The 230,686-nt window shown below is 60.5% G+C and carries 206 protein-coding genes and 1 pseudogene (1 of these 207 cut by a window edge); 112 read left to right on the plus strand and 95 right to left on the minus strand.

Going from position 1 to position 230,686, the window contains the following annotated elements; translation table 11 throughout:
• Positions 1–126 precede the first annotated feature (126 nt).
• The 5 genes from ACD590_RS24630 to ACD590_RS24650 form a co-directional block, all read right to left on the minus strand.
• On the minus strand, positions 127–1,500 hold the full coding sequence (locus ACD590_RS24630; RefSeq protein WP_439002501.1) for an ISNCY family transposase: 1,374 nt from the start codon (positions 1,498–1,500) through the stop codon (positions 127–129).
• A 269-nt stretch (positions 1,501–1,769) separates the two neighbouring features.
• Positions 1,770–2,687: an oxidoreductase gene (locus tag ACD590_RS24635; RefSeq protein ID WP_439003584.1), complete on the minus strand. Its 918-nt coding sequence runs from the start codon at positions 2,685–2,687 to the stop codon at positions 1,770–1,772.
• A gap of 50 nt (positions 2,688–2,737) precedes the next feature.
• Positions 2,738–3,307 (minus strand): TetR/AcrR family transcriptional regulator, encoded by a 570-nt coding sequence (locus ACD590_RS24640; RefSeq protein WP_047619845.1) that lies wholly within the window; start codon positions 3,305–3,307, stop codon positions 2,738–2,740.
• 421 nt (positions 3,308–3,728) lie between these two features.
• A complete protein-coding gene (locus ACD590_RS24645; RefSeq protein ID WP_018516617.1) occupies positions 3,729–4,073 on the minus strand; it encodes a YkgJ family cysteine cluster protein in 345 nt (114 codons plus the stop codon).
• A 162-nt stretch (positions 4,074–4,235) separates the two neighbouring features.
• A complete protein-coding gene (locus tag ACD590_RS24650) occupies positions 4,236–5,243 on the minus strand; it encodes a nitroreductase family protein (RefSeq protein WP_439003585.1) in 1,008 nt (335 codons plus the stop codon).
• A 337-nt stretch (positions 5,244–5,580) separates the two neighbouring features.
• Between ACD590_RS24650 and ACD590_RS24655 the strand changes: the two genes are divergently transcribed.
• The 9 genes from ACD590_RS24655 (at position 5,581) to ACD590_RS24695 (ending at position 17,022) form a co-directional block, all read left to right on the plus strand.
• Positions 5,581–6,351: an aspartate/glutamate racemase family protein gene (locus ACD590_RS24655; protein ID WP_439003586.1), complete on the plus strand. Its 771-nt coding sequence runs from the start codon at positions 5,581–5,583 to the stop codon at positions 6,349–6,351.
• A 33-nt stretch (positions 6,352–6,384) separates the two neighbouring features.
• On the plus strand, positions 6,385–7,302 hold the full coding sequence (locus ACD590_RS24660; protein WP_439003587.1) for an ABC transporter permease: 918 nt from the start codon (positions 6,385–6,387) through the stop codon (positions 7,300–7,302).
• On the plus strand, positions 7,302–8,105 hold the full coding sequence (locus ACD590_RS24665) for an ABC transporter permease (RefSeq protein ID WP_439003588.1): 804 nt from the start codon (positions 7,302–7,304) through the stop codon (positions 8,103–8,105). Before ACD590_RS24660 ends, ACD590_RS24665 begins: the two co-directional genes overlap by 1 nt.
• Before the next feature lie 47 nt (positions 8,106–8,152).
• On the plus strand, positions 8,153–9,256 hold the full coding sequence (locus ACD590_RS24670) for an ABC transporter substrate-binding protein (RefSeq protein WP_439003589.1): 1,104 nt from the start codon (positions 8,153–8,155) through the stop codon (positions 9,254–9,256).
• Between the two features lie 66 nt (positions 9,257–9,322).
• Positions 9,323–10,387, plus strand: a complete 1,065-nt coding sequence (locus tag ACD590_RS24675; protein WP_439003590.1) for an ABC transporter ATP-binding protein — start codon at positions 9,323–9,325, stop codon at positions 10,385–10,387.
• 84 nt (positions 10,388–10,471) lie between these two features.
• Positions 10,472–12,013 carry a hydantoinase/oxoprolinase N-terminal domain-containing protein gene (locus ACD590_RS24680; protein WP_439003591.1) on the plus strand — a complete coding sequence of 514 codons (1,542 nt, stop codon included), beginning with the start codon at positions 10,472–10,474 and terminating at the stop codon, positions 12,011–12,013.
• A 7-nt stretch (positions 12,014–12,020) separates the two neighbouring features.
• On the plus strand, positions 12,021–13,109 hold the full coding sequence (locus ACD590_RS24685) for a DUF917 domain-containing protein (protein WP_439003592.1): 1,089 nt from the start codon (positions 12,021–12,023) through the stop codon (positions 13,107–13,109).
• A gap of 4 nt (positions 13,110–13,113) precedes the next feature.
• Positions 13,114–14,202 carry a DUF917 domain-containing protein gene (locus ACD590_RS24690; protein WP_439003593.1) on the plus strand — a complete coding sequence of 363 codons (1,089 nt, stop codon included), beginning with the start codon at positions 13,114–13,116 and terminating at the stop codon, positions 14,200–14,202.
• 72 nt (positions 14,203–14,274) lie between these two features.
• Complete coding sequence (locus tag ACD590_RS24695) at positions 14,275–17,022, plus strand: LuxR C-terminal-related transcriptional regulator (RefSeq protein ID WP_439003594.1); 2,748 nt, start codon at positions 14,275–14,277, stop codon at positions 17,020–17,022.
• A 146-nt stretch (positions 17,023–17,168) separates the two neighbouring features.
• On the opposite strand, the gene ACD590_RS24700 is transcribed toward ACD590_RS24695, so the two are convergent.
• Entirely contained in the window at positions 17,169–18,398 is a 1,230-nt protein-coding gene (locus tag ACD590_RS24700; RefSeq protein ID WP_439003595.1) for a flavin monoamine oxidase family protein, read from the minus strand.
• 100 nt (positions 18,399–18,498) lie between these two features.
• Between ACD590_RS24700 and ACD590_RS24705 the strand changes: the two genes are divergently transcribed.
• Entirely contained in the window at positions 18,499–20,040 is a 1,542-nt protein-coding gene (locus ACD590_RS24705; protein ID WP_334545685.1) for a cation:proton antiporter, read from the plus strand.
• 65 nt (positions 20,041–20,105) lie between these two features.
• On the opposite strand, the gene ACD590_RS24710 is transcribed toward ACD590_RS24705, so the two are convergent.
• Complete coding sequence (locus ACD590_RS24710) at positions 20,106–21,164, minus strand: LacI family DNA-binding transcriptional regulator (RefSeq protein WP_439003596.1); 1,059 nt, start codon at positions 21,162–21,164, stop codon at positions 20,106–20,108.
• A gap of 245 nt (positions 21,165–21,409) precedes the next feature.
• Between ACD590_RS24710 and ACD590_RS24715 the strand changes: the two genes are divergently transcribed.
• The 6 genes from ACD590_RS24715 (at position 21,410) to fba (ending at position 28,313) form a co-directional block, all read left to right on the plus strand.
• Positions 21,410–22,393, plus strand: a complete 984-nt coding sequence (locus ACD590_RS24715; RefSeq protein ID WP_018516620.1) for an autoinducer 2 ABC transporter substrate-binding protein — start codon at positions 21,410–21,412, stop codon at positions 22,391–22,393.
• 125 nt (positions 22,394–22,518) lie between these two features.
• A complete protein-coding gene (locus ACD590_RS24720; RefSeq protein WP_439003597.1) occupies positions 22,519–24,033 on the plus strand; it encodes a sugar ABC transporter ATP-binding protein in 1,515 nt (504 codons plus the stop codon).
• On the plus strand, positions 24,026–25,054 hold the full coding sequence (locus tag ACD590_RS24725) for an ABC transporter permease (protein ID WP_222335344.1): 1,029 nt from the start codon (positions 24,026–24,028) through the stop codon (positions 25,052–25,054). Before ACD590_RS24720 ends, ACD590_RS24725 begins: the two co-directional genes overlap by 8 nt.
• Complete coding sequence (locus tag ACD590_RS24730; RefSeq protein WP_193444446.1) at positions 25,054–26,040, plus strand: ABC transporter permease; 987 nt, start codon at positions 25,054–25,056, stop codon at positions 26,038–26,040. The genes ACD590_RS24725 and ACD590_RS24730 overlap by 1 nt, the downstream gene beginning before the upstream one ends.
• 11 nt (positions 26,041–26,051) lie before the next feature.
• The gene (locus ACD590_RS24735; RefSeq protein WP_439003598.1) at positions 26,052–26,900 is read left to right on the plus strand and encodes a sugar phosphate isomerase/epimerase family protein; all 849 of its coding nucleotides are present in this window, start codon (positions 26,052–26,054) and stop codon (positions 26,898–26,900) included.
• Between the two features lie 348 nt (positions 26,901–27,248).
• On the plus strand, positions 27,249–28,313 hold the full coding sequence (gene fba / locus ACD590_RS24740) for a class II fructose-bisphosphate aldolase (protein WP_018245682.1): 1,065 nt from the start codon (positions 27,249–27,251) through the stop codon (positions 28,311–28,313).
• Positions 28,314–28,320: 7 nt separating this feature from the next.
• On the opposite strand, the gene ACD590_RS24745 is transcribed toward fba, so the two are convergent.
• The 7 genes from ACD590_RS24745 to ACD590_RS24775 all read right to left on the minus strand — a co-directional run bounded on the left by ACD590_RS24745 (position 28,321) and on the right by ACD590_RS24775 (position 36,996).
• Positions 28,321–30,063 carry a glycerol-3-phosphate dehydrogenase/oxidase gene (locus tag ACD590_RS24745; RefSeq protein ID WP_193444449.1) on the minus strand — a complete coding sequence of 581 codons (1,743 nt, stop codon included), beginning with the start codon at positions 30,061–30,063 and terminating at the stop codon, positions 28,321–28,323.
• A 43-nt stretch (positions 30,064–30,106) separates the two neighbouring features.
• Positions 30,107–31,636: an FGGY-family carbohydrate kinase gene (locus ACD590_RS24750; RefSeq protein ID WP_427145932.1), complete on the minus strand. Its 1,530-nt coding sequence runs from the start codon at positions 31,634–31,636 to the stop codon at positions 30,107–30,109.
• A gap of 37 nt (positions 31,637–31,673) precedes the next feature.
• On the minus strand, positions 31,674–32,516 hold the full coding sequence (locus ACD590_RS24755) for a DeoR/GlpR family DNA-binding transcription regulator (RefSeq protein WP_018444795.1): 843 nt from the start codon (positions 32,514–32,516) through the stop codon (positions 31,674–31,676).
• Between the two features lie 148 nt (positions 32,517–32,664).
• Positions 32,665–33,612, minus strand: coding sequence for a D-ribose ABC transporter substrate-binding protein (locus tag ACD590_RS24760; RefSeq protein ID WP_003550839.1), 948 nt, complete (start codon positions 33,610–33,612; stop codon positions 32,665–32,667).
• A gap of 111 nt (positions 33,613–33,723) precedes the next feature.
• On the minus strand, positions 33,724–34,776 hold the full coding sequence (locus ACD590_RS24765; protein WP_018245678.1) for an ABC transporter permease: 1,053 nt from the start codon (positions 34,774–34,776) through the stop codon (positions 33,724–33,726).
• A gap of 22 nt (positions 34,777–34,798) precedes the next feature.
• Positions 34,799–36,343 (minus strand): sugar ABC transporter ATP-binding protein, encoded by a 1,545-nt coding sequence (locus ACD590_RS24770; protein WP_130718956.1) that lies wholly within the window; start codon positions 36,341–36,343, stop codon positions 34,799–34,801.
• On the minus strand, positions 36,340–36,996 hold the full coding sequence (locus ACD590_RS24775; RefSeq protein WP_018444792.1) for a DUF2291 domain-containing protein: 657 nt from the start codon (positions 36,994–36,996) through the stop codon (positions 36,340–36,342). Before ACD590_RS24775 ends, ACD590_RS24770 begins: the two co-directional genes overlap by 4 nt.
• Positions 36,997–37,043: 47 nt before the next feature.
• Between ACD590_RS24775 and ACD590_RS24780 the strand changes: the two genes are divergently transcribed.
• From ACD590_RS24780 to ACD590_RS24835, 12 genes are all read left to right on the plus strand, one after another.
• Positions 37,044–37,250 (plus strand): hypothetical protein, encoded by a 207-nt coding sequence (locus tag ACD590_RS24780; RefSeq protein ID WP_080764035.1) that lies wholly within the window; start codon positions 37,044–37,046, stop codon positions 37,248–37,250.
• 184 nt (positions 37,251–37,434) lie between these two features.
• The gene (locus ACD590_RS24785) at positions 37,435–37,782 is read left to right on the plus strand and encodes a hypothetical protein (protein WP_196251408.1); all 348 of its coding nucleotides are present in this window, start codon (positions 37,435–37,437) and stop codon (positions 37,780–37,782) included.
• Positions 37,779–39,353 (plus strand): FGGY-family carbohydrate kinase, encoded by a 1,575-nt coding sequence (locus ACD590_RS24790; RefSeq protein ID WP_018444791.1) that lies wholly within the window; start codon positions 37,779–37,781, stop codon positions 39,351–39,353. Before ACD590_RS24785 ends, ACD590_RS24790 begins: the two co-directional genes overlap by 4 nt.
• A 32-nt stretch (positions 39,354–39,385) precedes the next feature.
• On the plus strand, positions 39,386–40,897 hold the full coding sequence (locus ACD590_RS24795) for a glycerol-3-phosphate dehydrogenase (RefSeq protein WP_026188698.1): 1,512 nt from the start codon (positions 39,386–39,388) through the stop codon (positions 40,895–40,897).
• 11 nt (positions 40,898–40,908) lie between these two features.
• Entirely contained in the window at positions 40,909–41,841 is a 933-nt protein-coding gene (locus tag ACD590_RS24800) for a sugar phosphate isomerase/epimerase family protein (RefSeq protein ID WP_193444453.1), read from the plus strand.
• A gap of 70 nt (positions 41,842–41,911) precedes the next feature.
• Positions 41,912–42,847 (plus strand): sugar-binding transcriptional regulator, encoded by a 936-nt coding sequence (locus ACD590_RS24805; RefSeq protein ID WP_027686361.1) that lies wholly within the window; start codon positions 41,912–41,914, stop codon positions 42,845–42,847.
• A gap of 99 nt (positions 42,848–42,946) precedes the next feature.
• Positions 42,947–43,723, plus strand: coding sequence for a DeoR/GlpR family DNA-binding transcription regulator (locus tag ACD590_RS24810; RefSeq protein ID WP_193444454.1), 777 nt, complete (start codon positions 42,947–42,949; stop codon positions 43,721–43,723).
• Positions 43,720–44,490: a triose-phosphate isomerase gene (locus ACD590_RS24815; RefSeq protein ID WP_193444455.1), complete on the plus strand. Its 771-nt coding sequence runs from the start codon at positions 43,720–43,722 to the stop codon at positions 44,488–44,490. Before ACD590_RS24810 ends, ACD590_RS24815 begins: the two co-directional genes overlap by 4 nt.
• Positions 44,491–44,501: 11 nt before the next feature.
• The gene (gene derI / locus ACD590_RS24820; protein ID WP_003562478.1) at positions 44,502–44,957 is read left to right on the plus strand and encodes a D-erythrulose-4-phosphate isomerase; all 456 of its coding nucleotides are present in this window, start codon (positions 44,502–44,504) and stop codon (positions 44,955–44,957) included.
• 279 nt (positions 44,958–45,236) lie between these two features.
• The gene (ligD, locus tag ACD590_RS24825; protein WP_439021028.1) at positions 45,237–46,295 is read left to right on the plus strand and encodes a non-homologous end-joining DNA ligase; all 1,059 of its coding nucleotides are present in this window, start codon (positions 45,237–45,239) and stop codon (positions 46,293–46,295) included.
• A 241-nt stretch (positions 46,296–46,536) separates the two neighbouring features.
• Positions 46,537–46,770 carry a BrnA antitoxin family protein gene (locus ACD590_RS24830; RefSeq protein WP_018245667.1) on the plus strand — a complete coding sequence of 78 codons (234 nt, stop codon included), beginning with the start codon at positions 46,537–46,539 and terminating at the stop codon, positions 46,768–46,770.
• A gap of 225 nt (positions 46,771–46,995) precedes the next feature.
• Positions 46,996–47,391 (plus strand): hypothetical protein, encoded by a 396-nt coding sequence (locus tag ACD590_RS24835; protein ID WP_439003599.1) that lies wholly within the window; start codon positions 46,996–46,998, stop codon positions 47,389–47,391.
• Between the two features lie 73 nt (positions 47,392–47,464).
• Here ACD590_RS24835 and ACD590_RS24840 read toward each other — a convergent pair whose 3' ends face one another.
• From ACD590_RS24840 to araD, 13 genes are all read right to left on the minus strand, one after another.
• The gene (locus ACD590_RS24840) at positions 47,465–48,364 is read right to left on the minus strand and encodes a carbohydrate ABC transporter permease (protein ID WP_018444785.1); all 900 of its coding nucleotides are present in this window, start codon (positions 48,362–48,364) and stop codon (positions 47,465–47,467) included.
• A 40-nt stretch (positions 48,365–48,404) separates the two neighbouring features.
• Entirely contained in the window at positions 48,405–49,337 is a 933-nt protein-coding gene (locus tag ACD590_RS24845; RefSeq protein WP_018516760.1) for a carbohydrate ABC transporter permease, read from the minus strand.
• Positions 49,338–49,421: 84 nt separating this feature from the next.
• Complete coding sequence (locus tag ACD590_RS24850) at positions 49,422–50,726, minus strand: ABC transporter substrate-binding protein (protein WP_018444783.1); 1,305 nt, start codon at positions 50,724–50,726, stop codon at positions 49,422–49,424.
• A gap of 148 nt (positions 50,727–50,874) precedes the next feature.
• Positions 50,875–51,942, minus strand: coding sequence for an ABC transporter ATP-binding protein (locus ACD590_RS24855; protein ID WP_439003600.1), 1,068 nt, complete (start codon positions 51,940–51,942; stop codon positions 50,875–50,877).
• Positions 51,943–52,109: 167 nt separating this feature from the next.
• Positions 52,110–53,096 carry a D-erythronate dehydrogenase gene (gene denD / locus ACD590_RS24860; RefSeq protein WP_334545660.1) on the minus strand — a complete coding sequence of 329 codons (987 nt, stop codon included), beginning with the start codon at positions 53,094–53,096 and terminating at the stop codon, positions 52,110–52,112.
• A 21-nt stretch (positions 53,097–53,117) separates the two neighbouring features.
• Positions 53,118–53,846, minus strand: coding sequence for a FadR/GntR family transcriptional regulator (locus tag ACD590_RS24865; protein ID WP_018516763.1), 729 nt, complete (start codon positions 53,844–53,846; stop codon positions 53,118–53,120).
• A gap of 81 nt (positions 53,847–53,927) precedes the next feature.
• Positions 53,928–54,989: an Ldh family oxidoreductase gene (locus tag ACD590_RS24870; RefSeq protein ID WP_439003601.1), complete on the minus strand. Its 1,062-nt coding sequence runs from the start codon at positions 54,987–54,989 to the stop codon at positions 53,928–53,930.
• Between the two features lie 77 nt (positions 54,990–55,066).
• Positions 55,067–56,587: an ABC transporter substrate-binding protein gene (locus ACD590_RS24875; protein ID WP_018444778.1), complete on the minus strand. Its 1,521-nt coding sequence runs from the start codon at positions 56,585–56,587 to the stop codon at positions 55,067–55,069.
• Positions 56,588–56,771: 184 nt separating this feature from the next.
• On the minus strand, positions 56,772–57,677 hold the full coding sequence (locus ACD590_RS24880) for a 5-dehydro-4-deoxyglucarate dehydratase (protein WP_439003602.1): 906 nt from the start codon (positions 57,675–57,677) through the stop codon (positions 56,772–56,774).
• 17 nt (positions 57,678–57,694) lie between these two features.
• Positions 57,695–59,212 carry an aldehyde dehydrogenase (NADP(+)) gene (locus ACD590_RS24885; protein ID WP_018245657.1) on the minus strand — a complete coding sequence of 506 codons (1,518 nt, stop codon included), beginning with the start codon at positions 59,210–59,212 and terminating at the stop codon, positions 57,695–57,697.
• Positions 59,213–59,391: 179 nt separating this feature from the next.
• Entirely contained in the window at positions 59,392–60,102 is a 711-nt protein-coding gene (locus ACD590_RS24890) for a ribonuclease activity regulator RraA (RefSeq protein WP_247263566.1), read from the minus strand.
• Between the two features lie 22 nt (positions 60,103–60,124).
• Complete coding sequence (locus ACD590_RS24895; protein WP_047619902.1) at positions 60,125–61,315, minus strand: L-talarate/galactarate dehydratase; 1,191 nt, start codon at positions 61,313–61,315, stop codon at positions 60,125–60,127.
• Positions 61,316–61,324: 9 nt separating this feature from the next.
• Complete coding sequence (gene araD, locus ACD590_RS24900; RefSeq protein WP_439003603.1) at positions 61,325–63,061, minus strand: L-arabinonate dehydratase; 1,737 nt, start codon at positions 63,059–63,061, stop codon at positions 61,325–61,327.
• 143 nt (positions 63,062–63,204) lie between these two features.
• Between araD and ACD590_RS24905 the strand changes: the two genes are divergently transcribed.
• Positions 63,205–63,924 (plus strand): GntR family transcriptional regulator, encoded by a 720-nt coding sequence (locus tag ACD590_RS24905; RefSeq protein WP_439003604.1) that lies wholly within the window; start codon positions 63,205–63,207, stop codon positions 63,922–63,924.
• Between the two features lie 27 nt (positions 63,925–63,951).
• Here the strand turns inward: ACD590_RS24905 and ACD590_RS24910 are convergent, their stop codons facing one another.
• The 8 genes from ACD590_RS24910 to ACD590_RS24945 all read right to left on the minus strand — a co-directional run bounded on the left by ACD590_RS24910 (position 63,952) and on the right by ACD590_RS24945 (position 70,781).
• Positions 63,952–64,899: a 2-hydroxyacid dehydrogenase gene (locus ACD590_RS24910; protein ID WP_439003605.1), complete on the minus strand. Its 948-nt coding sequence runs from the start codon at positions 64,897–64,899 to the stop codon at positions 63,952–63,954.
• Positions 64,896–66,530, minus strand: a complete 1,635-nt coding sequence (locus tag ACD590_RS24915; protein ID WP_047619908.1) for an ABC transporter ATP-binding protein — start codon at positions 66,528–66,530, stop codon at positions 64,896–64,898. Before ACD590_RS24915 ends, ACD590_RS24910 begins: the two co-directional genes overlap by 4 nt.
• Positions 66,523–67,449: an ABC transporter permease gene (locus ACD590_RS24920; protein WP_018245650.1), complete on the minus strand. Its 927-nt coding sequence runs from the start codon at positions 67,447–67,449 to the stop codon at positions 66,523–66,525. The genes ACD590_RS24915 and ACD590_RS24920 overlap by 8 nt, the downstream gene beginning before the upstream one ends.
• 3 nt (positions 67,450–67,452) lie before the next feature.
• Positions 67,453–68,367 carry an ABC transporter permease gene (locus ACD590_RS24925; RefSeq protein WP_193444466.1) on the minus strand — a complete coding sequence of 305 codons (915 nt, stop codon included), beginning with the start codon at positions 68,365–68,367 and terminating at the stop codon, positions 67,453–67,455.
• A gap of 164 nt (positions 68,368–68,531) precedes the next feature.
• Positions 68,532–69,401 carry a DMT family transporter gene (locus ACD590_RS24930; protein WP_018245648.1) on the minus strand — a complete coding sequence of 290 codons (870 nt, stop codon included), beginning with the start codon at positions 69,399–69,401 and terminating at the stop codon, positions 68,532–68,534.
• A 271-nt stretch (positions 69,402–69,672) separates the two neighbouring features.
• Positions 69,673–69,954: a hypothetical protein gene (locus ACD590_RS24935; RefSeq protein ID WP_018245646.1), complete on the minus strand. Its 282-nt coding sequence runs from the start codon at positions 69,952–69,954 to the stop codon at positions 69,673–69,675.
• 152 nt (positions 69,955–70,106) lie between these two features.
• The gene (locus tag ACD590_RS24940; RefSeq protein ID WP_168331480.1) at positions 70,107–70,589 is read right to left on the minus strand and encodes an NUDIX domain-containing protein; all 483 of its coding nucleotides are present in this window, start codon (positions 70,587–70,589) and stop codon (positions 70,107–70,109) included.
• Between the two features lie 24 nt (positions 70,590–70,613).
• Complete coding sequence (locus ACD590_RS24945; protein ID WP_018245644.1) at positions 70,614–70,781, minus strand: hypothetical protein; 168 nt, start codon at positions 70,779–70,781, stop codon at positions 70,614–70,616.
• Between the two features lie 237 nt (positions 70,782–71,018).
• Here ACD590_RS24945 and ACD590_RS24950 point away from each other — a divergent pair, with 237 nt between their 5' ends.
• Positions 71,019–71,699, plus strand: coding sequence for a redoxin domain-containing protein (locus tag ACD590_RS24950; RefSeq protein WP_018245642.1), 681 nt, complete (start codon positions 71,019–71,021; stop codon positions 71,697–71,699).
• 109 nt (positions 71,700–71,808) lie between these two features.
• Here ACD590_RS24950 and ACD590_RS24955 read toward each other — a convergent pair whose 3' ends face one another.
• The 9 genes from ACD590_RS24955 to ACD590_RS24995 all read right to left on the minus strand — a co-directional run bounded on the left by ACD590_RS24955 (position 71,809) and on the right by ACD590_RS24995 (position 81,522).
• Entirely contained in the window at positions 71,809–72,879 is a 1,071-nt protein-coding gene (locus tag ACD590_RS24955; protein ID WP_334546168.1) for an ABC transporter ATP-binding protein, read from the minus strand.
• A 67-nt stretch (positions 72,880–72,946) separates the two neighbouring features.
• Positions 72,947–74,245 (minus strand): D-tagatose-bisphosphate aldolase, class II, non-catalytic subunit, encoded by a 1,299-nt coding sequence (locus ACD590_RS24960; RefSeq protein ID WP_439003606.1) that lies wholly within the window; start codon positions 74,243–74,245, stop codon positions 72,947–72,949.
• Entirely contained in the window at positions 74,242–75,195 is a 954-nt protein-coding gene (locus ACD590_RS24965) for an SIS domain-containing protein (RefSeq protein WP_439003607.1), read from the minus strand. Before ACD590_RS24965 ends, ACD590_RS24960 begins: the two co-directional genes overlap by 4 nt.
• Before the next feature lie 11 nt (positions 75,196–75,206).
• Positions 75,207–76,040 carry a carbohydrate ABC transporter permease gene (locus ACD590_RS24970; RefSeq protein ID WP_020493433.1) on the minus strand — a complete coding sequence of 278 codons (834 nt, stop codon included), beginning with the start codon at positions 76,038–76,040 and terminating at the stop codon, positions 75,207–75,209.
• A 23-nt stretch (positions 76,041–76,063) separates the two neighbouring features.
• Entirely contained in the window at positions 76,064–76,981 is a 918-nt protein-coding gene (locus tag ACD590_RS24975; protein ID WP_439003608.1) for a carbohydrate ABC transporter permease, read from the minus strand.
• Positions 76,978–78,234, minus strand: a complete 1,257-nt coding sequence (locus ACD590_RS24980; RefSeq protein ID WP_439003609.1) for an ABC transporter substrate-binding protein — start codon at positions 78,232–78,234, stop codon at positions 76,978–76,980. The genes ACD590_RS24975 and ACD590_RS24980 overlap by 4 nt, the downstream gene beginning before the upstream one ends.
• A 31-nt stretch (positions 78,235–78,265) precedes the next feature.
• Complete coding sequence (locus ACD590_RS24985) at positions 78,266–79,225, minus strand: N-acetylglucosamine kinase (protein WP_439003610.1); 960 nt, start codon at positions 79,223–79,225, stop codon at positions 78,266–78,268.
• A complete protein-coding gene (locus ACD590_RS24990; protein WP_011649031.1) occupies positions 79,222–80,016 on the minus strand; it encodes a DeoR/GlpR family DNA-binding transcription regulator in 795 nt (264 codons plus the stop codon). Before ACD590_RS24990 ends, ACD590_RS24985 begins: the two co-directional genes overlap by 4 nt.
• A gap of 189 nt (positions 80,017–80,205) precedes the next feature.
• On the minus strand, positions 80,206–81,522 hold the full coding sequence (locus tag ACD590_RS24995; RefSeq protein WP_439003611.1) for an alpha-glucosidase/alpha-galactosidase: 1,317 nt from the start codon (positions 81,520–81,522) through the stop codon (positions 80,206–80,208).
• A gap of 99 nt (positions 81,523–81,621) precedes the next feature.
• Here ACD590_RS24995 and ACD590_RS25000 point away from each other — a divergent pair, with 99 nt between their 5' ends.
• The gene (locus ACD590_RS25000; protein ID WP_334545644.1) at positions 81,622–82,488 is read left to right on the plus strand and encodes a helix-turn-helix domain-containing protein; all 867 of its coding nucleotides are present in this window, start codon (positions 81,622–81,624) and stop codon (positions 82,486–82,488) included.
• A 121-nt stretch (positions 82,489–82,609) separates the two neighbouring features.
• Here ACD590_RS25000 and ACD590_RS25005 read toward each other — a convergent pair whose 3' ends face one another.
• Genes ACD590_RS25005 through ACD590_RS25030 form a run of 6 tightly spaced genes read right to left on the minus strand, consistent with a single transcriptional unit; the run spans position 82,610 to position 88,685 of the window.
• The gene (locus tag ACD590_RS25005; RefSeq protein ID WP_439003612.1) at positions 82,610–83,281 is read right to left on the minus strand and encodes a flavin reductase family protein; all 672 of its coding nucleotides are present in this window, start codon (positions 83,279–83,281) and stop codon (positions 82,610–82,612) included.
• 1 nt (position 83,282) lies between these two features.
• Entirely contained in the window at positions 83,283–84,707 is a 1,425-nt protein-coding gene (locus ACD590_RS25010) for a M24 family metallopeptidase (RefSeq protein WP_439003613.1), read from the minus strand.
• Between the two features lie 45 nt (positions 84,708–84,752).
• Positions 84,753–85,574, minus strand: coding sequence for an ABC transporter permease (locus tag ACD590_RS25015; protein WP_439003614.1), 822 nt, complete (start codon positions 85,572–85,574; stop codon positions 84,753–84,755).
• Positions 85,567–86,394 (minus strand): ABC transporter permease, encoded by an 828-nt coding sequence (locus tag ACD590_RS25020; RefSeq protein ID WP_018444758.1) that lies wholly within the window; start codon positions 86,392–86,394, stop codon positions 85,567–85,569. Before ACD590_RS25020 ends, ACD590_RS25015 begins: the two co-directional genes overlap by 8 nt.
• 9 nt (positions 86,395–86,403) lie before the next feature.
• Positions 86,404–87,453 carry an ABC transporter substrate-binding protein gene (locus ACD590_RS25025; RefSeq protein ID WP_439003615.1) on the minus strand — a complete coding sequence of 350 codons (1,050 nt, stop codon included), beginning with the start codon at positions 87,451–87,453 and terminating at the stop codon, positions 86,404–86,406.
• Positions 87,450–88,685, minus strand: coding sequence for an ABC transporter ATP-binding protein (locus ACD590_RS25030; RefSeq protein ID WP_439003616.1), 1,236 nt, complete (start codon positions 88,683–88,685; stop codon positions 87,450–87,452). The genes ACD590_RS25025 and ACD590_RS25030 overlap by 4 nt, the downstream gene beginning before the upstream one ends.
• Positions 88,686–89,188: 503 nt before the next feature.
• On the opposite strand from ACD590_RS25030, the gene ACD590_RS25035 reads away from it, so the two are divergent.
• The 4 genes from ACD590_RS25035 (at position 89,189) to ACD590_RS25050 (ending at position 93,132) form a co-directional block, all read left to right on the plus strand.
• On the plus strand, positions 89,189–90,121 hold the full coding sequence (locus tag ACD590_RS25035; protein WP_439003617.1) for an ABC transporter substrate-binding protein: 933 nt from the start codon (positions 89,189–89,191) through the stop codon (positions 90,119–90,121).
• 5 nt (positions 90,122–90,126) lie between these two features.
• Positions 90,127–91,005, plus strand: coding sequence for an amino acid ABC transporter permease (locus ACD590_RS25040; protein WP_047619938.1), 879 nt, complete (start codon positions 90,127–90,129; stop codon positions 91,003–91,005).
• A gap of 87 nt (positions 91,006–91,092) precedes the next feature.
• Complete coding sequence (locus ACD590_RS25045) at positions 91,093–92,223, plus strand: sugar phosphate isomerase/epimerase family protein (RefSeq protein ID WP_439003618.1); 1,131 nt, start codon at positions 91,093–91,095, stop codon at positions 92,221–92,223.
• Positions 92,224–92,385: 162 nt separating this feature from the next.
• Positions 92,386–93,132 (plus strand): GntR family transcriptional regulator, encoded by a 747-nt coding sequence (locus ACD590_RS25050; protein WP_112907786.1) that lies wholly within the window; start codon positions 92,386–92,388, stop codon positions 93,130–93,132.
• A 181-nt stretch (positions 93,133–93,313) separates the two neighbouring features.
• Here the strand turns inward: ACD590_RS25050 and ACD590_RS25055 are convergent, their stop codons facing one another.
• The gene (locus tag ACD590_RS25055) at positions 93,314–94,273 is read right to left on the minus strand and encodes an HD-GYP domain-containing protein (protein WP_439003619.1); all 960 of its coding nucleotides are present in this window, start codon (positions 94,271–94,273) and stop codon (positions 93,314–93,316) included.
• Between the two features lie 87 nt (positions 94,274–94,360).
• Entirely contained in the window at positions 94,361–96,175 is a 1,815-nt protein-coding gene (locus tag ACD590_RS25060) for a putative bifunctional diguanylate cyclase/phosphodiesterase (RefSeq protein ID WP_439003620.1), read from the minus strand.
• A 369-nt stretch (positions 96,176–96,544) separates the two neighbouring features.
• Here ACD590_RS25060 and ACD590_RS25065 point away from each other — a divergent pair, with 369 nt between their 5' ends.
• The 7 genes from ACD590_RS25065 to ACD590_RS25095 all read left to right on the plus strand — a co-directional run bounded on the left by ACD590_RS25065 (position 96,545) and on the right by ACD590_RS25095 (position 104,834).
• The gene (locus tag ACD590_RS25065; RefSeq protein ID WP_439003621.1) at positions 96,545–98,080 is read left to right on the plus strand and encodes a sensor histidine kinase; all 1,536 of its coding nucleotides are present in this window, start codon (positions 96,545–96,547) and stop codon (positions 98,078–98,080) included.
• Positions 98,081–98,368: 288 nt separating this feature from the next.
• A complete protein-coding gene (locus ACD590_RS25070; protein WP_439003622.1) occupies positions 98,369–99,379 on the plus strand; it encodes a LacI family DNA-binding transcriptional regulator in 1,011 nt (336 codons plus the stop codon).
• 42 nt (positions 99,380–99,421) lie between these two features.
• Entirely contained in the window at positions 99,422–100,696 is a 1,275-nt protein-coding gene (locus tag ACD590_RS25075; protein ID WP_032983656.1) for an ABC transporter substrate-binding protein, read from the plus strand.
• A gap of 72 nt (positions 100,697–100,768) precedes the next feature.
• Positions 100,769–101,620, plus strand: coding sequence for a carbohydrate ABC transporter permease (locus tag ACD590_RS25080; protein ID WP_018245616.1), 852 nt, complete (start codon positions 100,769–100,771; stop codon positions 101,618–101,620).
• The gene (locus ACD590_RS25085) at positions 101,617–102,474 is read left to right on the plus strand and encodes a carbohydrate ABC transporter permease (RefSeq protein WP_018245615.1); all 858 of its coding nucleotides are present in this window, start codon (positions 101,617–101,619) and stop codon (positions 102,472–102,474) included. Before ACD590_RS25080 ends, ACD590_RS25085 begins: the two co-directional genes overlap by 4 nt.
• A 13-nt stretch (positions 102,475–102,487) precedes the next feature.
• A complete protein-coding gene (locus ACD590_RS25090; protein WP_018444745.1) occupies positions 102,488–103,546 on the plus strand; it encodes an ABC transporter ATP-binding protein in 1,059 nt (352 codons plus the stop codon).
• 19 nt (positions 103,547–103,565) lie between these two features.
• On the plus strand, positions 103,566–104,834 hold the full coding sequence (locus ACD590_RS25095) for an MGH1-like glycoside hydrolase domain-containing protein (protein ID WP_439003623.1): 1,269 nt from the start codon (positions 103,566–103,568) through the stop codon (positions 104,832–104,834).
• A 13-nt stretch (positions 104,835–104,847) separates the two neighbouring features.
• Here the strand turns inward: ACD590_RS25095 and ACD590_RS25100 are convergent, their stop codons facing one another.
• The 14 genes from ACD590_RS25100 to ACD590_RS25165 all read right to left on the minus strand — a co-directional run bounded on the left by ACD590_RS25100 (position 104,848) and on the right by ACD590_RS25165 (position 122,073).
• Complete coding sequence (locus ACD590_RS25100) at positions 104,848–107,475, minus strand: AAA family ATPase (protein WP_439003624.1); 2,628 nt, start codon at positions 107,473–107,475, stop codon at positions 104,848–104,850.
• Positions 107,472–108,596, minus strand: coding sequence for a metallophosphoesterase family protein (locus tag ACD590_RS25105; protein WP_131590891.1), 1,125 nt, complete (start codon positions 108,594–108,596; stop codon positions 107,472–107,474). Before ACD590_RS25105 ends, ACD590_RS25100 begins: the two co-directional genes overlap by 4 nt.
• Positions 108,597–108,885: 289 nt before the next feature.
• Positions 108,886–110,277 (minus strand): aldehyde dehydrogenase family protein, encoded by a 1,392-nt coding sequence (locus tag ACD590_RS25110; protein ID WP_439003625.1) that lies wholly within the window; start codon positions 110,275–110,277, stop codon positions 108,886–108,888.
• A 1-nt stretch (position 110,278) separates the two neighbouring features.
• Positions 110,279–111,925, minus strand: coding sequence for an acetolactate synthase large subunit (locus tag ACD590_RS25115; RefSeq protein ID WP_018245609.1), 1,647 nt, complete (start codon positions 111,923–111,925; stop codon positions 110,279–110,281).
• A 248-nt stretch (positions 111,926–112,173) separates the two neighbouring features.
• Positions 112,174–112,701 (minus strand): GNAT family N-acetyltransferase, encoded by a 528-nt coding sequence (locus ACD590_RS25120; protein WP_018516793.1) that lies wholly within the window; start codon positions 112,699–112,701, stop codon positions 112,174–112,176.
• The gene (locus tag ACD590_RS25125; protein WP_018245607.1) at positions 112,698–112,976 is read right to left on the minus strand and encodes a DUF1778 domain-containing protein; all 279 of its coding nucleotides are present in this window, start codon (positions 112,974–112,976) and stop codon (positions 112,698–112,700) included. The genes ACD590_RS25120 and ACD590_RS25125 overlap by 4 nt, the downstream gene beginning before the upstream one ends.
• A 153-nt stretch (positions 112,977–113,129) precedes the next feature.
• Positions 113,130–114,008: a DUF6030 family protein gene (locus ACD590_RS25130; protein ID WP_026188693.1), complete on the minus strand. Its 879-nt coding sequence runs from the start codon at positions 114,006–114,008 to the stop codon at positions 113,130–113,132.
• Positions 114,009–114,331: 323 nt separating this feature from the next.
• Entirely contained in the window at positions 114,332–116,446 is a 2,115-nt protein-coding gene (locus ACD590_RS25135) for a carboxy terminal-processing peptidase (RefSeq protein ID WP_018245605.1), read from the minus strand.
• Positions 116,447–116,593: 147 nt separating this feature from the next.
• Complete coding sequence (locus ACD590_RS25140) at positions 116,594–117,073, minus strand: MEKHLA domain-containing protein (RefSeq protein ID WP_439003626.1); 480 nt, start codon at positions 117,071–117,073, stop codon at positions 116,594–116,596.
• 127 nt (positions 117,074–117,200) lie between these two features.
• On the minus strand, positions 117,201–118,391 hold the full coding sequence (locus ACD590_RS25145) for a M20 aminoacylase family protein (protein WP_018516795.1): 1,191 nt from the start codon (positions 118,389–118,391) through the stop codon (positions 117,201–117,203).
• A gap of 71 nt (positions 118,392–118,462) precedes the next feature.
• Positions 118,463–119,242, minus strand: coding sequence for an amino acid ABC transporter ATP-binding protein (locus ACD590_RS25150; protein ID WP_018245602.1), 780 nt, complete (start codon positions 119,240–119,242; stop codon positions 118,463–118,465).
• Positions 119,239–120,168: an amino acid ABC transporter permease gene (locus ACD590_RS25155; protein ID WP_018245601.1), complete on the minus strand. Its 930-nt coding sequence runs from the start codon at positions 120,166–120,168 to the stop codon at positions 119,239–119,241. Before ACD590_RS25155 ends, ACD590_RS25150 begins: the two co-directional genes overlap by 4 nt.
• Positions 120,165–121,055, minus strand: a complete 891-nt coding sequence (locus tag ACD590_RS25160; RefSeq protein WP_026188692.1) for an ABC transporter substrate-binding protein — start codon at positions 121,053–121,055, stop codon at positions 120,165–120,167. Before ACD590_RS25160 ends, ACD590_RS25155 begins: the two co-directional genes overlap by 4 nt.
• A 55-nt stretch (positions 121,056–121,110) precedes the next feature.
• The gene (locus ACD590_RS25165; RefSeq protein WP_439003627.1) at positions 121,111–122,073 is read right to left on the minus strand and encodes a nitrate ABC transporter substrate-binding protein; all 963 of its coding nucleotides are present in this window, start codon (positions 122,071–122,073) and stop codon (positions 121,111–121,113) included.
• A 101-nt stretch (positions 122,074–122,174) separates the two neighbouring features.
• Here ACD590_RS25165 and ACD590_RS25170 point away from each other — a divergent pair, with 101 nt between their 5' ends.
• Positions 122,175–123,500, plus strand: coding sequence for a PLP-dependent aminotransferase family protein (locus ACD590_RS25170; RefSeq protein WP_026188691.1), 1,326 nt, complete (start codon positions 122,175–122,177; stop codon positions 123,498–123,500).
• 58 nt (positions 123,501–123,558) lie between these two features.
• Here the strand turns inward: ACD590_RS25170 and ACD590_RS25175 are convergent, their stop codons facing one another.
• Together ACD590_RS25175 and ACD590_RS25180 are read right to left on the minus strand one after the other, a co-directional pair.
• Positions 123,559–124,281: a response regulator transcription factor gene (locus ACD590_RS25175; RefSeq protein ID WP_003562390.1), complete on the minus strand. Its 723-nt coding sequence runs from the start codon at positions 124,279–124,281 to the stop codon at positions 123,559–123,561.
• A gap of 13 nt (positions 124,282–124,294) precedes the next feature.
• A complete protein-coding gene (locus tag ACD590_RS25180) occupies positions 124,295–125,533 on the minus strand; it encodes a GAF domain-containing sensor histidine kinase (protein ID WP_018245597.1) in 1,239 nt (412 codons plus the stop codon).
• Between the two features lie 281 nt (positions 125,534–125,814).
• Between ACD590_RS25180 and ACD590_RS25185 the strand changes: the two genes are divergently transcribed.
• The 5 genes from ACD590_RS25185 to ACD590_RS25205 all read left to right on the plus strand — a co-directional run bounded on the left by ACD590_RS25185 (position 125,815) and on the right by ACD590_RS25205 (position 131,174).
• Positions 125,815–126,831, plus strand: a complete 1,017-nt coding sequence (locus ACD590_RS25185; RefSeq protein ID WP_018245596.1) for an ABC transporter substrate-binding protein — start codon at positions 125,815–125,817, stop codon at positions 126,829–126,831.
• Between the two features lie 71 nt (positions 126,832–126,902).
• Positions 126,903–128,354, plus strand: coding sequence for a sugar ABC transporter ATP-binding protein (locus tag ACD590_RS25190; RefSeq protein ID WP_032981518.1), 1,452 nt, complete (start codon positions 126,903–126,905; stop codon positions 128,352–128,354).
• Complete coding sequence (locus tag ACD590_RS25195; RefSeq protein WP_018245594.1) at positions 128,351–129,298, plus strand: ABC transporter permease; 948 nt, start codon at positions 128,351–128,353, stop codon at positions 129,296–129,298. Before ACD590_RS25190 ends, ACD590_RS25195 begins: the two co-directional genes overlap by 4 nt.
• Positions 129,295–130,245, plus strand: coding sequence for an ABC transporter permease (locus ACD590_RS25200; protein ID WP_439003628.1), 951 nt, complete (start codon positions 129,295–129,297; stop codon positions 130,243–130,245). Before ACD590_RS25195 ends, ACD590_RS25200 begins: the two co-directional genes overlap by 4 nt.
• Before the next feature lie 14 nt (positions 130,246–130,259).
• Complete coding sequence (locus ACD590_RS25205; RefSeq protein ID WP_131590899.1) at positions 130,260–131,174, plus strand: SMP-30/gluconolactonase/LRE family protein; 915 nt, start codon at positions 130,260–130,262, stop codon at positions 131,172–131,174.
• 92 nt (positions 131,175–131,266) lie between these two features.
• Here the strand turns inward: ACD590_RS25205 and ACD590_RS25210 are convergent, their stop codons facing one another.
• Entirely contained in the window at positions 131,267–132,898 is a 1,632-nt protein-coding gene (locus ACD590_RS25210) for a GMC family oxidoreductase (protein ID WP_439003629.1), read from the minus strand.
• A 195-nt stretch (positions 132,899–133,093) separates the two neighbouring features.
• Positions 133,094–133,888, minus strand: a complete 795-nt coding sequence (locus ACD590_RS25215) for an alpha/beta fold hydrolase (protein ID WP_439004044.1) — start codon at positions 133,886–133,888, stop codon at positions 133,094–133,096.
• 142 nt (positions 133,889–134,030) lie between these two features.
• Between ACD590_RS25215 and ACD590_RS25220 the strand changes: the two genes are divergently transcribed.
• Positions 134,031–134,498, plus strand: coding sequence for a MarR family winged helix-turn-helix transcriptional regulator (locus ACD590_RS25220; RefSeq protein ID WP_168277620.1), 468 nt, complete (start codon positions 134,031–134,033; stop codon positions 134,496–134,498).
• Positions 134,499–134,518: 20 nt separating this feature from the next.
• Here ACD590_RS25220 and ACD590_RS25225 read toward each other — a convergent pair whose 3' ends face one another.
• The gene (locus tag ACD590_RS25225; protein ID WP_168277619.1) at positions 134,519–135,298 is read right to left on the minus strand and encodes an SDR family oxidoreductase; all 780 of its coding nucleotides are present in this window, start codon (positions 135,296–135,298) and stop codon (positions 134,519–134,521) included.
• On the minus strand, positions 135,298–135,618 hold the full coding sequence (locus ACD590_RS25230; RefSeq protein WP_439003630.1) for a nuclear transport factor 2 family protein: 321 nt from the start codon (positions 135,616–135,618) through the stop codon (positions 135,298–135,300). The genes ACD590_RS25225 and ACD590_RS25230 overlap by 1 nt, the downstream gene beginning before the upstream one ends.
• A 94-nt stretch (positions 135,619–135,712) precedes the next feature.
• Between ACD590_RS25230 and ACD590_RS25235 the strand changes: the two genes are divergently transcribed.
• Entirely contained in the window at positions 135,713–136,615 is a 903-nt protein-coding gene (locus ACD590_RS25235; protein ID WP_018245586.1) for a LysR family transcriptional regulator, read from the plus strand.
• A gap of 81 nt (positions 136,616–136,696) precedes the next feature.
• On the opposite strand, the gene ACD590_RS25240 is transcribed toward ACD590_RS25235, so the two are convergent.
• Positions 136,697–137,923, minus strand: coding sequence for an MFS transporter (locus ACD590_RS25240; protein ID WP_439003631.1), 1,227 nt, complete (start codon positions 137,921–137,923; stop codon positions 136,697–136,699).
• 118 nt (positions 137,924–138,041) lie between these two features.
• Here ACD590_RS25240 and ACD590_RS25245 point away from each other — a divergent pair, with 118 nt between their 5' ends.
• The gene (locus ACD590_RS25245) at positions 138,042–138,632 is read left to right on the plus strand and encodes a TetR/AcrR family transcriptional regulator (protein ID WP_439003632.1); all 591 of its coding nucleotides are present in this window, start codon (positions 138,042–138,044) and stop codon (positions 138,630–138,632) included.
• A gap of 10 nt (positions 138,633–138,642) precedes the next feature.
• Here the strand turns inward: ACD590_RS25245 and ACD590_RS25250 are convergent, their stop codons facing one another.
• Positions 138,643–138,771 (minus strand): hypothetical protein, encoded by a 129-nt coding sequence (locus ACD590_RS25250; protein ID WP_281024506.1) that lies wholly within the window; start codon positions 138,769–138,771, stop codon positions 138,643–138,645.
• 149 nt (positions 138,772–138,920) lie between these two features.
• On the opposite strand from ACD590_RS25250, the gene ACD590_RS25255 reads away from it, so the two are divergent.
• On the plus strand, positions 138,921–139,490 hold the full coding sequence (locus tag ACD590_RS25255; RefSeq protein WP_047619995.1) for a nucleoside 2-deoxyribosyltransferase: 570 nt from the start codon (positions 138,921–138,923) through the stop codon (positions 139,488–139,490).
• A gap of 177 nt (positions 139,491–139,667) precedes the next feature.
• On the opposite strand, the gene ACD590_RS25260 is transcribed toward ACD590_RS25255, so the two are convergent.
• From ACD590_RS25260 to ACD590_RS25270, 3 genes are all read right to left on the minus strand, one after another.
• The gene (locus ACD590_RS25260; RefSeq protein WP_439003633.1) at positions 139,668–141,014 is read right to left on the minus strand and encodes an SLC13 family permease; all 1,347 of its coding nucleotides are present in this window, start codon (positions 141,012–141,014) and stop codon (positions 139,668–139,670) included.
• Positions 141,015–141,112: 98 nt separating this feature from the next.
• Positions 141,113–142,627 carry a malonate--CoA ligase gene (locus tag ACD590_RS25265; protein ID WP_439003634.1) on the minus strand — a complete coding sequence of 505 codons (1,515 nt, stop codon included), beginning with the start codon at positions 142,625–142,627 and terminating at the stop codon, positions 141,113–141,115.
• The gene (locus ACD590_RS25270; RefSeq protein WP_439003635.1) at positions 142,624–144,012 is read right to left on the minus strand and encodes a malonyl-CoA decarboxylase; all 1,389 of its coding nucleotides are present in this window, start codon (positions 144,010–144,012) and stop codon (positions 142,624–142,626) included. Before ACD590_RS25270 ends, ACD590_RS25265 begins: the two co-directional genes overlap by 4 nt.
• Before the next feature lie 163 nt (positions 144,013–144,175).
• On the opposite strand from ACD590_RS25270, the gene ACD590_RS25275 reads away from it, so the two are divergent.
• Complete coding sequence (locus ACD590_RS25275) at positions 144,176–144,826, plus strand: GntR family transcriptional regulator (protein ID WP_026188687.1); 651 nt, start codon at positions 144,176–144,178, stop codon at positions 144,824–144,826.
• A 179-nt stretch (positions 144,827–145,005) separates the two neighbouring features.
• On the opposite strand, the gene ACD590_RS25280 is transcribed toward ACD590_RS25275, so the two are convergent.
• Entirely contained in the window at positions 145,006–145,197 is a 192-nt protein-coding gene (locus ACD590_RS25280; RefSeq protein WP_439004045.1) for a hypothetical protein, read from the minus strand.
• A gap of 9 nt (positions 145,198–145,206) precedes the next feature.
• On the opposite strand from ACD590_RS25280, the gene ACD590_RS25285 reads away from it, so the two are divergent.
• The gene (locus ACD590_RS25285; protein WP_439003636.1) at positions 145,207–146,073 is read left to right on the plus strand and encodes a creatininase family protein; all 867 of its coding nucleotides are present in this window, start codon (positions 145,207–145,209) and stop codon (positions 146,071–146,073) included.
• Here ACD590_RS25285 and ACD590_RS25290 read toward each other — a convergent pair.
• Positions 146,036–147,025 (minus strand): LysR family transcriptional regulator, encoded by a 990-nt coding sequence (locus ACD590_RS25290; protein WP_003562367.1) that lies wholly within the window; start codon positions 147,023–147,025, stop codon positions 146,036–146,038. The genes ACD590_RS25285 and ACD590_RS25290 overlap by 38 nt on opposite strands.
• 184 nt (positions 147,026–147,209) lie before the next feature.
• Between ACD590_RS25290 and ACD590_RS25295 the strand changes: the two genes are divergently transcribed.
• From ACD590_RS25295 to ACD590_RS25320, 6 genes are all read left to right on the plus strand, one after another.
• Positions 147,210–148,226, plus strand: a complete 1,017-nt coding sequence (locus ACD590_RS25295; RefSeq protein ID WP_131590911.1) for an ABC transporter substrate-binding protein — start codon at positions 147,210–147,212, stop codon at positions 148,224–148,226.
• Between the two features lie 75 nt (positions 148,227–148,301).
• Positions 148,302–149,126, plus strand: a complete 825-nt coding sequence (locus tag ACD590_RS25300; protein WP_128403272.1) for an ABC transporter ATP-binding protein — start codon at positions 148,302–148,304, stop codon at positions 149,124–149,126.
• A complete protein-coding gene (locus ACD590_RS25305) occupies positions 149,126–149,968 on the plus strand; it encodes an ABC transporter permease (protein ID WP_032981327.1) in 843 nt (280 codons plus the stop codon). The genes ACD590_RS25300 and ACD590_RS25305 overlap by 1 nt, the downstream gene beginning before the upstream one ends.
• Positions 149,968–151,281, plus strand: a complete 1,314-nt coding sequence (locus tag ACD590_RS25310; RefSeq protein ID WP_131714450.1) for a cytosine deaminase — start codon at positions 149,968–149,970, stop codon at positions 151,279–151,281. Before ACD590_RS25305 ends, ACD590_RS25310 begins: the two co-directional genes overlap by 1 nt.
• A 1-nt stretch (position 151,282) precedes the next feature.
• Entirely contained in the window at positions 151,283–152,692 is a 1,410-nt protein-coding gene (locus ACD590_RS25315; protein WP_018245572.1) for an FAD-binding oxidoreductase, read from the plus strand.
• Positions 152,689–153,270, plus strand: a complete 582-nt coding sequence (locus ACD590_RS25320; protein WP_018245571.1) for an NAD(P)H-dependent oxidoreductase — start codon at positions 152,689–152,691, stop codon at positions 153,268–153,270. Before ACD590_RS25315 ends, ACD590_RS25320 begins: the two co-directional genes overlap by 4 nt.
• 122 nt (positions 153,271–153,392) lie before the next feature.
• On the opposite strand, the gene ACD590_RS25325 is transcribed toward ACD590_RS25320, so the two are convergent.
• Positions 153,393–153,782, minus strand: a complete 390-nt coding sequence (locus tag ACD590_RS25325) for a RidA family protein (RefSeq protein ID WP_018245570.1) — start codon at positions 153,780–153,782, stop codon at positions 153,393–153,395.
• A gap of 254 nt (positions 153,783–154,036) precedes the next feature.
• The gene (locus ACD590_RS25330; protein ID WP_245503993.1) at positions 154,037–154,879 is read right to left on the minus strand and encodes a 3-keto-5-aminohexanoate cleavage protein; all 843 of its coding nucleotides are present in this window, start codon (positions 154,877–154,879) and stop codon (positions 154,037–154,039) included.
• Between the two features lie 91 nt (positions 154,880–154,970).
• Here ACD590_RS25330 and ACD590_RS25335 point away from each other — a divergent pair, with 91 nt between their 5' ends.
• The 7 genes from ACD590_RS25335 to ACD590_RS25365 all read left to right on the plus strand — a co-directional run bounded on the left by ACD590_RS25335 (position 154,971) and on the right by ACD590_RS25365 (position 161,884).
• A complete protein-coding gene (locus ACD590_RS25335) occupies positions 154,971–155,861 on the plus strand; it encodes a MurR/RpiR family transcriptional regulator (RefSeq protein WP_131590914.1) in 891 nt (296 codons plus the stop codon).
• A complete protein-coding gene (locus ACD590_RS25340) occupies positions 155,858–157,189 on the plus strand; it encodes an aspartate aminotransferase family protein (protein WP_131714452.1) in 1,332 nt (443 codons plus the stop codon). Before ACD590_RS25335 ends, ACD590_RS25340 begins: the two co-directional genes overlap by 4 nt.
• Before the next feature lie 524 nt (positions 157,190–157,713).
• Entirely contained in the window at positions 157,714–158,463 is a 750-nt protein-coding gene (gene glnH, locus ACD590_RS25345; protein ID WP_439003637.1) for a glutamine ABC transporter substrate-binding protein GlnH, read from the plus strand.
• A gap of 64 nt (positions 158,464–158,527) precedes the next feature.
• Positions 158,528–159,184: a glutamine ABC transporter permease GlnP gene (gene glnP / locus ACD590_RS25350; protein ID WP_131590917.1), complete on the plus strand. Its 657-nt coding sequence runs from the start codon at positions 158,528–158,530 to the stop codon at positions 159,182–159,184.
• On the plus strand, positions 159,181–159,909 hold the full coding sequence (gene glnQ / locus ACD590_RS25355) for a glutamine ABC transporter ATP-binding protein GlnQ (RefSeq protein WP_131590918.1): 729 nt from the start codon (positions 159,181–159,183) through the stop codon (positions 159,907–159,909). Before glnP ends, glnQ begins: the two co-directional genes overlap by 4 nt.
• Positions 159,899–160,945: a C45 family autoproteolytic acyltransferase/hydolase gene (locus ACD590_RS25360; protein ID WP_131714453.1), complete on the plus strand. Its 1,047-nt coding sequence runs from the start codon at positions 159,899–159,901 to the stop codon at positions 160,943–160,945. The genes glnQ and ACD590_RS25360 overlap by 11 nt, the downstream gene beginning before the upstream one ends.
• Before the next feature lie 15 nt (positions 160,946–160,960).
• Complete coding sequence (locus tag ACD590_RS25365; RefSeq protein ID WP_018245564.1) at positions 160,961–161,884, plus strand: MurR/RpiR family transcriptional regulator; 924 nt, start codon at positions 160,961–160,963, stop codon at positions 161,882–161,884.
• A 64-nt stretch (positions 161,885–161,948) separates the two neighbouring features.
• Here ACD590_RS25365 and ACD590_RS25370 read toward each other — a convergent pair whose 3' ends face one another.
• Positions 161,949–163,826 (minus strand): HAMP domain-containing methyl-accepting chemotaxis protein, encoded by a 1,878-nt coding sequence (locus tag ACD590_RS25370; RefSeq protein WP_131591022.1) that lies wholly within the window; start codon positions 163,824–163,826, stop codon positions 161,949–161,951.
• Between the two features lie 428 nt (positions 163,827–164,254).
• Between ACD590_RS25370 and ACD590_RS25375 the strand changes: the two genes are divergently transcribed.
• On the plus strand, positions 164,255–164,974 hold the full coding sequence (locus tag ACD590_RS25375) for a 4'-phosphopantetheinyl transferase family protein (protein WP_131590920.1): 720 nt from the start codon (positions 164,255–164,257) through the stop codon (positions 164,972–164,974).
• Here the strand turns inward: ACD590_RS25375 and ACD590_RS25380 are convergent.
• The 3 genes from ACD590_RS25380 to ACD590_RS25390 are packed head-to-tail and all read right to left on the minus strand — an operon-like array spanning position 164,947 to position 170,526.
• Positions 164,947–166,299, minus strand: coding sequence for a lysine N(6)-hydroxylase/L-ornithine N(5)-oxygenase family protein (locus ACD590_RS25380; RefSeq protein ID WP_018245560.1), 1,353 nt, complete (start codon positions 166,297–166,299; stop codon positions 164,947–164,949). The two genes, ACD590_RS25375 and ACD590_RS25380, sit on opposite strands and share 28 nt — an antisense overlap.
• The gene (locus ACD590_RS25385) at positions 166,296–170,288 is read right to left on the minus strand and encodes a non-ribosomal peptide synthetase (protein WP_439003638.1); all 3,993 of its coding nucleotides are present in this window, start codon (positions 170,286–170,288) and stop codon (positions 166,296–166,298) included. The genes ACD590_RS25380 and ACD590_RS25385 overlap by 4 nt, the downstream gene beginning before the upstream one ends.
• A 19-nt stretch (positions 170,289–170,307) precedes the next feature.
• Complete coding sequence (locus ACD590_RS25390) at positions 170,308–170,526, minus strand: MbtH family protein (RefSeq protein WP_222317858.1); 219 nt, start codon at positions 170,524–170,526, stop codon at positions 170,308–170,310.
• Between the two features lie 193 nt (positions 170,527–170,719).
• Here ACD590_RS25390 and ACD590_RS25395 point away from each other — a divergent pair, with 193 nt between their 5' ends.
• The 3 genes from ACD590_RS25395 to ACD590_RS25405 are packed head-to-tail and all read left to right on the plus strand — an operon-like array spanning position 170,720 to position 174,325.
• A complete protein-coding gene (locus ACD590_RS25395; RefSeq protein WP_131590922.1) occupies positions 170,720–171,709 on the plus strand; it encodes a GNAT family N-acetyltransferase in 990 nt (329 codons plus the stop codon).
• Entirely contained in the window at positions 171,706–173,127 is a 1,422-nt protein-coding gene (locus ACD590_RS25400; protein ID WP_439003639.1) for an MATE family efflux transporter, read from the plus strand. The genes ACD590_RS25395 and ACD590_RS25400 overlap by 4 nt, the downstream gene beginning before the upstream one ends.
• Before the next feature lie 10 nt (positions 173,128–173,137).
• The gene (locus ACD590_RS25405; protein WP_222317844.1) at positions 173,138–174,325 is read left to right on the plus strand and encodes a PLP-dependent transferase; all 1,188 of its coding nucleotides are present in this window, start codon (positions 173,138–173,140) and stop codon (positions 174,323–174,325) included.
• Here the strand turns inward: ACD590_RS25405 and ACD590_RS25410 are convergent.
• Complete coding sequence (locus ACD590_RS25410; RefSeq protein ID WP_112906818.1) at positions 174,216–174,875, minus strand: sigma-70 family RNA polymerase sigma factor; 660 nt, start codon at positions 174,873–174,875, stop codon at positions 174,216–174,218. The genes ACD590_RS25405 and ACD590_RS25410 overlap by 110 nt on opposite strands.
• Before the next feature lie 163 nt (positions 174,876–175,038).
• Between ACD590_RS25410 and ACD590_RS25415 the strand changes: the two genes are divergently transcribed.
• The gene (locus tag ACD590_RS25415) at positions 175,039–175,530 is read left to right on the plus strand and encodes a GNAT family N-acetyltransferase (RefSeq protein WP_439003640.1); all 492 of its coding nucleotides are present in this window, start codon (positions 175,039–175,041) and stop codon (positions 175,528–175,530) included.
• Between the two features lie 121 nt (positions 175,531–175,651).
• Here ACD590_RS25415 and fhuF read toward each other — a convergent pair whose 3' ends face one another.
• From fhuF to ACD590_RS25430, 3 genes are all read right to left on the minus strand, one after another.
• Positions 175,652–176,440 carry a siderophore-iron reductase FhuF gene (gene fhuF / locus ACD590_RS25420; protein WP_018516827.1) on the minus strand — a complete coding sequence of 263 codons (789 nt, stop codon included), beginning with the start codon at positions 176,438–176,440 and terminating at the stop codon, positions 175,652–175,654.
• 3 nt (positions 176,441–176,443) lie between these two features.
• Positions 176,444–178,624, minus strand: coding sequence for a TonB-dependent siderophore receptor (locus ACD590_RS25425; RefSeq protein ID WP_439003641.1), 2,181 nt, complete (start codon positions 178,622–178,624; stop codon positions 176,444–176,446).
• A gap of 444 nt (positions 178,625–179,068) precedes the next feature.
• Complete coding sequence (locus ACD590_RS25430; RefSeq protein WP_018516829.1) at positions 179,069–179,644, minus strand: TetR/AcrR family transcriptional regulator; 576 nt, start codon at positions 179,642–179,644, stop codon at positions 179,069–179,071.
• 104 nt (positions 179,645–179,748) lie between these two features.
• On the opposite strand from ACD590_RS25430, the gene ACD590_RS25435 reads away from it, so the two are divergent.
• Both ACD590_RS25435 and ACD590_RS25440 read left to right on the plus strand, forming a co-directional pair.
• Positions 179,749–180,435, plus strand: coding sequence for a glutathione S-transferase family protein (locus tag ACD590_RS25435; RefSeq protein WP_439003642.1), 687 nt, complete (start codon positions 179,749–179,751; stop codon positions 180,433–180,435).
• 91 nt (positions 180,436–180,526) lie between these two features.
• Complete coding sequence (locus ACD590_RS25440; RefSeq protein ID WP_018245549.1) at positions 180,527–181,498, plus strand: alpha/beta fold hydrolase; 972 nt, start codon at positions 180,527–180,529, stop codon at positions 181,496–181,498.
• A 77-nt stretch (positions 181,499–181,575) separates the two neighbouring features.
• Here the strand turns inward: ACD590_RS25440 and ACD590_RS25445 are convergent, their stop codons facing one another.
• Positions 181,576–181,980: a hypothetical protein gene (locus ACD590_RS25445; protein WP_222317833.1), complete on the minus strand. Its 405-nt coding sequence runs from the start codon at positions 181,978–181,980 to the stop codon at positions 181,576–181,578.
• A 200-nt stretch (positions 181,981–182,180) separates the two neighbouring features.
• Here ACD590_RS25445 and ACD590_RS25450 point away from each other — a divergent pair, with 200 nt between their 5' ends.
• The 27 genes from ACD590_RS25450 to ACD590_RS25580 all read left to right on the plus strand — a co-directional run bounded on the left by ACD590_RS25450 (position 182,181) and on the right by ACD590_RS25580 (position 213,234).
• Entirely contained in the window at positions 182,181–182,606 is a 426-nt protein-coding gene (locus ACD590_RS25450; RefSeq protein ID WP_018245547.1) for a MarR family winged helix-turn-helix transcriptional regulator, read from the plus strand.
• Between the two features lie 67 nt (positions 182,607–182,673).
• Positions 182,674–183,567, plus strand: a complete 894-nt coding sequence (locus ACD590_RS25455) for an NmrA family NAD(P)-binding protein (RefSeq protein WP_018516833.1) — start codon at positions 182,674–182,676, stop codon at positions 183,565–183,567.
• A gap of 396 nt (positions 183,568–183,963) precedes the next feature.
• Positions 183,964–184,992, plus strand: coding sequence for a ketopantoate reductase family protein (locus ACD590_RS25460; RefSeq protein WP_439003643.1), 1,029 nt, complete (start codon positions 183,964–183,966; stop codon positions 184,990–184,992).
• Positions 184,993–185,043: 51 nt separating this feature from the next.
• Entirely contained in the window at positions 185,044–185,613 is a 570-nt protein-coding gene (locus tag ACD590_RS25465; RefSeq protein ID WP_018516835.1) for a TetR/AcrR family transcriptional regulator, read from the plus strand.
• Between the two features lie 12 nt (positions 185,614–185,625).
• The gene (locus ACD590_RS25470; protein ID WP_018245543.1) at positions 185,626–186,228 is read left to right on the plus strand and encodes a 2-hydroxychromene-2-carboxylate isomerase; all 603 of its coding nucleotides are present in this window, start codon (positions 185,626–185,628) and stop codon (positions 186,226–186,228) included.
• A 79-nt stretch (positions 186,229–186,307) separates the two neighbouring features.
• Positions 186,308–186,433 (plus strand): hypothetical protein, encoded by a 126-nt coding sequence (locus tag ACD590_RS25475; RefSeq protein WP_281365504.1) that lies wholly within the window; start codon positions 186,308–186,310, stop codon positions 186,431–186,433.
• Positions 186,430–187,827, plus strand: a complete 1,398-nt coding sequence (locus tag ACD590_RS25480) for an FAD-binding oxidoreductase (protein WP_439003644.1) — start codon at positions 186,430–186,432, stop codon at positions 187,825–187,827. The genes ACD590_RS25475 and ACD590_RS25480 overlap by 4 nt, the downstream gene beginning before the upstream one ends.
• 127 nt (positions 187,828–187,954) lie before the next feature.
• A complete protein-coding gene (locus ACD590_RS25485) occupies positions 187,955–190,288 on the plus strand; it encodes a molybdopterin guanine dinucleotide-containing S/N-oxide reductase (RefSeq protein ID WP_439003645.1) in 2,334 nt (777 codons plus the stop codon).
• Positions 190,289–190,472: 184 nt separating this feature from the next.
• A complete protein-coding gene (locus tag ACD590_RS25490) occupies positions 190,473–192,122 on the plus strand; it encodes an ABC transporter substrate-binding protein (RefSeq protein ID WP_439020986.1) in 1,650 nt (549 codons plus the stop codon).
• A 37-nt stretch (positions 192,123–192,159) separates the two neighbouring features.
• A complete protein-coding gene (locus ACD590_RS25495; RefSeq protein WP_018245538.1) occupies positions 192,160–193,170 on the plus strand; it encodes an ABC transporter permease in 1,011 nt (336 codons plus the stop codon).
• The gene (locus ACD590_RS25500) at positions 193,167–194,015 is read left to right on the plus strand and encodes an ABC transporter permease (protein WP_130729662.1); all 849 of its coding nucleotides are present in this window, start codon (positions 193,167–193,169) and stop codon (positions 194,013–194,015) included. The genes ACD590_RS25495 and ACD590_RS25500 overlap by 4 nt, the downstream gene beginning before the upstream one ends.
• Positions 193,994–195,724, plus strand: coding sequence for a dipeptide ABC transporter ATP-binding protein (locus ACD590_RS25505; RefSeq protein ID WP_439003647.1), 1,731 nt, complete (start codon positions 193,994–193,996; stop codon positions 195,722–195,724). Before ACD590_RS25500 ends, ACD590_RS25505 begins: the two co-directional genes overlap by 22 nt.
• Positions 195,721–196,803 carry an LLM class flavin-dependent oxidoreductase gene (locus ACD590_RS25510; protein ID WP_130729664.1) on the plus strand — a complete coding sequence of 361 codons (1,083 nt, stop codon included), beginning with the start codon at positions 195,721–195,723 and terminating at the stop codon, positions 196,801–196,803. The genes ACD590_RS25505 and ACD590_RS25510 overlap by 4 nt, the downstream gene beginning before the upstream one ends.
• A 201-nt stretch (positions 196,804–197,004) precedes the next feature.
• A complete protein-coding gene (locus ACD590_RS25515; protein ID WP_018245534.1) occupies positions 197,005–198,111 on the plus strand; it encodes an LLM class flavin-dependent oxidoreductase in 1,107 nt (368 codons plus the stop codon).
• Positions 198,112–198,229: 118 nt separating this feature from the next.
• A complete protein-coding gene (locus tag ACD590_RS25520) occupies positions 198,230–199,411 on the plus strand; it encodes an acyl-CoA dehydrogenase family protein (RefSeq protein WP_439003648.1) in 1,182 nt (393 codons plus the stop codon).
• A gap of 72 nt (positions 199,412–199,483) precedes the next feature.
• Positions 199,484–200,044 carry an FMN reductase gene (msuE, locus tag ACD590_RS25525; RefSeq protein ID WP_018245532.1) on the plus strand — a complete coding sequence of 187 codons (561 nt, stop codon included), beginning with the start codon at positions 199,484–199,486 and terminating at the stop codon, positions 200,042–200,044.
• A 16-nt stretch (positions 200,045–200,060) separates the two neighbouring features.
• Entirely contained in the window at positions 200,061–200,873 is an 813-nt protein-coding gene (locus ACD590_RS25530; RefSeq protein WP_439003649.1) for a C-terminal binding protein, read from the plus strand.
• 892 nt (positions 200,874–201,765) lie between these two features.
• Positions 201,766–203,004, plus strand: coding sequence for a phosphoglycerate dehydrogenase (gene serA / locus ACD590_RS25535; protein ID WP_112906786.1), 1,239 nt, complete (start codon positions 201,766–201,768; stop codon positions 203,002–203,004).
• A gap of 627 nt (positions 203,005–203,631) precedes the next feature.
• Complete coding sequence (locus ACD590_RS25540) at positions 203,632–204,918, plus strand: GGDEF domain-containing protein (RefSeq protein ID WP_439003650.1); 1,287 nt, start codon at positions 203,632–203,634, stop codon at positions 204,916–204,918.
• A 177-nt stretch (positions 204,919–205,095) separates the two neighbouring features.
• Positions 205,096–205,839, plus strand: a complete 744-nt coding sequence (locus ACD590_RS25545) for a FadR/GntR family transcriptional regulator (RefSeq protein ID WP_026230402.1) — start codon at positions 205,096–205,098, stop codon at positions 205,837–205,839.
• Positions 205,823–207,421: an ABC transporter substrate-binding protein gene (locus tag ACD590_RS25550; protein ID WP_439003651.1), complete on the plus strand. Its 1,599-nt coding sequence runs from the start codon at positions 205,823–205,825 to the stop codon at positions 207,419–207,421. The genes ACD590_RS25545 and ACD590_RS25550 overlap by 17 nt, the downstream gene beginning before the upstream one ends.
• Before the next feature lie 96 nt (positions 207,422–207,517).
• On the plus strand, positions 207,518–208,477 hold the full coding sequence (locus ACD590_RS25555) for an ABC transporter permease (RefSeq protein WP_439003652.1): 960 nt from the start codon (positions 207,518–207,520) through the stop codon (positions 208,475–208,477).
• A gap of 1 nt (position 208,478) precedes the next feature.
• Complete coding sequence (locus ACD590_RS25560; RefSeq protein WP_439003653.1) at positions 208,479–209,357, plus strand: ABC transporter permease; 879 nt, start codon at positions 208,479–208,481, stop codon at positions 209,355–209,357.
• A gap of 18 nt (positions 209,358–209,375) precedes the next feature.
• A complete protein-coding gene (locus ACD590_RS25565) occupies positions 209,376–210,293 on the plus strand; it encodes a dihydrodipicolinate synthase family protein (protein WP_439003654.1) in 918 nt (305 codons plus the stop codon).
• Between the two features lie 8 nt (positions 210,294–210,301).
• Entirely contained in the window at positions 210,302–211,318 is a 1,017-nt protein-coding gene (locus ACD590_RS25570; protein WP_439003655.1) for an ABC transporter ATP-binding protein, read from the plus strand.
• Positions 211,319–212,272: an ABC transporter ATP-binding protein gene (locus ACD590_RS25575; RefSeq protein WP_439003656.1), complete on the plus strand. Its 954-nt coding sequence runs from the start codon at positions 211,319–211,321 to the stop codon at positions 212,270–212,272.
• A gap of 26 nt (positions 212,273–212,298) precedes the next feature.
• Positions 212,299–213,234 (plus strand): dihydrodipicolinate synthase family protein, encoded by a 936-nt coding sequence (locus ACD590_RS25580; RefSeq protein ID WP_168319015.1) that lies wholly within the window; start codon positions 212,299–212,301, stop codon positions 213,232–213,234.
• Between the two features lie 104 nt (positions 213,235–213,338).
• On the opposite strand, the gene ACD590_RS25585 is transcribed toward ACD590_RS25580, so the two are convergent.
• A complete protein-coding gene (locus ACD590_RS25585) occupies positions 213,339–214,103 on the minus strand; it encodes an IclR family transcriptional regulator (RefSeq protein ID WP_018516885.1) in 765 nt (254 codons plus the stop codon).
• Between the two features lie 192 nt (positions 214,104–214,295).
• On the opposite strand from ACD590_RS25585, the gene ACD590_RS25590 reads away from it, so the two are divergent.
• From ACD590_RS25590 to ACD590_RS25620, 7 genes are all read left to right on the plus strand, one after another.
• The gene (locus ACD590_RS25590) at positions 214,296–215,870 is read left to right on the plus strand and encodes an ABC transporter substrate-binding protein (protein ID WP_439003657.1); all 1,575 of its coding nucleotides are present in this window, start codon (positions 214,296–214,298) and stop codon (positions 215,868–215,870) included.
• A gap of 147 nt (positions 215,871–216,017) precedes the next feature.
• The gene (locus tag ACD590_RS25595; RefSeq protein WP_439003658.1) at positions 216,018–216,872 is read left to right on the plus strand and encodes an alpha/beta hydrolase; all 855 of its coding nucleotides are present in this window, start codon (positions 216,018–216,020) and stop codon (positions 216,870–216,872) included.
• Entirely contained in the window at positions 216,869–218,479 is a 1,611-nt protein-coding gene (ggt, locus tag ACD590_RS25600; protein WP_439003659.1) for a gamma-glutamyltransferase, read from the plus strand. The genes ACD590_RS25595 and ggt overlap by 4 nt, the downstream gene beginning before the upstream one ends.
• Positions 218,480–218,545: 66 nt before the next feature.
• Complete coding sequence (locus tag ACD590_RS25605) at positions 218,546–219,520, plus strand: ABC transporter permease (protein WP_439003660.1); 975 nt, start codon at positions 218,546–218,548, stop codon at positions 219,518–219,520.
• Between the two features lie 4 nt (positions 219,521–219,524).
• Positions 219,525–220,439, plus strand: coding sequence for an ABC transporter permease (locus tag ACD590_RS25610; protein ID WP_018245510.1), 915 nt, complete (start codon positions 219,525–219,527; stop codon positions 220,437–220,439).
• Positions 220,436–221,413 carry an ABC transporter ATP-binding protein gene (locus ACD590_RS25615; protein WP_439003661.1) on the plus strand — a complete coding sequence of 326 codons (978 nt, stop codon included), beginning with the start codon at positions 220,436–220,438 and terminating at the stop codon, positions 221,411–221,413. Before ACD590_RS25610 ends, ACD590_RS25615 begins: the two co-directional genes overlap by 4 nt.
• Positions 221,413–222,417: an ABC transporter ATP-binding protein gene (locus tag ACD590_RS25620; protein ID WP_282681727.1), complete on the plus strand. Its 1,005-nt coding sequence runs from the start codon at positions 221,413–221,415 to the stop codon at positions 222,415–222,417. The genes ACD590_RS25615 and ACD590_RS25620 overlap by 1 nt, the downstream gene beginning before the upstream one ends.
• A 48-nt stretch (positions 222,418–222,465) precedes the next feature.
• Here ACD590_RS25620 and ACD590_RS25625 read toward each other — a convergent pair whose 3' ends face one another.
• Both ACD590_RS25625 and ACD590_RS25630 read right to left on the minus strand, forming a co-directional pair.
• The gene (locus tag ACD590_RS25625; protein ID WP_017957358.1) at positions 222,466–222,891 is read right to left on the minus strand and encodes a CBS domain-containing protein; all 426 of its coding nucleotides are present in this window, start codon (positions 222,889–222,891) and stop codon (positions 222,466–222,468) included.
• 407 nt (positions 222,892–223,298) lie between these two features.
• Complete coding sequence (locus ACD590_RS25630; RefSeq protein WP_113543042.1) at positions 223,299–224,348, minus strand: AI-2E family transporter; 1,050 nt, start codon at positions 224,346–224,348, stop codon at positions 223,299–223,301.
• Positions 224,349–224,483: 135 nt separating this feature from the next.
• Here ACD590_RS25630 and ACD590_RS25635 point away from each other — a divergent pair.
• The 3 genes and pseudogenes from ACD590_RS25635 to ACD590_RS25645 all read left to right on the plus strand — a co-directional run.
• Positions 224,484–224,852 (plus strand): annotated as a pseudogene (locus ACD590_RS25635) (alpha/beta fold hydrolase); the annotation flags it as partial.
• Positions 224,853–225,189: 337 nt separating this feature from the next.
• A complete protein-coding gene (locus ACD590_RS25640; RefSeq protein ID WP_439021029.1) occupies positions 225,190–225,864 on the plus strand; it encodes a L,D-transpeptidase in 675 nt (224 codons plus the stop codon).
• 13 nt (positions 225,865–225,877) lie between these two features.
• A complete protein-coding gene (locus ACD590_RS25645; RefSeq protein ID WP_018516895.1) occupies positions 225,878–226,414 on the plus strand; it encodes an OmpA family protein in 537 nt (178 codons plus the stop codon).
• Between the two features lie 89 nt (positions 226,415–226,503).
• Here the strand turns inward: ACD590_RS25645 and ACD590_RS25650 are convergent, their stop codons facing one another.
• Positions 226,504–228,966, minus strand: coding sequence for a glycoside hydrolase family 3 C-terminal domain-containing protein (locus tag ACD590_RS25650; protein WP_439003662.1), 2,463 nt, complete (start codon positions 228,964–228,966; stop codon positions 226,504–226,506).
• A gap of 201 nt (positions 228,967–229,167) precedes the next feature.
• On the opposite strand from ACD590_RS25650, the gene ACD590_RS25655 reads away from it, so the two are divergent.
• Positions 229,168–229,806, plus strand: a complete 639-nt coding sequence (locus ACD590_RS25655; RefSeq protein ID WP_018516897.1) for a TetR/AcrR family transcriptional regulator — start codon at positions 229,168–229,170, stop codon at positions 229,804–229,806.
• Positions 229,807–229,822: 16 nt separating this feature from the next.
• Here the strand turns inward: ACD590_RS25655 and ACD590_RS25660 are convergent, their stop codons facing one another.
• Positions 229,823–230,686: the 3' portion of an alpha/beta hydrolase gene (locus tag ACD590_RS25660; protein ID WP_032990309.1), read on the minus strand. 15 nt of this gene lie beyond the right edge of the window; 864 of the gene's 879 nt are visible here — the last part of the coding sequence; the start codon falls outside the window, past its right edge; it ends in the stop codon at positions 229,823–229,825.

Here is a 230,686-nt window from a genome sequence, read left to right on the forward strand (position 1 = left end):
AACACTCGACATGTCCTTGCGCTGCGGCAAGCCCCCGACCGGACCGGCTGGGCCGGGTTGCAAGGGAAGGGAGGGGGCGGGTGAGACGCACCAACCGGCTTTAGCTTTGACAGTTGGAGCAGCCGGTCATTCCGCCGCCTGCTGCCGGGACAGCGCTCGAAGCCGGTTGGCGATGACGACTGGATCATTCATGAAATCCGTCTGCTTGCCCGGCTTGCGGCCCCGCGGTGTGTAACCGTTCTTCTCGCTGTTGGTCTTCACCTTCGGCGGCAATCGCTGATCCTGCTGTTCCTTGATGTAGGTCAGCACGTCGGAAAGCCGCTTGTTGTCGGTGATCGCTGCATGCGTCACCCGCTGGTCCTTGTCGAACACCCGATAGGACAGCGAATGGCCCTTCCAGCGCACGTCGAGCCGGCCATCGGCATAGGCATAGGTCTCGACATAGCGGCCGACCAGCCCACGCGTGATATCGGTCTCTTCCAGCATGATCCGCTGGCGCTCGAACGAGAATGTCAGCTGCGCCCCGACATACCGCTGCTCACGCTTGCACAGAATGTCCTTGAGCCGGTCCAACGCCAGGTTCACCGGCCGGTGCAGATTGTCAGATCGGGCAGGGGCAACCGCAAACCGCGCGTTGTAGCCTTCCATGAACGTCGGCAGAAACGCATTGCCCGCCTGCATGTCGCAGATCCCTGCCAATCGCATATCCTTGATCAATCGGTCCTGCAATGTCTGGTTCATGCGCTCGACGCGGCCCTTGGCCTGGCTTGAATTTGCGCAAAGAATCTCGATGTTTAGCTCGCAAAGCGCCCGGCCGAACTGGGTCATGCCCTGGCCGCCCTTGGCGTCCTTCTTCGCCACCCGGAACACCGAATGCTTGTCGGAATAAAACGCCACCGGCGCCCCGTGATCCTGCAGATAGAGTTCCAGCGCCGCAAAATAACTGAAGGCGCTTTCCGAGCGCACAAAGCGCAACTGCATCAGCTTGCCCGTCGCATCGTCGATGAACACCAAAAGCGTACATGGTGGCCCACGATCTTCGAACCAGCGATGCTCGGAGCCGTCGATCTGCACCAGCTCACCATAAGCCTCACGCCGCAATCGTGGCTGATGGAAGCTGCGACGCTGCTGGCGCGATTGCCAGATACCGGCCGCCGTCATCCATTGCCGAAGCGTCTCGCGCGACACCGTCAGCCCATCGAGCTCTGCAAGCTTCTCGGCCGCCAGCGTCGGCCCGAAATCCCAATAGCGCTCGCGAATGAGCGTCAAAGCATAATCGCGAAGCCCATCGTTGATCCGGTTGTTCGACAGCCGGCCGATCGCCTTGTGCCGGATCGACGCCGCGCCACCCGTTCTGATCCGCTCCAACAGCCGGCGCACCTGGCGCTCGCTCAGCGCCAGAACATGCGCCGCCGACACCAACGTCATTCGACCGTCGATGACTTTCGACAAAACCTCGATCCGCTGCAGGTCACGCTCGCTCATCGCAATCAGTCCCATCGGCAATCTCCCACGTCATCAAACGCGGGGAGTGTGACATTCCAACTTTGCAGAAACAGGACACTTCAACTTTGCGGCTACATCAATCGATCGCATAACGTAGTTTATGGAACTACTTCGAGAGAGGAAGAACATGGCTGTTTGCAAGCGTGCCCCAAAGGTGCAGCGGGACGAAAACTTCGGCGATCATAGATGTGGCTCCGCGAGTGCGGCCCTGATTTTTCCCTTGCTTTCTGTTTGAAGCATCTGCTTCGGGCTTAGTGTTTCTATCAGGCGGGGGCCAAGCCCGGATCGATCCCGGTCATCGCAATAGAGACGTCCCAGAGACGCTTTGACAGAGTTGGATCCTGGGCATCGGGGGCACGTTTCGCCTCACCGGACCGACCCCGAATTCCGCCAAACCCGGTTGGCCCGTAGTAACCACCCGGCATCACCTTGCCTGTCGCCGCCTGCAGCGCAGGCCAGGCCCCCTTAGCCGCGCTGTTGAGGAGCAGACCGACGATCGGACCCACGAGTTGGATGATCCCCATGTGCCGCCCAAGACTGGTACTCGCAACGCCCGGATGGCACCCGACAGCCGTAACTGGAGAATCTGCAGACCGTAGGCGCCGATCCAACTCGAAAAAAAACAGTGCGTTCGCCAACTTGCTGCCGCCGTAGCGGCCGTTCTTGTTATAGCTTTTCTCGGCGTTGAGGTCGTCCCAGTCGATCCTCCCCTTCAGGTGCGCAATGCTGGATGTCACGACGACACGCGATCCCGGCGTTTCTGCCAGCTTTGGCAAGAGCAACGTTGTCAGCCCAAAAACGCCAAGATGATTGACGCCGAACTGGGACTCGAAGCCTTGCTCGGTGCGTGTCAAGGGTGGGTTCATGATGCCTGCATTGTTGATCAACACGTCAATGCGCGGCTCTCTCGCGGCAATTTCAGCCGCAGCTCGAACGTTGTCGAGATCGCCCAGATCAAGCGGCAACCAGGCTAGATCAGCCTTTGGCGTGATATGCCTGATCCGCGCTATTGCCTGCTCTGCCCTAGTGCGTTCCCGGCATGCCAGTAGGACACGAGCGCCTCTTGCAGCAAGCACTTGTGAGATTTCAAAGCCAATACCTGCGTTGGCACCTGTGACGATGAAGGTCTTTCCCGTTTGGTCGGGAACACTCGCTTCCGTGAAACCAATAGATTGAGCCATGTCGCTTTCCTTTTGAATGAGTATTTAGGCACTCAATAATGAGTCAAATTTTATGCGGCAGTACCTTTCCAAAACAGGTCGAAACCAGCCTGTCGGATGTTCTTGTCCTGTTTCGGGTTGGCGGTTATCGCATTGATCGTGATTTCGGCAAGGCCGAACAGGACCGTATCGATATAGAAGTCAATCCTTTCAGGATCGGCACGTCCGGCAAGACATGCTGCGACGATTGCCCGTGCATCGCGGACCATGGCTTTGCTTTTTTGTCTGCTCTGCGCGGTTACCCGATCCGAAACCTTGAGCTGTCTGACAGCCTTTCGAGCCGTCGAATTGGTCAATCCCCAATCCACCAGACGGTCCCACACGCGTCTTAGCCTTTGGCGAGGAGCGTCCCCATCCGGATATGGAGCAAGCATCCGCTCCATCAGATCGATTTCGATCGACATGAAGAGTTGATTGAGAAGATCGTCCTTGGTTGGAAAATAAGTGAACAGCGTTCCCTCGGACACGCCCGCAGCCTTTGCAATCTTCGCGGTCGACGCCTCAGTTCCCAAGCGGGCTACAAAATCGCATGCCGCCTCAAGCAAGGCTTGCCGTTTTTCTTCGCTTAGAGGACGCGCCATATGACCGAGTTCAATTGAGTGAGTTATTACTCATCTAAATAAGTATCCCATTTGGAGAGTCAAGAGGATTTATTGACCAGCGGTTAGAACAGTAGCAGCTATTTTGAACGCATCACTGTGCTGCTAGGTGTTGTGGGCGCTGCCGTCTTTGGTCCTTGCCGTGACAGGACCCTCAGACAGCAAGCAGAGCCGAATGCTGACGAAGGAGCTGTTGGAAACGCTCGGCGTAGTCATCTGAGCGCTGCCAGCGCTACCCGCCACGCCGAGACTTTGGGCAAGTCCTCGAAGATTTGCTTTGAAACCACCGGATCGATCATGTCGGTCGCGGGTGTTGAATCGCCACAGTCGGTTTTAAAGTGCCGCGCCTAGCGCGCAATCGCGGTCATAGCCAACATTGGCGCGGGGGACCGCGCCACTCATCTCAGTTGATTGGCAAACGCGCATCGATGTGACCGGGCGGCAAACTTGGCTGACCGATCCCGAAGAACTCGCGCGCGGTCAGGCAAGCGCCATCCCCTGGTACGCAGGCGCGGCAGACGTCAGGCCGAAGGTCGTACACTTGACAGGATGTCTCCGAACCGACGCGACCGACCAGTGCGGAGCAACGCGCACCGTCGCAACGCATTCCCTGCTCGTTCGCGGCTACGAACTGCGCCGGCAGCAAATCGAGAGCAGCTTCTGTTTCGGTGGAAAATCTGGGCCAGGTCGACGAATAGGAGCAGCAGGCTCCGCAGCTTCGGCAATCAAAATCGATCAGTGATGTCATGAGCCGCTCCTACCACACAGCCTGCCAATGATAAAGCTGCCGGCTAACCGCTTCTCTTGGAGCGAGCCCATCCATCTTCGTCAGGCTCCTCGTCCTGACGTTGGGCCTCAAGCCGATCTTGCCGATGGTGTCGAGCGCTGCCGATCGCTCGACGATTGAGGCTTACCGGAGCGGCGGTTCGCGCGTCAGGACCATGTCGATCGGCTTTCGGGCCGATACCGGCACGCGGAATTCATCGCGCATGTGGCCGAAACCGATGAGCGTGATGATGATCTCGTTGTCGGGGATGCCGACGCAGGTCCGCATCTTGATATCCTGCTCGCGCGCCGCACTCCAGTTCAGCATGCAGGCGCCCAGTCCCTCCGCGTGGAGGCCAAGCGCCAGCGTCATGGCGAACATGCCGCCGTCCACCCATCCCTGGTTTCGTTCGCCGACCGTGTTCCAGTGCGACAGGTCGACCGTCACGACGAATACGCCGCCGAGCTGCTCGCCGAAGCCGCGATTGCCGTCGTGATGGGCGAGAACGCGGGCGATCGACGGCTTCTCGGTGAAGGCGTAGACACGGCATGTCTGTCGGTTGCAGCTCGAGGGCGATTGCTGGGCTGCGCGAATGGCCCTTTCGATCTTCTCGAATGCGACTGTCCTGTTGCTGTCATATTGGCGCACGCTGTGGCGCGCCTCCATGAAGGAGACAAAATCCATCCGCGCGTGCCTGACGATCTCGGCAGCACTCACCGTCTCGCTGCCGCCGAGCCGGATATTGTGCCCGGCGCCGGCAACGACGAGCAAATCGTCCAGCAGTGCCTGTGCCTCGCTGACATCGCCCTGCTCCGCGTTGAAGTCGACATAGGCCGAGAGCACGGAAAGGCTGATATCGGCCGAAGCGTCGCGGCCATGCTGCTCGATATAGCGACGCGTCTCCACCGCCAGCAGCCGCACCTTGTCCATGCCGAAGCCGTTGCGTGGATTGGAAAGCGACATTCCGTATTCCAACATATGCGCCAGGAGATGGATATGTGCCCGCCGGTTTTCGCGCGACTCTGCGCCATCGATGAAGGAGGCGCGGCGGAAACGGCGATAGTCATAGGCGAAATTCGCAAACAGGCGCCACGCCGTTCTGGCGCGGGTCTGGAAGGATGATGCGGAAGGCGCGGCTTTGGCCGAAGGCATGGCACGATTCCCCGGTGATGAGCAGGCGGTCTTGAAACTGCTGTCGTCGATGCAGGGTTATTCGTCTGCTCGGCCTCGTCAAACCCCCTGATGGCGGCGGATTTTCACGTTGGAATGCAATGCTTCTGGAATCGGCCATCGAGAAGTATTTGTTTTAAAACCGCTTTTTCTAGAGCACCCTATCCATTCGAATAGGTTCTCCACCATCGGTACCGGCCGATGACCCATCCGAATCACATCCGCACCTACTCATTTCAGAACTTCCAAGCCGGGGCGGACTGCGGCACCGTAAGCCCATGAATTGCCCAGAGCGAATTGCGCATCAAGGAGGCCGGCCGTGCAGGATAGCGTCGTAGAAATTCGCGTGGTGTCACCGATCGTCACCAAAGGATTTCGCAAAGTCGCCGATCTCCGGGCACTGGAATATCCCGGCATCAAGGTCAGTCACTCGCAGATTACGGCCGGACCGGGATCGATCGAGAGCGAGTTCGAGGCTGCCCTCTCGGTGCCCGGAACAATCGCCGAAGCGATCAAGGCGCAGAATGAAGGCGTCCACGCCGTCATCATCGACTGCATGGGCGATCCGGGTCTCAGGCCGTCGCGGGAAGCCGTGACGATCCCGGTGCTTGGACCCTGCGAGACCGGCATGCACCTTGCGGCGATGCTCGGCCACCGGTTTTCCGTCCTCACCGTGATGCGCCGACTGCGCGCATCCTTTGAAAACAACGCGGCCGTCGCCGGCCTTTCGACCAAGCTTGCCTCGGTGCGTAGCGTCGATATTCCCGTTCTGGAACTCGAGGAAGATCTCGACCGGACCAAGGCGATGCTGATCAAGGAAGGCATCCGGGCGGTTGAGGAAGATGGCGCCGAGGCGCTCGTCTTCGGCTGCACCGGCCTGATGGGCTGCGCCTTCGCCCTGCGCGAGGGACTTCTGGCGCACGGGATCGATGTGCCTGTCATCGATCCCATTCCCGCCGCTGTTTCCGTTGCCGCCGCGCTGGTGCGTTCGAACCTTACCCACAGCAAGCTGACCTTCCCACAGCCGCCCGAAAAACAGTTGCTCGGCTACGACTATATTCATCTGCCCATGCCGCTTGCGGCCGAATGAGAGAACGCTGGACGTTCCATTGAGAGGACAGAGATGGCGATTACGCAAACGGACACCATGACACGAACGGAAAAGCGGAAAGGATCGACCACCGCTCTTCAGGATTTCCGCCTGTGGTGGCTGGTCATCCCGGCGTTCCTCGTCTTCCTTGTCTTCTTCGTGATCCCGACCGCATCACTCTTCGGGCTCGCCTTCAACAAATCCGTCGCCGGCGTCATCGCCCTCAACAGCCAGATCACCTTCGACAATTTCGTCCGCATCTTCACACGGGCGAGCTATTATGAATCGATCCTGCGCTCGATCTGGATTTCCGCCATCGTCGGCGCCGCTTGCCTGTTCTTCGGCTATCCCCTCGCCTACGTCATCGCAAAGACGGTGAAGCCGAGCCGCGCCACGCTGTTGATGATCCTCGTCCTGTCCTCCATGCAGCTCGACATGGTCATCCGCATGTACGGACTGATGGTGCTGCTCGGCGATAACGGCCTCATCAACGGATTTCTCCTCAGGGTCGGGGCGATAACAGCGCCACTGCCGCTGATGTATAATGTCTTCGGCGTCATCGTCGGGCTGGTGCAGATCACCCTGCCCTTCATGGTGCTGTCGCTGATCGGCATCATCAAGGCGATCCATCCCTCGCTCGAAGAGGCAGCCCGCAGCCTCGGCGCCTCGCGCTGGCAGGCCTTCGTCACCATCGTGCTTCCGCTCTCGATGCCCGGAATCCTGGCCGGCACGCTTCTGGTCTTTGCGCTTTCGATCAGCTCCTACGTCGTGCCCGCTCTGATGGGCGGCTGGAAGGTGATGGTGCTGCCCATCCATATCTATCAGCAGATCGCCGAGGTCGGACGCTGGCAGTTCGGCGCCGCCATCGCCGTCGTGCTCTTCGTGACGAGCATCGCAGCCGTTGCGGTCTACCACCAGGCGGCGGTCAGAACCTCGGGAGGGCGCACCTGATGCGTGAAGAGTCCGCCATCCCCCTTGCCTTCAAGGTCATCTCGCTGCTGTCGCTGGCGATCCTCCTGGTGCCGGTCTTCATCGTGGTGCTTGCCGGCCTGAACTCGGGCGACTACCTGACTTTTCCGCCCGAGGGCCTATCGCTGCGCTGGATACAGGCGTTCCTGACTTCGCCCGTCTTCCTCTCGGCCTATGGGGTCAGCTTCATGATCGCACTGATCTCGACGCTGATCTCGACGGTGATCGGTACGATGGCGGCGATCTATCTGACCCGCTCGCAGAGCCGTACCTCCAGCATCTTGCGCGGCTTCTTCATGCTGCCGATCGTGCTGCCTGGCGTGGTGCTGGGACTTGCCCTCTATGTCTTCTACGTGACCACGGGCATCGGCCTTGCCCGCACCATGCCGGGGCTGATTATCGGCCACGTGATCGTCACCTGCCCCTTCGTCATCGCGACGGTGACGGCGGCACTGGTCGGTTTCGACCGCTCGCTGGAAGAGGCCGCCCGCAGCCTTGGCGCCTCGCCTTTCACCGCTTTCCGATTGGTGACGCTGAAGATCATCGGGCCGGCAATTTCGGCGGGCACGATCTTCGCCTTCATCGTCTCGTTCGGCCAGTTCGAAGTCACGCTGTTTCTGTCGACGCCGAACCTGCAGACGCTGCCGATCGCGATGTATGTCTCGATGCGCTACCAGTTCGAGCCGACGGCAGCCGCCGCGGGCATCTTCGCCATCGCGCTCGTCATTCTCTCCACCGTGCTGACTTCCAGACTCGTCAACCTGAAACGCACCTTCGGGGGATGAATACCGCTACGCCTACACATCAACGATAGAGCAAAAAGGGGAACTTCATGACTGAGAAAACGACAGGGCATACCCGCCGCACGATCCTGAAGATGGGCGTCGCTGCCACCACGCTGCCCCTGTTCAACATCAATCACGCCTGGTCGCAGGATGTCGCCTTCGACGGCAAGGTCTTTGATGCCGGCGGCGCCGTGCTGCGCGTCGGCGAATGGGGCGGCCCCTGGGGTGAGCTGGTCAACAAATACCTGCTGACCGACTTCCAGAAGGAGTTCAACTGCAAGATCGAATACGACTCGACCTGGCCCTGGTTCCCAAAATTCGTCGCCGGCGGCGCCGAGAAGCCGCCGCTCGACATTACCAACTGGAACTTGCCGGAGATGTTCAAGACGGCAAAGGCCGGCGATTTCTTCCTAAAACTCGACGAACTGCTGCCGAACGTGCCGAACGCCAAGAACCTATGGCCCTTCGCCACCGCCAATGGCGTCGGCGTCACCTGGGCCTTCAACCAGTATGGTTATGCCTACCGCGCCGATCTGGTTTCGCCGCCGCCCTCGTCGTTCAAGGATCTCTGGAAGCCGGAATTCGCCGGCAAGCGCGGCACCTACATCACGTCAAACACCTTGCAGATGGACTTCTTCCTCGTCGCCTGCGGTATCTTCGGCAAGGATCAGTACGATCTTGATGCCGGCTACGAGGCGATGAAGGCGCTGATGCCGGCCAAGATCTCCGATTTCACCGGCAACATGCAAACGCTGATGGACCGCGGCGAAGTGGTGGTCGCCGTGCTCGACGATGCCGAGCCGATGCAGGCCCGCGACAAGGGCGCGCCCTTCGCCTTCTGGTACTGGACCGAACAGCAGCCGATCCTGACGCAGACCTATACGATCAGCCGTTATGCCGAGCCGGTGCAGAAGAAGCTCGCTTTTGCGCTTCTTGACCGCGCCCTCGATCCGACCTTCATCGGCAATATGGGCAAGGAATTCTACCTGCGCCCGACGGTCAGCAACGCCGTCCTGCCCGACAATCTTGCCAAGGCCGGCGTCGTCAACAGCGCCGACGCCATCAAGGGCTTCTGGGTGCCGGACTGGAATTCCTACCTCGAAAACGAAGACGACATCGTCGAAACGGTCAACGGCATTTTCGCCAGCTGATGCCGCAGCGACGGGTGGTTCCGCGCCGCCCGTCGCACATCTTCATAACAGGAGAGCCTTCGCCGCATGTCCGATATCCATCTGAAAAAGCTCGCTAAATCCTACGGCGATGGCGTCGCGGTCGCCGGCATCGACCTGCACATCGCCGAAGGAGAGTTCTTTTCCCTTCTCGGCCCATCGGGATGTGGAAAATCGACGACGCTCCGGATGATTGCCGGCTTCGTGCCGCCGAGCGGCGGCGAGATTCTCATCGGCCGCGACGACGTGACGAGATTGCCGCCGGAGAAACGCGACATCGGCATCGTGTTCCAGAACTACGCGATCTTCCCCCACATGAACGTTGCCGACAATATCGCCTTCGGCCTGAAGCTCCGGAAGCTGCCGAAGGAGGAGATCCGCAAGCGCGTCACCGCCGCGCTGCGCCAGGTCGGGCTTTCCGGATATGAGGAGCGTTTCCAGCGCCAGCTTTCGGGTGGCGAGCAGCAGCGTGTCGCCCTTGCCCGCGTGCTGGTGACGGAGCCCCGCATCCTCCTTCTCGACGAGCCGCTGTCGGCACTCGACAAGAGCCTCAGGGAGGAAATGAAATACTGGATCAAGGATCTACAGAAGAAGCTCGGCATCACCACCGTCTATGTGACCCACGACCAGGACGAGGCCCTGACGATGTCCGACCGCATCGGCGTCATGCAGAAGGCGCACATCGTCCAGGTCGGGACGCCCGAGGAAATCTACGAACGGCCGAAGACGCTGTTTGTCACCACCTTCATTGGTCATTCGAACGTGATCGACGTCACCGTCGGCGCCAATGACGGGCAAGGCATGACCGTGCTGCTGGAGGGAACCGTGTTGCCGACGCGGGGTCCCGAAGGCCTGGCCGCCGGGCAGGCGGCAAAGCTGGTAGTTCGCCCCGAGAACGTCATCATCGGTCCCGACACCTCATCCGGCATCAGCCTTCCCGCAACCGTTCTCAGCGAAACCTATCAAGGCGCGCTGGTGCGCTACCGGCTGGCAGTCGGCTCGCAGGAGATCGTCGCCGAGCGCCAGAACCAGTCCCGCACCGAACGATTTTCCCCCGGTGCCGCCGTCATGGTCGGGTGGGACCCCGACCGGTCCGAGGCACTCGTCGCCTGAAGCAACACGGAAACAGCGAACATCGCCAGCGCCGGAGCCATCCGCTCCGGCGCCACGGCCAGGCATATTCTCACGGAGGTCATGATGCGTATTGGAATAGATGTGGGCGGCACGAATACCGATGCTGCCCTGATGGACGGCCCGCTGGTACTCGGCGCGTGCAAGAGCCCGACGACCAGCGATGTCGGCTCCGGCATTGTCGCCGTGTTGAAGCAGGTGCTGTCGATGACCGGCGTCTCGGTGTCGGAAATCCAGGCGGTGATGATCGGCACGACGCATTTCACCAATGCCGTCGTCGAGCGCAAGCGGCTGCTCGAAGTCGCCGCTATCAGGCTCGGCCTGCCGGCGACCAAGGCGCTGCCGCCGATGACCGATTGGCCGAAGGATTTGGCCGACACACTCGGCCGCCACACTTTCATGGTGCGTGGCGGCAACGAATTCGACGGCCGCAAGATCGCGCCGCTTGATGAGCCCGAGATCCTGCGCATCGTCGGTGAAATCCGCAGCCGCGGCCTCAAGGCAGCCTCGATCACCTCGGTGTTTTCGCCGGTGACACCTGATATGGAACTGCGGGCCGCCGAGATTCTCGGCAACGAGATCCCCGGCCTGTCGATATCGCTCAGCCACGAAGTCGGCCGGGTCGGTTTCCTCGAACGCGAAAACGCGTCGGTGATGAATGCGTCGCTCGCCGACCTGTCGCGCAAAGTCGTCAACTCCTTCCGTAACGCCCTGAAGGAACTGGCGATCAATGCGCCCTTCTATATCAGCCAGAACGACGGGACACTGATGGTGCCTGATTACGTCGAGCGTTATCCGGTGCTGACATTCGCCTCCGGCCCGACCAATTCCATGCGGGGCGCCGCGATGCTTGCCGGCGAGAAGGAGGCGATGGTCGTCGATATCGGCGGGACCACGTCGGATGTCGGCATGCTGATGCAGGGCTTCCCGCGCGAATCTGCCGTCGCCGTCGATATCGGCGGGGTCAGAACCAATTTCCGCATGCCCGACGTGCTCGCCATCGGTCTCGGCGGCGGCTCGATCGTGCGCGACGACGGTGCCCGCATTGGCCCGGATTCGGTCGGCTACGAAATCACCTCCCGCGCCCTGATCTTCGGCGGCGATACCCTGACCACGACGGACATCATCGTCGCGGCCGGCCTCGAGGATATCGGCGACCGTTCTCGCGTCGCTCATATCCCGGCAAGGACGATTAAGACGGCGCTCGATACCATCCACCGCATGGCCGACGAGGCCGTCGACCGGATGAAGACGAGCGCCGAGCCCCTGCCCGTCATCCTGGTCGGTGGTGGTTCGATCCTGATCTCGCGCGACCTGCCCTCCGCATCCCGCGTCATCCGTCCTGAGAACGCCTCCGTTGCCAACGCCATCGGCGCTGCGATCGCGCAGGTCGGCGGCGAGGTCGACCGCATCTTCTCGCTCGAAGGTACCTCCCGCGACATCGTGCTCGGCGGCGCCAAGAAGGAAGCCGAGGAGCGCGCCGTCAAGGCGGGTGCAGAGGCCGGAACGGTCAAGATCATGGATATCGAGGAAGTGCCGCTCGCCTATCTGCCAGGCAGTGCGACACGCATCCGCGTCAAGGCTATCGGCGATCTCGTGATCGGATGAGGACCCTATGAAACTCAACAGTCAACAACTCTGCGACCTTGCCGTCGGCGCGGCATTCCTCGGGACCGGCGGCGGCGGCGATCCCTATGTCGGCCGGCTGATGGTGCAGCAATGCCTCGACGAAGGGCTGGAGGTGAACATCATCGATCCCAGCGAATTGGCGGACGACATGCTGGTCATTCCGACCGCCATGATGGGTGCGCCGACCGTGCTGGTCGAGAAGATCCCTAGCGGCGAGGAGGCGATGTTTTCGCTACAGCGGCTCGAACGCCATCTCGGCCGCAAGGCGCAGGCGACCATGCCGATCGAGATCGGCGGCATCAACTCGACGATCCCGCTTGTCGTCGGCGCCCGCCTCGGCCTGCCCGTCGTCGACGGTGACGGCATGGGCCGCGCCTTTCCCTTTCTCGAAATGGAAACCTTCGGCGTCTACGGCGTCTCCGGCAGCCCGATGGCCGTCAGCGACGAATATGGTGATTGTGCCATCATCGAGGCGGTCGATAACCGCCAGATGGAATGGCTTTCGCGCGCAGTCGCCATCCGCATGGGCGGCTGCGCCTATATCGCCGAATATGCAATGTCGGGCGCCGACGTCAAACGCACCGCCATTCCGAACACGCTGAGCCTCGCCATCCGCATCGGCGAAGTCCTCCGCAACGCCAAAAGCTCGCACGAGAATCCGATCGAGGCGTTGCTCGGATTTCTGCCTTCGACGCTCTACCGCTACGGGCGCATCATCTTCGGCGGCAAAATCACCGATGTCATGCGCGAGACCAAGGCCGGATTTTCGATCGGCCGCGTTACGATCGGCGGGCTGCCGCCCTTCGGTTCGACGATGGAGATCGAGATCCAGAACGAGAACCTGATCGCCCGCGTTGACGGCAAGGTGAAGGCGATCGTGCCCGATCTCATCTGCATCATGAACACGGAAACGGCCGAACCCATCACCAGCGAAAACCTGCGCTACGGACAGCGCGTCACCGTGCTTGCCGTCTCCGTTCCCGAAATCATGCGGACGCCGGAAGCGCTCGATGTCTTCGGCCCCACCTGCTTCGGGCTGAAGGAACCCTTCATTTCCATCGAAGAGATCGGCTGAACACATGGCAATCATCACCAACGAGGATATCGACGACCTGGCGGTCGGCGCAGCCCTTCTCGGCACCGGCGGCGGCGGCGATCCTTATATCGGCAAGCTGATGGCGAAGGCGGCGATCGAACGCCACGGCGCGGTCGATCTTCTGGCGCTCGACGACGTGCCTGACGGCATCGAGGTCGCCGCCTGTGGCGCGATGGGGGCGCCGGCGATCCTGATCGAGAAGATGCCGAGCGGCGAAGAGATCGGGCTTGCACTCAGGGCTTACGAGAAACGCGTCGGCAAGGCGATGGGAGCGATCATCCCCTTTGAGGCGGGCGGCATCAACTCGATGGTGCCGATCATGCTGGCGGCGGAATGCCGACTCCCGGTTATCGACGCGGACGGCATGGGACGCGCCTTTCCGCAGCTCGAAATGGAGACCTTCAACGTCTATGGCGTGCCTGCCGCACCCGTGACGGTCGCCGACGAGCAGGGCAATGTGGTGATCATCGAGACGGAAAGTGCGGCCAAGGCCGAATGGCTCGCTCGCGGCGTGACGATCCGAATGGGCGGCCAGTCCTATATCGTCAATTACGGCATGGATGGCCGCACGACCCGTCGCGTATCCGTTCCAGGAACGATGTCGCTTGCCATCGGCATCGGGCGTACCATCCGGCTGGCGCTTGCCGCGCATCGCGATCCGCTCGCCGACCTGATCGAATTCTTCTCCGGAACGCATTACGAGACCGCGCGCCTTCTGGCCTCGGGAAAGGTGGTCGACGTCTCGCGGCGCGAGCAGAACGGCTGGTCGGTCGGGGTCGTGACGATCGAACCTTTCGACACAAGCCGCAGGCCGGTGCGCATCCAGATCCAGAACGAGAATCTGGTGGCAGAGGAAGATGGCAGGGTGCTGGCGATCGTGCCGGATCTCATCTGCATCCTCGAAGCCGACACTGCCGAACCGATAACCACCGAACGCCTGCGTTATGGCCAGCGGGTCAACGTGCTTGGCGTCAAGGTGCCGCCGATCATGCGCACACCGGAGGCATTGGACGTCTTCGGCCCCGCCGCCTTCGGCCTGACGCAGAATTACGCACCGCTCGAGGCCGGTTAAATCTAGGCTGGCACGGGATATGCTTCTTAAAGCTCGCAAGTCAGGATGGTCGAATGAGCGAGGCGTTTTTGGATGCATCACAGTCGTTCCGAAGGCAAAACTGCAACCCGCCCCGGCGGGCGTGAACCGAAGACGCTAGGTTCCCGGTTTCGCCCGCCGCGCATGCTGTTCACGGCCATCGACCGTCCCTTTCCTCTTTCGAAGATCCGCGACGGTCTGGCGCGCCAGATCGTCGTCGTCCATGCACCGTCTGGCTTCGGCAAGACGGCACTGCTCAAGGCAGGATATGAGGCAGTCACTTCCGGCTCTGATTATTTTCAGTCGCTGTTCGATGGCGGCGTCGGTCATTGCGGCTGGATCACGCTAGGCCCCACGCATGGCCAACCTGCCGAACTGCTAGCCGATCTTTGCCTGGCGCTCGGTATCTACAGTCCACCGCCTCCCGCCTCTCTGAGGGAACTGTTCGACATCGTCGCCGACCGGGCAAGCGGCGCAATCCTGTTCATCGACGAGCTCGATATTGCTTCCTCACCCGATGTGCAGGCTTTCCTCGACGGATTTTTCTTAGGTGCCCCCGACAATCTGAGGATTGTCTGCGCATCGCAGCAGAAACTGCCGCTGCCGCTCGCCCGCCTCAGGGTGCGCGGTCTTGTCACGGAGATCAACGCCGTCGACCTCGCCTTCAGCCGCAACGAGATCCGCAGCCTGTTTCCCCGCACCATCAATACTGGCGATGTCGCAAACTTCGTACGCGCCACCCGTGGATGGCCGGCCTTGACGCAGATCGCGCTCGGCGTGATGGAGAGCGGCGGTATAGACGAGCGCAACAGGCTGCTGGCCGGCGAACATCCCGATCTCTTCCGCCATATCGACGAAGCGATCCTGCGTCCGCTGTCGCCGGCGCTTCGCCGAACGCTATGCGTCACGTCGATCCTGGAGGAATTCCCGCTGGAGCTGGCAAGCCATCTCTCCGGCACCGATCTGCAGGCAGATGACCTTCGGCTGCTCGAGGATATGAGCCCGCTGATCGAAAAGAGTCAGATGGGTGCGGCCTGGTACAGGCTTCATCCGATCGTGCGGAAGTGCCTGACGACCGAGCTTGCCGGTGATCCCCAGACCTACGAGGCAACGCTTCACTCCATCGCGGCGATCTGGTTTGCCGAGCGCGGGTTCCTGGAAAGGGCCGTTTCGCATGCGGCGCGCGCCGGCAACTTTTCGCTCGCCGCACAGACGATCCGGCAGGCCGGCGGCGTCAATCTCTTCATCCGCGCCGGCCACACAGTGCTCGAACATTTGATCGCCGACCTGCCCGCCGGCGTCATCCACGAATCTCCGAGCCTGTCATTGTGTTACGTGCTGGTGCTCGCGAAGAAGGGGCACATCAAGGCGGCGCGCGAGCGGATGGAGGCGATCAAGCAAGGCCGGGCCCTGCATGGCGACGAGTTCCTGACGATCGAGGCATCGACGCTCGATCACATCGACGGGCTGGTCGATATCTATGAGGATCGTCATCTCGACGATGCGCAGATCCTGCATCTCGAACGAATGGCGTCAGGTTTTTCGCCGCAATCGACGTGGGAGCTCGGCTGGATCTACAACCATCTGTGCATCGCTTATACCAGGCGCGGCAATCTCGACCTCGCGCGGCTGAGCGCCTTGAAGGCATTGGCCTATTATCGCGAGGAAAAGACGGCCTATGCCCAGATCTTCATGCTGATCCATCTGGGGCTGGTCAATACGCTCGCCGGCAACTTCTCGGCGGCGCTGACTTTCTGCCGGGAGGCGCAGGACCTGATCCAAAGCGCGCAGTGGACCGACGTCAATCTCGAAGCGATCTGCCGCGTCGCGACGGCGGATGTTCTCTACCTCCAGGGCGAGATGGCTCTGGTCGAGAAGAGCCTTGGCGAGGCGGTCAATGCCGTGGTCCAGGGCGAAGGTTGGGTCGATATCTATTCCCGGATGTTTTCGCTGCTGGCCCGCAGTCGGCTGCGGTTGAGCGGTCTCGATACGGCAATGGCAGCGATCGACAAGGCGGAAGAGGTCGCCGTCGAACGCGCGCTGCCGCGCCTGAAGATTGCAGCCGACATCATGCGCGTCGATATCTTCTCGAAGACCGGCCTGATTGAATCGGCGGTGCTTCTCGTCGAGCGGCTGGTTTCATCGTTGCGCGATCCTGAACTCGGGCACTTCTGGACCTGGCGCGAGGAAAACGATTTCCTCGTCGCGCAAGCGCGCCTTCTCAAAGCTCAGGGACGTCCAGGCGAAGGGCTCGCCAATCTGGAGATCGTGATGGCGCGAAGCCGCGCGAACGGCAGCGGTTATCACCTGCTGGCGGCGGAAATTCTGGCAACAGTTGCCGCCTGGAACGACGGCCGGCATGCCCAGGCACTCGAATATTTCCAGTTTGCGATCGCGCGTGCTCGCTCGCACGAGGTAACCCAGCTTTTCGAGGACGAGGGGCTAGAATTCTCCACGGTCGTTCGGGCGATCGTGCGGCGTTTCGGCCTGAAGGTCTTCAGTGCCGATGCCGTCGACTTCATCGGTCGCATAATTGGCCAGGGTGAAAGAAGCGTCTTCGGCAAACCGGCCGATAACGGCCGCCGGATCAAGGGTCCTCTTGGCAGCAAAAGTCTTCTCAGCCAACGCGAGCAACAGGTCCTGCTCTGCCTACATGAAGGCAAGAGCAACAAGGAAATCGCACGCGCGCTCGGGCTTTCCGAGCCTACGGTGAAATTCCACCTCAAGAACGTGTTTTCCAAACTGGGGGTCAGTCGCCGGGCAATGGCCCTGGCAGTTTCGGCTAAATTGAACCTTAAATAGCACGACGAAATGCCGGCACTGTCAGCATAAACGATCTATAATTCACATAAGACAATCCGAACCGGGCAATCATGAAATTCTGCCAGCTGGTAATGGTCGGCCAGGGGTATCGGTGCGTTGAGGGTCATAAGATGCACCCTGCTTTATCATGAGCGTGTTAGAACAGCCGCAGCCTGGTCGGCGGCCCGCAACCCGCTTTCCCATGCGCCATGCGCGGTCGAAAAGTCGGACTGGTGCGTCGCCTCGCCGGCGAAAAACAGCCGGTCGCCGACCGGGCGCGCCAGGACTGCGCGTGCGCCCGCATGGCCGGGCAGTGCATGGCTGTAGGAGCCGCCTATCCAATCGGTACGACACCAGGAAGAGGCCGTGAGGGGCCGCAGATGGCGGCGAATGTTACTGCCGAGCAGCGATGACAGTTGGTCGAGTGCGAAGGCAAATGCCTCCACCAAACCCGCGCGTTCGATGACGACAGCGCCGTTTCCGCCAAAGAAGCCTTCGATGATCGGCCGGCCGAGCGGCCGGATATAATAGCTGCCGGTCTCGGCATTTTGCGGGTCGCCGAGCAGATGGGTTTCCGGCTCCAGACCATGATTGCCATGGAGTTCCAAAAACAGCTTGTCTGCGAGGCCAAGCGGCAGCTGACTTGCGGCATGGAGGTGATCGTCGGCCTCCGGGTCGAAGATAATGGCTCCGCGGGCCAGAACGGCGGTCGATGACGTGATGATCGCGGTATCTGATGTGACCGGGCCGCGGTCGGTCTCCAGCTGAATGCCGCTCCCGGTCAATGCCACACGCCGAACGGGGGTCGAAAGGCGCAAGGCGACGTTCGGAACGGCGGCGCTGATCAGACTTCCATAGCCTTCGTGCACCCGCCAATTGGCATCGGTTGCCGCATTGTCATAGGCAAGAAAGTCAGCGACTGACAGCCGATCGAGCGGTGCGCCGTTCATATATCCGCTGAGGGACTGGCAGTAGGCGTTCCATTTGCCGCCGGGCTCCAGTGCGTCCGACGCCCTGTCGCTGGCGGGGGGATTTGCCCGAATCCGCTCCTCAAGCGCGTTCCATTCGGCCGCCGCCGCCGCGCGCTCATCCTGCGTGAAGCCGAGATCGCGCCACTGGCTTTGCCACGCCGTCGGTCCGCGCTCGATATTGAACCCAGCGTCACGGCCGATGGCGACGAGAGGATTGCGCTCGGCAGAGTGCAGCCAGCCGCAACCCATATCCAGCGGCATTCCGGCCAGTTCGATTGTCCAGGCTCGTCCGCCTACGCGGTCGCTGGCCTCCAGAATGATGACCGAGCGCCCGGCATCGGCCAGGCTTTTTGCTGCTGCAATGCCGGCTGCGCCAGCCCCAACAATCGCAACCTCGTAGTCCATCGTCGCCCTCCGCCGCTGCGTCATCAGCTTGATACGACACAAGCTTTACATCGGGGTTGCACCCGCTTCAATGTGCCCGAAAGCCTGCTAGTATGCTGACATGACGTTCTTCGAAACACTTGTCGCATTGCTGGCGGTTGCCATCCTGCTGCTGCAGGTCACGCGTCGCATGCGCCTGCCCTACCCCGGCATTCTGGCTGCCGCCGGCGTCGCCGTGGCGATGTTGCCAGGGGCGCCGACGATTCCGATCGATCCTCCGACGGCGCTCGCCCTGTTCATTGCGCCCGTCCTTGTCGATTCGGCCTATGACTTCCCGGTGGGGGCGGCGCGGCGCATGCTGCTGCCGCTGTTCTTCTATGCGGTCGTCGCCGTTCTCGTCACGACAGGCGTGGTCGTGTCGATCAGCATGCTGACCGTCGGGCTTCCGATTGCGGTTGCGGTCACACTTGGCGCAATTGTTTCGCCGCCCGATGCCGCAGCCGCCACGGCAGTCCTTTCCAATTTGCCCGTCGCCCGGCGTGTAGATGCCCTGCTCAAGGGAGAAAGCCTGTTCAACGACGCGACCGCATTGCTGCTTTTCGGCGCCGCGCTGACTGTCCAGGCGCGTGGTGGGCTGGATGCCGGAACGGCACTTCAGGTGGGGATCGCCGCACCTGGAGGGATCCTGTTCGGCATCGTCTTCGGCTTTTTTGTCTCGCGGCTTCGACCGATAACCGAGAACACGGTCGGCGGGACCCTGCTTCAATTCGTCTACGCTTTTTCAACCTGGCTGATCGCCGAACATCTGCATCTGTCGGCTGTCCTTGCCACAGTGGCGAGCGCAATGACGCTCGCCACGCTCTCTTCGGTCAGGGATTCACCGCGGATGCGGGTACATTCCTTCGCCGTCTGGACGACCGTCGTCTTCCTGCTGAACGTTGTGGCTTTCCTGCTGATGGGCCTGCAGGCGCGCCGCATCCTTGAGGCGATGTCGGCCGAAGAGCTTCAGCGGGCGATGGGATTTGCCGTCATCGTGGTGGTCGGCGTGATCCTGGCGCGTATGGCGATGGCTTTCCTGCTTCACGCCGTCGTTGCGTCTCGTCACCGAAGCGGCCATGAATTGGCGCCTTTCACATCCGGGGAGACCTTGCTGGTGGGTTGGGCCGGTATGCGTGGCCTCGTTACGCTGGCGACGGCCTTCGCGCTCCCCGCCGACTTTCCCGAGCGAGACCTGGTCGTGCTCACAGCCTTCGCGGTGGTGCTCGCAACCCTGGTTATTCAAGGGGCGACCTTGGCTCCAATGATCCATCTCCTGAAACTCGGTCGGCAGGCAGAAGTCCGTGATGAACTCAAGGTGGCCCGAAGATCGCTCGCCGAAGCGGCCTTTCAGCGGCTTGAGAAGGAAAACGGCACTGAGGCCGAAGCGATCCGGACGATCTGCAGGGACCATTGGACCGCGTCAACCGAGGCAAACAAGGCTTCGGCGCTCGATCGCCGCCGCGACCTGACGATCGCCGCCGTTCTCGCCCAGCGCCAGCGCCTCGAGGAATTGCGCGACACAGATCAGATCGGCGCGACGCAATATCTCGAGCTGCAGGAGGACCTGGACTGGAAGCAGCTCTCCGTCGGCTCGGATGAGGATCGCCGCATCACAGAAAGCTAGAGCCGATAAGGCATCACACAGCTTGCTGCTCCGTCAGCCCAACCTCTCAAATGAGGCGGGACGCATCACTCGATATCCTTCAGCGCATCGAGTGGGCCGGTCAGCGCCGTGCGCGGTGGGACGAGGGTCGGCCGCACCAGATGCGTGATTGGCGGGCCGCGGTCTGCATCAAGGATCGCAAACCCCTTGGTGATCATCGCCTCGCTGTCCTGCCGGATCATGAAGACGGGGAAAGGCAGGAAGGAGCCAAAGGGATCGTAGTCGTAGCAGCCAACGATGATGTCGGCGAAGGTCTCATGCGGGTGCAGCGCGAGGAAGCGCATCAGCCCTTCGAGATTGATCGAGGAATTGACGAAAAATGTGCGCGGCAGCTTTCCGTGGCCTTCGTAGAAGGCTTCGAAGGCACGCGCCGTCATGGCCGGGGAATAGCCGGTCGGCTGGATGCAGACATCCGGATCCGCGCCCAGAAGTGCGCGCTTTACGTCGCGGAAACCGCGAATTCGCTCGTGGCTGGCGTGGTCGTTGCGGCCGCCGAACAGGTACAGATCGTCAGGTGAAAGCGGGCCATCCTCCTGCGCGCGTTCGATGATCGCCTGCGTCAGCATGCGCGCACCTTCATAATTGTCGCTGATGACCGACGGCGCCAGCGTGCCCGGCAGATCGATGTTGACGTGCTTCAGCCCTGCCTTTTCGCAGACCTTGTGTACGCCATCCGGATCGGTTGCGCCGGCGATGAAAAGTTCGTCGATCGAATAGGAGATCAGTGTCTCGACGACCTGGCACTCCTCGTCCGGATCGCGACAGGCGCTGACGACGAGGGGGCACTGGCCGCGGCTTCTGACCTGTGCCTCGAAAGATTGCGCCATGGAGGAGAAATAGCGGTTGTCGTGCACCGGCAGCAGAAGACCGACGAGGCCGGAGCGGGACGAACGCAGGCCGCGGGCCTGCAGATTTGCCGTATATCCGTGCTCGTTCGCCAGGTTCTGAATGAGTTGGGCCGTCGCCTCCTTGATACGCCTCTTCCGCCAGCTTCCGTTCAGCACGGCGCTTACGGTAGAAGCCGACGCACCCGATAGGATCGAGAGATCGTAGATTGTCGCCTTCTTCTTGCTGATGTCTGCCATATCTCGCCTTTTCCGCTGTCGTTCCCTTAGAAACAAACCCCTCTTGACGAAAGCCCTACCTTGATCGATAGTCATTGCACCATCGATTGTGCAAAAAAGAAAGATCGATTGCGCAAAAATGGTTCGCCGGAGGAGGCGGGATGGGAGGCAAGGGTGTTCCCTCGCCAAGAAGCAACCAGGAACAACCTGCCGCAAAGCGGCCGGTGGTCGTCGTTCGCCATGAGCGACCTTGAGGAGGAGTGAAGATGAGGAGACTTATCGTAGCGGCATTTGCCGCATCGCTGTCGCTTGCCGGGGCGGTGGTCGCGTTTGCGCAGGACGCACCGAAGGTCGGCGTTGTCGTCAAGATCGGCGGCATTCCATGGTTCAATGCGATGGAAGCCGGCATCAAGGAACAGGGCAAGAAATTAGGCGTCGATGCCTTCATGATCGGCCCGACCAGCGCCGACCCGGCGCTGCAGGTGCGCGCCATCGAAGACCTGATCGCCCAGGGTGTCAAGGTCATCGGTGTGGTGCCGAACGATGCCAAGGTGCTCGAGCCCGTGCTCACCAAGGCGCAAGCCGCCGGCATCAAGGTCATTACGCATGAATCGCCCTCGCAGAAGGGCGCCGACTGGAATTTCGAACTCGCGTCGTCGACCGGTTTTGGTGAGGCGCATGGCAAGCTGCTCGCCGAAAAGATGGGTGGCAAGGGCGAATATGCCGTCTTCGTCGGCTCGCTGACCGTTCCGCTGCACAATGCCTGGGCGGACGCCGCAATCGCCTATATCAAGGCGAATTATCCGGACATGAAACTCGTCGGCGACCGTTATGGCGTCGCAGAAGATGTCGACAAAAGCCGCTCGACGGCGCTTGATCTCATCGCTGCCCATCCGGATCTGAAAGGCTTCCTCGCCTTCGGCAGCCAGGGCCCGATCGGTGCCGGGCGCGCTGTCGAAGAACGCCGCAAGACGGGCAAAATCTTCGTGCTCGGCCCGTTCTCGCCCGGCCAGGGCCAGAAGCTGATCAAGTCCGACGCGATATCGGGCGGCTTCATGTGGAATCCGAAGCAGGCCGGCGAAGTCTTCGTCACGCTCGCCGATCGCCTGATCAAGGGCGAGAGCATCAAGGAAGGTGATGACATTCCGGGTCTCGGCGTGATCAAGCCTGTTGGTAACGACATCATCGTCGATCAGCTGCTGCCGATCAACAAGGATACGGTCGACGACCTGGCCGCAATGGGCCTCTGAAGAGGCCCCCTCCCCGGGTGTCGGGCCGGTCGATACGGACCGGCCCGGCGTTCGGGAAAAGAGCGATACCCGGCCATGGCTGGACCATTGACCTTTCATGGCATTCGACTGGACAGGCAACCGGCATGAGCATGGCAACGGATGATGGTGTGGAGGCCCAGCCGCTTCTTTCACTTCGCGGCATCAACATGACATTCGGCGGTGTGAAGGCGCTGAAAAACGTCTCCTTCGAAGTCCTGCCCGGCGAGGTGCATTGCTTGGCCGGCGAGAATGGTTCCGGCAAGAGCACCCTTATCAAGGTGATATCAGGCGTCTATCGGCCTGCAGACGGCGCCGAGATCGTCTTCGACGGTGAGACGATATCCCACATGACGCCTGGCATGGCCCAGTCCCGCGGCATCCAGATCATCTGGCAGGACCTCGCGCTCTTTCCGGAAATGAGCGTGGCCGAAAACATCGCCTTCCAGACCCTTTCCGGTTCGCGCCCGCGCTTCGTCAATTATGCCGCGATCCGCGGAACAGCCGAGGAGGCACTCGCCCGGCTCGGCATCACCCTCGACGTCGACAGGCCTCTCAAGGACTTCGCCATCGCGCAGCGTCAGATCGTCGCCATCGCCCGCGCGCTGGTTGGAGAGGCCCGCATCGTCTTCATGGACGAGCCGACCGCCTCGCTCACCCAGTCTGAGACCGATCATCTGCTGGCGATCGTGCGCACGCTGTCGGCTTCGGGCGTTGCCGTGGTCTTCGTCAGCCATCGCCTTGCGGAAGTGCTGGAAATTTCCTCGCGCATCACGGTGCTGCGCGATGGTGCGCTGGTCGGTGTCTATCCGGTGGAAGGCATGACCCAGTCTAAGATCACCGAGCTGATGACCGGGCGCACCTTCGACCAGAATGTTCGCGCCCGCGACCTATCGCATAACCCGGTCCTGCTTTCTGTCAGCAAGCTTTCCCGGCCTGGCGAGTTCGAGGACATCTCCTTCGATCTGCGCCGCGGCGAGACCCTCGGGATCACCGGCCTGCTCGGCTCCGGGCGCACCGAACTCGCGCTCACGCTGTTCGGCATGCGCCGGCCCGCCGCCGGAACGATCGTGTTGGAGGGAAAGCCGGTGCGCTTTGCCTCCAACCGCGAGGCGATCACATCAGGCGTCGCCTATCTCTCCGAAGACCGCCTTTCGCTCGGTCTCAACCAGCCGCAATCCATCGCCGACAATCTGGTCATGGCCTCCCTCAACCGTATCCTGGGCCGCCGGCTCATCTCGCCGGAAAAGAAGCGCTCGCTGGTCGCGCGCTGGATCGCCGATCTCGGCGTCAGGATCGGCAAGCAGGACGATGCGATCTCGACGCTTTCGGGCGGCAACCAGCAGCGCGTCGCGATCGCCAAATGGCTCGCCACCGATCCCAAGGTGCTGATCCTCGATGCGCCCACGGTCGGCGTCGATGTCGGCGCCCGCGCCGGCATCTTCGAAATCGTTGCACGCCTCGCCGAGGCGGGGCTGGCGATCATCCTGATTTCGGACGAGGTGCCGGAGGTCTATTTTAACGCCGATCGGATCATCCATATGGAAAAGGGCCGCATCGCCGGCTGGCATGATCCGCGCGCGACTACGCTGAAAGACCTGGAGGCGGCGGTCTATGCGTAAGCTGTTCTTGTCCCATACAACTGAATTCGTGCTGTTTGCCGTCATCCTCGCGATGAGCATTGTCCTGGCTTTCATGACCGACCGTTTCTTCACGCTCGGCAATGTCTTCGACCTGCTCAATATCAGCGCGGTCAATATTATCTTTGCCGTTGGCCTGCTCGTGGTGCTGATATCAGGCGGGATCGACATCTCCTTCGCGGTCGCAGCCTCGATCGTGCAATATGTCACTGCACTTGCGCTCGAGAGGATCGGCGGGGGTGGATGGGTATCCGGCTTCCTGATTGCGGCCGGCATCGGCATCGTGCTCGGCGTGATCAACGCCTTCCTGATCCACCGCTTCCGCATCATCTCGATCGTCGCGACGATCGCGACCTTCAACGTCTATTTCGGCTTGCTGATGTTTTTCACCAAGGGGGTGTCGATCTACAATCTGCCCGACTGGCTGACGAGCCGCGTCATCATCTACGAGCGCGAAATGGCCGATGGGAGCTGGGCTGAGATCACCTTGCCGGTTGTGGTCATGGCCGTCTGCACGCTCGCCACATGGTTCTTCATTACCCGCACGACGACCGGCCGACAGCTCTATGCCTTCGGCGACAATCCGGAAGGCGCGCGTCGCTTCGGCATCAATATCGGCGCCATGCAGTTCATCGCCTTCGGCTGGCTTGGGTTGATGGCAGGCATCGCCGGGCTCATGCAGGCGCATTATGCGCAGGAGGTCGTGCCGAACGCCCTTTATGGCCGCGAACTCGATGTGCTCGCAGCCGTGGTGCTCGGTGGGGCGCGGCTGGGCGGCGGCAAGGGCTCGGTGCTCGGTTGCGTGCTGGGCGTACTGCTCGTCTCGATCACCCAGAACGGCCTCAACCTGATGGGCGTCTCGCCCTTCGCCTTCAAGATGATCGTCGGCGCGATCATCCTCGTTGCGATCACCTTGTCGAGCGCCCGCATCGGCAATCTGGTGCCGGTGTTTGCGACCCGGAAATCGACCGGTGACAGGCCTGCAGACAGGGGAGAGAACTGATGAACGCGCTCGCCGCCCGCTTCAACGCCATCTTCGGGGCCGACATGGCCGGTCCCCTCGCCGCGCTGGCGGCCGTGCTTGTCGTCTTCAGTTTCGCCTCGCCGCATTTCCTGACGGGCGCGACCTTCGGATCGGTCGCCTTTCAGCTTCCCGAGCTGGGCGTTCTGACGCTTGCCATGCTGATGCCGATCCTCACCGGCGGCCTCAACCTTGCGATCACCTTCACCGCCAACATCGCCGGCCTGACGCTCGCCTGGACGCTGCAGGCCAATGGCGGGATCGATGCCGGCCCGGGCGCCTTCCTGATCGGCTCGGCTCAGGCGGTTGCCGTCGGCGCCGCCAGCGGCCTGGTCATGGGCCTGGTCATCGCCTTTACCCGCGCCCATCCGATCCTCGTTTCGCTGTCGATGATGATCTTCCTACGCGGCCTCGGCGAGTTCCTGACGCGCGGCGGCGATATCTCGGGCTTCCCTACCTTCATCGCTCCGATCGGCCACGGCAGCATCCTCGGCATCCCGGTACCTTTGTTGATCCTGATCGCCTGCGTGATCGCCAGCCACATTCTGCTCTCGCGCTCCAAGCTCGGCTTTTCCACCTACATGATCGGCTCCAATATCGAGTCTGCCCGCTATTCCGGCATCAACACCCGCAAGGTTCTGGTGCTGGTCTACATGCTCTCCGGCGTGATGGCTGCGGTTGCCGGCATCATCATGCTTGCGCGCTTCAATTCGGTGCGCGTCGGCCACGGCGAGTCCTATCTGCTGATCACCGTGCTTGCCTGCTTTCTCGGCGGCATCAATCCTTTCGGCGGCTTCGGCCGCGTCCTGCCCGTCTTCGTGGCGCTCATCGTGCTGCAGCTTCTCTCTTCGGGGCTCAACCTGCTCGGCGCCAACCAGCACCTCACCACTGCCGTCTGGGGCATCCTGCTCATCGTCGTGATGGTGCTGCGGTGGTTCTCGGCCAAGTTCATCAGAATCGTGAAATAGGAGATACGATCATGGAAGGTTTCGGCGTTCACACCAGCATGTGGACCATGAACTGGGATCGCGCAGGCGCCGAGAAGGCGATTGCCGCAGCCGTGCACTACAAGATGGATTTCATCGAGATCGCGCTGCTGAACGCGCCTGCCGTCGATGCCAAACATACCCGCGCCCTGCTTGAAAAGAACAAGCTGCGCGCCGTCTGCTCGCTCGGCCTGCCGGAACATGCCTGGGCCTCGGTCCGCCCGGATGCCGCAATCGAGCACCTGAAGGTTGCGATCGAAAAGACCGCAGAAATGAACGCCGAGGCCCTGTCCGGCGTCATCTTCGGCGGCATTGGCGAGCGCACCGGCGTGCCACCGACGCAGGGCGAATACGACAACATCGCCAAGGTGCTCGACGCCGCGGCAAAGCATGCTAGGAAGCACGGCATCCAACTCGGCGTCGAGGCGGTGAACCGCTATGAGAACCACCTGATCAACTCGGCGCAGCAGGCCGTCGACATGGTGGAGCGCGTCGGCGCGGATAACATCTTCGTTCACCTCGACACCTACCACATGAATATTGAGGAAAAGGGTGCGGCAAACGGCATCCTGATCGCCCGCGATCACCTGAAGTACATCCATCTTTCGGAAAGCGACCGCGGCACACCGGGCTACGGCAACATCCCGTGGGATGCGATCTATGCCGCGCTCGCCGCAATCGGCTTCAAGGGCGGACTCGCGATGGAAAGCTTCATCAACATGCCGCCTGAGGTCGCCTATGGCCTGGCCGTCTGGCGCCCCGTTGCACGCGATATGGAAGAGGTCATGGACAAGGGCCTGCCGTTCCTGCGCAATAAGGCGGAACAATACGGTCTCATCTGACCCGGTTTGCCGGATATTCCGAATTCCACTGGTGGCCGACTGCCATCAACGACAAGCCATAACCGCAGCGGCCGCACGGGTGTCTGGCTGAAGAGTTCTTGCCATCGCCGGCAAGGGGCGTGACGCCCGTCTCTTCAGCACAGGCACCGAATTTCATTCGGCTCGTGCATGCGAAATGACTCTTGAGAAATATCATACTGTTTGTGATATTGTTATTGATGCTTGTTACTTTCCTCCCCCTATGCCATTTTGCCTGTTAAAATAAGGCGCTTGAACGGCCCGCGCCCGGGCTCTAGTTTCAAAGAGATGGCGGCGTTTCGATCGACCATCGATATGGGGGAATCTTGGATGGCACGCATTACGCTGAGGCAACTGCTCGACCATGCTGCGGAGGAAGGCTACGGCGTTCCCGCTTTCAACATCAACAACATGGAGCAGGCGCTCGCCATCATGGAGGCCGCGGATGCGTGCCAGGCGCCGGTTATCATGCAGGCGTCGCGCGGAGCCCGCGCCTATGCCAATGACATCATGCTGAAGCACATGATGGATGCCGTCGTTGAAATCTATCCGCATATTCCAGTCTGCGTGCATCTCGATCACGGCAACGATCCCTCCAACTGCATGACGGCGATCCAGGCGGGCTTCACCTCGGTAATGATGGATGGTTCACTGAAGGCGGACGCCAAGACGCCCGCCGACTGGGCCTATAATGTCGGCGTCACCAAGATGGTGACTGACATGGCGCATTTCGGCGGCATCTCAGTGGAAGGCGAACTCGGTGTTCTCGGTTCTCTCGAGACCGGCATGGGCGAGGCCGAGGACGGCCACGGCGCCGAGGGCAAGCTTTCGCATGACCAGCTGCTGACCGACCCGGACGAAGCGGTGAAGTTCGTGCGCGAAACCAAGGTCGATGCGCTCGCCATCGCGATGGGCACATCGCATGGCGCCTACAAGTTCACCCGCAAGCCGGACGGTTCGGTACTGGCGATGAACGTCATCGAAGAAATTCACCGCAAGCTTCCGAACACACATCTCGTCATGCATGGCTCGTCCTCGGTCCCGATCGAACTGCAGGAGATCATCAACAAGTATGGCGGCCAGATGAAACCGACATGGGGAGTGCCGGTCGAGGAAATCCAGCGCGGCATCAAGAACGGCGTGCGCAAGGTCAACATCGACACCGACGGCAGAATGGCGATGACCGGCCAGATCCGCCGCGTGCTGCAGGAAGATCCAAGCGAGTTCGATCCGCGCAAATATCTGAAGCCGGCGATGACGGCGCTGACCAAGCTCTGCAAGGAACGCTTCGAACAGTTCGGCACCGCCGGCATGGCCGGCCGCATCACGCCCCTTCCCGTTTCGGAAATGGCGAAGCGTTACAAGTCCGGTTCCCTCGATCCGGCTTTCTCTTGAAACTGGGTTAGCCCGAGGCCGGGCGCGGTGTCTTTTCCGGCTCGGCGGCAACCTTGCCTGTCAGTGCTTGGCCGTGGAAGCGGCCCAGCTGGCTGACAACGTCCTGGATTTCGCTTGCCGTTCGTTCGGCATTCCAATCGAGCGCTGCCCCGGCAACGCCGGCGATTTCCCGCAGGCCTTCCAGCGTCAACCGGCCCTCGATCGCAAGCGTCGTACGACGCATCACGATGTCCGACAGGTGGACGACGATTTCGTTCCGGGCGATCCAGTCGATCTCGCGGAGACTGTAACGCGGCGCACCCGCCAGGCGCTGCTCGTCGGTATAGCCTGAAGGAGAAGAAAGCAGGGCTGCGCCCGTCGTGCCGTAGCGGGCGAGCAGTTCGTCGGCACGCTCGGCGGCAACGCCGCTGCGTGATGCGGTATCCCTGATCCAGGCGCTACGTTGCTGGGCATCAGCCGGAAAGGCCTTGCCGCCGCCGATCGCCAGATAGCGTGTCGACTGGCTGCGGCTGCGCTGCAGCCGGGAGAGAACGGTGTCGGCGACCTCTTCCGCAAAGCCACGGAACGTCGTCCACTTGCCTCCGACCAGCGAAATGATCGGAAACGGTCTGCCGCTCTCTGGCTCCTTCACCGGCGCGGAGTGATCACGGCTGATTAGCCCCGGTGCTGCCGCATCTGACGCCGGCAGCGGGCGGATACCGCTATAGCTGTAAACGATCTGGTCGCGATCGAAGCGGAGCGTCGGCAGCAGCGAACGGACGCTTTCGAGGAAATACTCGGTTTCCGGCTCCTCGCAGCGGACATTGTCCGGATCGTTGGCCGGAATGTCGGTCGAACCGATAAGTGCCAGCCCGAGATAGTCGTAGACCAGGCAGATTCGGCCGTCGTCGGCCTCGAAATAGATCATGTGGCCGTTGAGGCTTCGCACCAACTCGGGATGGTCAAGCAGGATATGGGAACCCTTGGTGCCGCCGATCAGGTGCGATGGGGCGCCGAGTAAATTGTTGACGTGATCGATCCAGGGACCTGCCGCATTGACGACCAGTTTGGGAGCAACGGTGACATCGCGACCATCGGGCTGCCGGAAGGTCAAATGCCCCTCTGAAACGGCAGCCAGTGTCGCGAAATTTGCCGCGAGGCTCCGCGCATTCGCATCGAGACCATCGCTCACGAGCTCATAGACGAGTCGCTCCGGCCTGCTGATCTTGGCATCGTAATAGATGCCGCCGGCGACGATGGCGGGGGTGACATGCGGCATTTCCTTGCGCGCCTGTTTCTTCAAGATCAGCCGGTGGCGCGGCATGACCTGGTCGCGTGAACCGAAAAAGTCATAGAGCCGAAGCCCGATCTTGATGAGAACCGCACCACGGCTGCGTGGCGCCGTCTTCGACCCGAAGAGCGTTCTGATCGCTGCCCAGATACCGCGGGTCCAGGAAAAGACCGGAATGAAGGTCGGCAGTGGCTCGACGCAATGCGGCGCGTTCTTGAGCAGGAGGTTGCGCTCAAGCGTCGATTGCGCAACCAGTCCGAACTCACCCGTTTCCAGATATTTCAGGCCGCCGTGAATGAGCCGCGATGGTGCGGCGCTCGTGCCGGAACCAAAGTCGGCCTTGTCGACGATCAGGCAATTGACACCCTGTAGCGAGAGGTCGCGGAACAGGCCGGCGCCGTTGATGCCCGCCCCGATGATCAAAACGTCGATATCGTTCTCGCCGGGATTCGAGAAGCGCTGCTGCAAATCGGGGGTCATGCTCGTCGTCCTAAATTGCCCGCCGCAGCAGGCATTTGTCTTTTCAGTTTGCCGATTGTTCCGGCGCAAGCGCGGCAATCCTAGGCCAAAGGGGGATCATCGCGTCGGCAATGTCGCGGAACACCTGGTAACGCTTTTCATAATCCGCGCTGCGCGCCGCATCGGGCAGGCAAGTCTTTGCGATGGCGGCCGTGTCGCGCGGATCGCTCTGCGGATCGGCGAAGACACCAGCACCCGACCCGGCACAAAGCGCAGCACCCCAGGCGGCCGCCTCATCCGTCTCGGTTACCGTGACCGGCATGCCAAGCACATCGGCAAACATCTGCACGACGGCAGGGTTGCGCGAGATGCCCCCGGCGAGCCGCGCCTGATCGAAGGCAAAGCCGTCGCGAAGCGCGTCGACATGAATGCGATGATTGAAAGCGATGCCCTCAAGCACGGCGCGCAGCATGTCGCCGCGATCGTGCCATCCGCCGAGCCCGAAGAAACCGGCGCTGGCCGCCGCGCCATAGGGCGAGCCGAACAGATAGGGATGGAAGAGCGCCGTCGAGGGGCGCTCGAAAGCGGCATCGATCTCAGGCGCCAGCAGGGCGTGGATGGAGTTGCCTTGCGCCTCGCCATTCTTCCGTTCGGCAGCGCAGAGCGTGTCCAGAAACCAGTCGTAATTCGCTGTCGATGCCGGGGAGATCGACATGCTGTTCCAGATGCCGGGCGCAATCCCGTTGCGGCAGAACCAGCGCCGGTCGACACGCGGTTCCGACGAAAGCGTCTCGTTGATCGAATAGGTCCCGGCAATGACCGCGACAACGCCCTTGGCATAGCCCCCTGCCCCGAGCGCCGAGGCCGTGACGTCGTGCAGACCGGCAACGACAGGCGTTCCCTCGGCAAGGCCGGTCACCTGCGCGGCTTCACGGGTCACGCGTCCGACGATCTGGTCGGAGCGCGAGGCTGGTGGCAGGGCGTGGACGAGATCCTGCAAGCCAAACAGCCGCAGGGCGTCCTCACTGTAGTTCTGCGTCTTGACATTGGTGAAGGAGGTGCTGGCTTCGGTGCGGTCCGTACCGATGATCCCGGTCAGGCAGAACCGCAGCCAGTCCTTGCAGCTGATAAAATGGCCGATGCGCTTATAGCGCTCAGGCTCGATTTCGCGGATCCAGGCAAGCAATGCCGATGGCGCGGAGACGTGCGGGATCTGCCCCGTCAGTTCGATTGCCAGATCGGCGACGTCGCTTTTCGTCCACCGGTCGACGATCGCCCCTGCCCGGCTGTCCAGCGAGAGAATGGCCCGGCCGAGCGGCTTCCGGGCGTGATCGAGCAGGTATATGCCGTCTCCATGCGCGGTAGCGGCAATGCCCTCTATGTCGCTTGCCGGCCGCCCGCTGAGTGAAATCGCTTCGCGGATGGCATCGGCCGTCGCCTTCCACAATTCATCCATGTCGCGCTCGATATGGTGGGCCTTCGGAATGAACTGCGTCACCCGGCGCCGTGCGGCTGCAAGCGGCGTGCCGTCGATATCGAAGATGACCGCCTTGGTGACTGTCAAACCACTATCGATCCCGAGCAGTGTCGGCATTCACGTTTACCTCACGAGGGACAACCGGCCCGTGCCGTCAGGAGCGCCCTCCGGCGCCCTTGGCAATGACCACGTTGATATCTCTGGACCGCATGCGGTCGATGTGCACGGGCTGGGTCTTGTCGTCGACGATAACGACGTCGAACTCATCCAGTGCTGCGAAACTGTGGAGTGCACGCCGTTCGAACTTGGTATGATCGGCAAGCAGGATGCGTTTTACGGAACAGTCGAACATGGCGCGCTTGGTATCGACTGTTTCAGGGGACTGGTGCAGCACCGTGCCATCGCTGATCGCCGACATCGAGATGAACGCGACATCTGCCCTGAGTGCCTTGATCTCATTGATGGTGATGCGACCCATGAAGGCATTGCACCAATTGTAATATTGGCCGCCGAGGGCGAGCAGCGTCACGTCGTGCAGGCCCGTCAGCGCATTCATCAACGTCAGGGAATTGGTAATTGCGGTGACCGGCACCTTCGAAGGCAGATGCGCCGCCATCTGAAGTACCGTGGTCGAGTCATCGAAAAAGATCGCCTGTCCCGGTTCGACGAATTGCATTGCCGCCTCGGCGATCAGCTTCTTTTCCACCGACTGGCGGTTCGAGCGATAGACGTCGCTGGACTCGATGAGATTGGTCGCCGCCGCAGTGACAATGCCGCGCGTCTTCCTGAAGAGGCCGCGGCTTACGAGTTCATCGACATCGCGGTGAGCCGTCATCAGGCTGATCCCAAAGCGGTCGGTCAGGTCTTCAATCCGCATCGAGCCTTCACCCATCACGGCCTCTGCAATCATGCGGCGGCGCGCGATCTGGCGCGTCTGCCGGCTGTCGCTGGTGAGCTGGTCCAACAGATCGTCGTCCCGGCTGGTCTTCTGTGTCACGGGTCACCCCTGTCGCTGAATTATGGATCCCAGCTTCGTACAGTGATTGCCGCGCCAAGGCAAAAAGGCGAAACGCAACCGGCGGTTGGACCGCGGCCATCGCTTCCAGCATGAAAATGAGGGCGCTCTTGCGAGCGCCCTTTACCGTTTACTGCGCCAGGACGAACGGGCCGGTGTACTTGTCGATGTTGTCCTTGGTGATCAACAGGCAATCGAAGAGCTGCTTCTCGCTCTTGGCACCCGTGTTACCCGTCTTGATCAGGTTGTCTGCCTGCTTGACGGCTTCTTCGGAGAAGACGGCAACCGGTTGGAGGACGGTGTATTGGAGTTCGCCCGCCTTGATGGCAGCAACGGCATCCGGCGAACCGTCGAAGCCGCCGACCTTCACATTGGCGAGCTTGCCGGCTTCCTTGAGTGCGGCAATCGCACCGAGAGCCATTTCGTCATTGCCCGAGATGACGCCGACGATATCCGGGTTGGCCTGCAGCATGGACTGCATCTTGTTGTGGCCCTGGGTGCGGTCCCAGTTGGCAACTTCCTTGGCGACCTTCTTCAGATCCGGATACTGCGAAAGGACAGTCTCGTAGCCATTCGAACGCGTTGCCGCGTTGTTGTCGGACGGCGCGCCGAAGAGTTCGGCATAGTTGCCCTTATCGCCGATCGCTTCGACCCATTGCTGCGCGCCGAGGGCGGCACCCTGTGCGTTGTTGGAAACAAGCTGCGCCTTGGCTAGGCCTTCCTGGTTGATCTCGGCGTTGACGAGGATGACCGGGATGCCGGCAGCAACGGCCTTCTTGACCGCACCGACGGAACCGTCGGCGTTTGCCGGGTCGAGGATGATCGCCACCGACTTGTTGGTGATCGCAGTATCGATCAGGTTGCTTTCGGTATTGGTGTCACCCTTGTGGGCGTTGACCGAGGCCGTGTAGCCCAGCTTTTCGGCGGTTGCCTTGGCGACATTGCCTTCCGTCAGCCAATAGGGATTCGACGGATCGTTGACGATGATCGTCATCATGCCCGCTGCCCAAGCGGAGCTTGCAAGAAGCGGTGCTACTGCCGCGGCGGCCAGAAGTATGCGCATGCCTTTCTTAAACATAGTCTCTCTCCCATTTGTGAGTTCAGTTATTGCCGGGGATCCGGCAGTGCTTTCCCCAATCGGCTTCGTGGACTCCAGCCTGCCGTCGTGGATAAGTTTCGGTCTCAGCCGTCAGGACGATTTGACCCGGCGGCCGTATTGGATGCTGTTCATGAGGACGGCGAGAACGATCACCGCGCCGGTGAATACCGTCTGCCAGTAGGCCGAGACGCCGATGATCACGAGGCCGTCCGAAAGGAAGCCGATAACGAAGGCGCCGAGCATGGTGCCGCGAACCGTACCGCGGCCGCCGGTCAGCGCCGCGCCGCCGATGACCACGGCTGCGATCGCCGTCAGTTCGTAGGTTGTGCCTGCCGTCGGACCGGCGGAGGTCAGCTGCGAGGAGAGGACCAGGCCGGCGATCGCTGCACAGACGCCCGAAAGCACATAGACGATGATCTTCACGCGCTTGACCGGGACGCCGGAGAGGTCGGCGGCACGCTCGTTACCACCTGAGGCGTAGAGCCAGCGGCCGAAGGCAGTGCGGCTCAGCACGATGCCGCAAACGATGGCGAGAACCGCAAGCACGATGACCCCGATCGGAATGCCTGCGAGCCGGTTGAAGCCCAGCCAGTCGAAGCCGGTATTGCCGAGTTCCGGACGGCCGCCGAGATTGTTGTAGGTCAGGCCGTTGGTCATCAGGAGCGCGATACCGCGGGCCACGTAGAGCACGCCCAGCGAGGCGACGAAGGCCGGCACCTTGAGATAAGCGATCAGCACGCCGTTGACCGCACCGACCAGCGCACCGAGCGCACATGTGATGACGACGACGGCCCAGACCGGCGGATAGAGGATGACGCCGAGATAGGTGAGCGTGACCCCCTGCATCAGGAAACCGGCGATGCAGCCTGCAAGCCCGAGTGTCGAGCCGACCGACAGATCGATGCCGCCATTCAGGATGACGAGCAGCATGCCGATCGCCAGAATGCCGAAGATCGCGACATGCGACGCCATGATCAGGAAGTTGTTCAGCGTGAAGTAATAGGGCGACAGGAACGAAAAGACCGCGATGATGACGATCAGCGCGAAGAAGGCCCGGCCTTCCAGGATGAGACGCACGATATTGGTATTGCGCTTCTGCCCGCTGGAAACTGATTTCTTTTCGGTGACGTTCGTGACTGACATAATCAGTGCTCCATAATCCAGGCTAGTGCGCGACCACGGCTTCGCCGGAGGCGGCCATGATCTTTTCCTTGGTGACATCCGAGCCGAACTCGGCCGATATCCTGCCGCGATGCATGACGATGATGCGGTGCGCGATACTCAGGCATTCATTGACTTCGGACGTCGAATAGATGACCGCCAATCCCTGCTTGGCGCGCTCCGCGAGCAACTTGAAAACTTCCGCCTTGGCGCCGATGTCGATGCCGCGGCTTGGCTCATCGAGCAGGATGACCTTTGGCTGGGTTGCCAGCATCTTGCCGATGACGACCTTCTGCTGGTTGCCGCCGGAGAGCGAGCCGATCGAAGCTGCACCGCCATCGGTTTTCACATGCACCCGCCGGATCGCGTCATTGACGAGATCGCGCTCCCGATGGCCGGAGGTGAAAAGCCCTTTGGTGAAGGCGCGGATACTCGCAAGCGACAGATTGGAGCCGACCGTCATCGTCTGGACGAGGCCGTCGCGCTGGCGATCTTCCGGCACAAGCACGAGACCGCTGGCAATGCGCCCGGCGATGCTGAGCCCACTGACGTCCTGTCCTTCGAGCAGAACCTGTCCGCCACTTGCGCGCAGACGTCCGGCAATGCATTCGAGCAGTTCCGTGCGCCCGGCGCCCATCAGCCCGTAGATGCAGACGATCTCACCGGCACGCACCTTGAGAGACAGACGATCGACCGCATTATAGGCAGCGCCGGAGGGGCCGGGGACACTGAGGTTTTCGATGGAAAGCGAGACGTTTCCGAACGGGTGACCTTGCGGCGGGCTGCCAAGGTCGAAATTCTCGCCGACCATGTTGCGGACGATCCATTCGAGATCGATATCCTTGCGCTCGGCATAGGCGGTCATGTTTCCGTCGCGCAGAACGACGGCGTGATTGGTGATCTGTAGCGCCTCTTCCAGATGATGCGAGATGTAGACGATCGACACGCCGCGGCTCGTCAGGTCGTGGATGACTTTGAAGAGCACTTCCACCTCCGTCGCGCTCAGCGCCGAGGTCGGCTCGTCCATGATCAGGATGCGCGAATTGATGGAGAGTGCCCGCGCAATTTCGACGATCTGCTGCTGGCCGAGGCGAAGATCCTCGACGCGCGTCTGCGGATCGATGTCTTCCTCGAGCTCTTCCATGAGCGCCCGGGTCTGACGCTCCTCTTCAGCGAAGTCGACGACACCACCCTTGATGATCTCCCGGCCCATGAAAATATTGTCACGGACACTGAGATTGGGGGCGAGGCTGAGCTCCTGATGGATGATGGAGATCCCGCACTCGCGCGCATGGGTCGACGAGCTAAAGCTGATCGGCGAGCCGTCGAGAATGATCTCGCCGGAGCTTGGCTGCGCGACACCCGAAAGGATCTTCATCAAGGTCGACTTGCCCGCGCCGTTCTCTCCGAACAGCGTTGTGACCTGGCCGCGATGAATGTCGAAGTTCACTCCCTTGAGGGCGTGAACGCTGCCGTAGGATTTTGCGATGTTGCGCGCTGCGAGGACGACCTCGCCTTTCGCCCCGTTGCTACGTTGCGGCTGGCTCATTTGAGCTCGACCTTCACCGGCGTGACGAGCCAGTTCTTCGGGTTGATGAGCTTGAAGACGCCGACGACGGTCGCCTGCTTTCCGTCCAGGGCGTCAGGATCCAGGCCCGCAAAAACCGCCTTCTTCATCTCGTTATTGATGGCCGATCCGGCATCCTGATACTGGATCTGGTTGGTAAACTGGCCGAATTCGATGGTGCCGGTTGCGTCGCGGAGGTCCGTGCCGTTGACCGCAGGGCCGGTCTGGACACGGACCACCGTCTCGGGAGGCAACCCATCGATCTTCATTTCGTTGGTGTTCGACTTGCGGGCGCCGAAAACGCCGGTCAGCGTGACGGGAATGACCGGTCCGGTGCTCGTCGCAGTGCCGTATTTCTCGGCCGCCGCCTTCTTGTCGGCGGCAATGGCGGCCGCGAGATCGGCGGCCGCAGCGGCCCGCTCCTCGACATTTGCCTTGATTTTCGGGAACTGCTCAGCGCCGAAGGTTTCCGGAGAGAACGCCTGCTGGCGGACATCGTTTTCGGAACCGATCTTGACGACCGTCGTATCGAACGCGATCGCTGCAACGACGATGACCGCCAACGCCGCGCTGACAAGGAGCCCGCGATTGCCGCTGCTCGGCTTTGATGCTGCATGATCGGGCGAGGTACTCATGTCGGACGGCCTTTGGCTTGGAATAGCGAGATGGAGGGGCTAGCGCGATGATGATGATCGCAGGCGCGCTGAAGCACTGCGTCGCACCGGAACAGAAACCGGCGGGCCACCCGCAAGAGCGCAACTCTGGACGAAAATTCGCATTGGAAGCCTCCTCAACAAGACCGGCAGATGTCTCCTCCAACCGCCTGGGCCTGCAAATTCTCCATCAGGAAGCGCACTTCCGTGATAGAAGTATGTTACTTATGCCGTAAATGATGTTATATATTTTATAAACTGTCAACGGCACTTTCACGCCAACTCGACTGAAATGCACGAGCTCACATCTTGTTCATCGCGCTGCGGTGCAGCAAAAAATGACACGCCTTCACACTTGTCATTCTGCCGAATTATGGCGGCATCTCTCTGTTTTGCATGCATAATTGTACAGATCAGGCATTGCGCGCATTACCGTTTTCGATGCTGCATGCCAACAGCCCGGCGGCGCGGAAGCAAGCTCCTTGCTCTTCTATTTTAGTTGAAAAAAATTACATCGCTAGAAAAATCTTACTGGCATTATGGTATCTTTATGTTATCTTTTCGAGTGAAGCTAGGGAGGTTTCGGCTGCGCGCCAGATCTGGGATCTGCCAAAGGCGGCGCGCTTGCCGTTGCCCGTGGAAGGGCCGACGTTGGCAGCCGGATGCATCATCCCAGATGAGTTTAGGGTCGGGAGGACTTCAGATGAATTTGATGCGCGTATTTCCTGCGGCGGTGCTTGCGATGGTGGCGAGATAGGCCTGCGATGACATCGACCCAGACGATCATCATTGGCATAGATGCCGGCACCTCGGTCATCAAGGCTGTCGCCTTCGATCTGTCCGGGCGCCAGATTGCGACAGCCTCCGTTCGCAACAGATACACCACCGGAGACAATGGCTCGGCAACGCAGTCGCTGGATCAGACCTGGCTCGATTGCGCCAGCGCGTTGCGGGGCCTAGGCGAAAAAGTCGCTGATCTTGCATCATGCACCGCAGCCATCGCCGTCACCGGACAGGGCGACGGCACCTGGCTCGTCGGCCACGGCAATATGCCGGTCGCCGATGCCTGGCTGTGGCTCGACGCGCGCGCCGCGCCGACGGTCACGTCGCTTGCCGGCGGAACGCAGAACCGTGCCCGCTTCGAAGCGACAGGCACCGGTCTCAACACTTGCCAACAGGGCGCGCAACTTGCCCATATGGACCGCTTCACGCCGGATCTTCTCGATCGGGCGGAGGCGGCGCTGCACTGCAAGGACTGGCTCTATCTCAACCTCACGGGCGTGCGGGCGACCGATCCATCGGAGGCGAGTTTCACCTTCGGCAATTTCAGAACGCGCCAGTATGATGCCGTGGTGATCGATGCGCTCGGCCTTGACCACAGGCGCGGGCTCCTGCCCGAAATCATCGACGGCAGCGAGATCAGCCACCCGCTGACATCGGGGGCGGCGAAGGCCTGCGGGCTTCTTGCTGGAACGCCGGTCTGCCTCGGCTATGTCGACATGGTGATGACGGCGCTCGGTGCAGGCGTGCGCAGCGACGCTCGCAACGCCGCCTGCTCGACGATCGGCTCGACCGGTGTGCACTTGCGCGCCAAGTCCGTTGCCGACGTTCAGCTCAATCGTGAGGGTACCGGCTATGTGATCGCCCTTCCCATCCCCGGCATCGTCACTCAGGTCCAGACGAATATGGGCGCCACGATCAACATCGACTGGATCCTTGAGGTCGCCGCCTATCTCATGGCCGAGGCAGGTAAGCCTGCTTCGCATGCAGACCTTATTGCGCGCATCGACGGCTGGTTTGCAGAAAGCCGACCGGGGGCGGTGCTTTACCATCCCTATATTTCCGAAGCGGGCGAACGTGGGCCTTTCGTCAACGCCAATGCGCGCGCGGGCTTCACCGGGCTTTCGATGCGTCACGGCTTCCCCGATCTGCTGCGCAGCGTGGTCGAAGGGTTGGGGCTTGCCACCCGCGACTGCTACGCCGCGATGGGCACGATGCCCGAAGAGCTGCGGCTCACGGGCGGGGCCACACGCTCCCTCGCCCTTCGCCGTTCACTCTCGGCCGCCGTTAACGCACCGATCCGCCAGTCGCGCCGCGAGGAGACGGGGGCGGCCGGCGTGGCGATGATGGCCGCGGTGGCTGTCGGCGTCTATTCCAGCATGGACGATTGCATAGCCGACTGGGTGACGCCGCTGCTCGGCGATCCGGAGACACCGGATGCCAACGAGGCCCACCGGTTCGACCGGCTCTTTTCCGCCTATACCGATGTGCGCCAGGCAATGGCGCCCGCCTGGGACAAGCTTGCCGAAGCCGCAACGACGTCGCCGGTGGGCGCGTAATTCTGATGCAGCAGGCATCGAAGGAGCATGACATGACCGAACCCGAACTCCTGGATCTCTTCGTCATCGGCGGCGGCATCAACGGCGCGGGGATAGCACGCGATGCTGCGGGCCGCGGCCTGAAGGTCGTGCTGTGCGAAAAGGACGACCTGGCACAGGGAACTTCGTCGCGTTCGGGCAAGCTGGTGCATGGCGGTCTGCGTTACCTCGAATATTACGAATTCCGTCTGGTGCGTGAGGCGCTGATCGAGCGTGAAGTGCTGCTCAATGCCGCGCCGCATATCATCTGGCCGATGCGCTTCGTCCTGCCGCACAGCCCAGAGGATCGCCCCGCATGGCTCGTGCGGCTCGGCCTCTTCCTCTATGATCATCTCGGCGGCCGCAAGAAGCTGCCCGGGACCCGCACGCTCAACCTGCTCCGCGACCCGGAAGGCACGCCGATCCTCGATCAATACACGCGCGGCTTTGAATATTCCGATTGCTGGGTCGACGACGCCCGCCTCGTGACCTTGAATGCGTTGAGCGCAGCAGAAAACGGCGCTCTGGTGCTGACCCGCTCGCCGGCCGTGTCGGCCCGTCGCGAGAATGGCGGTTGGACCGTGGTCACGAAAAGCAACTCCACGGGAGAGACGCGAACCTTCCGTGCCAAATGTCTGGTGAACTGCGCCGGCCCCTGGGTGATGGACATCATCAATCGCGTCGCCGGCTCGAACTCCGGCCGCAACGTCCGCCTCGTCAAGGGCAGCCACATCATCGTGCCGAAGTTCTGGGCAGGTGCCAATGCCTATCTGGTGCAGAACCACGACAAACGCGTCATTTTCATCAATCCCTACGAGGGCGACAAGGCGCTGATCGGGACGACCGATATCGCTTACGAAGGCCGGGCCGAGGATGTTTCCGCCGACGAGACGGAGATCGAGTATCTGCTCAAGGCGGTCAATCGCTACTTCAAGGAAAAGCTGCGTCGCCACGATGTGCTGCACAGCTTCTCCGGCGTGCGCCCGCTGTTTGACGACGGCAAGGGCAACCCGTCGGCCGTTACCCGCGACTATGTCTTCGATCTCGACGAGACCGGCGGCGCTCCGCTGCTCAACGTCTTCGGCGGCAAGATCACCACATTCCGCGAACTCGCCGAGCGCGGCATGCAGCGGCTGAAGCACATCTTCCCGAACATGGGAGGCGACTGGACGGAGAAAGCGCCGCTGCCGGGCGGCGAAATTCCGAATGCCGACTACGAGAGCTTTGCCAACAGCCTGCGCGATATCTATCCCTGGATGCCGCGCAAGCTCGTGCATCACTACGGCCGTCTCTATGGCGCCCGCGCCAGGAATGTGGTTGCCGGCGCGACAGGCATGGAAGGGCTCGGGCGGCATTTCGGTGGACAGCTCTATGAGGCCGAGGCCCGCTATCTCGTCGCCACGGAATGGGCCGAAACGGCCGAGGACATCCTCTATCGCCGCACCAAACACTATCTCCATCTGAACGAAGCGGAGCGCGTGGCCTTTGGCGAGTGGTTTGCGTCAACCCGCCTTGCTGCCGCCTGAAGGATGCCGCCATGCCGCTGACCCTTTCGCTCAATACCAATCCGCTGGTGAACCGCTTCGCCGACCCAGATGATCTCATCGACACGGTTGCGCATGATTTGCGGATCCGCGACCTCCAACTGACCCACGAGTTCATCAATCCGAGCTGGCAGGCGCCGGTGATCCGCCGCCTGACGCGCACGATGAGCGCTGCGCTGAAGCGCACCGGCGTACGGGTCACCTCGGGCATGACGGGCCCCTATGGGCGCCTCAACCATTTCGGACATCCGGATGCCGATGTGCGCCGCTACTACATCGAATGGTTCAAGACCTTTGCCGACATCACCGCCGATCTCGGCGGCCACTCGGTCGGCACGCAATTTGCGATCTTCACCTATAAGGACTTCGACGATTCGGCCAGACGCGAGGAACTGATCAAGATCGCGATCGATTGTTGGGCCGATGTCGCCGAGCATGCGCGCGTCGCAGGCCTCGCCTATATGTTCTGGGAGCCGATGAGCATCGGCCGCGAGTTCGGCGAGACGATCGGCGCCTGCCTGTCACTGCAGGAGCGGTTGACATCCGCCGGAATGGCCATCCCGATGTGGATGATGGCAGATATCGATCATGGCGACATCACCTCCGCCAATCCCGACGACTATGACCCTTATGCCTGGGCGCGGGCCGTCCCGCCGGTATCGCCGATCATCCACATCAAACAGAGCTTGATGGACAAGGGCGGGCACCGACCCTTCACCGCCGAATTCAACGCCAAGGGCCGCATACAGCCGGCACCTCTGCTGCAGGCGCTGGCCGAAGGTGGGGCGAAGGACAATGAAATCTGCCTGGAACTCTCCTTCAAGGAACGCGAACCGAACGATCGCCAGGTCATCCCGCAGATCGCCGAAAGTGTCGCCTTCTGGGCGCCGCACATCGACACCGGCGTCGCTGACTTGAACATCTGAGGCGGAGATCTTTAAAAGGCAGCACTGCGATACGGCGGAATCGCCGCATGACCTTCGAAAAGGAGCCGTGATGACGGACGCCGATGATACGCTTGCCGTGCGTGCTGCCTGGCTTCATTATGCCGGTGGCCTGACGCAGTCCGACGTCGCTCGCCGCCTCGGCGTGCCGTCGGTAAAGGCCCATCGCCTGATCGCCAGAGCGGTTGCCGATGGCGTCGTCAAAGTTACCATCGACGGGGATATTGTCGAATGCGTCGAGCTGGAAATGCGGCTTTCGGAACGCTTCGGGCTTCAATATTGCGAGGTCGCACCCGATCTCGGCGAGGAAGGCTTGCCGCTCCGCGCACTTGGCCATGCCGGCGCCGGCTATCTCAAGCGCGAGATCGAGCGCGGCGACAATACGGTGATCGGCCTTGGGCATGGCCGCACGCTTTCCGCCGCCGTCCAATATATGCCGAGGGTGAGCGCGAAGAACCTGCGTTTCGTCTCGTTGCTTGGCGGCCTGACACGAAACTACGGCGCCAATCCCTATGACGTGATGCATCGCATCGCCGAAAAGACCGGCGCCCATGCCTATGTCATGCCGGTTCCCTTTTTCGCCAATACCGGCGAGGACCGTGAAGTGCTGAAGGCGCAGCGTGCCGTCAAGGAGGTCTTCGACCTTGCCAATAACGCCGACCTGAAGCTCGTCGGCCTGGGAACTGTCGATGCCGAGGCGCAGCTTGTTTTGTCCGGCATGGTTGAACCCGGTGAAATTGACGACATTGCCGCGGCAGGCGGCGTCGGCGAAATCCTCGGACATTTTTTCGACGCCGACGGCCACATCCTCGACACCGCGCTGACGGCGCGCACGCTCTCTGCGTCTTTCCCCAAGACCAAGAAAGAGCGGCTTGTGGCGCTGGCGGGCGGACAGTCGAAAGTGCCGGCCATCCGGGCAATTCTGAATAGCCGCCGTCTTTTCGGGTTGATCACAGATGAGCGAACGGCGCAGGCATTGTTGAAGTAGCGATCGAAGGCAACAACATCTGATCGCAAAATCACATGATTAATGTTGATTATCACGTATGTTCTGTTATCTTAACATCAAACGAGGGTGGAGAGCAGGATGAGGCGGGAAGAGCGGCAGCAGTTGATCGTCAACCTGCTCGTCGAGAACAAGACCGTCGATCTCGACGACCTTGCCGATCGCTTCACTGTGTCAAAAATGACGATCCATCGCGATCTCGACGATCTCGAGCAGGCGGGCGTCCTGCGCAAGGTTCGCGGCGGCGCGACCATTGATGCCGGAACGCAGTTCGAAAGCGACTTCCGCATTCGCGAGCGCCAGGGCAACGAGGCCAAGCTGGCAATGGCTGAGACCGCGCTGGAGCTGGTCGAGCCGGGGATGACGGTGATGGTAAACGACGGCTCGATGGCGGCCGTTCTCGGCGAAATGTTGCTTCAGAAGCGGCCGCTGACGTTGATCACCAACAATGCTGCGATCATGGAGCGGCTGAAAGGCGAAACCGGCATCACCCTGATCGCACTTGGCGGCATCTATTCGGCGAAATTCAACGCCTATCTCGGCGTCGTCACCGAGGAGGCACTGTCGCGGCTGAGGGCCGACATTGCCTTCATTTCAACGCCTGCCGTCAGTGGCAGGCTCGCCTATCACATGGACGACAACGTCGTGCGCGCCAAGCGGGCGATGATCGCGTCATCGACCAGGACCTGTCTTCTGGTCAATCATCAGCGCATCGGCCACACCGCCCTGCATGTCATGGCAGATCTGGCCGATTTCGACGCGATTATCACCGACAGCGCACCGGATGCTGCTGTCCTGGAGGAATTCGGCAAGGCGGGCATTACGCTCACCATTGCATCAACGCAGGATCCGACATGACCGAAAAGCCGCGCTTCTGGATTGGCACCAGCTGGAAGATGAACAAGACGCTTGCTGAAGCCGAGCATTTCGCCCGCGGTCTAGAAGCCGCCGATGCCGCGCGCGACCCGCGTATCCAGCGCTTCGTCATTCCGTCTTTCACGGCGGTGCGCGAGGTCAAGGCGATGCTTGCCAAGACTTCGGTGAAGGTCGGCGCTCAGAACATGCATTGGGCCGACCAGGGCGCCTGGACCGGCGAAGTCTCGCCGGTGATGCTGAAGGACTGCAATCTCGATCTCGTCGAGCTCGGCCATTCCGAGCGGCGCGAGCATTTTGGAGAGACCGACGAGACTGTGGGTCTGAAGACCGAAGCGGCCGTTCGCCACGGTCTCATCCCGCTGATCTGCATTGGCGAGACGCTTTCCGACCGCGAAAGCGGAAAGGCCGCCGATATCCTCGCGGCCCAGGTGCGCGGCGCGCTTTCGAAACTTTCGGGCGCCCAAAAGGGTGCCGAAATCCTGCTGGCCTACGAGCCGGTCTGGGCGATCGGCGAGAAGGGCATCCCGGCGAGCGCAGATTATGCGGATGCCCGCCAGTCTGAAATCATCGCCGTTGCCGAAGCTGTGCTCGGCCGGAAGATCCCCTGCCTTTATGGCGGGTCGGTCAACCCGCAGAACTGCGAAGAACTGATCTCGAGCCCGCATATCGACGGGCTCTTCATCGGCCGTTCGGCCTGGAATGTCGAAGGCTACCTCGACATTCTGGCCAGATGCGCCGCCAAACTCTGAGGAGAAAGACAATGAAGCTTGCCATTGCAGGAGACAGCGCCGGCGAAGGCCTCGCCAAGGTTCTGGCCGACCATCTGAAGGACCGTTTCGACGTGTACGAAGTCTCGCGCACGAGCGCCGGTGCCGATCCTTTCTACGCCAACCTCTCGGACCGTGTCGCCTCAGGCGTCATCGACGGCACCTACGACAAGGCGATCCTCGTTTGCGGCACCGGCATCGGCGTCTGCATTTCGGCCAACAAGGTTCCGGGAATCCGCGCCGCCCTGACGCACGACACCTATTCTGCCGAGCGTGCAGCACTTTCCAACAATGCACAGATCATCACCATGGGAGCCCGCGTCATCGGAACGGAGCTGGCAAAGTCGATCGCCGATGCGTTTCTTGCCCAGACCTTCGACGAGAACGGCCGCTCTGCCGGTAACGTCAAGGCCATGGATGATCTCGACGCGAAGTACAGCGCCCGTTGAAGAATGCTGAGGGTGATTGCTGGGTCGGAGCGCGTTCGATGTCACTGAGGCCTTACCGGGACGACCAACGCGACGATTGCTCGGCCAATCCAGATCCGGCAGCGATTTCGGGACTTGGAATACGGGAGGCATCGACGCGTTAAGTCCTTGAAATGAGATTCGTTTCGACTCGGAACAATCAGCCGCGTGATTTGGTTGAGTAGCGTTGTTGCCATCGACGCGAAGAAGAAGCAGATGAAAAAGCCGAGCAGGGCACCCGGGGAGGTGTTAGACCTGATCATGAAGCACCCGCGCCGCCCAATTCTGCCCTTGCTTGGCGAGTCACAGTCGAAGCTGCAGTCTCGTCCGATCCGCAAGCGCGATCCTGACCAGCCCAGTCTGCCCTTCGATCCAATGCCGTTGCGCGTCGAGCCTTGCCTCGCGCTGCTGAAGCCGACCGTGCCTGTGGGGCCGGACTGGCTCTACGAGGTGAAGTGGGACGGCTACCGCTTGGCAATCCACATCGAGCCGAAGGGCGTGCGGGTCATCACCCGCGGCGGCCATGACTGGACCCACCGCTTCCCCACCATCGTCGCGGCAGCAAAAGAGCTTGGAGTAACCACTGCCATCCTCGATGGCGAAGCGGTTGTGCTCGATGATCATGGCCGGTCGGATTTTGGCGCCCTGCAGCGTTCACTCGGCGGACGGGGCGGCAAGCGGGTGTCGACCGAATCGATCCTCGTCGCCTTCGACCTTCTCTATCTCGACGGGCACGATCTCACCGGCACCGAGCTTGACGTACGCCGGCACCTGCTTGAAGACCTGATACCGGAAGACGATGATCAGGCGGTCCGCATTTCCGAAGAGATAGAACTGCCGGCCGAAGACCTTCTCGAGCACGCCTGCCATCGTCATATGGAAGGCATCATCGCCAAGCATCGCGACCGCCCCTACCGTAGTGGCCGCACGGGCGACTGGCTGAAAATAAAATGCGTCCAGAGCGAGAGCTTCATGATCGTCGGCTATGAGCAGTCGGCATCCGCCCGTGGTGGCATCGGCAGTCTGCTGCTGGCCGGCAGACAAGGCTTCGACTGGGTTTACCTGGGGTCGGTCGGGACAGGTTTCAGTGCCAGGGATGCTGAAGAGCTGAAAAAGACGCTCGACCGATTGAAGACGAGCCGGCCGGTCATTCCCCTGAAGGGCAAACGCCTCGTCTTCGTGCAGCCAACGCTGATCGCTGAAATCGAGTTTCGCGGCTGGACGGATGATGGCAATCTCCGCCATGCCTCCTACAAGGGGCTGCGCGAGGTTCAGGACAATGCCGCTGTTTTCGACATGAAAGGCATCTTGGGCCGTTGAGGACAAACGATTATCAGCTTTCCCCTTTGAGCGGGAATTCGACCCTAACCGCTGCCTATCATCGCCGACGGATCCGGTCGTCTCTGCGAAGTCGCCGACCGGTCTCTGCCGCCGGCACGCTGGCGATCGAGCCGGTCGGCTAAATCGCCGTTTCGTAAAACAAGATAAATAGTCGACGAAGCAGCCGACATCACGTATGCCGCTCATATGTCGCTCCGACAGGCAATAGAAAGTGACAACGATGACAAACCCGCCCCGCCGACCTGTCAATCCAATGGATGCCGCCGAAGCGTTGTTCAAACCCGCGAAGAAGAAGCTGGAACAAGCTGTCGAGCGGCCGGCGTTGCCGAATACCAAGGAGCTGGTTTCGCTCAAGATCGACAGCGATGTGCTGGCCTTTTTCCAGGAAAATGGCCCTGGCTGGCAGGATCGGATCAATGATGTATTGCGGGCCGCGATGAAGAACAGGGTCTGACCCTGTTGCACCCGAGCCGCGCCGCCGGCCGATGCATGGCCAGCTTCATCTATCCTAATGTATTGCTTTAAAGCAATTCGCCGCCGATCCTAGGCAACTGTTCGAGCCGCGGATAGGCACTCCGCATGCCAGGCATTAGAGCGCTCGCAAGATGATCGTGTTGATCGACAGGCTGGATTTCCTCGTCTTCTCGGCGCCCATCCATCGCTACGGCTGGTCGTTGTGATGCCGAATGCGCTGCACCGGCTTCTCCGCAGCAGCGTTGTCCATGTTCTCTTCGCCTTTTTGGCAATGGGCAGCTGGGCGGTTTTGGCCAATCTTGGACACGCCATGCCATTGCCGCTCTATGCTGGCCTTGTGCAGGGTGCGATATCCGCCTGCCTGACGCTTTTCCTGAAATCTGTGATCGACTGGCTTTCAAAGCGCTTCGTCGGATCGGTACGATTTTGGGCGCCGCCTCTCATTGCTTGTCTCGGCTCAGCCAGCATTCTGGTGGCGATCCATGCGGCGACCGGTACACCGGAAATACTCAAGACCATCGCATTTCCGCTGCTCGTATCGACGAGCTACGCGGCAATTTACAATTATTCGATCTCGGCAAGACGAGGTTTCGATACATGATGGGAAGGCCCCTGATCCCATTTAAGCTGCGGACACGCCTATCATTGCTACCGGGCGTGCCCGCGCTAGGCTCTCACTCCTTCACCGCCCCGGTCATCGATGAGACGTAGTAGTCCACGAAGAACGAGTAAAGGATGACCACCGGGAGCGAGCCGAACAGCGCACCTGCCATCAGAGCTCCCCATTCGAAGACGTCGCCGCGCACCAATTCGGTCAGCACCCCGACCGGAATGGTTTTGTTTTCCGACGACTGGATGAAAGTCAGCGCATAGATGAATTCGTTCCAGGACAGCGTGAAGGCGAAGATGCCGGCTGAGATCAGCCCTGGCACCGCGAGCGGCAGGATGATCTTGGTGAGAATCTGCCATCTATTGGCACCATCCACCAGTGCGCTTTCCTCCAGCTCGAATGGGATCGACCGAAAATAGCCCATCAGCAGCCAGGTGCAGAAGGGAATGAGGAAGGTCGGGTAGGTGAAGATCAGCGCCAACCGCGAGTCGTAGATCCCGAGCTTGAAAACAATGAAGGCAAGCGGGATGAAGAGGATCGACGGCGGCACGAGATAGGCAAGGAAGATCACCAGGCCGACTGAACGCGAGCCGGTGAAGCGGACACGCTCGATGGCATAGGCGCCGAAGACCGAGGCTACCAGCGAGAGAAAGGTGGAGCAGACCGCCACCAGCATCGTGTTCCACAGCCAGCCCGGATAGGACGTCTCGAAGAAAAGATATTTGATATGATCGAGCGTTGGCCCGACCACCCAGAAGGGGCTGTAATTGCTATAGTCGGTCAGCTGCTCGTTCGGCTTCACTGCGGTGATCGCCATCCAGTAGAACGGGAAGAGCAGCACGAAGACGAAGACGGCCATCGGCAGGTAGAGCATCACGATCCGCCGCGGCAGCCGGTTCAGATAGCTCATGCCTTCGGCATTGTCGGTCACGACCTGATCGGCGGCGTTTGAATTTATCGACATCATCACTCTCCCTAACCCCAATTTGGCCCTAGCCGTGGCCCTAATCCTGGCCGCCCTGCTGCCATTTGCGCCGTTGCAGGCCGAAGAAGCTGAACATGATTGCGCCGAGCAGGAAGGGCACCATGGCGACGGCGATCGCCGCACCCTCGCCGAGTTGACCGCCCGGAATGCCGCGCTGGAAGGAGAGCGTCGCCATCAGATGCGTCGCGTTGACGGGTCCCCCCTTGGTCAGCACGTAGATCAGCTGGAAATCCGTAAAGGTGAAGAGTACCGAGAAGGTCATCACGACGGCGATGATCGGCGTCAGCATCGGCAACGTTACATAGCGAAAACGCTGCCAGCTCGTGGCGCCGTCGAGCGAAGCAGCCTCCTGCAGCGACGCCGGTATCGTCTGCAGGCCGGCAAGCAGCGAGATCGCCACGAACGGAATGCCGCGCCAGACATTGGCGACGATGACCGATATGCGCGCATTTATGGGGTCGCCGAGGAAGTTGATCGGTCCGCTGATCAGCCCCAGCTTCATCAGCGACCAGGAGATGATCGAAAATTGGGAATCATAGATCCACCAGAAGGCCAGCGCCGAAAGCACCGTCGGCACCACCCAGGGAAGCAGCACGATTGCCCGAAAGAAGGATTTGAACGGCAGGTGCTGGTTGAGCAGCATCGCGAGCCAGAGGCCGAGCGCGAATTTCAGCACCGAGGCGACGGAGGTATAGAGAATGGTGTTGAAGACCGATAGCCAGAAGACGCTGTCGTCCATCAGGAACTGGTAGTTCTCCAGCCCGATGAAGATGCCGTCGCGGCCGATCCTTGTATCGGTGAAGCCGAGCCAGACGCCGAGCCCCAGCGGATAGGTGAGAAAGCAGACGAGGAACACGGCCGCCGGCAGCATGAACAGGAAGCCGAGCACATTGTTGTTCTGCAGGAGCGAAGAGATCGGCCCACGCCTGTCCTCCGAATTCACCATCGACATTGCCTATCTCCCAGATTGCGTTTGAACTCGCAGAGGACTTGCGGCATGCCGAGGGCCGGCACACCGCTTGCTTTGAGGCGTGGCTCAGACGCGATAGTAGCGGTTTGCCCGGCGTTCAGCTTCCTTCATCGCATCTTCGGGCGACATCTGGCCGGTGACGGCCGCCGCATACATGTCGACCAGAACGTAGTCGGCCATGGTCGCTGCCGAGGCATAACCGAGTGGGCCGGCATAGCCGTTCGGACGCAACTTTTCCGAGGCACGCGCATAAGGCGCGTGGATCGGGTCGGATGTCCAGATCGGGTTCTTGGCGAAAGCCTTGAGCGGCTGGCAGCAATAGGCGCTCGAGCCCTGGATCCAGGCATTCATCTGGTCGGCTTCCATCATGAACTTGATGTAGGCCTTCGCCGCTTCCGGATATTTGGTGTGCTTGAAGAGAAGCAGCGAACTCGTCTGGCAAAGCTCGACGCTCTTGCCGACAGGACCGATCGGGAAGTTCGTCGTGCGGATGTCCTTGGCGATCTCGGCGAGCTTCGGGTCATTCTTGGCGGTGTAATAGACCGAGACGCCGTTGGCGATCAGCGAGACCTGGCCAGCGAGGAAGGCGCGGTTGTTGTTGACGTCCTGCCAGCTTTCCGTGCCCGGAATGAAGGTCGCGTAGAGCTCCTTGGCGTAGTTGATCGACGCCAGCGTTTCCGGGCTGTTGATCGTCACCTTCCCGCCTTCGTCGACCATCATGCCGTTGTGGCTCCACAGCAGCCAATGGGCGTAGTTGTTGCCGTCGCCGACGGCCTTGCCATGCGGGAAGCCGGCCGGCGTGCCCTTGGCTTTCATCGCCTTGCAAAGCTCGAGGAAGCCCGCGGTGTCTTTCGGGAACTCGCTGAAACCGGCCGCCTTGACGTGAGTGTCGCGATAGACCACAGCATTGCCGATTGCGGTCAGCGGCATGGCGATGAAGGTGTCGCCGCGCGCGGCATAGCCCTTCACACCGTCATACCAGCCGCCATACTTGTTGCCGAGATAGTTGGCGAGCTCGGTCAAGTCGACCAGCTTGTCGGGATATTGGTGGGCGTCATCGAACCAGCACATGATGAGGTCCGGGCCGGAGCCGACATTGGCCGCAACGGCCGCCTTCGGGCGGATATCTTCCCAGCTTTCCTTGTCGATGCGTACCTCGACGCCGGTCGCTTCGGTGAATTTCTTGGTGTTGGCAAGCCAGGCCTCCTCGTCGCCCTTGACGAAGGGTGTCCAGCGCAGCAGGCGAAGGCTGGCGCCGCTTTCTGGCGTATAGGTCGGTTCGGCCTGCGCTAGGGATGGCCGAATGCCCAGGCCGGCGGCGCCGGCGACGGCAGCCGAGGCGGCAAGAAAGTCACGTCTCTTAATCCTCATGATATTCCTCCTCTTCAAACAGCGGGGGCGAACTCTCCGCCATTCACCTCCCGCTTGGTGAACGACGGTCCTTGCATCCCTGAACCAGGGTGCAGCCGACCTGCGGGTGACGGGGGCTCCTCCGCCCCCGCGCAGCCGCGGGACGGCGTCAGTCGGTCAATCTCCGGCCGCTCTCGGCATCGAAGAGATGAACATGTGCGGCGTCGATCGCAACGCGCAGGGTCTCGCCTGGCCGCGCGCTGACGCGTTCGCGGAAGACACAGCTGAGATCGCTGCCGCCGAGCCTGAGGATGAGATGCGTCTCATAGCCGGTCGGCTCGATCACCACGATTTCACCGGCCAGGCCATTGGCATCGAGCAGGATGTATTCCGGGCGAAGCCCGTAGACGAGGTCGCGGCCCATGGCGTCGGCCGGCGGATTGGAAACTGGGAGCGCCGTGCCGTCAGGCGCCTTGAAACTTGTCAGGTTTTCGGGGTCGAGCCTGCCCTTGATCATGTTCATCGCCGGTGAGCCGATGAAACCGCCAACGAAGAGATTGGCGGGTTTGTCGTAGAGTTCGAGCGGCGTGCCGATCTGCTCGACGACGCCGTCATGCATGACGACGATCTTGTCGGCCATGGTCATGGCCTCGATCTGGTCGTGGGTGACGTAGACCGTCGTCGTTTTCAGCCGCTGGTGCAGTTCCTTGATCTCGGCGCGCATGGCGACGCGCAGCTTCGCATCGAGGTTGGATAGCGGTTCGTCGAACAGGAAGACTTCCGGATCACGCACGATCGCCCGCCCCATGGCGACTCGCTGGCGCTGGCCGCCGGAAAGCTGGCGCGGATAACGGTCGAGCAATTTGTCGAGACCGAGGATGCCGGCCGCATATTTCACCCGCTTTTCGGCTTCCGCCTTCGGCGCCTTGTTCAGCATCAGCGAGAAGCCCATATTCTGCTGCACCGTCATATGCGGATAGAGCGCATAGTTCTGGAACACCATGGCGATGTCGCGGTCCTTGGGCGGCAGCGTGTTGACGACACGCCCGCCGATCTTGATCTCACCGCCGGAAATGTTTTCAAGTCCCGCCAGCATCCGCAGAAGAGTGGATTTGCCACAACCCGACGGGCCGACCAGGATCACGAACTCCCCGTCGGCAATGTCGATATCCACGCCTTTGATGACCGGAAATGCCCCGAATGATTTCCGCACATCCGCGAATTGAACGCCTGCCATACTCACTCCTCCCAGAAATCGAGCGCTACATGCTATGTATTCGTATTTTCGTATATCTTGGCCGCGGCCGTCATCTCCTCTAGGCCCTCGGCCGCTTCAATCCCGCATCTGTGGGCCTGCCCGGTCGGGATTTTCCTCCCATGCGACGGCGTTAGCCCAGTTTGATCTCATCCGGACGCACCCGGAGCGTCTTCGTCGAGGTAGACCTCAATCAACTCGTCGACGGTGGTTTCGGCGACGAAACCCAGTTGCGTCGCGCGTTCCGGCGCAAAGGACTTCGGCCATCCGTCGACGATCTTTTCAATGACCTCGTCGCGGCGACGATCAATCAAGTCCGCCGCCTCGGGACCAGCAGCGCGGCTCAAGGCGGCAATCTGGTCGGCAACGGTGGCGGCAACGCCCGGCATGGTGAGCGTGCGCCGAACACCCAGCGCCGATGTGTCGAGGGTCGCAGCATGGATCAGGAATTTGACGGCGGAACGCGGGCTCGCCAGCCAGTGTTTGACGGTCTCTTCGACCGGAAGTACAGCCCGCTGGCCCGCGAGCGGTTCACGAAGGATTCCAGAAAAGAAGCCCGATGCGGCAGCATTCGGTGCGCCAGGCCGGATGACGATGGTCGGCAACCGAATTCCGACGCCGTCAATGAAGCCGCGCCGCGAATAGTCGGCAAGCAGAAGCTCGGATATAGCCTTCTGGACTCCGTAGCTGGTGAGAGGTGCGAGCACGTAATCGTCGGGAATGGGATCGGGAAACGGCGAGCCATAGACCGCGATCGATGAGGAGAATACGAACCGGGGAACATAGGCTTGGCGGGTTCCTTCCCGACGGATCGCTTCCAACAGCGCTCGCGTGCCATCGAGATTGACCCGATAGCCGAGGTCGAAATTGCGCTCGGCTTCGCCGGAAACGATCGCGGCGAGATGGAAGATCACATCGGCCCGGCGAGCCGCGAGGGCTTCCGCCGCACCGCTTTCGGAAATGTCGGCAGCCAGTGCTTCCACCGACCCGGAGACGCCGGCGGGTACCGGCGGCGCCGTGACATCGGCGAGCGTCATGCGCGTGATCGCATGGCCGCCGAGTGAGCCGCTGCGCCCCAGTGTGGCAGCAAGCTTCCGGCCGATCATTCCTCCCGCCCCGATAATGAGAATATGCATCGTGTTTCGCCTCCCTGCGAGCTACGAAAAGAGCAGCTTGGTCGTCGTATAAATACGGGTTTCGTGGACCGCGAAGGCAGCGGCTGCGGCATCCGGATCCCGCGTCTCCAAGCCGGCGAGGATCATCCGGTGATCGGCGATGCTGGTGGCGATACTGCCAGGCTGCGATACAACGCGCCTTCGGTGGCTCAGAAGATAGGAATAAAGATCGGCGGCCATATCAGCCAGCACCGCGTTGCCGCTGGAGCGGTAGATGGCGGTGTGAAATTCCCGGTCACATATCAAAAAACGAACAGGATCGTCACAGGCGGCTTCCTGTGCTGCGATCGACTTGTGGAGATAATCAAGGGTTGAAGGCTCCATCTTGAGCGTGGCAGCCCTGACGACCTGTGCTTCGATAAGAAGCCGCGCCTCATGAACATTGTCGAGACTGTAGGCCGCGATGTCGCGATACCGCGCAGCCTGGACAGCCAGTTCGCCGACGTCTTCTGATGCCACCACCGTGCGCGTTCCGTGCACAACCGAGAGAATGCCGTGGGTGGAAAGGATAAGGATCGCGCCACGGACGGTCTCGCGGCTGACCGAGAGTGCGGAGGCGAGTTCACGTTCGCTGGGCAGCGGATCGCCCACTTTAAGGATGCCGGTGGCAATGAAGGTCGCAATCTTCTGGACGACGAAATCTTTCATCGACTTCTTCGGCGCTCCACCGAGCGCTGCAACGTCGTCTTCGAGCATTGCTCGAACATCCATTGCCTTTGCCCTCCCCGCGCTCAGGTCTACTGGTCCGGTTAGTGGACCAGTAGACCTGAGCTGACCAGGGTTGTCAACGCTTCATGGGCATGCGGCGACGTCGGGAATAGGCAAGCCGAGAATTTCGGCATGTTTACAAAGCTTCTGCCAAGGTGCATCGCCGACCGGCACGCCCTGTTCCAACGCCGAGCGGCGCCTTCGCGCTGCGCTGTCGCCCGGCATGCGAACGGGGCCATTGTTCCAGGGCGCGGGAGGATTGCTGCGGCATGCAGAGGCAAGAAAATCAGACTGCGCCGTGAAGGCATCCAGCCCGGCGAAAAAGGCGGGGTCAATGACCTGAAGGAAGGCGCTTTGCGAAAAGACACCGGCCGGCGCGTTCGCCCGTCCCTTGCCGGAAAGCCCCTGCCCCAGCAATTCGACGATCAGCCCGAGCCCAAAGCCCTTGTGGCCCTTCAACTGACCGCCGAGAGGCATCATCGTCCCATCCCGTTCGGTCACCTCGCGCGGATCATCGGTCGGCTCGCCTGCGGCGGTGAAGGCCCAGGCCTCCGGAAATTTCTTGCCGGCCTTGGCCAGGTTTTGCGTCATGGTCGTGGTGGTGATCGAGGCCGAGACGTCGATCAGGATCGGATCCGCGGATGTCGGGAAACCGGCAGCCATCGGGTTGGGCGTCAGGAGCGGCTTCGTGCCGCCATAGGGCGCAACGCGGCTTGCAGCGGGATGCGACACCGACAGCTGCACGATGAGGCCCCGTTCGGTCACCTGCCGCATGAAGGCTGAAAGAGCGCAGGTATGGTGGCAGTTGCGGATCGCGGCGGTGACGACGCCATGATCGCCGACGCGTTCGCAGGCCTGGTCGATCGCCTTGGTCAGCAGCCAAGCGCCAGGCAAGGATTTGCCGTCCCAAACAAAGGCCGCGCCGCGGTCATTGACCGCCTCATAGCTGCCCGACTTCGCCAGCGAACCGTCTTCCAACGCCTCGACATACCAGTTCAGAAGGCTGACACCATGCGTTTCGTGGCCGATCATGTCGCCTTCCACCAGGACGGCGGCAGTCGTTTCGGCCTTGTCGGGCTCCATGCCCGCACGGGTCAATATCTGCTCGGCGAATTGGGTCAGGGCAATGCGGTCAATCAGGGGCATAGCTATCCCTCCGTCAGGTCATGGAAAGCACGGGCCGCTATTTGCGGACGACCCGTGCCTAAATTCTGCGAACCGGCTTACTTGAAGCGGATCTGCGACAGCTGCAGTTCGGAATTCGTCGCGATCGTCGGCTTGAAGTCGAGACGCGGCGAGACGCGGGTGAACCCCACCATGTGAAACATCGGGATGTCCGCGATGATCTCGGTGTTCACCTTGGCGAACAGCTCCTTCCAGAGCTTTGTGCGTTCGTCGCCGGTGGCAGACGTCGCCTTGGCGATCAGCGCGTCGACAGCGGGATCCCGGACCATGGAGTGGGAGCCGTCGGTCGCGTATTTCACGAATGCGGTGAAGACGGGATCGCCGGTCGCATTATCGTGCTGCGACTGGGTCAGCGTCGGACCGGAATCGGCCACAAAGGGTGCAACGAAGTAACCGTTCCACACGGAAACGTCATACATGTCGAGCTTCACGTTCAAGCCGACTTCCTGAAGCATTGCCATCATCGCTTCCATCGCTTCGGTGGCGTTTGGATATTGCCCGTTGCGACCGATGATGCGGATCTCGCGATCGACCGGAACGCCGTCAGCTTTCGCCGCTTCGACCAGTGCTTTCGCTTTTTCGGAATCATAGGGCCAGGCGGGGATATCGGGATTGTAGCCGATCGTTGTGGGTACGACGAGCTGCGTCGCGATCTTCGCCTGTTCGGGAAACAGCGTTCCGAGCATCGCCTGACGATCGATGGCGAGGTTCATCGCTTCGCGGATGCGCCGATCGTTAAGGGGTGCTGCACGCGTATCGATGCGCAGCGATGTCGTTTCGGAATTCGGATAGGCGAAATCGGTTTCCTTGTTGGTGGCATCCTGTACGGATACGGCCGGAACGATATCGGCTTCGCCGGCATCGACCATGGCCGCAGCAACGGCGCTGTCGGAGCGGAACAGATAGGTCGCCTGTTCAACCTGCGGCTTCTCGCCCCAATATTCCGGATTGCGCTTCAGCACGATCGACTGGCCGATATCCCATTTGTCGAAGGTATAGGGTCCGGTGCCAATCGGCTTGCGGGTGAATTCGTTTGCTGGTGTCGCCTCGGCCGATTCCACAGCCATCACCGTCATCAGAAGCGGAAGAATCGGTTGCGCCGGCTTTGTCGTAATACGGATGGTGTTGGCATCCGGCGTCTCGAAGCTGAACTCCGTGCCGCCGAAATATTTGCCGCCGGTCTCACAGCTGAGCTTCTTGTTCTTGTTGCGCTCGATGGTGAACTGGACATCTTTGGCGGTGAACGGCTTGCCATCGTGCCATTTGACATTCGGGCGCAGCTTGAACTCCCAGGTGTCGTCGTCGATCTTCGACCATTCCGTCGCCAGGCGGGGTTTGAGGCCGCCATTGACGTAGTCGAATTCCACCAGCATCTCGTTGACGTTTTCAGAAATGACCCGGCCGACGTCCTGGCGCGCTGCCATGCAGGGCTCGACGACATCGACGGTTTCGGCAAGCACAACAGTGACCTTGCTCTTGGCATCCTCAGCGTGAGCCGAGCCGGCGCTCAGCGCGAGCACCGTTGTTGAAAAGCAGGCAGCTAACAAATGCAATTTCATATCGTTCTCCTCCCATGCGCCTTTGGCGCTCCTCACAGTGAACTGCGTCCCGTTTCCGGTGCCCCGGCATCCATCTCCTCATAGTTCTGCAAAGCACAAGTGCACTAATATACTAGTTGACGACAGCCTTCAACCCTGACGCTCCGAAGCGCGGAGCCTTCAACCGTGGCTGGGATGCGAAATTTTACCTTGCCGAAGCAATCAGTTCGCGCATCATCTCGACTTCCTCATCGGTAAGATCCGTCAGCGGCGCCCGTACCGGTCCGGCCTCGAAGCCGCGCAAACGCACGCCTGCCTTGACCGCGGATACCGCATAACCGGCCTTGCGATCGCGGATACGGGCAAAGGGATAGTAGAAATCGCGCAGCATCTGTTCACAGGCCGCGTCGTCACCGGCAAGGAATGCCTTATGAAATTTCAGTGCCGTTTCAGGCACGAAATTGAAGACCGCCGAGGAATAGGTCGGCATGCCGGCTCCGCGATAGGCCTGGGCAAACAGTTCATGTGTCGGCATGCCGCCAATATAGGAAAGCCGGTCCCCGAGCGCGATCGTGACACGGCGCACCGTATCGATGTCGCCGGTACCGTCCTTGAAGCCGATCAGATTTGGGCATTCGTCGGCAAGCTGAGCAAGCTGCTCGGCTGAAACCCGCGCCTGGCCACGATTATAGACGATAACGCCCATATTGGTGGCCTTGCAAACGGCTCGTACACGCGCGGCAATGCCATCTGCCGGCGCCTCGGTCAGGTAATGCGGCAGCAGAAGAATGCCGTCGCCACCTGCTGCCTCGATCTCGCGAGCCATGTCGCAGGCAATGCGCGTGCCGTAGCCGCATCCGGCAATAACAGGCGCATCGCCGGACACGGCGCGGGCGGCCTTTACCACCTCAACCACTTCGCCTGGCGTCAGCGAGAACAGCTCACCGGTGCCGCCGGCAACGATCAGGCCGGCAACGGGGTAGGATGACAACCATTCCAGATGCGCTGAAAACGGCCTGGGGGCAAACCGGTCCTCGGCATTGAAAGGGGTGACGGGAAAGGACAGCAGGCCGTTGCGAATGATCTCGCGAAGTTCCGTCGGGGCGATCAATTTTATACTCCTCGGTTTCAGTTGCGCAGGTCTTGCGGCAATAGGTCGGCGGGGAAATTCTGATAGGCGACGGGGCGCAAAAACCTGCGGATCGACATGGTCCCGACGCTGGTCGCGCCGAAATTGGTCGAGGCCGGATAGGGTCCGCCATGCACCATGGAATCGACAACCTCGACGCCGGTTGGGAAGCCATTGACCAGCAATCTGCCCGCCTTCCTTTCAAGGATCGGCAGCAGGTCGCGGGCAAGGTCAAGATCGGCGTCGTCCATGTGGATCGTCGCGGTCAGCTGTCCCTGAAAGCTTTCGGCAAGGGCGACCATCTCTTCAGGCGAGCCGACGCGCACGACAAGGCCGAGAGGGCCGAACACCTCTTCGCTGAGCGAGTGATCGGCAAGCCAGGCCGAGCCGTTGGTCTCGAACAGGTTCGGCGCTGCGTCGCGGCCGGCATTCTCTGCGGTGAGAACCGGCGCGACCGCATTGCTTGCCCGCATCCGGTCGACACCTTCGTGATAGGCGGTGGCGATGCCTTTGGTCAGCATCGTCTGCGGTGCCACCTTTTCAAGAGCCGACTTGGCAGCACGGGTGAACTTGTCCGCCTCCGGCCCGTCGACGACGACGGCGATACCAGGGTTGGTGCAGAACTGGCCGGCACCAAGCGTCAGTGAACCGGCCCAGCCGGAACCGATTGCCTCCGCCCGGGCAGCGGTAGCGGCCGGCAGCAGGAACATCGGATTAACGCTGCCGAGTTCCCCGAAAAAGGGGATCGGCTCAGGGCGCTGGGCGCAAAGGTCGAAGAGCGCACGACCGCCGGCAAGCGAGCCGGTAAAGCCAACGGCTTTGATGGCCGGATGCGTCACCAGAGCCGTTCCGACATCACGGCGGCCCCCCTGGATCAGGCTGAAGACGCCGGCCGCCATTCCAGTGCGCTCGATCGCGGCTGCAATCGCTTCGGCAATGATCTCACCTGTGCCGGGATGGGCTGAATGTCCCTTCACCACGACCGGGCAGCCCGCCGCAAGCGCGGCCGCCGTATCACCGCCGGCCGTCGAGAATGCAAGCGGAAAATTCGAGGCGCCGAATACGGCGACCGGCCCGATCGGCCGTTGTACCAGACGGATCTCGGGCCGCGGCGCCGGTTGCCGATCGGGTTGGGCCGCATCGACGCGGGCGTCAAGATGCGCGCCCTTGCGGATATGGTCGGCAAACAGTCTGAGTTGGCCGGTGGTGCGAGCGCGTTCGCCGTTGAGCCGGCCCTCTGGAAGCCCGGTTTCCTGCGTTCCGATGAGGGTGACGGCCTCGCCGCGCTTGTCGATCTCCTCGGCGATTGCCTCAAGGAAGATGGCGCGTTCCTCGCGTGTCGTTGCCGAAAATGCTGCAAAAGCAGCTTCGGCAGCGCGGCAGGCGCGGTCGACCAGTTCCGTTGTGCCAACAGCAAAGTCATGTGCCTGCCCATGCGCCGGCTCGGAGCGAAATGTCGTCGTTCCGGCGATCCACTCGCCGGCGATGAAATGCCTGCCTGAAGGGGTCCAGCTCATTGTTATTCTCCTCGGCGGAGCCTCGCTCCGTCCTGATGCGTGAAGTGTTGTTCAAGATGCGCCGCGTTAGAACTGGATGATTTTAGGCCAAGTCGGCCTAAAACGTGAATCCTGTTCTAAATTAAAGAGTTAGAGCATGATGTCGTCCGAAAACCGCTCACACTTTTCGGCATCATGCTCTAGCGGCCATTCACCTTCCGCCATCCGGCAAAGAGCGTCAGATTGCTTTCGTCGGTGGCCGGGTAGAGACCAATGATCGTGTGGCCTTGCTTGACGCGCTCGGTGACGAAATCCTCGTAAGCGGTCATCTCGACCGCTTCATCGGCGATCTCGTCGGCGATCTCGGCAGGGATGACGATCACGCTGTCGTCGTCGCCAACCATGATGTCGCCCGGGAAGACCGCAACATCCCCACAGCCTATCGGCACATTGATGTCGATTGCCTCGTGGAGCGTGAGGTTCGTCGGGCTGGAGGGACGATTGTGATAGGCGGGAATATCAAGGCCGCCGATCGTCATGGCGTCCCGGAAGCCGCCATCGGTGACGACGCCGGCCCCGCCGCGCATCATCAGGCGGGTAATCAGGATGTCGCCGGCAGAGGCTGCGCGCGGATCCTTGCGGCTGTCCATCACCAGAACAGAGCCTTCCGGGCAAGTCTCGATGGCAAGCCGTTGCGGATGTTTCGGGTTCCGAAAGACGTTCATCGCGTTGCGGTCCTCGCGCGCCGGCATGTAACGCAGCGTGAAGGCCGGTCCCACCATATTGCGGCCCTTCGGCTGCACCGGCCGAACATCCTGGACCGTCTGGTTTCTCAAGCCGCGCTTGAACAGTGCCGAACAGAGCGTCGCGACGGAGACGCCCATCAGCTTTTCACGGGTTGCGGGGTTCATATTTCCTTCTCCTCGTTCTCGTTCAGACGCCGAAGCTGCGGGTTTCCACTGTCCAGTCACGGGTTTTGCCCGTCAGGCTGCAACCAAGCCCCGGACGGGCCGGCACGATCATCCGACCGTCCCTGATATCGAGTTGTTCGTTAAACAGTGGCGCCAGCCAATCGAAATGCTCTACCCACGGCTCATGCGCATAGGCGGCAGCCAGGTGCAGATGGATTTCCATGGCGAAATGCGGCGCCAGGCGCATACGTTTCGCCTCGGCGTGCGTGCAGATGCGCAAAAAGGGCGTGATGCCGCCCACCCGCGGCGCATCCGGCTGAATGAAGTCGACGGCATCGGCCCGGATCAGCGCCATGTGCTCGTCGGCGCTTGCCAGCATTTCGCCGGTGGCGATCGGCGTGGCGAGTTCGCGTGCCAGTGCCGCATGGCCCTCGGCATCATAGGCGTCCAGCGGCTCTTCGATCCATTCAAGATTGAGCGGCTCGACCATCCGGCCGAAGCGCAAGGCCGTCGTGCGGTCCCATTGCTGATTTGCATCGACCATCAGCGGAACACGGCCATCGATATGGCTGGTCACGGCATCAAGCCGGCGAAGGTCGATCATCGGGTCCGGCTGTCCGACCTTGATCTTGATGCCGCCGATACCGGCGGCGATCGAATGGTCGATGGCATCGCGGATTTCCTCGACGCTTGATGACAGGAAGCCACCGGAGGTGTTGTAGCAGGCAACACTGTCGCGATGGGCGCCAAGCAGTTTTGCAAGCGGCAGGCCGGCGCGTTTCGCCTTCAGGTCCCAGAGGCAGATGTCGATGGCGGCGATTGCCTGGGTTGCAATGCCGGAGCGGCCGACCGAGGCCCCGGCCCAGCAGAGCTTGTCCCAGATGCGCGCGGTATCGTTGGGGTCTTCGCCGATCAAGTTGTCGGCAAGCTCGCAGGCATGTGCATAAAGGGCAGGTCCGCCTGCCCGCTTCGAATAACTGAAACCAAGCCCACTATGGCCAGCCTCGGAGACGATCTCGCAAAACAGAAAAGCCACCTGGGTCAGCGGCTTCTGCCGGCCCGTCAACACCTTGGCATCGCTGATCGGTCGCGCCAACGGCAGGTAAACGAGCGACAGGGTGACCGATCGGATAGCGTCCAGCTTGGACGGACCGGCAGCGAAGCCAGCCTTGGGCGGCTGTGCGGGGATCGTGCGTCGATTGGGATCAAACATCGTGGTGCCTCAGTTGATAGCCGGTTCCGGCGTCTTGCCACCGAATTCCGTCGTCAGGAAATCAAAGTCGCAGCCTTTGTCTGCCTGCTCGATATGGCTGGAGAACATAAAGCCGTAACCGCGCTCGTAATGCCGCGTCGGCGCCACCCAGGCGGCCCGCCGCGCTGTCATTTCTTCTTCGGAAACCAGCATATTCAGACTGCGTGCCGGAATATCGAGCTCGACCATGTCCCCCGTTTTCAGCAGTGCCAGAGGCCCGCCAACATAAGATTCCGGTGCGACATGCAGCACGCAGGCGCCAAAACTGGTTCCGGACATGCGGGCGTCCGAGATGCGTACCATGTCGCGCAGGCCGAGCTTCAACAGCGCCTTCGGCATCGGGATCATGCCCCATTCCGGCATGCCCGGTCCACCCTGGGGGCCGGCGTTGCGTAGAACGAGAACCGTGTCCGGCGTCAGCGGATAGTCGGGATCATCGATGATCTTCTTCATCTCCGCATAGCTGTCGGCGACCAGCGCCGGGCCGCAATGGCGATGGAATTTCGGGTCGCAGGCCGCTGGTTTGATAACCGCGCCGTCGGGACAGAGGTTCCCCTTGAGCACGGCCAGCGAACCTTCGTGATAGACCGGGTTCGACAATGGCCGGATAACGTCGTCATTGTAGATCTTCACCTGGTCGAGACCATCCACCAGGCGTTTTCCCGTCACGGTAATCGCGGTGGGATCCAGCTTGTCGCCGAGCTGCTTCATCAGGGCGCGCAGGCCACCCGCATAAAAGAAATCCTCCATCAGGTAGGTCGAACCGGAAGGCCGGATGTTGGCGAGAACCGGCGTCGTGCGACCGATGCGATCGAGATCGTCGAGCTCCAGCGGGACGCCGGCGCGCCGCGCCATGGCGATCAGGTGAATGATGGCATTGGTGGAGCAGCCGGTCGCCATAGCAACCGTGACGGCATTGTCGACGGCCGCCGGAGTGATGATCTGATCCGGCGTCAGATCCTCCCACACCATATCGACGATACGGCGGCCACAGGCCGCCGACATGCGCTGGTGGTTGGCGTCGGCTGCCGGGATCGAGGATGCGCCCGGCAGCGTCAATCCCATAGCCTCTGCGATGGCCGTCATCGTCGACGCCGTGCCCATGGTCATGCAATGGCCATAGCTGCGGGCGATTCCGCCTTCGATGCCCTGCCACTCCTCCTGGGTGATCGTGCCGGCACGGCGCTCATCCCAGTATTTGAAGCCGTCGGTACCGGAGCCTAGCGTCTTGCCGGCATAGTTGCCGCGAAGCATTGGGCCGGCGGGGAGATAAATGAAGGGAATGCCCATGCTGGTTGCGCCCATGACAAGGCCGGGTGTCGTCTTGTCGCAGCCACCCATCAGAACGGCGCCATCGACAGGATGGCTGCGCAGCAGCTCCTCGGTCTCCATCGCCAGCATATTGCGGTAGAGCATCGTCGTCGGCTTGACGAAGTTTTCGGAAAGGGAAAGAGCAGGCAGCTCCATGGGGAACCCACCCGACTGAAGAATTCCGCGCTTCACCCATTCGGCGCGTTCACGGAAATGCATGTGGCACGGCTGGGCATCGGACCAGGTGTTGATCACGGCAATGATCGGCTTTCCCTGCCAGTCCTCCGGTGCGTAACCCATCTGCATGGTCCGGGACCGGTGGCCGAACGAGCGCTGATCATCCGGCAGCATCCATCGGGCCGACCGCAATTGCTCGTAGGTTTTCCTTGCGGTCACGGCTCTCTCCCACCTTTTCGCTTGTTTATCTCAGCGTTTGCACCAACTGATATTTTAGTTTGACATATATATCAATGGAAAGTTTGCGTTCTTGTGCATTAGGTCGTGCAAAGCTATGAATGGACTGAAAAGGATGCCTCACCATGAATTCCCAGTTCGCCTCCACATTCGGCCTGACTGCACCCGGTTTTCCGGTCGTGGCCGGCAGCACGGTCCAGCGGGTCTATGATGATCTGCGAAAGCGCATCATCACCATTCAGCTACCGCCGGACACCACGTTGTCGCGCACCGAGCTTACGGAGACTTATGAAGTCAGCCAGACTCCCATCAGGGACGCATTGCAGCTTCTCAAACAGGAGGGTCTGGTTCGTATTTACCCGCAATCCCGCACCGTGGTGACCAGGATCGACGTCCTGCAAATTTACGAGGCACATTTCCTTCGCGTGGCGCTGGAAACGGAGGTTTGCCGCCGCCTCGCCACCGATCCGGATCCAGATCCGAGCGTCATCACGCGCGCCCGGTCGATCATCAAGATGCAGTCGGCAGTCGCTGACGACGCCGATCAGATCGCGATCTTCCAGGAGCTCGACGAACTCTTTCACCAAACGTTGTTCGCAGGCGCCAAGCGCAGCAGCCTCCACCAATTGATACGCGAGCGGTCCGGCCATCTCGAGCGCATTCGTCGTCTGCATCTGCCCGAAAAGGGCAAGATCGCGAGCATTCTTGATGGGCACCACGCCATCATTGATGCGATCGCGGCTCGCGACGAACATGGCGCGGTCGATGCGATCCGCGAGCATCTCAGCCGCACCGTCGCAAAAGTGGAAGACATGCGGAAGGAGTTCCCGGACTATTTCGTGTGATCTGCCGCGCCGCGGGTTTTGCCGGCGTCAATTGACCGGCGTCAGCAGCGGCCTGCCTGCGAAGAAGGCGGCAAGGTTGTCGACCGTCAATTGCGCCATCCCGTCGCGCGTTTCCTCGGTACCGCTGGCATGGTGGGGATAGAGCACAACGTTGTCGAGCGCTGCAAAGCGCGGATCGGGATTAGGTTCGTTGAGGTAGACATCGATGCCGGCCGACGCGATCCGCCTTTCCTGCAAGGCCTTGATCAAGGCCGGCTCATCGACCACGGTGCCCCGGGCAATGTTGATGAAGCTGCCAGTCGGCCCGAGCGCATTCAGCACGTCCGCTGATATCAGTCCTTCGGTCGAGGGGCCGCCAGGGGTTGCGACGATCAGGATATCGGCCCAGTCGGCCAGTTTCACCGGTGCGTCGAAATAGGCAAAATCGTTGCCGGCTTTCTTCGTCCTCCCATAATAGCCGACCGTCAGCCCGACAGCTTCGCATCGCTTGGCAATCGCCATTCCTATGCGACCGAGACCGACGATCCCGGCCTTCTTGCCAGAGGTCGATGTCGTCAGCGGCATCATGCCCTTTTGCCCCCAGTCGCCGGAGCGCACATAGCGATCGCCTTCCGGCAGGCGCCGGCGTGCCGCCAGCATCAGAAGCAATGCCATGTCGGCAACGTCGTCGCACAGCACCTCGGATGTGTTGGTGAGCTTGATGCCGCGCCGCGTCATCGCCTCGACATCCATCTGGTCGTAGCCAGCCGAGGAACAGGCGGCGAGCTTTAATGCCGGCAATTTCGAAAGCAGGGCTTCGTCGATCGTCACATGGCCGTTGCAGACCAGCGCGGAAGAGATCGGGCCGGCTTTCCGCAGGAGAGCATCCCGCTCTTCGCCTTTGACAAGATCCAGCCGGTGCAGTGTGTAGGTCTCTTCCAGCATCGCCATCTGATGGGGCCGGAGCGGATAGGCGACGATGACATCGGGCTTCATGCGGAAACGAGTCCTTCCTGTATGTGGCGGGCGGCGCGTCGGCTGGCCTGAACCTCCGGATCGGGATCGAGGCTCGCGGCAAGAAGCGCCTGCGTGTAGGGGTGGGAGGGCGCGTTGAAGATCTGTTCCACCGGACCCTCCTCGACAATCTCGCCGGCCTTCATGACGATGACACGATCGGCGAAATCACGAACCACCGGCAGGTCGTGTGCGATGAAGAGGTAGGACAGGCCGAATTCGCGACGCAGGCCCTCAAGCAAGGCAATCACCTGCGCCTGGATCGACACGTCGAGCGCCGAAACCGCCTCGTCGCAGATGATCAGCTTCGGCTCCATCGCCAGCGCCCGGGCAATCGCGATGCGCTGGCGCTGGCCGCCGGAAAACTGGTGTGGATACCTGTCGGCCATATCCGGTTTCAGGCCAACCTTGACCAGCAACTCGGCCACTTTCTCCTTCCATCTCGCTTTCGGCAGGATATCCGGGTGAATGACCCAGGCCTCCGAAATCAACCGGAACACGCTCATCCGCGGGTTCAGTGACTGGGTCGGGTCCTGAAAAACCATCTGCAAATCGCGACGCAGCCCGAATATTTCCCGCGGGGTCATCGCAAGCAGATCGTTGCCGCGGTAGAGGACCTGGCCCTCCTGCGGATCGTCGAGGCGAACGATTGCCCGGGCAAGGGTTGACTTACCGGAACCGCTCTCACCGACAACGGCAACCGTCTCGCCGGGCATGATGACGAAGTCCACGCCCTTCAGCGCCTGGAATGCGCCAAAACTCTTCTTCAAGCCAATGGCGCGCAGCAGCGGTTCGCCCTGCCGGTCACGCTCTTGCGCCATCGCACCCTTCCCGGGTGCGGCGGCTATCAGCTTCTTCGTATAAGCGTTCTGAGGGTTGCGATAGACTTCGGCCGCATTGCCGGTTTCGACGACGCAGCCGGAATTCATCACCACGACCCGGTCGGCGATCTCGGCAACGACGCCCAAATCGTGGGTGATCAGCAACAGGCCCATGCCGGTTTCCTGCTGCAATTCCTGCAGAAGTTCGAGCACCTGCGCCTGCACCGTAACATCAAGCGCGGTGGTGGGTTCATCCGCGATCAGGATATCGGGCTTGCACGCGATTGCCATGGCGATCATCAGGCGCTGCCGCTGTCCGCCGGAGAACTGGAACGGATATTTTCGCATCGCCGCCTGCGGATCGGTTATGCCGACGCGCCCGATCAATTCGAGCGCCCTTGCACCGGCACGCTCCGCCGACTGACCATGCGTCGTCATCATTTCGGTGATTTGCCAGCCGACCGGATAGACCGGATTGAGATGGGCGAGCGGGTCCTGAAAGATCATGGCGATCTTGGCGCCGTTGATCGAGCGCCGCTCCTCGGGCGTCATTTCCAGCATGTCGCGCCCGTTGAGGAGGATAGTGCCGCTGGTGATCTTGCCGGGTGGCATGTCGATCAGGTTCATGATCGCCGAGGCCGACACGGACTTGCCCGAACCGCTTTCCCCGAGGATCGCCAGCGTCTCACCGCGATCGAGATGCCAGCTGACATCCTGCACCGCCTTGACGGTCCCGCTGACGGTGTGGAACTCGACCGAGAGGTCACGCACTTCCAAAAGATGTTCAGCCATTTTTCCTGCCCCTCATTTCAAGGCGCCAGCGTTGCGTCGGATCGAGTGCGATGCGCAGCCAATTCGACAGAAGGTTCAGCGACAGCGTCGTCAGGATGATTGCAAGACCCGGCCAGAAGGAAAGCCACCAGGCATTGGTGAGATAGGGTCGGCCTTGGGCAACCATCAGACCCCAGGTGATCTCCGGCGCCTGAATGCCGATCCCCAGGAATGACAGGGAGGATTCCGCGAGCATGACGAAGGCGAAATCCAGCGTCGCGATAGTCACCAGCGTGGGGAAGATCACTGGCAGGATGTGATGGAAGACAATGCGCCAATACGATGCTCCCATGACCTTCGCCGCCTGCACGAACATCCGCTCGCGCACTTCCAGCACCTCGGCACGCGTGGTGCGCAGATAGATGGGAATGCGGGTGATCGCCAGGACGAGGACGATATTGGTGACCGAGGGCTCGAGCATGTAGAGCACGATCACCGCCAGAAGCAGTGACGGAAAGGACATGATGACGTCGCCGAGGCGCATGATCCATTGAGCCGCGGAAGAGCGGCTGTAACCTGCGACCAGACCGAGCGCCGTACCGACGACAGATGAGGCAAGCACGGCTGCGGCGGCAACCAGGATGGTGTTTTGCGCCGCCACGATGACACGGGCAAGAAGCGGCCTGCCCAGCGCATCGGCGCCGAGGACATAAAGCAATCCGCGGGTGATATCGAACGGCGGCGCATTTCGGCCCCGCAGGTTCTGCTTGGTGGCGATGGCCTCCAGCAGCAACGGGCCAAACAGCGCACAGAGCAGAACGATCAAAAGGAACAGGGCCGCGAAGAAAGCGAGCTTGTCCGCCCACAGCATCGTCAGCCAACGCCCGATCGGGCCGCTTGTTTTTTTCTCGGCGAGGATTTGTGTGTCGGTCATTGTCATCGCTCAATACCGGATACGCGGATCGAGCAGCGCATAGGCGATATCGATCAACAGGTTCATGACGAAGATCGCCAGCGCCGAGACCATGATGACGGCCAGCACGACGGCGAAATCGCGAAGCAGGATGGAATCGATCATCAGCTTGCCGATGCCGGGAAAGCCAAACACCGTCTCGACGACAACCGCACCGTTCAAGATGGCGGCCGCCTGGTCGCCGATGACTGTGATCACCGGCAGCATGGCGTTGCGCAGTCCGTGAATGAAGATGATTGAGTTCGAGCGGACCCCCTTGGCGCGGGCCGTCTTCACATAGGCGGAAGACAGAACACTGATCATCGAGCCGCGGACCACCTGCAGGATCAGGCCGAAGGGCCGGATGAACAGGACGCTGACCGGCAGGATCCAGTGCCAGATAGTTCCCGTTCCTGATGTCGGCAGGACATGCAGTTTGACGGCGAAAATGACGATCGCGACGATGGCCAGCCAGAAATCCGGCGCCGCAGCGCCGATCAACGAGAAGAAGGTGGCAAGACGGTCGAAGATGCCGCCGACGCGAAACGCCGCAAGCGACCCAATGACGATCGCGGCGATCGTGACCAGCACCATGGTGATGACAGCCAGCCAGAAGGTCCAGACGAAGGCCTCCAGCACGACATCCATGGCAGGACGGGCCTGTCGCAGCGACTGACCGAAATTACCTTGTGCAAGATCCGAGACATAACGACCGAACTGCATGATCAACGGATCGTTGAAACCGTTCATCTCACGGAATTGCTGGCGCATTTCCGTGGTCGCGTCGATCGGCAGATAGAGGTCGGTGGGATCGCCCGTCAGCCGGGAGAGGAAGAACACGATGACGATAAGCACCACGAGCGATACGCCACTGGCGATCGCGCGTTTGCCGATGAAACTCTTCATACCACTCCTCCCGAGTGAACCCATAGGGGCCGTGATGTCTCGTCTTCGTCTGTGCCGAAGCCACCTGTCATACCCTCCGGCAACAGGCACGACTTCAAAATCAGTCGCTACAACTGAAATATTAGTTCATCTAAAATTTTTGTGAACCCCAAAAATGATCAGGGCTAATCAACCGGCGGCTTGCGTCGCCATGTGATACCGCGGGTTCCAATAAAGGCCGCGCCGATGATCACCGCCGCGCCGATCCACGTCTGTGCGGCCGGAACTTCCGAGAAAAATGAGAAGGCCATCAGGGCGACGACGGGCAGTCGGAGAAAGTCGAGCGGTGCCAGAACGCTTGCTGGCGCCATGCCGAAGGCACGCGTGATCAGCGTCATGTTCAGTGCTCCGAGGGCTCCTTGCATAGCAAGCAGCCCGAGTTGGCTCCAGGTCGGCATTGACCAGACCGGCAGCATGAGGATTACGCCAAGCGGCACCGTCGCTATCAGATTCCATGCAACCAGCCGGTCCGCACTATCCCTCAATGCCATCCGCCGCAGCATCAATTGGCTGGCCGCCGTCAAGACCGCTCCTGCCAGTGCAAAAAGCAGCCATTGGTCGAAACCGGACGCTCCAGGGCGAATGATGATCATGACGCCGACAAAACCTGCGACAATGCCGGCCACGCTGGAGATGCCGACATGTTCCTTGAGCACCAGCCACGCACCGAGAACGAGAAACATGGGCATGGTGAAATTGATCGCCGTGGCATCGGCGAGTGGTGCGTGCGCAAAGGCGACGAACAATGCGACCAGTGAGGCAAGCTTCAGACCCGCGCGCACGACATGCAGAACACGATAGGGTGAGGCTTTCAGGTCGACCCGTGACACGATCCAGGGCGTGACGACAAGAAGTCCGAAAAACGACCGGAAAAAGCCGATCATCAATGGATGCACGTCGCCGGCCAGCAAGCGTACGATGACTGCGTCGAGACTATTTAAGAAAGCGGCGGCCACCATCATGCATACGGCAAGGCCCGTGCGACCAGGCTGCATCACGCTTCCCCTGATCGAAGAAAGGCGAACCCCGCCATATCGACCATTCGATACGGCTGCGCGTTGAACCGGCAATCCATGAGAAATAAAGCCTTCCTGGCGTGTCTGCTAATCTCCGGGCTCCCAACGGTGCCGCGGCGGAGACCGCTCGTTCTCCTAGGGTCCGGCAGCATCCGTTATCCCCAGCGCGGATTAACGGCTTTATCTCAATCCATCAACCGCCGTCCACACTGACAGAGCGCATTGCTGACAGGGCCGCCCTCGCCCTCGGCTAGTGGACCACTCGGTTCGGTTTCGCGCGGTTCGAGAATTGGTGGACGAGCATGATGCCCTGCTCAAGCAGCAACTCGGCCGCCTGCAGATCGCGCGGCGTGAGATCGCCGGATAGTCCGCGAATCGTATTCGCGACGCAGATGGAGTTGGCGACAAAGCGGGCGTCGCCCTCACCTTCTGCCTCCTCGGCCGTTGCTTCCAAGGCGTCGGCGACGGTGTCGAGCAGGCTCGAGCGTTCGACAAGCGTCATGTCGTTCAGGGTTTTGGAAATGCCGTTCATGATTGTCTCCTCGCGCGTGCCCAAGGCGGATCGCAGCTCCAATTTCTCGATTTCAGTCACATGGCGTGACTGTCAGATAGGATTGCTGTCTTCAGAAGCAACTCATGGCTGCCGCGCACCTCACGCATGAGTGCAGTGAGATGACGGCTCGATCAATAACTTCGGGCCGCTCGTTCCAGATGCGTCAGGAGGTCGGGAAGCATTGGTCGCTGCCCTTTCAAGAGCTTTATGGTTGCGTCGGGCAGGGAAAACCATCCCGCACGATCAACCTCTGGAAAGCTCTTTACCCGCCCTGACCGTGGCGGCCATTCCATTTGAAATTCGGAACTCTGTATCGCATTCACGTCCAGTACCGGATCGGCTTCTATCGACCAAGCGATAACTATCTTTCCGCCAGGTTGTCGGTATTCGCCCAACGGTGTGAACTTGCCATTGACCGCTATATCAAGCTCTTCGGCAGTCTCCCTTATTGCCGCCGCGAGCTCGTCTTCTCCAGCCTCGACCAGCCCTTTCGGGATCGACCACGCAGCCTCGTCTTTCCTAGCCCAGAAAGGGCCGCCCGGATGGACGAGAAGGACTTCGATGTCCCCGGAAACACGCCGGTATATCAAAAGTCCGGCGCTACGGATGACCATCGCCTTGTGCCCCTCTTGTGTCGATCACGAGGCCAGGCATTCCTCACAGATGCCGCAGCCGTCATCATCCATCCACCGACGCCGGCGCTTGCAGCAAAGGCAAGCAGCACCGTCTGGTTGTTCTTTTATGTCTTCCGGAGGAATGATCTCGATCGTCGTGTCGAATAGAGTGTCAGCCACAAGTTCCGCCATCTCATTGCTCCATTAGTCTGTTCTAAATAAGATAGGAGCGGCGATCGATACCGGCAAGCTCTCGACGACGTCAGGCGGTTCAATGAAAGGGTCAGCTTCGACGACGGTCGGAGCGGCAAATGCCATGCCGAACCACATTCGGCGATCTCAACATCGAACACTGGGCCTTCTTGCGACACAAGTGGTATAGTCAAATTTCGGTCGTCCACCTGGACGATACGACAAAGGAATTATTCCATGGGAGACCAGAAACGCCCGCTGCAACCAGGAGAAACCGCCCCCGCCTTCGCACTTGCCACGGCCAACTTCGACGGAACCGTCTCTTTCGCCGACTTGAGCGGTCGCCCGTTCGTCATCGGGTTCTTTCGCGGGCTGCACTGCCCGTTCTGCCGGCGCCAGTTAGAACAGCTTGCCAGCGTACAGCCGACCTTGCGCGCCGCCGGTGTGGAGACCGTGGCCGTTATCAACACGCCGGTGGAACGTGCCCGCCTGTATTTCCGCCACCGGCCGACGCCAATAACGCTTCTGTGTGACCCCGACTGCCGCACGCATCGAGCCTACGGTGTGCCGCATGGCGAGTTCCTGCCCGAAGGGAGTTGCGAGCAGCCCGAATGGCCTTATGGTGCAACGATGGCGCAGTTCCTGGCGGCACGCATCAACCCCACGGGCGAGCTGCCGGAACCGCTGCACCCGATGGAAGCCAACACGATACTCAACGCCAAGGACGGCTTTGAGCTTGACGAAGCCGATAATGCGATCTTCGCGAACCATGCTACCCAGCTCGTCGGGCACTTCCTGGTCAATGCGAACGGCACCATCGGCTGGGTACAAATCGAGGCGCTCGACGGACCGAACAGCCTCTCCATCTTCCCGACCGCGGCGGAGATCATCGCCGCCGCTGGCAGCCCTGGACACTGACCCGCACCGAATCGTCCGCCAGCGTTGCTGCACGATGTCGAATGAGGGCGACTCTCCGACCTGTCATCAGCTTGAACTCCATGTCACGTTCTGCCGGAAAATCATCAGGTTAGACGGACCTCAACCGCCTTTCGGTTCTCGCGTCGAACAGATGCAGTTTGCTGAGATCTGGGGCAATGACGATCTGGTCGCCGGCGCGCAGATCAAGGCGCTCTCTTACCGTCGCAACGAGGTGATCGGCGCCAAACTTCGTGGTTATCTGGATCTCAGCACCAGTAGGTTCAACGAGGACGACCTCAGCGGTAGCAGGACCTTGTCCGATTGTGAGATGCTCAGGGCGAATGCCGTAGATAATCTGCGCGCCGCGTTCCAATGACGCTGCTTCGGGCAGTGGTAACCTACCTCCGCCGTCCGCGATCAACTCCAGCGGCCCCGAAGTGCTGACCTGCCCTCGAATAAGGTTCATCGCCGGCGAACCGATAAAGCCGGCCACGAAAAGGTTTGCCGGTCGGTCGTAGAGATCCAACGGCGAGCCTATCTGCTCGACGAAGCCGTCCCGCATCACAACAATCCGATCGGCCATCGTCATCGCCTCGATCTGATCGTGGGTGACATAAATGGTCGTTGTCTTCAGTCGCTGATGCAGTTGCTTGATTTCGGAACGCATCTGCACACGCAGCTTCGCGTCCAGGTTCGACAATGGTTCGTCAAACAGGAAGACCTGCGGATTTCTAACGATGGCACGGCCCATCGCCACGCGTTGGCGTTGGCCACCCGACAGATTTCTCGGATATCTGTCGAGCAGATGCTCGAGCCCCAGAATTTCAGCGGCCTCTCGAACACGCTGCCTGGTCTGTTCCTTGGGTGCTTTCGCCAGCTTCAGCGAAAAACCCATATTCGCCTCGACTGTCAGATGGGGGTAGAGCGCATAGGACTGGAAAACCATCGCGATATCGCGTTCTTTTGGCGCGACATTGTTCACGATCTTGCTGCCGATCGAAATCCGACCAGCTGAAATCTCTTCGAGGCCGGCGATCATCCGCAACAATGTCGACTTCCCGCACCCGGACGGGCCGACCAGGATAACGAACTCGCCGTCTTGGATATCAATATCCACCCCATGCAGAACTTCGAAGTGACCGTAGCTCTTGCGGGCATTCGCCACACTTACTGACGCCATAACTTTCTCCGGCTGAATATTGATATCTTCGGGACGCAGCCGCTCGTGTGACACGGCTGTCGATTGCTCATGGGCTTGCCGTGGCGGCTGAATAAGGCGCCAATACCGCGTCGACCGCAGCAAGGCAGAGCTCGCGGGCCTTCGGAGCGACCCGCATTGACACCACGTCAGAATATAGTCGGCCGAGATATTGGCTGATCAGAGTTTCGGGAATTTCATCAGGAAGCCGGCTGAACAATTCACCGACCGCGGCGGATGCTCGAGGATCCGGCCAGTAATAGCGAATTCGATCACTATAGCTGAAATGCCGTTGCAGTCGCTGCTCATCGGGACTGCCGCCATAGTGGCCCGCCCAGCTTGCCGGTTGCTCAACCATGATTTTTTCCATGGTCGTCATCAGTCCGGTTCGTGGCGTCTTCCCTGCAAGCACATCAGCGATTGCATCGAGACCGTAGAGGGCTTCGCGCAGCGCGAACGTCAGCCCTGGTCCGACCTTGAGGATTGCAAAGCCGCCGTCAACGAGAGCAGACAAGGCTTCGGCCGGCTGGTAGTCGGTGGAATGTGCTTCGAAAACCAAGCCCGGCATGTCGTCGAGCGAACGAATGAGGCTCTTGGCCCGTTCAGGCTTGTAGAGCGCCACGTCCGTGTTGCCGAATTCCACACCCGGCTGAACCACTATCCCAATGACCCGCTCCATCGCCGACGCCAAACCTGCCTCGGCAAACGACGCCCGGTGAACCGCGAGGGTTTTCATCGCCGCATCGGCCCGCGTAATTTCGATTTCTTCGAGTGCGTGCGTTGCACCACCCGGAGGCGGCACCTCGGTTCCGATGATATAGACCGGCGGACGGCGGCCTGAACGAAGAGCGGCCTCTTCGGCGGCTTTCGCCAATCGAGCGGCCCGCGCCGCGGTCAATTCGTCATCGAGCGCCGTTGGTTCACCGGCACAGCCCATCGACGTGTCCAGGTGAATCTTTTCGAACCCTGCCTCGACATAGGCCGTCACCATAGCCATGGCGCGCAACATTGCCTCCTCGGCCGCCAACGTCCTCCATGGGTTGGGGCCTAGATGATCGCCTCCCAGGATGATGCGTTCGGCTGGAAAATCAGTCGCTGCGGCGACGTTCTCGATGAACCGGCGAAAGTCCACAGGCGTCATCGCGGTATAGCCGCCCTCCTGATTGACCTGATTGCAGGTGGCTTCGATGAGGACCGCCCGGTGCTCCATGCCGGCACGCCGAAGGGCTGCCTCAATGACCAGCGGATGAGCCGAGCAGACCGAAGTGACGCCATGTGGAAAGGGCAGGTTCCTGGCACCGAAAAGCTTTCGCAGCGCGATCTGCCGGTTCTCTTCGATCCTCGTCATGCGAGCGTCACAACCTTCGTCAGGTGACGGGGAGAAACCGTATCGATTTGCCGAGCCTGCGCGGCGCGTTCGCCGAGGACCTGCAGCGCCGGAAGGACAACGAGACCCGCAAGTGACAGATCGACATCAACGGCGAGTTCCAGATCGCCCGGACCACCCACACCGATGACAACCGCGCCTTTTTCTCTCAGTTCTCCCACCAGTTTCGTCTCCGCTTCCCTCTGGTCGGAGCTGTACAGCATGACCGCAACCGTTTTCCCGTCAACGAGGCTGATCGGCCCATGCCGGTATTCCAGCGGGTGGAAGGCCTGGGTCATGATCTGGCTCATTTCCATGAGCTTGAGCGCTCCTTCCAGGGCGACGCCGAAGAGGGGGCCGCCGCCGAGAAAGACGAAGTGCGACCGGTCGGCGATAATTCCAGGCAGCGCGGCATCGAGAGCCGTCGCGAGCTGGCGAGCCGAATTCACGACAGAGACAGGAACCTTCTGCCCGATCATCTGCAAACCGAGAAGGACCATGAGGCTCGCCGATACCGTCATGACAATACCTTCGTCCGGATGGGTTTCGGCCGCGACCATCCGATCGCAGTTTTTCGCGAGAGAGCTTTCCGGTTCGACCGTTATCGCCGTCACGAAGGCGCCGGCGGCCCGGCTTGCCTTTGCTGCGGCGACTGTCTCTGTCGTCTCGCCGCTGCGGGACAGCGCGACGACGTGCGTGTTGCGCCACTCCGGCCAGAACGCCGAGGGGCGGTTTTGCCATTCGGCGCCGGGGACCGCGATTGCCTTTCGCCCCGCCATATTGGCATAGGCTGCCAGCGAAAGTGCAAGATTGAAAGACGTGCCGCAGCCGACGAAGACGAGCAGCTCCGCGCGGTCGTCGGCTGAATTCAATTCAATGGCCTTCTCCCAGTAAGGAAATTGCTCGAAAATAACCTTTTCGGTCGTGCTCATGAAGTCTCCGATTATTTGACAGAACCAGCCAACAGGCCGCTGACGAGGTAACGGTTGAGGAAAATGACGACGAGGGCGGGAATGACGATCGCGATCGAACCACTCGCGGTGATGAGGCCGTAGTCGATGAAGTTCTTCGTTACGAATTCTGGAATCAGAACCGTTAGGGGCTTCGTTGCCTGCGGCGAGAAAATGAGCGGTACGAGATACTGCCCCCAGGCACCAAGGAAGGTGAGGATCGCCGCTGCCGTCAGACCTGGTCCGGCCAGCGGCAGGACGATATTGAAGAAGATGTAGAGCCGGCCGGCTCCGTCGAGTTGCGCTGCCTCTTCCAGTGCGATCGGAAGAGCTTCGAACACGCTGCGCAACAGCCATAACGACAGGGGCAGGAAGGCCGAGACATAGATCAGCGAGACGCCCACATAGGTATCGACGAGATGCAGCTTGATCATGATCTGATAGAGCGGGATCAAGACCGCGTAAGCAGGAATGGCCAAAGTCGCGACGACGGCGACAAAAAGCACTTTCCGGCCAGGAAACTGAAGCCTGGTGAACGCGTACGCTCCAAGAGCGGATATCGCGACGCAAAGCAGGGTGGCAGCGATTGATGTCACCACGCTATTGAGCAACGCGGCACGGAACTGTTTGAATACCTCCACACCCCCGATCCGCGCGATATTGATGCCGAGCAGCCGTGAGTAGTGATCCAGCGTAAAGTGCTGCGGGAAGAAGTTGATCGGTCGGGTCGAAAAGTCGTCGCTGGGCGTAACCGAACTCGCGATGGTCCAGTAGATCGGCCCTAAAGACCAGATCAACAGGACGACGACGCCGGCCCAAATCATCATTCGATAGGCAATGGTGGATTTCATCAGTCGAACCGTGTGTTGCGGTAGACACGAAGGACGTAGACCAGCGAAATCAGCAGAGACACGAGAGTGATCACGACCGATAGCGCCATGCCATACGAGAAGCGGAGATTCTGGAAGGTTTCGAGGTAGATCTGGACGAGCACCGGTCGGGTCTCGAGGCTGGCACCCGCCAGAACCCAGGCCTCGTCGAAGAGATTGAAAGCATTCACGGTTGCGTTCGTCATGGCGACAGCGATCGCACTGCGAACCAGCGGAAGGGTTACCCATGCGAACATCTGAACGCGCGTCGCTCCATCGATCCGCGCAGCCTCATAGAGATGAGCAGGGATACTCTGCATCGCCGCAAGGACGATGACGATCGTCAAAGGCATCATGCGCCAGACGTGGACGATTGTTACGGCGACGATGGCGCTGGTGCGATCGTTGAACCAGACGTGATTTTCGAAGGGGAGCCCGAGCGCCGAAAGAATGCCGTTCAACAGACCCGCACCAGGTTGATAAATCCAAAGCCAAATGACCGAATTTACAACGCCGGGCAGCGCCCAGGGCAAGATCACTGCTGCGAGAACCCACTGCCGCCCGACCTTGATCTGATTGATGAGAGCGGCGGCAAGAACGCCGAACACGGTTTCGGCGACGACGGCCAGAACAACGTATGTGAGCGTGTTGCTCCAGGTGGTCGCGAGCTGGCCATCCGATAGCATTCGGCTGTAGTTTTCCAGGCCGATGAATGGAGTGCCGGCCTGCATGGGGTTGACCCTGTGCAGGCTGTCCCAGACGGTTCTTCCCATCGGGTAGAAGACCAAAGCTGCCATCGTGATAACGATGGGCGACACCAACAGCAAGCCGAGTGTGGCGTCGGCGTTGAAGCCGACCCCACGCTTGCTCGTGGCCTCTTCGGACGCCAAAGCGGTCATTGCGCCATTGCCTGCTTGGCGGCGGAAGCGATAGCCTCCATCGCCTGGTCTACGCTCATCTGTCCCTTGGCAGCGCTATTGATCGCTGTGTTTACGCCGCTGGAAAATTGCGGATACCAAGGCGGCGTGCCCTGCGGGAAGAGCGGCTCAACGGTTTTGGACTGCGCCACGAGAGCATCGCCGCTGTTCAGCTTTCCGGACTCGTTGAGTTCGGAAAGCGCTGACGTGCGGGTCGGCAGGAAGCCGTTCACGGCATTCTTCTTCTGGAAGTCCTTGCTGGTGAACCATTTGACGAAGGCGATCGCCGCCTCCTTGTTGGGAGAGACGTTTGGAATAGCCAGCGCTTCCGGAAGGCCGAAACTGCGCGTTTCACCGCTTGCCGTCGGCACGAGGATCGCTTCTACCTGGCCGGCGACTTTCGATTGCTTCGGGTCGTTCATCTGGCCAAGACGGCCGGGCTCACCGGAGATCATGATGCTGGTGATGCCCTGCCCGAACATGCTCTCATTGATCTGGCTGTCTTTCAGGCCGGTAGACGCCGGATCGACCAGGCCTTCCTTGAGGAGCATCAGCTCGAAAGCAAGCGCCTTGTAACCAGCCGAATCCGGCGAGGTGAAGAGCGGATTGAAGTCCTTGTCGAAGAGTTCGCCACCGAAGGCCTTGGTCAGCAAGTACCAGCTCGTTGACGCGCCTTCGGTTGCTGAAACCGGCAGGCCGATCGGATACTCGACAATGCCCTTTTCCTTGATTTTCTTGGCTGCAGCGACCAGCGCATCCAATGTTTTCGGCATCTCGGTGATGCCTGCATCCGCAAAATGCTTCTTGTTGACGAGCATCACCCGGAAGTCGTTGGTGTAGGGGATACCCAATAACTTGCCGTCGACGGTGAAGATCTTCGCAACACCGATATCTTTCACGGTGTCGGCGTCGATCACATCGTCAAGCGGCATATACCAACCGGCGGCGCTGAACTGACCGGTCCAGGACCAATCGAACTCGGTCACATCAGCCGGCGCTGTACCGGCAACCAAAGCCGTCACCAGCTTCGGGCGGATGTCGTCCCAGGACAAGGTCTGCAGGTCGACGTGAATGCCGGTTTCGGCCTCGAAGTCAGAGGCGATATTCGGTCCCTGCGGCGATGGCATGAGCACTGTGATCGACTGGCCGGCAAGCGGCTTGGCGTCCTGGCCAAGAGCAGGTGCGGCGATTGCCAGGGCTGCTGATGCAAGTAGAGGCAAGATCAATTTATGCATGTTCCCATCCTTCATTATTCTTGAGCTCAATTCACTGGGATGCGCGGTCACCGCCTTCGGCCGTGGCCACGATTTGCCCGAACCAGCCGTCGTCTAACGGCCAGTCGAGAAGCTGGGCGGCAGCCAGGAGCGCGCCGCCAATCGGGGGAAGTTTCGGCAAAGCCGGAGGCCTGCCAATTCGGCGTTCAAGCGCCTCCAGAAGTAGCCGGCTCGAAAAAGTACCGCCGGCATAGGTCCAGTCGGCATCCGGATCACAATGGCCGGCAATTGCCGCATGATGCTTCGCCAATTCATCGGCCGCCTGCTCGATCAACGCGATCGCCCCTTTGTCGCCGCCAAGTGCGACCTGATCGACGAGGGCCGAAATTGCCGCAATGTCTGCCCGTGGGTTCGCCAAGGAGCTGGCCCAATCGCCGAGGCCATTCATGGGATTGCTCGGGCCGATGTGAAGGTGGTCAAACAAGGCCTTTGCGAGAGCCGTTGCCGGAGCACGCCCGTCCAGGCTTTGGCTGACGAGGTTGAGCGCCCTCTGCCCGATCCAATGACTGCTGCCCTCATCACCGACGAGATCTCCCCAGCCGCCAGTGCGCGCCGACTGGCCTTCAGAATTGCGCGCCCATGCCATTGAACCCGTGCCGGAAAGAATGAGGATACCCGGCTCACCCGCAAAAGCACCGAGATGCGCCGCGTCGACGTCGTTGAGGACGCGCCGGTGGACGTTTGGGAACAGGCGCTCGATCGCATCCCGTTGTAGAACCGACAGGCGCTCAACCTCCCCGTAGGCGGGCAGCGCTGCGGCGACGGCCGCCAGATTTCCTTCATCGCGAAAGGGAAGGAGATGCTGCTCCAGCTCCTGGAGCCAATTCGGATTGTCCATGGGATTGACCCCGTGGCCGCGGGAACGCCGCAATATCCGGCCACGCTTGTCCGCGAGGGCAACCAGCACCTTGCTTCCGCCACCGTCGATGCCGAGGATCAGCGCGTCGCTCACTCTTTCGCCCTCAGGTCGGCGATCGTTGCGTCGACGCCGAAGTTGACAAGCTCGTCGCGCCAATGCCGCGAAAGCCCGGAATCGGTAATGACTTTCGCGGTGTCCAGCGGCGCGACCTTGTAGGTCGCCGTGGTTCCAAATTTCGAGGAATCGGCCAGGACGAAACGATTGGCCGACCGGGCCAGCATGCGCCTGTTGAGGCTCGCTTCCGCACTGTCCACGCTGTAGATCGCGCCGTCGGAACTAATGGCGCTGGCGCCAAGAAAGAGCTGGTCGAACCATAATGTTTCCAGCATTGCCTCCGCCTGAGGTCCGACAAGCGACGCATTCTCGCTACGCAGCTGACCACCGAGAAGCACCACCTCCAAATTCGGAATGTTCAGGAATTCCTGCGCTACCGTCAGGCCGTTGGTGAATATCCTGAGCGGCATGGGGTTGATGCGAACGAGGCGCGCAAGCTGCAGGACGGTCGTTCCTGCGTCGAGAAAGATTGCCGTACGCGGATGAAGCAGGTCGTAGGCCGCGGTGGCAATCGCCCGCTTGGCCGATAGATGGCGCTTTTCCCGCTCCTGAAATGCAACCTCAACCGATGATCCTTCGGCAATGCGCGCTCCGCCATGCACGCGATCAATGGCCCCCTCCTGCTCAAGGATCTGCAGGTCTCTACGAACCGTGGCAAGCGATGCGCCGATCGCATCGGCAAGAGCCTGGATGGTCGAAAAGCCGTTCGCGTAGAGGTGGCTGCGAATGGCATCCAGCCGATCGACCTTCACTCCAACTGCTTGGCTCAACGAAAATCTCCCTCACGATCCATCCCAATTTCGATCACATTTTCATTTCAAATGATCAGTGTCAATCAATTTTCTGACGTGTTTTGATTTATTGGATGACGCTGGAATGAAAAAGGCGCGCCGTGAATTCACGGCGCGCCTAAAACGAATGAACTATCATGCGCTTGTGGCTGGCTTACCCGCGGGATTTCACTGATATCTCGGCAGCAAATCGCCGTGCGCATCGATCAGGTCGTCGACAAGGTTCCAGATTTGGTCTGGAGACAATTCCGCAGACGTATGCGGATCGAGCAGAGCGGCTTGGTAGATGCGCTCGCGGTTTTTTGTAAGAGCCGCCTCGACCGTCAACTGCTGAACAGAAACACTCAAGTTCATGACGGCGGAAAGCTGAGAGGGGATCCGACCGACCCGGACCGGCTGAATTCCGTTTCTGTCGACATGGCAAGGCACTTCCACGATGCATTCATCGGGCAGATTCTCGATCAGGCCGTTGTTTGGCACATTGCCGTATATCAGCGCCGGGTTGCCGGTTACCGCGGCATGAATGATGCCGGCCGCGTATTCATTGCTGCGGCACACCTCGATCGGCTTGTCGCCTTCCAGTTCCTTCCGCAAGGCATGCCACTCTTTGATCTGCACTTCGCAGCGCCGGATGTATTCGTCCAACGGGATATTGAGCTGATCAATCAGATCCCCTCGTCCCTCCTTGATGTACCAGGAGGTATACTCGGAGAAATGCTCGCTGGATTCGGTGACGAAGTGGCCGAGCCGTTTGAGCACATCGAACCGCACCCGATCGTCCGGCGGAACGCGGCCATCGGAGGCGAGAGCGTTCAGTCTCGGATAGAGATCTTCCAGCCGTCCGTCGCTGTGAACTTTCTCATATTTCAGGAAGAAGGCGACGTGATTGATCCCAGCCGAAACGTAGTTCACGTCGGCAATGTCCTCGCCAAGGCATTGCGCGAGATGCCCGGCTGTGTGTTGCACACTATGACACAAGCCGACGGTCCGGATTTCCGGGGCCAGATCCTTGATCGCCCAGCAGTTGATGGCCATCGGGTTGACGTACTGCATCAGAAGAGCCCGCGGGCAAACCTCCTGCATGTCTCGGCAGATCGCCTCAAGGACTGGTATCGTCCGCAAACCGCGGAAAATACCCCCGATGCCAAGGGTGTCGGCGATCGTCTGACGCAAGCCATATTTTTTCGGAATGTCGAAGTCCGTGACGGTAGCCGGCTTATAGCCACCGACCTGCATCATGAGGATCACGAAATCAGACCCGCGCAGTGCTTCCCGCCGGTCGAGCGTGGCGTCGATCCTGACGCTTGAAAGCTTAAGCGACTCGCAGATCCGGCGAGCGACGATTTCTGACGTCTTCAGTCGCTCTGGATCGATATCGAAGAGGCTGATGACGTAGTCGCTCCCTCTCTGCGTGGACAGGACATCTCCCAGAATGTTCTGGGCAAAAACGGTGCTGCCAGCGCCAACCAGACAAATCTTCGGCATTGCAATCTCCCCATGGGTTGTGATTGCTTATTGCTCCTTCTAGATCAGAATTTCTTCCTGACATCGGCCTATTAATTCCGGGATTCGAGTCTCCTACAAATGAAACATAGCCAAAGCCGCGGCGAATGGATTGGATCCCGAGGGCAGTTCCTGATCGAGCGTCACATCGCTGATGCGATGGCCGCACCGCATTGGCACGACCACGTTGAATTAAACCTGCTCATGGCAGGCCAGATGACCTACCTTTTCAATGGAAGGCTGGAACAGGTTGAGGCCGGCCGCCTGGTTTTATTCTGGGCCGCAATTCCCCATCAGACGATCGCTGTTGCCGAAAACGCGCCGCTCGTATGTCTCTATCTTCCCCTTATCGATTTCCTTGGTCTGCCGGTGGACAGAAAGGCGAGGCAGTCGATCATGCAGGGGAGGTTTCTGGCGCAAGCAAATCAGGAAACGATGGATGCGTTGACACTCCCGCGATGGGAAAAGGAATGGCAGGGCGGCAGTGCGGCAAGACGGAAATTGATCGTCGAGGAAGTACGACTGCGAATACGACGTCTGATCCTGGACAATGCTGAAATCGACAATTCGCCGACCAATGTCTCTCCGACATCGTTGGCTGGCCACGCAGTGCGCCACGTCGAGCTGCTGATCGACCTCATCAATTCCCGCTACGCAGATCCGATAAGCGTACCCGATCTCGCCAAGCTTGCGGGCATGCATCCAAGCACCGCCAACAGCGCTTTCCGAAAGGTTCTGGGAATATCAGTCAACGAATACCTGACCCGACATCGGATTGCCCGGGCGATGCAGCTTCTGACAGACACGGAGGATCCTGTCCTCCAGATCGGTTTTGACTGCGGGTTTGGTTCCAGCAGCCGCTTCTACGAGATTTTCAAGGAGCGAACGGGTACGACCCCCCGTCATTTCCGAGAAGCGGTGAACTCCAAGAACACTCCGGCGCCTTGATGCGATATGAGCTGTCGCCCCCCCAAATTGCTCGCGGGATCGACAAGAAGGAGTTGATGCTCGATATGTCGGCGTGAGGATCGGGCAAGGTCCGTGAGAAAATCTCGGATTGGTGGCAAGCTCAAGCGGTGGCCGCATTCGAAACCTCTTGGCGCAAAGCCCACTCCTCCTTCGTCAGAGTCTTGATGTCGAACTGGTCGCGCGTCCTGGCATAGGTGTGGCCGCCCATCCTGCCGACGGCATCCATTCGCTGTTGGTCGATGTGCAGGTTCGCCGGATTGACCGCATCGCTTCTGACATAGACGCCGAGCACTTCGCCAAGGATGATTTCGCGGGCGGGACCGACCTGCAGGGTCGTGTGGCGGCGGCATTCCAGCGCTGCGGGGGCTGCGAGGATGCGTGGGCTTCTGACCATCTGTCCCGGCACCGTTGTCAGTCCGGCTTCCGAGAGTTCATCGACCTCAGGCCCGAACTTGATGGCGCAGACCTCCATCCGCTCGACGAGCGCGTCGTCGCAGATGTGCACCGTGAATTCGCCGGTTTCGCGGATGTTGCGGGCTGTATCCTTGAAGCGCATGTCGGCATAATTCTCGACGCCGATGGCGACGATCGCCGGGTCGTGAGTGAGGACGTTGAAGAAGCTGAACGGGCCGGCATTCGGCTTGCCATCCTTGCTCACTGTCGTCACCAGCGCGATCGGGCGGGGAATGACTGTGCCGATGAGGATCTTGTAACGCTCGCGCTCGGTCAGCTTGCCGAAATCGAAATGCGTATGAGATTTGTTGTCGGTCATGTCAGGCCTCGGCACCGACGTGGTGGGTTTCAAGCGGGGTATGGCGGCTGAGGTTCTCAAAACCGTCCTTGGTCACGACATACATGTCGCCGATATTGCAGCCGGCCGACAGCGGTTCCAGCCATTGGGTGTGGAGGACGAAGACCATGCCCTCCTCCATCCTGTCGTAGTTGTGCGAGGAGATGTTGAAGCTGTTCTGGCCGCCGGCCATGCCGACCGAATGGCCGAGGTTCGGATTGTGCGGTCCGTGCGTTGCCGGATAGACATGCATGAGCTTGCGGCCCTGCGCCTCCCAGTCGATGTCCTTCACATACTGATTGGGGATCAGGCGTGCTCCGCCGTCTTCCATCGGCGACCAGTTATAGGGCATGGTGCGTGCCTCGGGTGACATGAGCATGCCGCGCTCGATCATCGGTTCGAAGGCGGCATTGTTGACGTCGCGCATCAATGCGCCGGGTTTGACGAGCCTTTCGGCCCGCTTGACGCCTTCGGTGCAGGCGGCAAGCACATCCTCCTGATGGCTGGTGATGTCGCCGATCGCGATCATGCGGGCGGTCTGGGCCGTATAGCCGCGATAGGTGACGTTGGAGATGTAGAGGTTTATGAGGTCGCCCGGGCGGACGATATGGCCATAGGGCTTGCCGCAATGCGTGCCGAATTCGTTGATGCCGATCTGGTAGCCGTCGCCCGTCTCGCCGCCGAGTGCCATCTGCGCATAGGTGAAGGCGGCCAGGATTTCATGGTCGGTCACGCCGGGCTTTGCCACATGATAGGCAGCCTGCGTGCCGATGCTGATCAGCTGGGCGGCGGCGCGGAAGATCTCGATCTCGCGCGGCGAGCGGACCTTCTGCATGCGGTCGAGGATGGCGTTGTCGGCGACAAACTTGCTCTTCGGCATCAGTTCGTCGAGCGCAGACCAGAAGGTCAGTGACGTGCGGTCGCCGATCCTGCCGATCTGGGCCTTGGCGAGACCGAGATCGGCGAGAACCTCTGCGCATTTCTCGGCGGTCTTGAGGAGGGAATCGCCCGGGCGGTCGGCATATTCGCGGCCGATCGGGCCGATCTGCCAGATCTCGTCGACGAGTACGGGCTCGCCGCCTGGCGGAAGCAGGACGGATTGCGTGAAGAAGGACAGAAGCACCATCGCCTTGTCGGCGTCGGTCGGGATGATCAGCACGCCTTCGCGCATCCAGTCGCAGATATAGCGCAGATAGGCGTTCGAAGCGTGGAACCAGCCGACGCTGCCGGCGTGGACGATCAGCGCGTCATGACCGGCTTCGACCGCCTGACGGCGAATTCGGCGAAGGCGGTCCTCGAACTCTTCGACAGGAAGCGGCAGCGGAGCGGAGAAATCAAAATCCGGCTGGAAATCGGCCAGCAGCGATCCCATCCGATAGCCGCCTGCGTTTGTCGCACGCATGTTCATAAGTTTGTTCCTTCTAATCCAAGCATAGGTCAAATGGCGGATCGTTCAGGCCTGCCGTGGCGGCGCGAGAACGCGCCGGGCAACCAGCAGTCCCACCAGCGTCACGGCGATCAGAATTCCCGAAATTGCCGCGACGCGCACATCAAGCGATTCCTCGATCAGCGCGAACATGCGCAGCGGCAAGACGGTCGTTCGGGCGTCGGCGAGGAAAAGCGATACCGACACATTATCGAGCGACTGGATGAAGACGAGAAATGCGCCGGCCAGAATGCCGGGCATCAGCAGCGGCAAGGTCACGCGCCGCAGCGTCATGAACCAGCTCGCGCCCATGGTCGTCGATGCCTCAGCAAGCGAGGGATTGAGTCCCTGGGCGACGACGGAGGCGGCTCGGTACATCAGCGGTCCGAAGACGACCACATGGCCTGATACGGTCAGCCAGAGCGACGGCTTGAAGCCGATGAAATTGGCGACGATCAAGGCGGCAAGGCCGTAGACGAGGCTCGGCAGAACGAGCGGGGCGAGCAGAAGCGGCTCAATCGTGCCGACCGTGCGGCGCTGCATGCGCGTCATGCCGATGGTTGCCGGAACCGCAAAGATCAGCGATCCGAGGACGGCAAGGCCGGCGATCTTCAGCGAATTCCAGGCGGCGATATGTTCGGTGGCCGAGCGCACGGGATCGAGCAGCGCCGCGTACCATCGGAAGGAAAAGCCCTGCGGCGGATATTTCAATGTCTGCCCCGAGGTAAACGACATCGTCAGCGCTATCACTATGGGTGCCACGAGATAGATGACGCAGAGCCCGCCAAATCCGTAGACGAATGCCTTGTAGAGCATGACGGGCATGGGGTTTTCGCGACGATCACGCATGACCGACCAACCTCCTGTGACGGGACATCATGGTAAGGGCGACCAGCAGGCAACCGGTGGACAGCAGGAGAACGACGGCGATGGCCGAGGCCAGCGGCCAGTCGAACAGCGTGCCGACTTCGCGGTAGATCAGCTGCGGAACATAGACGTTGCGCGCACCGCCGATGACGGCCTGGGTGACGAAGGAACTGCTGGTGCTAGCAAAGACGAGGATCCAGCCTGCCAGCAGGCCCGGCAGCATCAGCGGCAGAAGCACGGTGACAAGGATGCGCCAGGGACCGGCGCCGGAAACCTGGGCGGCTTCCGTCAGCTGGACGGGCGTGCGTGACAGGATCGCGATCAGCGGCAGGATGATCAGTGGCAGGTCGATCTGGCACATTGCCATGACCAGGCCGAGTTCGGTAAACAGCAGGCTCGTCGGCATGCCCACGAGGCCGAGCCCAACCAGCGCTTCGCTGATCGGCCCCTGGCGCCCGAGGATGACGATCCAGGCGAAGGTGCGCACGACATTGCTGGTCAGCATCGGAATGAGCGTCAGGAAAATCAGCACCTGCCGCAGGTTTCGGCCGCCATGCCAGTAGAGAAGCGCGATCGGCACGCCGAGCAAGGTCGTGCCGATGACGGTTTCAAGGCCGAGCCTTGCGGTATTGACGAGGACGCGGAAATTGAACGCGTCCCCGAAGAAGCGGGCATAATGTTCGAGGGTTGCTCCGCCGGAGCCGGCGAAGCTGAAACCGACGAGGACGGCGAGCGGCGTTGCGAAGAACGCCACCGAAAGCAACAGCATCGGTAGGACGTATGGGAAGCCGCTCGCCTTCATCACATCACCTCAACCGGCAACGAGGGCGTCGAACTGGCGAATCCAGTCGTCGCGGTTCTTGTTGATCGCGACCCAGTCTGGATAGACCATGGTCTTGATCTGGTCGCGGGTGACATAGGCTTCGATGCCAGGTGTCAGCGCCACATCCTTGTTGGTCGGGAACATCTCGGTCGGCGGTTCCTTGAGCTGATCCTGGGCAGCCTTGGAGATGGCGGCATCCATGTAGGCGTAGGCCGCATCGACGTTCGCGGAGCCCTTAGTCAGATGGATGTTGACCGGGGCTGCCGGCGAGCCCGTTTCCGGATGAACAAACTCGGCGTTGAGGCCGAGGCTCTTCAGATGAGCGACGTTGCCGGTCGAGCACATGAAGACGGCGATTTCGCCCTGCTGGAACAGCGTCATCTGGTGATTGGTGCTGTCGACGACGCCCTTCAGATGCTCCGGATGGTCCTTGAACAGCTTGAAGACGGCATCCATGTCGTTGGGACCAGAACCGAAGATCTTGGCGATTTCGGTATAGGCCATCACTGCGGTGTTCGAGGCAAAGCCCGTCCACGAGACCTTGCCACTATAGGCCGGGTTCTCGAAGAGATCACGATAGCCCTTCGGCTTCGGAACGAGATCGGGATTGTAGGCGATGCCGTTGACTTCGATGGTCACGGTTGGGCCGTATTCGCCCTGGAAGGACGGATCGAGCATTCCCCAGTTCTTGAGCTTGCTCGAATCGATCTTCTGGATCAGGTTCTTCTCGATGGCGACCGCCATCTGGCCCGGCGACATCAGCAGCGTGTCATAGGGCGGGTTGCCGGGGCTCGCCATGATCTTAGCGAGCTGATCCTGCGCGAGTGCCGGAGCAACCGTGAGGTCATAACCTGCATCCTTGACCATCGGGGTCAGGACGGTGCGATAGGCGTCCTCCCGGCTCCCTGGAAAGGTGGCAGCGACAGCGCCGCCGCCTGCAGCGCGGACTGCAAGCGGAAGCATGGCAGATGCGGCGACACTGGCCGCCAGGAAACCGAACCCGCGACGGGTAATCTGAAAGTCCTTCATAACGTTCACCTCTGTTGATCTGTTTCTTCACTCATGATTTCCGGTTCGGCCGGAAAGGCGTGACATCTTGCGGTGTCGATCTCTGCAAATAGCTGTGTTCCCGGTTCGGGAATGAATGTGGTGGGTCCTCTGACCTCGGACGCGCGCAGGCCCGTGCCGTCTTCTAGAACAAGGTCATGGACGAGAGAGGGGCCGAGCGGCACGGAAACCGTCATACGAACGGGCAAGGTGCTCTCGCTCGGCTGCGTCGACAGGCGAGCCTCTTCCGGACGGAAGGTGATCGTGACCTTCGAGCCGAGAGTGAAGCTCAGCCGGCGCGGCAGGAGCAGGGTCCGGTCATTGGCAAGGCCAATCAGGGTGCTGTCGGCATCGAGCCGCAGCACCGTTCCGCTGAGCAGGTTGGCCTGCCCGATGAAGGTGTTGACGAAGAGCGTCTTCGGGCGATCGTAGACCGCCATCGGCGTGTCGATCTGCTCGACATTGCCCTGGTTCATCAGCACCAGGCGATTTGCGAGGCTCTGAGCCTCCTCCTGGTCATGCGTGACGATCAGCGTCGTGATGCCGAGCGTCTTCTGCAGGTGCAGCAGCTCCACCTGCAGATCGAAACGCAGGGCGCGGTCGAGCGCGCCAAAGGGTTCGTCGAGCAGAAGAAGGGACGGGCGTCCGGCGATGGCGCGGGCGACGGCCACGCGCTGCTGCTGACCGCCGGAGAGTTCCCGCGGCAGGCGGTTTCCATAATCCTTGAGCCTGACGAGAGACAGCATCTCCTCGACGCGCTCCTTGCGCTCGGCGCGGGGAAGCTTCTGGCAGGCGAGCGGATAGGCTATGTTTTCTGCGACCGTCAGATGCGGAAACAACGCATAGTTCTGGAAAACCATGCCGACGCCGCGCGAGCGGGCCGAAACATTGGCGAGGTCTTGATCCCCGAGCACAATCTTGCCGGTCTTCGGCTGTATCAGCCCGGCGATGGCACGCAGCACGGTCGACTTGCCGCAGCCGCTCGGCCCGAGCAGGGCAACGATCTCGCCGGCCTCGATATCAAAGGCCACGTCGCTGATGGCATTCTGGCCACCATAGCTGTGGGTGAGGCCCTGAACGCTGAGCCGTTTGCGTTCAGCCGTATTCGGTATGCCTGGCATAGGGCCTCCCTGGTTCTGGGGCGGGGTCACGGACTGCTGCGCTGTCTCCGGCACAAGACGGAGGTGCGGTCGGGCGAGGAATTTTGCGTCGAGCTTGTTCATGAAAAGCGAATTGCAAGCGGCATGCCAGTTTTGTAGTTCGCCATTGACGATACAAGTAAATATATGAAAAATAATAGATATGTATGATTTATGAAGTTTCGAAAGTTTGTAATAAGAGATATTAACTTAAAAATGCGAATTTATGTTTTGTATAAATTTTCGCCAGCATCGTATATTAAATGAGCATCAGATAGCCGCAGTCACGGCCTCTGAGCCGGCGACCATGTGCCGAAAATCATGGGATTTGGCATCTGAGGAGGCGTTTTTTGGTCTTGTGGACGGATGAACTGGTCAACAATGATGCGACATGGCCATGGAGCGTAAAAATTGTGCATGATATCTTCGAAACTTTATGCGAATTCTATTTCGAAACTACGTCCGAATATCGTGATCAACAAAAATCGTATATATATCAAATGATTATTGATCCAGTACTGCAAGTGGCACGTCGATTGCATGGATGATCCCGAGAATTCACCGATACAAAAATGGAAGGGGATCACATGATGCGCATTCAGAAAATCTTGAAGGCCGGAGTTGCCGGAGCGATGGTCACCTTGATCGCAGCCTCTGCCCGTGCCGCTGAGAGTGCCGCCGAGAAGATGACGGCCGATGCCGATGTCGCCAAGCTCCCCGGTGTCGTCCTCACGCAGAAGCTCGCCGACGGGCTGCCGCCCTCCGTCAAGTCATCGGGCGTCCTGAAGGTCGCGACCGACCTGACGCCGCCGATCAGCTTTCACGGCGAAGACGGCAAGCTGATCGGCATCGATGCCGATATCGCCGCCGCACTCGGCGTCATCCTGGGTGTCGATGTGCAGATGACCGATGTCGGCGCGGGTGCTGCAATCGTGCCCTCCATATTGGCAAAGCGCTTCGACATCTCGATCTCGGGGATCAACGACGACCCGGAACTCGAAAAGCAGGTCGACGTGATCGACTACATGTATGACGCCACCACGATCATGACCGGCAAGGACAATCCGCTCGGGATCAACGGCTTGGACGATTTGTGCGGCAAGAAGGTCGCCGTTCCTGTCGGTACCTTCCAGGCGAAGATGGTCGAGGCGACATCGGCCAAGTGCGCGACGCCGGTCAACATCATGTCGATCCCGAAAATGCCGGATGTGCTGCAGGCCGTGCGCACTGGGAGGGCTGACGCCACGGTCAATGGCTACGCCACCAGCGTCTACACGACCGAACACCAGACCGGAAACGGTAAGGGCCTGCAGGCGCTGCCGGATATCCGCCTTGCCGTCGGTTATCTCGGCATGCTGACCGCCAAGGACAACCCGCAACTGCGCGACAGCGTCGTTGCCGCCTTGCAGCAGATGGTAGACTCCGGCGCCTACGAGACCATCATGAAGAAGTGGAGCCTCGGACCGCTGGCCGTGAAGACCGTCAAGGTTAACGATGCCGCCAACATGCCTGCGGATTGACGCCGATGGCCCTGTTTCAAGCGTCACCAATATCGCTTACCCTTGCGCCATCGGTCGGAAGACCGATGCGTTGGGGCCAGATCGCAACCGGTGCCATCGCGATTTCAGCGCTGGCCTTCTTCGCGCTCGTCGTCGGGCAGAGCCAGAGTATCCAGTGGTCGGAGATCCCTCGCTATCTCGTGGATCCTTCGATCCTGCGCGGCGTGCTGTTGACGCTTGAACTGACGGCAGGCGCCATGGTGTTCGGCATCGTGCTCGGATGCCTGCTGGCACTGATGGCGACGAGCCAGAACCTGGTCCTGAAGGCGATCGCCGCCGGCTTCGTCTGGTGGTTTCGCGGCGTCCCGCTCATTGTCCAGATCTTCTTCTGGTTCAACATCGCCCTCTTCATCCCGCAGGTCGGGATGGGAAGCTTCACCATTTCGATCAACGATCTGGTGACGCCGGCCCTGGCTGGCTTTCTCGCACTCGGGCTGCATGAAGCCGCCAACATGTCGGAGATCATACGCGGTGGCCTGGTCGCGGTCGATCGCGGCCAGCGGGATGCGGCATCCGCGCTGGGATTGAAGCCGGTGCAGACATTGCGGGCCGTTATCCTGCCGCAGGCAGCCCGGCTCATCGTACCGCCAACCGGCAATCAGGCGATCGGCATGCTAAAGGCGAGCGCCATCGTCTCCGTTATCGGGATGCAGGATCTGCTGACCCAGGCACAGGCGATCTACGCCCGGAACTTCCTGGTGATCGAACTGCTGTTCGTCGCCTCGATCTGGTACCTCGCAATCACCAGCATCGCATCGATCGGCCAGCATTTCCTCGAACAAAGCCTCGTTCCGAAGGGCTGGAGCTCGGCGGAGAGGCCCCTTGTCAGGAGGCGCGGCCGGTAGCGTCGGCTGCCTTTAATTTCACCGAACGCCCAACACCAAAGATCGCCATGGAAGCGATCCGATCAGGAAACAGCAAAGGAGCTTGAAATGAAATTGGGTATCGACGGGCTGAAGCTGCCCGAAGCGAAGAAGCGTGGCCCGCTGGCAAGTCTCGACCATGTTAAGGAATTGGGTCTGGCGGGCATCTTCTTTAGCACTGTCCTCGACATGAGCCCGGATCTCGATGGCGGTTTGCTGCGGGAGATCCGCGCCAAGGCCGACGAGCTCGGCCTCTATCTCGAAAGCGGCATCGGCAAGATCAATCCCTATTGCAGCGCCGAAGCGCCGGAACTGCGAGCAATCGGCGATGGCGACATCATCGCTGGCTTTACACGGATGATCGAGGCGAGTGCAGCAATCGACTGCCGTGAGCTCTGGGTTTCACCTGGTAACTTCAAGTCGGTTTATCGCGGGCGGCTGGCCAATGACCGCTTCCGCACGGATATCACCTGGGAAGACCAACTGATCGCCATCGAAAAGGTGCTGCAGAAGATAGCCCCCGTTGCCCGCGCAAACGGCACGCATATCAACATTGAAACCCATGACGAGATCACCTCCTTCGAGATCCTGAGGCTGATCGAGGCGGTCGGCTCCGACTGCGTCGGCGTCGTCTTCGATACGGCAAACGGACTGCAGCGAGCCGAGCATCCGGTGTTTGCCGCCAAGCGTCTGGCACCCTATGTGCGCCAGACCCATATCAAGGATGCCTATGTCGGCCGCGCGCCCGGCGGTCTCGATTTTCAGACCCGACCTTGCGGCGGCGGCATAGTTGATTTCGCCGCGATCCTTCCCATTCTTGCGGACGCCAACCCCACGCTGAACCTGTCGCTGGAGGTCGCCCAGTCTGTCGCCGACAAGCCTCGCAAGGCTAATCCGCGGCAGTGCATCGAGATCGAGGATCCGGTCTGGCGAGCAGCGCATCCGGACCTGACGGCGGATGAGCTTGCGGCCTACATGGCGATGGTGGATGCCTATGAAAAGCGGGTCGCCTCCGGAGCGGTTCTCGACTGGGAAGCCTATGAGAGCCGCCGCTACGGCTACCCGACCTATGAGACGCAATCCTACGGCTTCAATGAGGCGATTGGTTTCATCAAGCAGTCGGCCCGCCACATCGAGGCTATTTGCGCCGAAACGGGTATTGCCTTGTCCCCGCCAGCAAAAGAACAAAAGGCAGCCTAGCCGCGCGGGCGGAGATTTTCGTCGGCGCCCTCACAGGGGATTTCTATCAAAATCCAGTGGTTGCGCAGAAACATTCTTATAGAAATAATTACAACGAATGGATATTCGGTGCACGAGTAAGTGGACACGCAAAACATACCGGGGCTTGAAGTGGTGAAGGCAATAAGGAAGACGCGCCGTCAAAACGTAAAGACGCCGCCCGCGTCCAATGGGGCGGCCGATATCGCCGACAACAACGACGACGTCTCCGAGCGCATTCGCGCCACGCTGGCGGCAGCTATCGGTGAAGGCGCCTTAAAGCCGGGCACGAAAATCCTGGAGGAGGCGATCGCGGAGCATTTTGGCGTTAGCCGCACGGTCGTACGCGGCGCGCTCGGTGTTCTCGAAAGTGATCACCTCCTGGAGCGAAAGAGAAACCGCGGCACTTTTGTTGCGGAACCCAGCATTGCCCAGGCCAAGAACCTGTTCGAAGCCCGCCGAAAACTTGAAGGACTTCTGCTGGAACTCGTTATTGCACGGGCAACGGCCGAACAACTCGATGCCCTGCAAAAACTGACCGACGAAGAAGAGCACATCCATCACCATGGTGATGAGAAGTCCAAGACGGTTCTGTCTGGGAAATTTCATATCGTACTCGCCGAAACCGCTGGAAATCCTGTCTTGACGGAAATGCTCTCGAAGATCGTCGCTCGCCTGTCCCTCGTCATGTCCTTGTATGAAGAAGAGCGTAAGGACGACTGCGGCGCAGACCACCACCGAATGATCGTGGCGGCGCTGAAGGCCAAGGACCTGGCGAAGGCTCAGCAACTAATGGACCATCACCTGGCCGATATCGAGGGCCGCGTGCGGCTCACCGAAGGACACGGTGATCGGCATACGTTCTTGGCTGTGCTCGAGAACTTCTCGTAGTTTCGAACGTCGCCTCCCGAATACGATATGGCCATCAATGTTCGCCTTGATGATATTCGAACCGACGAGGCGGACATCGCTCTTGTGCACTTGGTCTCTGCTGCCGAAGTGACCGCCGATCCGGAGCGGAGTTGCAATTGACGTTTGGCCGGTGCGACGCGCCGTCCGGCAAATGACGGCTCTAGTGGAGCGTGCCGCTGATCACCATTTTTGACACGAATGCGGAAAGAAGCTGGCTATCGAAATGGCCCGGCGAATTCATCATCATGTTGATTGCCTCCGCTTGCGAGAAGGCGCGCTTATACGGCCTGATTGTGGTCAACGCTTCGTAAACGTCACAAATCGCCGCAAGCCGGGCTACGTAAGGGATCTTCTTTCCGGCGAGCCGACCAGGATAGCCAGAGCCATCGAACTTTTCGTGGTGGTAGCGACAAATGTCGAGCACCTGCTTGGGAATATGCGCGACATGAGAAACCAGCTCATATCCCCGCTGAGGATGCCCGCGCACAAGATCCATTTCCTCGGCCGTCAGTTTACCGGGTTTCGTCAAAATTTCGTCCGGCAGCGCCATTTTTCCAAGATCGTGAACCAGTCCACCGAGTCCGAGGACCCGTACCTCCTCTTCTCCATGACCGAGGCTGCGCCCCAGGGTGATCATCAGCGCGCTAACCGCCAGCGAGTGGAGGAACGTCAGCTCATCTTTTTCCTTCAGCTTCGCGACCGCGATCAGCGCACCGGCATTGTCGAAGGCTGCCGACATGATCCGCTCCACAGCCGAGCTTGCCGCATCGCTGGCAAAGGAGGCTTTGATCCTGGCGTGGGCAAGCATTTGGCGGATCTGCGGTCTCGTATCCTCTACGCATTCCCTCGCCTGCTTGATATCCTTCGCCGAAAACACGGCACGAAGCTGGGCGTCAAACGCAGCCCGGTCGATGTCCTGTGTCGCACCCGGGTCGACATCCGCGCCTTTTCCGACGTCGATCACGACCGTCATCAGGCGGCTTGCCATCAAACTCTCGACCTGACCGGCCGCCGAGATCAGGAACGGCTTGAACCGGCGTGTCCTGTCTTCCCCCTCAATCTCGACGTCCTCGACATACATTCCGACCCGCAATTGGCTGACATGTATCCGTTTTCGCATCTCTGATCCGTTCAAAATGATCTTGGTACTCATGTGTTGTCTCAGGTATCGGGTCTGGCCCGAGCGCGAAAACCTCGCCCAGGGAGGCTATCGGGCTCCGGCACGGGTCTTGTCTCTGTTGGGCCATTGTCCATGCTGCTCTAAAATGGCTGCGGCAGCCGTTCGATCGACTGCTTTCGAAAAGAGGTAGCCCTGTCCGAGCTTGCAGCCGAGTTGGCTCAACTGAGCAGCTTGGGATTCTGTCTCAATCCCCTCTGCGACAACCCGGATTCCCAGCTTGTCAGCTATTCCGATCAGGCCTTCAACGATGAAAGTTCCTGCGTCGCCGGGCACCATGCGATCGATGAAGGACTTGTCGATCTTGATGATGTCGACCGGCACCGTCAGCAGATGGGTCAAAGACGCGTAGCCCGTGCCAAAGTCGTCGAGGGCAACCCGTAAGCCCTTGGACCGAAGAGCCTTTATCTCCTCCGCCACAACATAGTCCCGTTGTCCGAGGTAAACCGATTCCGTTACTTCGAGGATGATGTGCTTAAGAGGAACCTCCGCTTCCCCGAAAATGCGGCACAGCCTGTCTTGCAGATTACCGCCACGAAAATCTGCGGCAGACAGGTTGATCCCGACATGTTGAAGAGGAAGGCCTCGGGCAAGCCAGCTCCGGATGTCCCTTGCAACCCTCAGTAACATCCGTTGTGTCAGCTCAGCAGCAATATGGGCGTCTTTCGTGGCCTCATGGAAATGCGCTGCGGCTATGATTTCGCCGGAAGGCGTGGTCATTCGACACAAGGCTTCGAAACCGACAATTTCGCGAGTATCCAGGCGCAATATCGGCTGGTAATGCGCGTCGATCCGATCCTCTTCCAGGGCGACGCCCACATCGCGAACCGCCCTGAAGCGTCGGGTCAGGGCGGTGCCCAGGCCGGGATAGTGTTGCACGTACCGGCCGCGATTGTGTTCTTTCGCATGATAGAGCGCCACATCGGCGTTCTGGCGGATCTGGTTAGGGTTTGGTTCCATCTCAGCCAGCGCACCGCCAATCGTCGCGGCGGGAAAGACGACATGACCGTCGCAGGTTGACGGAGAGGACAGTGCTTTCAAGATGTCGGTTGCCCTGACATTCAGATCAAGGTCCTTGTCGTCCGACACAATGACAGCAAACTCATCTCCACCGAGCCTAAACGTGTTTTTGGGGCCTGCTGTCGCGGCGATCCGGTCTGCAACTACTTGAATCAATGCGTCGCCGGCTGCGTGCCCGAACGTGTCGTTCACGAGTTTCAAGTTGTCGATGTCCACCAGCAAGATGCCCCAGGCGCGTCGGGATCGAGGCAGCTCTTCGGCTAGAAGCTGGTTGAAACGAGCGCGATTCGACAGCCCTGTTAAAGCGTCGCTGTATGTCAGCCGCTGACGTTCCATTACACGTTCTTCGCGATCGATGGCGATTATGCAGAGATGGACACAGGCGTCGACCAGGTCCCGTTCGATTGCCTTCGGACCGCGGTGGTCTCGATAGTAGAAGGCGAAGCTACCAATCACCTCCTCGCCACGCTTGATCGGGCTGGACCAGCAAGCCTTCAATCCCAGTGGAAGGACCAGGGACTTGAAGTCCTGCCAACGAGGATCAGTCGAGATATCGGTGACAATGACCGCTTCACCGAAATAGGCAGCAGCGCCACAGGAGCCCGCAAGAGGACTGGCCTCAAGATTGTCGACAGCCGCTGAATAGTGAGGCGGTAGGGAAGGTCCAGCGAGTGTGTGAAGACGGCTCCCGTCGAACGTCAGCACCGAAGCGATGATCCCAGGAACGGCGGCCTCAACCTCGAGGCAAAGTTGCTCCATCGTTGCTGCCAGCGGTTTCCCTTTGGCAATCATTTCCAGAATGGCATTCTGCAACTCAAGGATCATGACGTCACTTCCCGGAAGGAGACCCTCCCTAGCAAACCGACTTTCAGATCAGGTTACGCGGTTGATTAGATTTTGATCGAATAGACGCCATTGATCAGTTAAGAACCCCGTCGTGCCGAGCCTCGCGTGCGAAAGGTTTTATCCATCATTCGGATCTCCTTCTCGAACGGAGTGGGATTGACCGAATGTCGCGGTCATTCTCTAAAGGTGACTGTGAACATACAATCCTCAGTCGTACTTTTGAGGACGCCGAGTAGTGAGCACTGCATAATTTTCGAGAGTCAGAAATCAGCTTATCGGATATGGTTCGGAATGCGTTGCAATGTCCCCGTCTGGCCGTCGCCGCACTATGGAAATTGGCCCAAAAAGATGATCGGTGGCGATAAATACGTTGGCTCCGTAGGCAAAGCATCGCTCGCGATCATCGCGCTGATGTTCCTGTCATTCACCACCCTCTTGTCGATCTGGCTCATATCCAGTTACGAGACAGCTGTTCGCCGGGGCGATGAGCGTGTCAGCGCCGCTTCCAAAATCGTTGCAGCGAACGCGAATTGGTTGAATTCCCTTGCTCGGGAGACCCTGCACCGAATTGATGATGCTCTGGGGCGGAGTACATCTTTGCCCGGCCCCGATCGGGTGCGCGATCTCGACGCTGCCGTCTATGACCTTCCTCCTCAGGCGACAGCCTATGTCATCGGGGCAGATGGAAAAACGCTCTTTTCGAACGATCGCGATATCAAGCCGATCAACGTTACGGACCGCGACTACTTCGTTCGGTTGAGAAACGGCGCTGACGAATATACATCCCCGCTGATCATCAGCCGCCTTTCCCAGCGGCAGATATTCGTCTTCAGCCGCAGGCTCGAACGCAATGGCGTGTTCGCTGGCGCCGCCGTGATTGCCTTCGACGCGAGCATCCTAAGGCCAATATGGGACGCGGTCGCGATAGGCGAGAACTCGATTGTCGGCCTCATCAGGCGCGACGGGCAACTTATCGCCCGATACCCGGAACCCGCCGGACCAGTCGATATGCGAAACCACAAGCTGTTTACCGACTATATGAGGAAGGCGACATCAGGCACATATCGCTCCGTGTCGCCAGTCGACAATGAAGATCGCCTGGTCGCATACCGAATCCTCGAACGCACCCCTTTTGTGGCCATTGCTTCGGCAGATATCAACGTAATCATGCAGCCCTTTTGGGAGGATGCCAAAATCGCGGCTTTATTGGTCGCTTTCGCCCTCGTCGGGGCTTTGGCAGCTGCATTGTGGATTCAGAACCTCATCAAGGTGGACACATTGCACACCAGGCAGCTTGCGGATGCGTTGCGATCGAATGAAACGCTCCTGCGCGAGATACACCATCGAGTGAAGAACAACCTGCAGACGGTGATGGCCCTGCTGCGCTTGCAGGGTTTTGAACCGGAAGCCGTTCAAAAATTAAACGAGCGCATCTCTGCGATGTCCGCAGTTCACGAGCAGATGTACGGCTTCGACCAGTTTAGCGGAATATCTGCTCGGGAATTCATTCCATCATTCGTTAGGACACTCGTAGACGTCCATGGTCGCGCCGTTTCCGTTGACTTTGAAATCGACGACATCGTGATTGCGGCCGACAAGGCAACGCCGTTTGCCCTCCTGCTCAACGAGTTGATTGCCAACAGCATGAAATACGCCTTCGACGGCCGGGCATCCGGAAATATTCGCGTCATGCTGCACGCGACTGAAGGAGAGGAATCCCAACTGACCGTCGCCGACGACGGGATTGGATTCGATGGCCGATCGGACAGCGCCGGGATGGGGACGCGGCTGATTAAAGCCTTCGTAAATCAACTGCATGGCGAGGCGAGATACAATCGCCTGGAAGGAACGCAGTTTACGGCAACCCTCAAGCTTACCGATTGAGCGAGAGCTAATTCGAAGCCACCTCCCTGCCCAAAGCAAGACTTCGGTTATCCCCGCCGCATCGGGAGCGGGACGCGGAGCTACTTTGCGAACTTCCCGAGCGTATCCAGATACACAAGATAGTGGTCCCGCCTAGGCTGCGCTGAAAAGACCCGCCCCTTCGCATATCTCTGTGACGTCTCTGCTCGTCTTGAAATCATGCGTGCGACATCTGCACAAATCCAAAACGTTTTGGCTTGACTCCCAAAACGTTTTGGAGAATCTTTTTCTCACTTCGGGAGGAAGATCTTGGCCAATCTCAAACAGCTCGCGCAATCGCTGGGACTGTCGATCACCACGGTGTCGCGTGCGCTCGACGGTTACGCCGATGTGTCGGCCGCCACGCGAGAACGGGTGCGCGAGGCTGCCGACAAGGTTGGCTACCGGCCGAATGCTTCGGCCCGTCGCCTCCGCAGGCAGCGCGCCGAGCTGGTTGCCGTCACGCTGCCAAGCGATCCTGGCCATATCGGCCCTCCGCATTTCCTCGATATGTTGTCCGGCTGTGCCGAACATCTTGCCGCTGCCGGCCTCAATCTGGTGATTGCACCGGTGCCGCGCGGCGAGAGTGAACTCGACATCTGCCGCCGCTTCGTCGATGGCCGCCGCGTCGACGCCATGCTTCTCGTCCGCACCAAGCGGAAGGACGAGCGCGTTGAATTTCTGCAGTCGCGCGGCATTCCCTTCGTCACCAATGGCCGCACCGAAAGCCTGCTGCCCCATCCCTATATCGACGGCGACGGCTTTGCCGGCTTCCGAGCCGCGACGCTGCGCTTCCATGCCGCCGGCCACCGCCGTATCGGCCATATCGCCGGCCCGCAGGAATATTATTTCGCGCATGACCGCTGCCGTGGCTGGCGGGCGGCGATGGATGAATGCGGTCTTGCGACCGACCTCTGCGCCGAAGGCGCGCCGTTGGAACAGGGCGGCTATCTCGCGGCGCTGGAACTTTTGCGCCAACCATCGCGTCCGACCGCACTCGTCTGTGCCACCGACGAAATGGCGATCGGGGCGCTGAGGGCGCTGCGCGAGGTCGATGGCGGCAACCAGATCAGCATTGTCGGCCATGACGATCTGCCGATGGGCGCCTTCACCAGCCCGCCGCTCTCGACCATGCGCATGACCGGCGAAAACCTCGGCGCGAGCTTCGCCTCGCTGCTGTTGCGCGCCATTGCCGGAGAGCCCGCCGAAGAACTCCAGGAACTTCACGCGATCGAGTTCGTAGATCGCGACAGCCATCGCCGACCCGCCAAGGCGGCATAGACAGAAGTGCATCTCAAACAAAGAACAATGAAGGAGGAGAAGATGAAACATATCATGTCATTTGGAATTCTGGCTTCCACCGTGCTGGCCTTCGCCTCGCCGGTGCTTGCCCAGACGGTTTTCGTGTCCACCCAGCTTCGCCCGATCGAAGAGGCGACCGTCGTTCGCGAGGAGCTGTTGAAGGATGTCGGCTCGGTTGATTACGTGGTCGAGGAGCCGCCGCAATTTGCTGTCCGCATGGAGGCCGAACGTCAGGCCGGCAAGCGCACCGTCAGCCTCGTCGGTGCGCTACATGGCGAGCTCTCGCCGCTTGCCGACAAGGACACGCTCGAGCCACTCGACGATCTCGCCAAGAAGCTGGCAGCGAGCGGCATGCCGCAGTCGCTGCTCGACCTCGGCAAGCTCGGCAAGCCGACCCAGCAGTATATCCCCTGGATGCAGGCGACCTATGTGATGGCTGCCAAAAAGGAAGCGCTGCAATACCTGCCTGATGGCGCCGACGTGAACGCGCTGAACTACGATCAGTTGATCGAGTGGGGCAAGAATATGCAGGAGGCGACGGGCCAGCCGCAGATCGGTTTCCCGGCCGGCCCGAAAGGGCTGATGGCGCGTTATTTCCAGGGCTATTTCTATCCGTCTTTCACGGGGGGTGTCGTGCGCACCTTCCAGAGTGCCGATGCGGCTGCCGGCTGGGAGAAGCTGAAGGCGTTGTGGGCCTATGTGACACCGAATTCGACCAGCTACGACTTCATGCAGGAGCCGCTCGCTGCCGGCGAAGTCATGGTCGCCTGGGACCATATCGCCCGGCTGAAGAATGCCATTTCTGCCGCACCGGATGATTATGTGGTCTTCCCCGCTCCCGCCGGTCCCAAGGGCCGCGGCTACATGCCAGTCGTTGCTGGTCTCGCCATTCCGAAGGGCGCGCCTGACAAGGCCGGCGCAGAAAAAATCATCGAGCACCTGTCCATGCCGGATACGCAGCTCCTGACCGCCTCCAAGGTCGGTTTCTTCCCGACCCTGAACGTCAAGCTGCCGCCGGATCTCGACGCGGGCGTTGCCCTTCTCGCCGGTGCGGTTACCGCCACCCAGGCTTCCAAGGACGCGGTCATCTCGCTGCTCCCGGTCGGCCTCGGCGACAAGGGCGGCGAGTTTAACAAGGTCTACATGGACAGTTTCCAGCGCATCGTGCTGCAGAACGAGCCCGTTGCAGACGTGCTGAAGACCCAGGGCGCCACGATGGCCAAGCTGATGACCGACACGAAAGCTGCCTGCTGGGCGCCCGATGCCAAGAGCGACGGCCCCTGCCCGGTCGAATAAATCCGCCCGGGACGCGTCCGGGCGAAATGCCCGGGCGCTCCTTCACCACTCTGCTCGTCAAGGCGGGAGTCGATGACCAATAGCCGACCCTGGATCCCCTATCTGCTGATCCTGCCATCCGTCGCCTTTCTGGCGCTGCTCTTCGTCGTGCCGCTGGTGCAGACGATCTGGCTGGCGGTTTCGGATAATGGTGTGCTGTCGCTTGATAATGCCGAGCGGATGGTCACCGACATCAATTTCACCCGCTCGGTGAAGAACACCTTCCTGCTGACGATCGCTGTCGTGCCGGTGCAGATCGCCATTGCGCTTGCTATGGGCACCATGGTCGCCAAGGTCGGCCGCGGGCGCGAGACGATCCTGTGGATCTGGACGATCCCGCTCGGCATTTCCGATCTCGCCGCCGGTCTCGTCTGGCTGTCGATCCTGCAAAATACCGGCTATCTGAATTCGCTGCTCTTCGGCCTCGGCATCATCGGCAGGCAAGCGAGCTGGCTTTCCTACCAGACGCCGGTCGCGCTCTTCATTGCGATTGCGGTTGCCGAAATCTGGCGCGGCACGGCCATCGTGATGGTCATCATCGTCGCCGGTCTCAACCAGGTGCCCAAGGAATTCAAAGAAGCCGCCGAGATCTTCGGTGCTGGCCCGTGGACGCGCTTCTGGCGCATCACCCTGCCGCTGATCCGCCCGGCTCTGCAATCAGCGCTGATCCTGCGCACCGTGCTCGCCTTCGAAGTCTTCGCGGTGGTCTATGCGCTCGGCGGACGCAACTTCCCGGTCCTCGTCGGCGAGGCCTACAACTGGCAGAACCAGAACCAGAACTACAGCGTCGCTGCCGCCTATGCGGTGCTGATCATGATCATCTCGCTTGCCGCCACGCTCATCTATCTGAAGGCCTTGAAAGTCGATCCGGAGCGCCTGCCATGACCACGGACACCATCAGCACGGCCGCAGACACACCCAAAGCGGCCGGCTTCGTCTCTTCACGCCGTTGGCTTCTCTGGAGCGGCATCGCAGCGCTTTGCGCCTGGGTGCTGGTGCCGATCTATCTGGTGGCACTCGGCGCACTTGGCGGTCGCCAGGGCGTCTATATCTGGCCGAAGACCGGTCTTCCCACTGGCATATCGCTGGAGCCCTTCATTCTCTTCCTAAAGACCGAAGGCGTCGTCCAGTCCTTCCTCAATTCGCTGGGGGCAGCCGGCATTACGGTGGCGCTTTCGATCCTGCTCGGCGCGCCGGCCGGTTATGCGCTCGCCCGCTATGATTTCCGCGGCAAGGACAGCTACCGCCTCCTGGTGCTGCTGACCCGCGCCTTCCCGCTGGCGATCCTGGCATTGCCGCTGACGGTCTCCTTCATCCGGCTCGGCCTCTATGACACGATCGTCGGCGTCGGTCTCATCCATACCGTCCTGGCGCTGCCTTTCGCGGCACTCGTTACGCAGGGCATTTTCCTCGGCGTGCCCAAGGAGTTGGAGGAAGCCGCCTGGGTGTTCGGCTGCACCCGCATCCAGGCCTTCTTCAAGGTGGTGGCACCCTTGGCGCTGCCCGGCATCGTCGCAACCGCGGTCTTTGCCTTCGTCATCTCGTGGAACGAGGTCTTTGCCGCCTCGGTGCTGACGGTGCGCAACCGCACGCTGACCGCTTACCTGCTGACCGTGCTGTCGGAAAGCCCGATGCATTACCGTTTTGCCGGGGGCCTGATGCTCATCCTTCCCTCGGTTGTCTTCATCTTCGCGGTCAGACGTTACCTCTTCGCGATCTGGGGCATTTCCTCCAAATAACGGGACCAGAGATATGGCCAATATTGTCATCGACCGCATCCGCAAGAGCTTCGGAGCCTTCCAGGCGCTGAAAGAGGTCTCGCTGACGATCAACGACGGCGAATTCGTCTCGCTGCTCGGTCCGTCCGGCTGCGGCAAGACCACGCTGCTGCGCATCATCGCCGGCCTCGAGACCGCAACGTCGGGAGATGTCCGCATCGGCGACAAGTCGGTGATCGGCTTGCCTCCCAAGGATCGCGGCCTTGCGATGGTCTTCCAGAACTACGCCGTCTTTCCGCACATGACAGTTTATGAGAACGTCGCCTTCGGGCTGCGGATGCAGAAGGCCGACGACGCCAAGGTGAAGGCGCAGGTCGAGAAGGCCGCCGGCCTGCTGCATATCGAGCAATACCTCGACCGCTACCCGAACAAGCTCTCCGGCGGCCAGCGCCAGCGCGTCGCGGTCGCTCGTGCCCTTGCCGTCGAACCGAAGGTTCTCCTGATGGACGAGCCGCTTTCGAACCTCGACGCGCTGCTCCGCCTCGAAATGCGCACCGAACTCAAGACCGTGCTGCAATCGGCAGGGACCACGACGATCTACGTCACCCACGACCAGACCGAAGCCATGGGCCTTTCCGACCGCATCGCCGTCATGCATGGCGGCGTCGTCGAGCAGGTCGGACGTCCTGTCGATATCTACAATCACCCGGCAACACGTTTCGTCGGCGGCTTCATCGGCAACCCGCCGATGAATTTCATCAAGGTGCCGGTGACGAACAGCCACGTGGCGGCAGGCGCCGAGCAGCTTGCCGCGCCGCAGGGGTCCGGCAATGAAGTGATCCTTGGCCTGCGCGGCGAAGCCGTCGAACTTGCGCCGCTGCCGCAGGGTCTAGAAATGAGGGTACGCGTTGCCGAACCGATGGGCTCGCACCTGCTTCTAACCGGCTCGATCCACGACCAGCCGGTGCGCGTCATCCTGCCGGCCTCGGAAACCGTCAAGAGCGGCGACACCATCGGTCTGAAGCTCGACCAGAAGCGCATCACCTGGCTTTCACCCGAAAGCGGCAAGTCCTTTCCGGCCGTCTTGGCCTAAGAATACCGGAGCATCCGACATGAATATGCATATCGACCAGGCGAAGCGCATCCTCGCCGCCAACGATCGCGGCGGTTATACTGTGCCGACAGACCGGCTCTATCCCTTCCAGTGGAACTGGGATTCAGCCTTCGTCGCCATGGGCTTCGCGCTCTACGACATCGATCGCGCCTATCGCGAGCTGGAACGGCTGGTCGAAGGCCAGTGGGCGGACGGGATGATCCCGCATATCCTCTTCCACGCGCCAAGCGAAACCTATTTCCCGGGACCGAAAGTCTGGCGCACGACGCACACGATCCCGACCTCCGGCATAACCCAGCCGCCGGTCTTCGCGATCGCGCTGCGCAAGCTGCATGAAGCCGCGGGCAACGATGCCGAGACGCGCACCCTGCCCCTCTACGAGGCGGCGCTGAGATGGCACCGCTGGTGGTATTCCGCCCGCGATCCCGATGGCACCGGGCTCGTTGCGCTCCTGCATCCCTGGGAAAGCGGCAGCGATAATTCTCCCGCCTGGGACATCGCGCTCGCTCGTGTACCCACCACCACCGATACCCCCGTCGTGCGCAAGGATACCGGCCATGTCGATGCCGACATGCGCCCGCGCGATGAGGATTACCGCCGCTTCATTCATCTGGTCGATACCTATGCCGCCTGTGGCTGGGATCCAGCGAAACAATGGGAAAAGGCGTCCTTCAAGGTCTCCGAGATCCAGACGACCGCCATCCTGCTCAAGGCCGGCGAAGACCTCGAGCACCTTGCCCGCCTGTTCGACCGGACCGAGGACGCGATCGAGATCGCTGCCTTCAATAACCGCACTCGCAAGGCGATAATGGCCCAATGGCGGCCGGATCTTTCGCGGTTCGTGTCGCGAGACCTGATCTCCGGTGAAGATGTCGAAGCCGCAACGCAAGCCGGTTTCATCCCCCTCCTCTCGCTGGACCTCGACAAGCAGGTTGCCGGCGCCCTGGTTTCGGAAATGAAAGCCTGGTCCAAGGATCTCAAGGTCGCCTTTCCGACGACGAAGCCGGGCATCGCCAGCTGGGAGCCGAAGCGTTACTGGCGCGGCCCCGCCTGGGCGATCATCAACTGGCTTCTGATCGACGGACTGAATCGCAATGGCCACGCGGATGTCGCCGAAGAGCTGCGGCGATCCACCATCGCGGCGATCGAAACGGAAGGTTTTGCCGAATACTTCGACCCGGTCACCGGCCAAGGATGCGGCGGCCTCGGCTTTTCCTGGACGGCCGCCGCCTATCTGTGGCTTGAGCGAGTCGTCGGCGTCGCCTGAGCATCGATCCTCATCAATCCGGCTGCCATGGCTGCATGGTGAGCACATTGCCGCCCAGCTTGGCGAAGGCGCGCTGGCGGCAGGAGAAGACGAGGATCTGCTGGTCGCGGGACTGGCGATGCAGCGCATCGAACATCCGCTCGATCCGGTCGTCGTCGGAATAAACAAGCGCATCGTCGAGGATGACAGGCGCCGGCCGGCCGTCGCGGGCAAGCAGCCTTGCGAATGCGAGGCGGGTCAGCACCGAGAGCTGCTCGCGCATGCCGCCGCTCAGCCGGTCGACATCCTCGTCCAGGCCGTTGCGGCGCACGATCTGCGGCAGCAAGGTGTCGCCGTCAAACGTGATCGAGATGTCGTCGAACAGCAGGCCGAGCAGCGGGGCGAGTTCGTTCATAACAGGCTTGAGATAGAGGTCGCGCGCCGCCGCCCGCGTTGCCGTCAGCGCCTTGCGCAGGCGATCGAGCACGCCGACCTCCGTCTCGAAACGCTTCGCCTGCTCGCGCGCCGCTGCCAACAAATCCCGGCTTTCCAACCAGTTTTCTTCCACCGCGCTGTCCGAGCGGGTGCGGATCTGACCGCCGAGATCGGCAAGCTCTTCGCGAAGCCTGGCAATTTCGCGGCCTGCGGCGTCGGCGACCGAGCGCGCCCTGGCAAGGGCGGCCTCTGCGCCTGCGAGGTCCCGCCCTGTCCTGCGCAAAGGCTCGGCCCGCAGTTCGACAGCATCGACCTGCTCTTTGGCCCTGGAAAGCTTGAGAGCAAGGTCCTGTTGCAATTCAGTTCGGCCGGCTTCGGGGCCGATGACCGCCTCGATGGCCTCGAGTTCCTGGCCAAGCCTGGTGTGCTCCGTCTGCGCGCGCAATATGGCCTCGCCGGCTTCCGTGCGCATCACTGACGCCTCCCGCGCCCGGTTCCGCGATAGTTCGATGCGCCGCGTCGCATCCGCGAGACGGGCGCGCACCTCTTCCGGGTCGGCCTCGAGTTCGACCGGATCCTGGCTGAGTTCGGCAAAGCGTGCGGCGTCGAGGTGAAGCTTGTCAATGCCATTCGGGGCGAGATCCGCGAGCCGCTGGCGCGCCCGCACGAGTTCCTCCTGCTTGTTCCGCGCGGCAATATCGCGCTGTCGCGCCGCTCGCAGACTGTCGACACCGAGCTTGGCAAGCAATGTTTGGCGCGTGGCTTCCGCAGTCTCCAGCGCCCCGTCCTGATCTGCCTGCCGGCTGGAGTGGATGGTAAGGGTGCCGACGCCTGTTATGTCGAGCTTCGCGATCCCGGCAAAGCTTCTGTCCTCACCCCCAATCAAGGGCTGGCGGTCCATGCTCACCGATCCGGAGGCATCCTTCAGGTAATCGACCCTGAGCGTGGGAAGACCGACCTCGGCGGCTGCACGCAAGCCGACGATCTTGAGATCCAGCGCTTCAAGCCGCTCGACCGCATCGGCTGGAATGGCGAGCAATGCATGCGCCGCCTCCCCGTCCTCGATCTGCTGGCGCGCCGCTTCCGCCTGTTCGAGACGCAGACGGACCTCGGCCAGTCGCTCTGCGGCGTGGCGTGAACGGAGCGCTGCCTCCAGCCGCGCAAGCAGTTGACGGTCTATCCGCTCCTCCTCTTCGGCCGCCTGCACCTCCGCCGTTGCCGCCTCGCTTTCGGCCAGCGATGCCGTGCGTCGCTTGGCTGCACTCGAGAGTTCTTTCTCCGCCAAGGCGAAACGCCGCGCGAGTTCGCCGCTGCGGTTCAATGCCGTGTGGAAGCGGTCGAATACCTGTTGCGCCTCATCGCGGCGGCTGGCGGCCAAGGTGGCCTCGGCATCGAGCGCTTTGAGTTCCCTGTCATGCAGTTTAGCGGCTTCGAGCACCACCTCGGCATTGGCAATCGCCGTCTTTCGGCCGGCTTCCTCATCAGGGTTTTCCAGTTCGCTCAGTCTCGCCTGCACTGAGCGGCGGCGGTCGAGTGCGCCGTGCAGCATCTCGACCTCCTTGGCCAGCCGGGCCTCCTCCTCCTGCAGCCGGTCACGCTCCTCGAGAGCGGCGGCAAAGCGGCCTCCTGCCTTCGGCCGGAGCGTCGCGGTGACCAGGCGATTGAGTTCGTCCTCGCAGGCTTCGAGCACCGCCGACATGCGCCGTCCGCCCGTCAGCGCCTCCACCTCGCCCTGTACCGAAGACAGCAGGCTTTCGCGCACCCGCTTGTCGTTCTCCTCCTCGCTCTTGCTGCGATTTTCGATGCCGGTGACGCCTTGACGCACCCAGAGCAGGCCTGCCGGGCCGGAGGTTCCGCCGGAAATGAGATCGCCGATGAACGCCTCGGCCTCGTCGGCCTGGGCGACGATCCGGCCGCTGCCGAGATCGGTGACGCTGGCACGCCGTCCGCTATGGAACTGCTTGGTCAGGCGGTAGCGGCCGGCTTCGATCGTGATATCGGCCTCGACGATCGGATTGCCGCCGCTATAGGGGCGCAGCATCTGCACGCTCTTTGGATTGCCGCTGTGCGGTTGGAAGAACAGGGCATGCAGCGCCTCGAAACAGGTTGATTTGCCGTGTTCATTGGCGGCGCTCAGCACATTGACGCCGTCGGTGATTCCTTCGACTGATATGCCGCGGCCGGCGAAACGTTTGACATTGTGGAGGCGAAGGGCGGTGAGTTTCATCGATCGATCGCCTCGCAATAGGAAAACAGGCGGATCAACGCTTGGCGCGCCACGTTCCTGTCGTCGCCGGAACGGGCCTCGTCGAGGCTTTCGGCAAGAAGCAAGTCCGCAGCATCGCGCAGCGCACCGGCTCGGTCGATGGTCTCGAGATCATCGCTCTCGCAGTCGGTCCCCAGAAGATCGGTATCGATCTCCAGATGCGCAAATTCCGGCGCGACCTGCTCCAGCAGGCTGATCATTGCTGTGCGCCCGTTCAACCGGGCACGGCCGGACAGCGCGATGCGCAACAGGGTTTGTCGGCGCGCGAACGGTTCCGGCAACGCGGCCTTCAGCACTTCAACACCGTCTTCCGATGCCAGCAGAGGAAGGTGCAATGTCTGCCAGGAAAAACTGGCGGTCGTCACCGCCGCCGTCGTCGGCATCGCCCCCTGCCCGGCAATGGAAACGACCATCGCCTGCCCCGGCCTGTCATGCTTGAAACGGTCCGGCTCGGGCGCACCGCTATAATACGTCCTGGCGTCCACCGCCACCGATCCGTGCCAATCGCCGAGAGCCATATAGTCGAGGCCGGCCAGCGCCGCGCGGTTCGGCGCAATCACGTTGGTCGCCGTGGCATCCTCCGAAAATTCCTGGATAGGGCCATGGGCGAGGCCGATGCGGATAGCGCCGTCCGGTGTGGCGGCACCCGTCATCCATTCGGTCAGGTCGCGGCCAGGCCTCCTGGTCGTGCAAGGCGCCGGCAGCAGGATGACATCAGGTCCAAGCGGAAGGGGCACCGCTTCCGTCGCCAGGATGACATTGTCGGGCACAACGCCGCGCGCCGCACTCCAGAGCTGGTCCGCCAGCAGTGAATCGTGGTTGCCCGGAAGCAGGACCCAGCGCAGCGGCGTATTCCGGGCCATCTCGCCAAGCGCTTGCCGAAGCACGGCAGGCGTCGGCGTCTCGGTATCGAAGGTGTCGCCCGCGAGCAGGATGACACCAGCGCCATGCTCTCGTGCCGCCGCGGCGAGCCTAGCGATCACGCCATGCCGCGCCTCGCGCAGGCGCCCTCTCAAATCCTCCGGAAGATTGCCAAATCGTTTGCCAATATGAAGGTCCGAACTGTGCAGGAAGGAAAACATTAATCAGCTATGTTTGCGATGCGCTGCGAGCTTTCGAGCATGGCCAAGGACCTCTCGTCCGTAGTTTCGTGATTCCGTTGTTCCATGACAGACCATGCCTCCCGATAACAGGCGAGGCAAGTCGATCCTGGCTGAGCGAGCTGTTATCCAATGCTTGTCTAACTCTCAGCGGTACTCGATATCGCATCGCCCAGCAGCCTCGATGCAAATGCCGCTGGTCCAGCACGCTGGCGAAAGGGTCGTCCATTGTCTTTGTCGGCTGCCAACGGCGACGGAGTACCGACTGATCTTAAGTAACCTGGTTGAACACGACCATCTTGTCGTCGGCCATCTCTTCCATCGTTGAGGGAATGCCGCCGACCCCGTATCCGGACTGTCTGCGTCCGGCGAAAGGCATCCAGTCGGTGCGAAACGCCGTATGGTCGTTGACGAGAACGGCCGATGCATCCAGATGTTTTGCCGCCTTGAGAGCAACCGCTATGTCGGCGGAAAAGACGCTTGCCTGGAAGGCATAGGGCAGCGAGTTGGCAATGCGGATCGCATCGTCGAGGTCGCGGTAGCCGAAGACGCAAGTCAGCGGTCCAAAGACCTCGAGCACCGACACTTTCGCTTCGACAGGCGGGTTCAGCAGAACCGAAGGCAGAAGCGTCGTATCGGACATCCGCCCGCCGCCGATCTGCTTGGTCCCGGCATCCGTCGCCTCCTTGATCCAGCTCATGACGCGGTCCGCCTCGCGCGGCAGGATGAGCGGCCCTACCTCGGTTTGTGCAAGCTTGGGATCGCCGACATGCAGGGCTGCAACCTTGGCGGCGAGAGCCTCGGTGAAGGAAGCCAGAATATCTTCGTGCACGAAAAGACGCTGCGCCGACACGCAGACCTGCCCAGCGTGGTAATAGCCGCCCTTGACGATGGTGCCGACAATCGCATCGACATTGGCGCTGCGGTCGACGATGACGGGTGCCGCTCCGCCATGTTCCAGCGCGCATCGGGTGCCCGGCGGCAACTTGCTCTTGAGGTGCCAGCCGACCTTTGCAGAGCCGATGAAACTCAGAAACGCCACGCGACGATCGGTTGCGAAGGCTTCGGCAAGCGCATTGTCCTCGGTGATGAGGGTCTGGCACCAGCGTTCGTCGAGACCGGCCTTCCAGAATAGCTTGACGATCTCGATGCAGGAAATCGGCGTCGTTGCCGCCGGCTTCACGATCACAGGGCAACCGACCGCAATCGCAGGCGCGATCTGATGGATAATGAGATTGAGCGGATGGTTGAACGCCGATATCGCCGCCACGACCCCGATCGGCTCCTTGGTGGTGAAAGCCCATCGGTTCGCGCTGGCCGCAGTCAGCCCCATGGGGATTTCCTTGCCGCCGAAATTGCGCAGTTCGTCTGCCGCGTTCACCAGGCCGTCGATCCCGCGCGTCACCTCGATGATTGCGTCGGTCAGCGGTTTGCCGCCTTCGCGGGCGATCATCATCGCAAAGCGGTCGCGGTTCTCCTGCAGAAGCGCCGACGCCTTCCTGAGGATTGCCATCCGCTGATGCGCGGGCAGCCAGCTATCGCGATCGGCAAAGGCCTTTGCGGCGAGCTGAAGCTTGCGCTCGAGCGCGGATGCGTCGTCTGCCGGTAGCTCGGCAATCGGCTCACGGTCGAACGCCTGATAGACCTTCATGGTAGACTGCATCTCAGGCCTCCAGTATCGCGGGGAGCCGCTCGCGAAGCTCCTTCACCAGCACGCGTTCATTTTCCGAGTAGTCGACCGGAACGTTCACCAGATGGACGCCACCTCCGGAGAATGCCTCTTCGAGGACTTTTTTGAACTGACCGATATCGTCGACCCTGGTTCCCCTGGCGCCATAGGATTCGGCATATTTCACGAAGTCAGGATTGCCGAAGGTCATCCCGAAATCCGGGAACTCATCCACCGCCTGCTTCCAGCGGATCATGCCGTAAGCATTGTCCTCGATGACAAGAACGACGAGGTTGAGTTTCAGCCGGACGGCCGTCTCGAGTTCCTGGGAGTTCATCATGAAGCCGCCGTCGCCGCAGATCGCCATGACACGCCGCTCCGGGTAGAGCATCGAGGCAACCATGGCCGACGGCAGTCCGGCTCCCATCGTTGCAAGAGCATTATCAAGCAGCAGCGTGTTCGCCATTCGCGTCCGGTAGTTTCGGGCGAACCAGATCTTGTACATGCCGTTGTCGAGCGCCAGTATGCCGTCATGCGGCATCACCTCTCTTATGTCGTGGACCAGCCGCTGTGGCGTGAAGCGATCCTCCGTAGCCCGCGCGGCGATGCGCTCGAGAATGCGCTCGCGGAGATGAAGAAGCGCCTGCGCGTTTGGCAGCTTGCCCTCGAGGCGATCGGCCAGCGCCTTCAGAGAGGGGCCGATGTCGCCGATGACCTCGGATTGCGGGAAATAGACCTGCTCGACGGTCGCCGGCTGATATCCGATATGGACGACCTTCGGACCGCCCTTGCCCATGATGAACGGCGGCTTCTCGATGGTGTCATGGCCGATCGTGACGATGAGGTCGGCCTGTTCGATGGCTTCGTGGACATAGTCGCGCTCCGACAGCGCCGCGGTGCCCATGTAAAGTTCGGTTCCACCCGGAACCGTTCCCTTCCCCATTTGGGTCGTGAAGAACGGGATGCGCGTGCGGATCACGAATTGCGCGATGTCGGAGGTCGAGCGGGGACGCGAGGCGGCGGCCCCGAACATCAGAAGCGGACGCTTGGCCGCGGTGATGAGCGCGGCTGCGCGGTTAAGCGCCGCCTCACTTGCCGTCGGCAGTTCGAGCTGGTGCGGCGCAATCAGCGCCACCTCCTGGCATTCTTCGGCCGCGATATCTTCCGGAAGCTCCAGATGCACCGGCCCCGGCCTTTCCTCCTGGGCGATGCGGAACGCCTCCCTGACCGTCGTCGGGATCATCTGCGGCGATACGATCTGCCTTGCGAGCTTGGTCAGCGGCTTCATCGACGCGACGACGTCGACCACCTGGAAACGCGCCTGGCGGGATGAGAGGATCCCTTTCTGACCGGTGATCATCACCATCGGCATCGCACCGAGCAAGGCGTATGCCGCACCCGTCGAGAGGTTGAGAGCACCCGGCCCAAGCGTCGTCAGGCAGACGCCGGGCTTGCCAGTCAGGCGGCCATAGGTCGCGGCCATGAACGCCGCCGCCTGCTCGTGTCGGGTGAGCACGAGCTCAATCGACGACTTGCGGATGGATTCGACGACGTCGAGATTCTCTTCGCCGGGAATGCCGAAGATGCGCTCGACACCTTCGTTCTCAAGCGCTGCCACTAGAAGATCGGAGCCTTTGGTCATGGATGTGTGCCCGTGCTGTTTGATTCGAGGCTTCAAAAGGAAGGATCCTTCGAAGATATGTTCTTTTCCGGGCCTGTCCATGCGTTCGGCGGCATCGGCGGTTGTCCTCAATCCCGGTGAGAGTTTGTAGATAGGATTTGGGGCGGGAATAAAAAAGCTCTCCGCAGTTCTGCTGGCAAACAGCTTTGACGGATGATGTGAGATGTCGCGGTTCGGGCCGGCAGCACAATGGCTTGGCGGCTAAACGGCTACAGGAGCCCCTTGGCCTTGAAGTCGGCGGCGAAGGTGGCAAGCGGCATAACGAGGGTGAGCGGTTTCCCTTGCAGCGGTTCGGCGCCGTAGCTGGCATACCAATGGGCGGCGCGCTCGCTCTTGGCATCGATGATTAGCAGGATCCCGCCGCCCTCGCTGGCGAGCCGCAGGCAACGGAGCGCTGCAGCAGCGATGAGCTGACCGCCTAAACCTTTTCCCGCCACCTTTATGTCGGTTGCCAAGCGCGCGAGCTTGAAGCCTGCGACTTCATGGCGTGCGAGGCCTCTCGTCATCTTCGGAGGCACGGCCTCATGCGTAACGGCAGAGGGCGCGACTGTGTAGAATCCGAGGATGCGATCAGGGTGGGCCTTGTCGATAGCGCAGAAGGTTTTCGCCGCATTCTGCTCATGGCTCTGCCGGGCGAAGCGCCGAATGAACTCGTTCATTGCCGCATCACCGCAATCGAATGAGGCCCGATCATGCGACTTAGCGATCGGCTCTTCATGCCAGACGGGGAGGGTCACAAGGCATCCGGTAGAGCAGAGATCGCGGCGCGTAGTCTCGCGTTTGGTTTGGGCGGGCGTTCAAGCAGGTCGAGGATGCGGATGAAATCGCGGCTCGAAACGGTCTCAACTTCAGCAGCCTGGATGACGGCTTCGGCTTCAGGTACTATCTTATCGAGAATGAAATCGGCCATATCCTTGTTCGAAAGGGCAGCTGCGCGCGCGATCATTGCCTTCTGCTTTGGCGGGATGCGCAGCTGGTAGCGTTCGGATTTATTGTCCGCGGTTCTCGGCATAACTATCTCCTTGATCTCAATATAACGTACACATAGTATGTGTACAAGAAGATTTAGGGATGATCGCAGCATTCATGGCCGAATCACCACGGCGGTCTGTTTGGCTGCTCGGCGTGACGCTTTCATCGCTCAAAACGATGAAGCCGTCGATGTTTAGCCACAGTTCCAAATTGATCTTGGACTTTGACGGGGGCTTGCGACGTCATTGAGCGCAATTGGCTGATATGGATGCCCCCAAGCGCTCCCTGAAGATGAAGCTGGCAGGAGCACTGCGGGCATCTGTAGCCAGCGCTCAGTCGAAAAATACATCTTGGTCCTCACCTGCGAACCTGAAGTCGCCTTAAGGCCAAGAACAAAATTAAAGATATTTGCGCTGCCGGCTTCACGTGTGAAGCTGAGATAGGAGCCGAATCGTTCGTATTCGACATTTTGAAGGTTTTGGATCGAGGCAAGAGTATCCTCGAAATCACGCCAGCACGCCTGCTTCACAATGATCTCGAAAATGCGTAGGACGGCCGGGGCGAGGCGTCCCTGGGCGTCGGTCGTTGGCCCAATGATCTTGGCGCGGATCTCAAGAATGTCGCCCATTTCATCTCCGCGAACCTTCAGGAAGGTCGAGCTGAGCGGACGCACCTCGTCCCGTTCGTAGATGCGCTGAAAATAGCATTCATAGCTGCGATTGCGCATCGATGCGGCTTTCCATTCGCTCATCTCGATGCCGGCCTCTCGAAGAGCACCGCAAATATTCGGCCCCGAGACGCGCCATATCCGCAGAAACTGACTTGCCAATTCCAGCTTCGGGACCTCGATCAGCTGCAGCGATATCGACATCGGCGGGAGGGTAGAAGGAGCCGCCGGATCAGGGCGGGCGGCTATGCGAGATGATCGGACAGCCTTATTGAGAGCTCGATGTTCATAGGGCCTGACCGGCTCTTCGAGGTGGTGGATTTCGCGATAAAAGACAACGATGCCTGCAAGAAGCAAAACGGGTATCAAAAGGCCCCAAAGCAGAGACCGGCGGTTGCTCAGCAACGGGAAATTCCGGTGCCAAAGCGGGCTGTCGCGAGGAGGATCGACTGCTGATAGCACTTTGTCCACGGCGCGACCTCACGAGAAAAACAGGAGCGGCTGCGAGCTCGAACTCAATCAACCTCGATCCTATTTGCGACCAACCGGTACCGGTCGGCGCGTGGACCAATCAGCCCTGCTGGCGACTCCTTCTCAGGCGAGCAACGGATATGAAAAACGGTACAGTCTGTCCGACTCACCTTCAACACTGCAAGTGTGAAGTCGCGTGTGTCGAGCGTCAAGCAGCAACCCCAGTGGACGGCGTTCGCCCTCTAGGTGTCGAATGACTATTTTCCGTCCGTTTTTCCCGTTTGTTTCGTGGCTGCCTTTAGCATGCCTTCCTGCAAATCCACCTCGTCGGCAAGAATGGCGGCCGCCTCATCCAGCAGGACGTCTTTGGCGTTCTTGCGGGCATTCTCGATGGCAATATCAGCGCTCAGGCTGCGCTCGCCGGCCTCAAGGCCATCATCTCCAAGATCCTCGCCATCCCCTGCTTCCGCTCGATCCTTGAAGCGTTTCTCGCGAGCCGTCGCTTCTTTGCGACGCTCGGCTTCATTGAGGGAGATGACCCCTTTTTCGCGCTGGGCCTTGAGGTCGGCAATGTCTTTCAACAGGCGTTGGAAGTCCGGATCGCTGCCAACCCGCGCATCATGGCGGCTTTGCAATGTCGGCAGCAGCGTCGTGACAGTGTCAGCGGGCGTGTAGTTCGCGGGCTTGATCTCAGCCCACGGCAGCGCATTGTCATAACTGGTCTCCCCGAAAACAGTCGGATCGGACAGTCCCGGCAAGCCGATATCAGGCGTCACGCCGCGCAGCTGCGTCGTACCGCCGTTGACCCGGAAAAACTGGGCAATTGTCACTTTCAGCTCCCCGAACTCGGGTTTGCTGTTGCGGACGATCTGGTCAAGATCGATGACGGTTTGAACGGTGCCCTTGCCGAAACTGGGTTCACCGACGATTACGCCTCGACCGTAGTCCTGGATTGCCGCGGCAAAAATCTCCGAAGCCGACGCCGAGCCGCGATTGATCAGGACACCCATCGGACCTGTCCAGACAGGCGCTGCAAACTCAGCACTTTTAACCTCGATCTTGCCGTCGCTGCGACGTTGCTGAACGACCGGTCCATTGCCGATGAAGAGACCGGTCAAATCAATTGCCTCGTCCAATGAACCGCCGCCATTGTTGCGCAGGTCAATGAGAACGCTGTCGACCTTTTCCTGCTTCAGTTCGTCGAGAAGCTTGGCGACATCGCGGCTTGCGCTTTTGTAATCCTTGTCGCCTTTGCCCTTGGCTTCAAAATCCTCATAGAATACCGGCAGCGTGATGATCCCGATTTTACGCGTGGCGTCGCCCGCCTTCACGGACAGCACAGTCTTCCTGGCGGCCTGCTTGTCGAGACTGATTTTATCGCGCACCAGGCTGATGACGCGGTGCGTGCCATCTGCTCCGGCATCTGCCGGCAGGATGTCCAGCCGCACGACGGAGCCTTTTTTTCCGCGTATCATCTGCACGACTTCATCAAGGCGCGTGCCCACCACTTCCTTGATCGCCCCATCCTTGCCTTGACCAACACCGGTAATGCGGTCTCCGACCGCGAGCTTGCCGGACAGTTGCGCCGGCCCGCCAGGCACGAGCTCACGGATCGTCGTGTAGTCGTCGCGTTCCTGCAGCACAGCTCCGATACCAAACAGCGAAAGCTTCATCGAGACATTGAAGTCGGCTGAAGCGGCCGCGCCGAAATAGTCCGTGTGCGGATCGATCGACGTCGAATAGGCGTCCATGAACGACTGGAACACGTCGTCGCTTTTGAACTTGTAGGCGCGCTCGAGTGTGTTTTCGTAACGTTTGTCGAGCGTTTCGCGAATAGCCGTGTCGGTTTTGCCGCCGAGCTTCAGCCGCAACCAGTCGCTTTTGACGCGTTTGCGCCAAAGCTCATTGCTTTCGGCTTCCGACTGCGACCACGGCGCTTTATCGCGCAGCACCGAATAATTTTCCTGCGTACTGAAATCGAAGCCCTGCTTCAGCAGGCTGCGCGCGTAGTTCATGCGGTCGACAACGCGCTGTTCATAGGCGTTGAAAATCGCAAACGGGATCTTCAAGTCCTTCCGTTCTATCGCATCGTCGATCTCGTTGCGATCTGACATAAACCTGTCGATATCCGCTTGCAGGAAGAGCATGCGGTCCGGATCAAGTGACTTGATGAACCCATCCATGATCCTGGCCGACAAGGCGTCGTCGAGTGGAACGGGCTTGTAGCTATACCGCGAAAGAAATTGTGCGCTCAACTCAGCGGCTTGCGCCTGTCGCTTTAGCGGCGCCAAAACAGGCGGTGATGCGACTTCAGCATATGCGGACTGTGCAATTGCAAGAAATGCACCAAGGAAAACGTAGGCTATGCGCATGCAGCGTTGATCCAATTCTTTATGCCTGATGTCGATGTGCGATCTATGTGACGCAATCATGGTTTTTTGGCAACCAAGTGGCAAACGATGGTTTGCAAAGCCGCGGAAACATATCCGGCGCGTGGTCGGCGTCTCCGCAGCCGGCGCTCAATCCGCCTGCACGTCTTGCCAGGAGTCGAATGTCGCAGCCTGACCACGACGGTGTCCGCTGCGGTCGACGAGATCCCAGACGATGGCTTTCTCGATATAGAAACGCCGTCCTGACTTGGCGATGCGAAGTCCGCGGTAGTCGGCGATAAAGCCGTTGGCCGCTACGGCATTCAACAACCTGTCACGTTCCGCGCGATCGGGTGCCTCCGCCGAAAGACGCGATGGCAAAGTGATGAACTCGTCCCACGAATATTCAAAGCAGGCCTGAGCAGCGCGGTTTGCGTAGATGAAGCGCGGATCGGCGTCAGTGTTGTGGGCAAGGACAACCGCCGGCGACTGCTCGTAAAGCCATTCGGCACCCTGGCCCTTGGGCGTCAGGCTGCGTCCTACGCTTCGTTCGAAGCTTTCCGCCATCAGTGCGTAAAATTCGAGATCGTAAGACAAGTCGAGGCCGGCGTCGGTATAGTTGGCAGTCATGCTGCCCATCCTGAATTGCGGCGAGAGATCTTGTGATCTTCTCGCTTGAAAAGGGAATAAAAAATCCTTTTGCGCTACAGAAAGTGCAAGCTCAAATGCGACCCGGTCAAGCCCGGCGACTGGGACTTCAGGCGTCGTCCTGGAGGTAGCGCTCCGCGAGCCTAGCCCACATGGCCGCACCTACCGTCAGGCTGGCATCGGCGAAGTCATATTTGGGGCTATGCAGGATGGCGGAATTCATGCCGTTGCCGAGGCGCAGGAAGCTGCCCGGCTTGTGCTCGAGAAAGTGCGAAAAATCTTCGCTGCCGGGAATGAGCGGGCACGTCGCGACCTTGTCTTCGCCGATCAGTTCTGCCGCAACGATGCGGGCAAAATCCGTCTCGGCAGGCGAGTTGACGACGACAGGATTGCCGCGATCGTAGTCGATCTCGATCGAAGCATTGTGACCCTCGGCCACCGCGCGGGCTAGCTTCGTGATGCGTTCCTGCAGGAGATCGCGAATGCCAGGCTCGAAGGAGCGCACGCTCAATGCGAGCTTGGCATATTCCGGAATGACGTTGACGGCGTCGCCGGCATGGATCGTGCCGACGGTGATGACCGCTGTCTGGGTCGGATCGAGGTTGCGCGAGATGATCGTCTGCAGCGAGACGACGAGGTTGCACGCCACGACCACGGGATCGATGGTCAGGTGCGGCCGCGACGCATGGCCGCCTTTGCCCTTGATGGTAATCTCGACGGTATCCGACGCCGCCATCATCGGGCCGGATCGCAGCAGGATGGTGCCTTCGGGAGCGCCGGGGTGGTTGTGGAGGCCAAAGATTGCGTCGAACGAAAATCGCTCGAACAGGCCGTCGGCGATCATCGCCTGGGCGCCGCTATTCTTGCCCGCCTCTTCCGCCGGCTGGAAGATCAGCGTCACCGTGCCGTTGAAGCGGCGGGTTCGGGCGAGATATTCGGCGGCGCCGAGCAGCACGGTGGTGTGGCCGTCATGGCCGCAGGCATGCATCTTGCCGGGGGTGCCGCTGGCATAGGCAAGCCCGGTTTCCTCGACGATCGGCAGCGCATCCATATCGGCGCGGATGGCGATGCCCTTGCCACCCTTGCCGGCGCTGAGCCGCGCAACAACCCCATGGCCACCGACATTGCGGGTCACGTCGTAGCCCCAGCCTTCCAGCTTTTCCGCGACGTAACGTGCCGTTTCCGCTTCTTCAAAGGAGAGTTCCGGATGGGCATGCAGATACTGGCGGGTCGCCTTCAGCTCCCCCTCCATGGCTTCGAAGTCGGAAAGGCGGGCATAGGCATTGTCGAGCGTGGGCATGAAAACATCCAGTATTGGTCGAAAAGGACGATTGTTCCGACCCGAGGGCCGAAGCAGCGAGGTGACACCAGTCAGAGAAAACGGGCGAGGAAAGCCTGGGTTCGGGGATGTTGCGGATTGCCGATGACATCCTCGGGCTTGCCCATTTCAACGACATTGCCGCCATCCATGAACACCACCCGATCGGCCGCCTCACGGGCGAAACCGATCTCGTGGGTCACGACGATCATCGTCAGGCCCTGTTTGGCGAGATCGCGCATGGTGGAGAGAACTTCGCCGACCAGTTCCGGGTCGAGCGCAGAGGTGGGCTCATCGAACAGCATCAGCTTGGGCTTGATCGCAAGGGCGCGGGCGATGGCAACGCGCTGCTGCTGACCGCCGGAGAGTTGCCGGGGATAGCTACCCGCCTTTTCCGACAGGCCGACCCGCTCCAAAAGCCGCATGGCGTTCTCGGTTGCGGCCTTGCGGCTTTCTCCGTGCACACCGATCGGAGCTTCGATGATGTTCTGCAGCACCGTCATATGCGGATAGAGATTGAACTGCTGGAACACCATGCCGATCTTGCGCCGCTGGCTGGCGATCCCGTTGCTGGACAGCTTTTCCAGCCGGTTTTTACGAAGGCGATAGCCGATCTGTTCGCCATCGACTTCGATGAACCCCTTATTGATCGCTTCGAGATGGTTGATGCAGCGCAGGAAGGTCGATTTTCCCGAGCCGGACGGGCCAAGCACCACGACGACTTCACCCGGCATGACGTCGAGGTCGATCCCCTTTAGCACTTCGAGCCGGTCGAAAGATTTGTGGACGTTGCGGGCTCTGACGAGAGGTTTTGCAATTTCGGCACCGGTCAATGGCTTGCCTCCTCGGCAAGGGTCTCGGATTTGGCGGCAGCGGCGTTGTTGCGACGTTCGCTGCGCCCGTAATAGGCTTCGATATAGCTCTGGCCGAGATTGAGGATCGAGGTGATGAAGAGGTACCAGAGGACGGCAACCAGCAGCATCGGCACGATCTCGAAGGTGCGATTGTAGATCGACTGGACGGAATAGAGCAAATCGGCCATGGCGATGACGCTGACGAGCGACGTTGCCTTGATCATGCTGATCAGCTGGTTGCCCGTCGGCGGCACGATCGAGCGCATCGCCTGCGGAATGATGATCCGCCACAGCGCCCTCGCCTTGGTCATGCCGAAGGCTTCCGCCGTCTCGAACTGGCCGCGATCGACCGAGAGCAGCCCGCCGCGAATGATTTCGGCCATGTAGGCCGCTTCGTTCAAGGCAAGGCCGACGATCGCCGCCGTCATCGGCGTGATCACCGAATTGGTCTCCCAGCTTGCGAGCGCCGGACCAAACGGAATGGCGAGCGAAAGTTCGGGAAAAAGGGTCGAGAGATTGTACCAGAAGATCAGCTGCACCAAGAGCGGCGTGCCGCGAAAGAACCAGATGAACAGCGATGCCAGTGAACGGGCGAGCCGGTCATTAGACAGCCGGGCGATCGCCAGTCCGAGGCCGAGAACGATACCGATGGCCATAGCGACCACCGTCAGGCCCAGGCTGACGTAAAGGCCACTGATGACAGTCGGATCGAAGAAATAGGCCGCGACGACAGGCCAGCCAAAATTCTCGTTATGAGCGACGATCCACAAGAAGTTCGCGGCAATCAGGAGCACGACCACCCATAGGATGAGCCTGCCCGTTTGAAAGGGCTTGTGGGCGTGGGCAACATCGCGGAAGTCCGCACCGCCCAAAGGCGGTGCGCCAATCGAATGGTGGTCGCTCATTTCGGCAGGTTTCCGCCAAGATTGAGGCCGGGCTGCTTGATCATGTTGTTCTCAAGACCCCACTTCTTCATGATGGCGGCATAGGTCCCGTTATCCATCAACGCCTTGATCGAGTCGAGCAGAACGGGGCCGAGCGGGGAACCTTTCGGCACGACGGCGCCCTGGTAGAGATCGTCAAAGCCATTCTTCTGGCCAACGCCGCTCAGTTCCAGCTGGCCGTTTGCCTGAGACACGAAATATGTCAACGGCGCCTGCGAGGAGAAGAAGGCATCGGCGCGTTTGGAGCGGACTGCCAGGATCGAGCTCGGCTGGTCGGTGTAGGACTGCACTTCGGGCGCGGGCTTGCCACCCGCCTTGCACTTTTCGACCTGGGCCTGGATCACCTTTTCGGCGGAGCCGCCGGCCATGACTGCAATGCGATTGCCGCAGGCGCTATCGAGCGAATCGATGGCCTTCGGATTGCCCTTCTGAACGGAGAAGACCACGTATTCCTGAACCCAGTCGATGAAATCATTGGCCTCTTCACGGGTTTTGAAGTCACCGATCGGGCCGAAGGCGAACTGGTATCGGCCGGAATTGATGCCGGCGAGCAATGCGGTCAGTCCGCTGACGGTTTCGTGCTCGATCGTAACGCCGAGCATCTGGCCGATTGCATCGGTCAGATCGGCGCTGGCGCCCGTCAATTTCGTGCCGGTGACGATCTCATAGGGAGGAAAGGAACCATTGTTGACGGAGATCATCTTGCCGTCCGTGCGGATCTTCTCCGGCAGGCGGGCGTGAAGCGCGTCGTTGACGGTCTGTTTTGGTACGGCCGCCTCCTCAGCGAACACCGACGTCGTCATCATCAGGCCCAGCAGGGCGGCGGAAGCGATCAGTTTCGAATGCATGTCATTCCCCTTTTTGGTTTTGCGAAAATGGTAGTTCAACATGACGCGAAGAGTTTCACCGGGCCTTGGCGTGCCACGGAAACAGCTCGGCGGGTGTCAAAAGGCGCGGCATGATCTTCTGTTCGTAAAGTTCCTCGGCAAAGTCGGCGATCATTGCCTCGTTCTCGGCAAGCCCGCTGGCCCTCCAGGTCGGCGGCAGATCGGCCGCGCAGCGGCGCAGTTCGTCGATCATCCACGGTGTTGTGTCGGCGTATTTCTCACGCTTTTCCAGCCACAGACGCTGGGACTCGTCGATCAACTCGCTGAGTTCATCCATGATCCAGGGATGCTCCCGGACGATATCAGCCTTGAAGCCGATCAGATGCATGCCCGGGATATAGCCGACCTCATTGAGGTAAGCGACTTCAGCGGCGCGGAAATCATCCAGCACCTGTCGCAGGGGCGATTCCTGATCGAAGAAACCCTTCGGCATGAAGGGCGTGAACACGGCGTCGAGCCCGCCATCCAGCAAAAGATCGACCATCGGACGCTCGCCGGGGACAGCCTCGATGCGGCCAGGCCGTCCAAAGCCATCGAGCCGGTCGACGATCGGGTGAGCTTCCGTCAGGCGCCCGGCATACCACATGGCATCCTCAACGCCGACGCCCTCCCGGCGCAACGCAGCACGGGTCCAGGTATTTCCGGAATCGCGCCAGCCGGTTACGCCGATCTTCTTGCCGCCGAGATCGGACAGCGTGCGGATCGGACTATCCTTGGTGGTGATAATGCAGCGATGGCGGAAGCCGCGCATGATGAAGTTCGGCATGCCGACGATCCGATCATCGCCATCATGACGCATCTGCGAATAGCGGCTGAAGGACATTTCCGCGGCGTCATGCGCCGCGTCATCGGCGAGGCTGGAGACCAGCGTGCCTACACGATCCACTTTGATATGGAGACGGGAAGAACTGACGTCACCGAGCACCAGCGGTGTCATGTAATCCCAGTCTCTAAGGGCGATGCTAAGCGTTACAGGCATGCAAAAAACTCACTGAAATGGCTCGACGAGGGGCAAATTAAATGTTCAAAATAACGAGCACAAATGTTATTACGTTATTGAACATTTAAAGTGAGAAAAAAATGGGCGACGCGGTCGAAGCCTCCTGGTTTGCCGAAAAAATAGCCGATCGCAGCATCAGGGGGATCGCTCTCGAAACAAGCGCGCTGATCCGTGCCGGTGTCCTGCCCATCGGCACGCGCCTGCCGGCGATCCGCGATATCGCCTACGAATTGCATGTCAGTCCGGCGACGATCTCCGAAGCTTGGAGCGAATTGCGGCGGCAGAAGATCATCAGCGGCCGGGGGCGCAACGGCACCTGGGTCAGCGGCGACCGCTTTGTCGCCAAGCCGGAACGCCTCGCCAGCTCGGGAAACTATAGGGAAGGTGTGCTCGACCTTACCTTAGCCGGGCCGGATGCAGCACTTCTTCCCCGCCTGGCCGAAGCAATGGCCTATGGCGCGTCCGTCGACGATCTCAACAGCTATGAGCGGAGCCGGATCGTACCTGAGTTGAAGGACGCCGTTTCAGAGCGATGGCCCTATGAGGCGGAAGCCTTTCTGGCCACCAATGGCGGTTACAACGCCGTCTATACGATATTGCATGCGCTGGTCTCCTCTGGCTCGGCGGTCGCGATCGAACATCCGACCGCCATGCGACTGCTCGATATTCTGGAAGATCTCGGCGTGAAAATCATTCCTGTCGCCTGCGACGGCGAAGGCCCCCTGCCGGATTCGCTGCGCGAAGCTTTGCGGCAACGTCCCGCGGCCTTCCTGTTCCAGCCGCGGTTGCATTCCGTGACCGGCGTTACGGTCAGTTCATCCCGCCTCGATCAGCTCGGAGATGTGCTGGAAGACAGCGATACGCTTGTCATCGAGGACGATGGCGTCGGCGACGTGTCGGCGGCACCTCCGCAGTCGCTCGGTGGCCGATTTGCGGAGCGGACGATCCATATCCTGTCACTCTCGAAAAGCCTCGGCCCGGATCTGCGTCTCGCGGTCCTGTCGAGTTCCGCGCCTATCGTCGACCAGATCCAGTCTTACCGCTCCTTCAGTGCCGGCTGGACCAGCCGTATCCTGCAAAGTGCCGCCGCCTGGTTATTGCGCGATCCGGCAACCTGGCAGCTTATCGGCGAGGCGCGCGAGATCTATCAGCAGAGGCGCGACGCTCTTGCCGAAGCGCTCAGCGAACGGGGAATACCGATACCGCCAGGCCAGGGCCTGTGCCTCTGGGTGCCCGTCGTCTCCGAACCATTCGCGATGGTGACGCTCGCCGCACGCAATATCGCCGTCAACCCGGGCAACAAATTCTCCGTCTTGCCAAGCAGTCATATTCGAGTGGCGACGAGCACACTCAGCGATCGCTGCGAGGAAGCTGCCGATGCAATCGCGCTGGCTCACGCGCCGTGAAAGGCAGTGGCCGCAGCCCACGTCTCTGATCCCCAGTCATTCCACGCAAGTCCGGAAACTACTTTCCCTCAAGCCATTCCTGCAGCTCTGCCTCCGCCCGCTCCAGAGCGCTGTAATTCAGGAGTTTGCGTAGGAAAGCGACGGTGACGGCGCGGGCGCGCAGATTGAAGCGGCCGTCCTCGTGGTCGTCACCGGCGCTCTGGTAGACGTCGAGCTTATCGTAAAGCTGCTGCAGACGGTTCTGCACGCTGCGCAGCGACAGGCCCCGACGTTTGGCGATGGCCCGGTCGGTGAGGCCGAGCGCGATATCGACGAGGATCTCGTATTCAGAATCGGTGAAGCCGTTCGTCTGGCCGAGGCTCTTCTGCTGCAGGCCCCGCACCTCGCGGTCGATGACGCACTGGCTCTCGATGAAGATCGAGCGCAGCGCAAGCTTCAGCCGCTCGTCGGAGGCGGATTTCAGCACATAGCCATAAGCGGCGCCATCCGGCACGATGCGGGAGACGCCACGCACATAGGCCTCATCCGAGTAATTCGACCAGAACAGGATGCGCGTTTCCGGCCGCTCCTTCCAGATGGTGCGCGCCGCCTCGATACCGTTGCGGTTCGCCATCTGCAGGTCCATGACGATATGCGCCGACTTGTGGTCGCGGGCGAGCTTCTCGCCGACGGTTCCGTTCTCCGCCTCGATCACCGTGTCGCATTCCGGCAGAGCTGCGTTGACCGCCTCGTGCAGATAGGACCGGTGCAGCGGGTCGTCCTCGACGATCAGAACCTTCATGGTGCCCTCCTCCTCAGTTTGGCCCGATTGCCGGGTCGTGCGGTACGAGTGGCAGCACGACGCGCACCGCAGTCCCGCGATTGTTGTGGCCCGGCCCGGTCGTGAACCGCGCCGAAATCAGCCGCGCACGGGTCTTCATATTGTCGATGCCACCGCCGATCCGTCCCCGCGCTTTGGTGAGGCCGGTTCCGTCGTCGGAGATTTCGATCGATAGCCGGTCGTCATCGGCCTCGAGCCGCACGGTGACGGCGAGCGGGGCGGCATGGCGCACCGCATTGTTGATCGCCTCCTGCGCGATCCGGAACAGCGCGACGCTGACGGTCGGTTCCAGTCGCTCCAGTGCGCCGTGCGTTTCGTCGACAAGGCCCCATTCGATCCCCGATCCGCTGTCGCGGGTCGATCGGTCCAGATGATGCTCGATCGCCTGGGCGAGGCCGAAGAGCTGGAGCACCGAGGGTTTTGCCTGTTCGATGATCTGCCGCAGATCCTGCATGCAATGCTGCAGGGAACGGGAGATCGGCTCCAGCGCCTCGGGCGCCACCTCTCCGTTGCGCGACAGCCGATCGATCCGGCGGGCGAGCCGCGTCAGGTCGGCGAGCGTCTGGTCGTGCAAGTCCATGCCGATGCGCTGGCGTTCCTGCTCCAGGGCTTCGGTAAGCTTCAGCGCACCTTGCCGCAAGCCCTCCTCGCGGGCGCGGGCTTCTGCCTCGACAATGGCCGAGCGTTGCGCCTGCTCAGCCGCTTGCAGCGCGAAGAAATAGGGCGTCAGCAGGTCGGCGATAATACGGGCGCGTTCGATATCCTCCATCGTATAGACGCCCGCCCTGTGCGACGAACAGGAGAGCGCCGCGATGATCGTGCCCTGCACCTTCATGGGCACATGCAAGCGGCTCCTCAGCGACTGTTCGACGATCGGCCGCTTGAACGCGCCCTCGAAGTGGAAACGCGGGTCGGTCATGGCGTCGTCCGCCAGCAGAAAATCCACCTCGCCCCAGAGCAGCGAGCGGATGGGGCTGTTGACAACAGGAGCACCGGCAAGGCCGCCCCAGGCGGTCTCGATGCCCGTCTCATAGGCCGTGTGGTAGTTGCCGCCCTCAAGCAGCACGCAAACATCGAGATGGTCGTGCGGGATGATATGGGCGACCTCGGCCGCAACGGAACGGATAGCCGAGCGGAAGTCGAGCTGGCCCGCGAGCAGCCGGGAAATGCCGAGATAGTGGTCGAACATGGCTGCGGGTACGAGATGCAGCATCGTCAGTTCCTCCCCGAGGCCGCAGCAGGCTCCTCAACCCGCAGCGTCTCCTTCCCAGTAAGCGCCCGCGGACGCGTCGCCGTCTTGCGTAAACCCGCAGCTTGTTGCGCAAATCCCGCAAACGACTTGCCGCCTTGCCCCTGTACAGGCCGATCGATCTCCCGCATCCTGCCCTTACTGAGAGGAGGAAGCTCAGTGCAAGAACAATTTTCACTCGGACCCAATTGGGCCGGCAGGAGTGAAGCGATCCGCCGACCAGCGCGATCATCAGGGAGGAAGACATGACAATCCGTAAGATGCTTCTGGCATCGGCCGCTATTGCTTGCGCCGCGATGCCCGTTTCCGCCTTTGCCGATACGTCGGCCAAGAAGATCGCTCTTTCCAACAACTATGCCGGCAACTCGTGGCGCCAGGCCATGCTGACGAGCTGGGGCAAGGTGACGGGTGAAGCCGTGAAGGCTGGCACCGTTGCCGCAGCCGACCCTTTCACCACTGCTGAGAACCAGGCGACGGAACAGGCCGCTCAGATCCAGAACATGATCCTGCAGGGCTATGACGCCATCGTGCTCAACGCCGCCTCGCCGACGGCGCTGAATGGTGCGGTCAAGGAAGCCTGCGACGCCGGCATCACCGTCGTTTCCTTCGACGGCATCGTGACCGAACCCTGCGCCTGGCGCATCGCCGTCAACTTCAAGGAAATGGGCCGCAGCGAAGTCGAGTACCTGTCGAAGAAGATCCCGGACGGTGGCAACCTGCTCGAGATCCGCGGCCTTGCCGGTGTCTTCGTCGACGACGAGATCTCGGCCGGCATCCACGACGGCGTCAAGCAGTTCCCGCAGTTCAAGATTGTCGGCTCCGTTCACGGCGACTGGGCGCAGGACGTGGCGCAGAAGGCTGTTGCCGGCATCCTGCCGAGCCTGCCCGACATCGCCGGCGTGGTGACGCAGGGTGGCGACGGCTATGGCGCCGCACAGGCGATTGCCGCGACCGATCGGAAGATGCCGATCATCATCATGGGCAACCGCGAAGACGAGCTGAAATGGTGGAAGGAGCAGAAGGACGCGAAGGGCTACGAGACCATGTCGGTGTCCATCGCGCCCGGCGTCTCGACGCTTGCCTTCTGGGTGGCGCAGCAGATCCTCGACGGCAAGGAAGTCAAAAAGGACCTCGTCGTGCCCTTCCTGCGCATCGACCAGGATAATCTAGAAACCAATCTCGCCAATACCCAGGCCGGCGGCGTCGCCAACGTGGAATACACGCAGGCAGACGCAATCAAGGTCATCGAGTCGGCAAAGTAAATCTCCCGGCGACTGCCGCGCGGCCGCAGATGGCCGCGCGGCATTTTTTGCAAGCAGGCATGGCGGGCAGCATGGATGAGGTTTTGAAGGCGGTGATCGCCGTCGATGGCGCCAAGGTGAGCTTCGGCGCGGTCAGGGCACTCGATGGCGTGACCCTCCGCGTCATGCCGGGCGAATGCGTCGGGCTCGTCGGGCACAATGGAGCCGGCAAGTCCACCATCGTCAGCGTCATCAACGGCGGCCTCACGCCGCACGAAGGAAGTGTGGCAAGCGACGGCGAGCGGCTGGAGCGCTACGGTATCAACGCGGCGCGTGCCCGCGGCGTGCGCTGCGTCTTCCAGGAGCTTTCGCTCTGCCCCAACCTTTCGATCGTCGAGAACACGCGCATCATGCATCGCCATCTCGGCGGCTTCGGCTGGCGCAGGCGCGCCGCAGAGATCATCGAGAAAAGCCTCGATGCCGTCTTTCCCGGCCACGGCATCGACAGCAGCCGGACCGTCGGCGATCTTTCGATCGCCGAGCGGCAGATGGTCGAGATATCAATGGCCTTTTCCGACGCCGGCATTGCACCCCGTCTGGTGATCCTCGACGAACCCACTTCGTCGCTCGATGCAAGCCTTGCCCGGCAGATGCTCGACTATGTTCGCCGCTTCATCGCGACCGGCGGGTCCGTCATCTTCATCTCGCATATCCTGCACGAGATCCTCGAAACCTCCGATCGCATCGTCGTCATGAAGGATGGCCGTGTCGTCGCCGAGCGCCCGGCGCAGGGCTTCGACCATCACGGCCTGGTGGAAGCGATGGGCACCGTTGCGAAAGAGGAGACCAAGCAGCGCTCGGCGCGCGAACAATCCACCGCCCAGCTCATTCTCTCCCATCAGGCGAAAGGCCTGCCCTTTGCGGCGCGCAAGGGTGAGATCATCGGACTGGCGGGTTTGGCCGGCCACGGGCAGACCGAGCTGCTGCTCGCCCTGCATGCCGCCAAATCCGGCAACTGGCTGCCGGAGCGCGATCCTGTCGTCACCTTTGTCGCCGGCGACCGACGCCTCAACGGCGTCTTCGAGCTGTGGAGCATCCTGCGCAATTTCTCCATCGCCTCGCTCGCTGACCTCTCCCGGCGCGGCCTCATCCTCGCGGGCGAAGAGGAGACGAAGGGCGCTGACTGGAAGCGGCGGATCGAGATCCGCACGCCCGACATGGACAATCGTATCCTCTCGCTTTCCGGCGGCAACCAGCAGAAGGTGCTCTTTGCCCGGGCGCTGGCGACACGCGCGCCTGTCGTCTTGATGGACGATCCGATGCGCGGCGTCGATGTCGGCACCAAGCAGGAGGTCTACGCGATCATCCGCGAGGAAGCGGCGCGTGGCCGCACCTTCATCTGGTACTCGACCGAAATGGACGAGGTCCGCCTCTGCGACCGCGTCTATGTCTTCCGCGAAGGCCGCATCACGGCCGAACTCGCCGGCGACGCCGTCAACGAGAAGAATATCATCGCCGCCTCCTTCGAAGGGGTCGCCGCATGACGGTCCGGCTGTCGTCCGACGCCATGCGTCTTGCCATTCCCGCCTTGTCGCTGACGCTGCTGCTTGCCGCCGTCTTCTGGCTGCAGCCGCGCGCCATGAGCTATGTCGGGCTCAACTTGCTGTTCAACCTGGCTGTGCCGATCGCGCTGGCGACGATCGCCCAGATGATCGTGATGGCGGTCAACGATCTCGATCTCTCGATGGGCACATTCGTCAGCTTCGTCGCCTGCGTCACCGCAACCTTTCTGCGGGATGCCCCGGTGACCGGCGTGCTGATCCTTGCCGGCGCGATCGCAACCTATGCGGCGCTTGGCGTCGTCATCTATCTGCGCGACCTGCCCTCCATCGTCGTGACCCTCGGCATGAGCTTCGTCTGGGGTGGCCTTGCCGTATTGCTGCTGCCGGCACCGGGCGGGCAGGCGCCCGATTGGGTCCGCTGGCTGATGACCGTCAAGCCGCCGCTGGCGCCGATGGCGATCGTCGCCAGCATCGTCATCGCCGTGGTTGCCCATCTCCTCATCATGCGCTCCTCGCTCGGCGTGCTGATGCGCGGCATTGGCGGCAACCAGCGCTCGGTCGAGCGCGCCGGCTGGTCGATTGTCGCGGCGCGCGCTGCCGCCTATGGGCTTGCCGGCCTCTTTGCTGTGCTCGCCGGCATTGCCCTTGTCGGCCTGACCACCTCGGCCGATGCCAATATCGCACTGCGCTACACGCTGCTGTCGATCGCCGGCGTGATCCTTGGCGGCGGCGAGTTCATCGGCGGCCGCGTCTCCCCGGTCGGCGCCGTCATCGGCGCGCTGACGCTGACGCTCGCCGGCTCGTTCCTGTCCTTCCTGCGGATCTCGCCGGACTGGCAGATCGGGGCCCAGGGCGCGATCCTGATCATCGTGCTCGCACTTCGTCTGATGCTGAACCGCCTGGAGAAGCGGGAGAAGCGCCGATGACCCCTCTCCTTCGCCTCTTTCGCAAACCCTGGATCTGGTCGTGGCTTGCCGCCTTTGTCGTCTGGTTTCTGACGATCATGGTGACGCTCGGCGCCAGCACGCTTGGCCTGTCGCAGGCAGCCCTCACCTTCGCGGCCTTCTCGGTCATCGTCGGCATCGGCCAGATGTTCGTCATCACGCTCGGCCCCGGCAACATCGACCTCTCGGTTCCCGCCACCATGACGCTTGCCGGCACGGTGGCGCTGAAGCTGATGAATGTCGAAAACGGCATGATCCTGCCCGGCCTTCTCGTCGCCATCGTCATCGGCCTTGTCGTCGGTCTCGGCAACTATGCACTTATCAAGGCGCTGCGCATTCCGCCGATCATCGCCACACTGTCCGTGAGCTTCATCGTGCAGTCTGCCGCGATCTGGACGAACCGGGGACTGCGCATCAAGCCACCGAGCGTGCTGGCGGAATTCACCACGTCGCACACGCTCGGCGTGCCGAATGTGGCGATCGCAGCACTCCTGATCTCGCTGCTGGCCTGGTTCTTGCTCGAAAAGACGATCTACGGGCGCTGGATCTCGGCGATTGGCCAGAGCATGCCGGCAGCCCGCATGGCCGGCATTCCGGTCGACGGCACGCGTTTCGTCACGTACCTCTTCTGCGCCGTTCTTGCCTCGGTCGCGGGCTATCTGCTCGCCTGCTTTTCCGGCGGCGCCGCGCTCAACATGGGCTCGGAATATCTCTTGATGTCGATCGCCGTCGTCGTCATCGGCGGCACGGCGGTCGCCGGCGGTGATTCCAACGTACCGGGCATCTGGGGCGCATCGCTCTTCATGTTCCTGGTCGTCTCCATGCTCAACACTTACGGGCTCGGCGCGGGCATCCGCCTGATCATGACCGGCCTCATCATCATCAGCGTCATCATGCTCGCCGGCGGCCGCCGGGCCGGCATGCGATAAACGGAAAGACCGCCATGGCCGAGGCCAGCATCTACGAAATCCACGACCCGCGCTTCCGGCAGATGATCGTGACCAGCGCCGGTCTCGACGAGCTATATTCAAGCTGCCGCTGGGCGGAGGGTCCCGTCTGGTTCAACGACGCGAACCAGCTGCTGTGGAGCGACATTCCCAACCAGCGCATGCTGCGATGGACGCCTGAGAGCGGCGTCTCCATCTATCGCCAACCCTCCAACTTCACCAACGGCCACACGCGCGACCGGCAGGGACGGCTGATATCCTGTGAACATGGGACGCGCCGCGTCACCCGCACCGAGGTCGACGGCGCAATCACCGTGCTCGCCGACCGTTTCGAAGGCGCCAGGCTCAATTCGCCGAACGACGTGGTGGTAAAATCCGACGGCACGATCTGGTTCACCGATCCGACCTACGGCATCATGTCGGACTATGAAGGCTATCGCGCCGAGCCGGAGCAGCCGACCCGCAACGTCTACCGGCTCGATCCGACGACCGGCGAAATTGCGGCTGTCGTCACGGATTTCATTCAGCCAAACGGCCTCGCCTTCTCGCCCGATGAGACAATCCTCTACGTGGCGGACTCGGCCGCCAGCCATGACGAAAGCCTGCCGCGTCACATCCGCGCTTTCGATGTGATCGACGGCAAAAGGCTCGCGAACGGCCGCGTCTTCTGCCTGATCGACAACGGCATTCCGGACGGCATTCGCACAGACGTCAACGGAAACCTCTGGTCGAGTGCTGCCGATGGCGTCCATTGTTTCGACCCGACCGGCAAACTGATCGGCAAGATCCGCGTACCGCAGACCGTCGCCAACCTCACCTTCGGCGGCCCCCAACGCAACCGGCTGTTTATTGCGGCGACGCGGTCGGTTTATGCGGTGTACGTTGCGGTGAGTGGGGCGCAGGTGCCGTGAGGTTGGTCGCCTTGCACCAATATGGCGCAAGGCGAACAAAAAGCTCGGCGGCCCACGTATGCTGGCCGCCGATCTCCACATAAATCTCTTCATCAGATGGGCTGATTGAACCCTCCGCTCGAGTCCGTAAGGCCATGCATGTTCCGGATCAGATCGGCCGCCCGCTCTCCGATGACAACGCAAGGCGCCATGGTGTTGCCGGTGGTGATACGCGGCATGATCGAGGAGTCTGCGATGCGAAGGCCATCGATACCGTACACCTTGAGCTCACTGTCGACCACAGACCTGCTGTCACGTCCCATTTTGGCTGTGCAGGACTGATGCCAGTAGGTGACCGCCGAACGCCGGATAAAGTCGATCATCCCTGATCTGTCGCGCGCGCCCGGAGCCGCCTCGCCTGTCACCAGTGGCGTGAAAGCATCGCTGTTTCCGAGTTCGCGACACAAGTCCACCGCAGCCAAGGCGGCCGCCATGTCTTCCGGCGCGCTGAGTGAATTCGGTTCGATCAGGATAGGGTCATTCGTATTGGGGCCGGAGAGCCGCAATCGACCACGGCTTTTTGGCTGGGCGAGACCGTTAAACATCGTCCAGCCATGTTCCGGCGTTTCGAGGCCCGTCTCGATCGGCGACGGCACAGCGAACTCCAACTGGCACTGAAGAATGTCCGGCTGCGCAAGACGCGAGTCGCTTTTCCAGTAGAGTTTTGCTTCGCAGCCGCTACCACCGACGGCTTCTGATTTTCGATATGCCCAGGTGCAGCCGAATGCGAGGTGATCCTGATGATTGCGCCCAACGCCAGGTAAGTGTTGAACCACGGGAATGCCATGGGCTTGCAGCTCGTCTTCCGGACCTATGCCCGACTGCATCAACACTTTCGGAGTGTTGATCGCGCCTAGCGACAGTACCGTTTCGCAACGCGCCGTGAATTGACGTCGCTGATCATCGACGACAACCTCGACACCCGTCACGCGCTTGCCATCGAAGATGAGGCGCGTGACCAGTGCGTAGGTCAGCACAGTCAGGTTTGGGCGCGACATGAGCCGACGCACATAGGATCCGAACACGGATTCCCGCTTGCCATCCCGGATCCGCAGTTCAGCGATCGATGCCCCTCCTGGCCCCTCCATCATTTCACCGTTCGGGCTATCGTAGACGGGAATGCCGATAGTGGATGCCGCACTCAACAAGGCCTCTGCGATCGGTTGGGGCGCCTGCGGCTGCGCTACGTAGGCGGGTCCTCCCACGCCGCGACGCGTTGGGTCCGGAGCGCCCTGCCAATCTTCGATCCGGCGATAGTAGCCGAGGATTGACTGATAGCCCCACGCGTCATCGCCGGCTTCAGCGGCAAAGTGGTCCCAATCTCCCCTGTGTCCTCTGGCCCACACCATGACATTGATGCTCGAACCGCCACCGAGCCCTTTGCCCATGCTGAGAGGAAGACGTCGACCGTCCAGGCCAGGTGCCGGTTGTCCGACAAAACCCCAGTCCCGGATCGAGCCGAGATTGAGCGGCCACTGCGTAGGGTTTGTAACGCTCTCGGCCGCATCGTCCCCGCCTGCCTCGAGCAGTAGGACGCTTGCGTTTCCATCCTCTGCCAGTCGCGCGGCAACAACGGAGCCGCTGGACCCGGCGCCGCAGACGATGAAGTCGAAAACATCACCGACCTCGCTCTGAGGAATGGGCGGATTTTTGGGTGCATTCTGGTCATGACTATTCAGCTTCACGTGACTACCTCCGTGAATGGATTCAAAATAATAGCGAAAGTGCTGAGGATCCCGGGGCGAATGCCGGCAATGGATCCTAGGCCGAGATCGTGCGGCCTTCATCTGCTCGCTTTGGCCCGACCTCGCCCGGTTCGACGGGCGCTGCTCTTCGCCATCGGGACAGTGCCGGCTGTCCCGATGAAACTGCGTCTGTCATTACTTCTTCGCCGAGAAGGCCTTGGCGGCCTGATCAATGGTATCCGCGACCACCTTCGGCTGCGTCATGAACAGGGCGTGGCTTGCCGAAACCTTGGTGATCTTCGCCTTGATGCGTTCGGCCATGTGGATCAGCATGGCCTGATCGAATGCCCTATCCTCGGTAGCAATCACAGCCCAGCTGGGCTTGGTGTGCCAGGCAGCATGTTCGAGCTTCGTGCCGAACGCCGACATGTTGATCGGGACTTGCGCGTCTCTCATGAACGCAACATCAGCATGGCTGACGTCATGAGCAAAGCCAGCCTTGAACTTTTCCGGGCTGACATATCCAAAACCATCCTTCGTCGTCTCGATGACGAATTCCGATGCGGGAGCAAATCCTTCGTATTGTTGAGCCGTCGTCTCGCCTGCATCAGGAGAGAGAGCCGAGACGTAAACGAGGCCTGCAACCTTTGCATCAATGCCAGCTTCCGTGATGACCGTGCCGCCCCAGGAATGTCCAACGAGAATGACCGGACCATCCTGCCGTTCCAGCGCACGTTTGGTGGCTGCGACATCGTCTTCGAGAGATGTCAGGGGGTTCTGGACAATGGTAACGCGATAGCCCCGCTTGGTGAGGTTGTCATAAACACCCTTCCAGCCAGAACCGTCCGCAAAGGCGCCGTGGACGAGCACAACATTTCTGACGGATTGGCCTTGAGAGATGGTGTCCGCGGCGTTCGCCGGCAATGCGGCGGCGGACAGTGAGGCTGCAGTAGCAATTGCGGCTATGGTGGTTGTGGTCTTGCGTGGCATGGCTGACTCCTCTGTAATTGCGATAACTGTTATCGCGATATATATAAGCTGGCAGACTTCAGATTGCGCGTCAAGATAATTCTTATCGCGATATTTAATTTTGCTATTGCATAGGGTATATGGAGATCTACAGGAGTTCAGAATGACCAAACGCCATAACGACCCACCCCCCCTGCACGACCAACTGTGCTACGCGATTTACACTGCCGGAATTGCAATCCAGCGCGCCTACAAACCTCTTCTCGACGAGTTGGGCCTGACGTACCCGCAGTACCTCGTGCTCAATGTGTTGTGGAGCGAAGATGGGCAGACGGTCGGTGCCATTGCCAACGCCCTTGCCCTGGAATCCAGCACGCTGACGCCGCTATTGAAGCGCCTTGAGACATCCGGGTTGCTGCGCAGGACCAGAAACCTGAGCAACGAGCGCCAGGTGTTGATTGCGTTGACCGACGAAGGCCGGGCATTGCAGCACAAGGCTGGTTGTCTCAGCGACACCTTGCTTGCTGCCTCGACCCAGACGCCACAGGAATTGGGCGCTCTGAACCGCGACGTCCGTCATCTCCGCAACGCGATCTATTCCCAGATCAGCGGGTGGGATGCGCCGACCTGAGTTGCCGTGCATGTCGGCGCCTAGGCTGTTGGCACTGTCCCTCCATCGATCGTATATTCAGTACCAGTGATCGACGCAGCGCGGTCGGAGGCGAGGAAGGCAATCAGGTTTGCGACCTCGTCCGGTTTTGCCGGACGACCGAGCGGAATGCCGCCCAGCCCATCCATAATGATCTTTTTGCCGCCCTCAAGGTCAGTTCCCGCCTGCTTCGCCAGACGCTCGGCAAGACGGACCGAGGCTTCCGTTTCGATCCAGCCAGGCGCCACCCGAACGACCCGGACACCTTTTGGCGACACTTCCTTCGACATCGCCTTGCTGTATGTGGAAAGTGCTGCCTTGGCTGCAGCATAGGCAGTCGTCGATTCCGGAAGCGGCAGGACCCTCTGGATGGATGTAACGTGCACGACCACACCGTTTCCTCGGGTGACCATGTCCGGAACGAGCAGCCGATCCAGTCGGACAGCCGGAAACAGATTGAGCGACAGCTCCTTATGCCAGTCGTCGTCCGACAGTGCAGAAAATCCACCTCCGGCTGCTGAAGAGCCGCCTAGCATATGGACGATGACGTCGACGCCGCGGAGACGTTGACGCACGGCGCCTGCGACGATTGCGCAGCCTTCCTCGGTGGTCAGATCTGCTTCGACGAACAGTTCTTCCGGTAGGTTTTCCGGACGGGCCCGCGCTGTCGTCAGCACCTCTGCGCCGAGCTCCCGAAACAGGCTGACGGTCGCAGCGCCGGCACCTTTGGTCCCAGCCGTGATGAGGACGCGTTTGCCTTCCAAATTGAGAAAGTCAGTCATTATTGGATCTCCAGGCTGACGATCTTGCCGTCTTTGATGGCAAAGTCGTAGGTGAGGGTCACCGGGCTACCGGGAAACTGGCCGCTCACCTTGGCTCGGATGAGCGCTTTGTCACAGTCGACCGTGCATTCCAAAGGTTCAGCAACGTACTGAGCCGCCTTCTTCGCAGCCACCCACCATTCTCGGATTGCGGCAACGCCTTGATGGCGAGCTCGTTCGTCTTCGACGAAGGCTTGGACCGCAAAGGTGTCCAGCAGCGCATTCGCGTCATTGCGACGGTCTGCTTCAAAGTACGTGTTAATGATACCGGGCATATCCATTGTGTTCTCCTCATAACCTAACCGATACTTATCCCTCGACCATTGCATAAATAAGTGGGATAAACCGGCATGCGATGATGAACAGGTCGGGACAATGGAGCTAGCCAGCCTGAAGGAACTTGAAGCGGCCATTGCAATTGCTAGGCGCGGGACTTTTCGAGCAGCGGCCATTGATCTCGGCATGTCCACGACCGCGTTGAGCCACACGATAAGCAGGCTCGAGGCGGGACTTGGCGTGCGGTTGTTCAACCGCACCACCCGCAGTGTCTCGCTGACGGACGCCGGCCGGTTGTTTGTGCAGCAGGTCGCGCCCTCGCTTCAGGAGCTCCATGCTGCTCTGGATCTGGTTCGCTCCCATCGCGAGACTCCTTCCGGAACAATACGGATCAACGCAGCGCCATTTGCGGCGCGCGCCATCATCTCACCGCTCGTGCTGGAGTTCCTGCGCCGCTATCCGGACATGAATGTCGATATCGTTACCGAGGGGAAAATGGTCGATATCGTCAAGGACGGGTTCGATCTGGGCGTCAGGGTTGAAGGCCTCGTTCCCACCGACATGATTGCCGTTTCGCTCGGGCTGCCTCAGCGACACGCTGTCGTCGGGTCTCCTGAGTATTTCAAGAAGCACGGTAGGCCCATAGTGCCTCCGGATCTTCTCAATCACAGATGCATCCGCGTGCGGCTGCCTGACGGCTCCTTATTTCGATGGCGGTTCGAAAAAGACGGCGAGCCGGTGCAGATAGATGTACGGGGGCCAATCGCACTCGATGAGGCAAGCCTTACGCGGACTGCCGTGCTCGAAAGCGCCGGCGTGGGCTACCTCTTTGAACAAGACATACTCTCGGAGATAGAGGCGGGGCGCGTTGTTCGTGTTCTAGAAGATTGGACGCCGCCCTATCCAGGCCTATGCCTCTACTATCCTGGACGCCGAAATCTATCGGCTGGCGTCAGAGCATTTCTCGACTTAGCTCGTGAGTTCTCCCGAAAAGCGGCTTAACCCACTGCCTTCCGCCTTGAACGGTCTCGAACCGTTGGCCGGTGAACCCTCCTGCTTCGTTCCTGTCTACCGCCCGCCCTGCTACTGCGCCGGTTCCAGCATCGCGCAATCTTCCCCGTCGGTGCACTCTCCCGAGAGGGTGCGCTGACCAAGCGCAATGATAAGGACGGTCGCCGTCCCGGCGGCCGCAGACACCCAGAATCCGCTCTGGGGACCGTAGCTGTCGACGACCCAGCCCGAGACGAAGGCACCAAGCGCCATACCGATGCCGATGCCGGTCATGACCCAGGTGACACCTTCCGTCAGCACCGATTCCGGCACGCGACGCTCAATCAGTCCGAAGGCCGTTATAAAGGTCGGCGAGATCGCGATGCCGCTGACGAAGACGGCAATTGCAAGCAGGTTTACCGAGCTGCCAGCGACGAGAAGCGGCAGCGAGGTCAGTGCGAGGATCGCAACAGCGATCAGCAGCTGGCGGTGCAAGGGGATGCGCAGATTAAGCGCGCCGAGGGTCAAGCCCAATAGGAACGAACCGAGGGCATAGACACCGATGACCAGGCTTGCCGCATTCGACTGACCAAGCTCTTTGGTGATGGCGACAACACTCACCTCAGCGGTTGCGAAGATCGCGCCGACGAAGATCAGCGCGAGCGTGATGATCTGCACCGGACGCTGCCGGATCGCGGAGCCAACCGAAGCCGCGCCGGCGACATGACGCACCTTCGGCTCGGTGCCGCGCTGTACGATGAAGGCGGCCGTCCCTAGCGCTAGAAAAGCTGTGCTCACCATCATGCCGGCTTCCGGGAATAGGGCGACCGCAAGCCCGACTGACAGCGAGGCGCCGGCGATATAGACCAGTTCGTCCGCGGCACTTTCGAACGCGAAGGCCGTGTTGAGCTCGGGCTTGTTGCGAAAGAGTTCCGTCCAGCGTGCCCGCATCAGCGCCGGAATGCTTGGCATGGCCGCCGCGAGAAAGGCTGAGGCAAACAGCGTCCACACCGGCCAGTTCTGGTTGGCCGCGGCGATCAGCGCGATGAACGCCAGTACTGACACGATGGTTGTGGGAACGACCACTGCCGTCTGGCCCAGCCGGTCGACCGCTCGCGAAATCTGCGGTGAAATCACCGCATTGGTGAGCGCATAGGTCGCCGACACGGCGCCTGCCAGCCAATATTCGCCATGTGCCTGGGAGAGCATGGCAACGATGCCAATCGGCGCCATGGCGATGGGAAGGCGTGCGAAAAATCCGGCTACGGAGAAGCCCTTGGCCCCAGGTGCCGCGAATATCTGTTTATACGGATTTGACATGGGACGATCCTTCCAGCTATCGGATAGAACACTTATATACGGAGCGTATGTGTTTAGATAATGCATACGCCACGTATGTCAATGAAAAAGATACGCGGCGTATGTCAAAGGAGTAGCCATGCGCAAACCGCGCCAGGAGATGATCGCAGAGACCCGCGGCAAACTTATCGCAGCCGGGCGGCGTGCCTTTGGCGCGATCGGCTACGCGGAAGCGTCGATGGACGATTTCACCGGCGAAGCGGGACTGACGCGCGGGGCCCTCTATCACCATTTCGGTGACAAGAGGGGCCTGCTCCAGGCCGTGATCATGGAAATCGACGCGGAAATGACTGAACGGCTGAATGAGGTCTCGGCCGCCGCTCCCACGCGCTGGCAGGGCTTTGTCGATGAGTGCTCCGCTTATATCGAAATGGCGCTTGAGCCCGAAATCCAGCGTATCATGTTTCGCGATGGCCCTGCCGTCCTCGGCGATATCTCGCAATGGCAGAACACCCCCGGCTGTATCGCCGCCCTCTCTCGCAGCCTCGACCGTCTCAAGGCCGATGGCGAGATCATCGACATCGACACCGAAACCGCCGCTCGCCTCATCAATGGCGCCAGCAGCCATATGGCGCTGTGGATCGCCAATGCGGAGAGCCCGGAGGCGGTTTCGAAGCGGGCGGTCGCGGGGTTCAAGGCTATGTTGGGGAGCCTCCGCCGACAGGAATGAGGTGTTTGATTCACCGCTCAGTCGCCGCGGGCAGTTCATTGCGCACCGTGTTGACGTCGAGCGGGGCCGCGCCGCCAACATTGACATCGAGCACGAGCAGGCCTGACGTGGCGATGGCACCGCGTTGCCTATGCTGCACTTACAATCTGCAGCACGGCGGCGTGATCTCTGCGCGTGCAGATACGCGCTGCGGCATGGGCGGTTTCGCCCACTGGATTGTGATCCTACTTCGCTGTAGAGCGAGGGAGGTATTTTGATGCCAAGCCCATCCCTTTTAGGTGCGATTCTATGACAAAAAAAGTTTATCTCGCCGGTCCGGAGGTCTTCCTTCCCAACGCCCGTGAAATGCTCGACCGCAAGGCGGCACTTGCCCGTGAGGCGGGACTTATTCCGCTCTCGCCTGGCGATCTGGAAATCCCGCACACGAACTCGAAGCGCGAGCGGGCGGCTGCGATAAACGCAGTGGACGAGAAGATGATGATTGAGGCTGACGCGATCATCGCCAATCTGACGCCCTTTCGTGGCATCGCCGCCGATACAGGGACGGCCTTCGAACTCGGCTTTATGTGCGCAAGCGGTAAGCCTGTGTTCGCCTACACGAATGTGGCCCGCGATCACAGCGGGCGGGTGAGCGATCTTTATGACGGGGCCGTCGCCTATGATGCTGAAGGTCGACTGCGGGACCCGAATGGAATTGCGGTCGAGGATTTCGGCCTGGCCGACAATCTGATGCTGCACGCCGGGATTGAGCGGCGCGGTGGCGTCCTGATCATAGGAGACGCGGCGCGAGATGCGCTTTATACGGATCTTGCGGCGTTCAAAGCGTGTCTTGCCGTCGCCGTTGAGAAACTGCGCTAAGGAGCTGAATGATAAGACGTCCCTCTAGTTGGCAAGAGCTGGCCGCCCGCTTCACGCCGGCAGAAGGGATCGTTCTCCCTGGAAAACGTTTTTCCACGTTTCGGTAATTGGGACATCCACGGTCTCTAAGTGTGCCGAACAGGGCTCGGCACACTTTTCGCTGGGAGCAGCCCGTCGTCAAACCAGCCCGGGCACGACGAACACCAACCAGGCAACGATCGGACCGATGATAGCGATCAAGGCGCTGTAGATCAGTAGCTGTCGCAACACCTGCTCACGGCTGTCGTCCCGCGCATTGGCGACGACAAGGGCGCCATTGGTGGAGAATGGGCTGGTGTCGACGATCGTCGTCGAGATGGCGATCGCCGCGACCACACCGATGGCGCTGATGTGGCCCTGCAGGAGGAATGGAACGGCAAGCGGGATGATCGCGCCGAGCAGCGCGGTCGAGGAAGCAAAGGCCGAGACGATGGCGCCCGTAAAGCAAAGCAGGAGCGCTACCAGTAGCGGCATGCCGAGACTGGATATGCCATTCGCCACGTAGTCGACCGTACCGGCCTTCTCCATGACGCCGACATAGGTGATGATGCCGGCAATCAGCAGCACGGTCGACCAACTGACTTTGTCGATTGCGGCCTTCTGGGTCTTCGGTGACAGCAGCGCGAGGACGACGGCGACGGTCATGGCGACGAGGCCAACATTGAACTTGAAAACCAGGGCGCCGATGCCGAGCGCCGTCAGGCCGATCAAGGTGGTAATTCTCTCATTGTTCAGACGCAACGTCGTCGCGGTATCGGCCGCCGTACCATAGGCATGCTCTCTGATCGGTTTTGCCGGCGTGCCGCCGTGGCCTCTGATCGAGGCCGATACGCCCTCGGGATGGAGTTCGGGCAAGGGGCCAAGTGATGCGGGATCGTGCTTCATCACCCTCGCGCCGCCGAACACGAAGAAGACCAGCACCGCGATCGCCAGGTTAAAGAAGAAGCTGGAAAGAAACAGCGAGGTCGGAGCGAAAGGCAGGCCGGCCTTCGCAACGATCTGGTTGGTGATTCCGCCATAGATGCTGATCGGCGAGAAGCCGCCTGCCTGCGCGCCGTGGATCACCATCAGACCCATCATCACCGGATGAATGCGGTACTGCACGGCAAAGCTCAACGCGACGGGTGCGAGAATGGCGACCGCAGCAGGCCCAAGTGCACCGAAGCCAGTAATGATGGCGGCGACAAGGAACATCACCCAGGGAATCAAGCCGATCCGCCCGCGCACCAGGCGGACGGCACATTCGACGAGCCAGTCGATCGTGCCGTTGATCTGCGCTATGGCGAAGAGGTAGGTGACGGCGACGAGCGTCAGGAACAGATCACTCGGAAAGCCGGCAAATATATCGTTGGTTTTCATCCCGATGATCATGGAGCCGAGCACGAAGGCGCCGGCAAAAGCGAGCGCACCCATGTTGATTGGCTGGATCGTCGCAATGATGAACATGGCGATCAGCAGGCCTATGGACAGTAATTCAATACCCATGATTCCCCTCCCTCCGACGCCTCCGCGTCGCAGTTGCTGTTTTCAAGATTGATGCGGGATGTCGACGCACTCTCCTCCTCCCAGAGAGCGCGGTCGCCTTACATCCTGGTATAAAGATCGGCGTATTGCTGCCGCAGGATGTTTTTCTGAACCTTACCCATCGTGTTGCGCGGCAAGTCTTCGGCAAAGATGATGCGCTTGGGTTGTTTGTAGCGCGCGAGCCGGTCCTGGAGGGCGCTGACGATGGCCTTTTCATCGAGGGCAGCGCCGGGCTTGCGCACGACGACGGCCGTTACGCCTTCTCCGAAATCGGGATGCGGCACACCGATCACAGCGCTCTCAACTACACCCTCGATCTGGTCGATCTCGCCCTCAATCTCTTTCGGATAGATGTTGTATCCACCGGAAATCACCAGATCCTTGCCGCGGCCGACGATGTGGACATAACCGTCGCGGTCGATCTTGCCGAGATCGCCGCTGATGAAGAAACCGTCGGCGGTGAATTCGGCCGCGGTTTTTTCGGGCATGCGCCAATAGCCCTTGAAAACGTTCGGCCCCTTGATCTCGATCATGCCGGTTTGTTCGGGCGGCAGCGCGAGCCCGGTGGCGGGATCGGTGACGCGCACCGTCACATCAGGCAGCGGGAAGCCGACCGTTCCGGCAATCCGTTTCCCCTCGTAAGGGTTGGACGTGTTCATATTGGTTTCCGTCATGCCGTAGCGCTCGAGAATGGCGTGACCGGTACGTGCCTGGAACTCGGTATGTGTTTCTGCAAGCAGTGGAGCCGAACCGGAAATGAAGAGGCGGATGTTGGCGACCGCTTGCTTGTCGAGGCGCGGGCTCTGCAGGAGGCGCACGTAGAAGGTCGGCACGCCCATCAGCATCGTTGCCTCCGGCATCAGCGACAGGATCTCCTCCGGGTCGAACTTCGACAGCAGGAACATCGAGGCGCCGGCGAGCAGTGTGACGTTCGTGGCGACGAACAGTCCATGCGTGTGGAAGATCGGCAAGGCATGGATCAGTCGATCGCCGGCGGTGACGCGCCAAAAATCTCGCAAGGTCAGGGCGTTCGAGAGCAGGTTCCCATGCGTGAGCATCGCCCCCTTGGAGCGTCCCGTCGTTCCGGACGTGTAGAGGATCGCCGCCAGATCATCGGCGGAGCGCGAGGCATCGACAAAGTCGGCCGCCTCATCGCGGGCGAGATCCAGCAACGAGCCACTGCCATCAGCATCGAGCGTTTCGATGATCGCACCGTGGGGCTTGGCGATTGTCTCCACGCCCGCTCGAGCAGCCGACGCAACAACCACCAAACGCGGCTCCGCATCGCCGATAAAGTAATCGAGCTCAGCCAGCGTATAGGCGGTGTTGAGCGGCAGGTAGACGGCGCCGCTTCGAAGACAGGCGAGATAGAGGATCAATGCCTCGGCACTTTTCTCGACCTGCACCGCAACGCGGTCGCCGGGGCGAATGCCGAGCGTGTCCATCGCGCCGGCAATGCGGCCGGAAAGAGCGAAGGCGTCGTCATAGGTCCATGTGCGCGTGTTATCGATCCGGATGAATGGTGCGTTACCGGGCGCGGCGGCCCGCATGGCGTCGAAAAGATGGTTGCTCACTTTCGCCCTCCTCCAAGTGTTGAATTCACTATCTGTGCGAATGGCCGGGAGCCTTGCTGGCCATTGCCGCCGCTGCGGCTTTCGTCGTTCTGGTTGAGCAGGCTTTTGACAGCAGGCGAGGCAATCACCTCGCCGCGCTGCGCCAGAGCCTCGTGGTTGGCCACGATGTCGTCGAGCTTGTAGAGATAGTTGACCATCAGGCCGTGTGCCTGCTGCATCGCCTTGGTCGAGTGGTCGCCAAGAAAATTCAGTCTTTCAAGTCGAGCGCCGTTGCCGAGATGGAAGCGGGCGACAGGATCGACGGGGCGGCCCTCCGGCGTCCGTTCGACCAGGAAATAGCGCGCCGCAAGAGGCAGCAGCACGCGCTCCACTTCGGTCGCCGTCTTCTTGTCGTCGGGCCAGTTCGGATCGTCCAGCGCCGTCAGCGTTTCCGGGCGCGCCTTGGCAAGCCAGCGGGCAAAGCCCGGGACGGGCGACAGCGTGACGAAATTCTTCAGACCGGGCAGGTCTCTGCGCAGGTCTTCGACGACCTGCTTGATCAGGAAGTTGCCGAACGAGATTCCGCGCAAGCCATCCTGGCAGTTGGAGATCGAATAGAAGACAGCCGTCGTTGCCTCGTCGGCATTGATCTGCTGCCTGCCCTCGTCGAGCACATCCCCGATCGCCCTCGGCACCGATCTTGTCAGCGCCACCTCGACGAACACGAGCGGCTCGTCGGCCAGTCGGGGGTGGAAGAAGGCAAAGCATCGGCGGTCGGCCGGCGCCAACCGCCTGCGCAACTCCTCCCAGCCGGCGATCTCGTGCACGGCCTCGTATTTGATGATCTTTTCAAGGATGTAAGCCGGTGTCGTCCAGTCGATCGGGCGCAGCGTCAGGAAGCCGCGATTGAACCAGGAGCCGAACAGATGGGTGAAGTCGGCGTCAAGCGCGTGATAACCTGCGGATTGGTCTTTGGAAGCAAGCAGCTGCTGACGCATCCGGACCAGCTTGGCGGTGCCGTTCGGCGCGTGGTTCAATCGGCGCAAAAGCTCCTGTCGCCGCGGCTCGGCTGCCTGATGGAGAGCAATGATCGCGGCAGAGCTTCTGTCAGCGCGGTAATTTTCAATTGCCTGGTCGAGCTTGGTCGTGTCGGGCCCGAACTTTTCATGCAGCATAAGCAGGAATTTCTGCGCGCCCTCGCTCTCGAGTGCGCCCCAGCGATCGAGTATCTCGGCGGCAAGCGCCATGCCCGAGGCCTCGCCCCGGCTCGACAGCAGCATTTCACAGAGTGTCTGGAGATCGACCTTGGCTGCGACCTGCGTGGCGCGCGCGCCGGAAAACAGGAGCTGGCGTCCGCGATCCGTGATGCTCTGTAGCATGTCGGTGAAGAAGGAAGCCTCAGACATGCCATTTCTCCTCTCTTCTGCCGGCCAGCCAGGTGCGGACCTTTATGACGGCTGCTTCCCATCCTCGGGTTTCACCGGTAGTATGTAAAATGCCACTCTTCGTACACGAGGTCAACAATCGTGTATACAAGAATAGCATTTTTGTATGAGGAAAGTGAAACGAATGTCCGAGAATGTCGGCCGATGGCTTCGGGATGAGATTGAAAATTCAATTCTTTCCAACGAGTTCTCTCCCGGTGAGCGGCTCGACGAAACGGTGCTTGCGACGCGTTTCGGGGTCTCCCGCACGCCGGTGCGCGAGGCGCTGATGCAGCTCGATGCCATTGGTCTCATCGAAATTCGACCGCGCAGAGGTGCTGTTGTCATCGATCCGGGGCCGCACCGCGTCTATGAGATGTTCGAAGTTATGGCGGAACTGGAGGGCCTGGCCGGGTCGCTCGCCGCGCGGCGGCTGGACAAGACCTCTCGAGAAGCGATCACGGCCACCCACGGCCGCTGTGAGCAATCAGCCGCTGCCGGTGACAGTGATGCCTATTATTACGACAATGAGGAGTTCCATAAGGCCATCTACGCCGCCGGCCGAAGCGATTTCCTTGAGCAGCAATGTCTGCAATTGCATCGACGCCTGCGGCCTTATCGCCGCCTCCAACTACGTGTGCGCAACCGCCTGTCGACGTCCTTCTTGGAACATTGCGCCATCGTCGATGCGATCTTTGCCGGAGATGGAGATGAGGCCCGCCGGCTGCTGCGGGGTCATGTCGGCATTCAGGGCGAGAGGTTCAGCGATCTGGTCGCGAGCATGGCGGCCAGATGAGGCTCTAGCGCATAACCCCGAAAATCGGAACCGAATTTCGGAGAGGATTATGCGCTAATTCAAAGAGATAGAGCGCCCTTAACGCGTCTGAAAGACGCGCGGCGCTCTAGGCGTGGTGCTTCCAGATCGAATGCAACGGTCATCAGATAGGGCGAACCATCTCGCTGCCATCCCGCGAGTTAGTTCTTCATTGCGCCGCCGGCGGCCACGATATCGTCTGGCGTATCGACGTCGAGGCTGCGAGCCACATATTCAATGAAGTTGCCTTGGATGCGGAAGCGTCGGCGCAGCGTCTCGTCGATGCGGTTGCCGACCATGCCTACGCCGGAGGAGTGACGCCCGCTGATGCGTACGAAAAAAAGCAGCGCCATGCGCAAAAAATGATGCTTTTCCGGCTTATCTTTATTCCCTACTCCCTATCGAAGCAGGTGACGAAAAGGGAAGACCGCATGGCTACGCCGTTTTACTGGAACGAGCTCAATACATACGATTTTGCCGGCCTCTCCCCCGAGACCACGATTGCCGTTCTGCCTATCGCCTCGACGGAACAGCACGGCCCGCATCTGCCGATCGCAACGGATGTCGCCATCGCGACCGGCATGCTGGCGGAGCTGAAGAGGCAGCGGCCGAAGGATCTGGATATCCTGGTCCTTCCGACACAGGAGATCGGCAAGGCCAACGAACACATCTACGGCCCCGGCACGCTGTCGCTCAGTGCCGAGCTGCTCATCCCCGTCTGGACGGCGATTGGTGCGAAGGTTGCCGAAGCCGGGCTGCGGAAGATGGTGATCGTCAATTCCCACGGCGGCAATGTCGACATCATGAGCATCGTCGCGCGCGAACTGCGCGTGCGCCATCAAATGGCGGTGGTCTCCACCCAATGGGGCCGTTTCGGTCATCCGGAAGGTATGGTCAGCGATCACGAGAGCAAATACGGCATCCACGGCGGCGATGTCGAGACGTCGTTGATGCTGCACTTCCGCCCCGAACTGGTGCGCATGGACAAGGCCCAAAATTTTACCTCGAAGGCCGAAGGGATGCGGGAGCAATCCAAATTTCTTCAGCCTCTGCCGCCGCATTCGCTGGCCTGGATCGCGCATGACCTCAATCCCTTCGGCGTTGTCGGCGATGCCTCGATCGCCAAAGCCGAAAAGGGCGAGGCGATCTGCCGCCATCAGGTCAAGGGGTTTGTCGAGCTGCTCCAGGATCTCAAGGCCTATCCGCTTTCGAATCTCTATGTGAAATAGGCTCAGCCGCGGGTTTCACATCCGGTGGGATATGACCCTTGGCCTGCAATTCCTGCACCAGGCCGAGCAGTTCGGCGAGCAGATATTCGACGAAAAGGCTGGTGGCCGCGTCGAGGGGCGCGCGGGCGCGGGCAAACAGCTTCATCTGCTGGTAACGCGCATGCGGCTCGGCGATCGGCCGGAAGACCAGTTCACCGCGCCGGCATTCGGTGATGACGTCGAGCGGATTGAGCAGCGTCAGCCCCGTGCCGCATTTGACGAGCTGTTTCAGCATCTCCGATGCATTGGTTTCCAGTACCGGCTCGACCGAGATGGGCAGGCGCGCAAAAGCAAGGTTGATCACCTCGCGCAGGCTGGTGCCCGGCTGCGCCAGAACCAGTTTTTCCTGAGTGACATCGGCGAGGTTGATCGGTCCGGGACCGATCAGGTGATGCCCCGGCGGCAGCACGACACCGATCGGGATATCGAAATTTCCGAGCGTGCGGATGCCCGGCGTGGCTGGGATGTTGAAGCCGAGACCAATATCCACTTCGCCTGATACAACGGGGCTGGCCGTCGTGCCGCCGGTATCGTTGCGCAGCTGGACGAAGACGCGCGGATGTTCTGAAAGAAAGCGCGCGATGATTTCGGGCAGCGGCCCGGCGGCAAGCCCAACGGTCGTCACCATGCGCACCTTTCCCGCCTGCTGCATCTTGAGGCTGCGGATGCGCCCCTCGAGGCGCTCGTAATTCTTCAGCACGTCCCGGATATGCTCGATACAGAGTTCGCCGGCAGCCGTCAGCCGCAGGCCACGCGGCAGCCGCTCGAAAAGCGGCGCCCCGATCTCCTCCTCCAGCGCCAAAATCTGCCTGTTGACCGCCGAAGACGCCACGTTGAGGCGCGCGGCCGCCTTGCGGATCGAACCGCAACGGGCGATCTCATTGATGTAAAGAAGGCGTCTGGAGTGCAACATGATCTCTCCAATGCATAAATTTTGCGCAGGACGCACAAATTATCTTCAGCTTTCCCAGAGATGCCGAAAAGGCATCAATGCGCACGAATTTTGATGCTTTTCAAAGCGCATGGCAATGGCTCAAATTCCCTCAAAAGGGAGCCGAGAAAGGCGTCCCTCGACCACAAAAGGGGAACTGCCGACCATGTTGAAAGCACAGACGAAGATGCAATTCCTGGGCTGCCTCGGCCTCGCCTCGATGCTTGCCGCCGCCTCGCCGGCGCTTGCCCTCGACAAGGTGAGCTACGGGACGAACTGGCTTGCCCAGGCGGAACATGGCGGCTTCTACCAAGCCGTCGCCGACGGCACCTATGCAAAATACGGCCTCGACGTCACCATCGTCCAGGGCGGCCCGAATGCTGCAAACAGCGCGCTACTGATCTCCGGCAAGCTCGATTTCTACATGGGCGGCCCTCAGGGCGAAATATCCGCCGTCGAACAGGGCATTCCGCTGGTCGATGTCGCCGCGATCTTCCAAAAGGATCCGCAGGTGCTGATCGCCCATCCGGACAATGGCGTCGACAAGTTCGAGGACCTCGCCAAGCTGAAAACGCTGTTCCTCAGCAAGGACGGCTACCTCACCTATTTCGAATGGATGAAGGCAAACTTCAAAGGTTTCAAGGACGAGCAGTACAAGCCCTATAACTTCAGTCCCGCCCCCTTCCTCGCAGACAAGGACTCTGCCCAGCAGGGGTACCTGACCTCCGAACCTTACGAGATCCAGAAGCAGGCAGGCTTCGAGCCGAAGGTCTTCCTGCTCGCCGACAACGGCTACTCGCCCTATTCGACGATGATCACGACAACACAGGCGATGATCGACAGCAAGTCCGATGTCGTGCAGCGCTTCGTCGATGCCTCGATCGAGGGCTGGTACAACTACCTCCATGGCGACAACAGCAAGGCGAACGAGCTGATCAAGAAGGATAATCCTGAAATGACGGATGGCCAGCTCGCCTACTCGGTCGCCAAGATGAAGGAATACGGCATCATCGAATCCGGCGACAGCCTCGACAAGGGCATCGGCTGCATCACCGATGCGCACTACAAGACGTTCTTCAACGAGATGGTGGCGATCAAGGTCTTCAAGCCGGAGACGGATTACACCAAAGCGTTTACGACGAAGTTCGTCTGCAAGAGCACCGGCGTGGCACTGAAGAAGTAGGCCGACCGACGGCTCTCCCCTGGTCCGCCATTGAGGACGTGGCGGGCCGTATCCTCCCGCATGAACGAGACAGCAATGCTCCCAGCAGACACCCAGGCGGTATCCCCGAAAGAGACGCGCAAGCGGCCGCTTGTTGTCATGCAGTCGGTCTCGAAGGTCTTTTCCAGCGGCACTGTCGCTCTTTCGAACATGTCGCTCACGGTCGAAAGCGGCGAGTTTGTCAGCCTGCTCGGCCCTTCCGGCTGCGGCAAGTCGACGGCGCTGCGCATCATAGCCGGTCTCGGCGATGTCACCTCGGGAACGATCGACTGGCCGAGTTCGCGCATCAATTCCAGAGGTCTGCCGGAGGGCGATATCGGCTTTGTCTTCCAGGAGCCGACGTTGATGCCCTGGAAGAACGTGTTCGACAATGTCCATCTGCCGCTGAGGTTGAGGCGCGTTTCGAAGGCAGCCGCGCATGATCAGATCATGGAAGTGCTGACCACTGTCGGCCTTCAGGATTTTGCCAAGGCCTATCCGCGCGAACTCTCCGGCGGCATGAAGATGCGCGTCTCGATCGCCCGTGCGCTGGTGACGAAGCCGAAGCTGCTGCTGATGGACGAGCCTTTCGCCGCGCTCGATGAGATCACCCGCCAGAAACTCAACGACGACGTGCTGCGGCTGTGGAAGGCGACCGGCATTACGGTGATTTTCGTGACGCATTCGGTCTTCGAGTCCGCCTATCTCTCGAACCGCATCGTCGTGATGAAGGCAAGGCCCGGGCGCGTGCATGCCGACGTCCCGCTGATCACCAGCCTCGAACGCGACGCGCACTACCGCACCTCGGAAGAATACCGCAAGGCCTGCGAAACGGTATCGCATTCGCTGATCGGGGCGATCAATTCGGCAGGGGATCATTGATGAGTGATGAAACAGACACATCGCCGCTGCTCGTTAAGGGTACCGCAAGCGCAAGGCGCCGCGATCTTGCGCTGCGCATCGCAATCCCCTTCCTCGTCATCGCTCTGTTGATCCTCGTCTGGTACGCCTATGTGAAACTGTCCGGCGTGCCGCCCTATATCCTGCCAGGACCGGCCGCTGTGGCAAATGCCTTCGTGACGGATTGGGGTACGCTCGCCCCTGCCCTCTGGGTCACCACCAAGATCACCTTCATGTCGCTGATGCTGGCGCTTGTCGGCGGCGTCGGCTTTGCGATCTTCCTGGTGCAATCGCGCTGGGTCGAGCTTGCCTTCTATCCCCTTGCCGTCATCCTGCAGGTAACGCCGATCGTGGCGATCTCGCCGCTGATCCTGATCTACGCTCCCTCCACGCAGGTCGCGCTGCTCATCTGCGCCTTCCTCGTCGCATTCTTCCCGATCCTGTCGAACATGGTGCAGGGCCTCAAGAGCGTCGACCATAACCTCATCAACCTCTTCGAGCTCTATGGCGCCTCGCGCTGGCAGACGTTGATCCATCTGAAGATCCCGGCCGCCCAGCCCTATTTCATGACCGGTCTTCGCATCGGCGGCGGGCTCGCGCTGATCGCCGCCGTCGTCGCTGAATTTGCTGCAGGCTCGGCCGGTGCCGGCTCCGGCCTCGCCTTCCGCCTGCTGGAAGCGCAGTACCGGATGAACATCCCGCGCCTCTTTGCAGCGCTGTTGATGCTCTCCATGCTTGGGGTAGCGATCTTCGGCCTCACCACCCTCATTGCCTGGCTGAGCCTTCACCGCTGGCATGAAAGCAGCATCAAACGGGAAAACTGATGACTTATTCCTTCATATCCCCGCCAAATGCGGCCCGCTTCGTGCTGAGCAATGCGACAGTGCCCGCCGTCACCCTCGAGCATGTCGACGTGCCAATCACCGAGGGACTGGCCACGGTCGATATCGTCATCAGCGACGGCATGATTGCAGCCATCCGGCCGGCCGGCGCCGCACCCGCCGATTATGCCAGGATCGATCTCAAGGACGGCATGGTCTGGCCGTGTTTTGCCGATATCCATACTCATCTCGACAAAGGCCATATCTGGCCACGCCAGGCCAATCCCGACGGCAGCTTCATGGGCGCGCTCGATGCCGTCAGGGCCGACCGGGAAGCCAACTGGTCGGCCGCAGACGTCAAACGGCGCATGGAATTCTCGCTCCGCTCCGCCTATGCCCATGGCACCAGCCTGATCCGCACGCACCTGGATTCGCTTGCGCCCCAGCATCGCATCTCCTTCGAGGTTTTTGCCGAAACCCGGGATGCCTGGAGAGACAGGATTGCACTGCAGGCGGTCGCCCTCTTCCCGCTGGATGCCATGGCAGACAGCATCTTCTTTGCCGATCTCGTCACAACGGTCAGACAGAGCGGCGGCCTGCTTGGCGGCGTCACCCGGATGGGGCCGGAGCTCGTCTGGCAGCTCGACACGCTCTTCAGGACTGCCGCGGAGCATGGCCTGGATGTCGATCTGCATGTGGACGAGACGGATGATCGCGGTGCCGAGACGCTGAAAGCAATTGCCGAGGCCGTGCTGCGCAACGGGTTCGAGGGCAAGGTGACCGCCGGCCATTGCTGCTCGCTCGCCCGCCAGGACGAAGACACCGCCGCGCGCACCGTCGCGTTGGTCGCCAAGGCAGGTATCGCGGTCATCGCACTGCCGATGTGCAACATGTATCTACAGGATCGCTATCCCGGCCGCACCCCGCGCTGGCGCGGCGTCACGCTGTTCAAGGAGCTGGCCGCTGCCGGTGTCGCGACCGCGGTCGCATCCGACAATACGCGTGACCCCTTCTATGCTTATGGCGATCTCGATCCAGTGGAGGTCTTCCGCGAGGCCGTGAGGATTTTGCATCTCGACCATCCGCTCGATACTGCCGCCCGCGTCGTCACCACCTCGCCCGCCGCCATCGTCGGACGGTCGGACAAGGGCCGTATCGCCGCCGGCGATCCGGCCGATCTCGTGCTCTTCAGCGCGCGGCGCTGGAGTGAATTCCTGTCCCGTCCGCAGTCTGACCGCGTCGTGCTTCGCCGCGGCAAGGTGATCGACCGCAGCCTGCCGGATTACCGTGAACTCGATAACGTCGTTGGAGCCTGACATGGCCGATTATCAGAAGATCAAAAAGGAACTCGAAGGCATTGCCGTTGAGGACAATCCGGCGCTGGTTCGCCAGAAGAGCCGGGATTTCTATTGGTATTCGCCTGTACTCAAAGCCCAGCTCGACAATGTGACGGCCGATATCGTCGTCACACCGAAGACCGAGGAAGAGGTCATCCGGACGCTGAAGGTCGCCTTTGCCCATGGCGTGCCGGTCACGCCGCGCGGCGCCGGCACCGGCAATTACGGCCAGGCCATGCCACTTTCCGGCGGCATCGTTCTCAATCTTGCAGCCATGGACAAGATCAAGGAGATCCATCCCGGCCGCGTCATCTGCGAACCGGGCATCGTGCTTGCCCAACTCGACAAGCAGACCAAGGCCCATTCCGGCCAAGAGCTGCGTTTCCACCCCTCCACCGCCCAGACGGCGACGGTCGGCGGTTTCATCGCCGGCGGTTCTGGCGGCGTCGGCTCGATCACCTGGGGCGGCTTGCGCGACCTCGGCAACATCCTGCGGCTGCGCGTCGTCACCATGGAGGCCGAACCGCGCGTCCTCGATCTCACCGGCTGGGATCTCCAGAAAGTGAGCCATGCCTACGGCACGAACGGCATCATCACCGAGATTGAGATGCCGCTCGCACCTGCCTATGACTGGGTCGATGTGCTCGTCGGGTATGACGACTTCATGGAAGCGGTGCGCTTCTCCGACGCGCTGGCGAAATGCAACGGCATCCTCGTCAAGGAGATCGCGCCGATCGCCGCTCCCATTCCTTTCGATTATTTCACCCGCCACAAGCCTTACATCCGTCAGGGCCAGTCGATCGTCGTGCTGATGATTGCGCCGCACTCCATGGATGCCTTTCTTGCCTTCACGGCGGCGCAGAAGGGCGAGATCATGTTCCGCTCCGACAAAGTGGAAAGCATGCGCGGCATTCCGCATGCCTATGAGCTTGCCTGGAACCACACGACATTGCGTGCGCTGAAGGTCGACCCGAGCTTCACCTATCTGCAGGTGCAATATCCAGGCCCGGACCATGTCGCCAAGGTGCGGAAGATGGTCGAAATTTTCGGTGACGAAGTGCCGGGGCATCTCGAATTCATCAAGTTTGACGGCCAGATCCAGTGCTCCGGCCTGCCGTTGGTCCGCTATACCACCGAAGAGCGGCTGGAAGAGATCATCAAGATCCACCAGGACAATGGATGCCCGATCTTCAACCCGCACCGCTATACGCTTGAAGAAGGCGGCATGAAGCGCACCGACGCTGTTCAGCTTGCCTTCAAGCAGGAAACCGATCCGAAGGGCCTGCTCAATCCCGGCAAGATGATTGCGTGGGAAAATCCTGATTTCGATTTCAACGCCGGCAAGAACTATCTCTTCCCCGGCCTGGCGGCCCTGATGGAGGCTTCATGAGGGTTCTCGTCCTCCACTCTCACCCGGTCGAGGAAAGTTACGGCAAGGCGCTTTACCGGCAGACCGTCGAGAGCCTTGAGAAGGCCGGGCATATGGTGGACGCCTGCGACCTCTATGAAGAGCAGTTCGATCCGGTGCTCTCGCGCCACGACCGGCTCGTCTATCACGACTATCCAGAAAATCTGAAGCTGGTGGCGCCCCATGTCGACCGGCTCAAAGCGGCCGAGGGGCTGGTGATCTGCACCCCGATCTGGAACTTCGGCTTTCCGGCTATCCTGAAGGGATATTTCGACCGTGTGTGGCTACCGGGTGTTTCCTTCCAATTGGTCAACGGCAAGGTAGAATCGCGGCTGCGCCACATCCGCAAGCTCGCAGCCGTCCTGACTTACGGGGCAACGCCCTTCCGCGCCTTCGCCGCCGGCAACCCGCCGAAGAAAATCGTCAAGCGCGTGCTGAGGGCGCAGATCAATCCGGTGAGGCCGGTGACGTTCCTCGCCCATTACGATATGAACAATTGCACGCCAGAGACGCGGGCAAAATTCCTCACCCGCGTCGGAGACGCGATGGAGCGATTCTAGAGCAATTCGAGCAAAAGTGTGCCGCGGTTTTGCCAGGCAAAGCGCGAAGCGCTCTTGCCGGGAATTGCGTGAAAACAAAGAGGTAGAGCCTCTCGGTGCTTCGAAGAAAAAACGGAAATGCTCTACAAGATTTTCGCGGCCGTCACCTCGACCTCGACGAGGAACTCAGGGCGCGTAAAACCGCCGATGACGAGCAAGGTGGAAACCGGCTTCGGATCGAGCGTATAGCGATCCCGGACAGCCATATAGGCCGGGAAATCCTCACGGCGGGTGACGAAGCCCGAAATGCGGATCACATCGGCAAAACTCATCTCTGCCTCCTGCAGAATCGCCTTGATCGCCTCGAAGCAGAGTTCCGCCTGAGCAGTGATGTCGCTCGGAACAGCATCATCGAGACCGATACCAAGCTGGCCCGACGTGACTAGGAGCGATGCGCCGGGCGGCACGAGCAGGCCGTGATTGTAATTTCCAAAAGGCCGGCGTACCGACGCCGGATTGAAGGTCTTCTTCATCGCTGAACTTTCCCGTAGGTCTGCAGATGCTGACCCTACAAGATGCAGCGGGATATGAGAATATCGCTGCCGCCCATAATGTCTTGCGACAAGAGGCAGGACGAGCGCCTTGATGGGATACGAAACGCAGACCCCGTAATTCAGCGGTACGCCATAGGAGAAAGGGGCTTTCGATCCGATGCCACCGCTTTGTGAGCAATCCGCCATTCCTGCCGTAGCCTTTTCTGCAAATGCTGGAACCGCCGGCGCATTGGCTAACTTGCTAGTTTAATCAATCGCTGCCTGAGATCGACGCCGCTTTCCAGTTTGTAATTTAAGCTCTGAACTGTCTGAGACACAGCGATGACAAGATCTTCGTTGCCGGATGCAGCCGCTCCATTGGGAAGCCGGGTATTGTTCTCAAAACCCACCCGCACATTTCCTCCAAACAGCGCGCCCGCTGAAACGCAGGCTGCTTCATGACAGCCGAATGCACAAACACTCCAATGCTCGAAACGTGGAATGCCGGTCGCCAGAAATGGCAGGAGATCGGTCGGCTGCGACGTCTGTTCTGCCGTGTATCGCCCAAGCACAAAGAGCACGGAAATGGTGCGCCAGGGTATGAGGCCGCGCGTCTGCATGTCCGCAAGCACTACAGCCTCGGAGGGATCGTAGAGTATGATCTGGGGGAGTACACCCTCCCGCGCCATCCAGGCCAGGAGATCGGCGAAGGCAGCTTCGAACGAGGTGTCCGGGACAAGTTCCCGTAGCGCGAGTGACACCGCTTCCGGGCATGTCTCCTTGACGACTGCGATCTGCTCGGCCGGCGTATAAACTCCGAGTGCCTCACTGGTGATCTGCACGACGAGGTCATCACCGACGCGTGACCGGATAGCCGAAATCGCCTTCCGGTATGCGTCCGCATCGAGAAGATGGCCGCCATCATTCTTGCGAACGTGGACATGAATCATCGCGGCGCCCGCCTCTTTGCATCGAACGGCGGTCTCGGCAAGCTCCGTTGCTGTCAAAGGAAGGTTCGGATGTTCCAGCTTGGTCTTGCGGCCTCCGTTCGGAGCAACCGCTATTGCGACGGACTTCAAACCAGTCTCAATACTCATGAAAGCGCTCCTCGCCTTGATCCATACGGATCATAGTATACGTTTGTGAAACATATGTTGCAATTGCCTGCAAGGGGATTATAAGTCAGACATGGACCAAGCACCTCTTCGCCAAGCCATCATTGACACGTTTGACAGCATGTCCGCGCAATTGCAGACGGCTTCGCGCTACATCCTGGACCATCCCCGCGATGTCGCCCTCCTTTCCATGCGGGAGCAATCGAAGCATGCCGGTGTCCAGCCTGCGACCATGACCCGCCTGGCAAAACATCTCGGCCTCGACGGATACGACGCGATCCGTGCGATGTATGCCGAGGCGGTGCGTGGCAAGGAGCCCGGTTTTGCCGGAAAGGCCGGGGCTCAGGTCGCCAGCCAGAAGCTCAAGGGCGACCATGCGCTCGCCGCAGACATGCTCGCCTCGATCAGCACCCAGGTCGCCCAGTTGGCGGAGCCACAATCCTTGAACCGGATCGTTGAAGCGGCCACGCTGCTCGCTGCGGCAAGACGGGTCTACTGCCTGGGACTTCGGTCGAGCCATTCAGTCACATGGCAGTTGCATTACATGATGTCGCTGATCGGCGAGAAGTCCGTCATGCTGGACGGTCTGGGCGGAACCGGCGCGGACGCCATCGGGAACGCGCGCATCGATGACGTGCTCCTCGTTGCCAGCGTTCTGCCCTATACCCGCGCGACCATCGAAATCGCTGAATACGCCCACCAAAAGGGCGTCGCTGTCGTCGCCGTGACCGACAGCGAAGTAGCGCCTCTCGCCCAGTTCGCTACCGTCGCCGTGCTCGTCGCTACCGAAAGTGCGTCCTTCTTCCATACGATGTCGCCGGCCTTCGCCGTTGCCGAAGTCCTTGGCACTCTCATCGCCGGAAACGCAGGCGAGAACGCGGTCGAAGCGCTCAGACGGTCCGACGAACTGTTTGCTTCGTTCAAAACTCATCTCAAACCACGGAACCCGAAAAAACGGTCATGACCCATATTCTGCATCGTGCAATCCATTCGAAACTTCCCGTCGCGGTGCGCGGCCAAGGTATCGAAATTTTCGATGCCGATGGAAAAGGTTATATCGATGCGTCGGGAGGAGCGGCCGTCTCGTGCCTCGGCCATGCGCATCCCGCAGTCCTTGCCGCATTGCACGAACAACTTGACACTATGGCCTATGCGCACACCGGTTTTTTCACGACCGACGTCGCCGAGCGGCTCGCTGACCGGTTGGTCGAAGACGCGCCGCAGGGCCTTGATCATGTCTATGTCGTCAGCGGTGGCTCGGAAGCGGTCGAGGCAGCGTTGAAGATGGCACGCCAGTATTTTGTCGAGAAGGGCGAACCGCGGCGCCGGCACATCATCGCCCGTCGTCAGAGCTATCACGGAAACACGCTGGGAGCGCTTGCGACAGGAGGCAACGAGTGGCGGCGTTCGCAGTTTCGGCCTCTTCTGATCGAAACACACCATATCGATCCCTGCTACGCCTATCGGCTGCGGCGCGAAGGCGAAACCGATGAAGCCTTCGCCGCGCGGTCCGCTCAGCAGCTTGAGGACAAGATTCTCGAACTTGGAGAAGATCAGGTCATCGCTTTCGTGGCGGAGACCGTCGTGGGCGCCACGTCTGGCGCAGTGCCACCGGTTGCCGATTATCTCGAGAGGATTCGTGCGATCTGCGACAGGTATGGCGTCCTGCTTATCCTCGACGAGGTCATGTGCGGGATGGGCCGGACGGGCACGCTTCACGCTTGCGAACAGGATGGTGTCGTCCCCGATCTCATGACCATCGCCAAGGGATTGGGCGGCGGTTATCAACCTGTTGGAGCCGTGCTTCTTTCGGGCAAGATCTTCGACGCCTTCGCCAATGGGTCCGGTTTCTTCCAGCATGGTCACACCTATATGGGCCACCCGATGGCCGCCGCCGCCGGCCTTGCCGTTCAAAACGTCATCCGCAACGAAAACCTTCTGGCCAATGTGGTCGCCATGGGAGATCACCTTGAAACCCGACTGATCGAACGTCTCGGCAACCACAACCATGTCGGCGACATCCGCGGACGGGGATTGTTCCGAGGCGTTGAACTTGTCAGGGACCGGTTCACCAAAACGCCGTTCGATCCATCGGCAAAACTGAACGTCCGCATTAAAAGGGAAGCGATGGCGCGAGGCCTGATGGTTTATCCGATGGGCGGCACGATCGACGGGCAAATGGGCGATCACGTTCTGTTGGCACCCCCCTTTATCGTCACGTGCCGGGATATCGACACGATCGCAGAGCGTCTCGGCGACGCGATCGATGCGGCGGTTGCCGGCCTGGCGTAGTCCTCCCGGATGGCTTGCCAATCGCATAAGCAAGCGATCAGCTTTTCCTGCTTTCTTGACCGAAGCCGACCTCCACAGAGGCGGGCTTTTTTCTGTCGTGCGCGCGAAACGGCTTTGCGCGCTATTTCAGACCAGCATTTGCGCCCATGACGCGGGTTTAATCGACATTGTAATAATTTGTGATCCATTCGTTTCGTGAGTAAAATATGTGATCTATATGGATCATTTTTGACCGCCTTGGCCATTTTGTGTGCGCGTTCGAAAAGCCGTCGTTTTACTTCAAGATTTCCGGCTCACGCTAACCGGTTGGAATCTCAGAGATCTACCGCCGCGACAGTCTTTAGGCGTCGGCATTGGATGTTTCCGTTATTGGCAAGCGGCGCCTTGCTTTTGGTCATTCCTCACACCCTCTCGACACGGCAGTGCAAATTTTGAATGCGACAGCATTAATAATGCAGTCTATATTTGCGTACGTCGATCAAAGGCAAACGCCGAATGCATTTGCCCAAAAAAGGGGAACTCACATGAGACTGAGATTTGGATACCTACTTGGAGCCGCTGTTGCAGCGACAATCGCGTTCTCACTGCCGGCACGCGCCGCCGATCTGGTCGTTGCCACCGATACGGCATTCGTACCGTTCGAGTTCAAGGAAGGCGACAAGTATGTCGGCTTCGACATCGACCTCTGGGATGCTGTCGCTAAGGACATTGGCGTCACCTACACACTGCAGCCGATGGACTTCAACGGCATCATTCCCGCCCTGCAGACGAAACAGGTCGATGTCGGTCTCGCCGGCATCACGATCAAGGACGAACGCAAGAAGGTTATCGATTTCTCCGACGGCTACTATGACAGTGGCTTCCTGCTGATGGTTCCGACGGACAGCGCTATCAAGGGACCGGAAGACCTCAAGGGCAAGACGCTTGCCGTGAAGACAGGAACTTCCGCCACCGACTACGCCAAGGAGAACTTCAAGGATTCGGAACTGCGCCTGTTCCCGAACAGCGACAACGCCTATCTCGAAGTTGCAACGGGCCGCGCCGACGCTGCGATGCACGACACGCCGAACGTGCTCTATTACATCAAGACCAATGGCCAGGGTAAAGTGAAGACCGTCGGTGCCCAGATGATGGCACAGCAGTACGGCATGGCGTTCCCCAAGGGCAGCGAACTTGTCGCCAAGGTCAACGCCTCGCTGGCCAAGCTGAAGGCTGACGGCACATATACCACCATCTACAGGAAGTGGTTCGGTACCGAGCCGCCCAAGAGCTGATCTCCAAAACGAGATTATCAGCGCCGGCCCCGCCGGCGCTCCTTCCTCGATGGAGATGATTTCTATGGAATTCGAATGGTCGGTCGTCTGGCAGGCGCTGCCGGAACTGTTCAAGGGCGCGCAGCTTACGGTCATGATCGCGCTGGCCGGGCTTGTCGGTGGCCTTATCATCGGCATCGTTGCCGGCCTGATGCGCGCCTATGGCAATGTCGTCCTGAACGCGATCGCTTTCATATATGTCGAACTCATCCGTGGCACGCCGATCGTCGTGCAGGTCATGTTCATCTATTTTGCGCTTCCGTTGGTCGCCGATATCAGGATCAATCCGATCACCGCGGCGATCACCGCGATCGTCGTCAATGCCGGGGCCTATATCGCCGAAATCGTCCGGGGATCGTTTCTGTCCATCCACAAAGGATTGAAGGAAGCCGGGCTCGCACTGGGTCTTCCACTCTGGAAAGTGCTGTTCTACGTCATAGGGCCACTAGCCTTCCGGCGCATGATCCCGGCGCTCGGAAACCAATTCATCGTCAGTTTGAAGGACACGTCGCTGTTCATCGTCATCGGTGTGGGCGAACTGACCCGCCAGGGCCAGGAAATCATGGCGGCGAACTTCCGCGCCGTCGAAATCTGGTCAGCCGTTGCCGTGTTCTATCTGATCATGACCGGAACGCTGACCCTCATCCTGCGTGTAACCGAGAAAAGGATGCGAATCCTGTGAGCCTCGTCGAATTCAAAAATGTCACCAAGAACTTTGGGCCGATTTCGGTCTTGAAGGACGTCGATCTCACGATTGACGAAGGTGAGGTCGTCGTATTGATCGGCCCGTCCGGATCCGGAAAGTCCACCCTGCTGCGTTGCATCAACGCGCTTGAGGAGATCAACGGCGGCGATCTGATCGTTGATGGAATCAGCGTACGGGAAAGCCGTTCCAAGGTCCGGTTGATCCGGCAGGAAGCTGGGATGGTGTTTCAGCAGTTCAATCTGTTCCCGCAGATGACTGCGCTCGAGAATGTTGCGTTTGGACCCCGCAGGGTCCGCAACCTGAGCAAGGCGGACGCAACCGAACAGGCAACGGCGCTGCTTGCAAAGGTCGGGCTAGCGGACCGCGGCCATCACTATCCGTCGGAGTTGTCTGGAGGCCAGCAGCAACGTGTCGCCATCGCTCGCGCCCTGGCGGTCAAACCGAAGCTGATGTTGTTCGACGAACCGACTTCGGCGCTTGATCCGGAACTGCGTCATGAGGTGTTGCGCGTCATGCAGTCGTTGGCCGAAGAGGGCATGACGATGATCGTGGTGACGCATGAAATCGGTTTCGCCCGCAAGGTCGGAACCCGGCTGATCTTCATGGAGAACGGCAACATCGCCGTTGACGGCGATCCGGCCGTTCTCCTCGACAGCCCCGAAAATCCACGCCTCCGCGAGTTCCTGCAGCATGTCCATTGACACAGACTATCGCCTTGCCAGCCTGACCCTTTCGGGAAGCCACTACGATATCGGACAGGGTCTCGGTCGTCATGGCGCGTCCCTCGTTCACGGACACCTCGTCAAGACATATGCCTGGGCGACGGTCATGGCGCTCAGGCACGACGACCGCATACGTGCGGCGAGATCATTAGTCGAGGAGCGCTATCCGCAGTATCTGCAGGAACTCTCAGGCTTGGCAGACGGACTGGAGCTGCCCTTCGACGAAGTCTTTGCGTGGAACTGCCGAGGCGACGTCTGGGCGATGGCGCCGGATGGCTGCACTACGGTCCAGATACCCGGTTCATTCCCGGTCATAGCCCATAACGAAGACGGCGATCCGGGGCTGCGGTCGCGATGCGGGCTGGCGACCATCACCCCGGACCAGGGTCAGCCATTCACGGCATTCGTCTATCCGGGATCGATACCCGGCCATACATTTGCGATCAATGGAAGCGGTCTCGTGCTTACCGTGAACAACATCCGCTCAACGCTTGCCGGAGATGGATTGCCGCGGATGGTGCTGAGCCGCGCCGTTCTCGACTGCGCGACGATCGACGCCGCACTGACTTTACTATCCGAGGCACCGCGCTCCGGCGCGTTCCACTTCACGCTGGCGCAGGCAGGGCAGTCCCGCTTGGTCAGCGTCGAGTTCACGCATGCGAACTGCTCGATCGCGGAAATCACCAACCCAGCCGTCCATGCAAACCATCTTGTCCATGTGGAGATGGCATCCGAGCCGCAAATCATAACGGGGTCTTCCGGCTCTCGGCAGGAACGTGGTCAGGATATTCTCGATGCAAGCGACGAACCGCCGGCACCATTGTCTGTCCTATGGGATCAAGAACAGCGCATTCTTCCGATCTACCGCGCCCAGCCGGACGATCCTGATAACGAGAACACCCTTGCGACCGCCGTATTCAAAATCGGCGAGGACAGCGTCGACTGGGCTGTTTATGATAGCGCGGGATCGGCGGCACGTTTCGAAAATACCGGCCTGAAGATCGCGACAATGTGACATCGAGGCAGACGCATGGTTTTGACGGATGGAGCGACTGGATTTGCAAAACCGGCGACAATCGAGGAACTCCGAAACCTCACGGTGAGCATCAACCGTGAGAACGCCAACATCTCTCTCGGCAACAAGGCTCTCGACGTGTTGGCGAAGCTGGTGGACACACCGGAACAGACCGCGGTTCGAACCATTTCCGAGCTGGCCGACACCCTCGGGGTGAACCCTTCGACCCTGACGCGGCTTTCGCAGAAGCTCGGCTTTACCGGGTTCAGCGATTTGCAAAGTGTTTTCCGCCAGGCGTTTTCCGCTGACGATCGGTACTTCTATAGCCGGCAGGCGGGGCGTCTTCTTTCCACGAAGGAAGACAGCGAGGAGGAGCTGCATATCTTCGACAGGCTCGGTCTCGAGACCAAGAACAACATCGACGGTTTCCTGACGCAGCTTGACCCCAAGTCGCTGCTTGAAGCCGCCGGCCTGCTTGCAAACGCCCGCCGCGTGAGGGTCCACGGTGTCCGTCAATTCCACGCGTTTGCAAGCTTTCTGACCTATGGTCTGGGGATGTTGCGGAGCGACGTCTCGCTTCTGGATGCGCCTCGCCTTGGTGTTGCCGAAGCCTTGGCACAACTCGAAAAGGGCGACGTCGTGGTGGTGGCGAGTTGCGCGCCATACACACGCAGTGTCGCGAACGTGGCAGAAGTCGCAGCCAAACTCGGCCTCGCCGTCATAGCGGTGACGGACACGCGTGCCTCCCCCCTCGTTGGGCCGTCGCAACACGCATTTTTCATTCCCCACACGAGCAGCTTTTTCAGCAATAGCATGGGGGCCTACATCGTGTTCTGTGAAGGTTTGCTCAATCTCGTCGCGCACGAGATGGGTGATCGCGCAATGACAGGTCTTGCTTCGCGAGAAGCGCTGATCAGGTCGATGAAGGTGGAAGTCTAGCCCGGCGTATTTGCCAAGGGCAGTCCAAGTTGTCGCGTGTACCTGATCTGACGTCCGCCGCGCGTCATCTTTGCGTCACGCGCCGCGAAGCGACCAAGTGGATTGGACTGTTGCCTTCGAAAGCCCGTCCGCTGCGCTGTCCGTCCGCCGCGCCTTTGTCGCCGTCCAATTGAAACTGGTTGACCAGATCCCGCAGACGGCCTGCCTCGGAGGACAATGAGGCAACGGCAGCCGTCGACTGCTCAACCATCGCCGCATTTTGCTGGGTCGCCTGGTCCATCTGATTGACGGCCGTGTTGATTTCGGCAAGTCCCGTCGACTGCTCACGCGCCGATGTGGCAATCGCATCCATGAGTTGGTTGATGTGCACGACGTACTCACCGATCGACTTCAGCGACGTTCCGGTTTCGAGAACCAGTTTCACGCCATTTTCCACGTCAGTTGATGACTTTTGAATAAAGCCCTTGATCTCCTTGGCCGCTTGAGCGGCGCGCTGGGCAAGCTCACGGACTTCCTGGGCGACCACCGCAAAGCCTTTGCCCGCCTCACCCGCACGGGCAGCCTCAACGCCGGCATTCAACGCCAAGAGGTTCGTCTGGAAGGCGATTTCATCAATTGCACTAATGATGTTGGAAATCTGCTGTGAACTTTCCTCGATGCGTCGCATGGCCTGTTCCGCTTCCGAGACCACACTTGCCGACCGCTGAGCGCTGATATCGGCTTCTTTGGCCACATTGCGTGCCTCGTCGGTGCGTTTGGTCGCCATCGTCACATTCGACGTGATCTCGTCCAAGGCTGCGGCCGTCTCCTCGAGAGAGGCGGCTTGTTGCTCGGTACGCTTGGAAAGATCCTGCGCCGCCGATGCAATCTCCCCGGTACCGTTGTCTATGCTGTGTACCGTCTGGAGCACTGCGCCGATCGTCGCGCCCAATTGCCGGAGCGAAGCGTTGAAGTCTTCGCGCAAGGCTTCGTATTCGGCCGCAAATTGCTCCGAAAGCTGGAAGGATATGTCGCCTGCTGCAAGCCGCCGGAGGCCTCCGCCCAATGTCGTGGTCGCGAAGCGCAATTGTTCCGCCTCGCGTTCGGCGCGCTGCTGGGCGGCGGCGCGCGCTGCCTCGCTCTCGCTGCGAGATTCGGCGGCTTCCTTTTCAAGCCTGACGACGTTGAGGGCATTCTGGCGAAAGATTTCAACCGCGCCGGCCATTTCGCCGACTTCATCGGCGCGACCGGCATAGGGAATATCACTGTCAAGATCGCCATCCGACAAGCGCCTCATGGCGGAAGCGATGCTTCGGATCGGGTTGGCGATGCCCGATATCGCAAAGAAGATGCCGGCAATGGCAAGAAGCACGGCCAGCCCTGCGATCGCGGCCGTCAGCATGAAAGCGGATTGCGCAGAATCACCGCTTGCGGTCACAAAGCCTTCGGCCTGGCTGAGAATGAAAGCGACCAGATCCGCCACCGCCTTGTTCACCAACTCGGCTTGCGGCTCCATATTTTCCTTGAAGAGGCGGATTGCTTCAGGCGTCTTCCCGTCATTTTCAAACGCGATCATTTGCTCTGACAGCGCGCGATATTTGGCGAGTTCCGGCTTGATCTGATTGATCAGTTCCCGCCCACGCTCGGTGCGCACGCCCTTTTCGTATTCGCTGACAACTTTCTCGACCGCGGCGCCGGCGGCATCGATTTTTTGCTGTCCGACCTTCCGCTCCTCCGCTGTATCCTCCAGGAGATACTGGGCATAGACCAATTTCAGGTCGAGGAAGTCATCCTTGATCTCGCGAGCCGTCACAAGCCGCTGCATCCAGAAGGTCCCGATCTGCTCAGTATTGGCACGAAGTGTGGAAATCGTGCTCAGCGAGACATAGGACAGGCCAACCATGAACAGACTGATGATCGACAGCTTTAAGATCAGGGCTTGCTTGATACTCGGGCGCTTCATGCGGGTCTCCTCGAAGGTAGCTGGGACGACCGGCGTGCCGGTTGATGCAAGATCTCGCGCCAGATTCAATAATTTAGTGTTAACTAAACAATGATCTCGCTTCATTTCCTCAGATCTTCTAAGCAGATCCATACTTCCGCGATCAATTCAGCGCCCTGCGACTTAAAGTTCCTGGAAATCCAAGGAAATAGCAGCCATGGCGAGCGAAAATCTCACCACATCAGGTCTCGATACCAAGAAAAGGATCGATCGACATTGATTCGGATCGGCACGATCTGGTCATCTTCGCCACGGAGAACGAACGTTGGAATGTCCGATCGCCTTCAAGACGGGAAACGCCGATCCGCTCACGCAGCTCTCCTGCCGTACGCGACGTCGGCAAGCACCTGCATGCTTGCCAATCGATCCACGGAACACATACTGGGTCCATGCAGCAATCAGAAAACCAACCTGCCGACATTGAAATAGCGCTCTGGCAGTATTCCAAGAACGAAAGCGACTGGAACCGCTGGATGCAGTCGCTTTCATCGGATGAACGGGGTCGCGCCGCGAGCTATCGGTTTGAACGAGATCGGGCATCGTTCATTGCCGGCCGGTATCTCTTGCGGCAACTGTTGAGCCTGCAGACCGGGATATCGCCGAGCAAGGTCCCATTGTCTCCAGACAGGCACGGCAAGCTGAGGCTTGAGGGTCCTGATAGGCCGCAATTCAGCCTCGCCAATGCTGACGGGCTTGTCGCCGTCGCTATCGCTTCAGGATGTGATTACGTGGGAATAGATTGCGAGCGCGTCGACGCCGAGATCGAAGAGGCGGCAATGGATAGCTATTGCAGCGCAGATGAACGGCGCTGGCTCGTGGAATTGCCTGCGTCCGAACGCGCGCGCGCGGCCATTGCACTTTGGACCCTTAAGGAGAGCCATCTAAAGGCACTCGGCGTCGGGCTACGCGAGGATCCCCGCAACGTCGCCTTTTCCTGGAGGGATGGCATCCCCGTCATGGTCGAAGGCGGCGATCGCGATCGGCGCTGGCATCACCGTCTGGTCGAAAGCGTCAGCCAGCACGTCGTCGCGCTGGCTGCTTGTTCTCAATCCGGGCTCCCCGGCATTTCGACACGCCTATTTCAGGACGATAACATGCCGTCCGAATAGCCGGCTCGGAGCTGATGAGGCATTGCGGCAGCGGTCTCCGTCGCCCAGGCCAGTTGCCCATTGTCGGGTTCAGCATCGAAATGTTGCCGGCCGATAAGCGTATTGACGATGGTTGCGCTGCGCCAGGCCATGAGGCTGAGCTGAGAGTCGGCGATACCGTGCGAATAGCGCCCCGCATTCTGCGCAAACACCCGGTTGGTCCGCGGACCCGTCCACTGCATCGTGTAGTCGTCATTGAGAAGCGGATAGCCGTTTCTGTCGAGCGTTATCCTGTCGCCCAGCGAGCCGAGAGCATCCGGCAATCGGAACCGGTAGCCGGTTGCCAGCACCACCGCATCTGCATGCAGCACCTCGATCCCGCCGTCGAATTGGTTCCTGACGATGAGCCGGTAGGCATTGCCGTTCCGCTCCATCTGAATCACATCGCGATTGGGCGCCAGAGAGGCATTGAGCGTGCTCGGCTCGAGGTAGCGCAACGCATAGAGGCGGCGATAGATCGAGTGAATCGTCGAAATCGACAAGCCGTCGCTGGTCAGGATCGAGTTCTTCAAAGCGGCCTGCTTCTGCTCGCCGCCGAGCTTCAGATAGGCCTGGACGTATTCCGGTGAGAAGACCTGGTTCGAAAACGGCGTATCGTTGATCGGCTCGAAATTATGACGCCGGCTGATCCATGTCAGCTCCGTCATGGAACCGGGATCGCCAAGCAAGGCTTCGACGACCTCGCCGCCGCTTTGACCGCCGCCGACCACGACGATGCGGGCGGTGCCGAGATCGCCGAGACGCGATTTGGCCTCGCTGTTATGAAAGCAATCGGCCCCTAGAAACGGTTTTGCCCAGTCGGGCACGAAGGGTGAAGATCCCGTGCCGATCACCAGGTTTCGCGCTTCTTCCTGTCCGTTGTCGAACCGCAGGAAGAAGCGGTCGTCGCGGTGCTCGACGTCGCGGATCTCCGTGCCAAAGCGCAGGCCGTCCACGCCGTTGGCGACCCAGGCGAGATAACGTGCAAATTCCTGCCGGGGAACGGCCTCATAATTGGCGTTCAGGAAAGCGTAGAGCCTCTTATGGGCAACCAGATAGGAGACGAATGACCAGCGGCTGGTCGGCAGGACCGGGGTGACGAGGTCTTTCAGAAAGGACGATTGCAGCTCGACGCCGGGCATCATCATGCCGGGATGCCAGTCGAAGGAGTCTCGTCGCTCGAAGAAGCGGCTTCTGATCTCGGGCACCGACTCGAACAGGCAGGCGAGGCTCAGATTGGAGGGGCCGATGCCGATGCCGGCAATATCCAGCGGCTCGGCATCCCTGCGGGCGAAAGCGACGGTCATGCGATATCCTTCTCTGTTTCCTTGAGACGCAGGGCAAGCCTTGAGTGGAAGGCGGGAGACCCGATCATGTGCAGATGGTTGGTGCCGGTGATGATTTCGGCCGCATGCGCCCGCGGCGACAGGCGGCGCCAGTCGATCAGGTTGAGGCCGCGGTTGAGGCTGTCGTCTGCAGCCCAGGGATAGATCGGTACATCGTGAGGAACGAGCTGGTGCTTGCGGAAGATCAGGGCATTGTCGATAAGCACCCAAAACGTATGCTCACGACTGCTGATATCAGGCCCGTCGTTTGGAAGCGGGTCCTTTTCGTCGCCGACAAAACGCAGGAACTGGTCGTAGGTATCCGCGTCCATCGTCGACAGCAGCCGATCCCATTCGGGACGCATCGCCGTTCGTCCAAGCCACGCCTGCACGTCTCGATGAAGTTCATCGCGCTCGCCGGGCCGGAACCTCGGCTTTGCGCCGATCGCGAATTCCGATCCGAGATCGCAAACGTCGACCATCGCCATCATCCTGACGTCGACTTGATCACTGAGGGCGCGGGCAGCCTCGTAGGCCAGAAGCCCGCCCCAGGACCAGCCGAGGAAATAGCAGGGCGCGCCCTGACTATGTGTCCTGATATAATCGACATAGCTCTCGATGATCTCTTCGACCGGAGCGCCGACTGCCTTTTTCTCGGAGAGCGAGTGGCATATGAAGCCGGTCGCCGGCTGATCGGCTCCGAGATAGTCGACGAGCTTGACATATTCGCGGGTGCTGACGAGAAGCCCCGGGAAGCAGTAGAGCCGCGGCTTGGCGCCGGAAGCGCGCAGCACGATCACCTCGGAGAGATCCCGTTGATCCCCCTGCTCCATCACGCCGGCAAACGAGCGAATGGTGGGGTTGTTGAAGATATCGGCGACGATGAGCGGGGTTTTCGGCCGGCGCTGCCGGAGCAAGGAAAGAATACGGATCGCTCCGAGCGAATTGCCGCCGATCGCGAAGAAATTGTCCTCGACGCTGATTGCTTCCAACTTGAGTACCTGCCGCCAGACATCCAGCACCTCTTCTTCGAGCACGGTTGCCGGCTCGACGATTGCGCGCTTGACCGGTTGTGGCGCCGGCAGCGCAAATCGATCGAGCTTGCTGTTCGGATTGGTCGGCATTTTTTCCAGTTCGACCACGGCAGCCGGCACCATATAGGACGGCAGGCTGCGCTCGAGGCCGGTGCGGGTCGTCTCGACGTCAAGCGTCTCGTCTTTTTTCGGGACGACGTAGGCAACGAGTGCCTTTTCGCCGTCGGCATCGTCATCGCGCAGGACGACCAGAGCCTCGCCGACGCCGGGTTGCTGCAGGAGCGCCGCTTCGATCTCACCAAGCTCGATCCTGTAACCACGCAGCTTCACCTGATGGTCGACACGACCGACGAATTCGACGGTTCCGTCATCACGCCAACGCGTCAGATCGCCGGAACGATAAAGCCGGCCGCCCTCCGTGAAGAACGGATCGGGGATGAAGCGGTCCGCCGTCGTATCCGGCTTGCCGAGATAGCCGCGTGCGATACCCTCACCACCGATATAGAGTTCGCCCGTCACGCCGATCGGGCACGGATTGAGGTCAGGGTCGAGCACATAGACGCGCCTTAACCCGACAGCGCGACCGAGGGGAGCATAGACCCCCTGGAACTTCGTGCCCGCCCTCACCTTCCAGACCATCGGCGTCATGATGGTTTCGGTCGGCCCGTAGCCGTTGATCAGCCATTCCGATTTCAGCGCCCGCGACAGCAGATCGAAGGTCGGTTGCGCCAGCCCCTCGCCGCCGAAGGAGTAAAGGCGCATCGGCGGCGCGCCGTCTGAAATATCAGCCCATTCCGCCAGCTGCTGCAGATAGGTTGTGGGAATGCTGGCATTGTTGGCGCCGTGCTTGCGCATGGCCGTCAATGTCTCTTCCGGCGTCCACAGCGGCTGATCGGGAAGAATGATACTGCCGCCCTCCATCAGCGGGTTCATCCATCGCTCGTGCCCGCCGTCCGAACTGAAAGGCAGGAACGGCAGCTCACGGGACGCCGAGCTCATGCCATAGACACGCGAGGTGTTCTGCAGATGGTGCGTCAGCGGGCCGTGCTCGACGGCCACGCCCTTCGGCAATCCGGTCGATCCGGAGGTATACATGACATAGGCCAGCTGATCCTTGTGAGTGGGAATATCGAGCGGCGTATCCGGCTCGCCGTCGAGGTCGATCTTGTCGAGGTCGAGGATAATGGCGTCGAGCTCTTCCGGCAGCCGATGGCGAAGCCAGCTGTGGGTCAGAACGATTTTGACACCGCCATCGCGCAGAATGTGATGGTTGCGTACCGGCGGATGGTCGGGCTCGACCGGGATATAGGCGCCGCCCGACTTCAGCGTCGCGAGGATCCCGACGATTGCCTCTGGCGAGCGCTTGATGAAGATGGCGACCGTCACCTCGGCGCGAACACCCAGCTGACGCAACCGATGTGCGAGACGGTTGGTGCCGGCCTCTAGCCAGCCATGGCTCCATTCCTCGTCACCGTAGACAATCGCCGTCTTCTCCGGCGTCTGGCGCGAATGGGCTGATATCAGCTCGTGGACCGGCCTGTCATCGTTGACCACGTCATCTTCGTAGGGCGCCGACAACTGGTCGAGCTCGTCGCTGCCCACAAGTTCGATGTCCTTGATCCGCACGTTCGGCCGCGCAACGATCTGCTCGAGCACAAGGATGAAATGCCGGGAGACACGGGCAATCAGGGCGCTGTCATAGAGATCCTGTGCATAATCGATCAGCCCGGATGCAGCACCATCCAGACCTGCTTCGATCACCAGGGAAAGCTCGCTGTCGGCGCGCGCGCCCAGGGGCTCCAGATTTGTTGCGTGCCCGGGGATCGGATACGGCTCGCGGAATTCGAACAGGGCTTTGACCACGGCTTCCTGGGCCGCCGCTTCGTCGACGACCAGTTCCTGGGTGATGCGCTCCAGCGGAACCAGCCGGGCAAGCCCCTCCTGCGTTACCGAAGTGATCGCAGTGATGACATCGTCGAGCGAATTTCTGGATGTTAGCGATAGGGTGAGGGGAAGGATCTGTTCGGCACGGCCGCGGATCGCAAGGTGCTCCTTCTGTGGCCGCGCGATCAGGAGCCCGGTCAGCAAGGCGTAGTTGCCGCTGTAGCGTGCCAGGAGCGCGCAAAAGGCGGCATGCAACACGCGCTCGACTTGATATCCCTTTTGCTGCGCATATCGATCGAGCTTTTCCCAGAGACCGGGTTCGATCGAAAATCGATGCTGAGCGCGTGCCACGCCTGCCAGCCCGCCACTGTTGAAGCGGGTGGGAAAGGTCGTGGCCGCGTAGTCGAGGCCGATCGTTTGCCGCCAGTAGGAGAGGGATTGCTGCGCCTGCTCTGTCTGCAGCCACTCGGCCTCCCGCGTTCCGGCCAAGATATCTGTCAGCTGCGTGTCGCCGGCGGGTCCGCCATCGAGAATTCGCGTTAGGGAGCCGGCGAGAACGGACTTCTCGCGATCGTCTGAGATGATTGGATGAAGCACGATCGTCAGAAGCGACTGTCCGTCGGCAAGCAAGACAATCTGAACACGCGCCGGCGGACCGGCAAGAAGATCGAAGCGTCTGTCGCGGAAGGCTTTCTGTGCGGCCCAAGCATCCGACTCGGCAAGAGCAGCACCTTCACCGACAATCTCGATCGGTACTGAGTTCAATACGCCGCAGTACTGTTCGACGCGACCGCCCGCCAGCCGTCGGAATCGGGTGGCAAGGAAGGGATGTTGCGCCACCAGCGTCCGGCAGGCGCCGGCAAGCGTCTTGACGTCGACCGCCGGGTTCAATCGCAGCGAAATGACCTGATCGGGAAAGACCGTGTAGTTGCCGATCTGCTCCAGCGACCAGATACGCTTCTGGGCGATCGTCAGTGGAAAGCTCTCGAAGACCGCGTCCGGTGCGACATCGGTCGGGTAGGCATCTGCGAAGTTTGTGATCTGCTTGTTCATCCGTGTCATCCAGCCGGTTTCAGAGACGCGCGTCGCCGGCGATTGCCGAGCGCAAAGAGAGAGGGCGCGGATCCGCCCAGACGTCACGGATATGCGCCAGGCATTGCTGGCGCGAGCCGGCAAAGCCCGCCGGCTTCCAGCCCACGGGAATCCGCTTGTCCTGCGGCCAGACCGAGTAGCGACGCTCGGTGTCGATGACGGCGATCCAAAGATCGTCGTGAGGCTCAAGATTATCCATTCGCAGCTCCTGCGGTGATGATGGTCATGCGCAAGTGACGGATCCGGCAGGCTGCAGTTTAGAAAATTGATGAGAATTTTTTTCTTCGCTTATCCCTAAATCCGGCCGGAGATGGATCGTCATTCTACCAAATCGGCGCAGGAGCTTTCTTCATGCTCGCAGCGCTAAAAGCCCGACCGGCAAGGAGAACATCATGGATTTCGACGCCGCCAAACAAAGGCGCGCTTTGCAGTCGCGCAGCTACGTCAGCCTTGCACCCAATCTCATTCACCTCAAGACCGCCTACGGCCACCACGAAGCCGCATTCGAGGTCGAAGCCGGCATAGCGTCGGTGACCTTCTACCATGGAGATCTGGTGCAATCGCCGGAGCTTCTGATGGCGGCCGCCGAAGCGGTGACGGCACAAGATCGCTCGATTACATCAGTCGTCTTCGAAGGGCATCAGACAAGCCTTCCCAGACACATTGCCGGCACAGGCGGAAGGCTCGATTCGGCGATCCTATGGCAATGGCCATCGCTCTGGCTGCCGCAGCTGTCCTATCCGCTGCCGCCCGTGCAGGAGATGACCGCGGGCCGGTATCATCCGCGCCGACCCGCAAAGCCGAAGGGCACGGTCTACCAGCGTTTCATCCCCTGGCTGGAACGGGATATCACCTTCACGGTGGCTGATGCCGAGACCGATCTTGCCGCATTTCATCGCTGGATGAACGACGAACAGGTCAACACGATCTGGGAGGATGCAGGCTCGATCGACAAGCATCGGGAGATCCTGGAGGAGAGGATCGCCGATCCGCATGTCCTGCCGCTGATCGGCAGTTTCGCGGATATCCCCTTCGGCTATTTCGAAGTCTACTGGGCAAAGGAGAACCGTCTCGGTCCCTTTTACGACGCCGACGACTATGATCGTGGATGGCATGTGGCGATCGGCGAGCCCGATTATCGCGGCAAGAAATGGATCAGCGCATGGCTTCCTTCGCTGATGCATTTCATCTTCCTCGACGATCCGCGCACGAAGCGTATCGTCGGCGAGCCGCGTGCCAGTCACGAGCAGCAGATCCGCAACCTCGACCGCTCGGGTTTTGCCAAGGTCAAGCATTTCGATTTTCCGCACAAGCGGGCGCTCCTCGTAATGCTCGGCCGCGAGCGCTTCTTCGGTGATCGTCTCTGGGTGCCCGCGTCATGAACGACATGAGCGACGCAAGCGGCAGCTTCCGGAGACGGCAGCGCCTCGCACCGGAGGACCTTGCCAGTCCCCAGCTTTTCAGGCTGCTGCTTCGGCTTGGACTGCCGGCGATGTTCGGCCTGTCGATCAACGCCGCCCATCACACGATCAACATGATCTTCATCGGAATGATCGGTGAAGATCAAATCGCGGCGATCATGATCGTCCTGCCGGTCCTCATGCTCGTCGCCGCCTTCGGCGAAGGGATCGGCGTCGGTGTCGCAACCGAGGTCGGGCGGACGCTCGGAGCCGGCAACCGATCCCGGGCTGGCGCCATTGCCTCCGTTAGCCTTGCTGCCGGCGTCGCCTTCGGCGCGGCAAGCGCCATCGCAATCCTCGCATTTCCAGATTTGCTGCTGTTCGGCGCCACGCCTGCCCTTCAGCCGCTCGCGCAGCAATATCTGATGATCATTGCGGTCTCGGTGCCGCTGACGATGGCGCAGATCATTCTCGATTTCCTGGCGATCGCAGAGGGCAATGCCCGCTTCAGCATGTGGACGCTGGTCGCCTGCTTTGCGCTGAACATGATCCTCGATCCGATCATGATCTTTGGCTTCGGCCTCGGCCTGCAGGGCGTTGCGATCGCAACCATCCTGTCCCAACTCGTCGCACTTTGCATTTATGCTGCTTACCACGCCAGACGACTTGGGACGGTCCGGCTGGCGTTTGGCTGGCGGTGGAGACATATCGGCTATCTCAAACCTGTCCTTGCTGTGGGCGCGCCGACGACGCTGACCAGTCTCGCAACCGCAGGCGCGATTGCGGCAATGGTGTCGCTCGCCGGCACCTATCACGGAGAAGCCGGCATCGCTGGCGTCGGGATTGCCTTGCGGCTGCTTGCTGTGGGAACACTCCCCGTCATCGGTATTTCACTCGGGGCCCAGTCGATCCTGAGCTTTGCCTGGGGTCGAGGCGACTCGGCCCGAGTGCTGTCGGCAGCCCGCATCCTGACAGCGGTCACAACTGCGGTGAGTGGCACTTACGGGGTGGCCGCGCTCGCCTTCTCCGAAGAGCTTGCCTCGTTTTTCACCGACGATGCGACGGTGATCGGGATCGCGGCGCAAGCGATCGTCGCAACCCACCTTCCGCTTCTGCTGTTCGGCCTGCGGCAAACGGTGCTGATCCTCTTCCAGGCTCAGGGCAGACCGAAAGCGGCGGTTGCCATCGGCCTGGCGCAGAATGGATATCTTCTCTTTCCGCTGCTGGCTCTCCTGCCGCCGTACTTCGGCTTTTCAGGCTTGCTGGCAGCAATGTTCCTAGCTTCTGCCCTGACCGGCCTGCTGTCGGCCGTCTGCCTGATGAGGACGCTACGCGCGCTCCGGCAGCGCGCTGCCGATCATCTGACCTCCATCCGTCCATATCCCAGCTTTCGTCCATGAGAGGATGACCATGAACCAGTCGATCAACCCGCACGACCTTGGCGCCCATGCGGTCGCTGACGATCTCTTTACGCCTGTCGATCCGGCGGCATTCAACGCCGTGTCTCCGCCGATCTTCCAGACGTCGCTCTTCACCTACGACAGTTACGAGGCGATGGAGGATGTCTTCGCGGGCCGCACTCGCAACTACATCTATTCGCGCGGCGACAATCCGACGGTCCGCGAATTCGAACTCCTGGTCGCCCGCCTCGAGGGCGCAGAGGATGGACGCGCTTTCTCGAGCGGAACGGCCGCCATTACTTCGACAATTCTCAGTCTCGTTGAGGCGGGAGACCGGGTCGTTGCCGTTCGCCATCTCTACAACGATGTCTACCGCCTTCTGGTGAAGCTGCTCGGCAGGCTCGGTGTCGCGGTGGATTTCGTCGATCCCGCCGACCACGACGAGGTCCGCAAGGCCCTGTCGGGCGCCAAGCTGCTCTACCTCGAAAACCCCACATCCTTCGTCTTCGAGCTTCAGGACATTGCAGCGCTGTCGGCCATGGCAAAGGAGGCCGGTGTTACCACAATCATCGACAATTCCTGGGCAACGCCGCTCTTTCAAAAACCGATCCAGCATGGCGTCGATATCGTCATTCACGCCGCCTCGAAATATCTCGGCGGTCACAGCGATACGGTCGCCGGCGTCGTCGTCGGCTCGAAGGAGGCCATCGCCAGGATCAATTCAATATCCTACCCCTATGTCGGCGCCAAACTGTCACCGTTCGAGGCCTGGCTGCTGCTGCGCGGCATGCGCACGCTGCGTGTCCGTCTCAAGGAGCACGAGCGCAGCGGGCTTTTGTTGGCCGGGCGGCTGAAGGAGCATTCTGCGATCGCACGCGTTCGTCACCCGGCATTCCAGGAGCATCCCGGACGGGCGACGCTCACGGGTTTTGCCGGGCTGTTCGCCTTCGACCTCAATCCCGATATCGATGTCGCCCGTTTTGTGAATAGCCTTCGCGATATCCGCCTCGGTGTCAGCTGGGGGGGACCCGAAACGCTGGTGGTCCCCGCCAAGGTCGCGTTGCAGATCCCCGACCGGATGACCTCCTTCATCCGGTTCGGTGTGAGCGAGCAGACGGTTCGTTTCGCCGTTGGCCTGGAAGAGCCGGAACTGTTGTGGAGTGATTTGCAGCAGGCGCTGTACGCCGCGAAACGGTAGGGTCCTGGCGGTGCGCATGGTCGGGGCGGGAAGCAGGCTCAGTAATTGCCAGATGGCAATGCTCCTCTGCCGCCTTGATCATGAAGTTGACGAGGGTCCTTGAGACGCCGAGTTCGGCTGCAATATCCTTCTGCGGCACGCCGTTAAGGCGATGGCGAATGAAGGCATCGTTGGTTCGCTTCGGCAACGCCTCGAGCGAGGCAAGCACATTGCGCAAAGTCTCGGCGGCGACAAGCTGGTCGAGCACGGTGGGGATGGGAGCTGTGATCTCCTGAACCTGGTCGATCGACCTATAGTTGTTCATCTGCTGACGTCGCCGGCGGCTCTCGTCGAGTGCGAGATTATAGACCATCCGGAAGGCGTAACCGATCGGGCAACGAATGCCGTCAGTTTTGACCCCATAGGCTTTAATGACTCCATCCTGAAATATATCCTCGGAATATGACTTTGATTTGACAACGCTTTCAATCGTTTTGAGGAGTTTTTCCTTGTTTTCGATCATGGCGTTGACCACGGCATTTCCGTTCACATCACGATGCAATGTGTGCATTGTCCTGTACCCTTTTTACAAATGGAAAATCAGGCTCTGTCGTTGCTGGTCGATGCGGTCTTGGCGTTCCTTCTTCGAGGAAAGTACACGATTTGATTGCAGTGTCTATTTTAAGGTGATAACAAGAGTCAAGTTTAAATCGACCTGATGAAAGCGAGAAAAAATGGGAAGGACAGTGGAGATCCTGACGGGCAAGGCGGAGCTCTGCCGATCGATCATGGGGGCTTTGCCCGACTGGTTTTCAGAACCTGAGATCATCGAAGCGAGCGCCCAGGCGATCGAAGACCTGCCGGTGTTCGGCTATGTCGAAGCCGACGTCGTGACAGCGTTGATGGCCTTGAAGCCCCACCCGCCCGGCGCCGTCGAGATCGCGCTGATTGCGACACGACCCGAACATCACGGTCGCGGCGCCGGACGCCATCTCATCGATGCGGCCGAACGTTTCGGCCACGAATCGGGTGCCCGACTTCTGACCGTCAAGACGCTCGCCCCGCGCGACCGCGACGAACCGCAGTTCGAGGCGACGCGGCGCTTCTATGACCGGAACGGCTTTGTGCGGGCGGAGGTCTTTGCAAAGCTCTGGCACGAGGATCATCCATGCCTGTTCCTGGTCAAGCCGCTCGCCGACGTCGAGGCAGGTGAAGCCGTGTTTTGAGGCGACAGGAATTTCTGCCTGGCGCGTTGGCAATGACCAGCGCGGTACATTGGAGCGGCCCTTCTCGTCATCGCCGACTGCCATCCATCGTCTCTTCAGGACCTTGGCGAGCCGATAGGAGCTAATGGCGCCCGTCCGGCAGCGGACAGGCTTCGCCGCAGCCACCCACGCCCGGCAGATTGTAACGCAGGCAGCAGACCTTTCGGCGAGCGAACTCCAGTCCGCATTGCTGTCGTGCAATGCGGATCATGCCGAACATCGGATTGCGCCCGCCGCATGGCCATGCAGCTTCTTCAAGCAGCGCCAGGCCGCCTTCGACGAGGCCGGGCTCGTGACGATGGGCGATCTCCTTGAGAATCCAGGAGAGATATGCCGCGACATTGTTCCAGAGAAGCTTCGGAGCGACGCCGGCATTGACGGCGATCGCCGCGATCACCGGTTCGGCGTGGCGGCGCATCAGCCGGTGAAGCTCGCCGGCGGGCTCGGTGGTAACGTCTGGTCTTTCGGACATCACGAATGCTTCCGGCTCGCCCGTATGCTCGTTGCAGACGAGCGAAAGCCCGTCGATCTCCAACGGCAGCCCGATCCGGTGCACGAACATGTGGAGGCTGGGGGCGATCGTCAGCATGCTGAAATAGTAGAGCGTCCACATGGAGACGATCGCACGACGGTCGCTGTCCGGAAACTTTTGCGCATATCGGCCAATGATTTCGTCAAAGATTGCCCGGTCGCAAATATCCCTGCAGGGAATGACGATGCCCGTCTGCGGTGGAGAACTGAGCAGCTTGCCGCGGCAATAGGAGAACGGGCCGTCGCCCACCAGGCCGTCGAGGTCGACGGCCTGGTGGGCGACGGGATGATCAGCGACCAACGTCGCGGGCAGGAGCGCTCGGGTCGTCTCCGGCGCCATCTATTACCACCGGTATTTCAGGGTCGCCGTCATGTTGCGGCCTTGGCCGAGATAGCAGAAGCCCTCGTTGCACACGGTGTCGCGCTGGTCGGCAATGTTGCGGATATTGAAGGCAGCCGTCAGGCCCTCGTAGTTCTTGTCGATCGCGCCGAAATCATAGGCGGCAGATGCATCGACATAGAAGCTCGACGGGTTCTTCGAGGTATTGGCGGTATCCGTCCAATTCTCGCTGACATAACGGACGCCCGCGCCGACCGACAGGCCGTTGAACGGATTGGTTTCCTGGAAAGTATAGTTTGCCCAGAGGCTTGCGACATGCGCGGGCGTGAAGGCCGGCGTGTTGCCCTCATTGTCGCCTCCGGTCACCTCGGAATGGTTGTAGGTGTAGGCCGCAATGATGTCGAGGCCGTCGGCGATTGCCGCGCGCGCTTCAAGCTCGATGCCCTTTCCCGTCACTTCGCCAAGCGAGTCGTAGGCAAGGGTCAGCGGATTGACCAGCACCGGCTTGTTCTTTTCGACGATGTGATAGGCGACCGCCGACAGCAGGATGTCGGTGCCCGGCGGCTGGTACTTCACGCCGAGTTCGTACTGTTCACCCTCGGTCGGCTCCAGGATCTTGCCGGATGCCGACCGGTTGGTGACCGGGTCGAACGAGGTCGCATAGGAGACGAAGGGTGCAATGCCGTTGTCGAAGAGGTAAAGCGCGCCGGCTTGCCAGGAGAAGGCGTTCTTGTTGACGTCTTCCGAGGCGTTCAACCCGAAGGAGGGATAGGTCGTGTCACGCGTCTGGTTCACCCAGGTCTGGCGGCCGCCGAGGTTGAAACGCCAGTTTCCAGCCTCGATCTGGTCAAGGGCGTAAACGCCGACTTGGCGCATATCGGCATCGGCAACGATGAAGTTATAGTCCGGCGTGGCGCCCGAAACACCGTAGGTCGGATTGGCGATATCGAAATCGAAGGCCGAGTTGACGGCGCCGATACCGTAGCCCCAGTTCGACTGGAGATTGGTGTAATCGAGGCCGAACAGCATCGTGTGTGCAAGGGGACCCGTATCGAACTTCGCCTCGAGCTGGTTGTCGACCTGGAAGACGTTCATCTCGTCGCGGATCGAACTCGCGTTACGATGAGCGACAGTCCCGGTCCAGCTGGAAACGCCGAGGTAACGAGCCCTGAGATCGAGATGCGAATAGCGCAGGTTCTGGCGGAACGTCAGGCCGTTGTCGAATTCGTGCTCGAACTGATAGCCGATCTGCTGCTGCTTGACCTTCTGGTAGTCGTAGTCGGGATCGCTCTGCCTTATGTCGAGAATTTTGCCGTCGACGGTCGTGATCGCGCCGACATTGGCATCGGTCTCGTCGGACTGCGCCAGGCCGTACAGCGTGAAGGACGTGCCTTCGTCGGGCTTCCAGGTGAAGGACGGCGCCAGGAAATAGCGATCGTCGGCAATATCGAAATTGTTGTCGCCGTGGCGCGCAAGGCCGACGATGCGATAAAGGAAGTCGTCGTTCCCCTCGCTGATCGGTCCGCCGAAATCGAACATCCCCTGAGCCCGATCCTTGGTGCTGTAGGAGATGCCGACTTCGTGGATCGGCTCTTCGGTCGGAAGCTTCGATATCTTGTTGACGAGGCCGCCCGGCGATCCCGAGCCGTAGAGAACGGATACCGGTCCCTTGATCACCTCGACGCGTTGCAGCTGATAGGGATCGGTGCGGAACATGCCGTAATTGATATAGGGCTGGCGCAGGCTGTCCCGATAGTCGCCAACCGTCGTGATGTTGAAGCCGCGAATGAAGATTTGGTCGAAGCGCGGATCGAAGCCGTTCGGTCCTGTCGTCACGCCGGCCGAATAGCGCACGGCCTCGATGATGCTCTGGGCGCCCCGCTGCTCGATTTCCTTCTCGGTGGTCACCGAGACCGAACGCGGCGTCTCGACGAGCGGCGTGTTGATTTTGGTCGCCGCCGAGCTGTTCTTAGCGGCAACGGACGTCCGGTCAGCCTTGCTATCAGAGGCTGCGCCGCCTTGAATGACGATCGGCTCCAGCGCTGTCGCACTGGCATCGGTGGCGCTCTGGCCTGCAGCCGGCGATGCCGCAATGCCGATCAGGACGATCGCTGTCGTGACAAATAGGCTATCTCTATAAATTCGCGATACATTATTAGAAACATTCAAAAAAACACGTGCCATTGCTTGGTCCCTACGCCACGGATGCGGGCGGAACCTATGGAGCGAAATTGGCCTTGTCAACATAAGATGATTATTTTAGTCACCTTTAAATCGATAAATCCACGCCTTCAACACTCCCGAACAGGTTGCACGTAGAATCGAGGCCTCGTAACGTTCTGTGCGGGTAAATTGCCAACGGAGGCGGTTCTGCCGCGCGCGAGACCAAGTGCGCACCGAGACGACTGCCAACCTGCCGGTCTTGACGGGGATGGACCCGACGATCTTGTATTGCTGCTGATTTTGAACCACGCCCGCGGCCAGCAGTATCAACTGACTGAGTAGGAGGGGTATTTCGACCGCAGATGCCGCTGAAGTGGCTCGCCGGATAGGTCGGCCGGCGGACTTGCGCAAAACACCATCGCCTCACTTGAGTCAACTGCCACTCCCATTTGAGCCGCCGGCCAATTACGGGAAGAGACCTGTCGCTCGGTAAGCCCGGATCGTCCGGTCATAGATGCCGATGTCCTGGCAGCCCCGCGCGACCAGCTGGGCCCCCTCGATGGCTGCGAAGATCGCCATCGCGTGCTCCTGCAGGTCTTGGTCGCTTGCGGAAGGCTTGGCCCGCGAGAGCACCTTGGATAGCCAACCGACGTTCATAGCGGCGAATTTATCGACCTCGGTCCGAACCTCCGTGGGAAGGTCGTCAAGTTCGGCGCTCATGATTCCGCACAGGCACATGCGATTGTCGTTTGCCAGAGCTGAGCGAAAGATCTCAGTATATCTGTCCATGCACCAGGTCGCGTTTTCGGACGTCGCCAGCAGCTCCGTCAGATAGGCTGCTCCGTCCTCGGTGTAGCGACGCGCCAATGCGGCGCCGAGGGCGCCCTTGGTCGGGAAGTGGTAGTGCACGCTGGCACTCTTGATCCCCACTTCTTTCGCGAGCTCACGAAAGCTAAGCGCATTATAACCGTGCGCCTGCACCGTCGCTCTTGCGGCGCTCATGACCGCCTCGCGCATATCCGTTTTGGTTTTGGCCATCATCGATCCTTACCTATCACTCGATAGATAGTTGTTGACGCCGGAAAAGGGAAGGGATAAACGACGACTGTAACCTATCTATCGATAGACAGATAAAGTAGTCTCCCATGAAAATCTTCGATCGCCCCGGGTTTCCCAATCCGGCCCGCATCCGCATCGTGCTCGCCGAGAAGGATCTCGAACCGCAGGTCGAGTTTGTTTCCGTCGATCTTATCGGTGCCGAACACAAGCAACCCGCCTTCCTCCAAAAGAACCCCTCGGGCGTGCTGCCGGTGCTCCAGCTCGAGGACGGCACCTACATCGCGGAGGCCACTGCCATCACCGAATACCTCGACAATCTCAACGGCGATCCGCGGCTCACCGGCAAGACGCCAAAGGAAAAGGCCGTCATCCACATGATGCAGAAGCGGGCCGAGACCGAGCTGCTCGATGCGGTCGGCAACTATTTCCACCACGCGACGCCCGGCCTCGGCGCCGAGCTACGAGTGTTCAAGAGCCCGGAATGGGCTGGCCGCCAGGACTGGGGCAACCGCCAGCGCGACAAGGCGCTCGCCGGCATGACATATTTCGACAGATTGTTGCAGGACCAGTCGTTCGTCGCCGGCGATGCATTCTCGATGGCCGACATCACGGTGTTTGCCGGGCTGATGTTTGCCGACGCCGCCGGCATTGCCATCCCTGAAGATCATTCCGCGCTGAAGTCCTGGCGCGCAAAAGTCTCCGAGCTGCCGAGCGTCAAGAATCGCAGCGGCCAGATGTTCGTCGCGGAGGATCTGCGCAGGCTCGGCTTCTGATCCCCGCACCCGGCCTGAACATCGCGGCGATACGTCCAACCACATTACCCACTCGCGCCGCCCAGGCGGCATAATCTCACGGAGTTTCCTCATGTCTACGATCTCAACACCCGACAGTGCTTCCCGGCGCAACCTGCTGAAAGGGGCTGCCATCGCCGGCGTCGGACTGGCGGCGGCCGGTGCCAGTGCGAACTTGGCGGCAGCAAAAACGCCCGCGTCAGTCCATGCCGGGAAGCTCACAGGCGACCGCCTGGTCACGAAAGACGGCACCGACCTCTACTTCAAGGACTGGGGCACCGGTCCGGCCGTGGTATTTAGCCATGGCTATCCGCTCTCGTCCGACGCCTGGGAGGACCAGATGTTCTTCCTGTTGCAGAACGGCTATCGCGTCATCGCCCATGACCGTCGGGGCTTTGGCCGGTCGAGCCAGCCGTCCGGCGGTTACGACTACGACACCTTCGCCGACGACCTGGCGCAACTGGTCGAAGCGCTCGATCTGCGCGAGGCAACGTTCGTCGGCCACTCGATGGGCGGTGGCGAGGTCGCGCGTTATGTCGCGCGTCACGGCCAGAGCCGCGTCGCCAAGGTCGCCTTCGTCTCCTCGGTGACACCCTTCCTGCTCAAGACCGCGACCAATCCAAACGGAGCGCCAAAGGAGCTGTTCGATACGTTCCGCGCCGCTGTGCAGGCAAACCGGTCGCAGTGGAATCTCGACGTCACCATGCCGTACTACAGCTTCAACCGTCCGGGCTCGCACGTCTCGGAAGGTCTTAGGGAGAGCTACTGGCGTCAGGGACAGGCAACCGGGTTTCTTGCCGCCTATCACGCGCTTGGCGCCTTCTCCGAAACCGATTTCCGCGACGACCTCAAGAAGATCACCGTTCCCGCGCTGGTGGTCCACGGCAGCGACGACCAGATCGTCCCGCTGGAAATCTCCGCGAAACTGACCGCCGGGCTCGTTCCACATGCCAAGCTCATTGTCTACGAAGGCGGCTCCCATGGGCTGCTGCATGTCGACAAGGACCGATTGAACGCCGATCTGCTGGCGTTCCTTCGCGGCTGATGGCGTGGAAAAGGCCGGGGGCTGGCTGTAGCCCAGCCTCCGGCGCCATTGCGTGCGATCGTATGCGAGTCTGGCAATCAGGACGCCGTGATCTCGTTGACCGACGCGTCGTAAAAGAGATCGTCACCAAACCCCTCCCCGACAATGCCGCCCAGTCCTGCCGACAGCGACAGCGCAGCGTCCAAAGGCAAAAACGTCATCGTCACGCGCCGAACGAGCCCGGTCTCGTCGCGCTCGATGACACCTACCGCTTCCAGATCGAGGCCGGTGCGAAGTGTTGCCTTGTATTGCAGGAAATGGCGCTGATCGATCGCCCCATAGAAGGTCGGCGTCTGCGAGGCATAGAGCGTGCCGACGGCCTCGACCAGGCGCTTGATATTGTCACGGCCGGAAACCGGACGGCGCAGGACCGTCCCTCTCAGTTCGGCGTCATCGGCAAGATCATCGAGGAATGGGTGCTTTTCTCCGTTGCTGCCCGTCATGACGTTTCTCCGGAAGGCGTGATTTCTGGGGTGGCCGCGTGAGCGCGATCCAAACTCGACATCGACCTTGCGGGATATAGTGTGTAATTGCACGTCAAGCAATGAGCCTTGGAATCGGGATATGGCGAGCATTCTACTTTGTCCGTCGAACGCCGAGATTCGCGCTTGACACTGTGCAATTGCACATTTAGATGTGCCCCATGCCGACACCCACTGGTCCCCATCTCTGTTACGCCCTCGCCGCCCGCCAGAACGCGCGGCATCTGAGCCGTCTTTACGACAATCATTTGGCGCCTGCCGAACTGTCGGTCTCGCAGTTCTCCATCCTGTCGCTGCTAGAAGCCTACCAGAGCCTCAAGATCACCAGTCTGGCCCATATGCTGAGCATGGAGCGTACGACGCTCGTCCGCGCGCTGAAGCCGCTGCAGGCAGCCGGATGGGTTGTCGCCGGGAGAGCCGACAGCGGCCGCGCCTTCGATGTCACCCTCTCCCCCTCCGGCGTCGCAAAGGTGGCGGAGGCTGTCCCCCTTTGGGAAAACGCCCAGGCCGCGTTTGAGCGGGAGGTCGGACAGGACCGCGCCGTGCGCATGCGCGATGAAATCCTGGAGCTGAACCTCGGCGGGTAGCTCCCCTTTTTACCCAAAACTGTGTAATTACACACTTTATGATGCAGCCAAACACAAGGAGATAGAAATGACTGACAAGTTCCTCGTTACCGGCGCAACCGGTGAGACCGGCCGCTACACCGTCCAACGCCTGCTCGAAAAAGGCCACTCCGTCCGCGCTATGGTCCACAGGCAAGACGAGCGCGCCGACGCGCTTCGCAACGAAGGCGCCGAGGTCGTGGTTGGCGACCTCTTCGAGCATGACGACGTTATCCGCGCTGCCGCCGGCACCACTGCCGCCTATTTCTGCTATCCGGTCCGTCCCGGCATCATCCAGACGACGGCATATTTCGCCGATGCGGCCAGGCGCGCCGGGCTGAAGGCCGTAATCAACATGTCGCAGATCTCCGCGCGCGAGGACTCCAAGAGCCATGCGGCGCGCGATCACTGGATCGCCGAGCGGGTCTTCGACTGGTCGGGTGTTCCCACCATCCACCTGCGGCCGACCTTCTTCTCGCAATGGCTGCTCTACCCGTTTGCACGCAAGACGATCGTCGAGCAGAGCATCATTGATCTGCCCTACGGCGCTGGCCGTCATGCGCCGATCGCCGCCGAGGACCAGGCCCGCCTGATCGCCTCGCTGCTGGCCGATCCGGCCGCCCATATCGGCAAGACCTACACGCTTCATGGGTCGACCGAGCTTGACCAGCCGGGCATCGCCGCGGCCATCAGCGAGGTGCTCGGCCGCAAGATCAGCTACCAGCCGCTGACCATCCCCGCCTATCGCGATCGCCTGGAAAAGTTCGGCCTGCCGGAATTTCTGATCCAGCATTTCTGCGCGATCGCCCTCGATTACCAGAACGGTATCTTCTCGGGCGCCGACAAGATCATCGCCGAAGTGACGGGCGTGCCGCCGATGACCGTTCAGGACTTCGTCACCTCGCACCGGGCCGCCTTCAATACCCTGAACGCGGCGGCGTAAGCCGCTCCGGCGCGGCTCGACGAGCATTGGCATCACCGGGTCTGAAACACCGGCTCCGTCCACAAGCTGATGGCGGCGCGATGAATGCGCCGCCCGGCCAACCTTCCAGGAGAAGCAAGTTGAACATCGACCTTTCAGGTAAGGTCGCCCTCGTCACCGAATCTACCGAAGGCATTTTCCAGAATTTGCTTCTTATTTGATCCACGGTCGGCGGAGACTAAGGTGGCCGTAAAACGCCCAAATTCCAAACTATTTTCTACGAAATCAGTAGAAAGAGAACGACCTGTCTTTCTTCGGTCCATTTGCATGCCTATGTTTGAAACGTGGGCTTGTCGACCTTCTCGCTGACGCCACACGCTAGTCCGCCTTGGTCATAAATCAGATTTGGGAAGAGAGATGACACGATACGTTATCGTGGGGGCAGGCGCGGTGGGTGCGAGCCTCGCTGCGCAGTTCGAACTTTCCGGCATCACATATGCGCTCGTCGGACGCGGCGCACAGATCGGCCATATAAAGACGTATGGCCTGAGCTACCAACGTCCCTCCGGCAAGCGACAGATCGGGCTTAACGCTTTCGACCTCAGCGACCCGCCCAAATTGACCCTCGATGATATCCTGCTGCTGACGGTCAAAACTCAGGACGCGGCAAGCTCCCTGGCCTCCTGGTCATGGCGTCCTGTGTCGGATTCGGGGGGTGCAACGGCTGCCAGTCTCCCCGTCGTCACTTTTCAAAATGGCTTGGCGACAGAAGCGATTGCGCTCAGAACTTTCGCCAGGGTTTACGGAGCTAGTATTCTGACGCCAGCACGGTTTACCGAGACCGGCTCCGTTGCAGTGGCGGGTGATCCGCAGGTCGGCGTGGTCACCATAGGGCGTTTCCCGTCGGGTTCTGATGAAACGGCCGAGCAGATTGCGGCGGACCTCACCCGCGCTAATTATCTGGCGGAAACCAGCAATGATATCCGCCGTTGGAAATCAGCCAAACTTCTTCACAACGTCCGAAACGTCTTGGAATTGTTCGTTGGGGCCGAGGATGTCCGCGTCTCCATCGCCGAGGCGCTGGTCAATGAAGCTCGCCAGGCTCTTGAGGCTGCCGGTTATAACCTCGCCTCACCCTCTGAACGGACCGCAGATCTTTCCGGGTGGCGCATAGCGCAGGACAGTGGCATCCATCCCGGTCAACAATCGACCTGGCAGAGTTTTACCAGAGGCGCTTCGAGTGAAGTCGATTTTCTCAACGGCGAAATCGTCTTGCTGGGTCGTTTGCACAATATTCCGACACCCTACAATGAGGTTGTCCAGAATCTTGCTGGCAGATTGGAGCATCAAGGCGGCTTCACCAAAGCACTGGCGCTTGACGCGATTCAATCACTTGTCGACAGGCCCTATCGGGCGAGCAACACCGATCTCGCCGCAACGAACTGATTGTCGCCGTCTAATTGTTCAACGATGCAACCACCAACCTGAAGCGATCCAATGAGAGAACCCATATCAGATCAGATCCTCGCCGCAGCCGGCGGGCTATTTTACAGCGAAGGTATTCGGGCTGTTGGGATAGATCGCATTATCGAAGAAGCGAAAGTTGCAAAGGCAACGCTATATCGACACTTCCCGTCCAAGGATCATCTTGTTGCGGCCTATCTCCAGGATCGCCACGAACGTGTTGTTCGCTCCTTGCGGGAGGCCTTGGACGCGACGGCTGCTCCGAGAGACCAGGTGAGAGTTATTTTCGAGCGCCTGTATGAAAAGGCCGACAGCCCGGAGTTCCGGGGCTGCGCATTTGCTCTTGCGGTGGCCGAGCATGGCGACTCAGAACGCGTCGTGTCCGTCGCCCGAACGCATAAGAAGGCCGTGAGCGACATTTTCCGTGCCATTATCTCCAAAGCCGAATTAGGGCCCGACCAGACGGCTGCTCATCTATCGCTTCTCTATGAAGGCGCGCTTGCGACGGTGGCAGTCGGACGTGATCCAACAGCGGTTCTCGTCGCCCGAGACTGCGCACTTTCTGTATTCGACGCCGCAATCCTACGCGACCGGACATCTTGAGAGCACTATAATATGACAAAGATCATCGACTATTTCTTCGGCATTGGCTCGCCATGGGCTTTCATCGGTCTGGACGCGTTCGCGGCACTGGCTTCCGAACAAAACGCTACGATCCGCCCCTATGTCATCCCCCTGATTGAGGATAACGGCGCCATCTATTCTCGTAACCGGCCGGAGGCCCGTCGAGCTTATTGGACGAAGGATCTCAAGCGTTGGGCGGCCGTCCGGGGCAAAACGCTGAACTTCGAAAATCGCGCGGCCTTGTCGGATCCAACGCCGGCGGGTTTCATGATCCTTGCCGCCATCGATGCGGGCAAAGACTGGCTCAAGCTGACGAAAGCGCTGCAGGAGGCCTTCTGGTTGCGCGGAGAAAATATCGGTGACGCACAGGTGCGTCGCGCAATCGCGGATGCCGCGGGCTTCGATGGCGCAGCGCTGGATGAGCGTGCCCAGAGCGACGCCGTGTTGTCGATATGGAAGGCCAATTACAAGACCGCCAAGGACGCCGGTGTGTTTGGGCTGCCGACATTCCGTTATGAGGACGAGCTTTACTGGGGGCAGGACAGCCTGCCCTTCCTCGAACGTCATCTCAAGGGCGCAAAACTGGTCGCCTGATCCTGTCGTAAAGTCGAGGTGCGCGCCCGCGCGAACGCAGCCGGGCCGCAAACCTCAGATCGCAATTCCGGGGTTTCTCATGTCTCTTTGCTTGCCGGGTTCCCTGGTCTTCACCGAATGGCTGGCGGCGCATCTCGATCATCCTGGCCACGTCATTCTTGACGGCTCTTTCACGACACCGATGTCGCGCGGAGCGGACAAGTGAGCGCGCTCTCCCCTGCTCTTATCGAGGCGCTATACGACCGTTTCGGTGACCGCTTCTCCACATCGCAGCCCTTGCGGGAGCAGCATGGCCGCGGTGAATCCCACCACATCGCCGCGATTCCGGATGCAATCGTCTTTGCGGAAAACACGGAGGACGTAGCGGTAACCGTGCGGATCTGCGCGGCCGAAGGCGTGCCGGTCGTCGCATTCGGCGCCGGTACCTCCCTCGAGGGCCATCTGAGCGCGGTACGGGGTGGCGTTTCCATCGATCTCTCCCGCATGTCGCAGATCGTCCGCATCAGCGCCGAGGATTTGGATTGCACGGTTGAGGCCGGCGTGACCCGCGAGCAGTTGAACGCTCATCTGCGTGACATGGGCCTGTTCTTCCCGATCGATCCGGGCGCCAATGCCTCGATCGGCGGTATGGCATCGACCCGCGCATCAGGCACGAATGCCGTGCGCTACGGAACCATGCGCGAAAACGTCTTGTCTCTAACCGTCGTTCTGCCGAGCGGTCAGATCATCCGAACCGGTGGGCGGGCACGAAAGTCGTCGGCCGGATACGATCTGACGCGGCTCTTCGTGGGCTCCGAAGGGACCCTCGGCATCATCACCGAGGTGACGCTTCGGCTTTATGGCATTCCGGAAACGACCTCGGCCGCGCTTTGCTCGTTCGAGAATGTCGAACAGGCGGTTGCTGCGGCCATCGCAGTCGTGCAGCTCGGCATTCCGGTCGCGCGGATGGAGTTGATGGACCGCGGTCTGATTGAAGCCGTCAATGCTTATTCGAACCTGTCCTTGAAGATCGAGGACACACTGGCCTTCGAGTTCCACGGCTCTCCGGCCAGCGTGCAGGAACAGGTCGAGATGGTCGCCGGCATCGTCGGGGACAACGGCGGCAAGGACTTCGAATGGGCCAATACGCCGGAAGAACGCAACCGCCTCTGGAAGGCGCGTCACAATGCGTTTTATGCCGTCGTTTCCCAGCGTGCGAATGCCAAGGGCTGGTCTTCCGACGTCTGCGTGCCGGTATCGCAGCTCAGTGCCTGCATTCTCGACACGCGCGAACTGCTGCGTAGCTGCAGCGTGCCGGCCGCCATTCTCGGCCATGTCGGCGACGGCAACAACCATGTTGTCTTCGCCGTCGATCCGACGAGCCAGGCAGAACTCGACGAGGTCGCCGCCATCAACAAGAAGATGGTGGAATACGCGATTTCGGTCGATGGCACATCGACGGGCGAACATGGGGTGGGCACAGGCAAGATCAAATATTTGCGTCAGGAACACGGAGATGCCGTGGATCTCATGGCGGTCATCAAAAATGCCATCGATCCGAAAGGCATCATGAATCCCGGCAAAGTCCTTCCAGACCATGTTTCGCCGGCTACTGCATAATTCCTTAAATCGGAATCGATTTAAGGAATTATGCAGCATTTCAAAGCGTTACAGCGTCCTTGGCGCGTCTTAAAAGACGCGCGGCGCTGTACTCTGAAAACGGCTTGATCGCCGAGGATACTGTCAAATGAATAGCTTCAAGACCCACAGTTCCCATTGGGGGGCGTTTTCAGGCCGATACGAAAACGGAAGTCTTGAGGTCCGGCCTCATCCGGGCGATCCGCATCCGTCGCCATTGCTGGGCAACATTCCGGCGATCGCCCATAGCCCTATGCGCATCAGGCGGCCGGCGATCAGGCGCGGCTGGCTCGAAGGCGCGCCGGATCACGCGCAGAATCGCGGGTCGGACGACTATGTCGAGGTCAGCTGGCCGCGCGCAGCCGACCTCGTCGCAAAAGAGCTGCAGCGCGTTTACGGAAACTTTGGCCCGGAAGCCGTGTTCGGGGGATCCTACGGATGGGCTAGTGCCGGACGGTTCCATCATGCGCAGAGCCAGATCCACCGGTTTCTGAACGTGCTGGGTGGTTACGTCAGTTCCGTCAACACCTACAGCTCCGGTGCGGCAATGGTCATCATCCCGCATGTGTTGGGACCATATGACCATTTCGACCGCAAGAGTGTCACCTGGGATGCCATCGAGCGGAGCAGCGAACTGGTCGTCGCCTTCGGCGGGATGGCGATCAAGAACACCGATGTGCATGGCGGCGGCATCAGCGCCCATATCGTGCCCCGGACGCTGAACGGCGCGCACGCGCGAGGCGCGCGTTTTGTCCTCGTGAGCCCCCTGGAAGACGATTTTCCTGCTGAGGTGAATGCCGAATGGCTGCCCATCTTACCCGGCACCGACATCGCGCTGATGCTCGGCCTCGCGCATGTGCTCGTCAGCGAGGGATTGCACGATCGCCAATTTCTCGACCGATATACGGTCGGCTACGAACGTTTTGAAGACTACCTGCTTGGCCGGATCGATGGTGTCGAAAAAAGCCCGGATTGGGCGTCCCACATCTGCGGCATCGGCGTCGATGCCATAAAGACCCTCGCGCTTTCCATGGCGCGCGCCAGGACGTTGATCACCGTCAGCCATTCCCTGCAACGTGCCGACCATGGCGAGCAGCCGGTCTGGATGGGCATCGTGCTCGCCGCAATGCTCGGGCAGATTGGGCTGGATGGCGGCGGCTATTCCTATTCCCTTGGTGCGTTGGGCAACATCGGCAAACACCAGCTCGCCGTCCCGCTGCCGACGCTCAGCCAATTCAAGAATGCCGTGTCGGATTTCATTCCCGTCGCGCGCATCGCCGACATGCTGCTCAATCCGGGCCACGAGTACAACTACAACGGCCACGCGATGCGTTATCCCGATATCCGCCTCGTCTATTGGGCGGGAGGCAACCCGTTCCATCACCATCAGGATCTCAACAGGCTGCGGGCGGCATTCAAGAAACCGGAGACCATCATCGTGCATGAGACGGCCTGGACGTCGTCTGCGCGCCACGCCGATATCGTGCTGCCGGCGACGACCACGCTCGAGCGTGACGATATCGGGGCAGCGGACCGCGATCCGCTGATGGTCGCCATGAAGAAGCTGATCGAGCCGGTCGGCGAAGCACGGGACGATTATGAAATCTTCTCTGAGATCGCGCGCCGTCTCGGCAAATTCGAAGAGTTCACCGAAAACCGGACCAGCCGGGAATGGCTAACCTTCCTTTTCGAAACAACGCGCAAGGCGCTCGTAGCCGGTGGACACGAAGCTCCCGACTTCGAGACGTTCTGGGAACGCGGAGAGATGCGCCTGCCGCTCAAACCCGACGATGGCGGACCGGCGCGTGCCTTTCGCCATGATCCGTTTGCATCTCCACTTCAAACGCCATCCGGGAAGATCGAGATCTTTTCGCAGAGGATCGAAAGCTTCGGTTACGATGATTGCCGCGGCGATCCGCGATGGTATCCGCCAAGGGCGGAGGCGGAGGACGATAAAAGCCGCTTCCCGCTCCATCTGGTCTGCAACCAGCCGCATCAGCGGCTGCATAGCCAGCTGGACTATGGCGATTTCAGCCGCTCCACCAAGATAAAGGGGCGGGAACCGGTTCGTATAAACCCGGCTGACGCGGCCGAACGCGGCATTTCCGATGGCGACATTGTGAGGCTGTTCAACGCCCGCGGGAGTTGCCTTGCAGCCGCGGTGATCAGCGAGGACGTCCGAAAGGGCGTGATGCAGCTTGCAACGGGTGCGTGGTTCGAACCCGACAATGCGGCCTCCGACAAAGCCATGTGCATCCACGGCAATCCGAACATCCTCACCCGTGATGTCGGAACCTCGCAATTGGCCCAAGGCTCGACCGGACAGCTTACCAGGGTGGAGGCAGAGCGGTTCGTCGGCGAACTGCCTCCGGTGCGGATATTCGAGGGGATAACGTTCTTAGACGAGGCTGAGAGGTCCAGCACGAAGGCCAGCAGCCAATAGATCGGCTTCACCAACCACGGCGAAGGATGCATTGAGCCCGGAAAAGCTGATCCTCACACACCCAGAAACCGAACAAAATAATCCATAAAATTAGTAGAAAAAGAACAACTGGTCTTTCTCCCTCCTGTTGCCCTGCTTAGGCTATGCGTCGTGATCTACTTGGCAAACAATACAGGACCGCATTATGATCGAACGCTCTTCCCCGTTCTCCCTTTCCCGGCGTCTGCTGATCGCCACCTCTGCGTTGGCAATCGCCGCCTTGGTGGTAACGGCTGAGTTCAATCCGGCTCTGAGTGCCGATAGCCCACACAACGGCGGTGACATCACCTTCCTGATCGACTCGCTGGGTGATACCTGGATCCCGAACAACAGCGCCATTTCCAGCTTCCAGGGCCACATCTGGGGCCATGTCACCGATAAGCTCCTTTACGTAGATGCTGACGGCAAGGTCAGCCCCTGGATCGCCGAACGCTGGGAGCAGAACGACAAGGCCACCGAGTTCACCCTGCACCTGAAGAGCGGCGTCACTTTCTCCGACGGCACCGCGCTCGATGCGTCGGCCGTCGTCGCCAACCTCGACATCTGGTACGCCGGCCGCAAGAGCGAAGGCATCAACCCGATTGGTCTCTTCCCGAAGACCTATGACCACGCCGAGGCGGTGGACGCGACCACAGTGAAGGTCTTCTTCAAGGCGCCGACGCTCGGCTTCATCCCGACCCTCGGCTATCACGGCTCGATCCTCATCTCCCCGAAGGCCCTCGCTCAGCCCGCAGCCCAGCAGGCCGACCTCAGTAAGACCTCCGGCAGCGGCCCCTACGTGGTCGACTCCTGGAAGGAGGGCGACTTCGTCAAGCTGGTCAAGCGCAAGGACTACAACTGGGGGCCTGCGGCAGTCGGTCATACTGGTCCGGCCTATCTCGACACGATCACCTACAAGCTGGTGTCCGAGCCCTCGCTGCGCGTGGCCGCTGTCCAGTCCGGCCAGGCCGACGTCGCCTACAACGCCTCGCCGCAGGAGCTGGAGTCTTTGAAGGCAGAGGGCTTCACCACCGCGACACCGCGCTATCTCGGCTTCGTGAATGGTTGGGCAATCAACACCAAGCTTGCACCATATGACGACGTGAAAGTCCGCCAGGCCCTGCAGGCCGGCATCAACCGCCAGGAGATCATCGACACCGTCTATACGCCCGACTGGAAGCTCGCGACGTCCTTCATCCAGAGCAACGTGCCGGGAGCGACCGATCAAAGCGCGCTTTTGGCCTACAACCCCGACAAGGCCGAGAAGCTTCTCGACGAGGCGGGCTGGGTCAAGGGCGCAGACGGCATCCGCACCAAGAACGGCCAGCCACTCGTGCTGACGCTGCATTCCAACCCCTACCTCGCAACCTCGAAATCGGTCGACGAACTCATCGCCCAGCAACTCGGCAAGATCGGCTGGAAAGTCGCTATCCGTGCCTACGATGTCGTCACCTTCGGCCAAAAGGTCAAATACGGCGGTCCGGCAGTGCCGGCCTACGAGGTGACGCGCAGCTTCATCGACGCCGGCACCGTCGCCAGTATCCTGACGAACGCCAACAACGGCGAGAACTGGTTCGCCCTCGACGAGAGCGACAAGACGCTCAACGAACTCCGCGACAAGATCGCCAGCGCCGGTTCCATCGAAGGCCGCAAACCGCTCCTCGACGAACTGCAGAAGTACATTCTCGATCAGGGCTACTTCATCCCGCGCACGCAAATCGTCCAGCGGATCTACGTGCAATCCCCGAAGCTCAAGGGCGAAGTCTATAACGGCGTCGCCTATGCCAGCTACTACACGGCCTCGAAAAGCGAATAACCCGCAATTCAACCGAGCAACGTAAGAAGGTGACGGCATGAGCAAAGCCTACCTAAACTACGCCGCAAAACGCCTGGTACAGGCGATCGTCGTGATCCTGCTGGCCTATGTCTTCACCTTCGTCGTCGTCAGCATCCTGCCCGGCGACCCGATCACCAATGTCCTGAACAACCCCCAGAATGGGTTCACACCGGATGAGATCAAGGAGATCATCGCCGCCCAGGGCCTGGATAAGCCGATCCCGGTCCAGTTGTGGACATCCTTTTCCGGCTTCGTGACCGGCGATCTCGGCCTGTCGATGCGGACCAACCGGCCCGTCGCGACGCTGATCGCCGAGGTGCTGCCATCGACGTTGATCCTTGCTTCTGCAGGCCTCGTCGTCGCGCTGCTGCTCGCGGCGGTGATCGCCTATGGCACGCAGTTTCTTCCAAAACACTTTGGCCAAGGCTTGCTGCGGGGCTTCCCGTCATTGTTCCTGTCGGTGCCCAACTTCGTGATCGGCCTGGTGCTGATCCACCTCTTCGGTTTCCAGCTCGGCGTCTTCCGCGTGATCGAGCCCGACAGCTTCTGGGCGACCCTTTTCGCAGCCATCGCGCTCGGCATCCCGATCTCCGCGCAAATCGCCGAAGTGCTCATCGCCAACCTCGATCATGAGTCCGGCCAGGAATACGCCGCCGTCGCGCGGGGCCGCGGGCTCGGGCAAATGCGCCTGTTCGCCAAGCACCTGCTCAAGCCGTCTTCGCTCCCGGTCATTACCGTCATTGCGCTTACCATCGGCGAACTGCTCGGCGGCTCGCTGATCACCGAGACGGTATTCGGACGCACCGGTCTTGGCAGCCTGGTGCAGCGGTCGGTGAGCACTCAGGACCTGCCCGTGCTTCAGGCGGTCGTCTCTCTGGCAGCGGTGGTCTTCGTGGTCGTCAACCTGATCGCCGACCTTGCCTACCCGCTGCTCGACCCGCGCGTAAAACTGCTTGGCACGCCCGAGCGTCGTCCAACCACAGCCGACGAAGGTTCCGCCGGCATTTCCAAGGTGGTGACCTCATGACCCTCGCCTCCACCCACTCTACCTCGCGCATCACCGCGATCGGGCGGCTGACGGCGCTGCGCGTGCCGCCGGTCGTCGCGCTCTCTTTCGCAATCGTCGCGCTGGCGATCGCCTGGTCTCTCGCCCCAAGCCTGTTCACGAGCTATGACCCGGTCAACGGCGTTCCCGCTCAAAAGCTGCTGGGCCCAAGTGCAGCGCACTGGTTCGGCACCGATCACCTCGGCCGCGACCTTTATACCCGTGTGGTCTATGGCACAGCCTCCTCGGTCGCCAGCGCGCTGATCGCCGTCGTCATCGGCGTTTTCGCCGGTGGCCTCATCGGCCTGCTGGCCGGCTTCTTCGGCGGGTGGGTGGATACTCTGTTTGCGCGCCTGGTCGACGTGCTGCTTGCGATTCCAAAATTCCTGCTGGCCGTCATCGTCGTCACGGCGATCGGCTTCGACACCACGAACGCCGCCATCGCAACCGGCGTCTCGGCGGTGGCCCTCTTCGCCCGGGTGATGCGCTCGGAGGTCATCAAGACCCGGCAAGCGACATTCGTCGAGTCTTCCTTTCTACTGGGTGGATCGCGCTGGCACATCCTTTGGCGCCACGTGCTGCCGAACGCCTCGCGCTCGGTGCTACCGCTTGCAGTGCTGCAGTTCGGCGACTCGATCCTGGTGATCGCCAGTCTCGCTTTCCTCGGCTACGGCGACCCTCCACCGGCCTCCGACTGGGGCCTGCTGATCTCGATCGGCAAGGACTACCTCAAATGGCCGTGGCTGGTTTACGCGCCCGCATTCGTCACGATCGCAACCGTCCTCTCCGTGAACAGGATCAGCCGATGGCTTCGCAAGACAGACTGACTGAGCTTTTCGCCCGTACTGACGTCACCGGGTCGGCGCTCCGGCGATCGTCCCCCCTGCTCCGGATCGATGGGCTGTCGGTTTCCTACGGACCGCAGCAAGTCGTCAGCGACGTTGGGTTTGAACTCGGCCGCGGCAAGAGCCTCGCCCTCATCGGAGAGTCGGGCTCGGGCAAGTCGACCATCGCCCGCGCGGTGTTGCGACTGCTCGCCACTGGTGGACGCGCTAACGGCCGCGTCGAGTTCGACGGCCAGGAGGTATTGGGCCTCTCGGAGCGTCGTTTCCGGCCCTTGCGGGGACGTGCGATCGGGTTTGTCCCGCAGGACCCCGGCAACTCGCTCAACCCGGTGCGGACGATCGGCGCCCAGGCGATGGAGGCGGCAGCACTCGTCGACGAGCCCAATAAGGCAATCCGCAAGGCGCTCATCCTGGAGACCTTCGCCCAGGTCGGCCTCGACAACCCCCAGCGGGTCTATGACTCTTACCCGCACCAGCTGTCCGGCGGCATGCTGCAGCGCGTGCTGATCGGCCTTGCTGTCCTCCCCCGGCCGTTGCTGCTGGTCGCAGACGAGCCGACGTCAGCGCTCGACGTCACGATCCAGAAACGCATCCTCGACTTGCTTTCCAAGTTGCAGCACGAACTGGATATCAGCCTGCTCCTCATCACCCACGATCTGGCGATCGCCGCCGAGCGGGCGGACTCTCTGGTGGTGCTCAAGGACGGCATCGTCCAGGAAGCCGGCAGCACCACGGCTGTCTTCTCCGCGCCCGCTTCGGCATACGCTAGGAAGTTGCATGCCGACGTCCCAGCCCTCAACCCCGATCGTTACCGTAAGCTACGAGACCCCGCCTTCCGTCTCCTCGGGACCAAGACCGACAAGGCACCGAAGATCGAGGTTAGCGGCGTCACGAAGACTTTCACGGTCGACGGCAAGGTTCTGACGGCCGTCAACGACGTGTCGTTTGCCGTCCAGGCTGGCACCACGCACGCGCTGGTCGGCGAATCCGGTTCTGGCAAGACGACGGCAATCCGGCTGCTGCTTGGGCTCGAACAACCCGACATCGGGAACATTGCGGTCGCCGGCGAGCAGCTCAACGGTCGTCCGCCCGAGTCGCTGCGCGCGGTATGGCGCCACCTGCAGCTCGTCTACCAGAACCCGTTCACGTCACTGGACCCGACCTGGAAAGTCGAGCAGCTGGTACGAGAACCGCTCGACCAGTTCAAGATCGGAACCCGCGAGGAGCGCTCCGCGCGGGTCCGCGAAGCGCTGGCCAATGTCGGGCTCGGCGAGCACCTGCTCTTGCGTAAGCCGGAAGCCTTGTCAGGTGGACAGCGCCAGCGCGTGGCCATCGCCAGGTCTCTGGTCCTCAAGCCTGATGTGATCGTGCTCGACGAGCCGACCTCCGCGCTCGACGTCAGCGTTCAGGCCGACATCGTCGAGGTGCTGCTTTCGCTGCAAGCCAGGCTTGGCCTGACCTATGTATTCGTCTCCCACGATCTGGCTCTGGTGCGCCAACTCGCGCACACCGTCTCGGTGATGCAGCGCGGGCGCATCGTCGAACATGGGAGCGTCACCGACATCTTCGGAAACCCCCAGCAGCCCTATACTCGGTCGCTGCTGGAATCGATCCCATCGGGCGCCGCTGGTATCGCCCGTGCACCACACCCGCAACCTCGGCGGATCTTCAACGAGGAAAGGATCGCATGACCATCGCTGCGACTGTAAATCCTCAGCCCGCGTCGTTCCGCCCAAAGCAGCGGCTCGGCTTCAACACCCGGGTATCGTTCAATGACGAGGCCGGACCGGCGCAAGGTCTGCGCGACGGGATCGAGTTGTTCAAGGAAGCAGAGCGGCTGGGTTATCAGTCGGGCTGGGCCTATCAGCGACACTTCGACCACTATCTCTCTTCACCGCTTCCGTTCTTTGCCGCGGCCGGTCAGCACACCAAGCGCATCAACCTGGGATCGGCGGTCATCCCAATGCGCTATCAGGACCCGATCCTGCTCGCCGAAGCGGCCGGTACGACGGACTTGCTCATCGATGGCCGGCTGGAACTTGCGATCTCGACCGGTGCCACCGCGGCGTTCGACGCTGTGTTCGGTACGGTCGACACCGACGCCCGGACGGAAGCGAAACGCCGCCAGGCACGCTTCCTCTCAGCGATCGCAGGCGAAGTCCTCCATACGGTCGTTTCGCCAGGCCAGGGTGCTCCGCAAGGCGCCGAACTGCGCGTAACACCGCATAGCCCGACCCTGCGCTCCCGCATACGACAAGGGTCGGCCAGCCTGAGCTCGGCAGTGCAGGCAGCCGAGCTCGGGATCGGGCTTATCTCCGGAACCGTGCAGCACGACCAGGCCGAGGGCGAGACTTTCGGGCAGTATCAGGCTCGCATTATCGAGGCGTTCCGCGCCACCTGGCGCACGACCTGGGGAACGGAGCCGCCATCGGTCGCAGTCGCCGCCTCCATCCTGGTTGGGACCACCGCCGAACTTCGAGAGAAATACGCTGCCTATGACCTCGAGCGTCGCACCATCGGAATTGCCGCGTCGCGTCCCAAAGGTGCCCTCGCGCCCGCCAGCCAACCAGCCGGCGCTCAGATTTCGCCTGTCTTCCAAGGCACGCCCGATCAAGTGATTGAGGCCGTGTTCAACGACCCGGGCCTCGCAGCCGCAGACGAGGTCGTGCTCTTCCTGCCCCCCGCCTTCGGCCTCGCCGAGAACATAAGGTTGCTGGCCGACCTGGCCGAGACAGTCGCTCCAGGACTTGGCTGGTCGCCCGCCTCGTAACCATTTACAGGCCACACGGCTCGATGCCAGGACAGTTGAAGGCATCAGGTGTCAACGCCATGGCCGGGAGCGAGTCCTACTCCATCCGCCGCGATAGCGAATATTTTCTATAAAATCGATAGAAAGAGAATGACCTGTCTTCCTCGCGGCGCTGCCGCGCCTTAACGTCAATGCAATGGTCTGCAACCTGAAGGAGCTCACATGTCCGCGGAATTCATTAGCGTAAGCTTTCCCAACGCGTCGAACGACCTCAACCCCATTCCCGACGCGCCTGTGGATCCTCGTTTCCTGGAGCGGTACGCACGCGCCCTCGATGACTATGGTTTCAACTACACGCTGATCCCCTACTCCTCCGCCTCCTTCGATCCCTTCACGCTCGGCGCCACGGTCCTGGCACACACGAAGCACATCAAGATCATCGTCGCCTTGCGCCCGAACACCGTCTATCCGACGGTCGCAGCCAAATCGCTTGCAACCCTCGATCAATTGAGCGGCGGGCGTGTTGTCGTTCACTTCATTGCAGGCGGCAGCGACGAAGAGCAGGCCCGCGAAGGCGACTTCCTCAACAAAGAGGAGCGCTACGAGCGCCAGGAAGAATATATCCGGATCCTTCGTCTGGCCTGGACGTCCAAAGAACCCTTCGACTTCGATGGGAAATACTACCAGTTCAAGCAATTCCGCAGCGCGGTGCGCCCAACCAGTGGCGTGATCCCGATTTCGGTCGGTGGTTCGTCGGATGCCGCGTATCGCATCGGGGGTTCGCTGGGCGACATTTTCGGGCTGTGGGGCGAGCCGCTTGCAGAAACAAAGCAGCAGATCGAACGGATCTACGCGGAAGCGGCAAGGGCAGGCCGGACGGATCGCCCTCGCATATGGGTTACCTTCCGGCCGATCGTCGCGGAAACTGACGAGTTGGCATGGGAAAAGGCGCATAGAGTTCTCGACCAGCTGAACGAAAACCGCCAGAAAGGCTTGGCCCGTGCGCCGCTCAATGCTGCACGCCCGGCCAATGTCGGTTCGCAGCGGCTTCTGGACATCGCAGCACGCGGCGATGTGCATGACCGCGCTCTATGGTATCCGACGGTGACCGCGACCAACGCCGGCGGCGCCACCACTGCGCTGGTCGGTTCGCCGCGCACCATTGCAGATTCGATCCTCGACTACATCGATCTCGGCTGCGATCTGATCTCGATCCGCGGCTATGACAATTACAATGATGCGGTCGACTACGGCCGCTACATCCTGCCGCTCGTGCGTGAAGGCATTCGCGAACGGGAAGAGGCGAACAAGAAGAAGAGTGCTGCGTGATGCGCGCAGTCTGGCCCGAGCGCCGGACTGCACGTCCCTTTTTTCTCAACGCAGCCGGATCTGCTCGTCCTTTGCCTAGGGATAGGACTGCCTTAACAGCCAGAAAGCGTCGACCCGCATGTCCCATGATACAATCGTTCCAGATGAAACCGTGCGCGTTATCGCGGACGCCGCACCGGATGCGGATCGAACCGGTCAATTTCCCTGGACCGGTATCCGGGCCGTTCATCAGAGTGGTCTCCTAGAGAGCACCGTTGCGACACGCTATGGCGGTCAAGGCGCGACGCTCGCTGATGCGGCCCACATTCTTGCGGCGTTGGGGCGAGGTGATCCCTCGGTGGCGCTGATCAGCGCCATGACGATCTTCAATCATCTCGGCCAGGCCGCAAAGAACCATTGGCCTGATGATCTGTACCGGCGCCTGCTGGCGGAGGCCAAACAGAGACCGCTATTGCTCAACGCCGCACGCGTCGAGCCGGAACTGGGGTCTCCGGCCCGCGGCGGCCTGCCCGCGACTGTCGCCCGCCGCACGACAAGCGGCTGGTCGATCACCGGTAGCAAGCGCTTCGTCACCGGCGCATACGGTCTTACGCATTTCCTGGTCTGGGCGCATACCGACGAAACGCCCGCGCGCGTCGGAACGTTCGTCGTGCCAAATGGATTGCCCGGCATCGACGTAATCGAGAACTGGAACAGCCTGGGCATGCGCGCCACAGGTTCGCACGACGTCGAATATACCGACGTCGAGATCCCAGCGGAAAACGTGCTGGAACTCGTTGATCCGTCGGTGGCTCAGCAGGACAATCGCGCCCATGCTGCGATCACGCTGGCGCTGACCGCGATCTATCTCGGCGCGGCTGAGGCTGCCCAGGCTGCCTTCATCCGCTTCTCCCATGAGCGCGTGCCCGCCAATCTGGGCCATCCCATCGCCCGCACGGAGCGGTTCGTGACGCTCTCAGGTGAGATCGACCTGCTTGTCTCCGGCGCCCGGCAGATCATTTTCGGCGCGCTCGACGCCAACCATGGCGACGCGGAAAAGATGATAAGGGCTCGGCTGATCGCAGGCCGACAACTGCGCGAAGCCGTGCAGATCGCGGTACGTGGCATCGGCAATCCGGGACTTAGTGCCGACCTGGGACTTGAACGGCATTTCAGGGATATCCAATCCGTGCTCGTCCACGCGCCGCAGGAAGATACTTCTATTTCGATATTGGGCCGCGCTGCCTTTGAGCGATGGAATAGAGAGGAAAGTGTCCGCTCGAGCTATCCGGCTGGGCTGACGGTCCTCAAAACAGCATAGCAACAGAGCGCCTCGTCCGATGGCCTCCCTCCTCCCTCGCATGATCGAGGCGAACTCGCGAAAGGAATTTAGATGAGCAACGATCTGATCGTCGGCTTTTCGGGCAATCTCTCCCGCCCGTCCAGCACCAGGCGCTTCGTGGAGAGTGTCACGGTATCGCTGGCGAAGCAGGCCGGCCTGCAGCACGCCGTCTTCGACGTCGAAGACCTCGGTATCTCACTGGCGGCCGCAAGATCGGTCGCGGACCTCGATCCGGCAGCAAGAGCGGTGATCCAAACAATCATCGACGCAGAAGCGCTCGTCATCGGTTCGCCAACCTACAAGGGGAGCTACACGGGCCTGTTCAAGCACGTCTTCGATCTACTCGATCCGGCAGACTTGCGCGGCAAACCCGTCATCCTGACGGCAACCGGCGGGGGCGATCGACACTCCCTCGTTGTCGAGCATCAACTTCGCCCGCTATTTGCTTTTTTCGAGGCTTTTGTGCTGCCGACGGCAATCTATGCCTCGAGCCGCGATTTCACTGATGGCATTCCGTCAACGGCTATTCTCGGTCGGGTAAACCAGGCGCTGGCAGAGGCCTCCGTCCTTGTGAAGGCCCGTTCGACGGCAGACGCAATTGCCGCGGAATAATTAGTCGGCGGGCAAAATGACAACACAAAAGAAATATGTCGTCGGCATCACCGATCACATGTTCGGCACCCCTGATCTCGAGGCCGAGGTGCTCGGTGACGATGTCGAGATCGATTTCTTCGCCAACACTGACGATACGCTTTTCTCCCCCGAGCGCTTGGCTCGGCTTGATGCCCTGATGGTCTGGGGCGCACGGCTCGGGCCGAAAAGTATCGCCCAACTTTCACGCTGCAGGGGCGTCGTCCGCTACGGTGTCGGCTACGAGAAGATCGATCTTTCGGCTCTGGCTGATGCAGGCATCCCGTTCGCCAACAATCCCGATTACGGCACGGAGGAAGTCGCCGACCATGCGCTCGCGATGATGCTGTCGCTGCACCGGCGACTCTGGGAGCATGATGCCCGCGCCCGTGGCTATACGACAGGATGGCAGGTCCATAGCCTCAAGCCACTTGCCCGCTCGAACCGGACCACGGTGGGCGTGATAGGTGTCGGACGGATTGGGACGGCTGTGGTCAACCGGCTGAAGCCCTTCGGCTTCCGCATCCTGGGCTATGATCCCGGCCCGCCGCGCGGCCATGAGAAGGCGGTCGGCTATGAACGCACCGACCGGTTAGATGACCTCTTCGCCCAGGCGGATATCGTCACCCTGCATTGCCCGGCAAACGACGAGACGCGCGGTATTCTTGGCGCGGATGGACTTTCCCGGCTGAAGCCCGGAGCCATATTGGTCAATACCGCGCGCGGAGAACTGCTCGACGATCTCGATGCGCTCGAAGCCTCACTGCGAAATGGCCATCTCGCGGCGGCGGCAATCGACACACTTGCGTAGGAACCACCGCGCGATCATCCGCTGCTGACAGCATGGCGCGATAGGAGTGACTGGCTTGAGGGGCGGCTGGTGATAACGCCGCACAATGCCTTCTACTCCGATCATGCAGCCATCGAGATGCGCCACAACGCAGCGCAGACAGTCAAGATTCTGCTCGACGAGGGCCGACTGCGAAATCAGATCACGGCGTGAGCGGCGGTCATTCGGAAACGAGACATCAAGTCGAGCGCTTGCTATCCCGCTCTGATCGGAAGGCAAATCACGTGTAGGTCTACCGACTGAAAGGTGATCGCCTTGACTGGAATCGAACCGCTGACTCCTCAGACTTTTGCGACAGAGAGCCTTGCATCTTCACCCCATCCTTCGGTCAAATCCGACGGCCATCCTGGAAACACCCCGACCATTCGCTTAGGCGGATGGGCCCGCCTTCGAAAAACGGTCCGTGTGCCGCAGTCGCGGGAGATCATTCTGGCCGGCTGCTCAATGACCTCGTCAATCAATTGGCTTGAGAATAATCGTCGAAGACGGCCCGGTTTGCCAACCTTCTTTCGATTGCAAGTGCTCGGTAGCAGATGCTGAAGGCGGCTCTTCAGATGGAGAGCTCATACTCGCGGCTTGCGGACCAAAGACGAGCCGGCCTTTGATGATGAAAGATGTGCAGATTATTATAGAGAAATAGCAACCGCTGTTTTTTTTGACAGCCGCCGTTCGCTCGTCATGACTGTCGGCATATGCTGAATTGCGGCAACGGAGCCTTATGCCTGCCGACGGAGTTGAGTTTGTTATTGCGCTGCTCATCGGATGGTCGCTAAGTCATGCTGCCATAGCAGTGCGTCATTGTGTCGGACGAGCTACTTCGGCCAGATAGAATTCGAGACTCCAAGGCAATTCAATGACCGAACAACTTTCTCTTCCTCGCGATCGAATTTCCGTGCTTCTGATGGAAGGGATCAGTCAGAGCGCGGTGGACTACTTCGCATTATCTGGCTACGTCAACCTGACCCATTTGCCGAAGGCTCTGGATGACAAAGATCTCAAAAGTCATATAGCCGAGGCCCATATTGTCGGAATTCGTTCACGCACGCAGCTGACTGAGGAGATTTTCAGCTCCGCCAAGAAGCTGATGGCCGTCGGTTGTTTCTCTGTGGGGACAAATCAGGTCGACCTGGATGCGGCCCGTCGACGCGGGATCCCGGTATTCAACGCCCCTTATTCGAATACGCGCTCGGTCGCCGAGCTTGTGATCGGCGAGATCATAATGCTGACCAGGCGGATTTTCCCGCGTTCGGCTTCCGCTCATGACGGCGGATGGGACAAAACCGCCGAAGGTAGTCGTGAGGTGCGCGGGAAAACGCTGGGCATCGTGGGCTATGGCAATATCGGTTCGCAGCTAAGCGTTCTTGCCGAAAGCATGGGTATGAACGTTCGCTATTTTGATCCTTCGGACAAGCTTCGCCACGGCAATTCAGAATCGATGGCAACGCTTGGCGAGCTCCTCGAAATCTCAGATTTTGTGACGATGCATGTTCCAGAGACCAGCTCGACGCAAAACATGATAACCGAAACTGAACTGCGCAGGATGAAAAAGGGAGCCATTTTCATCAATAATGCCCGCGGAACCGTGGTGGATCTTGAAGCGCTCGCGAAGGTTTTGAAAGAAGGACATCTCGCAGGCGCGGCTGTGGACGTATTCCCGAGGGAACCGGCATCAAACAAAGAGCGTTTTGAAACACCGCTGCAAGGTTTGGATAATGTCATTCTGACCCCGCATATTGGAGGGTCGACCGAAGAAGCCCAAGAACGTATTGGAAGAGAAGTCTCGAGGAAGCTTGTCGAATATTCGGACATCGGCTCGACCCTAGGCGCTGTCAACTTTCCCCAGGTTCAACTGCCGCCACGTCCAAACGGCACGCGTTTCATCCATGTTCATGAAAATCGCCCTGGCATTCTCAACAATCTGAATACGGTTTTTTCGTCTCGTGGACTTAATATTGTGGGCGAGTTCCTGCAGACGCACGGCGAAACGGGTTACGTGGTTATTGAAGTCGAAGGCGTTGGCCAAACTGCAAATGATATACTTGATGCACTCCGCCAGATTCAAGGAACGATACGGGCTCGATTGGTTTACTGACGCCGTTGGGAATGCCTTTTCCAGGGTGCTCGCCAGGATCAGGGCTCATCGTGACGTGCCCCGTTAAACATTGTGCAGCAGCCGTGGCCATCGCGTTGAAGGGGTTCGAACCGTCGACCCGTAGATTATTGGTATGTTCACGCGGTTGGGGGCAAAGGATCAGTGCCTTCGCTAAGGATCGCGACGCGAGTATGGGTTTCGGCCGCTATTTAAGCAAGCGTGGCTTTATTTAAATAAGGAGAAAGCTAAGGTAAGCGCTCTTAAGTAATCTTCGCCACGTTCGACCGCCTTGAACGGATGTGAACCAACAACCCGCCTATTTCCAGAACCTCAGTTTCTCGAAGATGCATATGTCGCCTTTCGTCGGATTTCAGCGGGCATCCTCCTCAATCTCGCTTCGGGCGAGCTTTGATCATTGGATGGCCTACCTCATCGAGGATGATTGGGGTCTTGAAAGGAGTCGAACCGTGAATTCGGCCTGGCACGCGTGAGACTTTGACCCGATATGACACGTTAACGACATACTGTCGTCCCCTGGTACAAAATCATTAGGGCAAGCATATCGTCTTTTGGGGCGGAATTTGCGGCTCGTCTTGCCTCCGGTCGTCTGCTCCCTAGATCCGACACATGGATACCGAGCGAACCACAGCTCCTATCAAACCGGTAAGGGCGTCTTCGCGGAAACCTCTCCAGAGGTTGAGCCCGGCCATTGTGGAGCAAGTCGAGCGCCTGCTCGGTGGACGCACGCGTGATATCCGCTTCAATGGGGAACTGGCTCAGCTTTTTCGCGAACGCTCCTGGCCGCGGACTGCCAAGATCATCCGCGCGTGGATGGTTTGGGTTATCGTGCTCGACGTTCTGACGTTGGGCCTCAACGCGATCTTGCTTCCGACCGAAACCGTAATGTCGATGCTTTGGCCAGCGTCTATCCTTCCCCCCGCAGCTCTTGTCGCCGCGATAGCCTTCCTGCGGCCGCACGCTTTGTGGGTGCAGGGAGTTTTCCTCCTCTCGGCTGTTTTTCTCATCCTTCTTTCGGTAGCCTTGGTGGGCGTTAACACCGGTGGCGAGTTTTACGAGCGGCATTTGACCATCATGCTCTTTGTGGCCGTCACTGCCATTATCATATTTCCCGTTCCACTCGGTTGGGCGATGACGATCGGTGCCGCTGCCCTCGGTATTTATCTTGTGTTTCAGCTGCGAAATCCGGGCATTGAAGTGGGGAGTGCTCTGGCCGGTACGCTGTTTTTCGCAAGCGGTGTGGCGGCAACCGTCGTTGCCAGACGCACCGCCACCATCTTCGCTCAGAAAACCTTCTTGCTTGAGTTACGAGATCGAACTCGCCTCGCGGAGCTTACTGACGCCAATTCCCAGCTGGAGTTGCTGGCGCGGACCGATCCGCTGACCGGTGTCGCCAACCGGCGTTCGATGATGGAAACGCTCCATCATTTCTGGAACGAGGACCTTAAACGAACGAGCAGCGCGGCGATGCTGATGTGCGATGTCGATGACTTCAAGCGCCTCAACGATAATCGCGGGCATGCCGAGGGCGACCGTTGCCTGGTGAAAGTTGCCGGCATCATTCAGAGCAGCATGAGAGACGAGCGAGACCAAGTCGCCCGGTACGGAGGCGAAGAATTTCTCGTCTTTCTCCCAGGCGCCGATGAACAAGAGGCCCGGCTGGTTGCTGAGAGAATTCGAAGCCGAGTAGAAGCTGCGTCTCTTCCAAATCCGACCTCCCGCGTCGGTCCCTGGGTCACTGTCAGCATCGGAATAGCGATATTGATGGAAAACAGTGAATTCGTGTCCGCAGAGCACATGCAGCGACAGGCCGATGCGGCACTCTACCTTGCCAAAAGGACCGGCCGCAACTGCGTGGTGGTCCATGCTGCAGAGGTCGGTCAAGCCTCCAGCTGAGGTCGTTCCAGGAAAACTGAGCTGTTTGCATCTTGTCGTTCTGGCCCCCAGGAACGACCGCCTCAACCAGATGCGAGCGGGGTTCGGTGTCAATCGTTTAAGCCTGACCATTTGACAGATATCCTACAAGTGGATATGTAATATCCATCTTATTGGCGATGCGAGAGAGTGGCCGGCATGACATTGAAATCGATGAAGCCGCTGACGCGCGCGCCGCTGCTGCATGTCTCCGTGCAGGAAAGTCTGCGCGCCTATATCGACGACAATGGCCTTGCGCCCGGAACCCTGCTTCCGGCGGAAGGAGAGCTCGCCACCCAGCTCGGTGTCAGCCGCAATTCGCTGAGGGAAGGCATCAAGGCGTTGGAATCGCTCGGCGTGCTGGAGACGCGGCGCGGCGTCGGTATCTTCGTGAAGGCCTTTTCCTTCGAGCCGCTTCTCGACAACCTCGCTTACGGCCTCGGCGGCGCCCTGCGACAGATCGAGGAAGTCCTCGAAATCCGACGCACGCTGGAAGTGGGATTGATCAGCAAGACGATCGACGTGATCGGGGAAGAGGACATCGCCGAACTGCGCGCCACCGTCAATCGAATGCGCGCCCATGCCGAACGCGGTGAAACCTTTGCGGAAGACGACCAGCTGTTCCACCGACTGCTGTTCCGCTGCCAGGACAATGAAACGCTCGTGCGGCTGATCGATGTCTTCTGGCTCGCCTTCTACAAGGCATCGGATTTCGTCAATCTTGAAAATACGGATCCGATGGCGACGTGGCGCGACCATGCCGCGATCGTCGATGCGATCGAGGCAAGGGATCTGGAGGAGGCGCGCAGACGCCTGGATCGTCACTACGAGGGCATCGCCCGGGTGATTGCCAACAACAAGACAAGTTCAAACGTGGGAGGAACACATGAAAAGACTGTTTAGATTATCCGCTATTGCGCTTGGCGCCCTGCTGTCGACGGCTGCCGTTCCGGCTCTTGTCGTTTCGGGCGTTGCAACCCAGGCTCAGGCAGCCACGCTGTCCGGCGGCTTCGATGTCGGCCCCGGCGGTTTCCAGGGCAACTTCAATCCGCTTGCCGCCACCGCCGGCTTCACCTGGCTCAGCGTCTACTACGAACCGCTGATCACCTATGACGAGAAGCTGCAGAAGGTCGTCGGCGCGCTGGCAAGCTCCTACGAGGTCAGCCCGGACCAGATGAGCTACACGTTCAAGCTGGCGGACGCCAAGTGGCATGACGGCAAACCGTTCACCGCCAATGACGCGAAGTTCACCATGACCCTTGCGATGGATGCGAAAACCGGCTCGGTACTCGCCGCCCGATTGAAGGGCATATCGTCCGTCGAGACGCCGGACGATCACACTGTTGTCATCAAGCTCAGCGCACCGAGCAGCAGTTTTCTCGATACGATGACCAAGGTGATGATGCTGCCCGAGCATGCGCTCGCCTCGATTCCGGCCGACCAACTGGCAAAGAACACGTGGTGGTCCACCGCGCCGATCGGCACCGGCCCGTTCAGATTCACCAAATACGTCTCGGATCAGTATGTCGAACTTGCCGCAAACACCGATTATCGCGGTGGCAAGCCCGCACTGGAACGCGTCATCGATCGCTATTTCGCCAACCCGGCCGCGGCGATCGCGGCGCTCAGATCCGGCGAAATCCAGTTCACCTATGTCGATTCCAACGATGTGCCGACCTTCAAGGACAACAAGGACTTCAAGGTCATCGAAGGCAACTCTTTCGTCGTCAACTATCTCGGCTTCAACCACGATTCTCCGCTCTGGAAGGATGTGCGCGTGCGCCAGGCGGTGATGTACGCGATCAATCGCGATGCCATCATCCAGAGCCTCTATGGCGGTGCGGCCAAGCCTGCCAATTGCGCCTATGTCGCCGAACAGCTGATACCGCCTGATATCGACAGCTATGCCTACGATCCCGAGAAGGCCAAGCAACTGCTGACCGAAGCCGGCTGGGACCAGATCAACGGCGGCAAGCCGATCACGCTTCTGACCTATTACACCACGCCGCTTGCCACCAACGTGCTTGCGGCAGTCCAGGCGATGCTGGCCCAGGTCGGCATCAACATCGTCCCGCGCGCCGTCGATGCGCCGACTTATAACAGCATCGTGCTCAATGCGACGCCGGATATTGCCCAGTTCCAGCTGGTTTACGCCGGGCTGCAGAACGGGCCGGATGCCGGAAGCATCAATGTCGGCCTCAACGAGAAGCAGATTCCTCCGGCCGGACCGAATGTCGCCAGGGTTCGCATGCCTGACCTCACCAAGGCGCTCGACAGCGCGCTGGCCGAGCCGGACAGTGCCAAGCGGGATGTGGCCTACCAGGACGTCTGCAAGGTGATGAACACGAACCTGCCCTGGGCGACGCTCTGGGTGGCAAACCGCTACGGCATCGTCTCGACCAAGGTGAAGGATTTCGTCTGGACGCCGGCGCCGGGCGGCGGCCCCTACCAGGCCAACCCGCAGAAGTGGTCGATCGCCGAATAGGCGTTTTCCGAAAAGCCTTGAGGGTGGCCTCGGCCACCCTGTCAAGACGGCCTGACAAGACGGCCCGATAAGACGGCCCGATAAGACGGATTGCCGATGCTCCAATACAGTCTGAGACGCCTGGTGATAGGAATAGGCATGCTCGTCGCCCTGAGCATGCTGATCTTCCTGCTGCTGCGCCTGACACCCGGCGATCCGATCGATGCCTATATCGATCCGAACCTGCCGATGTCGCCGTCCGACCTTGCCGATCTGCGCAGAAGTCTCGGGCTCGATCAGCCCTTGCCCGTGCAGTATCTGGGCTGGCTGCAGCAGGCGCTGACGGGCAATCTCGGCTATTCGATCAAGCGTCTCGATCAACCGGTTCTCGGTCTGGTGCTGTCACGGATTGGCCCGACAGTGCTATTGATGGGCACCGCACTTGCCTTCGCCGTCGTCGCAGGCATCACCTTCGGGGTGATCGGCGCCGTCCGCCGCAATTCGCTTGCCGATCTCTCCTTGTCGGTGGTTGCGCTTGCCGGCATTTCCAGCCCGGCATTCCTCAGCGCGCTGATCGGCCTTTATATTTTCTCCGTCCGCCTGCACTGGATGCCGTCTGGCGGCATGCTGACGCCGGGCGAGGAATTCTCGGTGGGCGATCTCCTCCACCATCTGATCCTGCCGGCGGTACTTCTGTCTGTCGCGCAAGCCGCATTGATCATGCGCTACATGCGCGCTTCGCTGCTCGAAGTCCTGAACCAGGATTACGTGCGCACGGCCCGCGCCAAGGGTGTTCGCGAGTTCTGGGTCATCAGCAAGCATGCCTTGCGCAATGCGCTTCTGCCGATCGTGACGCTGATCGGCTCCACCATCGGGCTTGCAATCGGCGGCGCCATCTTCATCGAGAGCGTCTTCAACTGGCCGGGCATGGGGCTGTTGCTCGTCGATGCCGTGCAGACCCGCGACTACCCCGTCATCATGGGGGCGACGCTCGTCATCGGCACTTGCGTTATCGTCGTCAATCTTCTGACCGACATCACCTATGCGGTCGTCGACCCGCGCATCAAGGTGGGTTGATATGCTGGCACGATCTCCCGAACGCCGCAGCCCGGGGCCACTTGCCCGCGCCTTCAGTCGGTTTCTGCTCAATCGCGCAGCCGTTGCCGGCGTCTGCATTGCCACGCCAATGCTGCTGTTGATCCTCTCCTATCCGCTGTGGTGGACTTTCCGGCCGAACGACATCGATCTCCTGGCGATGAATAGCGGCCCGACGGCAACGCATTGGTTCGGAGCCGACGGCGTCGGACGCGACGTCTTCGCCCGCGTGCTCGAAGGCGGCCGGATTTCGCTTCTGGTCGCCGTCGCATCGACCGCGCTTTCCGCAGTCATCGGGTTTCTCTTCGGGGCCATCTCGGCGCTTGCGGGACGTTGGACGGACGCCGTCTCGATGCGCTTCGTCGATCTGGTGATGACCCTGCCGCCCGTCATCTTCCTGCTTGTGCTCGCCTCCATCGCCGGTACCGGCATCTGGCCGACCGTGATCGTCATCTCGCTACTTTCCTGGCCGCTGCTTGCGCGCATGATCCGCTCGCGGCTGCTGGAATTGCGTGAACGCGACTTCGTCATGGCTGCCCGCGGCATGGGCGCCGGCATCGGACATCTGCTCTTTCGCCACGGCCTGCCGAACTCGATCGATATCCTCGTGGTCTATGCGACGCTGCAGATCGCCAATGCCATCCTGCTCGAGGCCGGCCTGTCCTTCCTCGGTCTCGGCATCGCCCCGCCGGCGGCCAGCTGGGGCAACATGCTGAACGCGGCCCGCTCGACCGCCGTGCTCGAACAATATCCGTGGCAATGGCTCTTCCCCGGCGCCGCGCTCATCCTTGCCGTCCTGGCAATCAATTTCATTGGCGATGGCCTCAGAGATGCCTTCGACCCGCGTGCCGAACTGAACTGACAATCGAAAGAAGCGAAAATGACCAAATTCAAGGGTGTCGTCCCTCCCGTCGTAACCCCGCTCAATCCGGATTTCACCGTCGACTATCCTTCGTATACGCGTGTGCTCGAGCACCTGATCGATGCCGGTTGCCATGGCGTATTCGTCCTCGGCTCGACAAGCGAGGTGATCTTCCATGACGAGAAGACCCGGCGGGAAATCATCGAACATTCGGCCAAGGTAGTGAATGGCCGCGTGCCGTTGATCGTCGGCGTCATCGATCCGACCACGGATCGCGTCATCGCTCACGCAAAGGTTGCAAAGTCCGCCGGTGCCAACGCGGTCGTCGTGACGGCGCCATTTTACACAGTCACCAGCCAGTCCGAGATCCTCGATCACTTCCGTTATATCCGCGACGCGGTGGACATTCCGCTGATCGCCTACGACATTCCCGTTTGCGTTCACGTCAAGCTGCAGCGCCAGACGGTCGTCACGCTTGCTGGGGAAGGCGCGATTATCGGCCTCAAGGATTCCAGCGGCGACGACGGCAACTTCCGCTATGCGCTCCTCGACCTTGCCGAACACAAGGACGTCTTCCTGATGACCGGCTCCGAGATCGTCGTCGACACCGCCTTGTTGATGGGGGCCGACGGCGTTGTCCCCGGTATCGCCAATGTCGATCCGCACGGCTATGTCCGCCTTTGGGATGCTGCGCAGCGCGGCGACTGGGGCGCCGCGAGGAAGGAACAGGAGCGCCTCTGCCGCCTCTTCGAAATCGTTTGGGTCGCGCAGGGCCGCGTCAGCGGCGGCGCAGCGGGGATCGGCGCTTTCAAGACCGCCATGCGTAGCCTCGGCATCATCGATTCCGCCGTCATGCCGCGGCCGCGTGCCTCTCTCAACGATGCCGAAACGGCACGTATCGACGAGATCCTGCGTGCAACCGGCCTGCTGAACTGAGCCGACTGATGGAACAAACCGCCGAACCCGTTCTCGACATCAGGGGATTGCGAACGATCTTCCGTACCCGTAGTGGCGAGATCACGGCGGTCAACGATATCGACCTGACCGTTGCCGCTGGCGAGACGCTCGCGCTCGTCGGCGAATCCGGCTCCGGCAAGTCGGTCACAAGCCTATCCGTCATGCGGCTGCTCACCCGTAATATCGGCTTGATCGCCGCAGGCAGCATCCGCCTTGCAACGAGCGACGGCGTGGTCAGAGATCTCGTCTCCCTCGACGAAGAGAGCATGCGCGGGATCAGGGGCGACGACATCGGCATGATATTCCAGGAGCCGATGTCGAGCCTCAATCCGGTCTTTACCATCGGCGACCAGATCGCCGAGCCGATCCGCATCCATCGCGGTGCCGACCGCAAGGCGGCGATGGACGCAGCCGTCGCGTTGCTTGAAAGCGTCGGCATACCGGACGCTCGACGCCGTGCCGGCCAATATCCGCACGAACTGTCGGGCGGCATGCGGCAGCGTGCGACGATCGCCATGGCGCTCGCCTGCGATCCGGCGCTGCTGATCGCCGACGAGCCGACCACGGCGCTCGACGTGACGATCCAGGCGCAGATTCTCGACCTGCTTCTCAAACTGCAGCGTGAGCGTGGCATGGCCATGCTCTTCGTCACACACAATCTCGGTGTCGTCGCCGAAATCGCCCACCGCGTTGCGGTGATGTATGCCGGCCGAATCGTCGAAGAAGGGCCGGTCGGCGAGGTTTTCCGCAATCCCAAGCATCCCTACACGATGGGCCTTCTCGCCTCCATGCCGCGCCTTGGCGATGCAGCGCGGATGAAACAGGCCGGCGAAAAGCTCGCCGCCATTCCCGGCATGGTCCCGAGCCTGATGAACATGCCGAGCGGCTGCGCCTTTTCCCCCCGCTGCAAATTCGCGATCGATGCCTGTCGCGTCGCGGTTCCCGCGCTCGAACAGGTCAATTCGCAGCACCGCAGCCGCTGCATCAGATGGAAGGAGATCTAGATGAGCACACCCCTGCTCTCCGTCCGCGACCTTTCGAAACACTATACTTCCCGTGGCACGCGGCTGAACATTCTCCAGGGCATCTCCTTCGATATCGGCAAGGGTGAAGTCGTCGGGCTTGTCGGCGAATCCGGCAGCGGAAAGACCACGATCGGGCGTACCGTCCTTCGCCTCGTCGAGCCGTCGTCTGGCAGCGTCCGCTTCGATGGCACGGAACTCGCAGCGCTTTCCGCCTCCGCGCTCAGACGGCAACGGCCGCGCATGCAGTATATTTTCCAGGACCCCTTCGCCAGCCTGTCGCCCCGCATGACGATCGGCGAGATCCTGACAGAAGGCCTGAAGATCCAGGGGATCGGCACCGCCCGTGACAGGCTCGAACGGGCGCAGTCGGCACTGGCCCAGGTCGATCTGCCCGCCGACGCGATCAATCGCTACGCGCATGAATTTTCCGGCGGCCAGCGCCAGCGCATCGGGATCGCCCGGGCGTTGACCTTGTCACCCGAATTCATCGTCGCCGACGAGCCGGTTTCGGCGCTCGACGTGTCGATCCAGGCGCAGGTGATCAACCTGCTGCGCGAACTGCAGCAGCGGCTTGGCCTGACCATGCTGTTCATCTCGCATGATCTTGCCGTCGTCGAATATATCTGCGACCGGGTGATCGTGCTCTATCTCGGTCGCATCATGGAAATCGCGCCGAGTGCCGATCTCTATGCAAGACCGCAGCATCCCTATACGCGCGCGCTGCTCTCGGCGATTCCGTCGCCCGATCCGGATGCCCGCCGCAACAGGCAGATCCTGAAAGGCGATATTCCAAGCCCGGCCAATCCGCCGAGCGGATGTGTCTTCCGCACGCGCTGTCCGAGCGCGCTCGAGGCCTGCGCCGGTACGATCCCGCAATTGCGGGAAGTCGCTCCCGGCCACTTCAAGGCCTGCATCCGCGACGACCTCAACTGATCCATCATCCATCGGGGAAACAAGAGATGAACGCGACGACGCCACATCCCGCCATCGGTGGAAACTGGGCGAGCCTGCTTTTGCCGATCGGAGCCGATGACAGCATCGAATTCGACAAGCTCGGTGAAGAGATCGATATCCTCATCGATGCCGGCGTCGATGGTATTTATTCGAACGGCACTGCCGGCGAATTCCACAATCAGACGGAGGAGGAGTTCGACAGTATCCAGGCAATGCTGGCCGAACGCTGCAAGGCTTCCTCTATGCCATTCGTCATCGGCGCCTGCCAGCCCGATCCGCTGATCATGCTCAATCGGGTCCGCCGCGCCGCCGCGCTCGATCCCCGCGCCATTCAAGTCATATTGCCGGACTGGTGGCCGCTCAACGATGACGAAGCGGTCGACTTCCTGAAACGAGCAGCCGACGCTGCCGACGGAATTCCGCTCATCCTTTATAATCCGCCGCATGCAAAACGGGTGCTGGCGCCAAAGGCGCTGGGCATGGTCTGCGCGGCGGTGCCTGAGGTGATCGGCATCAAGCTCGCCGACGGCGACGACTCTTGGTATGCGGAGGCACGTGAACGTCTTTCCGGTCTGTCGCTCTTCGTTCCCGGTCATCATCTCGCAACCGGCATCAAACAGGGCGTCGCGGCAGGGTCCTTTTCCAATGTGGCCTGCCTTAGCCCCCGCGGCGCTCAGACCTGGACGGTCTCCATGCGAAACGATATCGACGCCGCACTCGATCTGGAACGACGCGTCTGCGCGTTCATGGACGCGCATATCGTCCCCTTCCGCCACGACCTTGGTTATTCGAACGCCGCTCTCGACAAACTCTTAAGTGCGATCGGCAATTGGGGACCCGTCGGCACCCGTTTGCGGTTTCCCTATCGTTCGATAGACACGGCAGAAGCGGTCAGGTTGCGACCTATCGCACGCTCCGAACTCCCCGATCTTTTCCCCTGAATTTGCCTAAAGAGCGGGCATGGCACGAAACAACCTGAGTTGGCTCGCCTTGATGGGCGTCGAACCGAAGAGACAAGGTCCGATATGGCGCAGGACGAAAAGTTCTACCATCCCAGCCGGGCCGATATCTTGCTGGAGGCCTCCTTCAGCAGAACGATGAAGCGGTCGACGTCGCTTTTTTGCGTGCGGAAGGCCGGGGCGCCGACATTCACCGCGGCGATCACGGATCCGTCGAATGCCAGAACCGGTACTGAGACGGAGACAAGTTGCTCGCTCACTTCACCATAGCTCACACAAAATCCCTGGCGGCGGATTTTATCCAATTCAGCCACCAACTTGCCACGATCCGTGATCGTGCGCTTGGTCAGCCGCGGCAAAGTTTCGGGGATCATTTGCAACTGCACCTGGGGCTGGAGATAGGCGAGAAGCACCTTGTACGAGCCCGCCGTGAGCGGCCGTCTTCGACCGATCATCGCCTGCACCCGCAAGTCGCGCATCGGTTCGAACTTTGCAATGCACAGGGATTCCCCATTGTCGATGATCCTGAGCTGGGTCGTTTCGTTCGCCTTCTGACCGACTTCTTCAAGGATAGGATTGGCTATTCGCACCAGATCAACCTGTGTCGATGCAGCGGTCCCGAGAATGATCGCAGTCGTCCCCAGCCGGTAAGTGCCTGTCTCGCTCTTCCGCACCAGGCCGCGCCGTTCCAGTGTGCGTAACATGCGCAAAATTCTCGGCTTGGTTTCCCCGAGGTTCTGCGCCACCTCAGTCAGTCTGATATCCGGGTTTTTGGCGACATTCAGCAATACCTCGATGCAGACATCAACCGATTGCACGATATCGCTTTTTGATGGTTGTCTTTTGTCCATGGGACAAGAATTTTCTCCGCGACCAGAGCCGAAGGATTGGCATAATTTCAAGTTACGCCTATCGTAACGCACTTGTTTTCCGTTTGACAGTCCCCTTGAGGGCCCCTTACCAATTTGTGTCAAGAGTGGACGGGAACCTGCTCGTACCGACCAGCAGGGTCGGCCTAAAAACGCTAAACCGGGATGGAAGAAATGGCCGCAAAAACATTAACGCGGGCAGCGATCGGGCTGCTTGGAACGATTGCTATTCCTGCAATGGTCGTCGCACAGGAAACCCCGCTGACGATCGGGATGTCGACGACGCCGACGACGCTCGATCCCCATGAAGACAGTTCGGCTCCCAACAATGCGACCTCGCGCCATATCTGGGACAGCCTGATAAACCTCACGGGAACGTCGGCAAATGCGCCGGAACTCGCCACCGAATGGAAGGTCATCGACCCGACCCACTGGGAATTCAAACTGCGGAAGGGCGTGAAATTCCATGACGGCAGCGAGTTCAACGCCGATGACGTCATCGCTTCGCTTCTGCGTGCCCGCGACAAGCCCAGCCAGAGCTTTGCTTCTTACACTCGCAATATTGTCAATGTCACGGCCACGGATCCCTATACCATCGTCGTCGAGACGAAGGTTCCGGATCCGATCCTGTTGAATTCCGTCAGCCGAATTCGCATTATCAGCGCCGATTGCAAGGAGGCGCCTGTCCAGGATTTCGACAACGGCAAGTGTGCAATCGGAACCGGGGCCTATTCCTTCGTCTCCTATTCGCCAGGCAGCAACCTGACCTTGAAGCGCAATGACAGCTATTTCGCTGGCCCCTCGCACTGGTCGAACGTCACGCTGCGCTTCCTGCCCGATGACGGCGCCCGTCTGGCATCGCTTCTTTCCAACGAGATCGACATTGTCGAAACCCTTCCTGCCGATGGAATGGCACGCGTGGAAGCGAGCGATAATCTGCAGATCATCAATGGCCGGTCTTCCCGCTTTGTTTATCTTGGCCTTGATGTGAGCCGCGATGTTTCGCCTTTCGTGAAGTCTGCGGATGGCTCCGATCTCGGCAAGAACCCGCTCAAGGATGAACGGGTGCGTCGCGCAATGCTGATGTCGATCAACCGGCCGGCAATCGTCGACCGCGTCATGCAGAAGAACGGCACGGTGGCCGACCAATTCGTCGCCCAAGGCTATGCGGGCTATTCCGAAAAAGTCGAGAAGGTGGGCTATGATCCCGCTGCCGCCAAGGCGCTTCTGACCGAGGCCGGTTATCCGGATGGCTTCAGCCTGACCCTGCATGGCCCCTCTGGCCGTTACGTCAAGGATGCCGAAGTTCTGCAGGCGGTCGGCCAGATGTTCACGCGCATCGGCATCAAATCGAAAGTCGAGGTCCTGCCTTGGTCGATGTATTCGGAAGCCTATTCAAAAGGCACCTACAGCACCTATTTCGGCTCCTGGGGTGTGAACACCGGTGAAACCACCAATCCGACTGTTGCGCTGGTCGCAACGCGCGACGAGAAAAAGGGGACCGGCAGATATAACGGCGGCGGCGTGTCCGATCCGAAGATCGACGAGGTGCTGGCCAAGGCCAGTTCGACGCTCGATGAAGCTGCACGCGCGCCCCTTCTCGAGGAACTGTCGACCGAGACCTTCAACAACCTCTGGCTCCTCCCGATGCACTACGAAAACGTCGTGCTGGGCGCAAAGAAGACCGTGTCCTACACCCCGCGCGGCGATAAATATACGCTCGCTTACGACGTAAAGCCGGCGGACTAATGCATGCCGTCCAAAAGCGTGCCGCGGTTTTGGGACAAATAAAGATTTGAAGTGCGTCGCGTCGATCCATTCGATGCGACGCGGTTTAAAACAGCAGCATGGGGCCGCACCAAGGCCGTCCCTTTCTTCATCTCCCAGGAGACATTCATGCAGGAACTTGGAACGGGCGAAGCCGTCGCCCGGGCGAAGGCCATCTATGACTATGGCCAGACGGCCATCTTCGCCTCTCAGGCCGATCCCCGCCTCCATATGGTGCTTTATGTGCCACCGACGGCGGCAGACGGCCGCAAGCTCGACCTCCTGGTCGCGGTCCACGGCACCGGGCGCACGTCGGCCATCGACTTCCGCGACGGTTTTGCCGAATTCGGGCTCTACAACGACTGTGCCATCCTTTGCCCGATCTTCCCGGTTGGCGTTCTCGGCGACGGTGCGCGTTCCGGCTACAAGTTCCTTGTGGAAGGCGACATCCGCTACGATCAGGTCGTCCTTGCCATGGTCGCGGAGATGGCCGACAAATACCGCCAGGACTGGTCCAAATTCGCCATGTTCGGCTTCTCCGGCGGCGGGCATTTCGTGCACCGTTTCACCATCCTACATCCGGAAAAGCTCTGGGCGGCATCGATCGGCGCACCTGGTTCCGTCACCCTTCTGGATCCGACGCGTGACTGGTGGATCGGCATTCGAGATCTGGAGGCGCGCTTCGGCAAGGCCTTCCAGCCCGAATATCTCGCCATGGTGCCGGTGCATATGATCGTCGGCGACGCCGATCTGGAAACCTGGGAAATCACCCATAAGCCGGGTGGCAAATACTACATGGATGGCGCCAACGACGCCGGCAAAACGCGGCCGGAGCGCCTCGCCGCCCTGGCGAGTTCATTCCGCGAAGCGGGTGTCGATGTGACGTTCGATCGTGTTCCAGGCGTCTCTCACGACCGGATGAAAGTTCTCGGCCACGTCAAGGCCTTCCTAGCAAAGGTGCTGGAGGGGCGGCGCGCGAAATGAGAAATGCAACGATCGTAGCGCCTCAGCCGGAGGCAGTCGAAGCCGGTGCGGAAGTTCTCGAACGCGGCGGCAATGCCATCGACGCAGCACTCGCCTGTGCCTTCGTCCAAGGTGTGGTCGACCCGCAGATGGCCGGCATCGGCGGCTTCGGCTCCATGCATGTCTACATGCCGAAAAAGGGTGTGCACGAGATCCTCGAATTTTATGCGCGGGCGCCGTTGAAGGCTGCGCCGGACATGTGGCTCGACAAGATCAACCACCAGAGCCGCGACGGTTTCGGCTATGTGCTTGAAGGCAATATTTCCGATATCGGCTATCTTGCCGTCTGCACCCCCGGCTCGCTCAAGGGCTATGAGACCGCGCTGCGCGACTACGGCACCTTCGATTGGGCCGATCTCATCAAGCCGGCTATCCGCCTTGCCCGTAACGGTTTCATGATCCGAAACCATATGCACTGGTATTGGGCCAAGGACCAGTCGAATGACGGTTTTGCCAACACGCTCGACAAGCTGCGCTTTTCTGCAACGGGCCGGAGAACCTATTTCCACGACGACGGTACGCTCAAGAACGTCGGCGACCTGCTCGTCAACAAGGACATGGCAGAGACCCTCGAACGCATCGCGCGAAGCGGTGGCTCGGACATCTTCTATCACGGCGAACTGGCCGAACAGATCGCCGGCGATTTCAAGGCAAATGGCGGCTTGATCGATCGGGAGGATCTGGCGCGTTACGAATTGTCGAAGGTAGAACCGGTTTGGGGCGACTATCGCGACAACCGCATCGCCACCTCGCCTCCGCCAGGCTCGGGCTTTCCGATGCTGGAACTCCTCCATATCATGGAGCAGTTCGACGTCGGCTCGCTGCAGCATGGCAGCGCCGAACATGTCCGCATCCTGTTCGAGGCCATGAAGCGGATGACGATCGACAAGGACGCGCATATGGGCGATCCCGCCTATGTCGACGTGCCCTATGAAAAGCTGCTGTCGAAAGAGCATGCAAAGGCGCATGCCGGCGCGATCAAGGCAGGTGAGATCGCCAGCGTATCGCGCCTTGATAGGTCGCAGCGCGACACCACGCATATCTCGGTGATCGACAAGGACGGCAATGCCGTCGCGATGACCCACACCCTCGGCAGTCCCTCGGGCGCGATCACCGACGGCCTCGGCTTCATGTACAATGGCACGATGAGCCGCTTTAATCCGGTTCCCGGTAAGCCCGGCTCCATCGCGCCGGGCAAGCGGCGTCCAAGTTCGGCTGCGCCGACGATCGTCTTCAAGGACGGAGAGCCCAGCATCGTCATCGGAGCGCCAGGCGGCAGCTATATCGCGCCCGCGGTTGCGCAATGCCTGATGAACATGATCGATTTCGACATGTCCGTGCTCGAAGCCGTCTCGGCGCCGAGGATCGTAGGGGTGTCAAACACGATCGACATCTGCAATCGCATTCGACACTCTGTCGAAGACGAGCTTCGGGCGCAAGGCTATCAGGTGGCGCGGTCGCCGCAGACATATGCGTTCGCCGCAGTCCACGCGATCAAGATTGACGGCGGCATCTCGAAAGGCGCGGCCGATCCGCAGCGCGACGGGATGGCCATCTCCGTCTCCTAGATTCAAAGTGTTACAGCGTGCTTTGCGGTTCTCGAAAAGACGCGCGGCGCTGTAGGGAGAGGTTCAATGGTCACATCCATTATCAGGCGGTTGATACAGGCGCTCTTCGTCATTGTCGCGATGACGATCATTGTCTTCATCGGCGTCAATGTGATCGGCAACCCGGTCGACATCCTCATCAACCCGGACACCAATCAGGCGGAGCGGGCACTCGTCATCGCGCATTACGGTCTGGATCAGCCGCTGTGGAAACAGTATCTGCTGTTTCTCCAAGGACTTCTGCACGGGGATTTCGGCAACAGCTTCGTTTATGGGCGGCCGGCGCTGGGTCTGATCCTCGAACGTCTCCCAGCGACGCTCGAACTGGCGATCACGGCTCTCGGCATCGCGCTGCTGTTCGGCTTGCCGCTTGGGCTGTATGCAGGGCTCTACCCCAATCGGATTTCCTCCAAGCTCATCATGAGCGGCTCGATTCTGGGCTTCTCGCTTCCGACCTTCTGGGTCGGTCTCATGCTGATCATGGTGTTTTCCGTCGAGCTCGGCTGGTTGCCGACGAATGGCCGCGGCCCGACGCAGGAGCTGCTCGGCGCACAATGGTCGTTTCTGACCGCAGACGGCATCCGGCACCTTTTATTGCCGGCCTTCAACCTGGCTCTGTTCAAGACGTCGCTCATTCTTCGGCTGACCCGTGCCGGCGTGCAGGAGGTCCTTCCCCAGGACTATGTGAAGTTTGCCCGCGCCAAGGGATTGCGAGAGCGGCGGATCATTTCCGTGCACGTTCTCAAGAACCTGATGATCCCGGTGGTGACGATTATCGGTCTCGAGTTCGGGTCACTCATCGCCTTTTCGGTCGTCACCGAAAGCATCTTTGCGTGGCCGGGCATGGGCAAGCTCATCATCGACTCGATCAACCTTCTCGATCGCCCCGTCATCGTCGCCTACCTGATGATGATGGTGCTGCTCTTCGTCGTCCTCAACTTCATCATCGACATCTGTTATACCCTTCTGGATCCGCGGGTCCGGCTGGAAGGAAAGGCTTGACCCCATGGCCGAACCACACACGCAAGACACAAGCGCTCCAACGCCCGAACCCAGTCGTCTGTCGAAAGGGATCGCGGATTTCTTCAGCTCTCCGGCAGCTGCGATCGCCTTCCTCACGCTGGTGATCATCTGTTGCCTGGCGTTGTTTGCGCCATGGATCTCTCCGCAAAATCCCTATGATTTGATGCAGCTCGATATCATGGATGGACGACTGCCGCCGGGGTCTGAATCCATGACCGGGCTCGTCTATCACCTCGGTACCGACAGCCAGGGCCGCGATATCCTGTCCGGCATCCTCTATGGCCTGCGCACCTCTTTGCTGGTGGGCGTTCTGTCGGCTTTCGCTGCTGCCATCATCGGAACCTCAGCCGGACTGTTCGCCGCTTACATGGGAGGACGCACGGAAACCGCGATGATGCGGCTCGTCGACCTGCAGCTGTCGTTTCCCACAATATTGATGGCGCTCATGATGCTCGCCGTGCTCGGCAAGGGTGTGCCCAATGTCGTGATCGCACTGATCATCGCCGAGTGGGCGACCTATGCTCGCACGGTCCGCGGCACCGCTCTGGTCGAGCGCGAGAAGGAATATATCGAGGCGGCCCGGATGCTGCGCCTGCCCGGATGGCGCATCCTCTTCAGGCACCTGCTGCCGAACTGTCTTGCGCCGGTCATTGTCATCGCCACCATGCAGATCGCGAGGGCAATCGGCCTCGAAGCAACCTTGTCTTTCCTCGGTCTCGGTGCATCCGTGACCGAACCCTCGCTCGGCATGCTGATCTCGACGGGCTACCAGTATCTTCTGACAGGCCTCTACTGGATCAGCTTCTTTCCCGGCATTGCCCTTCTGGTCACGATCGCGGCGATCAATCTCGTCGGTGACCGGCTGCGCGATGTGCTCAACCCGAGGAACATGTCATGACCCCTTTGCTGCAAGTGAGCAATCTTGTCACCGAATTCGGCGGCGGCAGGGGACGCCCCAACCTTTGCGCCGTCAATGATGTGTCGTTCACGGTTGAACGCGGCAAGGTCCTTGGTCTCGTGGGAGAATCCGGATCCGGAAAGTCGGTGACCGGCTTCTCGATCATGCGGCTCCTCGATAAACCCGGCCGGGTTGCCGGCGGCCGGATCATCTTCGACGGCGCCGACATCGCGAAATATTCGGACGAAGAGATGCGGCAGCTGCGCGGCAAGCGGATCGCCATGGTATTCCAGGATCCGACGATGACGCTCAACCCGGTCCTGACGGTCGGGACGCAGATGGTGGAAGCCGTTCAGGCACACGAGCGAGTCCCGAAGGATACCGCCCGGCAGCGGGCGCGTGATGCTTTGGCGCTGGTTGGAATACCAAGCCCTGAAGAAAGGCTTGCCGCCTATCCGCATCAGTTTTCCGGCGGAATGCGCCAGCGTGTGGCGATTGCCATCGCGCTTCTTCACAAGCCGGACCTTATCATCGCCGATGAACCGACAACGGCGCTTGATGTGACGATCCAGAGCCAGATCATTTCCGAATTCCAGAAACTCACCGAAGAGGGAAATACGGCGGTGATCTGGATCACGCACGATCTGGCGATCGTTTCAAGATTGGCCGACGAGATCGCCGTCATGTATGCCGGCCGCCTCGTCGAGACCGGACCGGTGGGCAAGGTTCTGACTGATCCTCACCATCCCTACACTGCCGGTCTGATCGCGTCGGTGCCTTCGCAAAACAGACGCGGAGAGCCCCTTCACCAGATCCGCGGCATGACACCGGCCATCAACCGCCTCCCACAGGGATGTAGTTTTCGTACGCGTTGTGATCGGGCAACCGACGGCTGCCTGGTCATGCCAGAGCTCATGCCGGAAGGCGATCGCTCCTTCCGCTGCATTCATCCCGTAACGAAAGAATTAGCATGATGACCGCGACCGCCGCGCCCCTGATCGAAGTGAGGAACGTGTCGCAGCGCTTCGGAGCCAAGCCCGATTTGGCCGCCAAGATCGCGCTCAAGCTCAAGCTGGCCAAACCCGCGCCTGTCGTTCACGCGCTTGACAACGTCAGCCTCAGCATTCGGGCCGGAGAGGTTGTCGGCCTTGTCGGCGAAAGCGGCTGCGGGAAGTCGACGCTCGGCCGCGCCATTGCAGGGATCACCTCGCCGAGCCAGGGCCACATTCTCTGGAAGGGGATGGATCGAAGCGCCATGTCGAAAGGCGAGCAGCATCAGTTTGGTCTCGCCAGCCAGATGATTTTCCAGAACCCGATGGCGGCTCTCAATCCGCGCATGACCGTCGAGGAGCTTATCTGGGAGGCGCCTCGAACGCATGGGCTTGCCCGCTCGGCGGAGCGCGACGCCTATGTCGACAGATATTTGATGCTGGCCGGTTTCGACCCGGCCATGAAAAAGCGATACCCGCACCAGTTTTCCGGTGGCCAGCGGCAGCGCGTCAATATTGCGCGCGCGCTCGCCGTGCAGCCGAAATTCCTCGTCTGTGACGAAAGCGTCGCGGCGCTCGACGTTTCTATCCAGGCTCAGGTCATCAACCTGTTCATGGAACTTCGTGACAAGCTTGACCTGACCTACTTGTTCGTCAGTCATGATCTCGGCGTTGTGGAACATATTTCCGACCGCGTTGCGATCATGTATCTCGGCCGCATCGTCGAAGAGGCGCCCGTCGAGGAGGTTTTCAGGCGGCCCAATCATCCGTACACGAAAGCGCTCTTGGCCGAGGTGCCGCGCATCGAACCCGGCAAGCGACAGTTCAAACCCGTCGATGGCGAACTCCCCAGCCCGATAAACCCGCCGAAAGGCTGTCACTTTCATCCGAGATGCCCGTTCGCGATGGACCGCTGTCATATGGAAGTGCCGGTGAAAAGGGAAATTGCACCGGGGCATTTGTCGGCTTGCCATCTCAATGATGAATGATCTCAAACGACAGGATCCTGATTGCTTCAGGCCTAAAATCATCCTCCTCTAATGTGCATGAGCTCCGCCCGGTCGGGAAACTTTTTTCAACCCGGCTCCCGCTGCAGCGGTGTCCGCCAGGGACGCATCGCCGAGCGAGATGACGCCGGTAAGGCGTTTGTCACGATTGACGACGGGAAGGCGGCGGACCTGGACCTGCCCCATATTGCGGGTCACGTCGTCGACATCTTCGTCTTCGAAACAATATTTGACATCGCGTGACATGACTTCGCGCACCTTTGCATCGCCCCCGAGTCCATCGGCAAGCCCACGCACGACGAGATCGCGATCCGTGATCGTTCCGACGAGCCGGTCGTTGTCGCCGACCGGCAGGAAGCCGATCTGCCTGTCGGCCATGCATCTCGCGATTTCGGCTATCGTCTGATTAGGGTTGGCGATTTCTACATCGCGAGACATGATCTCTGACACTTTCATGGTCTTTCCTCCTGCCTTTTACGGTTAGTGGACGTCGAATGTTCCGGTGAGAGTCGCTTCCGAAACGACGTGGTTGCGGCTCCTGCCACCCTCTCGATGGGGACTGAGTGTCGCTATCCGGATCCGGCCAGAGCGCCTGGACTTCTGCCGGCAGTCCGTGGCGCACTTTCCGCACCTCGCCCGGGCGTCGATGAAAGCTCGTCGTTCACCGCAGACTAGCTGCCGATCAGGTCCCTGCTCGGCCATCAGATCGTCGTGCCGCATATTTGTAGTTTGCAGCGTCTTATCGAAGACGGCGACACCCGGAGCGCTCATGGCTCCACCCCCATGATGATGGTTCGAATCTATGAAACCGGTCAGGGAGACGAAAGTTCCGGAAGCCATCGGTAAATGCTCCGGTCGCATCGTCAGGAATCCGACGTGCCCTCCTCCTCCACGAATATCCCCCAAGCGGCGATGAAGAGAGCGGCGATCAGCGGCCCGATCACGAAACCATTGATGCCTAGTAGAGAAATGCCGCCAATGGTGGAAATGAGGACAACATAGTCGGGAAGCTTGGTCTCTCTGCCGACCAGGGACGGCCGCAGCAGATTATCGACAAGACCGATGACGAGGGCGCCTACCGCAACCAGCACAATCGCCTTCACCCAAAAGCCGGCCAGAGCCAGGTAAATGGCCGTGGGGACCCAGATCAATGCGGCGCCGACCGCAGGCAGCAGCGACAGGAAACTCATCAGCACGCCCCACAGAAGGGCTGGCTCGACGCCAAGGGCCCAGAAGGCGATTCCGCCGATCGAACCCTGGATGATGGCGATGATAATATTGCCTCGCACGGTCGCGTGAACGACCGAAGTGAATTTGGAGGTGAAGCGAAGTGTATGGGCATCGCTGAGAGGCAGCGCTCTTCTGATGGCGCGGGCAAGGGCGCGCCCATCCCGGAACATGAAGAATAGGAGATAGAGCATCACGCCGAAGGTGACGAAGAACCGCACGGTGTTCTGACCGAGGCTCAAGGCGCGTCCGGCAAAAAAACCGCCGCCCTGCATCAATGCCGAGTAAACGCGGTCCTGAAACGTATCGACGCCGTTCAGCTCGATGCTCCGGAGCCAGTCGCGGAGGAACAAGGGCAATGCTTCCTGCAGATTATGAATAAAGCTCCGGACGTCGATCTCGCCGGTGTCCATACGTTGGTAGAGATGGTTGCCCTGCTGGACGAGTGAACTGAGGACGATCAGCCCGGGAATGATAACGACGCAGAGGCAGATCAACACAGACAGCGCTGCAGCGAGGTTTCCCCGCCCACCCAGCCGCGCCTCGATACGGGCGTGAAGCGGGAAGAAGATGATAGCGAGGACGACTGCCCAGAATATCGCCGAATAGAACGGTAGCACGACGGCGACGAACGCAATAGTCACGAGGACCAGAAGCACATAGAAACTGACACGCTGAAGGAGCATTCGATCTTTCCGCTTCGAGACCGCGATGATGGTAGCACAGATAAGGCGGCAGCGCTGAGCCGCCCGTCCATCCTACTCTAGCGGCTCAATGCCGTAGGCGCCGTCCCGACGGGAACTTCTTCTTCCGATTTAGTTATGCGCCTCATGTTAGTGAAGTCTGTCCAGCCGACGTTCGGAATAACAATTCACGTCGCAGATCAGGACGTTCACATCCTTGGCGGTGGCAACTCACATGGCATTCCAGTCGTCCTCCTGCATGGCTGCGGCAGTCTTGCGCAGGAAATTTTGCTTCCCTTCGACAACAGCGATATCCGGATCATTGCTCCCGACCGGCCCGGCTATGGACTGAGCACGCCGGCTGCACCGGCTGAGCGTGGACCTGAGGGACAGCCCTTCTGGCTTGAACGCCTTCTCACGTCTCTTGACCTGTCGGAGGTGAGGATCGTTGCGCACTCGATCGGCAGCGCAGCGGCGTTACACCTTGCTGCAAGAAGACCAGAAGTGTCGGGCATTTGCCCCATCATGTGGTCCCAGGCGTTGCGCGAGAGATGCTTTGTGATCTTGTGGAGGCATTCGCACAAGAAAAGGAACTGCCGCGTGTGAAGAGCATCGGCTCGCAGGCGGTTGCGGAAAGAGTACATGCCGATTTCAAAGGTGATGAATGCCCGGCCCTTTAACTCGAAGCGCCGCGGCATTCCAGAGTAACAATGGGGCAATACCAGACACAGGAGGCCCGTGAACCGATCTCCGCCTTTAGGGAGGATATGATTTTTCTGTTGTGGCAAATGAAAAATCTGATTTACTGACACTTCGCTGCTTGGCTTTAAGGGGGATATTGCCGATGCCGTGGACACGCAGAAATATTGTGCTTGGTGGATTGGCGTTACTTGGCGCCGGTGCGGTCCAGAAACCGGCATTCGCCGCCGCATCTTCCAATTTTGCCGGCACCGCCGTCGGCAATGGCGTGACGTTCCAAAAGACCAACTTCGCCAAGATCGACAAGAAGTGGCACCGCCAGGTTGTCAAATATTTCAGCAGCGAGCCGATCGGCACCGTCGTCGTCGATACAAGGCACCATTTTCTCTACGTGATCATGGAGAACAAGACGGCCATCCGCTATGGCGTCGGCGTCGGCCGCGAGGGCTTCAAATGGTTTGGCCGCGCCACGATCGACGCTAAATCGCTTTGGCCGCGCTGGACGCCGCCGCCGGAGATGCGCAAGCGCCATCCTGAACTGCCCGAATTCGTGGCCGGAGGTTCACCGAAAAATCCACTTGGTCCCCGCGCCATGTATCTGCATCGCGACGGCGTCGACACCGGTTATCGCTTCCACGGCACGCTTGAGCCGTGGAGCATCGGCAAGGATGCCTCCAGCGGCTGTATCCGCATGTTCAACGAAGACGCCATCGATCTTTACCAGCGTTGCCCCATCGGCACCGCGGTGCAGGTTCTGCCGCACATTGCCGACCAGGCTGAACGTGCCGCGCAGGTCAGCCAAATAACTCCGGTCGAATGAGGAATATCCGCTGATGTTTGCTCCGACCGGATACATGAGGCAGCTTATGGCCGCGGCCATGCTCCTGGCGCTTACCGCCTGCACCACAACCAAGGTCGCGTCTCTGGAAGAACCCGCTGCGGCGCCGATGACCGGCCAGACCAACGATCCGGCGCCCGGTTTCGAAACCGTCGCGGCTGGCAGTGAAGAGGATTTCATCCTCAATGTCGGCCGAAGGATCTACTTCAAGCAGGACTCCGCCACGCTCGATTCCGTCGCCATGGCAACATTGGACAACCAGGCCATCTGGCTAAACAAGAACCCGACTTGGCTGCTCAAGCTGCAGGGATTTGCCGACGATTCCGGTTCCGCATCCCAAATGGAGACGCTGTCGCAGAAGCGCGCCGATGCGGCGATGGCCTATCTCGTCTCGAAGGGCGTGGACGCCAGTCGCATGTGGGCCAAGGGCTACGGCAACGACCGCGAAGTGCGCGACTGCACGGAGCGCTCCTGCAAGGTGCAGAACCGGCGCGTCGTCACCAATCTCCGCTCTCAGCCCGACGCGGCCTGATCCAGCTCGAACCAACGCTTGGTGCAGACGCGCCAAGCGCGATCGGCCGGGCTCAGCTCGAATACGATATGGATCTCGCCAGCCTGCCTTTAATTCGAAGATGGCAGTACATATTCGAGTGGTGACGGCAGATCGATGATGAACCTGATATCCGCGGCATTCGCAGCCACCACCAGTTGGTAGTCGCCTGCTTCTGCGCGGAAAGCGCCGGCCCCGACGTCGTAATAGGCGAGGTCGCGCGGCAGGATCCTCATTTCGGCCGTTCCTGTCTCACCGGGCAGCAGCGAAAGCTTTGCGAAGGCGCGCAGTTCCTTGTCCGGCCGTTCTACCTTTGACCTCGGCGAACGCACATAAAGCTGGACAAGTTCCGATCCGGCCCGATCGCCGATATTGGTCAGATCGACGCTGACGGTCACGCCTTCGGCACCCATTTCGCTGGCTGAAAGCCGCGGTTCGCTCCAGTTGAAGCGCGTATAGCCAAGGCCGAAACCGAAAGGGAAGAGCGGTTCGACAGCACGCGTATCGTGATGACGATAGCCGACGAAGACGCCTTCGGCATAGCGCACATGCCCATCCTTACCCGGATAGACGGCCGGATCACCTGTGATGGCGGAATTGTCGGCAAGCGCCCTCGGGAATGTCTGCGGCAGACGTCCGCCGGGCTCGACATCGCCGAACAGGACATCCGCGACGGCATTGCCCAGCTCCTGCCCGGGGTACCAGATCTGCAGCACGGCGCGAACCTTGCTGAGCCACGGCATTTCCACTGGACCGCCGGTCTGCAGCACGACCACGGTGTTGGCGTTGACGGCCGCAACCCGCTCGATCAGCTCTTCCTGCCGCCCCGGAAGCCGCATGTCGGGCAGGTCCAAGCCCTCGGTATCCCATTCGCCGTCGCGGCCGACGAAGAGAAGCGCCACATCGGCATTCAGCGCCGTCTCGACGGCACCCACGATATCGGCCTCGCCCAAGGGCTTTTCGACGCCGAACCGAATGGCCGTGAGGTTGATCCCCTCTCCGTTCGCCACCGGCGGGTCATATTCGACGGTGACGGCATGGGCTTTGCCCGCATCGAGCGCTACCGTGCCGCGCTGTTCGTCATTGGCCGTGCCGAAATAGTTTTCGCCGCGTGCCCAGCCGTCATGGCCGTCAACCGTCAGGCTGCCATCGACGAAGAGCCGCGCCAGTCCGGCATTGGTCATGCCGAAGACATGATCGCCGCTCTCCTCCGGCACGAATTGCATCGTCATCCGTGCCGAGAAATCGGTGGGGTCGAGCTCGGCCGCCGGCAGTTCGAACCAAAAGAACTCACCCTTGTCGACGGTCTCGACATGAAGCGGAGTGCCCCGGCAGCCGCGTCCCTTGAAATATTCGACGGTGATCTTTCCCTTGGCCACCTCGATCAGACGGTTATGGCGGCAGCCGACGGCGTGGCTGACGCTATTGGCATTGGAAAGGGCGGCTCGAATCCCTTCGAGCGGACTGACCACGCAATGCGCCGCGATCTGCGCGCTGCCACCGCCCATGACGCGCGCGCTCGCGGCGTTGGGTCCGATGACGGCGATCCGGTCGAGCGACGTCTTGGCAAGCGGCAGTATGCCGTCGTTCTTCAAAAGGACTGCGCCCTCTGCGCCGAGACGCCGGATCAGCGCCCGGTCTTCCGGCAGGTCGACCGCCTGCTCCGTAAGGTCGGGCTTCTTCTCGAACGCGCCGACCCGCTCGAGTAGAAGCAGGATCCGCTGCGCCGCCGCCCGCACGGTGGCGGCTTCGACCCTGCCCTCGCGCACGGCCGCAACCAGCTTCTCGCCGCGATCGCGCGCCGGGCCGGGCATCTCGAGATCAAGCCCGGCATTGATCGTCTCGGCCGTCGAATGCGAACCGAACCAGTCGGACATGACGATACCGTCGAATCCCCATTCCTGGCGCAGCACCTTGGTCAGCAGCCACTCATGCTCGCTGGTATAGGTGCCGTTGAGGCGGTTATAGGAGGACATGACGGCCATCACGCCGGCGCGTTTGACAGCCTGTTCGAAGGGCGGAAAGTAGATTTCGCGCAGCGTCCGCTCGTCGATATCGGAAGACATGGTCTGCCGCTCTATCTCGGATTCATTGCCGGCGAAGTGCTTGATCGTCGCTGCGATCCCCTGGCTCTGCACGCCTTTGATATAGGCGACGGCGAGTTCCGCGGTCAGCATCGGATCCTCGGAATAACATTCGAAATTTCGCCCGTTGAGGCCGGAACGATGGATGTTCACCGTAGGCGCGAGCAGTACGGCGGCACCCTTGCTCTTCGCCTGGTGGGCAAGCGCCACACCCATGCGCTCGACCAGATCGGGATTCCAGGTGGCGCCGAGCGCGATGGCAGTGGGAAAACAGGTCGCCTTGACGCCGCCGACCAGCGAACCGGCGCCGCGGGCGCCATTCGGTCCGTCCGTCACCTTGATCTTCGGCACATCAAGACGCTCGACGGGAACCGTCGTCCAGAAATCGGCGCCGGACAACAGGGAGACCTGCTCCTCGAGCGTCATCTTGTCGAGAATGGAATCGATCATGCAAACCTCCCCTTCAATGGAATTCGGTTGCCGTGAAGTATTGCCGGAGCAAGCGCGGTGCTAACCCATCGGCGGCAAACGCGCACTTCTCAGCAGGTAAGGTAGTTCTTAAACCTACCGATTACTCGGTATTTTTAAGATGTCAACTGGCGAAGCCTGATGTATGGATAAAGAGCGCCGGAGAAACCGACGGGAGAGGCGATGGCAGAGTTTTCCGAATCGAATACCGGACAGGACGAAAAGCGACGACGCAGATCCCGCAAGGGCGAAGCGCGCCGCGCGGAGATCCTGACGGCTGCGATGCGGCGCTTCGCCGAAGACGGCTACCAGAATGCCGCCATCGCGGATGTTGCCCGCGACGTCGGCCTGTCGCTGCCCGGCCTGCTGCACCATTTCCCGACCAAGGTCGATCTCCTGCTCGCCATTCTGGATAAGCGCGATCGCGAAAGCGAAAGCTTCATCGGGCCCCATCGTTCCGATCTCCGCGGCCTGCTCAAGGGCATGGTCGAGGTCTTCCGCCGCAACGCCGATATGGTCGAGGTCATCAGGGCCTTCGCCATCCTGAATGCCGAGAGCCTGATGAAGGATCACCCGGCCAAAGGATGGTTTCTCGATCGCGCCACCCAACTGCAGAATGACATCGCCGCGACCTTCGAAGAGGCCGTCGCCGATGGCTCGATCGACGGCAAGATTGACGGCAGGGCAATGGCGGCCGAACTGATCGCGGTGATGGACGGCCTTCAGATGCTCTGGCTGCGCGATCCCACCCGCTTCGACATGGTCGGCGGGTTGGAAGCCTATATCAGCCGGCTGTTGGCGAGCCTTGGTCCGCAAGGCTGAGCCTTGGCTTACGGCTCTACTCGCGGGCGGTCCAGGATGATGCCTTATCGGAAACCGGCCTCCCATCAAAGCGCGCTAACCAGACCATAATGCGGCTTACAGCTTCGTGATACCTCTGCCCGACAAGCAGACCGGTATGTGTCGTGCCCCAGAGACCTAGATACTCGCTGCCGATGTGACGCGCTGTCGCCCGGCCGCGATGTTCATCGGATTCGTCGTTGATGGCGCAGATGACGAGGCTGGGACAGGCGATCATCTCGCCTTTGATGGAAATCCCCTCGGACCCGAAATGAAAGGAAAATGCGCTGAATGCCTTCGCAGATTCCATGGACAGGTACTTCCGCTGGAATTCGATATCCTCGAATGTTTCATCCACACTGATCTGCTCGTCGCGTGCTGGAGCAGGCACGACGAGGCCGGGCATTCGCAACGCGAGATCGCGATAGGGGGCCTCCGCATGCACTTCCCTGCAAATGCTGGAATCGATCAAGACCAGCCCGGCTATCTGCACACTTTCCGCCAGTTTCTGGCTCAGGATTCCGCCCATGCTGAATCCGATCACGATGGGAGGAGTTCCACATTCTTCGACGATTTCGGAGATCACCAGCCGGATGTCTTCCAGGTAATCTTCAAACAGGATTTTTGTGAAATCCACCGACCTGCTTTTGTAGTGGCCTCGCAGATTGACGCAATAAGACTTCCATCCAGCCGACATGAAATGAGGAATGTATTTGCTCCACATCCAACTCCCGGTAAAGGCGCCATGGACGAAGAGCAAAGGCGGCCGAACGGACTGCCTCGAAGCGCGGTACGCATGAAATATTTCCAGAAATAGGTCATTCTCTCCGACGTATTTTTCCGTGTGTTCGGGTCGTTCTTT

Source organism: Rhizobium sp. 862_C5_N1_2 (genome assembly GCF_051811205.1).
Classification (GTDB): domain Bacteria; phylum Pseudomonadota; class Alphaproteobacteria; order Rhizobiales; family Rhizobiaceae; genus Rhizobium; species Rhizobium leguminosarum.

Excerpts from the sequence above, each read along its gene's own strand:
- ACD590_RS24885 (WP_018245657.1), bottom strand. The coding sequence starts at position 59,212 with ATGAGCTGGACCCCTTCAGGCAGGCATTTCATCGCCGGCGAGTGGATC.
- ACD590_RS24720 (WP_439003597.1), top strand. The coding sequence starts at position 22,519 with ATGAGCATGGCAACGGATGATGGTGTGGAGGCCCAGCCGCTTCTTTCA.
- ACD590_RS24695 (WP_439003594.1), top strand. The coding sequence starts at position 14,275 with ATGCATCACAGTCGTTCCGAAGGCAAAACTGCAACCCGCCCCGGCGGG.
- ACD590_RS25170 (WP_026188691.1), top strand. The coding sequence starts at position 122,175 with ATGGGCGACGCGGTCGAAGCCTCCTGGTTTGCCGAAAAAATAGCCGAT.
- ACD590_RS25145 (WP_018516795.1), bottom strand. The coding sequence starts at position 118,391 with ATGCCCACGCTCGACAATGCCTATGCCCGCCTTTCCGACTTCGAAGCC.
- ACD590_RS25285 (WP_439003636.1), top strand. The coding sequence starts at position 145,207 with ATGATGCTTTTCCGGCTTATCTTTATTCCCTACTCCCTATCGAAGCAG.
- ACD590_RS25430 (WP_018516829.1), bottom strand. The coding sequence starts at position 179,644 with ATGATGGCCAAAACCAAAACGGATATGCGCGAGGCGGTCATGAGCGCC.
- ACD590_RS24675 (WP_439003590.1), top strand. The coding sequence starts at position 9,323 with ATGTCCGATATCCATCTGAAAAAGCTCGCTAAATCCTACGGCGATGGC.
- ACD590_RS25595 (WP_439003658.1), top strand. The coding sequence starts at position 216,018 with ATGCAGGAACTTGGAACGGGCGAAGCCGTCGCCCGGGCGAAGGCCATC.
- ACD590_RS25385 (WP_439003638.1), bottom strand. The coding sequence starts at position 170,288 with ATGAACAAGCAGATCACAAACTTCGCAGATGCCTACCCGACCGATGTC.
- ACD590_RS25180 (WP_018245597.1), bottom strand. The coding sequence starts at position 125,533 with ATGCTGCATCTCGTACCCGCAGCCATGTTCGACCACTATCTCGGCATT.
- ACD590_RS25080 (WP_018245616.1), top strand. The coding sequence starts at position 100,769 with ATGACCAATAGCCGACCCTGGATCCCCTATCTGCTGATCCTGCCATCC.
- ACD590_RS24770 (WP_130718956.1), bottom strand. The coding sequence starts at position 36,343 with ATGAGCCAGCCGCAACGTAGCAACGGGGCGAAAGGCGAGGTCGTCCTC.
- ACD590_RS24800 (WP_193444453.1), top strand. The coding sequence starts at position 40,909 with ATGCCGCTGACCCTTTCGCTCAATACCAATCCGCTGGTGAACCGCTTC.
- ACD590_RS25390 (WP_222317858.1), bottom strand. The coding sequence starts at position 170,526 with ATGGATAATCTTGAGCCTCACGACGATCTTTGGATCGCCGTCATCGAC.
- ACD590_RS25245 (WP_439003632.1), top strand. The coding sequence starts at position 138,042 with ATGCGCAAACCGCGCCAGGAGATGATCGCAGAGACCCGCGGCAAACTT.
- ACD590_RS24670 (WP_439003589.1), top strand. The coding sequence starts at position 8,153 with ATGACTGAGAAAACGACAGGGCATACCCGCCGCACGATCCTGAAGATG.
- ACD590_RS25650 (WP_439003662.1), bottom strand. The coding sequence starts at position 228,966 with ATGATCGATTCCATTCTCGACAAGATGACGCTCGAGGAGCAGGTCTCC.
- ACD590_RS25625 (WP_017957358.1), bottom strand. The coding sequence starts at position 222,891 with ATGAAAGTGTCAGAGATCATGTCTCGCGATGTAGAAATCGCCAACCCT.
- ACD590_RS24780 (WP_080764035.1), top strand. The coding sequence starts at position 37,044 with ATGATGATGATCGCAGGCGCGCTGAAGCACTGCGTCGCACCGGAACAG.
- ACD590_RS24630 (WP_439002501.1), bottom strand. The coding sequence starts at position 1,500 with ATGGGACTGATTGCGATGAGCGAGCGTGACCTGCAGCGGATCGAGGTT.
- ACD590_RS25555 (WP_439003652.1), top strand. The coding sequence starts at position 207,518 with ATGCTCCAATACAGTCTGAGACGCCTGGTGATAGGAATAGGCATGCTC.
- ACD590_RS25185 (WP_018245596.1), top strand. The coding sequence starts at position 125,815 with ATGACAATCCGTAAGATGCTTCTGGCATCGGCCGCTATTGCTTGCGCC.
- ACD590_RS24890 (WP_247263566.1), bottom strand. The coding sequence starts at position 60,102 with ATGAACCCCGCAACCCGTGAAAAGCTGATGGGCGTCTCCGTCGCGACG.
- fba (WP_018245682.1), top strand. The coding sequence starts at position 27,249 with ATGGCACGCATTACGCTGAGGCAACTGCTCGACCATGCTGCGGAGGAA.
- ACD590_RS25615 (WP_439003661.1), top strand. The coding sequence starts at position 220,436 with ATGACCCCTTTGCTGCAAGTGAGCAATCTTGTCACCGAATTCGGCGGC.
- serA (WP_112906786.1), top strand. The coding sequence starts at position 201,766 with ATGACCGAACAACTTTCTCTTCCTCGCGATCGAATTTCCGTGCTTCTG.
- ACD590_RS25230 (WP_439003630.1), bottom strand. The coding sequence starts at position 135,618 with ATGGATATGCCCGGTATCATTAACACGTACTTTGAAGCAGACCGTCGC.
- ACD590_RS24945 (WP_018245644.1), bottom strand. The coding sequence starts at position 70,781 with ATGGCGGAACTTGTGGCTGACACTCTATTCGACACGACGATCGAGATC.
- ACD590_RS25605 (WP_439003660.1), top strand. The coding sequence starts at position 218,546 with ATGGTCACATCCATTATCAGGCGGTTGATACAGGCGCTCTTCGTCATT.
- ACD590_RS25270 (WP_439003635.1), bottom strand. The coding sequence starts at position 144,012 with ATGTCTGAGGCTTCCTTCTTCACCGACATGCTACAGAGCATCACGGAT.
- ACD590_RS24960 (WP_439003606.1), bottom strand. The coding sequence starts at position 74,245 with ATGACGAGGATCGAAGAGAACCGGCAGATCGCGCTGCGAAAGCTTTTC.
- ACD590_RS24870 (WP_439003601.1), bottom strand. The coding sequence starts at position 54,989 with ATGCCCCTGATTGACCGCATTGCCCTGACCCAATTCGCCGAGCAGATA.
- ACD590_RS25305 (WP_032981327.1), top strand. The coding sequence starts at position 149,126 with ATGAGTGATGAAACAGACACATCGCCGCTGCTCGTTAAGGGTACCGCA.
- ACD590_RS24815 (WP_193444455.1), top strand. The coding sequence starts at position 43,720 with ATGACCGAAAAGCCGCGCTTCTGGATTGGCACCAGCTGGAAGATGAAC.
- ACD590_RS24930 (WP_018245648.1), bottom strand. The coding sequence starts at position 69,401 with ATGCAGCCTGGTCGCACGGGCCTTGCCGTATGCATGATGGTGGCCGCC.
- ACD590_RS24760 (WP_003550839.1), bottom strand. The coding sequence starts at position 33,612 with ATGTTTAAGAAAGGCATGCGCATACTTCTGGCCGCCGCGGCAGTAGCA.
- ACD590_RS25620 (WP_282681727.1), top strand. The coding sequence starts at position 221,413 with ATGACCGCGACCGCCGCGCCCCTGATCGAAGTGAGGAACGTGTCGCAG.
- ACD590_RS25190 (WP_032981518.1), top strand. The coding sequence starts at position 126,903 with ATGGATGAGGTTTTGAAGGCGGTGATCGCCGTCGATGGCGCCAAGGTG.
- ACD590_RS25645 (WP_018516895.1), top strand. The coding sequence starts at position 225,878 with ATGTTTGCTCCGACCGGATACATGAGGCAGCTTATGGCCGCGGCCATG.
- ACD590_RS25030 (WP_439003616.1), bottom strand. The coding sequence starts at position 88,685 with ATGAACAAGCTCGACGCAAAATTCCTCGCCCGACCGCACCTCCGTCTT.
- ACD590_RS24970 (WP_020493433.1), bottom strand. The coding sequence starts at position 76,040 with ATGATGATTTGGGCCGGCGTCGTCGTCCTGTTGATCTGGTCTTTAGGG.
- ACD590_RS25015 (WP_439003614.1), bottom strand. The coding sequence starts at position 85,574 with ATGCGTGATCGTCGCGAAAACCCCATGCCCGTCATGCTCTACAAGGCA.
- ACD590_RS24940 (WP_168331480.1), bottom strand. The coding sequence starts at position 70,589 with ATGGTCATCCGTAGCGCCGGACTTTTGATATACCGGCGTGTTTCCGGG.
- ACD590_RS25370 (WP_131591022.1), bottom strand. The coding sequence starts at position 163,826 with ATGAAGCGCCCGAGTATCAAGCAAGCCCTGATCTTAAAGCTGTCGATC.
- ACD590_RS25500 (WP_130729662.1), top strand. The coding sequence starts at position 193,167 with ATGACCCTCGCCTCCACCCACTCTACCTCGCGCATCACCGCGATCGGG.
- ACD590_RS25610 (WP_018245510.1), top strand. The coding sequence starts at position 219,525 with ATGGCCGAACCACACACGCAAGACACAAGCGCTCCAACGCCCGAACCC.
- ACD590_RS25540 (WP_439003650.1), top strand. The coding sequence starts at position 203,632 with ATGGATACCGAGCGAACCACAGCTCCTATCAAACCGGTAAGGGCGTCT.
- ggt (WP_439003659.1), top strand. The coding sequence starts at position 216,869 with ATGAGAAATGCAACGATCGTAGCGCCTCAGCCGGAGGCAGTCGAAGCC.
- ACD590_RS25300 (WP_128403272.1), top strand. The coding sequence starts at position 148,302 with ATGCTCCCAGCAGACACCCAGGCGGTATCCCCGAAAGAGACGCGCAAG.
- ACD590_RS25405 (WP_222317844.1), top strand. The coding sequence starts at position 173,138 with ATGAACCAGTCGATCAACCCGCACGACCTTGGCGCCCATGCGGTCGCT.
- ACD590_RS25000 (WP_334545644.1), top strand. The coding sequence starts at position 81,622 with ATGAAACATAGCCAAAGCCGCGGCGAATGGATTGGATCCCGAGGGCAG.
- ACD590_RS25235 (WP_018245586.1), top strand. The coding sequence starts at position 135,713 with ATGGAGCTAGCCAGCCTGAAGGAACTTGAAGCGGCCATTGCAATTGCT.
- ACD590_RS24965 (WP_439003607.1), bottom strand. The coding sequence starts at position 75,195 with ATGAGCACGACCGAAAAGGTTATTTTCGAGCAATTTCCTTACTGGGAG.
- ACD590_RS25125 (WP_018245607.1), bottom strand. The coding sequence starts at position 112,976 with ATGCCGAGAACCGCGGACAATAAATCCGAACGCTACCAGCTGCGCATC.
- ACD590_RS25090 (WP_018444745.1), top strand. The coding sequence starts at position 102,488 with ATGGCCAATATTGTCATCGACCGCATCCGCAAGAGCTTCGGAGCCTTC.
- ACD590_RS25160 (WP_026188692.1), bottom strand. The coding sequence starts at position 121,055 with ATGCATTCGAAACTGATCGCTTCCGCCGCCCTGCTGGGCCTGATGATG.
- ACD590_RS24705 (WP_334545685.1), top strand. The coding sequence starts at position 18,499 with ATGACGTTCTTCGAAACACTTGTCGCATTGCTGGCGGTTGCCATCCTG.
- ACD590_RS25115 (WP_018245609.1), bottom strand. The coding sequence starts at position 111,925 with ATGACCAAAGGCTCCGATCTTCTAGTGGCAGCGCTTGAGAACGAAGGT.
- ACD590_RS25495 (WP_018245538.1), top strand. The coding sequence starts at position 192,160 with ATGAGCAAAGCCTACCTAAACTACGCCGCAAAACGCCTGGTACAGGCG.
- ACD590_RS25290 (WP_003562367.1), bottom strand. The coding sequence starts at position 147,025 with ATGTTGCACTCCAGACGCCTTCTTTACATCAATGAGATCGCCCGTTGC.
- ACD590_RS25415 (WP_439003640.1), top strand. The coding sequence starts at position 175,039 with ATGGGAAGGACAGTGGAGATCCTGACGGGCAAGGCGGAGCTCTGCCGA.
- ACD590_RS25375 (WP_131590920.1), top strand. The coding sequence starts at position 164,255 with ATGCAGCAATCAGAAAACCAACCTGCCGACATTGAAATAGCGCTCTGG.
- ACD590_RS25360 (WP_131714453.1), top strand. The coding sequence starts at position 159,899 with ATGTCCATTGACACAGACTATCGCCTTGCCAGCCTGACCCTTTCGGGA.
- ACD590_RS25560 (WP_439003653.1), top strand. The coding sequence starts at position 208,479 with ATGCTGGCACGATCTCCCGAACGCCGCAGCCCGGGGCCACTTGCCCGC.
- ACD590_RS24975 (WP_439003608.1), bottom strand. The coding sequence starts at position 76,981 with ATGACCGCTTTGGCGTCCGAAGAGGCCACGAGCAAGCGTGGGGTCGGC.
- ACD590_RS24935 (WP_018245646.1), bottom strand. The coding sequence starts at position 69,954 with ATGAACGGCATTTCCAAAACCCTGAACGACATGACGCTTGTCGAACGC.
- ACD590_RS25240 (WP_439003631.1), bottom strand. The coding sequence starts at position 137,923 with ATGTCAAATCCGTATAAACAGATATTCGCGGCACCTGGGGCCAAGGGC.
- glnH (WP_439003637.1), top strand. The coding sequence starts at position 157,714 with ATGAGACTGAGATTTGGATACCTACTTGGAGCCGCTGTTGCAGCGACA.
- ACD590_RS25395 (WP_131590922.1), top strand. The coding sequence starts at position 170,720 with ATGGATTTCGACGCCGCCAAACAAAGGCGCGCTTTGCAGTCGCGCAGC.
- ACD590_RS24735 (WP_439003598.1), top strand. The coding sequence starts at position 26,052 with ATGGAAGGTTTCGGCGTTCACACCAGCATGTGGACCATGAACTGGGAT.
- ACD590_RS25490 (WP_439020986.1), top strand. The coding sequence starts at position 190,473 with ATGATCGAACGCTCTTCCCCGTTCTCCCTTTCCCGGCGTCTGCTGATC.
- denD (WP_334545660.1), bottom strand. The coding sequence starts at position 53,096 with ATGCATATTCTCATTATCGGGGCGGGAGGAATGATCGGCCGGAAGCTT.
- ACD590_RS25105 (WP_131590891.1), bottom strand. The coding sequence starts at position 108,596 with ATGTTTTCCTTCCTGCACAGTTCGGACCTTCATATTGGCAAACGATTT.
- ACD590_RS24995 (WP_439003611.1), bottom strand. The coding sequence starts at position 81,522 with ATGCCGAAGATTTGTCTGGTTGGCGCTGGCAGCACCGTTTTTGCCCAG.
- ACD590_RS25165 (WP_439003627.1), bottom strand. The coding sequence starts at position 122,073 with ATGCCTGTAACGCTTAGCATCGCCCTTAGAGACTGGGATTACATGACA.
- ACD590_RS25510 (WP_130729664.1), top strand. The coding sequence starts at position 195,721 with ATGACCATCGCTGCGACTGTAAATCCTCAGCCCGCGTCGTTCCGCCCA.
- ACD590_RS25570 (WP_439003655.1), top strand. The coding sequence starts at position 210,302 with ATGGAACAAACCGCCGAACCCGTTCTCGACATCAGGGGATTGCGAACG.
- ACD590_RS25485 (WP_439003645.1), top strand. The coding sequence starts at position 187,955 with ATGAATAGCTTCAAGACCCACAGTTCCCATTGGGGGGCGTTTTCAGGC.
- ACD590_RS25410 (WP_112906818.1), bottom strand. The coding sequence starts at position 174,875 with ATGCACACATTGCATCGTGATGTGAACGGAAATGCCGTGGTCAACGCC.
- ACD590_RS25460 (WP_439003643.1), top strand. The coding sequence starts at position 183,964 with ATGACACGATACGTTATCGTGGGGGCAGGCGCGGTGGGTGCGAGCCTC.
- ACD590_RS25155 (WP_018245601.1), bottom strand. The coding sequence starts at position 120,168 with ATGAGCGACCACCATTCGATTGGCGCACCGCCTTTGGGCGGTGCGGAC.
- ACD590_RS25630 (WP_113543042.1), bottom strand. The coding sequence starts at position 224,348 with ATGCTCCTTCAGCGTGTCAGTTTCTATGTGCTTCTGGTCCTCGTGACT.
- ACD590_RS24850 (WP_018444783.1), bottom strand. The coding sequence starts at position 50,726 with ATGAGGATTAAGAGACGTGACTTTCTTGCCGCCTCGGCTGCCGTCGCC.
- ACD590_RS25280 (WP_439004045.1), bottom strand. The coding sequence starts at position 145,197 with ATGGCGCTGCTTTTTTTCGTACGCATCAGCGGGCGTCACTCCTCCGGC.
- ACD590_RS24660 (WP_439003587.1), top strand. The coding sequence starts at position 6,385 with ATGGCGATTACGCAAACGGACACCATGACACGAACGGAAAAGCGGAAA.
- ACD590_RS25590 (WP_439003657.1), top strand. The coding sequence starts at position 214,296 with ATGGCCGCAAAAACATTAACGCGGGCAGCGATCGGGCTGCTTGGAACG.
- ACD590_RS24865 (WP_018516763.1), bottom strand. The coding sequence starts at position 53,846 with ATGGATGTTCGAGCAATGCTCGAAGACGACGTTGCAGCGCTCGGTGGA.
- ACD590_RS25515 (WP_018245534.1), top strand. The coding sequence starts at position 197,005 with ATGTCCGCGGAATTCATTAGCGTAAGCTTTCCCAACGCGTCGAACGAC.
- ACD590_RS25520 (WP_439003648.1), top strand. The coding sequence starts at position 198,230 with ATGTCCCATGATACAATCGTTCCAGATGAAACCGTGCGCGTTATCGCG.
- ACD590_RS24725 (WP_222335344.1), top strand. The coding sequence starts at position 24,026 with ATGCGTAAGCTGTTCTTGTCCCATACAACTGAATTCGTGCTGTTTGCC.
- ACD590_RS24790 (WP_018444791.1), top strand. The coding sequence starts at position 37,779 with ATGACATCGACCCAGACGATCATCATTGGCATAGATGCCGGCACCTCG.
- ACD590_RS25505 (WP_439003647.1), top strand. The coding sequence starts at position 193,994 with ATGGCTTCGCAAGACAGACTGACTGAGCTTTTCGCCCGTACTGACGTC.
- ACD590_RS24680 (WP_439003591.1), top strand. The coding sequence starts at position 10,472 with ATGCGTATTGGAATAGATGTGGGCGGCACGAATACCGATGCTGCCCTG.
- ACD590_RS24745 (WP_193444449.1), bottom strand. The coding sequence starts at position 30,063 with ATGACCCCCGATTTGCAGCAGCGCTTCTCGAATCCCGGCGAGAACGAT.
- ACD590_RS25060 (WP_439003620.1), bottom strand. The coding sequence starts at position 96,175 with ATGATCCTTGAGTTGCAGAATGCCATTCTGGAAATGATTGCCAAAGGG.
- ACD590_RS24915 (WP_047619908.1), bottom strand. The coding sequence starts at position 66,530 with ATGGCTGAACATCTTTTGGAAGTGCGTGACCTCTCGGTCGAGTTCCAC.
- ACD590_RS25255 (WP_047619995.1), top strand. The coding sequence starts at position 138,921 with ATGACAAAAAAAGTTTATCTCGCCGGTCCGGAGGTCTTCCTTCCCAAC.
- ACD590_RS25580 (WP_168319015.1), top strand. The coding sequence starts at position 212,299 with ATGAACGCGACGACGCCACATCCCGCCATCGGTGGAAACTGGGCGAGC.
- ACD590_RS24805 (WP_027686361.1), top strand. The coding sequence starts at position 41,912 with ATGACGGACGCCGATGATACGCTTGCCGTGCGTGCTGCCTGGCTTCAT.
- ACD590_RS24905 (WP_439003604.1), top strand. The coding sequence starts at position 63,205 with ATGAATTCCCAGTTCGCCTCCACATTCGGCCTGACTGCACCCGGTTTT.
- ACD590_RS25100 (WP_439003624.1), bottom strand. The coding sequence starts at position 107,475 with ATGAAACTCACCGCCCTTCGCCTCCACAATGTCAAACGTTTCGCCGGC.
- ACD590_RS25045 (WP_439003618.1), top strand. The coding sequence starts at position 91,093 with ATGAAATTGGGTATCGACGGGCTGAAGCTGCCCGAAGCGAAGAAGCGT.
- ACD590_RS25325 (WP_018245570.1), bottom strand. The coding sequence starts at position 153,782 with ATGAAGAAGACCTTCAATCCGGCGTCGGTACGCCGGCCTTTTGGAAAT.
- ACD590_RS25655 (WP_018516897.1), top strand. The coding sequence starts at position 229,168 with ATGGCAGAGTTTTCCGAATCGAATACCGGACAGGACGAAAAGCGACGA.
- ACD590_RS25260 (WP_439003633.1), bottom strand. The coding sequence starts at position 141,014 with ATGGGTATTGAATTACTGTCCATAGGCCTGCTGATCGCCATGTTCATC.
- ACD590_RS24665 (WP_439003588.1), top strand. The coding sequence starts at position 7,302 with ATGCGTGAAGAGTCCGCCATCCCCCTTGCCTTCAAGGTCATCTCGCTG.
- ligD (WP_439021028.1), top strand. The coding sequence starts at position 45,237 with ATGAAGCACCCGCGCCGCCCAATTCTGCCCTTGCTTGGCGAGTCACAG.
- ACD590_RS25215 (WP_439004044.1), bottom strand. The coding sequence starts at position 133,888 with ATGCCACGCAAGACCACAACCACCATAGCCGCAATTGCTACTGCAGCC.
- ACD590_RS25200 (WP_439003628.1), top strand. The coding sequence starts at position 129,295 with ATGACCCCTCTCCTTCGCCTCTTTCGCAAACCCTGGATCTGGTCGTGG.
- ACD590_RS24830 (WP_018245667.1), top strand. The coding sequence starts at position 46,537 with ATGACAAACCCGCCCCGCCGACCTGTCAATCCAATGGATGCCGCCGAA.
- ACD590_RS25195 (WP_018245594.1), top strand. The coding sequence starts at position 128,351 with ATGACGGTCCGGCTGTCGTCCGACGCCATGCGTCTTGCCATTCCCGCC.
- ACD590_RS24645 (WP_018516617.1), bottom strand. The coding sequence starts at position 4,073 with ATGACATCACTGATCGATTTTGATTGCCGAAGCTGCGGAGCCTGCTGC.
- ACD590_RS25465 (WP_018516835.1), top strand. The coding sequence starts at position 185,044 with ATGAGAGAACCCATATCAGATCAGATCCTCGCCGCAGCCGGCGGGCTA.
- ACD590_RS25400 (WP_439003639.1), top strand. The coding sequence starts at position 171,706 with ATGAACGACATGAGCGACGCAAGCGGCAGCTTCCGGAGACGGCAGCGC.
- ACD590_RS25020 (WP_018444758.1), bottom strand. The coding sequence starts at position 86,394 with ATGAAGGCGAGCGGCTTCCCATACGTCCTACCGATGCTGTTGCTTTCG.
- ACD590_RS25530 (WP_439003649.1), top strand. The coding sequence starts at position 200,061 with ATGACAACACAAAAGAAATATGTCGTCGGCATCACCGATCACATGTTC.
- ACD590_RS24840 (WP_018444785.1), bottom strand. The coding sequence starts at position 48,364 with ATGTCGATAAATTCAAACGCCGCCGATCAGGTCGTGACCGACAATGCC.
- ACD590_RS24640 (WP_047619845.1), bottom strand. The coding sequence starts at position 3,307 with ATGGCGCGTCCTCTAAGCGAAGAAAAACGGCAAGCCTTGCTTGAGGCG.
- ACD590_RS25315 (WP_018245572.1), top strand. The coding sequence starts at position 151,283 with ATGGCCGATTATCAGAAGATCAAAAAGGAACTCGAAGGCATTGCCGTT.
- ACD590_RS25275 (WP_026188687.1), top strand. The coding sequence starts at position 144,176 with ATGTCCGAGAATGTCGGCCGATGGCTTCGGGATGAGATTGAAAATTCA.
- ACD590_RS24765 (WP_018245678.1), bottom strand. The coding sequence starts at position 34,776 with ATGTCAGTCACGAACGTCACCGAAAAGAAATCAGTTTCCAGCGGGCAG.
- ACD590_RS25075 (WP_032983656.1), top strand. The coding sequence starts at position 99,422 with ATGAAACATATCATGTCATTTGGAATTCTGGCTTCCACCGTGCTGGCC.
- ACD590_RS25205 (WP_131590899.1), top strand. The coding sequence starts at position 130,260 with ATGGCCGAGGCCAGCATCTACGAAATCCACGACCCGCGCTTCCGGCAG.
- ACD590_RS25450 (WP_018245547.1), top strand. The coding sequence starts at position 182,181 with ATGCCGACACCCACTGGTCCCCATCTCTGTTACGCCCTCGCCGCCCGC.
- ACD590_RS24910 (WP_439003605.1), bottom strand. The coding sequence starts at position 64,899 with ATGAAGCCCGATGTCATCGTCGCCTATCCGCTCCGGCCCCATCAGATG.
- ACD590_RS24750 (WP_427145932.1), bottom strand. The coding sequence starts at position 31,636 with ATGCCGACACTGCTCGGGATCGATAGTGGTTTGACAGTCACCAAGGCG.
- ACD590_RS24775 (WP_018444792.1), bottom strand. The coding sequence starts at position 36,996 with ATGAGTACCTCGCCCGATCATGCAGCATCAAAGCCGAGCAGCGGCAAT.
- ACD590_RS25310 (WP_131714450.1), top strand. The coding sequence starts at position 149,968 with ATGACTTATTCCTTCATATCCCCGCCAAATGCGGCCCGCTTCGTGCTG.
- ACD590_RS25550 (WP_439003651.1), top strand. The coding sequence starts at position 205,823 with ATGAAAAGACTGTTTAGATTATCCGCTATTGCGCTTGGCGCCCTGCTG.
- ACD590_RS25065 (WP_439003621.1), top strand. The coding sequence starts at position 96,545 with ATGATCGGTGGCGATAAATACGTTGGCTCCGTAGGCAAAGCATCGCTC.
- ACD590_RS24835 (WP_439003599.1), top strand. The coding sequence starts at position 46,996 with ATGCCGAATGCGCTGCACCGGCTTCTCCGCAGCAGCGTTGTCCATGTT.
- ACD590_RS25565 (WP_439003654.1), top strand. The coding sequence starts at position 209,376 with ATGACCAAATTCAAGGGTGTCGTCCCTCCCGTCGTAACCCCGCTCAAT.
- fhuF (WP_018516827.1), bottom strand. The coding sequence starts at position 176,440 with ATGGCGCCGGAGACGACCCGAGCGCTCCTGCCCGCGACGTTGGTCGCT.
- ACD590_RS25640 (WP_439021029.1), top strand. The coding sequence starts at position 225,190 with ATGCCGTGGACACGCAGAAATATTGTGCTTGGTGGATTGGCGTTACTT.
- ACD590_RS24810 (WP_193444454.1), top strand. The coding sequence starts at position 42,947 with ATGAGGCGGGAAGAGCGGCAGCAGTTGATCGTCAACCTGCTCGTCGAG.
- ACD590_RS24715 (WP_018516620.1), top strand. The coding sequence starts at position 21,410 with ATGAGGAGACTTATCGTAGCGGCATTTGCCGCATCGCTGTCGCTTGCC.
- ACD590_RS24710 (WP_439003596.1), bottom strand. The coding sequence starts at position 21,164 with ATGGCAGACATCAGCAAGAAGAAGGCGACAATCTACGATCTCTCGATC.
- ACD590_RS24980 (WP_439003609.1), bottom strand. The coding sequence starts at position 78,234 with ATGCATAAATTGATCTTGCCTCTACTTGCATCAGCAGCCCTGGCAATC.
- ACD590_RS25470 (WP_018245543.1), top strand. The coding sequence starts at position 185,626 with ATGACAAAGATCATCGACTATTTCTTCGGCATTGGCTCGCCATGGGCT.
- derI (WP_003562478.1), top strand. The coding sequence starts at position 44,502 with ATGAAGCTTGCCATTGCAGGAGACAGCGCCGGCGAAGGCCTCGCCAAG.
- ACD590_RS25035 (WP_439003617.1), top strand. The coding sequence starts at position 89,189 with ATGATGCGCATTCAGAAAATCTTGAAGGCCGGAGTTGCCGGAGCGATG.
- ACD590_RS24845 (WP_018516760.1), bottom strand. The coding sequence starts at position 49,337 with ATGTCGATGGTGAATTCGGAGGACAGGCGTGGGCCGATCTCTTCGCTC.
- ACD590_RS25365 (WP_018245564.1), top strand. The coding sequence starts at position 160,961 with ATGGTTTTGACGGATGGAGCGACTGGATTTGCAAAACCGGCGACAATC.
- ACD590_RS24795 (WP_026188698.1), top strand. The coding sequence starts at position 39,386 with ATGACCGAACCCGAACTCCTGGATCTCTTCGTCATCGGCGGCGGCATC.
- ACD590_RS24950 (WP_018245642.1), top strand. The coding sequence starts at position 71,019 with ATGGGAGACCAGAAACGCCCGCTGCAACCAGGAGAAACCGCCCCCGCC.
- ACD590_RS25435 (WP_439003642.1), top strand. The coding sequence starts at position 179,749 with ATGAAAATCTTCGATCGCCCCGGGTTTCCCAATCCGGCCCGCATCCGC.
- ACD590_RS24690 (WP_439003593.1), top strand. The coding sequence starts at position 13,114 with ATGGCAATCATCACCAACGAGGATATCGACGACCTGGCGGTCGGCGCA.
- ACD590_RS24700 (WP_439003595.1), bottom strand. The coding sequence starts at position 18,398 with ATGGACTACGAGGTTGCGATTGTTGGGGCTGGCGCAGCCGGCATTGCA.
- ACD590_RS25095 (WP_439003623.1), top strand. The coding sequence starts at position 103,566 with ATGAATATGCATATCGACCAGGCGAAGCGCATCCTCGCCGCCAACGAT.
- ACD590_RS25175 (WP_003562390.1), bottom strand. The coding sequence starts at position 124,281 with ATGAAGGTTCTGATCGTCGAGGACGACCCGCTGCACCGGTCCTATCTG.
- ACD590_RS25585 (WP_018516885.1), bottom strand. The coding sequence starts at position 214,103 with ATGGACAAAAGACAACCATCAAAAAGCGATATCGTGCAATCGGTTGAT.
- ACD590_RS25135 (WP_018245605.1), bottom strand. The coding sequence starts at position 116,446 with ATGCGCATAGCCTACGTTTTCCTTGGTGCATTTCTTGCAATTGCACAG.
- ACD590_RS24925 (WP_193444466.1), bottom strand. The coding sequence starts at position 68,367 with ATGAAGAGTTTCATCGGCAAACGCGCGATCGCCAGTGGCGTATCGCTC.
- ACD590_RS24730 (WP_193444446.1), top strand. The coding sequence starts at position 25,054 with ATGAACGCGCTCGCCGCCCGCTTCAACGCCATCTTCGGGGCCGACATG.
- ACD590_RS25225 (WP_168277619.1), bottom strand. The coding sequence starts at position 135,298 with ATGACTGACTTTCTCAATTTGGAAGGCAAACGCGTCCTCATCACGGCT.
- ACD590_RS25575 (WP_439003656.1), top strand. The coding sequence starts at position 211,319 with ATGAGCACACCCCTGCTCTCCGTCCGCGACCTTTCGAAACACTATACT.
- ACD590_RS25110 (WP_439003625.1), bottom strand. The coding sequence starts at position 110,277 with ATGCAGTCTACCATGAAGGTCTATCAGGCGTTCGACCGTGAGCCGATT.
- ACD590_RS25545 (WP_026230402.1), top strand. The coding sequence starts at position 205,096 with ATGACATTGAAATCGATGAAGCCGCTGACGCGCGCGCCGCTGCTGCAT.
- ACD590_RS24920 (WP_018245650.1), bottom strand. The coding sequence starts at position 67,449 with ATGACAATGACCGACACACAAATCCTCGCCGAGAAAAAAACAAGCGGC.
- ACD590_RS25140 (WP_439003626.1), bottom strand. The coding sequence starts at position 117,073 with ATGACTGCCAACTATACCGACGCCGGCCTCGACTTGTCTTACGATCTC.
- ACD590_RS25440 (WP_018245549.1), top strand. The coding sequence starts at position 180,527 with ATGTCTACGATCTCAACACCCGACAGTGCTTCCCGGCGCAACCTGCTG.
- ACD590_RS25445 (WP_222317833.1), bottom strand. The coding sequence starts at position 181,980 with ATGACGGGCAGCAACGGAGAAAAGCACCCATTCCTCGATGATCTTGCC.
- ACD590_RS25320 (WP_018245571.1), top strand. The coding sequence starts at position 152,689 with ATGAGGGTTCTCGTCCTCCACTCTCACCCGGTCGAGGAAAGTTACGGC.
- ACD590_RS25055 (WP_439003619.1), bottom strand. The coding sequence starts at position 94,273 with ATGCGAAAACGGATACATGTCAGCCAATTGCGGGTCGGAATGTATGTC.
- ACD590_RS25040 (WP_047619938.1), top strand. The coding sequence starts at position 90,127 with ATGGCCCTGTTTCAAGCGTCACCAATATCGCTTACCCTTGCGCCATCG.
- ACD590_RS25335 (WP_131590914.1), top strand. The coding sequence starts at position 154,971 with ATGGACCAAGCACCTCTTCGCCAAGCCATCATTGACACGTTTGACAGC.
- ACD590_RS25475 (WP_281365504.1), top strand. The coding sequence starts at position 186,308 with ATGTCTCTTTGCTTGCCGGGTTCCCTGGTCTTCACCGAATGGCTGGCG.
- ACD590_RS24875 (WP_018444778.1), bottom strand. The coding sequence starts at position 56,587 with ATGAAATTGCATTTGTTAGCTGCCTGCTTTTCAACAACGGTGCTCGCG.
- ACD590_RS24855 (WP_439003600.1), bottom strand. The coding sequence starts at position 51,942 with ATGGCAGGCGTTCAATTCGCGGATGTGCGGAAATCATTCGGGGCATTT.
- ACD590_RS24635 (WP_439003584.1), bottom strand. The coding sequence starts at position 2,687 with ATGGCTCAATCTATTGGTTTCACGGAAGCGAGTGTTCCCGACCAAACG.
- ACD590_RS24685 (WP_439003592.1), top strand. The coding sequence starts at position 12,021 with ATGAAACTCAACAGTCAACAACTCTGCGACCTTGCCGTCGGCGCGGCA.
- ACD590_RS25010 (WP_439003613.1), bottom strand. The coding sequence starts at position 84,707 with ATGAACATGCGTGCGACAAACGCAGGCGGCTATCGGATGGGATCGCTG.
- ACD590_RS25330 (WP_245503993.1), bottom strand. The coding sequence starts at position 154,879 with ATGAGTATTGAGACTGGTTTGAAGTCCGTCGCAATAGCGGTTGCTCCG.
- ACD590_RS25085 (WP_018245615.1), top strand. The coding sequence starts at position 101,617 with ATGACCACGGACACCATCAGCACGGCCGCAGACACACCCAAAGCGGCC.
- ACD590_RS24895 (WP_047619902.1), bottom strand. The coding sequence starts at position 61,315 with ATGTTTGATCCCAATCGACGCACGATCCCCGCACAGCCGCCCAAGGCT.
- ACD590_RS25380 (WP_018245560.1), bottom strand. The coding sequence starts at position 166,299 with ATGACCGTCGCTTTCGCCCGCAGGGATGCCGAGCCGCTGGATATTGCC.
- ACD590_RS25005 (WP_439003612.1), bottom strand. The coding sequence starts at position 83,281 with ATGACCGACAACAAATCTCATACGCATTTCGATTTCGGCAAGCTGACC.
- ACD590_RS25295 (WP_131590911.1), top strand. The coding sequence starts at position 147,210 with ATGTTGAAAGCACAGACGAAGATGCAATTCCTGGGCTGCCTCGGCCTC.
- ACD590_RS25455 (WP_018516833.1), top strand. The coding sequence starts at position 182,674 with ATGACTGACAAGTTCCTCGTTACCGGCGCAACCGGTGAGACCGGCCGC.
- ACD590_RS25425 (WP_439003641.1), bottom strand. The coding sequence starts at position 178,624 with ATGGCACGTGTTTTTTTGAATGTTTCTAATAATGTATCGCGAATTTAT.
- msuE (WP_018245532.1), top strand. The coding sequence starts at position 199,484 with ATGAGCAACGATCTGATCGTCGGCTTTTCGGGCAATCTCTCCCGCCCG.
- ACD590_RS25340 (WP_131714452.1), top strand. The coding sequence starts at position 155,858 with ATGACCCATATTCTGCATCGTGCAATCCATTCGAAACTTCCCGTCGCG.
- glnP (WP_131590917.1), top strand. The coding sequence starts at position 158,528 with ATGGAATTCGAATGGTCGGTCGTCTGGCAGGCGCTGCCGGAACTGTTC.
- ACD590_RS24955 (WP_334546168.1), bottom strand. The coding sequence starts at position 72,879 with ATGGCGTCAGTAAGTGTGGCGAATGCCCGCAAGAGCTACGGTCACTTC.
- ACD590_RS24650 (WP_439003585.1), bottom strand. The coding sequence starts at position 5,243 with ATGCCTTCGGCCAAAGCCGCGCCTTCCGCATCATCCTTCCAGACCCGC.
- ACD590_RS25220 (WP_168277620.1), top strand. The coding sequence starts at position 134,031 with ATGACCAAACGCCATAACGACCCACCCCCCCTGCACGACCAACTGTGC.